The sequence below is a fragment of the Anaerocolumna chitinilytica genome (genome assembly GCF_014218355.1).
GTDB classification, from domain to species: Bacteria; Bacillota; Clostridia; order Lachnospirales; family Lachnospiraceae; genus Anaerocolumna; species Anaerocolumna chitinilytica.
In genome coordinates this window covers 4,138,186-4,368,871 of record NZ_AP023368.1, presented here as the reverse complement: position 1 = coordinate 4,368,871, position 230,686 = coordinate 4,138,186, and the positions used below count along the sequence as shown (strand labels likewise).

General features: G+C 36.8%; 209 protein-coding genes, 4 tRNA genes, 1 riboswitch and 1 other annotated feature (1 of these 215 cut by a window edge). Of the genes, 168 read left to right on the top strand and 45 right to left on the bottom strand.

The features are described 5' to 3' along the window. The first annotated feature begins 26 nt into the window (after positions 1-26). The 9 genes from bsdcttw_RS19055 (at position 27) to bsdcttw_RS19015 (ending at position 18,780) form a co-directional block, all read left to right on the top strand. Positions 27-554: a GNAT family N-acetyltransferase gene (locus bsdcttw_RS19055; protein ID WP_185256398.1), complete on the top strand. Its 528-nt coding sequence runs from the start codon at positions 27-29 to the stop codon at positions 552-554. Positions 555-599: 45 nt separating this feature from the next. Further along, positions 600-1,058, top strand: coding sequence for a GNAT family N-acetyltransferase (locus tag bsdcttw_RS19050; RefSeq protein WP_185256397.1), 459 nt, complete (start codon positions 600-602; stop codon positions 1,056-1,058). Positions 1,059-1,337: 279 nt separating this feature from the next. Then, positions 1,338-7,658 carry an RHS repeat-associated core domain-containing protein gene (locus tag bsdcttw_RS19045; protein ID WP_185256396.1) on the top strand — a complete coding sequence of 2,107 codons (6,321 nt, stop codon included), beginning with the start codon at positions 1,338-1,340 and terminating at the stop codon, positions 7,656-7,658. Positions 7,659-7,681: 23 nt separating this feature from the next. Then, positions 7,682-7,972 (top strand): hypothetical protein, encoded by a 291-nt coding sequence (locus bsdcttw_RS19040; protein WP_185256395.1) that lies wholly within the window; start codon positions 7,682-7,684, stop codon positions 7,970-7,972. 757 nt (positions 7,973-8,729) lie between these two features. Next, on the top strand, positions 8,730-9,560 hold the full coding sequence (locus tag bsdcttw_RS19035; protein WP_185256394.1) for a zinc dependent phospholipase C family protein: 831 nt from the start codon (positions 8,730-8,732) through the stop codon (positions 9,558-9,560). Beyond that, the gene (locus bsdcttw_RS19030; protein ID WP_185256393.1) at positions 9,557-10,858 is read left to right on the top strand and encodes an MFS transporter; all 1,302 of its coding nucleotides are present in this window, start codon (positions 9,557-9,559) and stop codon (positions 10,856-10,858) included. The genes bsdcttw_RS19035 and bsdcttw_RS19030 overlap by 4 nt, the downstream gene beginning before the upstream one ends. Positions 10,859-11,455: 597 nt before the next feature. Beyond that, positions 11,456-15,283 (top strand): phosphoribosylformylglycinamidine synthase, encoded by a 3,828-nt coding sequence (locus tag bsdcttw_RS19025; RefSeq protein WP_185256392.1) that lies wholly within the window; start codon positions 11,456-11,458, stop codon positions 15,281-15,283. Positions 15,284-15,467: 184 nt separating this feature from the next. After that, on the top strand, positions 15,468-17,849 hold the full coding sequence (locus bsdcttw_RS19020) for a diguanylate cyclase (RefSeq protein ID WP_185256391.1): 2,382 nt from the start codon (positions 15,468-15,470) through the stop codon (positions 17,847-17,849). Then, positions 17,836-18,780 (top strand): L-lactate dehydrogenase, encoded by a 945-nt coding sequence (locus bsdcttw_RS19015; RefSeq protein ID WP_185256390.1) that lies wholly within the window; start codon positions 17,836-17,838, stop codon positions 18,778-18,780. Before bsdcttw_RS19020 ends, bsdcttw_RS19015 begins: the two co-directional genes overlap by 14 nt. A 149-nt stretch (positions 18,781-18,929) precedes the next feature. Here the strand turns inward: bsdcttw_RS19015 and rsgA are convergent, their stop codons facing one another. After that, the gene (rsgA, locus tag bsdcttw_RS19010) at positions 18,930-19,982 is read right to left on the bottom strand and encodes a ribosome small subunit-dependent GTPase A (protein ID WP_185256389.1); all 1,053 of its coding nucleotides are present in this window, start codon (positions 19,980-19,982) and stop codon (positions 18,930-18,932) included. Positions 19,983-20,583: 601 nt separating this feature from the next. On the opposite strand from rsgA, the gene bsdcttw_RS19005 reads away from it, so the two are divergent. Together bsdcttw_RS19005 and bsdcttw_RS19000 are read left to right on the top strand one after the other, a co-directional pair. Continuing rightward, positions 20,584-20,886 carry a DUF2089 family protein gene (locus bsdcttw_RS19005; RefSeq protein ID WP_185256388.1) on the top strand — a complete coding sequence of 101 codons (303 nt, stop codon included), beginning with the start codon at positions 20,584-20,586 and terminating at the stop codon, positions 20,884-20,886. After that, positions 20,886-21,272 (top strand): hypothetical protein, encoded by a 387-nt coding sequence (locus tag bsdcttw_RS19000; protein WP_185256387.1) that lies wholly within the window; start codon positions 20,886-20,888, stop codon positions 21,270-21,272. The genes bsdcttw_RS19005 and bsdcttw_RS19000 overlap by 1 nt, the downstream gene beginning before the upstream one ends. A 97-nt stretch (positions 21,273-21,369) precedes the next feature. Here the strand turns inward: bsdcttw_RS19000 and bsdcttw_RS18995 are convergent, their stop codons facing one another. Then, positions 21,370-23,208: an ABC transporter ATP-binding protein gene (locus tag bsdcttw_RS18995; protein ID WP_185256386.1), complete on the bottom strand. Its 1,839-nt coding sequence runs from the start codon at positions 23,206-23,208 to the stop codon at positions 21,370-21,372. Continuing rightward, positions 23,208-24,965 (bottom strand): ABC transporter ATP-binding protein, encoded by a 1,758-nt coding sequence (locus bsdcttw_RS18990; protein ID WP_185256385.1) that lies wholly within the window; start codon positions 24,963-24,965, stop codon positions 23,208-23,210. The genes bsdcttw_RS18995 and bsdcttw_RS18990 overlap by 1 nt, the downstream gene beginning before the upstream one ends. 497 nt (positions 24,966-25,462) lie before the next feature. Between bsdcttw_RS18990 and bsdcttw_RS18985 the strand changes: the two genes are divergently transcribed. The 3 genes from bsdcttw_RS18985 (at position 25,463) to bsdcttw_RS18975 (ending at position 27,344) form a co-directional block, all read left to right on the top strand. Continuing rightward, on the top strand, positions 25,463-26,353 hold the full coding sequence (locus tag bsdcttw_RS18985; RefSeq protein ID WP_185256384.1) for an AraC family transcriptional regulator: 891 nt from the start codon (positions 25,463-25,465) through the stop codon (positions 26,351-26,353). Positions 26,354-26,373: 20 nt separating this feature from the next. Then, positions 26,374-27,141, top strand: coding sequence for a nitroreductase family protein (locus bsdcttw_RS18980; protein ID WP_185256383.1), 768 nt, complete (start codon positions 26,374-26,376; stop codon positions 27,139-27,141). A gap of 131 nt (positions 27,142-27,272) precedes the next feature. Further along, positions 27,273-27,344, top strand: a tRNA-Gly gene (locus tag bsdcttw_RS18975). Between the two features lie 107 nt (positions 27,345-27,451). On the opposite strand, the gene bsdcttw_RS18970 is transcribed toward bsdcttw_RS18975, so the two are convergent. Continuing rightward, positions 27,452-28,669 carry a tyrosine-type recombinase/integrase gene (locus tag bsdcttw_RS18970; protein ID WP_185256382.1) on the bottom strand — a complete coding sequence of 406 codons (1,218 nt, stop codon included), beginning with the start codon at positions 28,667-28,669 and terminating at the stop codon, positions 27,452-27,454. Between the two features lie 229 nt (positions 28,670-28,898). Here bsdcttw_RS18970 and bsdcttw_RS18965 point away from each other — a divergent pair, with 229 nt between their 5' ends. After that, positions 28,899-29,504, top strand: a complete 606-nt coding sequence (locus tag bsdcttw_RS18965) for a helix-turn-helix domain-containing protein (RefSeq protein ID WP_185256381.1) — start codon at positions 28,899-28,901, stop codon at positions 29,502-29,504. Between the two features lie 114 nt (positions 29,505-29,618). On the opposite strand, the gene bsdcttw_RS18960 is transcribed toward bsdcttw_RS18965, so the two are convergent. Together bsdcttw_RS18960 and bsdcttw_RS18955 are read right to left on the bottom strand one after the other, a co-directional pair. Next, on the bottom strand, positions 29,619-30,533 hold the full coding sequence (locus tag bsdcttw_RS18960) for a hypothetical protein (RefSeq protein ID WP_185256380.1): 915 nt from the start codon (positions 30,531-30,533) through the stop codon (positions 29,619-29,621). Between the two features lie 227 nt (positions 30,534-30,760). Then, on the bottom strand, positions 30,761-30,901 hold the full coding sequence (locus tag bsdcttw_RS18955; RefSeq protein WP_185256379.1) for a hypothetical protein: 141 nt from the start codon (positions 30,899-30,901) through the stop codon (positions 30,761-30,763). Between the two features lie 325 nt (positions 30,902-31,226). Between bsdcttw_RS18955 and bsdcttw_RS18950 the strand changes: the two genes are divergently transcribed. From bsdcttw_RS18950 to bsdcttw_RS18940, 3 genes are all read left to right on the top strand, one after another. Beyond that, entirely contained in the window at positions 31,227-31,565 is a 339-nt protein-coding gene (locus bsdcttw_RS18950; protein WP_185256378.1) for a hypothetical protein, read from the top strand. Positions 31,566-31,702: 137 nt separating this feature from the next. Beyond that, a complete protein-coding gene (locus tag bsdcttw_RS18945; RefSeq protein ID WP_185256377.1) occupies positions 31,703-32,866 on the top strand; it encodes a GmrSD restriction endonuclease domain-containing protein in 1,164 nt (387 codons plus the stop codon). A gap of 4 nt (positions 32,867-32,870) precedes the next feature. After that, on the top strand, positions 32,871-33,548 hold the full coding sequence (locus bsdcttw_RS18940) for an MAE_28990/MAE_18760 family HEPN-like nuclease (protein WP_185256376.1): 678 nt from the start codon (positions 32,871-32,873) through the stop codon (positions 33,546-33,548). Positions 33,549-33,769: 221 nt separating this feature from the next. On the opposite strand, the gene bsdcttw_RS24925 is transcribed toward bsdcttw_RS18940, so the two are convergent. After that, positions 33,770-33,919 (bottom strand): hypothetical protein, encoded by a 150-nt coding sequence (locus bsdcttw_RS24925; RefSeq protein ID WP_207726433.1) that lies wholly within the window; start codon positions 33,917-33,919, stop codon positions 33,770-33,772. A 146-nt stretch (positions 33,920-34,065) separates the two neighbouring features. Continuing rightward, a complete protein-coding gene (locus bsdcttw_RS18930; protein ID WP_185256374.1) occupies positions 34,066-34,317 on the bottom strand; it encodes a hypothetical protein in 252 nt (83 codons plus the stop codon). 148 nt (positions 34,318-34,465) lie between these two features. On the opposite strand from bsdcttw_RS18930, the gene bsdcttw_RS18925 reads away from it, so the two are divergent. From bsdcttw_RS18925 to bsdcttw_RS18890, 7 genes are all read left to right on the top strand, one after another. Next, positions 34,466-35,035, top strand: coding sequence for an HD domain-containing protein (locus tag bsdcttw_RS18925; protein WP_185256373.1), 570 nt, complete (start codon positions 34,466-34,468; stop codon positions 35,033-35,035). Positions 35,036-35,590: 555 nt separating this feature from the next. Then, complete coding sequence (locus bsdcttw_RS18915) at positions 35,591-36,505, top strand: helix-turn-helix domain-containing protein (RefSeq protein WP_185256371.1); 915 nt, start codon at positions 35,591-35,593, stop codon at positions 36,503-36,505. 319 nt (positions 36,506-36,824) lie between these two features. Then, positions 36,825-37,754, top strand: coding sequence for an amidohydrolase family protein (locus tag bsdcttw_RS18910; RefSeq protein WP_185256370.1), 930 nt, complete (start codon positions 36,825-36,827; stop codon positions 37,752-37,754). 96 nt (positions 37,755-37,850) lie between these two features. Then, positions 37,851-38,279 (top strand): DUF3788 domain-containing protein, encoded by a 429-nt coding sequence (locus tag bsdcttw_RS18905; protein ID WP_185256369.1) that lies wholly within the window; start codon positions 37,851-37,853, stop codon positions 38,277-38,279. Positions 38,280-39,209: 930 nt separating this feature from the next. Beyond that, a complete protein-coding gene (locus bsdcttw_RS18900; RefSeq protein ID WP_185256368.1) occupies positions 39,210-39,833 on the top strand; it encodes a hypothetical protein in 624 nt (207 codons plus the stop codon). Positions 39,834-40,195: 362 nt separating this feature from the next. Continuing rightward, a complete protein-coding gene (locus tag bsdcttw_RS18895) occupies positions 40,196-41,143 on the top strand; it encodes an adenosine deaminase (protein WP_185256367.1) in 948 nt (315 codons plus the stop codon). 217 nt (positions 41,144-41,360) lie between these two features. Continuing rightward, entirely contained in the window at positions 41,361-42,236 is an 876-nt protein-coding gene (locus bsdcttw_RS18890) for a GNAT family N-acetyltransferase (RefSeq protein WP_185256366.1), read from the top strand. A gap of 213 nt (positions 42,237-42,449) precedes the next feature. Here the strand turns inward: bsdcttw_RS18890 and bsdcttw_RS18885 are convergent, their stop codons facing one another. The 3 genes from bsdcttw_RS18885 to bsdcttw_RS18875 all read right to left on the bottom strand — a co-directional run bounded on the left by bsdcttw_RS18885 (position 42,450) and on the right by bsdcttw_RS18875 (position 45,147). Beyond that, a complete protein-coding gene (locus tag bsdcttw_RS18885; protein WP_230989144.1) occupies positions 42,450-43,322 on the bottom strand; it encodes an IS3 family transposase in 873 nt (290 codons plus the stop codon). Positions 43,323-43,354: 32 nt separating this feature from the next. Next, positions 43,355-44,041 (bottom strand): helix-turn-helix domain-containing protein, encoded by a 687-nt coding sequence (locus bsdcttw_RS18880; protein WP_185256365.1) that lies wholly within the window; start codon positions 44,039-44,041, stop codon positions 43,355-43,357. A 218-nt stretch (positions 44,042-44,259) separates the two neighbouring features. Continuing rightward, on the bottom strand, positions 44,260-45,147 hold the full coding sequence (locus tag bsdcttw_RS18875; protein ID WP_185256364.1) for a substrate-binding domain-containing protein: 888 nt from the start codon (positions 45,145-45,147) through the stop codon (positions 44,260-44,262). Positions 45,148-45,358: 211 nt separating this feature from the next. Between bsdcttw_RS18875 and bsdcttw_RS18870 the strand changes: the two genes are divergently transcribed. From bsdcttw_RS18870 to bsdcttw_RS18835, 7 genes are all read left to right on the top strand, one after another. Further along, positions 45,359-45,811 (top strand): GNAT family N-acetyltransferase, encoded by a 453-nt coding sequence (locus bsdcttw_RS18870; protein WP_185256363.1) that lies wholly within the window; start codon positions 45,359-45,361, stop codon positions 45,809-45,811. Positions 45,812-45,952: 141 nt separating this feature from the next. Continuing rightward, entirely contained in the window at positions 45,953-46,231 is a 279-nt protein-coding gene (locus bsdcttw_RS18865) for a hypothetical protein (protein WP_185256362.1), read from the top strand. A gap of 578 nt (positions 46,232-46,809) precedes the next feature. Then, entirely contained in the window at positions 46,810-47,832 is a 1,023-nt protein-coding gene (locus bsdcttw_RS18855) for an acyltransferase family protein (protein WP_185256360.1), read from the top strand. Positions 47,833-48,234: 402 nt separating this feature from the next. Continuing rightward, positions 48,235-49,200, top strand: a complete 966-nt coding sequence (locus bsdcttw_RS18850) for an alpha/beta fold hydrolase (protein WP_185256359.1) — start codon at positions 48,235-48,237, stop codon at positions 49,198-49,200. Positions 49,201-49,530: 330 nt separating this feature from the next. Beyond that, a complete protein-coding gene (locus bsdcttw_RS18845) occupies positions 49,531-50,511 on the top strand; it encodes a helix-turn-helix domain-containing protein (RefSeq protein ID WP_185256358.1) in 981 nt (326 codons plus the stop codon). Positions 50,512-50,690: 179 nt separating this feature from the next. Further along, positions 50,691-51,539, top strand: a complete 849-nt coding sequence (locus tag bsdcttw_RS18840; RefSeq protein ID WP_185256357.1) for an MBL fold metallo-hydrolase — start codon at positions 50,691-50,693, stop codon at positions 51,537-51,539. Positions 51,540-51,672: 133 nt separating this feature from the next. Next, the gene (locus tag bsdcttw_RS18835) at positions 51,673-52,584 is read left to right on the top strand and encodes a helix-turn-helix domain-containing protein (RefSeq protein WP_185256356.1); all 912 of its coding nucleotides are present in this window, start codon (positions 51,673-51,675) and stop codon (positions 52,582-52,584) included. Between the two features lie 79 nt (positions 52,585-52,663). On the opposite strand, the gene bsdcttw_RS18830 is transcribed toward bsdcttw_RS18835, so the two are convergent. Beyond that, complete coding sequence (locus bsdcttw_RS18830) at positions 52,664-53,125, bottom strand: ferritin-like domain-containing protein (RefSeq protein WP_330602254.1); 462 nt, start codon at positions 53,123-53,125, stop codon at positions 52,664-52,666. Between the two features lie 336 nt (positions 53,126-53,461). On the opposite strand from bsdcttw_RS18830, the gene bsdcttw_RS18825 reads away from it, so the two are divergent. Genes bsdcttw_RS18825 through bsdcttw_RS18810 form a run of 4 tightly spaced genes read left to right on the top strand, consistent with a single transcriptional unit; the run spans position 53,462 to position 59,290 of the window. Further along, complete coding sequence (locus bsdcttw_RS18825; protein ID WP_185256355.1) at positions 53,462-54,022, top strand: XRE family transcriptional regulator; 561 nt, start codon at positions 53,462-53,464, stop codon at positions 54,020-54,022. A gap of 41 nt (positions 54,023-54,063) precedes the next feature. Further along, a complete protein-coding gene (locus bsdcttw_RS18820; RefSeq protein WP_185256354.1) occupies positions 54,064-55,767 on the top strand; it encodes a TerB N-terminal domain-containing protein in 1,704 nt (567 codons plus the stop codon). Then, a complete protein-coding gene (locus bsdcttw_RS18815; RefSeq protein ID WP_197979805.1) occupies positions 55,764-57,086 on the top strand; it encodes an ATP-binding protein in 1,323 nt (440 codons plus the stop codon). Before bsdcttw_RS18820 ends, bsdcttw_RS18815 begins: the two co-directional genes overlap by 4 nt. 5 nt (positions 57,087-57,091) lie before the next feature. Beyond that, entirely contained in the window at positions 57,092-59,290 is a 2,199-nt protein-coding gene (locus bsdcttw_RS18810) for a DEAD/DEAH box helicase (RefSeq protein WP_185256352.1), read from the top strand. A gap of 157 nt (positions 59,291-59,447) precedes the next feature. Here bsdcttw_RS18810 and bsdcttw_RS18805 read toward each other — a convergent pair whose 3' ends face one another. Beyond that, positions 59,448-60,257 carry an aldo/keto reductase gene (locus tag bsdcttw_RS18805; protein ID WP_185256351.1) on the bottom strand — a complete coding sequence of 270 codons (810 nt, stop codon included), beginning with the start codon at positions 60,255-60,257 and terminating at the stop codon, positions 59,448-59,450. Positions 60,258-60,555: 298 nt separating this feature from the next. Between bsdcttw_RS18805 and bsdcttw_RS18800 the strand changes: the two genes are divergently transcribed. The 12 genes from bsdcttw_RS18800 to bsdcttw_RS18745 all read left to right on the top strand — a co-directional run bounded on the left by bsdcttw_RS18800 (position 60,556) and on the right by bsdcttw_RS18745 (position 71,158). After that, entirely contained in the window at positions 60,556-61,032 is a 477-nt protein-coding gene (locus tag bsdcttw_RS18800) for an SHOCT domain-containing protein (RefSeq protein ID WP_185256350.1), read from the top strand. Positions 61,033-61,185: 153 nt separating this feature from the next. After that, entirely contained in the window at positions 61,186-61,605 is a 420-nt protein-coding gene (locus tag bsdcttw_RS18795; protein WP_185256349.1) for a GNAT family N-acetyltransferase, read from the top strand. A 29-nt stretch (positions 61,606-61,634) separates the two neighbouring features. Further along, a complete protein-coding gene (locus tag bsdcttw_RS18790; RefSeq protein WP_185256348.1) occupies positions 61,635-62,096 on the top strand; it encodes a GNAT family N-acetyltransferase in 462 nt (153 codons plus the stop codon). Positions 62,097-62,284: 188 nt separating this feature from the next. Further along, positions 62,285-62,935 (top strand): hypothetical protein, encoded by a 651-nt coding sequence (locus bsdcttw_RS18785; RefSeq protein WP_185256347.1) that lies wholly within the window; start codon positions 62,285-62,287, stop codon positions 62,933-62,935. 161 nt (positions 62,936-63,096) lie between these two features. Further along, complete coding sequence (locus bsdcttw_RS18780; RefSeq protein WP_185256346.1) at positions 63,097-63,855, top strand: hypothetical protein; 759 nt, start codon at positions 63,097-63,099, stop codon at positions 63,853-63,855. A gap of 98 nt (positions 63,856-63,953) precedes the next feature. Beyond that, entirely contained in the window at positions 63,954-64,529 is a 576-nt protein-coding gene (locus bsdcttw_RS18775; RefSeq protein WP_185256345.1) for a histidine phosphatase family protein, read from the top strand. A gap of 122 nt (positions 64,530-64,651) precedes the next feature. Further along, a complete protein-coding gene (locus bsdcttw_RS18770; RefSeq protein WP_185256344.1) occupies positions 64,652-65,545 on the top strand; it encodes a helix-turn-helix transcriptional regulator in 894 nt (297 codons plus the stop codon). An 11-nt stretch (positions 65,546-65,556) separates the two neighbouring features. After that, entirely contained in the window at positions 65,557-66,381 is an 825-nt protein-coding gene (locus tag bsdcttw_RS18765; protein WP_185256343.1) for a DUF2268 domain-containing putative Zn-dependent protease, read from the top strand. Positions 66,382-66,546: 165 nt separating this feature from the next. Then, positions 66,547-67,353, top strand: coding sequence for a helix-turn-helix domain-containing protein (locus bsdcttw_RS18760; protein WP_185256342.1), 807 nt, complete (start codon positions 66,547-66,549; stop codon positions 67,351-67,353). A 479-nt stretch (positions 67,354-67,832) separates the two neighbouring features. After that, positions 67,833-68,042, top strand: a complete 210-nt coding sequence (locus tag bsdcttw_RS25095; RefSeq protein WP_225903705.1) for a P-loop NTPase family protein — start codon at positions 67,833-67,835, stop codon at positions 68,040-68,042. 19 nt (positions 68,043-68,061) lie between these two features. Continuing rightward, positions 68,062-69,540: a GNAT family N-acetyltransferase gene (locus bsdcttw_RS18750; protein WP_185256341.1), complete on the top strand. Its 1,479-nt coding sequence runs from the start codon at positions 68,062-68,064 to the stop codon at positions 69,538-69,540. A gap of 112 nt (positions 69,541-69,652) precedes the next feature. Beyond that, the gene (locus bsdcttw_RS18745) at positions 69,653-71,158 is read left to right on the top strand and encodes a methyl-accepting chemotaxis protein (RefSeq protein ID WP_185256340.1); all 1,506 of its coding nucleotides are present in this window, start codon (positions 69,653-69,655) and stop codon (positions 71,156-71,158) included. 123 nt (positions 71,159-71,281) lie between these two features. On the opposite strand, the gene bsdcttw_RS18740 is transcribed toward bsdcttw_RS18745, so the two are convergent. Beyond that, on the bottom strand, positions 71,282-73,408 hold the full coding sequence (locus bsdcttw_RS18740; protein ID WP_207726432.1) for a helix-turn-helix transcriptional regulator: 2,127 nt from the start codon (positions 73,406-73,408) through the stop codon (positions 71,282-71,284). Between the two features lie 210 nt (positions 73,409-73,618). On the opposite strand from bsdcttw_RS18740, the gene bsdcttw_RS18735 reads away from it, so the two are divergent. The 3 genes from bsdcttw_RS18735 (at position 73,619) to bsdcttw_RS18725 (ending at position 75,947) form a co-directional block, all read left to right on the top strand. Continuing rightward, positions 73,619-74,830, top strand: a complete 1,212-nt coding sequence (locus tag bsdcttw_RS18735; RefSeq protein ID WP_185256338.1) for an EAL and HDOD domain-containing protein — start codon at positions 73,619-73,621, stop codon at positions 74,828-74,830. Positions 74,831-75,367: 537 nt separating this feature from the next. Then, complete coding sequence (locus bsdcttw_RS18730; RefSeq protein WP_207726431.1) at positions 75,368-75,784, top strand: MerR family transcriptional regulator; 417 nt, start codon at positions 75,368-75,370, stop codon at positions 75,782-75,784. 91 nt (positions 75,785-75,875) lie between these two features. Beyond that, positions 75,876-75,947, top strand: a tRNA-Gly gene (locus tag bsdcttw_RS18725). 149 nt (positions 75,948-76,096) lie between these two features. On the opposite strand, the gene bsdcttw_RS18720 is transcribed toward bsdcttw_RS18725, so the two are convergent. Beyond that, positions 76,097-76,774 carry a tyrosine-type recombinase/integrase gene (locus bsdcttw_RS18720; protein WP_185256336.1) on the bottom strand — a complete coding sequence of 226 codons (678 nt, stop codon included), beginning with the start codon at positions 76,772-76,774 and terminating at the stop codon, positions 76,097-76,099. A 1,038-nt stretch (positions 76,775-77,812) separates the two neighbouring features. Between bsdcttw_RS18720 and bsdcttw_RS18710 the strand changes: the two genes are divergently transcribed. The 5 genes from bsdcttw_RS18710 to bsdcttw_RS18695 all read left to right on the top strand — a co-directional run bounded on the left by bsdcttw_RS18710 (position 77,813) and on the right by bsdcttw_RS18695 (position 80,455). Continuing rightward, positions 77,813-78,343: a phosphotransferase-like protein gene (locus tag bsdcttw_RS18710; protein ID WP_185256334.1), complete on the top strand. Its 531-nt coding sequence runs from the start codon at positions 77,813-77,815 to the stop codon at positions 78,341-78,343. Positions 78,344-79,058: 715 nt separating this feature from the next. Continuing rightward, positions 79,059-79,343: a transposase gene (locus bsdcttw_RS18705; protein ID WP_185256333.1), complete on the top strand. Its 285-nt coding sequence runs from the start codon at positions 79,059-79,061 to the stop codon at positions 79,341-79,343. After that, positions 79,340-79,801 (top strand): IS3 family transposase, encoded by a 462-nt coding sequence (locus tag bsdcttw_RS18700; protein WP_225903704.1) that lies wholly within the window; start codon positions 79,340-79,342, stop codon positions 79,799-79,801. Before bsdcttw_RS18705 ends, bsdcttw_RS18700 begins: the two co-directional genes overlap by 4 nt. Before the next feature lie 23 nt (positions 79,802-79,824). Then, positions 79,825-79,956 (top strand): hypothetical protein, encoded by a 132-nt coding sequence (locus tag bsdcttw_RS25415; protein WP_334297348.1) that lies wholly within the window; start codon positions 79,825-79,827, stop codon positions 79,954-79,956. Positions 79,957-79,966: 10 nt separating this feature from the next. Further along, positions 79,967-80,455: an AAA family ATPase gene (locus bsdcttw_RS18695; protein ID WP_185256332.1), complete on the top strand. Its 489-nt coding sequence runs from the start codon at positions 79,967-79,969 to the stop codon at positions 80,453-80,455. A 301-nt stretch (positions 80,456-80,756) separates the two neighbouring features. Here the strand turns inward: bsdcttw_RS18695 and bsdcttw_RS25555 are convergent, their stop codons facing one another. After that, positions 80,757-80,837, bottom strand: a complete 81-nt coding sequence (locus tag bsdcttw_RS25555; RefSeq protein ID WP_408626506.1) for a hypothetical protein — start codon at positions 80,835-80,837, stop codon at positions 80,757-80,759. 736 nt (positions 80,838-81,573) lie between these two features. Here bsdcttw_RS25555 and bsdcttw_RS18685 point away from each other — a divergent pair. From bsdcttw_RS18685 to bsdcttw_RS18570, 23 genes are all read left to right on the top strand, one after another. Next, positions 81,574-82,368: a M28 family peptidase gene (locus tag bsdcttw_RS18685; protein ID WP_185256330.1), complete on the top strand. Its 795-nt coding sequence runs from the start codon at positions 81,574-81,576 to the stop codon at positions 82,366-82,368. Between the two features lie 720 nt (positions 82,369-83,088). After that, complete coding sequence (locus bsdcttw_RS18675) at positions 83,089-83,547, top strand: hypothetical protein (protein ID WP_185256328.1); 459 nt, start codon at positions 83,089-83,091, stop codon at positions 83,545-83,547. A 191-nt stretch (positions 83,548-83,738) separates the two neighbouring features. Further along, the gene (locus bsdcttw_RS18670; RefSeq protein ID WP_185256327.1) at positions 83,739-85,169 is read left to right on the top strand and encodes a helix-turn-helix domain-containing protein; all 1,431 of its coding nucleotides are present in this window, start codon (positions 83,739-83,741) and stop codon (positions 85,167-85,169) included. A gap of 182 nt (positions 85,170-85,351) precedes the next feature. Then, the gene (locus tag bsdcttw_RS18665) at positions 85,352-86,212 is read left to right on the top strand and encodes a sugar phosphate isomerase/epimerase family protein (protein ID WP_185256326.1); all 861 of its coding nucleotides are present in this window, start codon (positions 85,352-85,354) and stop codon (positions 86,210-86,212) included. Between the two features lie 288 nt (positions 86,213-86,500). Further along, complete coding sequence (locus bsdcttw_RS18660) at positions 86,501-87,058, top strand: helix-turn-helix domain-containing protein (RefSeq protein WP_185256325.1); 558 nt, start codon at positions 86,501-86,503, stop codon at positions 87,056-87,058. Positions 87,059-87,096: 38 nt separating this feature from the next. Then, positions 87,097-87,594 carry a phosphotransferase-like protein gene (locus tag bsdcttw_RS18655; protein ID WP_207726430.1) on the top strand — a complete coding sequence of 166 codons (498 nt, stop codon included), beginning with the start codon at positions 87,097-87,099 and terminating at the stop codon, positions 87,592-87,594. 149 nt (positions 87,595-87,743) lie between these two features. Continuing rightward, positions 87,744-88,871 (top strand): hypothetical protein, encoded by a 1,128-nt coding sequence (locus bsdcttw_RS18650; RefSeq protein WP_185256323.1) that lies wholly within the window; start codon positions 87,744-87,746, stop codon positions 88,869-88,871. 246 nt (positions 88,872-89,117) lie between these two features. Further along, positions 89,118-89,441 carry a PadR family transcriptional regulator gene (locus bsdcttw_RS18645; protein ID WP_185256322.1) on the top strand — a complete coding sequence of 108 codons (324 nt, stop codon included), beginning with the start codon at positions 89,118-89,120 and terminating at the stop codon, positions 89,439-89,441. Further along, positions 89,441-90,049, top strand: a complete 609-nt coding sequence (locus bsdcttw_RS18640) for a DUF2812 domain-containing protein (RefSeq protein ID WP_330602253.1) — start codon at positions 89,441-89,443, stop codon at positions 90,047-90,049. The genes bsdcttw_RS18645 and bsdcttw_RS18640 overlap by 1 nt, the downstream gene beginning before the upstream one ends. Before the next feature lie 172 nt (positions 90,050-90,221). After that, positions 90,222-92,015, top strand: a complete 1,794-nt coding sequence (locus tag bsdcttw_RS18635) for a hypothetical protein (RefSeq protein WP_185256321.1) — start codon at positions 90,222-90,224, stop codon at positions 92,013-92,015. 123 nt (positions 92,016-92,138) lie between these two features. Further along, complete coding sequence (locus bsdcttw_RS18630; protein WP_185256320.1) at positions 92,139-92,903, top strand: HAD-IIB family hydrolase; 765 nt, start codon at positions 92,139-92,141, stop codon at positions 92,901-92,903. A gap of 389 nt (positions 92,904-93,292) precedes the next feature. Further along, positions 93,293-94,087, top strand: a complete 795-nt coding sequence (locus bsdcttw_RS18625) for a class I SAM-dependent methyltransferase (protein ID WP_185256319.1) — start codon at positions 93,293-93,295, stop codon at positions 94,085-94,087. Between the two features lie 83 nt (positions 94,088-94,170). Next, the gene (locus bsdcttw_RS18620; protein WP_185256318.1) at positions 94,171-95,193 is read left to right on the top strand and encodes a hypothetical protein; all 1,023 of its coding nucleotides are present in this window, start codon (positions 94,171-94,173) and stop codon (positions 95,191-95,193) included. A 145-nt stretch (positions 95,194-95,338) separates the two neighbouring features. Beyond that, positions 95,339-95,953, top strand: coding sequence for a hypothetical protein (locus bsdcttw_RS18615; protein ID WP_185256317.1), 615 nt, complete (start codon positions 95,339-95,341; stop codon positions 95,951-95,953). 80 nt (positions 95,954-96,033) lie between these two features. Continuing rightward, on the top strand, positions 96,034-96,555 hold the full coding sequence (locus bsdcttw_RS18610; protein ID WP_185256316.1) for an adenylate kinase: 522 nt from the start codon (positions 96,034-96,036) through the stop codon (positions 96,553-96,555). 297 nt (positions 96,556-96,852) lie between these two features. Further along, a complete protein-coding gene (locus bsdcttw_RS18605; RefSeq protein WP_185259874.1) occupies positions 96,853-97,389 on the top strand; it encodes a GNAT family N-acetyltransferase in 537 nt (178 codons plus the stop codon). 90 nt (positions 97,390-97,479) lie between these two features. Then, positions 97,480-98,376 (top strand): phosphotransferase enzyme family protein, encoded by an 897-nt coding sequence (locus tag bsdcttw_RS18600; RefSeq protein WP_185256315.1) that lies wholly within the window; start codon positions 97,480-97,482, stop codon positions 98,374-98,376. Between the two features lie 119 nt (positions 98,377-98,495). Beyond that, positions 98,496-99,845, top strand: coding sequence for a helix-turn-helix domain-containing protein (locus bsdcttw_RS18595; protein ID WP_185256314.1), 1,350 nt, complete (start codon positions 98,496-98,498; stop codon positions 99,843-99,845). Between the two features lie 399 nt (positions 99,846-100,244). Next, positions 100,245-101,042, top strand: a complete 798-nt coding sequence (locus bsdcttw_RS18590) for a helix-turn-helix domain-containing protein (protein WP_185256313.1) — start codon at positions 100,245-100,247, stop codon at positions 101,040-101,042. 26 nt (positions 101,043-101,068) lie between these two features. Continuing rightward, positions 101,069-101,773: a CPBP family intramembrane glutamic endopeptidase gene (locus tag bsdcttw_RS18585; protein ID WP_185256312.1), complete on the top strand. Its 705-nt coding sequence runs from the start codon at positions 101,069-101,071 to the stop codon at positions 101,771-101,773. Between the two features lie 331 nt (positions 101,774-102,104). After that, positions 102,105-103,208 carry an HD domain-containing protein gene (locus bsdcttw_RS18580; RefSeq protein WP_185256311.1) on the top strand — a complete coding sequence of 368 codons (1,104 nt, stop codon included), beginning with the start codon at positions 102,105-102,107 and terminating at the stop codon, positions 103,206-103,208. Positions 103,209-103,324: 116 nt separating this feature from the next. Beyond that, a complete protein-coding gene (locus tag bsdcttw_RS18575) occupies positions 103,325-103,897 on the top strand; it encodes a GNAT family N-acetyltransferase (RefSeq protein ID WP_185256310.1) in 573 nt (190 codons plus the stop codon). Positions 103,898-103,938: 41 nt separating this feature from the next. Next, positions 103,939-104,283, top strand: a complete 345-nt coding sequence (locus bsdcttw_RS18570) for a VOC family protein (protein ID WP_185256309.1) — start codon at positions 103,939-103,941, stop codon at positions 104,281-104,283. Positions 104,284-104,360: 77 nt separating this feature from the next. Here the strand turns inward: bsdcttw_RS18570 and bsdcttw_RS18565 are convergent, their stop codons facing one another. Next, positions 104,361-106,172 carry a tetratricopeptide repeat-containing glycosyltransferase family 2 protein gene (locus bsdcttw_RS18565; RefSeq protein ID WP_185256308.1) on the bottom strand — a complete coding sequence of 604 codons (1,812 nt, stop codon included), beginning with the start codon at positions 106,170-106,172 and terminating at the stop codon, positions 104,361-104,363. A 77-nt stretch (positions 106,173-106,249) separates the two neighbouring features. Beyond that, positions 106,250-107,095 (bottom strand): AraC family transcriptional regulator, encoded by an 846-nt coding sequence (locus bsdcttw_RS18560; protein WP_185256307.1) that lies wholly within the window; start codon positions 107,093-107,095, stop codon positions 106,250-106,252. A gap of 175 nt (positions 107,096-107,270) precedes the next feature. Here bsdcttw_RS18560 and bsdcttw_RS18555 point away from each other — a divergent pair, with 175 nt between their 5' ends. The 5 genes from bsdcttw_RS18555 to bsdcttw_RS18535 are packed head-to-tail and all read left to right on the top strand — an operon-like array spanning position 107,271 to position 111,918. After that, a complete protein-coding gene (locus bsdcttw_RS18555) occupies positions 107,271-108,029 on the top strand; it encodes a sugar phosphate isomerase/epimerase family protein (protein ID WP_185256306.1) in 759 nt (252 codons plus the stop codon). Between the two features lie 38 nt (positions 108,030-108,067). Then, positions 108,068-109,264: a Gfo/Idh/MocA family protein gene (locus bsdcttw_RS18550; RefSeq protein WP_330602251.1), complete on the top strand. Its 1,197-nt coding sequence runs from the start codon at positions 108,068-108,070 to the stop codon at positions 109,262-109,264. Continuing rightward, positions 109,224-110,288 (top strand): Gfo/Idh/MocA family protein, encoded by a 1,065-nt coding sequence (locus bsdcttw_RS18545; RefSeq protein WP_225903703.1) that lies wholly within the window; start codon positions 109,224-109,226, stop codon positions 110,286-110,288. Before bsdcttw_RS18550 ends, bsdcttw_RS18545 begins: the two co-directional genes overlap by 41 nt. A gap of 56 nt (positions 110,289-110,344) precedes the next feature. Further along, positions 110,345-111,190 (top strand): sugar phosphate isomerase/epimerase family protein, encoded by an 846-nt coding sequence (locus tag bsdcttw_RS18540; RefSeq protein ID WP_185256305.1) that lies wholly within the window; start codon positions 110,345-110,347, stop codon positions 111,188-111,190. A gap of 47 nt (positions 111,191-111,237) precedes the next feature. Next, positions 111,238-111,918, top strand: coding sequence for a DUF3298 and DUF4163 domain-containing protein (locus bsdcttw_RS18535; RefSeq protein ID WP_185256304.1), 681 nt, complete (start codon positions 111,238-111,240; stop codon positions 111,916-111,918). Positions 111,919-112,082: 164 nt separating this feature from the next. On the opposite strand, the gene bsdcttw_RS18530 is transcribed toward bsdcttw_RS18535, so the two are convergent. Continuing rightward, entirely contained in the window at positions 112,083-112,283 is a 201-nt protein-coding gene (locus bsdcttw_RS18530) for a hypothetical protein (RefSeq protein ID WP_185256303.1), read from the bottom strand. A 195-nt stretch (positions 112,284-112,478) separates the two neighbouring features. Between bsdcttw_RS18530 and bsdcttw_RS18525 the strand changes: the two genes are divergently transcribed. The 7 genes from bsdcttw_RS18525 to bsdcttw_RS18495 all read left to right on the top strand — a co-directional run bounded on the left by bsdcttw_RS18525 (position 112,479) and on the right by bsdcttw_RS18495 (position 120,428). Then, positions 112,479-112,874: an NUDIX domain-containing protein gene (locus tag bsdcttw_RS18525; RefSeq protein WP_185256302.1), complete on the top strand. Its 396-nt coding sequence runs from the start codon at positions 112,479-112,481 to the stop codon at positions 112,872-112,874. A 66-nt stretch (positions 112,875-112,940) separates the two neighbouring features. Next, on the top strand, positions 112,941-114,227 hold the full coding sequence (locus bsdcttw_RS18520) for a dihydroorotase (protein ID WP_185256301.1): 1,287 nt from the start codon (positions 112,941-112,943) through the stop codon (positions 114,225-114,227). Further along, a complete protein-coding gene (gene pyrF, locus bsdcttw_RS18515) occupies positions 114,224-115,162 on the top strand; it encodes an orotidine-5'-phosphate decarboxylase (protein ID WP_185256300.1) in 939 nt (312 codons plus the stop codon). Before bsdcttw_RS18520 ends, pyrF begins: the two co-directional genes overlap by 4 nt. Before the next feature lie 214 nt (positions 115,163-115,376). Then, the gene (locus bsdcttw_RS18510; protein ID WP_185256299.1) at positions 115,377-116,051 is read left to right on the top strand and encodes a response regulator transcription factor; all 675 of its coding nucleotides are present in this window, start codon (positions 115,377-115,379) and stop codon (positions 116,049-116,051) included. Next, positions 116,024-117,196, top strand: a complete 1,173-nt coding sequence (locus tag bsdcttw_RS18505) for a sensor histidine kinase (protein WP_185256298.1) — start codon at positions 116,024-116,026, stop codon at positions 117,194-117,196. The genes bsdcttw_RS18510 and bsdcttw_RS18505 overlap by 28 nt, the downstream gene beginning before the upstream one ends. A 92-nt stretch (positions 117,197-117,288) precedes the next feature. Beyond that, entirely contained in the window at positions 117,289-117,960 is a 672-nt protein-coding gene (locus bsdcttw_RS18500; protein ID WP_185256297.1) for an ABC transporter ATP-binding protein, read from the top strand. Further along, positions 117,960-120,428 (top strand): ABC transporter permease, encoded by a 2,469-nt coding sequence (locus tag bsdcttw_RS18495; RefSeq protein WP_185256296.1) that lies wholly within the window; start codon positions 117,960-117,962, stop codon positions 120,426-120,428. Before bsdcttw_RS18500 ends, bsdcttw_RS18495 begins: the two co-directional genes overlap by 1 nt. Before the next feature lie 96 nt (positions 120,429-120,524). Here the strand turns inward: bsdcttw_RS18495 and bsdcttw_RS18490 are convergent, their stop codons facing one another. After that, the gene (locus tag bsdcttw_RS18490) at positions 120,525-121,712 is read right to left on the bottom strand and encodes a MalY/PatB family protein (RefSeq protein ID WP_185256295.1); all 1,188 of its coding nucleotides are present in this window, start codon (positions 121,710-121,712) and stop codon (positions 120,525-120,527) included. Between the two features lie 190 nt (positions 121,713-121,902). Continuing rightward, positions 121,903-123,036 carry a trans-sulfuration enzyme family protein gene (locus tag bsdcttw_RS18485; protein WP_185256294.1) on the bottom strand — a complete coding sequence of 378 codons (1,134 nt, stop codon included), beginning with the start codon at positions 123,034-123,036 and terminating at the stop codon, positions 121,903-121,905. A 153-nt stretch (positions 123,037-123,189) separates the two neighbouring features. Then, positions 123,190-123,446 (bottom strand) — a binding site (T-box leader). Positions 123,447-123,648: 202 nt separating this feature from the next. On the opposite strand from bsdcttw_RS18485, the gene bsdcttw_RS18480 reads away from it, so the two are divergent. From bsdcttw_RS18480 to bsdcttw_RS18470, 3 genes are read left to right on the top strand one after another with little or no spacing between them, the layout of a single operon-like run. After that, a complete protein-coding gene (locus bsdcttw_RS18480) occupies positions 123,649-124,251 on the top strand; it encodes a hypothetical protein (protein ID WP_185256293.1) in 603 nt (200 codons plus the stop codon). A gap of 24 nt (positions 124,252-124,275) precedes the next feature. Further along, positions 124,276-125,112 (top strand): hypothetical protein, encoded by an 837-nt coding sequence (locus bsdcttw_RS18475; RefSeq protein ID WP_185256292.1) that lies wholly within the window; start codon positions 124,276-124,278, stop codon positions 125,110-125,112. 37 nt (positions 125,113-125,149) lie between these two features. Continuing rightward, on the top strand, positions 125,150-125,551 hold the full coding sequence (locus bsdcttw_RS18470) for an Imm7 family immunity protein (RefSeq protein WP_185256291.1): 402 nt from the start codon (positions 125,150-125,152) through the stop codon (positions 125,549-125,551). 108 nt (positions 125,552-125,659) lie between these two features. Here the strand turns inward: bsdcttw_RS18470 and bsdcttw_RS18465 are convergent, their stop codons facing one another. Beyond that, positions 125,660-127,450 carry an aminopeptidase P family protein gene (locus tag bsdcttw_RS18465; RefSeq protein WP_185256290.1) on the bottom strand — a complete coding sequence of 597 codons (1,791 nt, stop codon included), beginning with the start codon at positions 127,448-127,450 and terminating at the stop codon, positions 125,660-125,662. Positions 127,451-127,471: 21 nt separating this feature from the next. Then, a complete protein-coding gene (locus bsdcttw_RS18460) occupies positions 127,472-127,996 on the bottom strand; it encodes a peptidylprolyl isomerase (protein WP_185256289.1) in 525 nt (174 codons plus the stop codon). A 622-nt stretch (positions 127,997-128,618) separates the two neighbouring features. Between bsdcttw_RS18460 and bsdcttw_RS18455 the strand changes: the two genes are divergently transcribed. The 16 genes from bsdcttw_RS18455 (at position 128,619) to bsdcttw_RS18380 (ending at position 143,001) form a co-directional block, all read left to right on the top strand. Further along, entirely contained in the window at positions 128,619-129,368 is a 750-nt protein-coding gene (locus bsdcttw_RS18455; RefSeq protein ID WP_185256288.1) for a DUF2087 domain-containing protein, read from the top strand. Between the two features lie 93 nt (positions 129,369-129,461). Further along, positions 129,462-129,773 (top strand): DUF2087 domain-containing protein, encoded by a 312-nt coding sequence (locus bsdcttw_RS18450; protein WP_185256287.1) that lies wholly within the window; start codon positions 129,462-129,464, stop codon positions 129,771-129,773. A 122-nt stretch (positions 129,774-129,895) separates the two neighbouring features. Continuing rightward, positions 129,896-130,663: a dihydroorotate dehydrogenase electron transfer subunit gene (locus bsdcttw_RS18445; protein WP_185256286.1), complete on the top strand. Its 768-nt coding sequence runs from the start codon at positions 129,896-129,898 to the stop codon at positions 130,661-130,663. Positions 130,664-130,874: 211 nt separating this feature from the next. Beyond that, complete coding sequence (locus tag bsdcttw_RS18440) at positions 130,875-131,780, top strand: dihydroorotate dehydrogenase (protein ID WP_330602248.1); 906 nt, start codon at positions 130,875-130,877, stop codon at positions 131,778-131,780. 35 nt (positions 131,781-131,815) lie between these two features. Continuing rightward, entirely contained in the window at positions 131,816-132,490 is a 675-nt protein-coding gene (gene pyrE, locus bsdcttw_RS18435; RefSeq protein WP_185256285.1) for an orotate phosphoribosyltransferase, read from the top strand. A 98-nt stretch (positions 132,491-132,588) separates the two neighbouring features. Further along, positions 132,589-132,741 carry a hypothetical protein gene (locus bsdcttw_RS18430; RefSeq protein ID WP_207726429.1) on the top strand — a complete coding sequence of 51 codons (153 nt, stop codon included), beginning with the start codon at positions 132,589-132,591 and terminating at the stop codon, positions 132,739-132,741. A gap of 400 nt (positions 132,742-133,141) precedes the next feature. After that, positions 133,142-134,062: a hypothetical protein gene (locus bsdcttw_RS18425; RefSeq protein ID WP_185256284.1), complete on the top strand. Its 921-nt coding sequence runs from the start codon at positions 133,142-133,144 to the stop codon at positions 134,060-134,062. A gap of 40 nt (positions 134,063-134,102) precedes the next feature. Then, positions 134,103-135,206, top strand: coding sequence for a CpaB family protein (locus bsdcttw_RS18420; protein ID WP_185256283.1), 1,104 nt, complete (start codon positions 134,103-134,105; stop codon positions 135,204-135,206). After that, a complete protein-coding gene (locus bsdcttw_RS18415; protein ID WP_185256282.1) occupies positions 135,196-135,849 on the top strand; it encodes a hypothetical protein in 654 nt (217 codons plus the stop codon). The genes bsdcttw_RS18420 and bsdcttw_RS18415 overlap by 11 nt, the downstream gene beginning before the upstream one ends. Position 135,850: 1 nt before the next feature. Further along, positions 135,851-136,663: a hypothetical protein gene (locus bsdcttw_RS18410; RefSeq protein ID WP_185256281.1), complete on the top strand. Its 813-nt coding sequence runs from the start codon at positions 135,851-135,853 to the stop codon at positions 136,661-136,663. Then, a complete protein-coding gene (locus bsdcttw_RS18405) occupies positions 136,653-138,512 on the top strand; it encodes an ATPase, T2SS/T4P/T4SS family (RefSeq protein ID WP_185256280.1) in 1,860 nt (619 codons plus the stop codon). The genes bsdcttw_RS18410 and bsdcttw_RS18405 overlap by 11 nt, the downstream gene beginning before the upstream one ends. Next, positions 138,505-140,529 (top strand): hypothetical protein, encoded by a 2,025-nt coding sequence (locus bsdcttw_RS18400; RefSeq protein WP_185256279.1) that lies wholly within the window; start codon positions 138,505-138,507, stop codon positions 140,527-140,529. Before bsdcttw_RS18405 ends, bsdcttw_RS18400 begins: the two co-directional genes overlap by 8 nt. Before the next feature lie 109 nt (positions 140,530-140,638). Further along, positions 140,639-141,088, top strand: a complete 450-nt coding sequence (locus tag bsdcttw_RS18395; RefSeq protein ID WP_185256278.1) for a hypothetical protein — start codon at positions 140,639-140,641, stop codon at positions 141,086-141,088. A gap of 2 nt (positions 141,089-141,090) precedes the next feature. After that, on the top strand, positions 141,091-141,525 hold the full coding sequence (locus tag bsdcttw_RS18390; protein ID WP_185256277.1) for a hypothetical protein: 435 nt from the start codon (positions 141,091-141,093) through the stop codon (positions 141,523-141,525). Between the two features lie 17 nt (positions 141,526-141,542). Beyond that, complete coding sequence (locus bsdcttw_RS18385; protein WP_185256276.1) at positions 141,543-142,055, top strand: hypothetical protein; 513 nt, start codon at positions 141,543-141,545, stop codon at positions 142,053-142,055. After that, on the top strand, positions 142,042-143,001 hold the full coding sequence (locus bsdcttw_RS18380; protein WP_185256275.1) for a hypothetical protein: 960 nt from the start codon (positions 142,042-142,044) through the stop codon (positions 142,999-143,001). Before bsdcttw_RS18385 ends, bsdcttw_RS18380 begins: the two co-directional genes overlap by 14 nt. 6 nt (positions 143,002-143,007) lie before the next feature. Here bsdcttw_RS18380 and bsdcttw_RS18375 read toward each other — a convergent pair whose 3' ends face one another. Then, positions 143,008-144,333, bottom strand: a complete 1,326-nt coding sequence (locus tag bsdcttw_RS18375) for a hemolysin family protein (protein ID WP_225903702.1) — start codon at positions 144,331-144,333, stop codon at positions 143,008-143,010. A gap of 281 nt (positions 144,334-144,614) precedes the next feature. Between bsdcttw_RS18375 and bsdcttw_RS18370 the strand changes: the two genes are divergently transcribed. Next, positions 144,615-145,535: an aldo/keto reductase gene (locus bsdcttw_RS18370; RefSeq protein WP_185256273.1), complete on the top strand. Its 921-nt coding sequence runs from the start codon at positions 144,615-144,617 to the stop codon at positions 145,533-145,535. A gap of 232 nt (positions 145,536-145,767) precedes the next feature. After that, positions 145,768-146,364: a zinc dependent phospholipase C family protein gene (locus tag bsdcttw_RS18365; protein ID WP_185256272.1), complete on the top strand. Its 597-nt coding sequence runs from the start codon at positions 145,768-145,770 to the stop codon at positions 146,362-146,364. A gap of 294 nt (positions 146,365-146,658) precedes the next feature. Here bsdcttw_RS18365 and bsdcttw_RS18360 read toward each other — a convergent pair whose 3' ends face one another. Continuing rightward, positions 146,659-147,777, bottom strand: a complete 1,119-nt coding sequence (locus tag bsdcttw_RS18360) for a PucR family transcriptional regulator (RefSeq protein ID WP_185256271.1) — start codon at positions 147,775-147,777, stop codon at positions 146,659-146,661. A 159-nt stretch (positions 147,778-147,936) separates the two neighbouring features. Here bsdcttw_RS18360 and bsdcttw_RS18355 point away from each other — a divergent pair, with 159 nt between their 5' ends. The 15 genes from bsdcttw_RS18355 (at position 147,937) to bsdcttw_RS18285 (ending at position 163,571) form a co-directional block, all read left to right on the top strand. Continuing rightward, a complete protein-coding gene (locus bsdcttw_RS18355; RefSeq protein ID WP_185256270.1) occupies positions 147,937-148,551 on the top strand; it encodes a cytidylate kinase-like family protein in 615 nt (204 codons plus the stop codon). Between the two features lie 222 nt (positions 148,552-148,773). Then, positions 148,774-149,496 (top strand): amino acid ABC transporter ATP-binding protein, encoded by a 723-nt coding sequence (locus bsdcttw_RS18350; RefSeq protein WP_185259870.1) that lies wholly within the window; start codon positions 148,774-148,776, stop codon positions 149,494-149,496. Between the two features lie 16 nt (positions 149,497-149,512). Further along, positions 149,513-150,208, top strand: coding sequence for an amino acid ABC transporter permease (locus tag bsdcttw_RS18345; RefSeq protein ID WP_185256269.1), 696 nt, complete (start codon positions 149,513-149,515; stop codon positions 150,206-150,208). A gap of 124 nt (positions 150,209-150,332) precedes the next feature. Further along, on the top strand, positions 150,333-151,280 hold the full coding sequence (locus tag bsdcttw_RS18340) for a substrate-binding periplasmic protein (RefSeq protein WP_185256268.1): 948 nt from the start codon (positions 150,333-150,335) through the stop codon (positions 151,278-151,280). 194 nt (positions 151,281-151,474) lie between these two features. Continuing rightward, positions 151,475-152,605: an iron-containing alcohol dehydrogenase gene (locus bsdcttw_RS18335; RefSeq protein ID WP_185256267.1), complete on the top strand. Its 1,131-nt coding sequence runs from the start codon at positions 151,475-151,477 to the stop codon at positions 152,603-152,605. A gap of 57 nt (positions 152,606-152,662) precedes the next feature. Next, a complete protein-coding gene (locus tag bsdcttw_RS18330; protein WP_185256266.1) occupies positions 152,663-154,012 on the top strand; it encodes an aspartate aminotransferase family protein in 1,350 nt (449 codons plus the stop codon). A 271-nt stretch (positions 154,013-154,283) separates the two neighbouring features. Further along, positions 154,284-155,132, top strand: coding sequence for a pirin family protein (locus bsdcttw_RS18325; RefSeq protein ID WP_185256265.1), 849 nt, complete (start codon positions 154,284-154,286; stop codon positions 155,130-155,132). A 198-nt stretch (positions 155,133-155,330) separates the two neighbouring features. Then, the gene (locus bsdcttw_RS18320) at positions 155,331-155,885 is read left to right on the top strand and encodes a helix-turn-helix domain-containing protein (RefSeq protein WP_185256264.1); all 555 of its coding nucleotides are present in this window, start codon (positions 155,331-155,333) and stop codon (positions 155,883-155,885) included. A gap of 214 nt (positions 155,886-156,099) precedes the next feature. Then, positions 156,100-156,444 carry a P-II family nitrogen regulator gene (locus tag bsdcttw_RS18315; protein WP_185256263.1) on the top strand — a complete coding sequence of 115 codons (345 nt, stop codon included), beginning with the start codon at positions 156,100-156,102 and terminating at the stop codon, positions 156,442-156,444. A 207-nt stretch (positions 156,445-156,651) separates the two neighbouring features. Then, on the top strand, positions 156,652-157,791 hold the full coding sequence (locus tag bsdcttw_RS18310) for an ABC transporter ATP-binding protein (RefSeq protein WP_185256262.1): 1,140 nt from the start codon (positions 156,652-156,654) through the stop codon (positions 157,789-157,791). Then, entirely contained in the window at positions 157,792-158,658 is an 867-nt protein-coding gene (locus bsdcttw_RS18305; RefSeq protein WP_185256261.1) for an ABC transporter permease, read from the top strand. Next, positions 158,659-159,474, top strand: a complete 816-nt coding sequence (locus bsdcttw_RS18300) for an ABC transporter permease (protein WP_185256260.1) — start codon at positions 158,659-158,661, stop codon at positions 159,472-159,474. 13 nt (positions 159,475-159,487) lie between these two features. Then, positions 159,488-160,543 carry an ABC transporter substrate-binding protein gene (locus bsdcttw_RS18295; protein ID WP_185256259.1) on the top strand — a complete coding sequence of 352 codons (1,056 nt, stop codon included), beginning with the start codon at positions 159,488-159,490 and terminating at the stop codon, positions 160,541-160,543. 82 nt (positions 160,544-160,625) lie between these two features. Continuing rightward, positions 160,626-161,981, top strand: a complete 1,356-nt coding sequence (locus bsdcttw_RS18290) for a putrescine aminotransferase (RefSeq protein ID WP_185256258.1) — start codon at positions 160,626-160,628, stop codon at positions 161,979-161,981. Positions 161,982-162,086: 105 nt separating this feature from the next. After that, the gene (locus tag bsdcttw_RS18285; protein WP_185256257.1) at positions 162,087-163,571 is read left to right on the top strand and encodes an aldehyde dehydrogenase family protein; all 1,485 of its coding nucleotides are present in this window, start codon (positions 162,087-162,089) and stop codon (positions 163,569-163,571) included. Between the two features lie 187 nt (positions 163,572-163,758). On the opposite strand, the gene bsdcttw_RS18280 is transcribed toward bsdcttw_RS18285, so the two are convergent. The 3 genes from bsdcttw_RS18280 to bsdcttw_RS18270 all read right to left on the bottom strand — a co-directional run bounded on the left by bsdcttw_RS18280 (position 163,759) and on the right by bsdcttw_RS18270 (position 167,495). Continuing rightward, positions 163,759-165,393, bottom strand: a complete 1,635-nt coding sequence (locus tag bsdcttw_RS18280) for an ABC-F family ATP-binding cassette domain-containing protein (RefSeq protein ID WP_185256256.1) — start codon at positions 165,391-165,393, stop codon at positions 163,759-163,761. A 381-nt stretch (positions 165,394-165,774) separates the two neighbouring features. Continuing rightward, complete coding sequence (locus bsdcttw_RS18275) at positions 165,775-166,056, bottom strand: hypothetical protein (protein ID WP_185256255.1); 282 nt, start codon at positions 166,054-166,056, stop codon at positions 165,775-165,777. 26 nt (positions 166,057-166,082) lie between these two features. Then, positions 166,083-167,495 carry a hypothetical protein gene (locus bsdcttw_RS18270; RefSeq protein ID WP_185256254.1) on the bottom strand — a complete coding sequence of 471 codons (1,413 nt, stop codon included), beginning with the start codon at positions 167,493-167,495 and terminating at the stop codon, positions 166,083-166,085. Between the two features lie 593 nt (positions 167,496-168,088). Between bsdcttw_RS18270 and bsdcttw_RS18265 the strand changes: the two genes are divergently transcribed. The 6 genes from bsdcttw_RS18265 (at position 168,089) to bsdcttw_RS18240 (ending at position 177,656) form a co-directional block, all read left to right on the top strand. Then, positions 168,089-168,994: an ABC transporter ATP-binding protein gene (locus bsdcttw_RS18265; protein WP_225903701.1), complete on the top strand. Its 906-nt coding sequence runs from the start codon at positions 168,089-168,091 to the stop codon at positions 168,992-168,994. Further along, positions 168,994-170,208 carry an ABC transporter permease subunit gene (locus tag bsdcttw_RS18260; RefSeq protein WP_185256252.1) on the top strand — a complete coding sequence of 405 codons (1,215 nt, stop codon included), beginning with the start codon at positions 168,994-168,996 and terminating at the stop codon, positions 170,206-170,208. Before bsdcttw_RS18265 ends, bsdcttw_RS18260 begins: the two co-directional genes overlap by 1 nt. Before the next feature lie 312 nt (positions 170,209-170,520). Beyond that, on the top strand, positions 170,521-171,621 hold the full coding sequence (locus bsdcttw_RS18255; RefSeq protein ID WP_185256251.1) for an ArsR/SmtB family transcription factor: 1,101 nt from the start codon (positions 170,521-170,523) through the stop codon (positions 171,619-171,621). Positions 171,622-171,678: 57 nt separating this feature from the next. Continuing rightward, positions 171,679-173,532 (top strand): ABC transporter ATP-binding protein, encoded by a 1,854-nt coding sequence (locus bsdcttw_RS18250; RefSeq protein WP_207726428.1) that lies wholly within the window; start codon positions 171,679-171,681, stop codon positions 173,530-173,532. Further along, entirely contained in the window at positions 173,525-175,318 is a 1,794-nt protein-coding gene (locus bsdcttw_RS18245) for an ABC transporter ATP-binding protein (RefSeq protein WP_185256249.1), read from the top strand. Before bsdcttw_RS18250 ends, bsdcttw_RS18245 begins: the two co-directional genes overlap by 8 nt. A 334-nt stretch (positions 175,319-175,652) precedes the next feature. Continuing rightward, the gene (locus bsdcttw_RS18240) at positions 175,653-177,656 is read left to right on the top strand and encodes an alpha-amylase family glycosyl hydrolase (RefSeq protein WP_185256248.1); all 2,004 of its coding nucleotides are present in this window, start codon (positions 175,653-175,655) and stop codon (positions 177,654-177,656) included. A 64-nt stretch (positions 177,657-177,720) separates the two neighbouring features. Here the strand turns inward: bsdcttw_RS18240 and bsdcttw_RS18235 are convergent, their stop codons facing one another. Next, a complete protein-coding gene (locus bsdcttw_RS18235; protein WP_185256247.1) occupies positions 177,721-177,906 on the bottom strand; it encodes a hypothetical protein in 186 nt (61 codons plus the stop codon). A 98-nt stretch (positions 177,907-178,004) separates the two neighbouring features. On the opposite strand from bsdcttw_RS18235, the gene bsdcttw_RS18230 reads away from it, so the two are divergent. The 9 genes from bsdcttw_RS18230 (at position 178,005) to bsdcttw_RS18190 (ending at position 186,498) form a co-directional block, all read left to right on the top strand. Then, entirely contained in the window at positions 178,005-178,505 is a 501-nt protein-coding gene (locus bsdcttw_RS18230; RefSeq protein ID WP_185256246.1) for a DUF5721 family protein, read from the top strand. A 123-nt stretch (positions 178,506-178,628) separates the two neighbouring features. Continuing rightward, positions 178,629-180,701 (top strand): molecular chaperone HtpG, encoded by a 2,073-nt coding sequence (gene htpG / locus bsdcttw_RS18225; RefSeq protein ID WP_185256245.1) that lies wholly within the window; start codon positions 178,629-178,631, stop codon positions 180,699-180,701. A gap of 366 nt (positions 180,702-181,067) precedes the next feature. After that, the gene (locus bsdcttw_RS18220; protein WP_185256244.1) at positions 181,068-181,904 is read left to right on the top strand and encodes a DegV family protein; all 837 of its coding nucleotides are present in this window, start codon (positions 181,068-181,070) and stop codon (positions 181,902-181,904) included. A 269-nt stretch (positions 181,905-182,173) separates the two neighbouring features. Next, positions 182,174-183,259 carry a tetratricopeptide repeat protein gene (locus tag bsdcttw_RS18215; protein WP_185256243.1) on the top strand — a complete coding sequence of 362 codons (1,086 nt, stop codon included), beginning with the start codon at positions 182,174-182,176 and terminating at the stop codon, positions 183,257-183,259. A gap of 33 nt (positions 183,260-183,292) precedes the next feature. Next, a complete protein-coding gene (locus bsdcttw_RS18210; RefSeq protein ID WP_185256242.1) occupies positions 183,293-183,478 on the top strand; it encodes a hypothetical protein in 186 nt (61 codons plus the stop codon). A gap of 49 nt (positions 183,479-183,527) precedes the next feature. Further along, positions 183,528-183,959 carry a hypothetical protein gene (locus bsdcttw_RS18205; protein ID WP_185256241.1) on the top strand — a complete coding sequence of 144 codons (432 nt, stop codon included), beginning with the start codon at positions 183,528-183,530 and terminating at the stop codon, positions 183,957-183,959. 71 nt (positions 183,960-184,030) lie between these two features. Next, positions 184,031-184,543, top strand: coding sequence for a hypothetical protein (locus bsdcttw_RS18200; RefSeq protein WP_185256240.1), 513 nt, complete (start codon positions 184,031-184,033; stop codon positions 184,541-184,543). Positions 184,544-184,645: 102 nt separating this feature from the next. Beyond that, positions 184,646-185,155 carry a hypothetical protein gene (locus bsdcttw_RS18195; protein WP_207726427.1) on the top strand — a complete coding sequence of 170 codons (510 nt, stop codon included), beginning with the start codon at positions 184,646-184,648 and terminating at the stop codon, positions 185,153-185,155. A 113-nt stretch (positions 185,156-185,268) separates the two neighbouring features. Next, positions 185,269-186,498, top strand: coding sequence for a DUF5050 domain-containing protein (locus bsdcttw_RS18190; RefSeq protein WP_185256238.1), 1,230 nt, complete (start codon positions 185,269-185,271; stop codon positions 186,496-186,498). Positions 186,499-186,648: 150 nt separating this feature from the next. On the opposite strand, the gene ribH is transcribed toward bsdcttw_RS18190, so the two are convergent. The 7 genes from ribH to bsdcttw_RS18155 form a co-directional block, all read right to left on the bottom strand. After that, entirely contained in the window at positions 186,649-187,119 is a 471-nt protein-coding gene (gene ribH, locus bsdcttw_RS18185) for a 6,7-dimethyl-8-ribityllumazine synthase (protein ID WP_185256237.1), read from the bottom strand. Between the two features lie 206 nt (positions 187,120-187,325). Then, positions 187,326-188,528: a bifunctional 3,4-dihydroxy-2-butanone-4-phosphate synthase/GTP cyclohydrolase II gene (locus bsdcttw_RS18180; RefSeq protein ID WP_185256236.1), complete on the bottom strand. Its 1,203-nt coding sequence runs from the start codon at positions 188,526-188,528 to the stop codon at positions 187,326-187,328. Positions 188,529-188,575: 47 nt separating this feature from the next. Continuing rightward, complete coding sequence (locus bsdcttw_RS18175; RefSeq protein WP_185256235.1) at positions 188,576-189,205, bottom strand: riboflavin synthase; 630 nt, start codon at positions 189,203-189,205, stop codon at positions 188,576-188,578. Beyond that, on the bottom strand, positions 189,190-190,293 hold the full coding sequence (ribD, locus tag bsdcttw_RS18170) for a bifunctional diaminohydroxyphosphoribosylaminopyrimidine deaminase/5-amino-6-(5-phosphoribosylamino)uracil reductase RibD (RefSeq protein WP_185256234.1): 1,104 nt from the start codon (positions 190,291-190,293) through the stop codon (positions 189,190-189,192). Before ribD ends, bsdcttw_RS18175 begins: the two co-directional genes overlap by 16 nt. 145 nt (positions 190,294-190,438) lie before the next feature. After that, positions 190,439-190,553: riboswitch (FMN riboswitch) on the bottom strand. A gap of 64 nt (positions 190,554-190,617) precedes the next feature. Continuing rightward, the gene (locus bsdcttw_RS18165; RefSeq protein ID WP_185256233.1) at positions 190,618-191,424 is read right to left on the bottom strand and encodes an ABC transporter permease; all 807 of its coding nucleotides are present in this window, start codon (positions 191,422-191,424) and stop codon (positions 190,618-190,620) included. Continuing rightward, a complete protein-coding gene (locus tag bsdcttw_RS18160) occupies positions 191,405-191,578 on the bottom strand; it encodes a hypothetical protein (protein ID WP_185256232.1) in 174 nt (57 codons plus the stop codon). The genes bsdcttw_RS18165 and bsdcttw_RS18160 overlap by 20 nt, the downstream gene beginning before the upstream one ends. 23 nt (positions 191,579-191,601) lie before the next feature. Then, complete coding sequence (locus tag bsdcttw_RS18155; protein WP_185256231.1) at positions 191,602-193,245, bottom strand: recombinase family protein; 1,644 nt, start codon at positions 193,243-193,245, stop codon at positions 191,602-191,604. 113 nt (positions 193,246-193,358) lie between these two features. Between bsdcttw_RS18155 and bsdcttw_RS18150 the strand changes: the two genes are divergently transcribed. Continuing rightward, positions 193,359-193,523 carry a hypothetical protein gene (locus bsdcttw_RS18150; RefSeq protein ID WP_185256230.1) on the top strand — a complete coding sequence of 55 codons (165 nt, stop codon included), beginning with the start codon at positions 193,359-193,361 and terminating at the stop codon, positions 193,521-193,523. A 228-nt stretch (positions 193,524-193,751) separates the two neighbouring features. Here the strand turns inward: bsdcttw_RS18150 and bsdcttw_RS18145 are convergent, their stop codons facing one another. After that, positions 193,752-193,994 carry a hypothetical protein gene (locus tag bsdcttw_RS18145; RefSeq protein ID WP_185256229.1) on the bottom strand — a complete coding sequence of 81 codons (243 nt, stop codon included), beginning with the start codon at positions 193,992-193,994 and terminating at the stop codon, positions 193,752-193,754. 24 nt (positions 193,995-194,018) lie between these two features. Beyond that, entirely contained in the window at positions 194,019-194,681 is a 663-nt protein-coding gene (locus bsdcttw_RS18140; RefSeq protein WP_185256228.1) for an ABC transporter ATP-binding protein, read from the bottom strand. 305 nt (positions 194,682-194,986) lie between these two features. Here bsdcttw_RS18140 and bsdcttw_RS18135 point away from each other — a divergent pair, with 305 nt between their 5' ends. Next, the gene (locus bsdcttw_RS18135) at positions 194,987-195,865 is read left to right on the top strand and encodes a DegV family protein (RefSeq protein ID WP_185256227.1); all 879 of its coding nucleotides are present in this window, start codon (positions 194,987-194,989) and stop codon (positions 195,863-195,865) included. A gap of 157 nt (positions 195,866-196,022) precedes the next feature. Here the strand turns inward: bsdcttw_RS18135 and bsdcttw_RS18130 are convergent, their stop codons facing one another. Further along, the gene (locus bsdcttw_RS18130) at positions 196,023-197,321 is read right to left on the bottom strand and encodes a LysM peptidoglycan-binding domain-containing protein (protein ID WP_185256226.1); all 1,299 of its coding nucleotides are present in this window, start codon (positions 197,319-197,321) and stop codon (positions 196,023-196,025) included. A gap of 162 nt (positions 197,322-197,483) precedes the next feature. Between bsdcttw_RS18130 and bsdcttw_RS18125 the strand changes: the two genes are divergently transcribed. Together bsdcttw_RS18125 and bsdcttw_RS18120 are read left to right on the top strand one after the other, a co-directional pair. Continuing rightward, positions 197,484-197,557, top strand: a tRNA-Pro gene (locus tag bsdcttw_RS18125). Between the two features lie 10 nt (positions 197,558-197,567). Beyond that, positions 197,568-197,640, top strand: a tRNA-Thr gene (locus bsdcttw_RS18120). 209 nt (positions 197,641-197,849) lie between these two features. Here the strand turns inward: bsdcttw_RS18120 and bsdcttw_RS18115 are convergent. Continuing rightward, positions 197,850-199,451, bottom strand: coding sequence for an ABC transporter ATP-binding protein (locus bsdcttw_RS18115; protein WP_185256225.1), 1,602 nt, complete (start codon positions 199,449-199,451; stop codon positions 197,850-197,852). Between the two features lie 1,084 nt (positions 199,452-200,535). Here bsdcttw_RS18115 and bsdcttw_RS18110 point away from each other — a divergent pair. From bsdcttw_RS18110 to bsdcttw_RS18085, 6 genes are all read left to right on the top strand, one after another. Beyond that, the gene (locus tag bsdcttw_RS18110; RefSeq protein ID WP_185256224.1) at positions 200,536-202,461 is read left to right on the top strand and encodes an ABC transporter substrate-binding protein; all 1,926 of its coding nucleotides are present in this window, start codon (positions 200,536-200,538) and stop codon (positions 202,459-202,461) included. Positions 202,462-202,692: 231 nt separating this feature from the next. Next, positions 202,693-203,679, top strand: coding sequence for an ABC transporter permease (locus bsdcttw_RS18105; protein ID WP_185256223.1), 987 nt, complete (start codon positions 202,693-202,695; stop codon positions 203,677-203,679). Between the two features lie 14 nt (positions 203,680-203,693). Next, on the top strand, positions 203,694-205,520 hold the full coding sequence (locus bsdcttw_RS18100; RefSeq protein ID WP_185256222.1) for an ABC transporter permease subunit: 1,827 nt from the start codon (positions 203,694-203,696) through the stop codon (positions 205,518-205,520). An 11-nt stretch (positions 205,521-205,531) separates the two neighbouring features. Next, positions 205,532-206,527 (top strand): ABC transporter ATP-binding protein, encoded by a 996-nt coding sequence (locus tag bsdcttw_RS18095; protein WP_185256221.1) that lies wholly within the window; start codon positions 205,532-205,534, stop codon positions 206,525-206,527. Next, entirely contained in the window at positions 206,517-208,064 is a 1,548-nt protein-coding gene (locus bsdcttw_RS25340) for an oligopeptide/dipeptide ABC transporter ATP-binding protein (RefSeq protein ID WP_185256220.1), read from the top strand. The genes bsdcttw_RS18095 and bsdcttw_RS25340 overlap by 11 nt, the downstream gene beginning before the upstream one ends. Before the next feature lie 27 nt (positions 208,065-208,091). After that, on the top strand, positions 208,092-208,388 hold the full coding sequence (locus tag bsdcttw_RS18085; RefSeq protein WP_185256219.1) for a hypothetical protein: 297 nt from the start codon (positions 208,092-208,094) through the stop codon (positions 208,386-208,388). Positions 208,389-208,511: 123 nt separating this feature from the next. On the opposite strand, the gene bsdcttw_RS18080 is transcribed toward bsdcttw_RS18085, so the two are convergent. Then, a complete protein-coding gene (locus tag bsdcttw_RS18080; protein WP_185256218.1) occupies positions 208,512-209,135 on the bottom strand; it encodes a response regulator transcription factor in 624 nt (207 codons plus the stop codon). A gap of 160 nt (positions 209,136-209,295) precedes the next feature. After that, the gene (locus tag bsdcttw_RS18075; protein WP_185256217.1) at positions 209,296-210,390 is read right to left on the bottom strand and encodes a sensor histidine kinase; all 1,095 of its coding nucleotides are present in this window, start codon (positions 210,388-210,390) and stop codon (positions 209,296-209,298) included. 210 nt (positions 210,391-210,600) lie between these two features. Here bsdcttw_RS18075 and bsdcttw_RS18070 point away from each other — a divergent pair, with 210 nt between their 5' ends. The 6 genes from bsdcttw_RS18070 to bsdcttw_RS18045 all read left to right on the top strand — a co-directional run bounded on the left by bsdcttw_RS18070 (position 210,601) and on the right by bsdcttw_RS18045 (position 216,874). Beyond that, on the top strand, positions 210,601-211,533 hold the full coding sequence (locus bsdcttw_RS18070) for an ABC transporter ATP-binding protein (protein ID WP_185256216.1): 933 nt from the start codon (positions 210,601-210,603) through the stop codon (positions 211,531-211,533). A 92-nt stretch (positions 211,534-211,625) separates the two neighbouring features. Beyond that, on the top strand, positions 211,626-212,726 hold the full coding sequence (locus bsdcttw_RS18065; protein ID WP_185256215.1) for an ABC transporter permease: 1,101 nt from the start codon (positions 211,626-211,628) through the stop codon (positions 212,724-212,726). 38 nt (positions 212,727-212,764) lie between these two features. After that, positions 212,765-213,907 carry an ABC transporter permease gene (locus bsdcttw_RS18060; RefSeq protein WP_185256214.1) on the top strand — a complete coding sequence of 381 codons (1,143 nt, stop codon included), beginning with the start codon at positions 212,765-212,767 and terminating at the stop codon, positions 213,905-213,907. Positions 213,908-213,988: 81 nt separating this feature from the next. Continuing rightward, positions 213,989-215,476 carry a putative DNA modification/repair radical SAM protein gene (locus bsdcttw_RS18055; protein WP_225903700.1) on the top strand — a complete coding sequence of 496 codons (1,488 nt, stop codon included), beginning with the start codon at positions 213,989-213,991 and terminating at the stop codon, positions 215,474-215,476. Next, positions 215,473-216,246 (top strand): TIGR03915 family putative DNA repair protein, encoded by a 774-nt coding sequence (locus bsdcttw_RS18050; protein ID WP_185256213.1) that lies wholly within the window; start codon positions 215,473-215,475, stop codon positions 216,244-216,246. Before bsdcttw_RS18055 ends, bsdcttw_RS18050 begins: the two co-directional genes overlap by 4 nt. A 76-nt stretch (positions 216,247-216,322) precedes the next feature. After that, positions 216,323-216,874: a hypothetical protein gene (locus bsdcttw_RS18045; protein WP_185256212.1), complete on the top strand. Its 552-nt coding sequence runs from the start codon at positions 216,323-216,325 to the stop codon at positions 216,872-216,874. Between the two features lie 123 nt (positions 216,875-216,997). On the opposite strand, the gene bsdcttw_RS18040 is transcribed toward bsdcttw_RS18045, so the two are convergent. Then, the gene (locus bsdcttw_RS18040) at positions 216,998-218,185 is read right to left on the bottom strand and encodes a GNAT family N-acetyltransferase (protein ID WP_185256211.1); all 1,188 of its coding nucleotides are present in this window, start codon (positions 218,183-218,185) and stop codon (positions 216,998-217,000) included. A 253-nt stretch (positions 218,186-218,438) separates the two neighbouring features. Between bsdcttw_RS18040 and bsdcttw_RS18035 the strand changes: the two genes are divergently transcribed. From bsdcttw_RS18035 to mutY, 9 genes are all read left to right on the top strand, one after another. Then, positions 218,439-219,641 carry a class I SAM-dependent rRNA methyltransferase gene (locus bsdcttw_RS18035; RefSeq protein ID WP_185256210.1) on the top strand — a complete coding sequence of 401 codons (1,203 nt, stop codon included), beginning with the start codon at positions 218,439-218,441 and terminating at the stop codon, positions 219,639-219,641. 39 nt (positions 219,642-219,680) lie between these two features. Next, positions 219,681-221,045, top strand: coding sequence for a bifunctional folylpolyglutamate synthase/dihydrofolate synthase (locus bsdcttw_RS18030; protein WP_185256209.1), 1,365 nt, complete (start codon positions 219,681-219,683; stop codon positions 221,043-221,045). Further along, a complete protein-coding gene (gene pheA / locus bsdcttw_RS18025; RefSeq protein WP_185256208.1) occupies positions 221,042-222,169 on the top strand; it encodes a prephenate dehydratase in 1,128 nt (375 codons plus the stop codon). Before bsdcttw_RS18030 ends, pheA begins: the two co-directional genes overlap by 4 nt. Positions 222,170-222,293: 124 nt before the next feature. Next, positions 222,294-223,640, top strand: coding sequence for a S1C family serine protease (locus bsdcttw_RS18020; protein WP_185256207.1), 1,347 nt, complete (start codon positions 222,294-222,296; stop codon positions 223,638-223,640). A gap of 233 nt (positions 223,641-223,873) precedes the next feature. Then, positions 223,874-224,878: a glycosyltransferase gene (locus bsdcttw_RS18015; RefSeq protein WP_185259868.1), complete on the top strand. Its 1,005-nt coding sequence runs from the start codon at positions 223,874-223,876 to the stop codon at positions 224,876-224,878. Next, a complete protein-coding gene (locus bsdcttw_RS18010; RefSeq protein ID WP_207726426.1) occupies positions 224,878-225,834 on the top strand; it encodes a glycosyltransferase family 2 protein in 957 nt (318 codons plus the stop codon). The genes bsdcttw_RS18015 and bsdcttw_RS18010 overlap by 1 nt, the downstream gene beginning before the upstream one ends. 150 nt (positions 225,835-225,984) lie before the next feature. Beyond that, a complete protein-coding gene (ilvN, locus tag bsdcttw_RS18005) occupies positions 225,985-226,491 on the top strand; it encodes an acetolactate synthase small subunit (RefSeq protein ID WP_185256205.1) in 507 nt (168 codons plus the stop codon). An 82-nt stretch (positions 226,492-226,573) separates the two neighbouring features. Next, positions 226,574-227,584 (top strand): ketol-acid reductoisomerase, encoded by a 1,011-nt coding sequence (gene ilvC, locus bsdcttw_RS18000; RefSeq protein WP_185256204.1) that lies wholly within the window; start codon positions 226,574-226,576, stop codon positions 227,582-227,584. A 113-nt stretch (positions 227,585-227,697) separates the two neighbouring features. Continuing rightward, entirely contained in the window at positions 227,698-228,783 is a 1,086-nt protein-coding gene (gene mutY, locus bsdcttw_RS17995; protein ID WP_225903699.1) for an A/G-specific adenine glycosylase, read from the top strand. A 115-nt stretch (positions 228,784-228,898) separates the two neighbouring features. Here mutY and bsdcttw_RS17990 read toward each other — a convergent pair whose 3' ends face one another. Both bsdcttw_RS17990 and bsdcttw_RS17985 read right to left on the bottom strand, forming a co-directional pair. After that, entirely contained in the window at positions 228,899-229,408 is a 510-nt protein-coding gene (locus bsdcttw_RS17990; RefSeq protein WP_185256203.1) for a hypothetical protein, read from the bottom strand. 40 nt (positions 229,409-229,448) lie between these two features. Next, on the bottom strand, positions 229,449-230,384 hold the full coding sequence (locus tag bsdcttw_RS17985) for a LysR family transcriptional regulator (protein WP_185256202.1): 936 nt from the start codon (positions 230,382-230,384) through the stop codon (positions 229,449-229,451). 114 nt (positions 230,385-230,498) lie between these two features. On the opposite strand from bsdcttw_RS17985, the gene leuB reads away from it, so the two are divergent. Continuing rightward, positions 230,499-230,686: the beginning of a 3-isopropylmalate dehydrogenase gene (gene leuB, locus bsdcttw_RS17980; protein ID WP_185256201.1), read on the top strand. Its footprint extends 901 nt past the window's final position; 188 of the gene's 1,089 nt are visible here — the first part of the coding sequence; its start codon is at positions 230,499-230,501; its stop codon lies off the right edge, out of view.

Here is a 230,686-nt window from a genome sequence, read left to right as displayed (position 1 = left end):
TTTATCAATAAAGTCGGGAAAATAAAATGCGAATACATAACGACAACTTATTAATCAGAGACGCAAAGGTGGAGGATGCTTCCCTTCTCAGACAGTGGTGGAATGACGGCAGGGTTATGGCTCATGCTGGTTTTCCGAATGGCTTGGGAATTACCGGGGAGGAAGTATGCCAAGTAATAAGGAAAAGAAGCAGTGATGCAGACAGGCTTTTGATGATGGAAGCGGATGCCTTACCGATCGGTGAAATGAATTACCGGAGCCTGGGAAATGGTACTGCTGAAATAGGTATTAAGATCTGCGATATTTCAAGACAGGAAAAGGGATATGGAAAAAGGTTGCTATCCATGCTGATTCATACACTTTTTACGGAATATGGATATGACAAAATCGTACTGGATACGAATGCTGACAATAAACGGGCACAGCATGTTTATGAGAAACTGGGTTTTCAAAGAATAAGCACAAGAGAGAATGCCTGGAAGAACCAGCTAAATGAATGGCAGACAGCCATTGATTACGAATTGCAGAAAAAGAACTTTATCAGTCAGCTTTAAGAACCAGTTTCAGATGATAAATCATATATAGTAAGGAGAAAGTGGATGGTTCGTTTTATCGAAGAGAAAGAGCAAAAGGAATTTATCGCTGCTGCAATCTTATCAGATTTACCGGAATGGTTCGGATTACCGGATAGCACCGCGGAGTATATTAAACATAGTAAAGAATTGCCTTTTTGGGCGGTAATAGAAGAGGATTCAGCAAAAGGGTTCATTGTTTTAAAGGAAACCAGTAAGCATACGGCTGAAGTATATGTAATGGGTGTATTAAAAGCAGTACATCAAAACGGCTATGGCAGGAAGTTATTTGAGGCGTTCTATGCCTATGCAAAAGAACATGGATATTCCTTTATACAGGTGAAGACAGTGCAAGAAGGTCATTATGACGAGTACGACAGAACGATTCAATTCTATAAAGGATTAGGATTCAAAGAATTTGAATGTTTCCCGACCTTATGGGATGAATGGAATCCTTGTCAGATTTATGTAATGGGGATTGTGTAAAAAGAAAATATTAGAACAAAAATGGCTCTGTACCATCTGTACAGAGCCATTTTTATTACTCCTGGAAACTGGAAGGGATTTGTAAATATGTCAGGACCTATCTAGGTATCCATCAAACCTCTAATGTAAATATCTAATTTTTCCTATAAACTTGTCTTGCCCTTGTAGGGCTTGATATAGAGAAAAATAAATAAGACAGAAGAGGGAAAGAGTGAAATATAAATCTTTCACTCCCCCTGATTTTGTATGCGTGCTAAAGCACGCAGATGGGAGCCAAAGATGAAAAAAAGGGATTTGAGAAAGTTCTGTGCTTGGGTGCTAATAACAGCGCTACTTATAGGAGTACTGCCCATGGAGGCATATGCGAAAGAAAGCACAGGTACATCCGATAATGTGGATAATACTGCAGGTTTGGAAGAAATTACAGATGAAAATTCGAGTATAGGTGAGCAGAATGCAGCACCACCTGAAGTTCTTGGGGAAATAGAGAGTGAAAGATCAGAATATATAAAACAATTTCTTATGAGCGACCATACAATTCAGGCTGTAGTGTATTCAGAGCCGGTTCATTATTATGAGGACGGAGCCTGGAAGGATATTGATAACACCTTGACTTTGGAAAAGGCACAAAATGGTGACGATTTCACAGGCTATACCAATGGAGCAGGAGAATCTTCCGTAAAAATTGCCGCCAATACAGAAGAAGATAGTCTGGTTAGAATGGAAAAGGACAATCATGTATTAGAATTTAATCTGGATACAAAGGAAAAATCTTCTGAAAACCTGGAAGGGGTTGTAAAAGAGCAGAATAATGATTTATCAGTAAATAATACAGACAGTAAAATAGCAGATTACGAGGATATTCAGGTTCCGGAAGCAGTCAGTGATACTGTTTTGTATGACGGTATTACTGATAACACCGCAACGGATATTGAATATAAGGTAACAGGTTCCGGACTTAAGGAAAACATCATAGTCAACAAAGAGCAAAATACATATGAATATATTTTTCATATCGATGCAAAGAATCTGGAACTTAAGTTGAAAAACAATGAAATTACAGCTTACGATACGGCTACAGGCGAAGTAGTTTACGTGATACCGGCACCTTATATGTATGATGCTAATAACAGGATATCCAATGCTGTAACTTATACGTTGACCAATACAGCAGGCGAATATCAGCTTAAAATCACCGCTGACAGCAATTGGATAAATGGAAAAGAAACAAAGTATCCGGTAACAATTGATCCTATTATCAGTAATCAGAAAAATGGGGTTATAGATTCAACTTTTATTGCATCGAGAACACCGGCTTCAAATTACAGCACCTATGGAAGCACGCTGGTAGGAGTTGATACCTATGCCTATGATGCCTGCCGCACACTGATGAAGATTCAGTTACCGGAATTAAATGAAGGAGATATTGTTAATTCTGCTTATCTGGATCTGAAGCAATATAAGTTAAGTTCTTATACGACTACCATCCCGGATATGCCGGTAAATGCTTACCGGATTACGGAGAACTGGGATGTCAGTAAAGTGACCTGGAATACAAAGCCAAATACGGATTCCAATGAGGTAGATTATAACTATATCAGCACAAAGGATAAAGGGAAAACAGTAGAAAAATATTTTGATATTACAAAGGCTGCCAAGGCATGGTATGACAGTGACAGCAGTGACAGCACGAATTTTGGAATTATGATTCAGGCTGAAAAGGATTCCGGAAGTAATACAGAGGTTGGAATTAATGCCAGCTATTACATGGAAGACAATCAGAATACAAGCGCATACCCTATGCTGGTATTGACCTATCGAAATAGTAAAGGATTAGAAAATTATTACTCCTATACAAGCTTAAATGCAGGAGACACTGGAACTGCTTATGTGAATAATTACACGGGAAATATGGTGTTTGAACAGGAGGGTGTGCAAACAAGTGGGTTGAAGATGCCGATATCCGTATATCCGGTTTATAATATCAGTAATTCTGCAATTCCGAGATTTAATAATACAAAGCTGGTGAGCGGTTTTGGCTGGAAGTTGAATGTACAGCAATATGTGAAAGATTCCAGTGAATATGGACTGACTGACGATGCACATACGAATTATCCGTATGTATATACAGATGAAGATGGAACGGAACACTATTTTGCAAAAGTTACGCTGGATGGAAAAACTGTGCTGGTTGATGAAGACGGACTTGGACTTACCATGAAGAAATTAAGTTCGGGCTATGAAATAGCAGACAGTGCAGATGCAGTCATGTCCTTTGGCAGCGATGGTAACTTGATTTCTATTAAGGATGCAAATGGTAATACCATGACCGTTAATTATACAGATGGAGTTATTACCTCTGTTACAGACGGCGCAGGTAAAAGCGTTACAATAACATATAGCAGTGACTTTAAAATTACAGGTATGACTGACCCTTCCGGTCGTATGACAAAGTATAAAACAGAGCAGGGACGATTGACCCAGGTTACAAGACCGGATGAAAGTATCCAGACCTTTACTTATGACGACAAAATCCTAACAAAAATAACTGATTCCAGTGGATACGGATTGGAATACACCTATCTTCCCAAAGAAAAGGGAAGGCGTGTATCTTATATACAGGAATTTTCTGTAGCGAAGGATTCCGGAGCCAGAACAGACGGACAGAAATTGGGATTCACTTACAATGATTATAATACTACCAAGGTAAATTCCAGTGGAGTGAACAGCATCTATGGAGATGCAGACGATGTAATTACAACATATCAGTTTGATAATTTCGGACGGTTGACTTCTACTTATGCAAAAACCGGCTTCCAGCAGTTGGGGGCTTCTTTGGCAAATTATGAGACCGTTAACAGTGATAATTCCAATATCAGGAATGCAAACCGGGTTATAGATAATACCAGTATCGGAGCAAATGTAAGTAACCTGTTGTTAAATCATAACGGAGAAAGTCTTGCAAATTGGGAGACCATCAAAACCGGCGACAGTACGGAAACCATTGCAAACTCCACCTTTTATCATTATGCAGGAAGCAAATCCCTTAAAATAGGAGTAGCTTCTGCCACTACGGGCAGTAATGTCAGATTGCGCCAGATGTTAACGAACACTGCGGTAGTCCCCGGAAAGACTTACACCTTCTCCGGATATATCCGGACGGTAGGAGAAACAACTTTAATACCGGGGACATATGGTGCCGCACTTTTAGTTTACTGCTATTTTGCAGATGGTTCCAGCCAGTCCTTTTATTCGGACTATATCACATCCGATACGGATAAGGATATTAACAATGGCTGGCGCAGGGTAAATGTTACTTTTAAAGTACCGGATAATGCCGTCAAGACCTCTGTCAACCTGCTTCAAAAAGGAACCAACGGCAATGCATATTTTGATGCACTTCAGTTGGAAGAAGGAAACGTGGCAAACTCCTACAATTTTCTGGAGAATTCCAGTTTTGAAAATTCCAATCCTCTGTATGGGTATACTACAAGTAACCTGAGTGTGGATTTAGACAAGGCAATCATAGCAGATTCTGAAAGCAATAGAAAATATTGCACAGAGGGAATGGTAGGCTATAAGATTTCCGGTGAAAAGAATAAGAGCAAGTATCTTAGTCAGGAAGTAGCCGTATCCGGAACAGAAAAAGATGCTTATATTGTAAGCGGCTGGGCAAAAGCATATTCCATACCGGAGTTTATAAAGGGAGCAGAGTCCATCGTAGACAGAAGATTTAAAATCTCCATTAAAGTTACGTACAGTGATGGAACGTATATATGGAAGACTCCGGTTGAATTTACACCGGATATTACATTATGGCAGTATGGAGCTTCTTTTATTGATCTGAATGATGGTGATGTTAGTGTTACGAGGACCCCTGTTTCTATTAGCATATACCCCAGATATGACAATCAGGCAAATGCTGCGTACTTTGATAATTTTTCCATAACAAAGGATAATTCCGCTGAATACACCTGGGAGAATGGTAACCTGGCCCATGTAACAGACCATGCTTCTGAGACAACGGGCATGACCTATTCTAAGAATGATCTGAAGTCTGTAACCAGTGGCGAAAATCCAAATAACAGTAATACAACCAGCTATAATTATGATAATAGCCATAACGTAACAAGTTCCAATACCCAATCAGGAATTCAGTATAACTATTCCTATGCAGGAGGGAATCCAACTAAGTTTACAATTACGGATAAAGATAACACGATGCAGATTCAGTCGGATTATACTTATACTGCCAGTGGAAACTTTCAGGCTTCTGAGAGCGATCAGGACGGGTTTACGACTGCCTATACCTACAATGAAGATAAAGGGCTTTTACAAACAGTAACCGATGAAAATGGTAACACTACCAATTATACTTATGATCCAAACAATGATAATCTGTTAAGTGTTCAGGGAATGGCGGGAGATACACCGGTATCAAACACCTATACTTATTTAAATGGTATGTTGGATACCATAACACATAATAACTTTGCTTACCAATTTGTATATGATACCTTTGGGAATATGAAATCAGTTGATGCGGGAAGTCAGAATCTGGTACAATACAACTATCAGAATAATAACGGCAGCCTGACTGGGGTAAATTATAAGAATGGTGGTTCCAATACTTTTGAATATGATACGTATGGTAACATTGCAAATGAAAAAGTAAATGGAAATGACAGATATCATTGGTATTCTGATAATTCAGGTAGTATCATAAAGCAGGAGGATTTACAAAATCATCTGTTGTATAATTATGAATATGATTTTGGCGACCGGTTAATCCGCCAGGAAGTAACCGATACAAGCAAACCTTCCTCTTCCAATCGGAATGCCTACTTAACAGAGTATGGATATGATGACAATGGCAATGTAAGCAAATTTATTAATAAAGCAGGAAGTCAGACACTGGTAAGCTTATATGCTTATCTTACGGACAATCGGCTGTCTTCCTTCATAATGCCCTCCGGAAAAACGGTTTCCTATACTTATGATGGGTTGAACAGGCTGACAAAGTATGATATTAATACGGCCAAACCTTTAAGTGTGAATTATAAGTACTATACATCTTCACGTACCCCCGGGCAGATTAGCCTTCAAACAACAAAAATATACCAGGAAACAGTAGGTGATACCGGGTATCAGTATAACTATGATAAGCTCGGAAACATCCAGTCAATTTCTGAAGAGCTTGCAGACGGTACTTATGATGTTATTAATATCTATCATTATGATCAGTTGAGTCAATTAATACGGGAGGATGATAAGAAGCAGGATCTCACCAGGGTATATAATTATGACCAGGGAGGAAACATCAGCAATATCAAGGAATATGCCTATAATACCAGTGAGGACTTAAGCAGTGCCACAGTGGTTAACACCATTTCTTATGAGTATGGTGATAATAACTGGAAGGATAAGCTGACAGCCTATAACGGACAGCCTATCACATACGATGAGATTGGAAATCCTTTAACTTACAACGGGTATACCTTGACTTGGAGTAACGGAAGAGAACTTACCACTCTTAACGGAAATGGTGTGGAAGCTTCTTATACCTATGATGCGGATGGATTAAGAGCTGCAAAGACTGTGAATGGTGTCAAGACTACTTATCAATATTTAGACGGGCAGCTTCAATATGAGAAGAAAGGTGATACGGAGGTTCATTATCTTTATGATGCGAATGGAGTTTTAAAAGGTTTACGTACTGTAGAGGCAGGCAGAATAGTCAAGAACTATTATGTGGTGATGAATACTCGTGGAGATGTAACGCAGATTTATAATGAAGCCGGAGACTTACAGGCAGCATATACCTATGATTCCTGGGGAAAGATATTTTCTATTAAGGATGGTGCAGGAAATGAAGTAACCAGTGATAGTAATATTGGTAAGCTGAATTCGTTGAGGTATAGAGGGTATTATTATGATGATGAAACTGGGTTATATTATTTGCAGAGTAGGTATTATAATTCTGAATTGGGTAGGTTTATTAATGCGGATGGATTATTTGGTAATACAGGAAAATTGTTGCCACATAATATGTATGTTTATTGTGATAATAATCCTATAAATTTTTCGGATCCAGATGGACATTTAGCGATTCAAGCTATATGTGCTACAATTGGGGCTGTAGCAGGATGGTTTTTTGGTAGTTATGTAGCAAAAAAACTTGGATATTATTCAGGAGCGAAATATTGGGCAATTCGAGTTGGAGTAACAGCCGGTGGAGCAGTTATAGGATGGTTTGCTGGTCCAACAATTGCATCAATTGTAAATGACTTTCTTATTGCAAATTCTGCTGTGGCACTAAAATTACCTAAGTGGATATTATCCGCAGTGGGATATTATAATGCCCTTAATAAGGGAGTTAATTTTACAGCGACTACTGCTGCAAGAATGCAACAGACAGGGAGATATGTTCCAGTAAGTACACTAATAGAATGTATTAAAAACGGTATTGCAAAACCAGACCCTCAAGGAACAAGAGCGATAATGTATTATATGCAAATATGGAAAAATGGGAAAGCATATACTTTAGAAGTGTTATATGATAGAGTAACTAACACAATACTGCATTTCGTCTATAAATAATTTATAAGGTTAGGAGAAGTATTATGGATATAAGGGATCAACTGTACTATCTAATTAGAGAATATAAAAAGGGTAATTATATAACAAAAACTTTTTGTGAAGAATTTACTGTTATTTATTGTAATGAAAGATATCGTGCCGGGCTTAATGATATTGAAGAAATAGTATTTGATGGACTAAATGATGTCACAAGTAGATATAGCGAATTTGAAGAGGATTTAAACATGTATCCTAAGGTATATAAATCTGAATGTGATGTAAGGAATGCAGTAGAAAAAGTTTATAGTGAACTTAATATGGGCTCCAAGCATTAGTCACATTATTGTTATTTCCTTATTCCGGACTGCAGTAATAACTGTCCAAAATAATATCAGAGCTAGTTTACTATTAATCGAAAAGTTATCTAGATAAGTAAACTTTTAGACTGTGTCATTATAAAAATAGAATGACACAGTCTTTTTTATGCTTTATTCTCTGCAATGTAAGAAAATATGTTCATCGTATTTTTTATGAAATGTCAACTCTACCAGAATAAATTTAATATCCGATTTTTGTTAGAAAATGTATAGGAGACTGGAAATTTAATCTAATTATTTGATATAATCAAACTGGAGATAAGCATTTAATTCATAAATAAATATATAGATCAATTTTATAGATTGGTAATCGGAATGAATATCATATTTACGATTTCTTTAATAAGTGCAAGCTTGAAAGTCTTTATAAGTGTACAGAGTATTTTATCACTCATAATGCTAGACCCCAGTTTTGCTAAGAATATAGACTTTAGTTTTTTTATTATAAAAGTGTATACCAATAATGAAACATATAAGATTATGAATTTACCTCTTATGGTAGCAATAGCACAGCTTATTTATAATGCAATAGTAGTAATTACATATAAGTTAAAAAGAGCGAGTACAGAAGATAGCAATAAATCTGTGTAATAATTAATACAATTTTTACCTCTACTTTTCATAAGGCCGATGACAGATTTAACATCCCTCCTATAAAGTTTAACTTAACAGACAGAAACAGAGTTAAGTTTAACTGATAGGAGGTTATAAAGTTATGCCATCAACCTATGCACATTACAGATTAGGGCAGGAAGTAGCGAAAGAACTGCCCGCTTCGATAAAAGAAATAATAGAGAATAATAAAGAACTGTATAATATTGGCCTACATGGACCGGACATTTTGTTTTATTACAAACCTTTTTTTGCAAATTATGTGAACGGGACTGGATTTGGCATGCATGATGAACCGGCAAAGAAATTCTTTGAGCATGCCGGCAGATTAATTGTCAACAAATACGGAAGCGGAGCTTACTTAGCCTATGTATACGGCTTTATCTGCCACTTTGTTCTGGATAGTGAGTGCCATGGCTATATTGATGAAAAGATTGAAAAAAGCGGTGTAAGCCATACGGAGATTGAGGTGGAATGTGACAGGGATTTAATGGTAAGGGATGGGTTTGAGCCGATTCATAAATCCCTTACGGATCACATTATTCCATCTGAGAAAAACTCAGAAATTATTGCAGAGTTTTTCCCCGGAATTACCAAAGAAGAAGTAAGAGAAGCACTGGAATCCATGATCAAGTTCAATAAATTGCTGATAGCGCCTCATAAGGGGAAACGTCTGCTTATAAATGGGATTCTTGCGGTCACGGGAAATTACAAAGAGATGCATGGGCTAATGGTGAATTTTAAACCCAACCCCAATTGTGAAGACAGTACAGAAAAGCTTAGAAGGCTTTATGTTACTGCGGTGAGAGAGTCTATTCGGTTAATTAGTGTTTACGAAGAATCCATCTGGCAGGGAGTTATGCTGGATGCAAGATACCGCCTTACCTTTGGGTCAAAGGACACAGAGCTTGCAAAGGAGGAGGTCTTCGTATGAAATTTAAACTTACAAAATTAGAAAAGCACTGGGTATTATACGATGTTGGAAACTCTGCCTTTACTCTGCTGGTATCTACAATAATACCGATATATTTTGATTATCTGGCCGGTCAGCAGAAGCTTTCATCTGTAAGTTATCTGGCATACTGGGGATATGCGGTATCCATTGCCACCTTGCTGGTAGCATTAATGGGACCGGCCCTTGGAACCATTTCAGACGGAAAAGGAATGAAAAAGCCTATATTTTTGGCTTCCATTATCATAGGAGCGATATGCTGTATCAGCCTCGGGCTTGCCAGTGCCTGGCTTGTCTTTTTGATTGTTTTCGTACTTGGTAAGATTGCATATTCCGCCAGTCTTATATTCTATGATTCCATGCTCCCGGATGTAACGACAGAGGAGAGAATGGATATGGTATCAGCACAGGGGTTTGCCTGGGGGTATATCGGAAGCTGTATCCCTTTTATTGCCTGCCTTGGTCTGGTCATGGGCGGCAGTAAACTTGGCCTTTCTATGAAACAATCTATGATAATAGCCTTTCTAGTGGTAGCTTTATGGTGGGTTGGCTCATCCATTCCTTTTCTTAAGAATTACCGGCAGGTAAATTATGTGTCAAAGCGAAAGCACGCTGTAATTGACAGCTTTGCAAGTTTGTTTCAAACAGTTAAAAATATTCGGAAGGAAAAAAATATCTTCTGGTTTCTGCTTGCCTTTTTCTTTTATATTGACGGTGTATATACAATTATTGATATGGCAACTGCTTACGGAAAAGCCCTAGGACTTAACAGTACAGGATTGCTGCTGGCTTTGTTATTAACGCAGTTTGTAGCCTTTCCCTGTTGTATTATTTTTGGCAGACTTGCCGGAAGGATATCACCGGATAAGCTGATAACAGCATGTATTTTAGCTTATCTTGGGATAACGATATTTGCGGTATTTATGAACAGCCAGCTTCACTTTTGGATACTTGCCATACTTGTAGGTATGTTTCAGGGTGGAATTCAGTCTTTGTCCAGATCTTATTATGCGAAGATTATACCGGGAGAGAAATCCGGTGAATACTTTGGGATTATGGATATCTGCGGAAAAGGTGCTTCCTTTATGGGTACAGCGCTGGTAAGTATCATATCACAGTTGACCGGAAGCATTAATAAGGGTGTTGGGGCAATTGCAATCCTATTTGTAGTTGGCATACTCTTATTTTTAAAAGCAGTCTCTGCAAGAACACGAAGGAACCAGAAGAATAATGAAATGACAGAGGATAAAGGATACTTATCGGAAGTAAAGGTATATTGATACAAATCATCTGCCATAAATAATAATAAGGTTAAAAAAGCAGATAATAAAGATTTCAAACCTAGATGATATTAAAATGTAAACATATTAAAGAATAAATTTTGTTTCAACTAAATAACTCCTGCAATACAAACTAAATAAATGGTTAGGTTACTATACCTGCCTGAATTGGAGATTAATCCTGTGGGGATTAATCTCCAATTTTGTTATTGTTTTAAATTTTTAGAGTAGTCATTTACCGGAATATCCTTTATAATTACCATCTGGTGTCCCATATCCATCCCCCTTAAGATATCAATTTTGAAGTTACGTAACATGCATGTGTTAGCTTCTATAATATAAGACGCAGAAATCTGCGAAAAAGATTTAAGGAAATAAAAATATTTTGAATTTATACTAAAATATTATACAACAGGATTCCATATCGGATATAATAATCTAAACCGGTCAGGTAAATGAGCCAAAGAATTTTAATCATAGTGTTTACATTAGCTGAACTTATCAAAACTTTAACATATATTAATTTAATTTATAAAAGAAGCTGTGTTATAATGCTAACAGAAACTAACAGGATGCACTCGTAGGGAAAGGAAGAATATGAGCAGCGTAAGAAGAATTTATGTGGAGAAAAAACTGCCCTATGCCGTAAGAGCACAGGAATTAATGGAAGAAATAAAGAGTTATCTTGCAATAGATACACTGGAACAGGTTCGGGTTCTGATTCGCTATGATCTAGAAAACATCAGTGAGGAAACTGCTACAAAGGCAATGGGGACTGTATTTTCAGAGCCTCCCGTGGACTTTCTCTATCAGGAAGACTTTCCCCATGGAGAAAAGGATTATGTATTCTCCGTTGAATATCTTCCGGGGCAATTTGATCAAAGGGCGGATTCAGCCGTTCAATGTGTAAAGCTTCTCTCTTCCAAGGAAGAGCCTGTTATAGGCTGTGCCACAACTTATGTTCTTACCGGAGAGCTGACAGAGGAAGAATTCAAGAGAATTAAGACTTACTGTATCAATCCGGTGGATTCCAGGGAAGCAAAAGAGAATAAACCGCTTACACTGGAGACAAGCTATGCGGAGCCTGAGGATGTGCGAATACTTACAGGCTTTACTGTTATGCCGGAAGAAGAATTAAAAGCTTTATATGATTCCTTGAACCTGGCTATGACTTACAAGGATTTTCTTCATGTACAAAGATATTTCACAGAAGAAGGTCGCGAGCCTTCTCTGACGGAAATCCGGGTTCTGGACACCTATTGGTCAGATCATTGCCGTCATACCACCTTTCTTACAGAACTTACCGATGTCAGAATAGAAGACGGTTTCTTTAAAAAGCCTATCGAAGATTCTTTTAACCGATACATGGAAGATTATAAGGAATTATACAAGGACCGTAACGACAAATACATGTCCTTAATGGATGTTGCTCTTATGGCCATGAAAAAATTAAAGAGCCAGGGAAAACTGCAGGAGATGGAAGAGAGTGAAGAAATCAATGCCTGTTCCATTATCGTACCGGTAGAAATAGAAGGAAAGACAGAAGAATGGCTGGTATTCTTTAAAAATGAGACTCACAACCATCCTACAGAGATAGAGCCCTTCGGAGGTGCAGCTACCTGCCTTGGAGGAGCTATCAGAGACCCGTTATCAGGCAGAGGCTATGTGTACCAGGCAATGAGAGTAACCGGAGCGGCAGATCCAAGAGTTGCCATTGAAGATACCCTTAAGGGGAAGCTTTCCCAGAGAAAGATCGTAACCGGTGCTGCAAGCGGCTACAGCTCTTACGGTAATCAGATTGGCCTTTCAACAGGTTTGGTGGATGAGATCTATCATCCGGGTTACGTTGCCAAGAGAATGGAAATCGGAGCGGTTATGGGTGCAGCACCCAGAAAGAATGTTGTTCGTGAATCCTCAGAGCCCGGAGATAAGATTATCCTCCTTGGCGGCAAAACCGGAAGAGACGGCTGCGGCGGAGCTACGGGTTCCTCCAAGGCTCATACGGCTTCTTCTATTGAAACCTGCGGAGCAGAAGTGCAAAAGGGAAATGCCCCAACAGAGAGAAAGCTGCAGAGACTTTTCCGACGAGAAGAGGTCAGCAGGCTGATTAAGAAGTGCAATGATTTTGGTGCCGGCGGAGTCTCTGTTGCTATCGGCGAGCTAGCCGACGGGCTTTTTATTGATCTTGATAAGGTTCCTAAGAAATATGCGGGACTGGACGGAACAGAACTTGCTATCTCGGAATCTCAGGAGAGAATGGCAATTGTGGTGGATGCAAAAGATGTGGATGCCCTTTTAGCCTTTGCAAGGGAAGAGAATCTGGAAGCTACACTGGTTGCAGAAGTGACTAAGGAGCCAAGATTAGTTATGGTATGGAGAGGAAAAGAGATTGTGAATATCTCTAGAGCCTTTTTAAATACCAACGGTGCACATCAGGAAACTGCGGTAGTTGTAACACCCCCTGAAAAAGAAAATAATTATTTTAATTCTGGCATCAGCTTCTATACAGAGGAGGCTAAAAACAAGGAACAGGTGGCAAAGGAGCAGAGAGAAAGGGGACTAACAGTCAAGGATAAATGGCTTAAAGTCCTGGGCGACCTTAACAGTTGTTCTAAAAAGGGATTGGTAGAAATGTTTGACAGCTCTATCGGTGCCTCAACAGTTACCATGCCCTATGGCGGAAAATTCCAGATGACACCTGCCCAGACTATGGCAGCTAAGATTCCCTCCCTAAAGGGAGAATGTGACACAGTAACCCTTATGAGTTACGGGTTCGATCCATATCTCTCCAGCTGGAGCCCTTATCACGGGGCAGTTTATGCTATCATTTCCTCCGTTGCAAAAATAGTTGCTTCCGGAGGTGACTATAAATCAATTTATTTTACCTTCCAGGAATATTTTAAAAGGCTGGGGGAAGACTCCAAAAATTGGGGAGAACCTTTGGCAGCATTACTGGGAGCGTATGAAGCTCAGATTCAATTGGGGCTGGCTTCCATCGGCGGCAAGGACAGTATGTCCGGTACTTTCCAGGACATTCATGTGCCTCCTACGCTTGTGTCCTTTGCCGTAGCAATTTCGAAGATTTCACAGATTATAACAGGGGAATTAAAGGAAAGCGGAAGCCTCCTGGTAGAAGTTCAAGCAGAAAAAAATGAATATGACTTGCCGGATTACGATAAATTAAAAGCAAATTATGAGTCACTATATGAGGTTATGAAAGAGGGTATGGTGCTCTCAGCCTATGCCCCTGGTGGTTTTGGTATTGCAGAGGCAGTAAGTAAAATGGCTTTTGGCAATCGTTTTGGTGTTGCTTTTGAAGAGAACCTTACAGAAGATGATCTGTTTGCACCTGCTTATGGTGCGGTTATATTGGAAGTAAAGGCAGAACACTTCGAGAGCTTACTTAAGAAAGGCCTGCCATTACGCCTTGTCGGTGAAGTTACAGAAGAAAAGGTACTTATATACAAAGATATGGTTATCAATCTTGCAGAAGCACAGAAGAGCTGGGAAACTGCCCTGGAAAAAGTATATCCTACCTCCTCCGGTGTAAAGGAAGAGTCCATTAATACCGGTATTTATCACAGCTCTGAAGAGAAGAAGATATATATTAGTAAAGAAGAAAATAAAAAGCCTAAGGTGTTTATACCGGTATTTCCGGGAACCAATTGCGAGTATGATTCCGCTAGGGCATTCGAAGCTGCAGGAGCTATTGCTGAAACGGTTGTATTTAATAATCTCACTCCCGAGAATATCGACGAATCTGTCGAACGTTTTGTTAAGGGTATCAAAGAAGCACAGATTCTAATGTTTCCCGGCGGATTTTCCGCAGGGGATGAACCCGATGGGTCCGGCAAATTTATTGCGACTGCATTCCGCAATGATAGAATAAAAGAAGCTGTAAATAATCTCTTAAAACAGAGAGACGGTCTTGCACTTGGTATCTGCAACGGTTTCCAGGCCTTGATTAAGCTGGGATTGGTGCCATATGGAGAAATCACTCCTCAGAAAGCGGATTCACCGACCTTAACCACCAATCATATCGGACGTCATGTCTCCAAATATGTGTATACCAAAGTGGTTTCTAATCAGTCACCCTGGCTTCGGAAGGCAGAATTAGGCGGTATCTATGCTATTCCTACCTCTCACGGAGAGGGAAGATTCGTGGCGGGCAAAGAGTGGATTGAAAGACTCTTTGCAGCAGGGCAGGTAGCAACCCAATATGTGGATTTTGATGGAAATCCTACTATGAAGGAAGAATTCAATCCCAATGGTTCTTATTATGCAATCGAAGGAATTACGAGTCCTGACGGCAGAGTATTTGGAAAGATGACTCACTCCGAACGTAAAGGAAGAGGAGTTGCCATTAATATAACCGGCAATCGTGACCAGTATATTTTTGAATCCGGTGTAGAGTACTTCCGATAGAATTAAACTGTGATTATAACTGCTCCCTGGCAGCTTTGATGGATAAGCTGCAGAGGAGCAGTTCTGCTGTTGATATATTTTTTCTTATTAATTTGTATGTAAGATAATTGAATACTACATATATTTCTGCTATAGTTAAGGATGCGGAAAGTACGAATGAAAGTTAAGTTGAGGTCAGAAATATATGTTATATATACTGTCATTTCTATCATTAGCAGCAGGAATTATCTACCTTGTTGTAGGAGTAACAACTTATACACTGAATAAGAAATCGACAATCGGAAAGGCCTTTCTGGTGCTGACGGCATCAATGGCTTTATGGGCCTTTTGCTATTCCCAGGCTTATGTTGCTGCGAATATCTATGTATTTTCCTTTTGGAATAAGTTATCTGCTTTTGGTTGGTGCTTGTTTCCGGCACTTACTTTATACATGGTATTTGTAATTACAGAAGACTTGTTTTTAGAAAGTAATATAAAATGCGTACTATTATTTGTCCCGGCTGCAATATTTTGCTTCGTAGATTTGTTTGCATTTTGGCCGGGAAAACCATATCCAGGAGAGTTATATAAGCTTTTTAATATAGCAAATCCAATTTATAATTATACATATACATTTTATGCAATAATCAGGCTCTTAGTATGGAAACGCAATACGACTCATAAAGTTGTAAAGAAGCAAGTGTGGATTATATTAATTACTTCTGTCTGTACATATCTGCTAGCTGCGATAGGGGAGCTTGTGATGCCGCATTTCATTCCTTCTTTTATTAATTGCACTCAGATATATGGTGTTATTATGATACTTGGCATATATCGTGCTATTAGAAAATATAATTTTTTGCTTACCCCAAATGAGTTGATTGTGGAAGAACTTTTTGAAGAGACAATGGATTTTGAATTTCTGGTTGATTTAAACGGAATGATTACAAGAGTTAACAGGCAGGTATTAGAGACTCTTGGGTATGGCTTGGAAGATTTTTTAAGCATTACTTTTGCAGAATTATTAAATGAGGATAATAGTATAAGGTTTAATCAGTGGATTAGTGAAAAAAACATTGATTCCACTTACAGTAATAAAGTCAGTATACGAACCAAATCAGGAGAAAGTATACCTGTAAATATGGTTATTGTACCTATTCGTAATTCAAGGAATGATCTGATTCTGGGATTTCTCATAATTGCCCAGGATATCCGGGCCATGGAAGAACTAAAACGGGAGATAGAGAGTCATCAGGAAACTATGGTGAAATTAAGAGAAAGTGAAGAACTCTTCCGTACCCTGACAGAAACCATTCCCTATGGAATAATCTGTACCAAGAAGGCAGAAAAGACCATCTTTTATGCTAATAAAAATGCAGAAGCTCTGTTTCAATGCGAACCAAATAGCTGGAAAGATAGAAATGTAGAAAACTTTTATCAGGATATGAGCTTTCGGGAGAAAATTGTAAAGCTAATTCAAAGAGAAGGCAGAGCCATTAATCAGGTTGGTATGATGAAGAGCCTCAATGGGGAATTTCTTGCCATGATATCTATGGCGCCTGCAACTTATAAAGGAGAAGAGGTTATCTTTTCCTGTGTAACAGATATTACGGAACAGGAGCGTCTGAAAAAGGATGCGGTAAAATCCGAAGAAATGTTAAATAAACTGATGGATTCCATTCCCGATCCGGTAATGGTAACAGATATTGACGGGCGGATAACTTACTTTAGTAAAAGTGTAGAAAAATTCCTGGGATATAGTGCCGCAGGAGAATATTTCCCTAAAAATATACTGGACTTCTTAGAAGAAGGAAAAGGAAGGGATGATAAGAGCAAACTTACGAGGTTTCTGTATAATGACGTCAATACGATACAAACTACCTATCGTAAGAAGGGTGGAAAGATTAGGATAGCAGAAGTAAAAGCCTCGGCCTTAAGGGACGAGGTAAAGCAAGCTTTTGGATATGTTTTTGTAGCTAGAGATGTTACTGAGTATATGAAGAAGGAAGAAAAGCTCGCTAAAAGAAAGGCTGAGATGGAAAGAATGAACCAGCTGCTGTTAAAGAGCAACGAAGTGTTCAAGCAAAAAGCTGAAAAAGACAGTCTTACCAACCTGTATAATCATGAATATATTCTGGCATTATTAAGGAAAGAGGTACAGCAACAGCAGCATGAGCCAAAAGGATTATCGGTCATGATGCTGGATATTGACTATTTTAAACGAGTGAATGATACTTACGGACATCAGGCCGGGGATAGGGTGTTAATAAAGGTAACAGAGCTTATCCAAGGCTGTATAGGGGAAGAAAACTATGCGGGTCGTTACGGCGGTGAGGAATTCCTTGTTATTTTAAGGAGAGACCAAACGGAGGAATCAGCCTTTGCTGTTGCAGAAAGAATTAAGGATAGCATAAGTAACTGTGTATTTGAAAATAAGGAACTTCATGTTACAATTAGTATCGGTGTTACGCTCTTTCACGGAGAGAGCGTTCATGAACTTGTTAAAAGGGCTGATAAGCTACTGTATCAGGCAAAATGTAATGGCCGGAACAGAATCGAAAGGAGCATAAAAAATGACAATAAATAGAAGTAAAGTTGTAATCGTCGGGGCAGGTATGGTAGGTTCCTCCACAGCCTTTAGCCTTATTACTCAAGGTATTTGCGATGAAGTTATGATTATAGATATTAACAGAGACAAGGCCAGAGGTGAGGTTATGGATCTGTGCCATTGCGTGGAATACTTAAACCGCAATGTCAAAGTGACACAGGGTAGCTATGAGGACTGCGGGGATGCGGATATTGTAGTGATTACCGCCGGTGCTCCGCCAAAGACCGGTCAATCCAGACTTGATACCCTGGAATTATCCATTGGAATTGCAAAATCCATTGTAACTCCGATTATGGAAGCAGGATTCAGCGGACATTTTATCGTTGTCAGTAATCCGGTAGATATTGTTGCACATTATATTTATAAACTATCCGGACTGCCAAAGAATCAGGTTATCGGCACCGGTACGGCAATGGATTCTGCCAGATTGAAACATTTTATCGGAGATATCTTTAATGTGGATCCCAGAAGTGTTCAAGGGTATACCATGGGAGAGCATGGTGACAGCCAGATGTGCCCCTGGTCCCATGTAACGGTAGGCGGTAAGAGAATCACAGACATTCTGGAAGACAACAAGGAATATGCAAATGTTGACTTGGATGAAATTGTTCAAAGAGTAACCCGCGTAGGTTTTGATATTCTGAATATTAAGGGAACTACCTGCTATGGTATAGCGACAACTGCCGCAGGCCTGATTAAAGCTATTTTAAATGATGAAAATAAGATAATTCCGGTGTCCACTTTACTGGAAGGGGAATTCGGCGAATATGATGTGTTCTGCGGCGTTCCGGCTATCTTAAACAGGAGCGGCGTTAAGGATGTGGTAGAGGTTCACTTAACAGAAGAGGAACTTGCAAAGTTTAAGAATTCTGTCAGTGTAATCAGGGAATATACCAATAAGGTTTTATAATAAGAGTTAAATTAAAGTTAAATGAAAGAAGCAATCTATTTTTCTGTTTAAGTGCCGTCATGGCATATAAAAGTGGGTAGATTGCTTCTTTTTAAGTTTAAACTTTTGTTCTAAAAGTGCGGATTATATATTGGATCCAATTTAGTTCGTTATTTTTTACCGGTTTTCAATCCGTTTTGCAGACGCCTTTCATAAAGCGCAGCTTTTTTAGCGGAATATCTGGCTTCTTTTTCAAGCTTTTGATAAGACTGATAACGGGATAGGCTGAGAGTGCCATCAGCAAGTGCCATTTTCACAGCACAGCCGGGTTCTGTTTTGTGATGACAGTCATGAAAGCGGCAGGAAGAAATCAACACTTCAATATCTGAAAAGACTTCGCTGACGCCTTCGTCTGCGGACCACAAGCCAAGTTCTCTCATGCCGGGGGTATCTATAATCAGCGCACCGCTTTCCAAGGCGAATAATTGGCGATAGGTAGTGGTATGATGTCCTTTGCTGTCATCCTCTCTTATATCATTCACCTTCATTAGTTCTTTGCCTGCAAGTGCATTCACCAAAGAAGATTTCCCGATACCGGAGGAACCCATAAAGACCAGGGTCTTACCTGGAATCAGGTAACGGTTTAGTAGCTCCAAGCCAAAACCGGTATAACAGCTGATAGCATGAACAGCAACACCGGGAGCTATTTCTTCGACTTGTGCCAGTTTTTCTTCATAATCAGCACAAAGGTCAGCTTTTGTTAGAATGATAATTGGGGTGCCACCGCTTTGCCAAGCAGCAGTAAGATATCTTTCCAGACGCCTTAAATTAAAATCATGATTGAGGGAGGTCATGACAAAAACATAGTCGAAATTGGATGCTACCATCTGTGCACTGGCACCGGATATTTTAGTGGGGAGAGAGGGGTTGGCTCTTGAAAAGGCAGAGTACCGTTCAAGCACCCGGTAAATCGTATCTTCCCCTTGATTATTAGCCTTGATTAAAACAAAATCGCCTACGGCAGGATAAGTTTTAAGTTCGTTATCCTGATAAAATACAGACCCTTTTAATTTTCCGTTGTTTTCACCGTGGGTGGAGAGTAGTTTATAGGATTCTTTTTGAATGGAAATTATTCTTGCAGGGATTAATCCCAGTTCTTTTTCTTTTTCGGTTATCTGCCTTTCAAAAAAGTCAGTATATCCGTAATTTTTTAAATTGATCATTTGATCTCCTTTCGAACATATCAGATGAAAATGCTGATAGTACAATGAATGAGTGTAAGCTGCCGGAGTAAATTTCTTCTGCGGCTGGTCCCGATAGGGCAGGAAAAGGTATCAGATGAACTAGATGGTGAAAGGTTGGAATGGTTTATTTAACCGGGCTTGTGTAGAGTGGCAGTATAATTCGATTATGCCGGTAATGGCAGGGGGCTTACCTTACAGCACCCGGCCAAACAGAATAAAAGACATAAAAAAAACACGCCGTCTGCGTGCTGGTTTTAATCATCTCACAAAAGGTTAAAAGTACAGAGAAGTTCTCAGGTCATTTCTCTGCTCATATACAGTTTTCTCGTCAAACACCATAAAGTTCAGTTTCATGATAGAACGTCTCCTTTCTTTTAAATAGAATGTAATAGGTTAAGCTTATTTACGAAATCAGTATAACTTAAGAAATAACAGCTGTAAAGGGAGAGAATGATTTAACTGGATTTTGCCTGAAATTTATTTGATAAAAATAGGAAGAAAAATATTGTAAAATATAAAATAAATATTGATTTTAATAAAATTAAAGATTATACTTAACATTATTAAAGGAGGTAATAATGTGGCAATCGAAATTGTTCCGGAATGGATGGTCAATCTAGAGGAAGAGGATGTATCTTTTATAAAAAAGTTTATTCAGGCTTCCGGCTCTCTAAAAGAAGTCGCCCAGCTTTATGGTGTGACCTATCCGACGGTTCGCCTTCGCCTGGATAGATTAATTCAAAAAATTCAAATAAGCGAAGAGAGTGCAAAAGAACCGTATATCGGCTTAATTAAAAGACTTGTTATTAATGAGAAGCTTGATTATGAAACTGCGAAGATCTTAATTACCGAGTATAAGAAATCAAAAGGGGGAAGTCAGTAATGGCAATATATTCACTTATAATTGGAGTCATTGTTTTTGTTGCTTTTATTAGTGGAATTATAATATTACAAATTTATCTTTCAAAAGGGAATAATAAATGGCTGGGATTAATCCTACCGGCAATGTTCTTTCTTATTTCTATTGTTGGAATTGTTAGTATGATATCCTACCAATCGAATCAAGTGCAAGCTGTCACAGAAAATGGTAAAGTAATTGAAAAGGTGACATCTTCCGTTGATGTAGGTTCTATCATTGTTACTATAATGGTAGGTTATCCTTTGTTAAATATTCCTACCGGGGTTTTACTGCTTATCTATGCTGTGTGTAGAGATAAGAAGAAAAAATTAAGTAATCTGGATAAGATGAGGGTACAAGATTTGGAATAGTCCTAAATGTAAGATGGGACTGCCATAAAATAAATCTCTGCGGATATTACGAGAAGATTTATTTTATGACAGTCCCTTTTTATGTTAAAGTTTTTTATTAAGCTCCTTGTGTTTGAAACTTTTGTTGATAATCCTGAGCATCCTCTGTCTGTTTGTTCAAGAAATCATACTGGGATACAAAGAGTTTATGATAATAACCTTCCAGCTCCATCAGCATATCGTGATTACCCATTTCAAGAATCTTACCGCTATCTACATACAGGATGCAATCAGAATTCTTAATGGTAGATAAGCGGTGGGCGATGATAAAGGAAGTTCTTCCTTTTAAAAGCCTTTGGAGACCTTCCTGAAGAAGTATCTCAGTTTCTGTATCAATACTGGAAGTAGCTTCATCCAATATCAGTATCTTAGGATCGGCAAGGAGTGCTCTGGCAAAGGAGATAAGCTGACGCTGTCCGGCTGAGAGACGGCTGCCTCTTTCATTTACCTCTGTGTCATAACCTTTCTCAAGACTCATGATAAAATCGTGGGCACAAACGGTTTTAGCAGCTTCAATTACCTGCTCGTTTGTGGCTTCCATATTGCCGTAGCGGATATTATCCATGATGGTTCCGGAGAAGATGAAACTATCCTGGAGCATAACCCCCATTTGCTTACGCAAAGATTTTATGGTAACTTCGTTGATATCAATGCCATCAATTAAAATCTGTCCCGAATCCAGGTTATAGAAGCGGCTGATAAGATTAATTATAGTGGTTTTTCCGGCACCGGTAGGTCCTACAATTGCAAAGGATTCTCCTTGGTGTGCAGTAAAGTTGATACGATTTAGAATCGGAATACCTTCTTCATAACTAAACACTACATCTTTGAATTCTACCGTTCCCTTAATCGGAGGCATTTCTACAGCACCTTCTTTATCCTTTACCAGTACCGGTTCATCGATGGTTTCAAAGATTCTCTCCAGATAAGAGATAGCGGTCAGTAGGGAATTATAAAAGCTTGCCAGAGTATTAACGGGAGCCCAGAACCTTCCGATGTAGCCGGTAAAGGCTATTAATACACCGACGGTGATACCCTTAGCTCCCCCTGCAATCCAACTGACACCCAGAATATAGATCGATGCCGTGGTTACCATTGATATATTATCAATAGCCGGCCACAAAAGGAAGTTGTATTTTACTGCCTTCATCCAGGCATCGCTGTATTTGCCGCTCAAGCTGTTGAAAATCTTAATGTTTTCTTCTTCTCTGACGAAGCTCTGAGTTACACGGATGCCGTTAATACTTTCTGCGATATAGGCATTTAAGTTGGATGACTTATTACTGGATATCTGCCAGGCAACTCTTTGTTTGGTTTTAATAAAGAAGATAACTGCCATTAATATCGGAAGTCCGAGAAGGCACACAAATGTTAAACGAATATTTATGGAGAGCATAAATATTACAATAAATACTAAGCTGAATAAGTCAGTTATGGTATTGATAATACCGTTGGAGAGCAGGTCACTTAAACTGTTTACATAATTTACTACTCTTACCTGAATCTTACCGTGAGGGCGGTCATCATAGTAGGAAAAGGGCAGCTCCTGCAAATGATTAAAGATATCACTTCGTATCTGGTGGATGATACCTTGACCTAGCTTGGTGGTTATATGAATCTTCAGACGCAGGATAACTACAATAATTAAGTTCAGCAGCATCAGGATTAAACTGATCGTAACGACACCTCGGATATCTTTGTTCGGTATGTAAACATCCAAAATCTTCTTCAGAATTAAGGGAGTAAACATACTAAGTGCACTGGATACAATCATTAAAAATATGGTAAAATACATTTCCTTACGATGAGGTTTTATATAGGAGTACAAACGTTTTAGCTGGTCAAAACTAAATTCGCTTTGGAGGGTCTCATCAATATCATATTTATTACGTGCCATTAGCAAACCACCTCCTTTAAGTTTCCGTTAATATATTGGTCAAATTCGCCGTACTGATGGTTAAATACTGTGTAATAGTAGCCTTGCTTTTTCGTAAGGGATTCATGGTTACCGGATTCAATGATTCTGCCGTTGTCCAGTACCAGAATCAAATCTGCATCCTTAATAGATGAGATACGGTGAGCAATGATAAATACAGTCTTGTCGGAAAGAGAACCTAGCTGCTCTTGTATCTGGGTTTCGGTCTCCATATCCACTGCGGAGGTAGTATCATCAAGAATGACAATGGAAGGATTTTTAAGGAGTGCTCTGGCCAGGGAAATACGCTGCTTCTGTCCGCCGGAGAGGCCCATCCCGCGCTCACCGACAATGGTATCATAACCATCCGGCATGGCTGTAATGAAGTCATGGGCATTGGCTAACTTAGCGGCTTCGATTACTTCCTCCAAGCTGCAGTTTGGATTGCCATAGGCTATATTCCCTTCAATCGTGTCGGAGAAAAGAAATACATCCTGCATTGCCATACCGATATTACTTCTAAGCTGGTATAAGTCCATATCCTTTAGATTAATACCATCAATTTTAATTTCTCCGTCTGTTACGTCATAGAACCGGCAAAGCAGATTCATAAGAGTGGACTTTCCGGAACCGGTAGCACCGATTATACCGACTGTCTGGCCGGGATTAACCTTAAAATTAATATCCGTTAAGATGACATCATCATCTGCGCGGTAATTAACATGTTTGAATTCCAGGTCACCTTGGAAGCGCTTGGTTTTTACAGCTTTTTCAGGAGTCTTAATTCCCGGTTCTTCTTTTACGGTAGCATATATCTTTTCTGCGGAGGTTACAAAACGCTGATAATCATTTGCCAGCCATCCGGCCATTCTTAAGGGGTTATTAAGCATCCAGAGGTAACCGCTTACGGTAACCATCTTACCTATGGTTATGTAGCCCTTGATTACCATGATGCCGCCGGCCAGGTAAAGAATAACGGTAAGGAAATTGGCTAAGAACTCGAAGATGGGAACATACTTCTTCCAGATAGCAGCAGCAGCTAATTCCGAGTCTCGATAGCCATCATTTTCGCGGTTGAACTTTTCGATTTCATAATCCTCTTTTGCAAAAGCCTTTACTACACGATTGCCGCTGACATTCTCCTGTACGAAGGTATTTAAGCTGGAAAAGCGCTGACGGATATTGTGGAAGGCTGTTTTAACAGAGGTTAATTGTTTGCGGGTTAACAACGCGGTAATGGGTACAACCGCAATCATGCAAAGTGCAAGGCGGAAATCAACAGTAAAGATCATGACCAGTGCTATAATAAACAAAAGAGCATTTTCATAAACGGAGTAAATAACAAATGCTACGAAATGCCTTATGGCATCCATATCTCCGGTTTGCCTGGACATTAAATCACCGGTGCGGTTTTTGTTATAAAAGTTGAAATCTTCCTGTAAAAAACGACGGTATACATAATCCCGCATGCTATAGAGCATGTTCTGGGAGGTAGTTTCAAAGATTACCAGGAAGCGGTATTTTATCAGGGAACGAAAAACGGTAGTGCCGATTAGGAGAAGTACCAGGTTAGGTAGAATTCCCCGGTTGCCGCCTTTAATGACATCATCTACAATAATACCAGATATGTATGGATTAACGATGGTCAAAAGGCAGGAGATAGTTACCAGGAACAAAGCTGTTATTAGCCGAAAACGGTATTTTTTCAGGAATGAAAAAACCCATTGCAATGCTGTCATAATATTTGCCTCCACTCTTATGCTGTCTTATATCTGTTCTTAGATTTGTATGAAAGACAGCTTTTTGTTTTAAGATTCTGTTCCATTATAGTATTCACGTGTGAAATTGAAATGTCATTTGTTATGATAATAATGTCACATGTTATAATGGGAAGAGAATACGACAAATTATGCTTGATATGTTAATAAGTGGAGAAGCTGTTTGAAAACCATGGGAATATATTACATTTCAGCGGCGCCTATTCATTTCAGAAACAGAAAAAAACCAGAAAAAAGGTTTTTTAATTTTCGAAATGATGATATAATGAAAGAGATGCGATAGGAAAATTAAATTAAAAAATGAAAAATATTTTTACATAGAGGCTAGTTTTGGAAAATGCAACCTGTTTTTCAAATTTCTATATTAGCGACATCGTAAAGACTATAGATAGTCTGCTGCGGGCTTGCAAATGTACAGGAATTAGGGAAAGGAAATATGCAAAAAAAGGAGGGGTTCTATGTGCCAGCACCAATTTGATATAACCTATTGTGACCTAAATCCAGCAATCATGTTTGTCAGTAAGCAGAAGATGGTAAGAGAAGGTGTTTACCATGATCATGATTTTACTGAATTAACATATATATTATCCGGTAAGGGAAAGTATATGGTGGAAGGAATTGTATATGATGTAGAAGCCGGAGATGTTATAATGTGTAATCCCGGTGTAAAGCACCAGAATATCGTGGTGAATCCAAAAGAACCCACAGTAGAATTTTTTGCGGGATTTACCGGATTTCAGTTTAAGAACATGCCGCCTAACTCGGTAGTATTTAAGGATGGTGGGCATATTCTCCATACAAAATCAGAAACCAAACAGGATATCTCAAGGCACTGCTATGAGATGATTTCAGAGAATGAAAGCTGCAAGGCCGGAAAATACTTTATGTTAAAGGCACATATGATACAAATACTGCTCTTTATTATGCGGGATATTACAGATATGGAAATCAACCAGAAGGGCTGTAATTTCGAATCCTATAATAAGAGCTATGCAGTAAAGAAAATCATCAATTATCTGAATGAGAATTACGACAGTAAGATATCACTGGATCAGATAGCACATAATATGTACTTAAGCCCTGTTTATATATCCAAGATATTCAAGGAGGAGACAGGGGAGTCACCCATCAATTACCTGATAAAGATAAGGCTTGAAAAAGCAAGAGATATTCTGATATCCTCTGAAGGAGAGAGCATCAAGAGCATTGCCAACCGGGTAGGTTATGAGGATGTTTACCACTTCAGTAAACTGTTTAAGAAATATTACGGAATATCGCCTCTGTATTATAAGAGATATGCTTTACAAGAAGCGAAAGGTGAAACGGAAGAGATGAGTTACCCGAATTAGGGCATCAAAGGGAGTCTGCCATGAATCTATATGAAGCAATATTTGTTAGAAAGTCTGTAAGAAAATACAGCATGGATAAAATAGACCAGAATGTAATTGACCATATCATGAATTTTGCCGACAGCATACCAATGCTTTTTGACGATATCAAGATAAAACTTGAATTGGTACAGCTGGCAGACCTTAAGCATTTTCAGTCTGGAATTCTGACTGTCAAGGCACCGTATTATCTGGTCTTATATTCCACAAAAGAATCAGGTTATCTCATCAATGCAGGAAATATCATGGAACAGATCGTTCTGTATATTACGGCAAGAGGTCTTGGAACCTGTTATATTGCAAATCTGAATTTAAAAGATAAAGTTGTAGAAGAAAAAGAATATGAGCAAGTAATTGCCATTGCCTTCGGAGAAGGGGAGAATGAGGTATACAGGCAGAGTGATAAAGCAAAGAGACTGCCGGTAAAGAGTATTGCGGTATTCAAAGAAGAAGCAGATAAGAATATTCGCGCCATTGTATCAGCTGTCAGACTGGCACCCTCCGGTATGAACGGTCAGCCCTGGAGACTTGTAGTCTATAACAACCGCATCCATTTGTTCTCAAAGAAGAGTGGAATCATTAAAAGTATAGTAAAAGAAACACGATTGATTGACATGGGAATCTGCCTGGCGCATCTTTTAATCGCAGCAGAAGAGATGTGGCTGGAAGGCAAAGCTGTGACCTTAAGCAATATCAGCAGCCAGAACTTTAAAAAGAATGACTATGTCATAAGTGTTAAGCTGTCTTAATTTAATATAATAAATATATTAAATAAAAAATTTATTAAATTACTATTGACATGAAGTCCTTTCTATAGTATACTACTGTATGTGTTCAGGGCGATAAAGTAAAGCAAAGAACACATACAATAGTAACAAATGCGCGAGTGGCTCAGTGGTGGAGTATCGCCTTGCCAAGGCGAGGGTCGCGGGTTCGAATCCCGTCTCGCGCTCTTCTAAAAATGGTCTCAAATCCTTATAAATCAAGGATTTGAGATTTTTTATTGCACTGAAATCTTGTGTGCAGGATGTGTGCAAGGTTTTTTGACGCTATTTCTGGTTATAATGCCTTGTTCATGTAGGACCGGTTCTGCTCTACCTTATGGTAGTTGTAGATGTAACCTTTGGTAGTCTCGATGTCCTCATGCCCCATATACACACTGATTTCCGCTAAAGGCATGCCCGCTGCAAACAGCCTGCTTGCAAAGGTCCGGCGGATGCAGTGACTGCTTTTAAAAGAGATTCCTGCATCCCTGCAGTATTTCGCTAACCAATAATTAAAGCTTCTACTCGTCATTCTTTGTCCATTACTTTGCGTGAACAAATACTCATAGCCTTCAGAAAGCTTTTGAACCTCTTCTAAAATCTTTTGAGCCTTTACAGTCAGGGGAATCGTACGATAACCAGATAAGATATCATGTTTCACGTATTCCGCTATCTTATAGCCTTTACGGATATATTTACCGTCTACTCTCTCCTCATCCACAATCTCCATCTTATGAATATAAACTTCATTATCGAGCATATCATCCTTTGTCAGTACTACCAGTTCTCCAACTCGGGTACCTATTTGAAAGTCCATTAGGATGGCATAGGCTTCAATAGTTTCTTGCTGATAGAGAAAATCTTCGAGGCTTTCCATCTCATTTTCAAGATAAAGCTTGGAACCATCCTTTTTCTTCTGGATAGAGCGGAATTTCGCTTCTGTGCGTGCGTTCAGCAAAGGATTGATTGTTAATATGTCCATATCCATTGCAAGCTTGAATACAGCATTAAGAATGGTTTTCATATTGTTCATTTCTTTTCTTGAAAGCTTGAATGTGGTAATGGCATCATCCAGAAATTCGTTCAACATCTTGGTGGTTATCTTTTTTACGGGAATGGTGACAAGCTTGTTACCGGCGTAATACTTCAGCCAGTGCTCATCGTCTCTCTTTACTGTCTTAATGTCGATGTTTCCATCGGAAGCCTGCTTCCCTCTCTTTTCTATCCAGTCCTCATACAAATCACTGATAGTATACTCCCTCTTACGGTCAGCATAAAAATCATAAAGCTTACTAATCAGTTCTTCGTAGGTTGTCCCGGATATCTGCTGTCTTTCTTCTTCCTCTTTTCTTACAGTGGTTATGATGCGCCCGTCCTTCCTGGTGCTGATGGAATACGGATGGCGCTCTTTTACAAAGGTTTCTTTAGTCATATTTATTTTCATCGCGACTTCTGTTGCATCCAAGATACCACAATCATACGCTTCCTGCAAGATTGTTAATGCATCAAGCATAATTATGTGACCTCCTGATAATTACTTTTAACACTTTATTTTATATTTCATAGAACAATATGACAGGTAGATTTAAAAACAAGAACTTTTATCCAAGATTACTCGATTAAAAAGAATACCATTGGATATAACTCTCTATATAAACTTATGTAGACAATCATGTCTATCGAAAGTACATGAAAATTAAGTTATAATTCATTTATTAATAAAATTTGCAGGAGAATAAAGCATGAACAATTTAGGAGATATTTTAGTATATTTAAGAAAATTAAAACAAGTTACTCAATCCGAGGTAGCTGAAGCTTTAGGAATGACAGTGCGAAGTATATCTCGATATGAAACAAATAAATCAGGGCCTAATTTTGCCATTTTAAAATCTCTCATGGAATATTACGGTTTTGGCACATTAAGTTTATTTGAAAGCACTACTCAGGATATTTTAAGTCTGAAACATGGATTGTTAGGTACTTTTGAAGCTGAATTGTTAAATGATTACAATAGATGCCAAAACAATAAACCATTACCCGGATATGATTATTTCTGGATTAATAAATATGGAAATTTAATCGGTGGTCAAACAAGATTTGTTGATTTTTGTAGTGACGATAGAAATAAAGAAATAAGGACATTAAGATTAGTTCCTCCTATTGAATCTATCAAGAGGTGTGAAAGTATATATAAGAAGAAGCCTGTGGTTATAAATAAAAGAATGGATGTACTAATATTTGAATTGTTTGGAGGAGAGGCAATAGTTAGAACTGACATTTGTAATGAATATATGAGTGAATATATGGTTGATTTTATTAGTGAAAATAAAGATAATATTTTTCAATAACATGAAGTATACAAATAATCTTATAGAAAAAGCCCTTTATGTGGCTTTTTTGCTGTACAGTATTGTTAACTTCTAGGATTGGAAAATCGCCCGCAGGATCTGCGGGCGTACGATTCATCTTAAATAATGTTCTGCAATTATATTGATGCGGTTATGTCCAAGAAACTGACTTGCAATCAACATAGCACGCTTATCATAGCAAACACCTTTTAAGTCACACCGGCAATGGTAACGTTCACTCTTTTGTATCTTCTCAAGCGGTCTTGCAAACAAATTGTAGAGCTCCGTACAATAATCGCTACGAAAGGAATGAACATCCATATCAGGAACGTATGACCACACTTTGCTGGTTCCTGCTTCCATCATACGTTTTACCACTGCATCAACATTGGATACGATGAGAGCCTCACGGTATTTGCCGCCCTTTGCCCCTTTGGTGACGGCTATGTAATACAACCCATTCTTCATCATTAACTGCGTTCCCGTTAAGCATTTTAGCTCCCTCTTACGCAATCCAGTTGCTTTACAGAATTCTATAAACTCCTTGTTCTTTGTTGCAGAGAAATTCTTATCTCTTTTTGCCGTTTTTCTGCTTTTTGTTATACTCTCCCTATGACGCACACCGGTTTTAATAAAATCCTCTGTAGTACAGTCATAAACTTTAGCCAAAGCACACGCTTCTAGCTTCTGCGTATAGGGTGAAAGAGTAAGCCTTGTCGTCAGCCATTCGTCTACATATTGCATGCATTCACTCAGTGTCCTGCAGCCATAGTGTTCTTTGCACCATTTGGCAAAATAGCAGGCATGCTTCAGATAGTCTTTGAAGGTATTCCATGTATAGATTTTATGCATGGTTATACTCTCATCATAGGCTAGCTTTTCCTTGGAACCGGTTTTCTTTTTTTTCTTTCGTTTTAACTTGTCAGCCATCTTATCATCATTTCTTGACTGACCAATGGCCAACTTTGATTTCAGTTTCATCTCTACTTGATGAACCAGTGATTCATGTTTTTCTCTGTTTCGAGCCATACTTACCTCTTTCTATGCAGGCAACTGCACTTGATTGAATTTGTACTTTAGGCACAAATTTTCCAAACGAAAGGTATTAACCTTTCGCCTTAACCACCATTGTTTAAATTGTATTTGTTAAAGCTGAGCACGCGCCAATTTATTAAAATCACAGGCACCTAGTGATTATTACTCCTACAGATACAGTCAAAGGGTATCCAGCCTAACCATTATTAACGGAGTGGTTTTTAATGGTCTACAATCTTCAAATTAGTGGTTTGTCGGTAATATCTCGATACAGAATGTTTTGAGTCAAGGGAACCTCGTTCCTTCTTCTTTTCTTCGTACAGACAGCCGGTTACCGGCAATAAGGTTTTATCAGATAACAAGTATCACCTCATAAAAGCAAATGTTTTTTTCCTGTTTAGATTTTTGTTTATACTTAATTAAACGTTTAGTTTGTTATTTTCAACTCCTTTCATCATAAATGTAAACATAATATGCCATAATCGAAATTGCGATATCGAAAAAAATGACATGATTAACCGTTTACTCGAAGATAGCACGAGTAACCGTTATCATGGCAAATATAAAAGGTGTACGCTTTGGGTAATGTGTAGAAGATACACATTGATGCCGATTGACTTCCTATATTTAGAAATGTATAATTAGGTAAATTGCATTTCTATCTATAAATAATCGAGGGTTGGCAAAATGGAATCTGCATTTTATGGATACTACTTTATTTCAACAGACTGCTTATCAAATAAATGGAAAACATACGAAATTGAACGGTTTTTATTAGCTTATGGTGGCTTTGAACAGGAAGGTAATGGTAGCTTTAAACATAAATCAGTTTTTTGCACCATTCATCTTATGAATGTAAAGAGCTATACTTCTTGGAATAGTAATGATTATAATAACGTTGAGACGAACTATATAAATATATTGACTTCCAAAAAACCGCCAAAAGAAATAAAGAACTTTTTTGGAAAGCTCGAAATTTTTCTTGGTTGGCATATACGCGAAGAGATAGATGATATTATATATTAATTAATAGATGTTGAGCGGAGCTAACTCCTACTCCAACTTTATTAAACAATAATACATTTACAAAATATGTTGGTTTTTAAAAAATAATAGGATATAATATACAGTAATGAAAATAGATAAATTAAGGGGTGTTAAAGATGGATTTAAGTTTAGAAGATAAGATAAGTTTATTAGAACAAGAAATCACAGATGAACGTGCGAGACTTTCTTCAGATAGAATGGATATTTCATTTGGAGAAATCATTAATTTATATCGTTCGTCTGAGTTAATTATCAGACCAGAATACCAGAGATTATTTAGATGGTCCAATAGTCAAAAAACTGGCCTTATTGAATCAATACTGTTAGGTATACCGGTACCTCCCATTTTTGTTGCTGAAGATGAGAATGGAGTATGGGAATTAGTAGACGGTTTACAGAGAATATCTACGATTATTAGTTTTTTTGGAGAATTAAAAGCAGACATATCATCGATAGAAAGTGATAAGTGTGAAAGTAATACTGATTCGACTGAAATTGAGGAAGAAGATAGTGACAAAATAATAACAGCTAATTATTGGAAGTTAGAAAGTGGCTCTCTTATTCAAGAATTAGATGGATTTGATATTAATACTTTACCTAAAAAATATGTGATTAACTTAAAAAGAGCAGTATGTCGTGTTGAAATCTTAAGAGGTGAAAGCAACACTGCTATGAAGTATGAATTATTCAAAAGGCTTAATTCAGGAGGCTCTAAGTTAACGCCGCAAGAAATAAGAAATGCTATATATAGAGGAATAAATCCTACTATCAATGAACTTCTTGAAGAATTAATCAACAATCAGAATTTTAAATTATTGACTGGGTTAAGTAATCAAAAGAAACAGGAGTTGTACGACCAGGAACTTATTCTTAGATTTATTGCATTTTATGGTAATATAGAAGAAATCAATTTGAATACCGAATTATACTTAGATACCTTTATGGAAACATCTGTAAAAAACGCTGAATTTCCAGTAGAATTCTACAAAAATTTATTTAATAGAGTTATGGAGGTTTTAGGACGCTTAAAAGATGCTACTATTTTTAGAAGTAATAGAAATCTATTTGTACCCGCATTATTTGAAGGTATTACTTTGGGTATAGCACAAGAAATAGATTATTATAGTAGTAATTTAGAGAAGATATCAGAGAAGATTTCAATACTAAAAGAAAGTCCAGAGTTCCGAAGATTTTCTGGCTCATCATCAAATAGTAAGAATAGAATAAAAAACAGGCTATCAATTGCATGTAAAATCTTTGAAATAGCTAAAGAGGGATAGCATAATGATTGATTTTGAAAAAGAACATTTAGCAATGATAGAGCAGAAAGAAAATGTTATTTTTGAGATAGAGCGTGTACTATTTACACAAAGATATAAGATTTCAAAGAAGCATTTAGATATCTTTACTGTGCAATCTATTGCAATGCTATATGCTATTTGGGAAGGATATATTCAACAGTCATTCCAATTGTACATTAAATATATTAACTCTCTAAATCTGGATTTCAATGATTTTAATGATAATATTGTTGTATTTCATATGGATAATTGCTTTAAGCAATTTCATTCATATCCATCAAAGAATTTGGGTAAAATAAATTTTTACGCTAAGTTAGCTAATCACTATAGTGAAAAAAAACATAATATTTATTCTTCTGTAAATACAGAAAGTAATGTTAGTTATGATGTAATGAATAAATTACTTTCTCAGTTTGGATTAGAATTATTTCCAGAACGTTGGGAACGATATAATTATCCTGCCCCGTCTCTTAAAGAAAAGATGAATACTTTTTTACGATATAGAAATGGTGTTGCACATGGTGGAGATATTGAGTCAGAAGAAAAAGTAACTAATGAAATATTTAGTGAATACAAAAATTTAGTAAAAGATTTAATGTATGAAATACATAACAAATTCATGAGTGCAATAGATAATAAATCATATTTACATCCAAGTTGATTTTTGAACATTACTGAAATAATTACAATTATTTTGAGAAAGTTATAATATTTTTGTGTGCAAGAATGTGTGCAGATAAATAACAGAAGCCGCAAACCTCCTATTTATCAGTATTTTTGTGTGCGGGGATTTGTTCGAATCCCGTCTCGCGCTTCTTCTTTAAAAGTCTTGTAACCCTTATATTTGCTTGGGTTACGAGATTTTTTTTGTTCTAAATGGTATTACTTTATCTGTTGAATATTGTTGAACGTCTTATCATCCATTTTTAATCTGATATTATCTACTTCTTCTTCCATACGGATTTTTGTGTAATATGCTTGATTCGTTTCAACAGAATGCCCTAATAAAGAGGCTCGTTCTCTTACGTCCAAATTTAACACACCAATAAAATAGTTACTGTTTAATGTCATTCGAAATGCATGATTATTGGTAATATTAAATCCCAACGCACTATATGTTCTTCTTAAGTGGTCTGTAATAGCACGCAATGTAGAGTTAAGATATGGCGCGTCTAATTTTATACATCTTTCTCCTGTGCAGAATTAACTTCCTTCGAAACCTTGCTTTCTTCTTGTCTTTTGCATTTTTTACACAGATGTTCGTGGCGTTCCCAAAAAGTCTCTGTCTCTAAGAGTTTACAATTCTCTCGTGCAGCTTCCGACTCTGTAAGTTGCTGTTCTAAATAATCTTTTTGAAATAGCAAAATTCTGTTTGCTTCTTTTAATTTATAAATTTCATCCTGTAATTCGTCAATGTTGTTAAATCTCATAGTGGTTGCCCCCTTTAAATTTTATACTAATAATATGATACATTTCGGAACTCAATATCTAAACATTGATGAATAAATAACATAATGTTATAATAAGGTAATAAATGTATAATTAGGAAGACAAATCCAATATTGATGAAGGAGAAAAATGTTACCAGATAGAGAAAAAGCATTATTTTTATTAAATGAGGCATATGAAAGAAATCCTGGTCCTTGGAAGGACCATTCCATAGTTGTTGCAAAATGCGCATATGTAATTAGTAAGCAATGTGATGATATGGACGAAGAGAAAGCATATATAATTGGACTTTTACATGATATTGGTCGCAGGGAGGGTATAACAAACCTTTCTCATGTTATTGATGGATACCATTATTTAATGGCACTTGGATATGATGAAGCTGCCAGAATTTGTATTACACATTCTTTTGCTATAAAAGATATTAATACTTATATTGGTAATAAAGATGTTTCGGATGTAGATTTGAAGGAAATATGCGACTTGATAGATGGGTATGAGTATGATGATTATGATACTTTGATACAATTATGTGATAGTATAGCTCTTCCAGATAAACCGGTAAAAATAGAAATGCGAATGAACGATGTAAAGCAAAGATATGGATATTATCCGTCAAATAAATGGAATAAACACATTGAAATAAAACACTATTTTGAGAATAAGTCAGGGTTAGATATTGATTTCTTGGAAATCTAACATTAACGTAAACTGTTGAATTCTTGTTGAATACTATTAGGTGAGGTTGCGGAAGCCTCTCCTTTCCTAGCTTTCTTGGAAGCGGGGTTCCTTCGAATCCCGTCTCGCGCTTACGAAATTCCTTGATTTTCAAGGGGTTTTTTGTTGCACTGATATATGTGCACCGTATGAGCACTATTATTTCTTGTTCTTTCTATCACTCTTTTTCAGAGCCTTATTCATAACATCTAAGTTCTCTTGTTCCGTATTGGTATTGTAAATATAACCGAGGGTGGTATTTTTAAGCGCTACGCTTTCACCTATTCGAACACCAAACTGGAAATAAGTTGAATGCATAATGCTTCTATTGTACTTTCCTCTTCAAGATGGAGTTTATTAATTTTATTCAGTATGATATTATATTACTCGAATTTGACAAACAGGAATTATTTGCCGTTATTACAACTATAGGCTATTGCAAATTTATAATATATGAAGTCAAGAATACCGCTGGAATAATTGATATAATTATTATGTTGCCGGCAGCAACTTGATACTACTGGGAGGTGAATGCATATGAACAGTGATATGTTGGAAAATGTATTAGCTTATATAGATGAGCACATTTATGAAAAAATAAATTTATGTGTTTTAGCTAAATTGGCAGGTTATAGTCCGTTCTATTTCAGCAAACTATTTTCTGATGCAATGGGAATGCCAGTTACTGGTTATATTCGGATTCGCAAATTACAATACGCGATTGTTTCATTGCTGGAAGGGCGTAAGGTTCTCGACGTCGCAATATTATATGCATTTGACTCCCACGAAGGATTTACACGTGCCTTTACACAACTCTTTGGTTCAACGCCAAGTACTGTTAGGAAGTATCTCACTTCGTATGCGGTTCCTGTGTATGTTGTACCAAAAACCATTAACAGGAGGGTTAATATGGAAGCAATAAGCTCATTACAGCACAATATGCACCAACTTGTATTCGAATTTCTTGAACAATCAATTGAAGAAGCTAAGTCTGGATTCTGCACTAACATAGAAATTACACTTTTGCCTAATTGCAGAATAAGGATTAGTGATAATGGAAGAGGTTTACCATTGTCCAAAGATTTACATGCAAGTAAAGTTGTATTGGATAAAATATTGGCTGGTAACCCAATAACAAATGCAGAATATAGCCAAATGGGCGACCTTATACAATCAGGCTTACAGACTGTTAATTCATTATGTGAGACCTTGCAAATCATTGTAAAAAGGGATGGGAACACTTTTCAACAAGACTATGTTCGCGGTATTGCCCAGCACGAACTTTATATTAACAATTTGGAAGGTTCATCGGGTACAGAGATTATTTTGAAATCAGATACATCAATATTTGGGAATGAAGATTTTTCTTTAGAGATTCTGAACGATTGGGTAAAGCAGAAGATAAGAGACATTGACAGCATTAAAATTGATGTGAAAAGTGCTAATGGATGATAAGTGACATAAATAAAATATGATATACAAGGAAAAGCTGGTCACCTTCTAACGTTAGTGACCAGCTTTTCCTAATCAATCAAAAAATATGTGTAACTATTATGTGCACATAAATCAGAAGTGGATGGACCCCTTGAATGGTAGACCCCTCTTGACAAATTTATTGAAATCAATTAGATAGGTAATGTATAATATATCCATGTTATTAGATTCGCTGTTGTAAACAAATGTATACTATAAATCGGATTTGTCGGGCAATTGATAATTTGCAGTTATTAATAAAGTAAGGAAGAAAATTCATATTTAGAGGAGTATTAACATGGATGAATTATTTAAAACTCATTTGCAAAATCATTCTCTTAATGGACTCAGTTCAATTTGTAAAAGTGACTTACATAACCACTTTGGAAAAGGTGGAAACATTAAATATATTGCGTCGATAGCTGATATAAAAATTGATATGCCCCCTGAAAAATTTGAATCTTTATTTCATATGGATAAATGGTTTCAAAACAATATAAAAAATTACTGTCCCTATATAAAAAGGTTGCAAGCTGCTTTTGTTCAAGCAGCAAGTGATAATATCAGTATACTGGCAGCGAGCATTGGATTTAATGATGAAAACATGGAAAAATTTATCCAAACAATGAAAAGCTTTAATCAACAATTTGCACCTAATACAATTTTACTACCAGAATTAGACTTTGCAAGAGGTTGTGATACGGATTATGAACTATCGAGACTTGATGAAATATTGTCATACAATTGGTATAAGTCAATCGATATTAATGCAGGTGAAACGCAGCAACCAATAAAGAATTTTAAAAAAATATATAGAAAAGCGAAGGAATATGGTCTTAGATTAAAGGCACATATTGGAGAATTTGGTACAGCGGACGATGTAATAGAAGCTGTTGAAGAGTTGGAATTAGATGAAGTTCATCATGGAATTGCTGCTGCGAAGTCAGGCTTTGTAATGAAATGGTTAGCAAAGCATAAAATTCAATTAAATGTTTGTCCGACAAGTAATATTAAGTTACAAGTTGTAGAATCTTATGCTACCCACCCTATCAGAAAATTATATGATAACGAAATTCCCGTTACAATAAACACAGATGATATGTCGGTATTTAATCAAAGTGTTTCACAAGAATACCTTAATCTTTATAAATCAGGGTTGATGAATGTTGATGAGTTGGATATCATCCGTAAAACTGGTCTAAAAGAAATTGAGTATTACGAAAACTGAGCTGAGGTAAGGATGTAGACATGTTTGGTGCAAAGGTAATTGATGTCCCTAATCAAGAAAAAATAACTATTGATGGTTTTAGGAGGTGTAAACACTTTGTATGAAAGAATGTTAGACAAGCAGACGGTACCATCATTTGATGATATGATTTCTTATTGTGACGATGCCGGAGAGTTGTGGACAGATTTGGACAAATATCTAAAGGAAAAACTTAATATGAAAGGTTGTATTCGCTTTCCGTATGGGAATAAATATGGATGGAGTATGAAGTATAGCTATAAAAGCAAACATATATGCGATATATTTGCTGAAATAAGTGCTTTTATGGTACTTATCCGTATTTCAGACGATGCAATCAAACCAATTTACAATGAATTAAGTATTTATGCCAAAGCTGTATGGGATAACAAATATCCTTGTGGAAGCGGAGGCTGGCTTAATTACCGTATTACGAACAAAGAGCAATTACAGGACTTAATGAAGATAATAGGTATAAAAGTAAATAAGCAAAGTAAAATGAGCTAAATATATTTTCATTATAATTAGATATTAATTTAATAGTACGTATTAACTAGAAATGGATGGAACCCCTTCCCTTTTAGTATTTGTGGGATAGAATTATGGTTCAAATCCCGTCTCGCGTTTAACTATTTTCCTTAGGAATTTTGAGAAATCAAGGCTTCTAGGGATTTTTCAATTTATAGGATTTGAGTACACTGTTCTGCCTTCTTTATCGCAGAAGATTTGTTTCTCCTTTCGTCTTTGATGCTAAGAATATGATTGAATCACTTGTTCTATATATGAAAAAATTTCAATAACCGTTTATCCATATATAAATGCGATGTGTAACCGTTATTGGAATATGTTGGACTATACACAAAAGAATCGCGCTTATTGAAGAATGGTCGCTAATCCTTATAATTTAAGGGTTAGCGATTTTTTATTGTTGAAAAACATGTGTGCAGGATGTGTGCAATATCCATTTATGTATGCAATAGGTCTTAATTCGGATTATGACATATTAGGTTTGTACAATGAAATCGAGCAGAATCTTGCCTATAAGACCAAGACCTTATGAGATATTTGAAAAAAAGACAAGATAACCGTTTTACTCGTAGGTATAACGAGCAACCGTTTTCATGTTTAATATTGAATGCGTACACTTTGTGAAAGTGTAGAAAATACACTTATTTACAGTATTCATTGACTTCATATCATTATTAAAAGTATAATTATATTAATGGTAAATTTCAGTGAAGATAACTTCTATGCTATTTATGATACAAAAATCAGATAAATATTTTTATCAAAAAGGGAATTAACTATAAGTGTTGGTTTTGAACTTGTTGATATTGGTAGACGATATTTATTCGAAACTGAACCAGATGTTTTATAAGACATTTAAGGAACATTTGGTTTAATTAAATATCTTATGTTTTTTGAAAGAGGTTTTAAATGAAAAAGAAAAGTGTTTATATAGAAATTAGTCACCTTGATTATTGGTGGGGTATCTATAATTTTAAAAATTTAACAGATTGGGAAGATGTTATAATTTATGAAAAATGGGGGAAAGGTTTCAGGAAATTAGCGTGGACATGCATATGTACTAAAGCATACTTCCGTAATGGGTTAGAGGAATTAAAAGAAGATGATGAGGAACTTGAATTTGTTAATAAGATTGAAGGATTTTTAGCGGACAACGATACTATCTATCACTATTATTATGACAAACCTAATGATAAAGATTTCTTTGAAGTTCCATATGAAGCAGAGCGAAACGCATTAAAAATAAAACCACGTTCTATTGAAACATGGTATCCCTGTGAAGGCATTGATAAAAATGTAATAGATATCGTTGTAAGAGATTTCTGCAGAAAATTTTTAAATTTAGAAACTGATATGATTATTTATAAAGATGAAGAATCTTTTGAAAATGCGCAAGAATCATATGTAGAATCAGAGATACAATGGCATCAATGCAAAGGAATGGTGATTTCGGATAGCTTAATCGAGGAAATTGGAAGAGAGTTAAATATATCAAAAGAAAAAGTCGTGAAATTAATAGAACGTTCAGTTTAAGCACATCGCCCTCTTTCAGAGGTATATCCAGTACTGTACATAGATGCAATCCACAATTCTGTGCGTGATAATGGGATTATCCGTAAGCTTGCAGCAAAGAGGAAAGTTCTGCACATCTTAATCGACTTTTAAATATTCGCTCTTAATCTTTCATCTGTTCTTATAAATTTAGCGGTAGAACATCCAAAGATATTGGCGAGGGAACTAGCTACTAACTTCTGTGTACTTGCAGAGAGAGTTTTCCTGCTTTCCAACCCACTCATTAGCATAGACCATACATTTTTTAGCAAAATGTGATGTTTTACCTTTATTGGAATATGTTGGACAATACAAAAAAGAATCATATAACGCGAGGTGTGGAAATGATACATGAATTCAAAACATGTTTACAAAATCATAATCTTTTAGAGTTAAGTTCTATTCCCAAGAGTGATTTACATAATCATGCTGGGTGCGGAGGGAATGTTAACTATATCGCCTCCCAGACTAATATAAAAATCGACCAGCCTCCAGCTGTATTTGAATCTATGTTCCATATGTATTCTTGGTTTACTGATAACATAAAAGTTCATTGTTCTTATTTAAAGCGCCTTGAGGCAGCTTTCGTACAAGCTTATGATGATAATATACATGTATTGGCAATGAGTTTCGAGACGGATGAAGCTAATAAAATTGGTGGTATGGATTTAGGTTTATTCATACAGACGATGAACACTTTCAAGCAAAGGTTAGCTCCTTCAACGATATTTTTACCTGAATTAACCTTCAACCGAGCTTGTTGTGATGTTGATAGTGCCTATTCGCGACTTGATGAAATATTGTCATTTCAATGGTTTAAGTCCCTTGATATTTGTAATGATGAACTTGCTCAACCGATAAAGAATTTTAAAAAGATATACAGAAAAGCGAAAGATTCTGGACTTCGACTGAAAGCGCATGTAGGTGAGGTTGGCACTGCTAATGATGTGATGGAGGCTGTCGAAGAATTAGAGCTTGATGAAGTACATCATGGAGTTGCAGCGGTAACATCTCCTTTTATTATGAAATGGTTAGCTGATAACCGGGTTCAATTAAACATTTGCCCCTCAAGCAATGTAATGCTGGGGGTTGTAAAAGGATATGATGTTCACCCTATAAGAAAATTGTATGATTATGGAATACCGGTAACGATTAATACAGATGATTTATTAATTTTTAATCAAACCGTTTCACAGGAATATTTAAACCTTTATGAAGCTGGATTAATGACAGTTGAAGAATTAGATGATATACGTGAAATAGGACTGAAAGAAATAAATAACTATGTGTGATAAGAATTCTATATTGATTTGCAATATTTATCTATAGCTTCACAATTCTATTAGATTAATTGTTATTTGATTTTGAGTAGAATACGGGAAAGTCCCTTTCTATCAGTATTTTCTCGAGAGGGTAGAATTCGAATTCATAGAATAGTATAATTTTGTTAATTTTATTTTGCAGTAAATTAATTTGCTCTTTATCACGATTTAAAAGTGGGGGATAAGAATGAAGTTAGAATACTATACTGAAAATGTAAATTTACTTGAAAATTTTACACTTGTTAGAGAATTTCTGAAAGAACTAACAAGTGCTAAGGCATATGAAAATTGGCATTGGGCACGATGGGGATGGCTAATGGGACACCCAAATTTTCATGATGATATGCTAAAAATGATAGGTTTATGGAAAGAGGATAATAAGATTGTTGGAATTACAACTCATGATATGAGAGTGGGTGAAGCATATTTAATTTGTAAACCGGACAATTATGAATTATTAAAGGAGATGGTTGAATTTGCAGAACAAAATATTGCTTCCGAAGGTAAATTAAGTATTATAGTTTATTGCGAAGATAATATTCAAAAAGATTTATTAAAGTCTTTGGGGTATTGTAAGACTGACAATCAAGAAGTAATTCTTGAATATGACTTTATGGAAGAAGATTTTTCATATTCGTTACCCGATGGTTTTTCGCTTACGAGTTGTAAGGATGAGAAAGATATTAATAAATATGTTAGAGTTATCTGGAATGGTTTTGAGAACGAGGGAGAACCACCTATTTTTGATAATGATTATGATAAGCCATTGAGAGAAAATTGGAAGGAAGAACTATCCGTATTTATCAAAACCCCAGATGGTGATTATGTTGCACATTGTGGTATGTGGTATGAGGAAGGTGAAAAGACTGCGTATATTGAACCTGTGTGCGCAGTGCCGGAGTATCGAAATAAGGGTTTGGCAAAGGTAGCAGTATATGAATCGATGAAAAGATGCAGTAAATTGGGTGCAAAAAGAGCAATTGTTATTTCAAATCAGGAATTCTATTATAAAATTGGTTTTAAGGTTAGTTCAACCTATTTCTTCTGGGAAAAAAGACTCTGAACTTAAATTAATCAAATTTAGCATAATGAGAAAAGATGCCTTATGTGTGCAAACATACTTCTATATGTCAGTATTTGTGCTTGCGGGGATTTGTTCGAATCCTTAATAAAAAAGGGCAGGAAAGCTAGTAAAATGGTGTGCTTCCCGTCAAGTAGACAATTGAAAAAACAAAAAATTTTTTTGATATGCTGCCCAATGAAAGGGCAGCATTTTTCATGCAGCTAATAATAGTTTTTGGTGATATTCCATTGGCGTTAATACCCCTAACTTTCTTTGAGGTCGTTTATTTGTGTAATAATCCATATATTCAGTGATTGCATTAACAAGTGCTTCTCTGGTATGGAATTTCTTACCGTAATACATCTCTCGTTTGAGGATTCCCCAGAATCCTTCCATTGGACCATTATCTATACAGTGTGCGACACGGGACATACTTTGTGTCATGCCAGCATCGACCAGCTTTTGATGAAATACTTTAGAGGTATACTGATACCCACGATCGCTATGAAGCAGAGGATGTGCTCCGGGATTAGCAACGAGAGCATCGTCAAACGTGTCAAATACAAGTTTATTATCATTATGATCATTAATAATATAGGCAACAGGACGACGGTCGCAAAGATCAAGTATTACACTTAAATATAGTTTACGTATGTGATCAATGCTTGTCCCATACTTAAATTCAGTGACATCAGTTACCCATTTTTCATTGGAGCTGCCAGCGTTAAATTCACGGTTCAGGATATTTTCAGCCGTATAAGCAGGATCAGCCGCTGATTTTGTGCAACCATTGTTCCGATATTTTAAGTTTGATCGGATCTTTTTCTTCCTGCATATACGAAGTACTCTTTTATCATTGACATTGATATTATCATCATGCTCAAGTGAATCACGGATTCTGCGATAACCCATATCGGGATGTTTGTCATGAATTGCCTCAATGCGTTCTGCCAGCTCTTTGTTTAGCTTATCATTTGGGTTATCTTCGTGGTTCAACCATTTATAATAAGCAGAACGGCTTATTTTCCCTAACTGACATAGTGAAGAAAGAGAATATCCTTTTCCTTCTGCCAAGAGTTCTTGGATTGCATAATAAGTTGCTATGTGCTGTTTTTTTTCTAAAATCGCCTCCTCTCGACTTCTTCGAGTTTTTTTAAGAAATCTATCTCCATCTGCTGATTTATCGCTTGAGCCTTCAGCATTCGGTTCTCTAGTCGCAGTTTATCAAGTTCCGTCATTTCTTCTTCTGGCTTCTTTTTTCCTCGTCGGTCAGCTAAGCCACTTAATCCCTTTTCCTTATAGCGATGTACCCAGGAATAAACCTGTTGATAAGAAACATCATATTTCTTAGCAGTCTCTGCATAATTATATTGATTCTGAGTGCAATCCTCTACGATTTTAGTTTTTTCTTCCAGTGTTGTTTTGCGGCCATTGCCATTAACCATGTGAAACACTCCTTCTAATCGAGAATCGGTAAGTTCTACATGATTATTATACTGCTTAACCCATTTAAGTACAGTAGTTGGTGCATAAATTCCGTATTTCAATGCCACCTCTTTATAAGATGTGCCGCCTGCTAAATATTCATTAACCACCTGCTTCTTAAAGTCTGCAGAATAATTCGGACTGTGATGAGTTCCTTCAAAAGCTTCTTCTCCAAACTTCTGATAATTATCATACCATCTCTGAACAGTCTTAAAACCTGAACCATACTTTTGGGCAAGCTTATATAATGATATTCCTCCTGAAACATACTCCTTTATTGCTTCAAGTTTTAATTCTTTACTGAATTTTTCCCTAGACATGAAAATGCTCCTCCTATGATAACAGTTTTATTATTTTAACTGTCTACCATAAGGGGAGCATATCAAAATCAAGCTTTCCTGTTTTTTGGCTACTAATTTCTATCGACTTATAAAACAATATAGATATTTATAATCGGACTGTTTATTTCACTAGTTTGTTATATTTATAAGGTTTTTGTTAGTTTTCTCTTTTTGTCTTGAATTCTAGCATAAAAACATTAACTAGTATACCTTGTTCGGACGGATACCCCAGTATTAAGATAGGGCGGACCTGTTTCAAAACCCTTTAAAGCTGCTATGGTTTCTGCCATTCCTAGATATCCCATGGTGTATGGATTTTGTACCATAACCGCTTTTAAGCTTCCATTCTCAATCAATTTCTGAGTTTCAGGTGGAAAATCGAATCCTATTCCAACTATTGTGGTGCTACTTTTACTGATTGCATACCCAACACCGATAGTTGTATCCTCATTGGTACCAAATATTCCAACTAAATCCGGGTTATTAGCAATATAACTATCTGCTATTTTTAATGCACTTGCTGTGTCTGGACCAAATTGAGTATTAAGCAGTCTGTAATTTCTATTAGGAGCTAATACGCTACGAAAACCATTAACTCTTTCTCTAGTATTTGTACTCATTATGGAATCGCTAACAATTCCTATTGTGCCTTGTCTAAGTCCAGCTGCTGCTAATTCAATAATCATATTTTCACCAGCCGTAACACCAGCACTGTAATCATCAGTAGCAAGTGTTATAATGCCTTCTTCAGCTGCAGGAGTATCTAGATATATAATTTTAACACCTAAGGATTTTGCATATTGTATCGCACTGGATACTTTTACAGGATCGAGAGCAGCTATTAGCATAGCATTTGCACCGTTATTCGCGGCATTCGTAATTATTTCTATTTGTTTTTCTGCTGATCTTTCTTCAGGAGCATCCCAAATAAAATTAGCACCTACTAAACTAGCCATATCATTGATTCCTTGATTAATGATAAACCAGAATTGACTGATCTTGTCCTTGGAAATATAGTAAATTTTGTAATCCTCTAAGTTAAATGGTCTTATAAGCATATTTGTATATTTATCTCTTATATACATGATTTAACCTCTTTAATAGTAAGAATTATAGCGTGTTTATTTAATATATTCATTATCAGCTAATCTATTACCTATCTATAATTGTATTAAGCTAAAACGATAAGTTTCACTTTAGAAACGAAGTTAGATTGACATAATAAAACATGTAATATATAATTTATGGAATAAAATGGATAATTCAAAATTTTGCTGGATAAAATTGGGGAATGGGATGAAATATATAATAAAATTGATAAAAGAAGATGATTATGAAGAAGCATTAGAATTAATTTGGAAATCATTTCTACAATTTGATGCTCAATATTGTGATGATGAAGGAATAAAATCATTTGAAAGAGATGTAATTAAAAACCCAATGTTTATTAAAATGGTTCTAGAAGAAACAAATTATATATGGGGAGCGTATTATCAAAATCGGTTATGTGGAGTTATGGTTGTTAGAAGAACCAATCATATAATGCTCTTATATGTAAATAGTACAATGTTGAGGAATGGTATAGGAAGTGCACTTGTAGATGAATTAAAGTATAGTCAGCATATAATTACAGTAAATGCATCACCGTTCGCTGTTGAATTTTATAAAAAACTAGGGTTTGAGGTAATAGATACAAAAAAAAATCGACATGGAATTATTTCTATACCTATGATTTTAAAAACTCAATAAATGAAAATACATTAAAGAGGAAAATAACTGCGATACTGGATTGTTATCTTTTTTTACATCGATAAACAGTAATTTATATAAAATGAATTATCACTTTGGAGGAAAAGCATAGAATAACTCGGCTCAACCTTGGAGGTAAACATGTTGAATATTAAAATAAGGTTAGAAGAAGAAAAAGATTTTCGTAAAGTCGAAGAAATCACACGTTCCGCATTCTCATATCCAGGACGAGTAGAAAGAGGAGGCATAGGCTGTCCTTTTGAACATTGGATGGTTCATGTCTTACGTGAAGAAGATGGAATAACCGACCTTAGTTATTTTGCAGAAGGCGACAATATGATAGTTGGTCATATTATTTACAGTAATGCTCGTGTAGAAACTACTGATGGATATATTGTGCAAGTATTGTGGCGGTGGTAATTATTCTTCTTTTTTTGCAATGGAACTCAAAAAGGGCTATCTTGAAGGTGTTCATGGTAAGTTTTATGAATCCCAAATATATGATGATAGCCTCAATCGTAATAGTGTTCTTGAGTTTGATAAGACTTTTTCTAATAAATTTTCTAATAATTTATAAAAATATGTGCACTATTATGTGGACATTAAACTGTTTAATCGAAGAAAAAACAAGTCGTTAGGAGTAACTAAACCATCTACTCAGTATTGGCAGCCTGATTAGGAGCCTCAGTGGATTACTCTTCTTGAACCTGCAGGTCATCCGTTTTGCCTGTGCTCCCATGGATAATTATGTAAAATCAAAATAACAAAGAATCCTTTCGCCGCATGAAGCTTCATTGTTTTTATTCCACTTCATTATCGAGGAATTTACATCTAATGACTATTTCATTATTTTGTATGTTTAAGCAGGAATAGCATCATTACTATTTGATTTTTAATACATAATTTTCGTATAATCGATATGAAATGAATGTATTATGGAATTATTTAAGATAGTTGATAATAAGCTTAAACGAATGAAAGAATAAGAGGTAACTAGGATGCAAGCAAAAGATGTTAATAACACTTTTTATGTACTAAAATTCTTTGCTATCTTAGCTGTTGTAATGGCCCACTCTGTATACACTCTGATTCCGAACGATACGGTGGTAAAAGTATTTAATTCCTTTGGGAGATGTGGTGTCATAATTTTCTTTATTATATCCGGTTATTATTTTAGAAAAGAAAAATATGAAAATGTATGGCAACTGTTAAAAGCAAAACTTAAAACTATAGTAATACCGTGGATTATTTGGGGATTGGCAATTTATTGTACAAGATTTACGTCAACAGGGTTATATTTTAACTTGAAAGAAATAATTTTATGGCTCTTGGGATTTGGTACTTATCTATATTTCTTAACGATATATATTTTATTGCTATGTATATTTCAGTTATTACCTAATAAGAGTGTAATTCAGGTGATTTTAATCCTATGTACTTTAATCAATGTGTATTTAGTTGCTGGAAATGTTGGACCATATTCGATTTTAAAATCAACGAATGTTCAATCTGAATTAATATATCTTTCAACATATTTAAATATATTTAATTGGATCGGTTTCTTTGCGTTAGGTTTACTAATGAGGAAAAAGAATATATTTGAAAGTATAAATTCATGGGATTTTAAATATAAAAATATAACTAAGAAAATAATTACCATATTTATCATTTTGCTTTTAATAGTAATGATTTTGGTTGAAAAGGGTAATACCTATTGGACTAATTATAGTATTTGGATTGAAATGGGTTTCTTTGTAATACTATTTAAAGTTTCAAAATTACTTAAGAATGTAAAATATATACAGGAAATTGGAAAAATAACAATGCCAATTTATTTAATTCACTTTTTGATAGAAGGGTTTATTTTTAATAAAGTCTTACCGGAAAGTATTATAATGGGATTAATAAGACCTTTGATATCAGTATTAATTATATATTGGTTATTACAATTGGGATTATTTATAAGTAAAAAAATGCATCTTCAAAAATTATATACTACTGTTTTGGGATTAAAGTGGTAAAAATAAGATTTGTACATTATGCAGCAATGTGTATAGATAAATGACAAGAGTTTTAAACCTCTATCTAACAGTTTAGTATGCATGGTATAATTTTTATATATACCATAAGGCTTTAAATAAGGAACTGGAAAGTCTTGATTTTTCAAGGCTTCCCAGTTCTCTTGTTATATTTGTAGAAGCTCAAGGGCATACAGTATATCTGGAATTTATTGAAATATGTGGGCCATATGAGGAATATTTAGTAGAAAGAGTATTAGAAGATATTGGAGCGAATCGAATAATGGGAAGTAGAATTAATAAAGATAAAGTAGTATAATTATTTAGAAGCCAAATTCTGTAAACAAGAGAGAAATACAGATTGAAAATGGTAACGAAGATTATTTTTAATTCGCGAGGTAAAAAATGAATGAAAAGTTCTTTATAGAAATCAATGGGTCAAAACAAGGAATGTTTTTGCAGAGCGAAAATACTGAAAACCCTGTGTTGCTATATTTACATGGAGGAGCTGGCTCACCCGAAGCTGCATTTGCTGAAAAATACCCGACCGGTCTGGAAAAGCTATTTACTGTTTGCTGGTGGGAACAAAGAGGCAGCGGGATATCCTATAACCGTAAAATTACTCCGAAAGAAATGACACTTGAACAGTTAGTTTCGGATACCATTGAGGTGGCGCATTATTTACGCAATCGCTTTGGAAAAGAAAAGATATATATCATGGGACATTCATGGGGCTCTTTGTTGGGAGTGATTACAGTGAAACAACAGCCTGAGCTTTTTCATGCTTATATAGGCATTGGACAAGTAGCACAACAGGAGCGGTCAGAACGTTTGGCTTATACATATATGATGGAGGAATTTTGCAAGTCAAAGGACAAAAAAATGATACGGCAATTAAAAAAGTTTCCAATTGAAACTGGTGGCGACATCAGTTTAAAATATCTTGTTGGAGTGAGGAGTGAAGGCATGAATAAGCTTGGTATCGGTGTTATGCGGAGCATGCCATCAATGCTGGACTTTGTTGCAATTGTGCTTCGATATAAGGGGTATACTTTAGGTGAGAAGTTCAAATTCCAGCAGGGTAGCAGTTTTTCTCTGAAATGTTTGTGTGATCGTATGATTTATATGGATTTATTTGAGCTGGTACCCTGCTTGCAGGTACCTGTGTATATTTTTCAAGGTAGGTACGATTATCAAACATCTTATGTAGTTGCAAAGGAATTTGCAACAGCGCTAAAGGCTCCCATAAAAGGTTTCTACACCTTTGAAAATTCTGCACACAGTCCTTGTTTTGAAGAACCTGAAAAAATGTGCAATATTTTACGTGTTGATGTTTTGCAGCAACAAGTTAGTTTATCTGACAAGATATAATGGTTTCAATTTTATCGTGGAAACCATAAAAGAAGATTATAAACATAATCCGCAAAACTATAAAAACTAATATGTGAGCAATGAGATATCAATTTAAAATAAAAAATGCAGACTAGCTAATATAGTAGTCTGTTTTTCTGTTATAAAAGAGGTGACTCAATGGAAAATAGCAATGGTAAGAATCGAATTGAACTGTTGCAAACAAACATAAACATATCCAACCGTATGAAGTCTTTCGGATATAGAATGAATATTTGAATAACAAGATAGAATGAGCAAAGAAATTCTGATAATAAGTGCTATAATTAAGTTATAAAGGAGGAAAACAGCATGAAAGTCGATTATCTAAAAAAGATTGAACAATGTATTGCATATATTGAAAATAATTTGACCCATAAAGTTTATATTGATGATGTTCTTGAAAGCACATATTATTCTTATCCTCATTTCCATAGAATATTTATGGATTTTGTCGGTGAGCCTATCACTTCATATATTCGAAAACGTAAGTTGTCATGCGCAGCTGAAGAACTCATTAATACGAAAAAAACAATTATTGATATAGCCTTAGACTATAATTTCAGTTCCCAACAGACATTTAATCGGGCATTTACTGGATACTTTGGCATTTCGCCACTGAAATATCGGAATAACGGAATGCTGGATGATATCTACAAGCCTTTTAATTTTAAAGATTGTTTTTTTGAAGAATTGTTATCAATTCCTGTATCAATCGAGAGATTGCAACCAATGAAGGTAGCTTCTTACCATTCCTTTAATGGCAATATAAAATTAAAGAATAGCAGGCAAGAACAAGAAAAAGAGATTTCAAAAGCGTGGGGAAATCTTATCAGATGGCAAATGTCTTATGAATACCAAAAGCAATATGGTGCTACAAAAAAATTACCCGCCACAAGAGAACTCGGAAAATTCATGATTGATCAAAATCATCATTTACCGCCGTATACAAGGTATTTCGGGTTTATAAATCCTTTTCCGATGAATTGCAATGAATTTGGTTATGAAACATGGGCAATGCTTACTGACATATCTGAACATATAAAAACAGAAGTGCAATATAAGGATATTGTTATTAAAGATTATGATGGTGGTTTATATGCAACCTCAGAGGCTACGTACGGCCCGGATTCGAATCTTGATAAAGTATGGAAATCGTTACATTACTGGTTAATGCAAAATCAACAATATAATTATGGAGAACATCAATGGCTTGAAGAGCATATTACGAAATCTGGAGAAGGAGGATTTCATAGTTTTAAATTATATTTACCCATTCAACCGACCAGATAACACTCACGGACTGACTTGAATATAAAAGTCATAGTATAGAAGTATAGATAATAAATACCATGTGAAAATGAGAAAGTTATAAAAATGTACATGACATAGGGAATTCTTTCTTTTAATTATTAAATAGTATGCTATCATATATTTCATAACTAATTATAGGAAGTTAGTGAGGTTAACAAATGGAATTTCAATTTCTTGGGACTGCAGCTGCCACATCGGTACCGTTAGTATTTTGCAATTGCGGTATATGTCAACAAGCTCGAGTTAAAAAGGGTAAGGATATAAGAAAAAGGTCTTCTGCAATTATAAATAGAGAGCTGTTAATTGATTTTGGGCCAGATTTATGTAGCCAGGCAGAGATGTATGATATTGATTTGAGCAATGTGAAGTATTTACTTCAGACTCATTCACATTCAGACCATTTTGATGCAGGACATTTTATAACAAGATGGAGTGAATATGCAACTAAAAATCTAGCTCATCTTGATATTTTTTGCTCTTCTGGTACATGTAATGATATGAATCATTGGATCAAGGAAAATGAACCATCTTTTAATATTTATGATATCTATTGGAAAACGGATATGAATTATGATTTACATCTATTAAAAAGTGGGGATATAAAAGATATAAATGAATATGAAATAATAGCGATAGATTCCGAACATGATAAACGAATTGAAGCACTGGTCTATATTATCGGGCATAAAGGTAAATATATGTTTTATGGCACTGATTTACTTAATTTATCACGAGATGCATGGAACATTATCCAAGACTATAAGCTTGATTTGGTAGTTTTGGATCAAACCTATGGAAGCGGATATAATCAGGGAGGACATTTAGACAGCGGGCAAGTCATTGAAATTATTCATGAGATGAGAGAGAGAAAGATTATTCATGAAAAATCATATATCTATGCTACGCATATATCACATGAAGGAAATGATACACACGATAACATGGAGATGCTCTCTAATGTAAATAAATATCATATTGCATATGATGGTTTAAAATTAGAATTTTAATACCAGCCTCCATTTTTAGAGGTTTGGGGTAAGAAGGAAAGTAGTATTTTCCGTTTTTGATAAAATCACAACTTATATCAAGATTTTTTAGGCCTTTATCTAGTATCCTACATAAGAAAGGAGGAGAACTATCTTGCATGAATGGAATGAAGCAATACAAAAAATGATCTATTGGCTGGAAGATAATTTACCTGATAATCCATCACTTCTTGACATGTCGGAGCAGATTGGGTACTCACCATATTATTGTTCAACCAAGTTTCATGAAATAGTAGGTATGACGATTAAAAGCTATATTGCAGGACGCAGACTTACAAAAGCCACACTTGAAATACGCGATACCAACGAGCGTATTCTTGATATAGCTATTAAATACGGATATTCCTCTCAGGAAGCTCTGACGAGAGCTTTTGTTAATGCCTTTGGATGTACACCAGCGGCATATAGAAGGAAGCCTACACCTATTGTTCTTTCAAATATACAAGATGTTTTACTTCCCGAATTTTATAATAAAGGAGTAAGAACGATGAATAAAACATGTCTAAAAAATGCCGAAGTACGTATGGAGTATCTTCCAGCACATAAATATATTGGTATCTGGAGTGATGAGGCGAATGGCTATGGTGACTTCTGGATGAAGCATAATTGTGATGAGGTGTCCGGTATAATTGAGAGTATGAGACATTTATCAGACCCTGTTGTTGGGTGTCATATGGCTGGATGGCATTATGTAAATGGAGTTCGTAGATATTTTTATGGTTTTGGTGTATCCCCTGATTATAATGGTGAGATTCCTAAAGGGTTTGCCATGAAAGAATTTCCTGCAAGCTATTATCTTGTTTTTTTCCATCCTTCCTTCGATTATCTAAAAGATAACGGTGAGGTTATGAAACAGGTAGAGGACCTGGCCTGGAATTATGATATTGAGGCGGAAGGCTTTAATTGTCAGAAATATCAATGGAATGAAGAAATTTGCCAAGCCTACCAGCGTCATTATCCCGAAGTTCTCGGATATGAGGTATTACGTCCGGTTAAGAGAAAATAATCTATAGGCATAAGCCTATTTAAGTAAACTTAAAGTTCAAGGATTACAGCATAAAAACTGTAATCCTTGTTTCTCGTAATTATACCATTTGATTAACAGTTTTATATTTATATATTCTTTCAGCATGACCCTGTTCTTCTGTTTCTATGTTATTCAGAAGTTTTCTTACATCAGAATTTCCAAATTGAAAAAGATCAAAATTATAAGCAGAAGCAACATATTTCTCAGTCGTAATAGCATCCGTACATAAAAATTCATCATTGTCTTTATCTGCCTGATTAAAGCTTCCAACATAAGTTGCAGTTGGATTATACTCTTTACCGGCTTTGTTGCCAGAGTTTCCGCTTGGAACTGTTCCATTAAGGAGCTGCCCTAAGGAATCATAATGTTTTTGTTCTTCCTGCTTTATAGAGTTAAATAGATTTTTTAACTCGGTATCTTTTGCAGAATTCTCATTCTTTGTATACTTATCAATACACAATTTCTCTTGGTCTTGTAAATCTTGAATTAGAAAACGCTCTTTTTCTGAAATATTAATCATACCGATTTATATATGGATTCCTATTTGATTGAATCATATATATATATACCTCCTTTTATATTGTATAAATTCAGTACTATTATTGCTGGATTTGTTATTATTATTCTTAAATGCATATTCTTGGATAATTTATTATGCTATTGAAAATGAAATATTTCAGATAAAATATTTACATTGTACAGGCATCCCATATGAATAGTAATGGGTAGTATTGTAATACTACTAGACTACTAGCTATGCAAAATCTGCAATTAATTGATATAATTGTTGCAGATACTGCGATTTGGTGTTGCATATAATAGGAAATATTGTATACTGATATTGGAGGTGTTCAACATGAACTTAGGGAAAAAATTATTAGAAGTTCGAGAGAACGCAAAAATTTCACGTGCACAGATGGTTGAACTCCTAAAAGAAAGAGGGTTTGACGTAAAAACATATACCATTAGTAAGTGGGAAACCGGGGTGTCAAAACCTACCATTGAGGCATTTCTTGCTATTTGTGATATCTGCCGGGTGACAGACATACGACAGGCTTTTGTCGGTAAAAGACTTTTATGCTTATATGACATTCCCGTCTCTGCCGGCCGCGGTAATTATCTTGACAGCAGTTCTTATGAGATGATTGAGGTTGACAATACGGTTCCAAGTTTAGCTGATTATGCAGTAAGAGTGAGCGGAAATAGTATGATGCCCCGCTTTGTAGATCAGCAAATAATCTTTATCCATGAGCAGCCTTCGCTGGAGGAGGGAGAGATTGGAATCTTTTGCTTAAATAATAACACCTATTTAAAAAAGCTTGGGAAGGGGTACCTGATTTCATTAAATCCTGAATATGACCCAATTCCAATTTTAGAGCATGATGAATTTAAGGTATTTGGTAAAGTTGTTGGGTAATTTTTTTATAAAGATAGTAATCCGCTTTTTGGGGAGGAATCATGGACGAATATAATATAAATAAAAAATATGAATCAGTTAAAATCCCCGAGCGGCAGCAGGTTCAGGGAGAGGGGACTGCTAATGACTGGCCTCAAAGAAAAAATGCAGAACCTATTTCATTTGAAGGAGAGACTTATTACGAGATTGAATATGATTCCTGCCCGATGCCTGGAGTCGGTAAGTTTGTAATGAAGTCTCAGAAAATAGAAGCCCCTGAAAAGGACGAAAAGCGAGAGCTGTTCAGTCAAATGAGAGAGCTTGCCAGAACATCCGGCTCCACTTATGACTATACAAAATTTTATAATCGGCAGGTTCAGCAGGATAATGCCAGAATCTTTTATAAACAAGGTGTTTTTATGAAAGATGTTACAGATGATTATCCCGGAAATGCACAATTTTCACAGTACTTTCCATATTACCAGATGATGGGTTACGAGCAGCTGCGGACCTATTTTACCTGGCGTACAGAGGTTAGAAAAGGGAAGGTCACTGATATATCCTTATCTTATGCATTTCTTTATCTCTATGAGCTATTAGGTAACATTGGAGTGAGCGATCCACAGGATGGACTTAATCAACTGATGTCTTTCTGGAAAGCTTTCAGTGTTTATAATAAGTCTATTGATAAATATGTACTAAGATGGCTGAAGGATTACCATATCTACTACGATTTGACCCATTCTTTTAAAGAATTTATTCAGAAGAATAATCTAACCCGTCATTATCCCAAAATGGACGGCATGGATGACAGTTTCAGTCTGTTTTGTGCAGTATCAAAATACGATATTAGAAAATCCACCTTTTTTGCCGGTGACAATGTAAGTCTCGTTATGGATTGTTTTTGTTTTTTAATAAAGAAACTTCGGCAGACATTTGAAAATAACGGAATCCATTTTGAAGAAGCGATATTTCAGCCCACTAAGAAAATGACCGAATGGAAGCCCTTTAAGGATGCATTGTTTTATCCATGGAAGAAACAGCCAGACAGGCAGATTGTGCTTTCAGAAAGTGAAATCTATATTTGCAATAAAAATAAATGGTCTTTTAGTACTGTCATCACATCCGAAAACGGCCGGCAGCTGATTGGATACCTTATGAAGCAGATGGAAGCAGCTTTAAGAACGGTTACGAACTATAAGTATAAGCTCACTGCTAATATCGACACGGTTAACCATGAAGCCGTCACCAAATTAAAAAAAGCAGGCTTATCTCTTGAAAATATTATTAATAATGCCGTTGGTGAGTTCTACAAAGAAATGACGAAAACGGTTGTAATCGTGGACCAGACCGCACTGTCCCGTATCAGGCAGGAAGCTCTTGTCACACAGGAAAAACTAATAGTGCCGGAACCAGAAGCACAGCTTCTATCTGCTGTTCCTGTTCAAAACCCCTTGGATTTCGCTTTTACAGCGAAGGAGGACATGCTTTCTGAACTATTGACTGAAACAATTCAGACTTCCCAGCTGGGTCCTTGGGAAAGTTTGAAAAGTATGTTAACAGAGATTGAAATCGATGCGTTATCGGTGGTGTTACACAGTAACTCAGAATTAAAGAAATACGCTGATGAATGCGGTATTATGCTTGAGGTGTTGGTTGATGGAATTAACGAAAAGGCGATGGATTGCATGGGGGATAACCTTTTGGATGAGGAATTCGTTATTTATGATGATTATAAAGAACAAGTAAAGGAATTAATAGGATGAATATGGCAAGTCAAGTACCGAACAGAATAGCGAACATATTAATCAATGCTTTAAAAGGCGGAGTTGTACCAAGAGTTGGCCTTGAATATATCACGGTAGGCCGAACCCAGGAGATTGCTGCCATACTTCATGATATTCAGATGATTGAAGAGGGCAGTGCGTCTTTTCGTTTCATTGTCGGAAAGTACGGCAGCGGGAAGAGCTTTTTACTCCAAACAATTAGAAATTATGCAACAGCGAAAGGCTTTGTGGTTGTTGATGCCGATCTTTCACCTGAACGCCGGTTTGCCGGTACCAAAGGGCAGGGACTGGCAACTTATAAGGAATTGATTCAGAATCTTTCTACCAAATCAAAGCCTGATGGTGGTGCACTTCCGTTGATACTTGAAAAATGGATATCAGGTATCCAAGCAGCTGTCAAAGCACAGCCGGGGGTGAGTGATGTTGAATTTGATGAGCTGGTGGAAAGACAAATCTATGCCGTTGCAAGTTCCCTGGAAGGAATGGTCAATGGCTTTGAATTCGCCAAAGCAGTGGTCACTTACTGGAAGGCTTACAAGCAGGACGATGCAGCGCTGAAATCAAATGTGCTGAAATGGTTTAGGGGAGAATATCCATCCAGGAAAGAAGCAAAGGATGAGCTTGGAATCAATTTCATTGTCAATGATGAGACCTGGTATGATTTCTTAAAGATATTTGCCGCATTCTTAGTAGGAGCAGGGTATAAGGGAATGCTTGTCGTGATAGACGAATTGGTCAATATCTTTAAAATACCGAATTCCATCACCAGAGCTAATAATTATGAGAAAATCCTCACCATGTATAATGATGTATTACAAGGAAAAGCAAAGCATATTGGCTTTCTTATGGGGGGAACGCCTCAATGTATTGAGGACAAGTATAAAGGGGTATTCAGCTATGAAGCATTACGTTCGCGCTTGGCAGAGGGACACTTTGCCACTGCTGATATAAAGGACCTTTCAGCTCCTATTATCCGGCTGCAGATGCTGTCCCAGGAAGAGATGTATATTCTCGTTGAGAAACTCTTAAATATCCATGCACAGCTTTATAATTATTTAGCTGGTCTGTCCCACGATGACTTGGTTTATTTCTTAACGGTAGAATATAATCGTGTCGGTGCACAGACCCATATCACTCCCCGTGAGATTATCCGGGATTTTATTGAATTGATCAACATCCTGTACCAGAATCCCCAGAAGACAGTTTCAGAGATTTTAGGTGATAATAGCTTTGAAATGGCGAAAGGCGGAGTATCCGATGAGATTATACACAGTGAATTTCAGGAATTTGAGGTATAAAGATTATGGATGTTTTTAATAGGCTCGCACCTTTTATTCAGGATTTTATTTATGAAAATAAGTGGGAGGAATTGCGAGGTAATCAGGTTGCTGCCTGTGAGGTTATCTTTGACACAGAGGATAATTTACTCTTGTCTTCCGGAACTGCTTCAGGTAAGACAGAAGCGGCTTTTCTGCCGGTGCTTACTGAGATTTATAACAAACCGTCAAGCTCGGTGGGAATCCTTTATATATCACCGCTCAAGGCTTTGATCAATGATCAGTTTAAACGGCTGGAGCAGATGCTTCTGGATTCCAATCTTCCTGTCACTAAATGGCATGGGGATGCTTCTCAGACTCAAAAGAACAAGCTTATCAAAAATCCGGAAGGACTGCTGCAAATCACTCCGGAATCTTTAGAAAGCCTTATTACCAATAAACGCAGTGCCTGCCTGTCCTTGTTCTCTGATTTGCGGTTTGTTATTATTGATGAGGTCCACTACTTCATGCGGGATGTCAGAGGGCTGCAATTACTATGTGTTCTTGAGCGGCTTAAACAATTGACAGGTGTTAATCCCCGGAGGATTGGCTTATCTGCAACTTTAGGTGATATATCACTGGCGGTAAATTGGCTGAATACCGGAACCGGACGAAACTGCACCGCTCCCATTGTGGAAGAAGGGAAAAAGCGTGTAAGGCTTCACATTGAGCGCTTTGTTAATTACGCCGAAGAGCGGGATCTTATTACGAGAGACGGGAGTGGAAATGTAGTAGATGTCAACTCAGGAGATATAGGTGACCGGGAACATTACGAATACCTTTTCAGACAAACACTGGATAAAAAAACGATTATTTTCACTAATAGCAGGGAAGAGACAGAGTTTATCATTGCACATATACGGGAGATAGCATTACAGAATAAAGCACCGGATGTTTATCGGGTTCACCATGGTAATGTTTCGGCGTTGTTGCGGGAAAATACGGAAGATGAAATGAAATCTGCGGATGAGAAGATTGTCACGGGAGCTACTGTCACACTGGAGTTAGGTATCGACATTGGTTCTCTTGACCAGGCCGTTCAAGTCGGAGCACCTCTTAATGTTTCCAGCTTTGCTCAGCGTTTAGGCCGATGCGGCAGGCGCGGACAGGTCCCTCAGCTGTTATTTACCTTCGTCGAAAGCATAAGGATAAATTCCGCAGATATTCTAGGACCGATTAATTGGGAATTTATACGGACTATCAGCATTATACAGCTATATTTAAAGGATCATTGGATAGAACCCATTCCTCCCCAAAATCATGCTTATAATCTTTTGTATCACCAGACAATGAGCTGTCTAAAAAGCAACGGTGAGATGTCACCGGCAGGACTGGCTCAGTCCATTCTATCCTTAGGCTGTTTTAAGAACATTCCCCAAGAGGATTATAAATGGCTTCTTTCTCATATGATTAACATAGATCAGCTGCAGCGGACGGAGCATGGCGGATTGATTATCGGAAGAGAAGGAGAAAAAATCGTAAACAGTCATAAATTTCTGACAATATTTATGGCACCGGAGTATCTGCTGGTAAAAGATGAGAACCGAACTATCGGTACAGTTGATAAAGTCTATCCGGTTGGTACCCGTTTTGCATTGGCAGGTATAGCATGGGAGACAGTGGATGTAAATGAAAAATCGAAAGTTATCTTTGTAAAAAAGGTACCCGGGGTATCGGTTGTAGACTGGAATGTAGACTTTAATGCCGAGCTTCATACAGTTCTTGTCCGCAAGGTGCGCAGTGTTTTAAAAGAGAACGAACCCTATCCATATTTAAGCGACCGCTGCAGAGACAGATTAGCTGAAATTCAATATATTGCCCGCAACAGCGGAATACTGGATAATCTCGTGACCCCACTGTCAGATAGAAAATATGCTATCTTTCCCTGGGTGGGAACAAGACAATTAATGACCTTGAATTATGCTTTACGGTATCGAAAAATTAAGAGTAAGCTTCCTTGGATTACTTGTGTTTATCTAGAAGTGCTTTTTGAAGGATCGAAGGAGGAGCTGGAGAGCATCATCTATGATATTGTTCATAGTGATCTTAATCTATATGACTTACCATTACCTGACAAGGTCCAGATTGATGGAAAGTACAACGAGTTCATTCCCCTTGAACTGCTTCGAAAGCAATTCATAGAAGATTATCTTGACTTTGAAGGTCTTAAGGATGGATTATCATAATCAAAAAAGGTGCTGTTGCAAAATAGCTAATTTACTCTTTTGAAAGGATTGGGTGTATAATAATACATCCAGTCCTGTTTTAGAGTTCATTATGGCTATTTTGCAACAGCCCCTTTTTTATTAAAACTATAGGATGAGGTATGTGTAGAACCTAGGGTTAATTGTTAACTTGATCCAGAGTTTTCATATCTTCATCAAGGATAACAAAATCTACTTTTGCATTCGAAATAATTCGTTCTTCCTTTGTTGATTTGGGGATAACAACAGTATCTTTCTGCAAGCAATAACGGATACAAAGCTGTGCGGGAGTTACCTGATATTTCTCGGCCATTGCTACAATCGTTTTATTTCCAATTATTCTTCCGGTTGCCAATGGAGAGTAAGCGGTAATTTTAATATCAAGGGGTGCGCAAAAATTAACGATCTCTTCCTGTCTATGACCAATATGAAAGGAAATCTGATTCATCATTGGTACATATTTGCACATTGATAATATTGGTTGTATATGTTTGGGTTCAAAGTTTGAGATACCAATTGCCTTCACTGCGCCACTATCATAGATTTCTTCTAAAGCCTGCCAGCTGTCGATATTTCCTTGTGTACAATCCTGACCAATGCTGTGCCAAGGCCAGGGGGCATGGATTAAATAAAGGTCAATATAATCCAGTCCCAATAAATTTATAGATTTCTGAAAGCATTCATGGGCAATTTTATGCCCCTTATGTTCTGCAGGGAGCTTTGTAGTAACAAAAATCTCTTCTCTGGCTATCCCGGAATCTTTAATAGCTCTTCCAACACTTGCTTCATTTCCGTAAGCCATCGCTGTATCTATATGTCTGTATCCATTCTGTAATGCCCACAGGACTGCCTGATAGGTCTGTTCTCCATCCGGTATCTGCCAGGTTCCTAAACCAATTTTTGGTACTTTGACTCCATTCTTCAACGTATACGTTTCCTGTAAAATCATGTGTAACCCTCCTTTTATTATTGAACGGCAGTTATTAGTTTGGACATTCCTAGAAGGAATATCCGGTTGTTGTATTGACAAGATACATTATACATAATAAAGCTAACTCGAGGTCAAGGAAAATATTATTAATTATTGATTATAAAGAGTAAATTTGATTAATTCAAAACACTTCATACACTTGAACAATTTATTCGGAAATCTTGACAAAATAATACATAGGTATGGATTGATTTTGTTGTAACTTTACCATAAAATAGTATAATATGCAGATAAATGAAAAGGAGAGGTTACACTTATGATGATGGAACATGAAATTGAAGTAAAAGTAAATTTTACTGTTGAAGACTGTTATGATGCTATATTAGAAGCGGTATCAACCCTCAAAAATTATGAAATTACTGATGAAAATGAAATTATCGGTACAGTACAAATTAAGGTAAAGGGGTTAACAGCTTCTCCGGGTGATTATGTGACTGTCACTATTTCACATGAAACCTCTGATATTACAAAGGTTTTAATAAGAGGTGGGGTAAAAGTACCATATCTGCTTGCTAAAAAAAATTGTATTAAAAATGCTGAAGCTATCGCTGCGGCGTTTGCAAATGAAATCAAAAATTATGAAAAAGCAGGACAAAGTGCGAGTAAATCAAAGTCTGATGATTCAGTTGAAAATAAACTTGAGCGTTTGAAAAACATGTATCAAAAGGATTTATTAACACAAGAAGAGTACGAACAAAAGAAAAAAGAAATTATAAACAGTATGTTTAATTAATCTAAAAATCGCTGATTCCTTAAAATAGGAGTTAGCGATTTTAGATATTTCATATTGTTAAAAATAATTATAATAATTCTTAATCTGGCTTTTATGTTCTAATAGTATTAACATTACCATAAGGCAATTGAATCATTAATAGGGGGAACAGATATGTTTCAGATAAGGGGCATAAAAAAAGAAGATAAAGACTTTTGGTATACGCTTGACAGGCATTTGCCGGAAGCAGAATTTATAAAAAAAGTAGCAGATCAAAGAGGATATGTAATATTTGATGATGAGAAACCCATCGGGATATTACGTTTTAATATGTTTTGGGATAACATCCCTTTTTTAACTATGATTTATATTGACTTTTCTTATCACAAAAAAGGATATGGCAGAAAAGCCATGGAATTTTGGGAGGCTGAAATGGCTGGGTTGGGTTATAAGATGGTTATGACATCAACACAAGCCGATGAAGAAGCACAGCATTTTTATCGGAAGCTTGGTTATAAAGATAGTGGTTGCCTGGTACTTGATATACCGGGCTTTGAACAGCCACTTGAAATGTTTATGATAAAAGCAATTTGATAATCTAATAGATGAAGGGGAATTTACGAATGATAATAAGACCTGCAACAGAGAAAGATATAGAAGCTATAAGACAACTTTTCTGGGAATTGGATACGGATGCTATAAAGCATCAGCCGGAACATTTTCAGCGGGGAGATAGAAACGATGAATCTTTAATAGAAATGATTAATGGCCCTAAATCACAATTCCTTCTGGCAGAACTTCAGGATGAAGTAGTTGGATTTTCGTTATTATTTGAAAAAGAAACCAATGGTCCAAGTCTATTAATACCGTGCAGGTATGCTTATATGCAAGACTTTATTGTGAAAGAAATACATAGAAACTGCGGTATTGGCACAAGGTTATTTGAAGCTTCAAAGCAATGGGCGAAAGACCGCGGTTTAGATTATTTACGTTTGTCGGTATTTCCTTCTAATCACAGCGGAATACGTTTTTATAAACGCCATGGCTTACAGGAGCAAATGGTCAGCATGGAGTGTCATTTATAGAATTTAGTTCTTTAAAAGCCTCAGAACACTAAATTTCTGAGGCTTTATTAAGCCGTGGTAATGTCTGTTAGCCATATGAGATAATGAGGATAGGTGTTAGGAATTATGGTATTGCAGGGGATAGCGCGGTTTCGGAGTAAACTTAAGAGTTGCTGGTTTATTGAAGAACAATCAAGGGAGAAAATACGATGGCTTCAAGATTGATTCATTATTTGATTGCAGAAGAAATTGCGGTAATGAATACGGGAATAGATAGAGATCGATTTGTATATGGAGCATTATTACCGGATTTATCGAAGCATGAAGATGGCAGTTATGAGAAAGCTCATTTTGGAGAAGTATTGACAAAAGAGAATAAGAAAGGCATTAACTGGCTTAAATTTAAAGATAGATATAATTGGCAGATGAGTGATTCCCTTTATATGGGTTACTATTGTCATCTAATAATGGATGCTTTATGGTTTTCAAGTATTGCAGACAGATTTATCAGAATTCATCTCTACCCGGAACGAAAATTATATTATGAGATGAGCTATAAAGATTTTAGAGTACTTAATTATATTTTATCAAAAGATTATAATTTACATTATTACCTTCCATTAATGGATGGGATTGGTATAGAAGAGATTGATCAACTTTTGTGTCTTGAATTCTGCCAGGCATTAAGAAGTGAAATCAATGATTCAAAAGCAGCTTCCAGGGAGGACCTCGAACTATATCCATACAATGAAATCCTTACATATATAAATCAGGCGAAGGAACTGTGTATAAATGAATTAAGTGCCCTAGCTGAAGGGAAGGAATCTATGAATCCAGTAAACTTATATACTACAGTATAAGGAATGGAAATAGAAAGTGGTTAGTGTGAAAATGAAAGACAATTTTCACTTTTGATTTAAGTACTCGCTAAAGCACATCACATGGAGGGAAGAGTGAAAGATAAATCTTTCACTCCCCCTGATTTTGTACACGTGCTAAAGCACGCAGATGGGAGCCAAATATGAAATTACGATATAATAATCCGGGGATACAACATAGCATTGATAGTATCATGCTATTCCTTGAAGGAGATTACAGCGAATACTGGTTCGAGTCTTCCCTTTATTTTTATCCTCAGATTGATAAAGGAAAACTTTGTTCTTTCAATAGCCTTCAGAAGCGAGATTATTTGTTAGAGGTTCTTAATGGTGTTGTAGAATTCGAAGCAATTAAGCAAAAAGTAATAAGCTATCAGAAGTATTGGGATTCTAAATCATTCAGTATACAAAAGGCATTAGAGGATACATTTGATCTAAATTTATCGGACAAATTTAACGACCTGATTGGAAATATCACACTGAATCCAATATGTCCAAGATTTTTAGATGAAAGAAGATTTGATGTTTTTTATTTAAATAGTGAAAAAGGAGCTCTAGGAATGGCCATCCATGAAATTATCCATTTTGTTTGGTTTTATGTATGGAATTGTCACTTTAAGGATGATAAAAGGGAATATGAAAATCCTCATATAAAATGGATTTTCAGCGAAATGGTTGTCGATACCATTATGAGAAAGGATAAGAGGCTATATTCAATCAATCCCTATTTCGAAAGCGGCTGTGCGTATGATTATTTTTATACAATGAAAATAGATGGAACTCCTGTGCTGGATATACTGCAAAGGCTTTTTGAAGACAATAATATCCTCTTGTTTATGGAAAAAGGTTATGAATATTGCCTCGTGCATGAAAAGGAAATTAGGAATCAAATAAAAAAATAAAAAGCTAACGCATTAGAAATAAAGGATGCAAGTAAAACTAAAGATTTCACAAGTATGATATTATATAGCTGCAAAAAACACCTAGATAGGAGTAAATTATGACTCATGTTTATTTTATCAGACATGCTGAACCAAATTATAAGAATCATGATGATCAAACAAGGGAACTCACCGAGAAAGGAATGAAAGACAGAGTACTTGTTACTGACTACTTAAAAGATAAAATGATTGATGTGGTTTTATCAAGTCCTTATAAGCGTGCAGTAGATACAGTAAAAGACTTTGCTGACAAATATAATCTTCATATTAAGTCTGTTCATGATTTTCGTGAAAGGAAAATTGATAGTATATGGATTGAAGATTTTCAGACGTTTAGTAGGCGGCAATGGGCTGATTTTAATTATAAATATTCTGATGGGGAAGCATTAAATGAGGTTCAAAAACGAAATATTTCTGCACTAAATGCTGTATTAATAGAGTATCAGAATAAAAATATAGTTGTTGGGAGCCATGGAACTGCTCTTAGCACAATTATAAATTACTATGATAGCTCATTTGGATATGATGACTTTGAACGAATTAAATCACTCATGCCTTGGGTTGTAAAGTTTACTTTTAAGAATACTGATTGTATTGGAATTGATAAAATAAATTTATTTGATGATAAAAGCTAGAGTATACATTTGTAATTCATTGCATTAACGGTGTCTTTATAGTTCTGTTGATAAAATTTATAATATGTCCGAAAATATCAAAAATATACGTCCGTGTTACATTACAATGAAAGAAGGAAGAAATGTATAGCTATGAAAGCATAGTAAGTGAAGTAAAAGATAAAATCAGACGAGAACTGGATAGTATAAGCTGCAATAAAGCAGCACAGCAGTATGGATATTCCGAAAAGCAGCTGAGAAGAATTTTTTCATCTGCTACGGATATGAATTTAGGTAAGTATATTAAATACAGGAGAATGGCGCAGGCATTATGGGAGTTGCGTTATACCAATACAAGTATCATTCAGATTGCACAGAATAATGGCTTTGAGTCCCAGGAGAGCTTTACACGAGCTTTTAAGTCAGCATTTAAGACTACTCCCTCAAAATTTCGTGAGCTTGGGGAATTGGAAGGCAATCAGATTGAAAATATGTTAAAAGAAGTAACAGAAGAAGCCTCCCATGAAAATGCCAGGAGCAAGAAACAAGTCTTACCGGAACCAACTGTCCAGATAATTCATAAACCCAAAAGTCTATGGTATAGTTTGATGAGAAATACCGATGATTTATTCCCGCATGATTTTTATACCAGCTCCATGAAGAATGGGATTTTTGAAAAGATAAGGCAGATGAAAGATGTGGAGTATATGGAGGGGGTATATTTGACGCATATCTACAAGGGACAGAAATTTACCTCGTTAACTTTAGGTTTCGAACTTGAACCTACAGAAGCTATTCCAAGCTTTAAGGGGTTTGAAGTCAATATGTGTCCTTCTTCTGATTATCTGAAGGTAAATGTGCCGCCTTATAGGAGCTACGAGTTAGGTGGACATGTCTTAGCGGCATGGGATGTATTGTCTGATTTTAATTATGCTGATTATCAATTACGTAGAGATCTGGATAGTGCGCCAATTTTTGAGATGGACTCTCCAACAAGCGGCTATACATTATATTTTCCAGTAACCAGTTTATTTTAGGAGGATATACCGTGAAAATTGAATTAATACCGGCTTATTTGAAGCTTGAAGATTACATTCGGGCAGAACATCAGGATCAAGAGACCTGGAAAGTAATTATGGTGGAACCATATTGGAATACAATATCCCAATGGGCGCCTTTTCCGGAAGACTATAAAATGCCCATTTGTCAGTTGGACAAGGCGGAAGCAAAACAGCAGCTGGAGGCACTAAAGACGGTCAACTGGAATCAGGTTGAAGAAACTTTTAATGATATATGCAATCGATTACCAAAGGATGATGAAGATACTATGTATGTGGCTATCTATCCCTCAAATACAGGGATACCGGAAGGGATCTATGGTACGGGAGTTTGGGGAAATATTATCCTAAATATAAATGCTGCAAACAGCAATTTTGAGGAGTGGCTTCCCTTTGTCTTTGCTCATGAATATCATCATAATGTGTGGGGAAATTATTGGTATTGTCTTCATAATGGCGAAGGACTTCATGGATGGCTGATTGAAAGCATTATTATTGAAGGCGAAGCGGATGACTTTGCAGAAAGTATATTTGGAGATAAGAGTCCCTCGTGGCATCTTGGAGTAAATAGCAAGGAGGAAGAGGATATCTGGAAAAAAATAAAAACTGCAGCTAAATTATGTCTACCGCCGGAGGAAGCAGGTAAATACATATTTGGATGCGAAGAATTAGGAATACCTCAAAATGCAGGATATTATTTTGGTATAAAAATAATTAGAGAATATAAAAAGAGAAATCATATTAACGATGTAAATAGTTTAATGTCAACTCCATTAGAGGAAATCTACCGATTTTATGAAAGTTGTATGGTTTAGATAATACTTGATTGTGTACAATTAGAGCATTATGTAATTAGAAGCCAATAGAGTCAAACAGGACATACATGAAAAAATGAATTTAAAAATGACAGAATCAAGCAGTTCTTATCAAGAGAAGTACCCTAACCTCGGATAAAATATTTATGAACAGGAGGTAAGAAAATGTCTGAAATAAAACAGCTTCAGAAGGCAGTAGATTATATTGAAACCAATATTACGACAGAGTTGGACTATACAGAAATTGCAAAACAAGCCTGTATGTCAACCTTTCATTTCCAACGTTTATTCTCAATTTTGTGCGGACACACTATCGGAGAATATATAAGAAACAGACGTCTTTCACTTGCAGCAATGGAAATGATGTCAACAGAGAAAAATATTATTGAGATTGCGCTTCGATATGGCTATGATACACCGGAAGGTTTTACAAGGGCATTTCACAGATACTTTGGAATTACTCCTTCGGCAGCCCGGGACCGAAAAATTGTATTACCAAGCTTCGAAAAGCTCTCCGTTCAAAAAACACTATTTGGAGGTATGGTTGAGATGGATGATATGACAAGTTTTAGTAAGCGTGGGTATTATGTAAAAGAAAATGCACCGGTTTATTTCACAAATGATATGGATTTGACCTGTAAATGGTTTCGCGATGTCCTTGGATGGTATGGAGATATATGCGGGAGAGATGAAAAGGATAATCCGATATACGGATGTGTGTTTGATTATCCGGGAGAGTTAATCGTTGCTAATCTGACTCCCTTTCGAGGAATTCATCTATTCAACGGTGAGCCGGGAAAAGGGGTAGTAGCTTTTATTAATATTCAAGGAATTGATACCTTCCATAAGTTTGTCAGAGATAACGGATGGAATCAAATATCTGAGATATATGAGCAACCCTGGGGGGCGAAGGAATGCTGCGTAACTACAATCGATGGTTCCATCATTCGGTTTTTTGAAACCTCTGTTTGAGTCTAAGAAAAGATATAAAAAAAGATATAAAAAGATATAGAAAAAATATAGAAAGAAATATAGAAAAAAATACAGAGAAAATATAGAAAATATAAAGCTTATATAAGCTCGCGGGCTGTCCTATAAAGAGACCCTGCGAGCTTTTTGAATTCTGAAAGGTATGTAATAATTTATTATTAAAACCGGAAGTTTCCAGAGATACGTTCTATAATTTCCAATATTATGCTATAATACGAGTTAGACTGTTCCATATAGAACAAGAGAATAGAATTTTTATTAATATAAACGAAGAGAAAAGAAAAAAATAATCTCAGACAGATTATGAACGTATTTTGAAAGGATATGGTTTCTATAATGGAGGATACTGCACTTTTGATTATATTAAGAGGTAATTCCGGGAGTGGCAAGACTACAACAGGAAAAGCCTTGCAGAAAAAATTCGGGCACGGTACAATGTTGATTTCTCAGGCAACCGAATTTTGGCATATTACTTTGATATTCCTTTTGAAGAAACCTTAATTCGTCATCAGCAAAAGCCAAATGCCCATGAATTTGGTGAAGTTGACATGAGAAAATGGTGGCAGGAGAGGGACTTTTTAGGGATTATCCCTGAAGTGAAATTGTCTATGGATTTAAGCCTTAATGATATTGTGAACCAGATTAGCAATGACATCGCAGTGCAAATATAACCTAAGAGGAGGCAACAAATTGTTAGATAAAGCAGGACTGAGTGAAAAGATAAATCGATGCGTAATAGAATGGGATGTTTCCGGTGCTGTTGCTGTTGTAAAGGAACATGAGTGGTATCATGAGAATTACTACGGTTTTGCAGACAGAGAGAAATTAATACCGATCAAAGAAGACAGCACTTATCTTATCTCCTATAACAGCAGATTCTTAATGGGTCTTTGCATTGGAAAGTTGCTGGATGAAAAGAAAATAAGATTATCCGAAACAATAGACACCTATATTCCGGAATACAGCCATGCAACTGAAATAACACTGAAGCAGCTATGTCTTAAGCAGAGCGGTATTCCGGATTTTTTTAACAGTGGTATTATGAAAAATAAGCAGGAGGATATAGCGTATCAGAATCTTATTGATGAACAGCGTAATCTCAAGGATCGTAAGCTCCTTACACATCCCTGGGATTTTTACGATGCTTTTTCTTTTGTTAACAATAAGGCACTAACTTGTTTGCCCGGAACGGAACCAGCAGATGACTTGGATAATATGTCAGAAACGCTATTTATCAGGGAAGTAATAGAGAGATGTGCAGGAATGAAGCTGCCGGATTACCTTCGAGAGGTTATATTCGCTCCCATTGGTATAAAAGGAGATTATAAAAAACCTGATACAAAACCTTATGCCGTATACCATATGAACAGCTACATAAACAGTGAATACGAAGAGAATGTAAAATATGCCTTTGGGATAAATTACAGAGAGGCTAAGAAGCTGTTACAAGCCTTGGTAGAGAAAAGGCTTCTGTCGGAAAAGGCCTGGAAAGCAATTACCACACCTGCAACTTTTGAACAAAGTATAGCTTTTAATTCCGTTTCCGGCCTATTAAGTGCTCGCGGTCTGGAATACGGCAGTACAGGCTGGAGCTGTTATCTTTATCTGAACTGGAAGGAGAAATTAGGCCTTCTTCATCTTACAAACAGTGAACTGATAGAACGCAGTGTCGGCGGAGATTCTATCAGCCAATTCCGTAAGGAGTTTAGAAAATTGGTTACCTCAGCATTTGTGTTCCCCAAAGATACAAAATTGGTTCCTTTTAATAAAAGGAATCTCTGGGATGCCATGGAATTATCCATTGAAGAGGAGCAGTTGGAGTATATGAGTAATGCCAAGCGGGCTATCTGTATTGCATATGCATATAAACAGAAGCTATTTGTGCTAATGGAAGGAGAGTATTCCATTGGTTTGGTTGCTTTTAAGGTTGATCGGAAAAACGAGAATTACTATATTGAAAGTGTTTTGATTGATAAGAAATATCAAAACCGAGGCTTTGGTAAAATCATGATGATGCAGGGGCTTACCTACCTGAAATCTCAAGGATGTAAATACCTTACTATAGGAGTTCACCGACATAATATGGCTGCCCTAAAACTGTATAAATCGGTAGGATTCACTGAAAAAACCGTCTATGAAGACTTTGTTGAAATGGAGACGTATCTTTAAGAATGATTTTTTCTTTTCTTAAACTGTATAAGATTGACTTAATTCGACAATAGTGATATTCTTCTAAATAATACCATTTTACTGGGACGAAAAGGAGAAATAATCAATTGCTATGGATACTATTTATCAAGGACTGAAAATCAGAAGGTTTAACGAGAAATCAGAAAGAAACAAAGTTATTAACAGATTTATACTTTTAGGAACTACCATACTATATGCTTTGTATATAGCAGTCCTGGTTCGAAATTACATGACAAAGGATGTCTCCTTTATCATACCTGCCATTCTTATTCCATTATGCTGCCTTGCATTTACCATTAACATGGCGGTTTATATTAAGAAACCTATTAGTAATATACTAGGGTGGGGAAGCCTGATCAGTTACATGATTATATACTCTATTTTCCTTTTGAGTGATGAGAGCAGTTTTGTCAGGATAAGTGTAATCCCTGTATTATCAGCAGTAATTTTATTTTACAATACCAAATTAGTGAGGATTTTTTGTCTGTGGAGCAGTATTGTTAATATTATCTATTCCGTGCTTTTAATAATGTCCGGGACTACGGATATATTTCAAAATATTTTGGAACTAATTATTATTCTTTTAACTCTTAATACTATTTATAAATGCACAGATATAGGGCATCGTTTTTCCCATGATTCACTTTATACGGTAAAGGATCAGAAAGAAATTCAAGATATAATGGTAAATGATATTCTAGATATTGCAAAAATAGTAAAGAACGGAACATCAAAAAGCAATGAACTTGTACAAGTCCTCGGAGAGTCTACAAAAATAGTGAATTCATCAATTGGTGAAGTATCAGCCAGTACACAGGCTACGGCCGATAATATTCAGGAACAGACAATTATGACCCATAATATCCAGCAATCCATTAATCAAACCATAGAACATTCTGATAAGATGGTAGAGATTGCTGCCAATGCAGCGGAATCTGTTCGGAATGGCTTGGCCGTTATGGAGAACTTAAAGGGCCAGTCAAGTTATATTGCATCGACCAATGAGACAGTAGTTAGTTCTATGGATAAATTGCATAATAAAATGAGTGAAGTACAAGACATCGCAAAAATGATATTTATGATATCCAATAAAACAAATCTGTTAGCGTTGAATGCCTCGATAGAAAGTGCACGAGCCGGTGAAGCTGGTAAAGGTTTTGCGGTTGTTGCAGAAGAAATTAGACAGCTGGCAGAACAGACAAGAGTTTCTACGGAAAATATCTCAAAGATAATTGAGGAATTAAATCTGAATGCTTCAGATGCAATCCGCCATGTAAAAGAATCAATTTTGTCCACTGAAAATCAAGGAAACCTTATTACCACGGCTTCTCAAAGTTTTGAGAAAATAAATGAAGATGTAAATATACTCTCCGGGCACATCGAAGAAATAGATATTATGTTAGCAGAGTTAGCAGAAGCGAATAACCAGATAGTTGATAGTATTAGTCAATTATCCGCCGCAACACAGGAGATTACAGCAAGTTCTGAAGAAGTATCTGCCATCAGTGAAAAAAACCTCGAGAAATCAGAAACTGCAAAAGAATATTTAACAGAGGTTCTTGAGAGTACAAAGCGGTTTGATAAATATTTGAATTAGAAAAACCGATTAAATTAAAACACCACATAGAACGAGTACGTTAAAATGTCTTGTTCAAGTGGTGTTTTAATTTATTTGGGAAACACAACATTTATTGAAAGCAATCGATACTTGCGAGGGGTGTCATGTATCTGATTGAGCTTTCGCGTGTAATTTGGCAAACAACAGATAAAAAAGTTCGCCTGCTTCGAAGACTTCCTGGCTTAGATGCTGGTCTGCTGTCTGTACTCCAATATCTGAAAAGCCAATAGAATTTAATCTGCCTTTTAAGGTGGTTTGTATGAGATGGTTTATCTCTTGTATCTGTTCATCTGCTTTACCATGCAGAACATAGAGAAGTATATTGCCGGCATAATGCCCAATCCAGTCTTCCGGTCCTGGAAGGCAGGCATGGGCTGATTCTGAAAGAAGAGGCAGGAATTCATAAATGTCATTGGATAGCTCCGGTAGTGTGAATACAACTGTAATTAAAGTTAAAGGTTCCCGCTCTGCCTTTGATCTGCGTATATCTAAAGGTAAATGCTTATCAATGTAATACCTGGTATAAAATCCTGTCTGCTTATCTGTCGATTTATCAGCTGCCTCAAGAAGTGGATTAGTGATAGCAGCAGCTATGTTAATAATAGACTGGTTGGATATATCCTTTAAAAGCTCAGTTATATAAACGGATTTTCCTATATGTTCAGGAAAAGCAAGAACCAGGTAAGTTTGTTTTTCTTTTTGTTCCAGCTTAAAGAAGGTATCGTTTTGAACATATGCCCGAATAGAGATGCAATTTTGACAGGATTCGTTATTGTTCCAAAAGTAATAGCAAGCAGATTCATTCGGGATTTCTTCACCAGATATCACCCAGGTTGTATGTTCGATGGGATTCACAATCCGTGCCACATCATAATGACCGTCAAAGATTGTAAGTTTTGTTTTGATTTGAAAAACTATTTGCGATATTAGATTATAATATGCGTTTTCAGTCATTGAAGTCATTCCCACGAAGCTGATGCCATGAGCATTCCGATAGTCTGAAGGAGAGATTCCGCAGTATTTTTTAAATACTGCTGCAAAATGATTCTGATAATGAAAACCGACGCTTTGTGCAACCTCTAATATGCTTGAATTCTTTTCCAGTAAGAGTTTTTTGCTTTGTTCAATACGGATATTATTTATATTATCATTTAAGGATAAACCGGTTTCTGACTTTATTAAATTAGAAATATAATAGGTGCTTAAACGGGTGAGGTTGGATAAATCCTCTAGTGTTATTTTTTCGCTGTAATGGCTGTAGAGATAGTCTATGATTTTTCTTACAGGCTGGGAATAGATACTTTTTTTGCTCTTGGAGACCGCATTTGTAATCGTCGCCAGAACATTCTTCATCATTTCATAGATCTCAGTAATATTATTAGTAAGTTCCATCCGAAGAATCATTTCGTCTGTCATATCCAGTGTCTGCACATAAGGTGCGCCGGCATCGATGGCAGTATAACAGGCCATGGAACATAGTTTAATACAGCTGTTTTTAATGCTTCTTATATGATCTGTATTATAGAACTGATGCACTGGGGCGAAAGAAGCGCTTTGCTGATTAATAAGATCTAAAAGCCTTTGTGTATCACCTTCCTGTATTGCCTGCTTAAGGCTTAGATAGGTTGAGGATGGAATATGACGTTCAATTCCCTTGACATTCCACTTACGATTTTCTGAAATAGAGGATGGTTTAATAGACTTTTTTACCGTTTGTTGATTACTTTTTATTATTTGAATAGGAGCATTTTCTTTCATTAGGCTGGTACTGAGTGAATATAAAACAGTTCCGTATGATATTGCTTTTTCATAGACAATGGTTTTCTTTCTCATTAGAAGCTTGCGAATTTCTGATTTCTTATGTTCAGATAGATGGAGAGGTTCGGTAAATTCATCAAATTCTACATCAGAGAGTTCTCTTACTATAATAGGATCGGATACAATTGCTCCGATATAATTGTTATTTCTGACTATAAAAACAATATGGCAAATAATACTATCGTGAAGGAAAAAAGCAAAGTATCTTTTATCGCTTACAGTCTTGGAAAATTTTTCTGAAAGAAAAGACAATACATGATCGAAACCCAAGTCGCTTAATTCATTTACAGTAGTATAATCAGTGTTGGATAAAATCAGATTTAGTCGAATATCAAAGAAAAAGGAACCATTTTCTGTAGCCATTAAGTAGGTGTCCATAATTCTTTTCAAATTAATAGTGCAGTCTAGCAAGTTTATGCCCCCTTTAATTTAAAATATATAACAAATTATTACAATAAGCAACAATGATAAAAAATTTTCCCTATAATATTTCTAATTTCACAACTTTTTATCCACTTAGAATAAAAATTGGTATATAATGGTATATATCACAACGATATAAATTTAAAAAATTATCTTTTTTCATGAAAATTATGGCTTTTAAAATTGATAGGAGGATGTATGGACGTATATATTGCCAGGCAACCGATATTTAATCGTAAAATGAAAGTATATGGTTATGAACTCCTTTATAGAAAGAGCTTAAATAATTATTTTGAGGGAGGAGATGACGACCAGGCAACAACAGCTTTGATAAATAACTCTTTTTTAGTTTTTGGATTTCAGGAACTGACAGGACAAACGAAAGGATTTATTAATTTCTCTCAGAATCTAATTTTAAATGAATTAGCATATTTACTGCCCAAAGATCAGGTGGTTATTGAGATTTTGGAGAGAGTTGAACCCAATGAGAAGATCATTGAAGCCTGTAAGAAGTTAAAAGAGAAGGGATACATACTGGCTTTGGATGATTTTGTTCTGGAACAGTATACGAAAGAGTACCTGCCTTTAATTGAGATCGCTGATATCATAAAAGTTGAATTTCCTGCTATTAAGGGGGATGGTATACAGAAGATTATTGATAAGTTCGGACAGAAGATAACCTTTCTGGCAGAAAAAGTTGAAACCAGAGAAGAACACCAGCGTGCGATGAATATGGGATTTAAACTTTTCCAAGGGTATTATTTCAGCAAACCTCTCTTAGAGAACCTTAAAGAGATTGATGCATTGAATGTTAATCTTGTAAGAATTGTTAATGTTCTTAATATTGAACCGATTGACTATGATAAAATAGCTGAAATTATTCAGCAGGATGTAGGTTTGTCCTATAAATTCTTAAAAATGTCCAACTCTGTATATTATGGAACCAAGTACAGAATAAAGAACATTAAGCAGGGACTGATGTTTATGGGTACAGATGAAATTAGGCGCTGGGTATATCTGATGATGCTAAGAGGAGTACAAAGTCCTGAGAATGCGGAACTTGTAAAAACCTCTGTTATTCGCGGGAAGATGCTTTCACTTTTAGCAAAAGAATTACATACAGCAAAAGAATCGGATTATTTTATCGGTGGCATGTTTTCATCTGTAGATGTACTGATGAATACCAATATGGAAAAAGCGTTGGTTGGCCTTCCCTTATCACAGGAAGTGCAAGATGCACTATTGGGTAAACCGAATCAGCTTCGATGGTACATTGATACTGTAGTTGCTCTTGAACGTGCAGAATGGGAAAAGTTGTCTCAGGCAGGTGGTTATCCTCAGGTATCAGCAAATAGGTATATGACATTATATCTGGAAGCAATACGATGGCAAAGATCGTTAATGGATTAACATTAAAATGCAGAATTTAGTGAAATAATTTAAAACACCTCCTAAAAGTGAAACAGCAAAGCTGTTTACTGGTAGGAGGTGTTTTAAATAATTGAGGGGAAACAAAATGTTTTATAATGAAAGCAATCGATACTTGTGAGGGGTACAAGCATCAGATTGTGCTTTCCAAGTAATTATAGACAACATGAAAACTTTCGAATCTTGTTGTCTGTTACATAGAGAAAAAAATTGAGTTGCTGATATTAATTTATCTCTTGCTACTAATATAATACAAAATTCTACACGAAGCAACAGGGAAAGCATGAAAAGTAATAAATATTTTGCTATTTTTTATATAAATTTTTTGGATTTAAACATTATTTACCAAAATAGTTTAAATTACATCTTAAATTGCGATAATAATTTCACATTTTATCTTTGGCAGTTTACTTTATGCCTTGAATATGCTAATATATTACGGAAGATATGCAGAATATGTCAAAGGATTGTACATAGTTGTCCCGCCAAGGACGGATAAAAGGTTAGGGGGATTTGAGCATGGGAATGAATGGCGGATTACAGAGCTGCTTAAGATGCGGGAATATGTTTATATATTCCGGAATGGGTAAATGTATATGTGAGAATTGTAAAAAGGAAGATGAAGCAGAATTTCAATCAGTAAAGAATTATATATATGAACATCCTTCGGCTACCATTATGGAAGTATCCAAAGAGACAGATGTGAGAGTTGTTAGAATTAAGAGTTATCTAAAAGACGGGCGTTTGATTATATCAGATGATTCGCCTATTTTTATAAATTGTGAAGTATGCGGAGAAAGTATTAAATATGGCCGCCTATGCCGTAATTGCGCAGATACTATGAGCACTGAGATGAGAAATGCCTTGAAGGTTGAGGAATACCAGGTAGGCGAGAAGCCTAATATGAGTATAAGAACAAGATTTCTTGACCGATAGTAAAAAAGGTGTTGACATATAATAATGCTTGTACTATAATATTGTTTGTGTTCGCCAGGTAATTAATTACCAGATGAAATAATACAAACGTGCGCGAGTGGCTCAGTGGTGGAGTATCGCCTTGCCAAGGCGAGGGTCGCGGGTTCGAATCCCGTCTCGCGCTTAAATAATTTCCTCAGAAATCTTGAAATATCAAGGTCTCTGGGGATTTTTCATTTTATGAGTTTTGAGTACCCATGAGTACGTCATTTCCATTCATCTCTGAAAGCGCATTCACAATCTGTCTTGATGTCTTCTGCTTTCCTTGGTTATTCAGTATGTAGGTAAGAGTGGTAGCTTCATCATTGTGACCAAGATACCATTGAATGTCTTCAATTGCCACTTTTTTTCTTGCATTTCAGATGCTACCGTTCTGCGAATATCATGGGCAGATTTCACTTCAATTCCTGCTCGTGTGCATTGTGCACGGATACAGTTATCAACCTCACGAATCTTGGTTCTGCCTTCTTTATCGCAGAAGATAAAATCCCCATCTGAATATCCTGCTTCCTCATTGATGCTCTTAACCGTCTGAAACAGATTAATTTCATAGTCGCTTAAAGGAAGATATCTGTCACCAGCAGGGCTTTTCTTCTTCGTATACTCACAGATAGCTACTTTGAGTTTCCCGTTTTCATCTTCAACACGACTTTCCATCCGATGGATGTGTATTTCTCTGGCTTCCCAATCAATATCCGACCATTTCAGTGCCACAGCCTCACCTATCCTAAGACCAAGCTTGAACAGAAGAAATACCACATAGGTATCCGTCTCGTATGGCATCTGCATTAATCGCTTGTTCAGTTGTCGAAATAGTTTTTCCTTTTCTTCAGGGAGATAGACCCTACTTTCATCTTTAGGATTATTAGGTGGTTTACAGCCATTCACGTTGATTTCAATATCATCATATGGATTGGACAGAATTAAGCCTTTCTTCTTCGCGTACTTCATTAAGTCCTTGAAATCTGCTTCATATTGTCCAGTTCTTTCTTGGTTAAATCATATTCACTGATACAGCCATGAAAGAAACCCTCAATGTCATCAACTGTGATTCTGTCAATGGATCCTGATGTTTGGAACGATCAATCGCAAGCTTACTGTCCAAAGATTGCTTCACTTGGTCAACTAGAGATTTTTTATTCTTGTGTGACATAACGATTCCTTTCTCACTGATTTCGCGATAAAAACATAAACAATGGGTATCTGTTAAAGCTAAGCACAACCCACTCTTATTTATACAATCTATGGACGATTGTTTTTGCCACGAAACACTTTGTGCTTCAGAAAGAAATTTAATAAAGGGTTCCTTCATTACCTACCATGCTTCTTTGGCGGAGTAGCATAGTGAAATCTCCTTTTGAGATAATAATTAAATACAAGGATGTTTTTTTCATCCTTCAACTCATTTTGTTTTGCTAATTTAAATTAACAAAACTCAGTTTATTTTTTCTCCCTTCTTCTTTGATGCTAAGAATATGATTGAATCACTTGTTCGATATATGAAAAATGGTATAAAAAATCCCAATATCCGTTTACCCATAAATAAATGTGATGTGTAACCGTTATTGGAATTAGATTACAGTATAAGAATTATTGATATTATTAATAAATAATGGAATTTGTTGGTATTAATAAAAAAGAATGATATAATAAAAAAAGTTTATAGGTTAGCTACTTATTCAGACCTTGGACTTAATCTTATTGTTGACCATCTTGTTTTAAATCAAGTTGACGGTAAAGAACAAAAACTTTTTGATAGATTCATGAAACAACTAGATGATTAACCTGTACATTAGTAAAGGGAATATGCCCAATATAGGAATTAAGAAAACGTGAATTAAGCCGGGAAATAGAAAAATTGGTAATTCTGAATGGCAATTAAAACAAGGTTTATACCCGTTAGAGGGATATGCTATTATCGTTAATACCTATACTATGATGAATGTGCTAACGAGATTATTAAAATACTTTCATGAGGAGGATTGAAAAGTGAAAAGAGGGAAAGTTATTTTTCTAAATGGAGTATCGAGTTCTGGTAAAACAACATTGGCTTGGAAAATACAAGATTTAGCCAAGGAACCCTATTATCAAATTTCACAAGATATGTTTTGTGAAATTTGGCCAGGACAATTCTGGACTATTATGCCTGAAAAAATTTTTAATCATACAATGTCTTTAATGTATAGTACAGTTCGTATGTTTGTGGACAAGGGTGAGAACGTTGTCCTAGACCATGTATTGCTTTGCGACGAAAAATTAAAATCTGATAATGGTGAAGCTACTTTGCAAGAATTCAAGGAAATTATGAATGATGTAAAAGTATTATATGTTAAAGTAGAATGCCCTATTGAGGAATTACAAAGAAGAGAAAAACTACGTGGAAATCGTGAAGTTGGATTAGCGGAAAGCCAGATTGAATTATTAAATCCACAACATGATTATGATATTGTAATAAATACATATAACGATAATACAGAAGTCAGTGCAAAAAGAATTCTTGAGCTAATTGGACATGAATAACTATGAAGATTTATTTCATAAGATTATATAAGTAATCAATGGTAATCGAAATAATTCCATTGATGCTTTGAGTACCCAATTGAGTATGTAAAAAACGGATGTGCTGGAAAGTCCCTTTCTATCGATATTTTATTGAGGGGATAGAATTCGAATCCCGTCTCGCACTTAATTGAAAAGTATCGCTAATCCTTATAAATTAAGGGTTAGCGGATGCAATGACTACTCTTGAACAATATCCCTGTGTCTCTGCAATACTTCACTAGCCAGTAATTATAACTTCTGCTCGTCATTCTTTCAACGTTACTTTGCGTGAAAAGATACCCACAAACTTCAGAAAGCTTTTTAACCACTCCTAAAACATTCTGAGCCTTATCAGTCAGCGGAATGGTACGATAACCGGATGAGATATCATATTTCACATATACCACTATCTTATAGCAAAGACTTTGTTTCATGTTTCATAAAACAATATGACAGGCGAATTTAACGAGGATTTTTTTTGATTTCCATAAATTTGACCGTAGATCCTGCGGCAAAAAGAGTTATCTTAAATAATGTTCTGCTATTTTATTAATTCTATTATGTCCAAGGAACCGGCTAGCAATCAGCATGGCTCTTCTGGTGCTAGAATCTAAATAGTACAAGTCAAAATGAGAAAATCCTATATAGAAAAATATGATACAATAAGGGTATCGTACTTAAGGAGGATTTCATTATGCCGAAACATTTTGACAAACAGTTTAAGCTGGATGCAGTTCAGTATTACCATGATTACAAGGATTTAGGTATGGTTGGCTGTGCAACAAATCTTGGTATCAGTCAGCAGACTCTTTCCAGATGGCGGAAAGAACTACGTGAGACCGGTGACATTGAAAGCCGTGGATCCGGTAATTATACTTCTGATGAGGAGAAAGAAATCGCCCGTCTGAAGCGTGAACTACGTGATACTCAGGATGCTCTTGATGTACTAAAAAAAGCCATCAGCATTCTGGGAAAATGACAGAAGCCATTTACCTTGAGGTTTCTGAAAAGACAGACGCTGCCATGAAAGCTAATCGTCAGGTATCTGTCTCCGGAATGCTGAAAATTCTTGGCGTTTCACGATCTGGATATCGTGCATGGCAAAACCGTAAAACTTCTAGTACACAGCAACGTAGAGATGCTGTCAAAGCCAAAATCATGGTCATTTATGATGAGTCCAAACAAAACTATGGCGCTCCGAAAATTACAAAGAAGCTGCAACAGGAAGGCGAAATCATATCCGAACGTACAGTTGGCAAATACATGAGTCAGCTTGGAATCAAGGCTCAATGGGCAAAACCGTGGACAATTACTACCAAAGATTCCGATTTTAGCAATGAACTTCAAAATATACTAAATGAGCAATTCAACCCTGAACGCCCAAATGCTGTATGGTGCAGTGATATTACATATATCTGGACGACAGTAGAAAAATAATCGCATGGACTTTATCTGAATCCATGGGAGTAACATGTGTTATTGAAACAATTAACAAGGCTAAAGCCAGACGCAACACCGAACAACCGCTGATTCTGCATAGTGATCGCGGCAATCAGTATTATGATTTAATAATTTACATTTTTTCTTTGTAGGAGGATATATATGAGTAAGGTAATTCTTGTTTGTGGAAAAATATGTAGTGGGAAAACATATTATTGCAATAAATTAAAAGAAAAAAGTAACGCAGTATCATTATCCTGTGATGAAATTTTATCAGATTTATTTCATCACAATGAAGGTGACAAACATGATGAAATAGTAAAAGACATAAAAGAGTATCTTCATAAGAAATCAGTTGAAATCATTGAAACAGGTTGTGATGTGATTCTTGATTGGGGTTTCTGGAGTAATAGTGAAAGAAAAGCCGTTACAGAGTTCTACAAATCAAAAACTATCATTAGCGAATGGCATTATATAGATATAAATAGTGACGATTGGTTAAATAATATTAATGAGAGAAATCAAAAAGTTATATCTGGTATGTGTTCAGATTATTATGTAGATGAAGGGCTTATAGATAAACTAATGACACAATTTGATGAGCCAACTAAAGATGAGATTTTTTGTTGGTATCATTTTAAACGTGATTAAATGATAAATGCCAAATTGTTAGATAAATTTGGTTTAAAATAGAAATTCCAAAAAAATATGTGCACTATTATGTGCACATAAATCAGAAGCAGATGAACCCCCTTTCTTTTCAGTATTTGTGGGATGGGATTATGGTTCGAATCCCGTCTCGCGCTTAATTGAAAAGTATCGCTAATCCTTATAAATTAAGGGTTAGCGATATTTTGTTGCTTAAAAATCATGTGTGAAGGATGTGTGCAAGGTCATTTTATGTTGAATCTTATTATAATACCTTGTTCATGTAGGACCGGTTCTGCTCTACCTAGTGGTAATTGTAGATATAGCCTTTGGTTGTTTCAATGTCCTCATGCCCCATATACACTCTGATTTTAGCTAAAGGCATACCGGCTGCAAACAACCGGCTAGCAAATGTTCAGCGGATGTAATGACTACTCTTAGACAATATCCCTGTGTCTCTGCAATACTTCGCTAGCCAGTAATTATAACTTCTGCTCGTCATTCTTTCAACGTTACTTTGCGTGAAAAGATACCCACAAACTTCAGAAAGCTTTTTAACCACTCCTAAAATATTCTGAGCCTTATCAGTCAGCGGATTGGTACGATAACCGGATATCATATTTCACATATTCCACTATCTTATAGCAAGGACTTTGTTTCATGTTTCATAAAACAATATGACAGGCGAATTTAACGAGGAGTTTTTTTGATTTCCATAAATTTGACCGTAGATCCTGCAGCCAAAAGAGTTATCTTAAATAATGTTCTGCTATTTTATTAATTCTGTTATGTCCAAGGAACCGGCTAGCAATCAGCATGGCTCTTTTATCATAACAGATACCTTTCAAGTCACACCAGCAAAGATAGCGTTCATTCTTTTAATATGTGATATTAAAAAATGACATGAAAACCGTTTACTCGAAGGTATAATGAGTAACCGCTATCATGTCTTTCTATAGGTGTACACTTCTTTATTTGTGTAGATGTTACACATTACCATCTAAGATTGACTTCGTTTGCTATGAAAAGTATAATTAAGTAAATTATTCTTGTTGTAATAATAATTCTCAGTAGATGTCAAAAGAGGCTAAAATAATAAAAGGGAGATTCGATTTATAATTATGATGAATTATGTTGAAAGCATTGCAAAAAGTAATAAAGAAGAAAGATTTAAGAATATTCTAGAAATATTAGAAGAAAATCAACTGCCATATGAAATTTATCATAATAAGTATAAAAATCATTGGGTAAATAATATTATCATTCCAATAAATCGAAAAAATAGTGATAAAAGGTTTGTATTTTCGGCACATTATGATAATTTCGATGGAAGTACAGCTTCAAATGATAACGCTTCTGGCGTTGCTATATTAATAAAATTAGCTGAATTTATGCAGAGAATGGAGTTAAATAACTGTTATGATATAATATTTTTTGACAGGGAAGAATATGAAGATAGGGGAAGTGAACAGTATATTGAACACATAGGAAAAGATAATATCGTGGGTGTAATTAATATAGATACATGTGGATTCGGCGATACAATTATCCTAGGCCCAGAAAAGAACCTATCTAACAAAGCTTTTAATTTTATCACTAAGAAAACATTAGAACAACATCCTATTCAGTTAATCAAAAAAACACCAGGTTCTGATGATAGAAGTTTTGAAATTTTAAATATACCTAATTTATCAGTAGGAATTGTTCCAGCAGAAGATATCTCTTCAATATTAGCAATAATAAATTGTGAAATTGAAGGTAGTGACCCTTTATCTATAGTTGGATTGCAGCCACCAACATTTGTAGAAACCACTCATAATGGAATTAAAGATAACATAAAATATGTATCTGATTTTTCTATGCAAATAACATATAAATTCTTGAAGCATTTAATAGAATTACAAAATAAAAAATGATATCCTAACTAATCTCTTTCATTAATGCGTTTACTTCATAATGTAAATCAAAATTGACAAATAAAAAGCAGGCATCCCATGTGAGCAAGAATGTGTGCAGATAAATAACAGAAGCCGCAAACCTCCTATTTATCAGTGCTTTTGTGTGCGGGGATTTGTTCGAATCCCGTCTCGCGCTTAACTTAATTCGTCAGAAGTCTTTTATTTATCAGGCTTCTGGCGATTTTTCATTTCTAGAGTTTTGAGTACCCATGAGTACGTCGCTTCCATTCATCTCTAAAAGAGCGTTTACAATCTGTTTTGATGTCTTCTGTTTCCCTTCGTTATTCATTTTGTAGGTTCGAGTAGTAGCAGTATCATTATGTCCAAGATACCAGCGAATGTCTTCGATTGGGATTTTCATTCTGCCCATTTCAGATGATACCGTTCTATGAATATCATAGACGGATTTCAGTTCAATTCCTGCACGTATGCACTGAGCACGGATGCAGTTATCGACCTCACGAATCTTAGTTCTACTTTATATCCTAGAATATAAAATCCCCGTTCGAATAGCCTGCTTCCTCATTAATACGCCTAACAGATTGTGATGCATAGCTGTATTTGGAATATGTTGGCAGACGATGAAAAGAATGATATAATGGATAAAATTACATAGTTTATTGAGCATCAGACTATTGAACATAACTGAAAAAACATCACTTATGGAGATAAATTATAATGAAAGAGATATTAAAATACATAGGTATTATATTATTGTGTCTAATAATACCAGCAGCGTTGTCGTTTGTTCCAATTGGCAATAATGTTATTCTTAAAAAGCATACAAACGAACTGGAGAACTTCAAATTGAATGCCACATATGAAATATTAGCAAAAGATGATGAGTGTGGAAAATTGGTTGGTAACGGAAACGGTATGCAGTATTTCTCAGCATTGCTAATTCATTCAGAAAAGAATTTAAACTGGGAAAATAGTGATTGGGAAGGTGTATATCTAATTAAAGTAAATGATGCTTCCTTTGATGATTTTATTAACGGATATGATTTTGGTGATTATTGCAAAAATATAAAAAAGAAAATTAAGAAACTTGATAGTTCAGTGAATTGCTATGTACTATATTCGTTCTATAATGCCCCTTCAGATTCAATCTGGAATGATGATTTGAGGGCACATTAGATATAAATAAGGTGTGCATTAATAAGAATTTGTATGGAATCGAGAGATTTGTTTTTATTAATAGATGCGAACTGAATATTACTTATATTAGGTAATGCTGTTTATTTTAACTACCAGACAACATTAAGCATTTAAAGACATGACTATCTCTTCGTGATTATTGTAACATTGAAGTAAGGAGGTAGTTAACTGTGGACTGGATAACAAGCCTATCGAAAGCAATACATTATATTGAAAATAACCTAACCAATGAAATAAGTATAGATGATGTAGCAAAGAAAGCGTTTTCTTCAAATTCAAATTTTCAACGTATTTTTCATTTGGTGACGGGTTTGACGATTGGTGATTATATTCGCAACAGACGTTTAAGCTTGGCTGGGCAAGAATTACTGCATGGAAAAAGCAAAATTATTGATGTTGCTATGCGCTATCAATACGATACACAAGAGAGTTTTTCAAAGGCTTTCATAAGGTTTCACGGCATATCCCCTTCAAGTGTGCGAAAGCAAGGAGGTAGATTAAAACTCTTTCAACCACTGACTATCAATGTAACTATTCAAGGAGGATTTGACATGTCACGTAAACTGATTGACAACATACCTATTCATCAATTACAGTACCCTGATCAAGGGCAGAATTATGTTTTTAATGGCTGCATGAAATTTTTAATGGAGTGCTTGGGTGAGAACGAACAGTATGATTATTGGTTCTTCTCCGCTGTTTCGGGCGATTGCTACGTGCAGGTGTACGGCACAGATAAGAAAAAATGGCAAGTTTGTTTCTCACACGCAAAGTTTGATTACGAGTTAATAAAACGGGTCTTTGATGCAATCGGCTATAATTTTTCCTATATTGATGCCGAAGAGTGGAAAAAAGACAAGGAAAAATGCAAAACCAAAATTATTGAGTATATCGATAAAGGTATCCCTGTCCTCGGCAAAGGCTTCTACCATACACCGTCTTCAGGCGGCGAACCGTGGCCGACAGAAGAAGTATCTGTAATTATCGGTTACGAAAATGAGGGTGAGTGTTTTTATCGCTTGCCGGAAGAAGCCACAAACCTTATGTCCTTTACGTTGGACGACGGCTTGCCTTATGTATTTGTATTTATCGAGGGTAAGAAAGAAACGTTTCCGGCGATTGCGGAATCATATAAAAAAGCGTTGATGGACGCACCCCGATTGATAAGGACACTGCCTAACCAAAGCAACAATGTGTTTTTCGGCAATGACGCTTTTGAACAGTGGGCGAATATGCTGGAAAGTAATTTTTACCACATGTCAAAGAAAGACTATGAAGCTTTAAACAGTATTGCAAGTTGGCGGTATTATTGTGTCTACATCTGCATCATAGCCACAAACATTTTTTCCAAAGGACATACAACCGACCGCGCTATACAAATGAATCCGGAATTAGCTAGTATAGCACCGCTGCTTGATAAGGAATACCGGGCGTTGGACGATTTAGAAAACCAGTTAAAAGAAGTAGGTGGCGATTTTAACATAAGCTACGAAGTTTTACAGGATGCTGCGAAATGCAAAGAAATTGCTTGTATTATGAGGCAGTTTTCTAAAGTGTATTTAAGAATATGCGACATTATTGAGAATTATAAAGGTAAATAAACTGTTGATTGTATTTATGAATTGTCTCACACCGCAGTATAAGTATTAAGCGATGTAAATGTGTCAAACGTAATATTTCAAAACAATGAATTAATAACACCATTACTAATTCCAATTTGTCAATGTGGTTATTAATCTATAATTCATATATCTTAAAGTTAACTTACTGGGAAGGTATATTTATGGGAAATATCAAGATTGGAACATGTGTTAGAGGAAATGAGATTTTATCAGTATTACCTGAAGTGATTAATGCTGGTTTTGAAACAATTGAATTATACTTTAATGTATCTCTTGAGGGTACTGATTTTACCGAATTATCAAAGAGGACAAATGATATTATTGGAGATTCTAATTTAACAGTCTCTAGTATTGGTTTATATTGTAACCCATTACAATACGAGGTACAAAGAAAAGAACTTGAGTATTGTATTGAAAATGCACATTTATTTAAAACAAAGATTGTAGGTACCTTTGCAGGCGCACTTGAAGGCAAATCGGTAGATGAATCAATGCCAAGATTTAAAGAAGTATTTGGCGATTTGGCAAAAAGAGCAGAAGCAAGTGGCGTTAAAATTGGAATAGAGAATTGTCCAATGTACGGATTTTGGTATCAGAACACATGTAACATAGGTTTTTGTCCAAAAGCATGGGAAATGATGTTTGACGTAGTAGATAGTACTTACTTAGGTCTAGAATGGGAACCTTCTCATCAATTAGAACAGTTTATTGACCCTATTGAACAATTGAAAACATGGATTCCTAAAATAGTACATGTTCATGGTAAGGATGCAAATATCGACTGGCAGTATATAAAAAAATATGGTTCTTGGTTTGGCTCTGACTATAGTGTTCACCGGTTTCCAGGATTGGGGGATAGTAATTGGGAAGAAATCATATCAATATTAAATCAAGGTGGTTATTGTGATGATATAGCAATCGAGGGCTTTCATGACCCTATTTATTGTGGTGATAGAGAAATGGAAGGTCAGGTATTAGCATTAAACTATCTTAAAGATTGTCGTAGAAGAGCGAATAAATAAATGTGTAAATAGCAAATAGGTTACTGCTCCTGCAATTATTCGTTCACCATTTCTTTCAAAGATAAAATCACTTTCTGGATTAAGATCTCTAGCCTTTCTTATGAATTTTTTGTTATGTCAATTAGAGAGAAAAAGCGGTATTTCGAATATATCTTTTGTTTTGTTCCTAAAGATAGTTTTATTTTATAATAGCAAATGTAGGTTGCGGAACTGCAACTATAAATTGGTTGTAACAATTCTCATTTACATTATACTTTACATAAAATAACAAAGAAAAGAGGTTGAAATATGAGCTTTGCAGATAATCTACAATTAATAAGAAAAGAGAAACAACTTTCACAAGAGGAGCTAGCCGAAAAGATTGGAGTAAGTCGCCAAGCAATATCAAAATGGGAACAGGGTAGCGGTTATCCAGAAACAGAGAAATTACTTATCCTATCGAAAGAACTGAATATCTCACTGGACTATTTAATGTTGGGAGAAACGGGAAATGATATGAGTGATAAATTAATATCTCCAAATATAATTGTACCTACGGGAAAAATAACAATAAAGTCATTTGATGGGAAATCAGTTGTAAATTGTTATAAAGTTCTTGCATCAAAGGTAATGTTTAAGGCAAGAGCAGATGAACCAAAATATTGGCTAATTGGTGTAAATAATGGAGCGTTTTGGGGAGAAAGCTCAATAGCATTAGGATGGTATGCCAACGAAGAAAAAATAAAAAATGAAATGGATGATATTGCAGAGGCAATAAAAAAGGGAATACCCTCATATGAACTAAAATATGCATTAAAGGTAAAAAATAAGCTTTTAAGGGTCAAACTTGAGGAAGAGAGTGAGTAAGAATATGACAAATCAGTATAAGTATGGAGAATAAGGATATGAATAAAAGAATTATATTGCTTAATGGTCCCTCAAGCAGTGGAAAATCAACTTTGTCAAGTAACTTGCAAGCACTTATCAAAGATAAAAATAGCGAAGAATATGCTATAATTTCTATTGATGATTTTCTAAAAATGTCCACAAAAGAGGTAATATATGAGGAAGATGTATTTGATATATCTTCGAAGCTCTGCGATAAGTCAATAGAATTGCTGCGGTTAAATCAAGGCATTATTATTGATCATGTAATTACAAGTGAACGTATATATAAACATTTAATAGAGAGTCTAAAATTATACGATATTTATTTGGTACATGTAACGTGCCCATTGTTAGAATTAAAGAGAAGAGAAGAAGAACGAAGAAATAGATGTTTGGGTTCTGCCGAAGCATCTTATGAATATTTGTTTCCAAAAGAAGGTTATGATTTAACAGTCGATACTTTTGCATCATCAGCAAAAGAATGTTCATTACAGATTTTAGAGGATATGATGTAGACTAAAACTAATATGCAGAGATGAATTGATTCACATTTTTGGAAATTGAAATAAATATTTAAAATAAGCAGAACATAATTAACTCTGCTTCAAATGAATTAAAACTTTAACTTGTGACAGAGCCTAATTCTATGTTGGAGGATAAGTGAATGAGAAAACATAAGCAAAAATTATTTGTTTGTATTTTAATCATACTTCTGACCTTACAAAGTATAAATAGCCACCCAGCCATTGCCTTTAGCGCTGAGGAGAACACCTCAAGTTCCAATACACTTGTATCCCCAAATTATAAAGAAAAAGAAATACCATTTAAACATAAAGGGGACTTATGCGAAAATGGTCCTTGGGAGCTGAACAAAAATAGCAGTGGTATGATTTATGCCTATGAATGGGATACCTATTACAAAGTCTCTGCTTCTGACTCTTATTGGGTTGGTTTGTATAAAATGATGTGGTCGGATGATGGGAAATTATCTTATCAGGCAATTAGACTGAACAGTAAGTTTTCCAAACGTATTTCTAGTGGGGATAATATCTGGGCTACCAAGCAGGACAAAAACAGCAATCTATTTGTTGCTTATATGGGAACCTACGATGGAAAGTCTGATGTCCCTATGCTTACGGTACTTAATAAAAAGGGGACGGTTTTGAAGGATTTTGTTTTAGACGATGTGTTAAAATATTACATTTCAGATAGTAGTATTAGTATCCGAGATATTCATATAACCGGGTCTACTGTAGCTTTACTCGTGAGCGAAAATTACGGCTCACAAACTTCGGTTCAGTTATACAACTGGAAGACAAAAAAGAGGCTCAGTACACAGAAATTAAGTAAAATGAGTTATATATCATTTATTGGGAACTATTTATACAGTGTAAAATCTTCCGATTCTGCAAATACAAGTAGTAATACAACAGACTCAGATTCCAAGAAATATCAACTGATAAAATACTCCTTGGACGGTAAAAAGATACTTTGGAGTCAGAACTTGCCTAAAGGAGAGCTGAACATTGATTCTGCTTATAATAAATTCAGTTACGATACTGTTGGGGATACAATTTATGTTTGTAACAGAGAAGGCATATATAGTGTCGATACCTCAAAGGAGAACAGTACCTTTTCACTTTTGATGTCAGCTAATCAAAGTCAGTACCTTTCGAAATACTATACGATTGTTGATTTCCGGGTAATTAGTAAGGATTGTTTTTATTTACTTTCAATTGCAGGTGAAGATGAAGAATGGCCTACTAATTTGGCTGTATATACGCGGAACTAAATAAGAGTTATGACAAAAATAAAAATTTTCGCTAGTCCTTATAGATCATGGATTAGCGACTTTTTTTGCTTAAAATTGTGTGTGCAGGATATGTAATCCTTGAAAGGCATACTCCTGCATATAACTGGCTGATTAAGGCTCTTTGGATACAATGGCCTTTAAACGTAACTTTCAAATATAATTTTCTTGATTTTTATTACGGTTAGTGATATAAATATTACAGTAAACGTAATAAAGGAGAATTTTATGAAGGATAATGTAAAGGGAGGCGCTCTTACAGAAGTTACGTTTTTTATATTACTATCATTGTATGAGCCTAAACATGGTTATGGCATAATGCAATTTGTAGAAAACGAAACCCAAGGTCGCCTTATTTTAGGAGCCGGTTCACTATATGGCGCAATTAATAATTTGTATGAAAAGGGATGGATATACCCTGTCAATGAGGGAAGTGAGCGAAAGAAAGAATATATAATTTCAGAAACCGGAAAAGAAGTTGCTGAGGCTGAATTAAAAAGGCTAAATAAATTAATTGAAACAGCTTCAAGAATTATAGGAGGGTGCAAATAGTGAAAAAATGCTATCATTTATTTGGAGGAATGTTAGGTACACAAGTAAAATGGTTAAATAAGATGGCTCATAATGGATATCGCTTGAATAAAACAGGAAAATTATCCTATGAATTTATTGAATGTCAACCAGACCAATATCAGTACTGTATTGAATTTGTCGCTCATAAATCCTATAAAAATGAAAAAGAATACCGTTCTTTTCTTGAGGATATGGGTTATACCGTATTTTATAAAAATGTTAATCTAAACTATTCCATCGGTAAAGTACGTTGGAGACCTTATGGACATAGTACAGGACAAATTTCAACCAATCCGGGTAATTATAATAAAGAACTTTTCATTGTTGAAAAGAAAAATGATGGGCACCCCTTTCAACTGCATACTACGAATGCGGATATAGCTGTTTATTATAAGCAAATAAGAAATTCATGGTTAACACCTGTCATTTTATTCTTTGGATTATCTATTTGGCAGTATATAAATGGCAGAAATTTAACAAAAGAAGTGATTGTGTTCGGCGTAATTGGAATTTTGCTTCTAATACCAGTGTTTTGTTATCAAAAAGAAATTACTCACTATTCTATAACAGCGAAAATTGAAGAATAATTTAAGTATGTGTGCAGATAAGTACCCCTTTTCTTTCTTGGTGCAGTTGTTACACTTTTCCAGTTGTGATGGACTTTCTATATGCTATAATTAAGTTAATTATATGAGATTAGATTAATTCGCTATAAGAGGCAATTCAGATACATTTTTAGGATAAAAGAGGAGAAGGTACATGAAACGATTGGTGATATTTCTTTTTGTTTTTATAATTGCATCGATAATACCTGTTGATGCCCTGGGTGCGCTTAGTCCAAGCGTAAGTTACCAGACCTATGTAAAAGATAAGGGATGGCAAAGAATTGTTTCTAACGGTGCTTTTTCGGGAGTTAGCGGGAATAGTGTTGAAGCAGTCAAACTGAAGATTAACAACTTACCTAAGAATATGACCGGGTCAATTTTATATCAAGTCAACTTAGAATCAAGTTGGAGTACATATGTTAAGGATAATGCAGTTGCTGGGAGCACTGTCAAAAAGAAACAGGTGGAAGCAATTAGTATAATGGTGACTGGGGATTTGGCAGACAAGTTTGATGTATTTTATCATGTAAAATCAAGTGGTTTTGGATGGATGGCTTGGGCAAAGAATGGTCAAAAAGCCGGAACCTATGGATATGGTTACCCTGTTGAGGGAATCGAGGTTAAGATAGCACAAAAAGGTGGGATTATACCCTCCACGAAGAATCAGCCGAAGTCAGAATACACTTTTCATAATAAGAAGGATGTGCACGACTACGAAAAAGTAATCATGACTCCTACTCTTCCCTATGTGCAAGTAACATCTGTACCGAAGCAGGATACCACACTTACAAAGAAATTGACTGCTCGCAGTACCGAGAACTATCCATATGGTAATTTGTTTACGTTGAATAAGGGATTACCATCCAACATCGGTATCCCAAATACTTCTTATACTAAATTACCGGAACCCAAGTTATTGTCCAATAAAATTACTGCAAAGGGTCTAATCAACGGGAAATTAGAAGGCGGTAAGTTCGAATCATATATCGGTTCACCCTATGCTGAAGAGACATTGGAGTATAATGGAATACAATATAATTTCAAATCTCAGCAAGGTGTGCAAGTTGACGATGCTGGTAATATCTATATCATATATGACAATGATACAAATAATTATAATACGGGTTCCTTCGTTATTTGTTTCAAAGAGCAATATACTCGTACCCTGCAGGATTCAAAAACAAGGGTAAGTACTTCCGAATTGAAAAGAGCTCTCAAAGCGAAATTAGTAGCCATATCAGGGATTATTCCTACAATGCACGGTGCGACGCTTGCCACCATAGGAGATAAGGCTTATGTACTTTGTGCGGATATACCAACGGGATTGCAGACACTTCAAGAACTGTCAATATCAGGTGAAAAGCTTAAGCTTACAAAAGTGGCGGCAGGAACATATAAAGATAGCAGTGGAAAAAATATAGTTAAAGGTAACGAAATGATAGGTAAATTTTTTAAAAATTTTACCATGATAGATGCTGCCACTGGATATTCCATGATTCCTTACTCTAAAAACAGAGGTGCGGGTGGATGGTATGGATATGCATTCTATCAATTGAAAGTAGAAGGTGAAATTCTGGTAATTACACAAGTTCCGGTATTAATACAGGATCTGATAGGAGATGGTGACAACAAATATATTCCATCACAATCAATTACCTATAACCCTTGGGATCAAAGGATGTATATAACAGGAGACATGGCATGGATGAGCTTTGATCTTGGCAAGTATATTGAACTTGGCAATAGTATGTTGGGACAATATAATAAAATCGCCTTCAACGATGGCGGAGCCTCAAATGCCAATCCAGTCAAGAGCAACATAGATATTGATATGAAACAAGGTACATTGGATAAGCATATACCTTTTGAATGCGAACAGTTGATGTTTCATGGAAAATATACTTATTTACTAATCAATGGGATTAATCAGATACTCATAATGAAATAAATACGAAGCTATCTTTTTCAAAAAAGATATGATAGAATAACACCGAGGTGAAAGAGTGAAAGATAAATCTTTCACTCCCCCTGATTTTGTACGCGTGCTAAAGCACGCAGATGGGAGCCAAATATGTATATTTTATCAAGCGATTTTGACGGTACCTTAACACAGAATGGTACTGTATCGGACAAGGACAAGGCTGCTATTGCAGCATGGCGAAAGGCTGGTAATCTTTTTGGAGTCAACACGGGACGTGGCTACTGCGGTATTAAAACGGAACTAGAACGCTATCAGATAGATTATGATTATCTTCTATGCAATAATGGTGGTTTGATTTATGAAAATGAGGCTGCTCCCATTGAGCAGAAGACTGTAGATGGTAAGGTGCTTCCTTCATTAGTTTCACTCATTTTGGAGTCAGGAGGTTTTCATGCGGCAATCGGTCGAATAGAGGTTGATAGAGAAGCCGGCTATTGGATTAGTGAAAATATGAAATGTAAGCCAGGACCTGAATTCACTCGTATTTCAATGGAGGATTTATATAAGATTACATATTTTACGCAGCTTAGCACTCAGTATGAGAATGAAGAGCAGGCAAATAAATGTACGCAGCAAATCAACGAACTGTTTTCTGAGAATGTAACCGCCTTTCAAAACGGTGTTTGTATTGATATAGTTCCGGTAGGGGTTAATAAAGCTACTGGATTGCTTCGATACATGCATTTAAAGCAAGTACCGAAAGAGAAGGTGTTGGTTATTGGAGATAATTTCAATGATCTGGACATGATTCTGGAATTCAATGGATTCTGTGTTAATTCTGGAAAACCTGAAGTTATTTCAAAGGCAAGAAAATCCTTTGACAGCATCGCTGGACTTATCGGTGAATACATATAAAGGTGTTATATGAGCGCTTCTCCTGACTGGAAAAGCGCTTTTTTAAGATTTCTATATTTTATAAATTATTACTGAATGAATATGTGTACCATACAATATGGCTTAGTTTTTTTTTATAGTTTAATAACAATAAATATAATATTTAATTCTTGACAATAATTGGTATTAAGCTTATAATTCGAAAAAAAGTATAGGCTACGCTTGGCATGCCGTTTACAGCGTTAGAGTATTGATCTTATTACGTACTTGTTTAAGATCTGTTATGTAAATTACAGATAAACTAAGGCGGTAACTCGAAGCTTACGCTCTCGTCCTTGAAGTTTAAGTAAAGGAGGGAGCTTTTTTTAGTAATATAAATTAATTTTATTGTATTAAAGGAGGTTTTCGATTTGAGAAATTTTATTGTTGAAAGCTATGAAAGTTCCAGAGAAGAAGATAGACTAACTACCAATAATGCTAGAAAAATTGAGTTCATTACTACAATTAGGATATTTAATGAATTATTTGATGATAATATGAAAGTTTTAGATTGTGCTGCCGGAACAGGAGCATATGCATTTTATCTAGCTGATAAGGGGTATGATGTCACGGCTACAGATATTACACCTAGACATATTGAATTCATTAATGATAAATTAAAAGATAAAAAATACAACATGAATACTTCAGTTTTAGATGCAATAAATATGAATATTTTTGAAGATGAATCATTTGACATTGTTCTTAATATGGGACCATTTTATCACTTAATTACTGAAACTCAAAGGCATAAATGTTTTTCTGAGTCGCTAAGGGTTCTTAAAAAGGGTGGAATTTTAGTGACTTCATATATTCCTAAATATTACGTTTTTCAATATGTGGCCTTGAGTGATATACAATATTTGGACATAGAATTAGCAGATCAATTAATCAATACCGGGGTTCTGAAACATGATGACGAGAAATGTTTTTGGACTGATACTTATTATTCTAGCTTGGATGAAATGGAAGAGTTGTACAAAAGAAATGGGTTACAAGTAATTGAACATTTTGCACAGGATGGGATATCTCCGTTGCTACGAGAGAAAGTAGACTCCTTTAATACTGCTGAATTTGATATTTGGTGCAATTATCATTATAATATATGTCGCGAAAAATCAGTGTTAGGAGCAAGTAATCATGTTATTATAGCAGGAAGAAAATAAGTAATACTTTAATTAAGGCTATTTTAATTTAATTCACTATAATTTGTTTGATAAATTAGATTTATTTTTGGGAGGACCTAGTAATGGAGTTGAACCTACAAGATGTCTCATTAACTATTAATGGTTTAGTATCATATTGCAAATGTAAATGCAAGCATTGCCTATTATGTTCAGGAGACGATAGAATACAGCAAATTCCTTATGATAAACTTGAACAATTAGCTTTAAAATTTGAAGGAATTAGAGCTGCTACTGGCATTAATACTTCACTATGTGTATATAACTGCTCTGATTACCCTGAACTTCCTCACGCAATGGAAGTAGATAGAAAAATATCCGCTTACGCTGGATACCAAAATCTAAACGGAACTCCAATTCGCTCTGGTAGAAAGTTATCAGAATGGGTTTCATACTTGAAAAATGAGTGTAAAGTAACAAATGCAAATCTTTCATGGTTTGGGAATGAAGTGTTTCATGATTCATTTGTTCAATGCAAAGGTTATTACCAATATTTAATTGAATTAGCAACTGAGTTAAGTAAGCAAAAGGTTAATTACCATAACACAGTTTTCATTTTACATAGTAATTTAGAAATGTTAGAAGAGCTTTATTCTATATTAAATAATTTGGGTGGCACTATCTCCTTTACTCTCTTAGACTATCGCGGAAATGCTAAAAAAATAAAAAATGAATTTTTAACACAAGAGGATAGTGAGAAATTACCAGGATTTCTGTTGCAAAAAAATCTTTATAACGCGAAAAGAAATAAACTACAAGCAGAGTGGATTTCCTTAATTAAGAAGGGACAGTTGCCAAATCTTACATCAAGAATGATGCTCTTGGTAGCAACTCCGAGTAACATTGATAGTTACTTACGAATGACATGTGATGAAATAATTGAAATGTTTCATAAAATGGACAAAGAACTACAGCACTCATTACCAAGCATATCAGATTTGGCTTATAAATACGGAAGTAAAGATAATATATTAATTGATTTTAGAAGCTTGTTATGGATGTGGATAGATAGTTGGTTCGAAGATAATCCACAACTAAATAAATCTCTAGTATTTTCTGATTTACATACAAGTGTTATGTGGAGATAATGCTTGAATATTTTTGATTAACTGTTTGACTTCCTATATTTGGAACTATATAATTGAGATACATTATTTTTTATTTTAGACCTATTGTTACATATGCCTTAACAAATGGTCTTGTAAATAAGATTTAAATATGAGGGGTTAAAGGATGAAAAGGTATTATTTCGGTTTTTTATTAATTATTATGATATTATTATCTGCTTGTTCTAATAAAGCAGATTTACCCAAAATACTCAATAAGGAAGGTGTGGCTCCTTATGAGCTAAAAAAAAGTGATACATATCTTCTTCAGACCTTGGGAATTGAAAAAAGTACAGATTTAATCTCTTTTAAAGCACCAAAGAGTGCAAAAAGTCTTAAAATTATAGTTTATTTAAAGGATAAAGATAGTTGGAACGTTATCAGAGAAGGACAGGTGTCGATAGGGGAAGCTGATAAATCAACAGATAGATTGGAAGGCACATTTGCAATGATCTTGAAAGATAATTATGTGATTGATCTCAATGTTAATACAACAGGTGTAGCTTCTTATAAGACTGAGCCGTTGTATACCGATAATAATATTGCAGTATCTTCTCATGTTTTTCTTGTAGATTATAAAAAGATAGAAATAAACAAAGAGATACCGGTGGCTATTATGGCTTATGACAGTGGTAACACCATGAGAACCTATAGTACGGAAGATTTCTTTTCTCCTTCAAAGTTTGATGGAATGGACTTAGTTCAAGCAGTCACTATGACTTTTTTAGATGAAATTGAATAAATGTGTGGCAATATCATTGTATCCGGGTTATCCACGAGATATCAAGGATATATTAATTACGATTAATGGAGGAAATTAGTGTGATTATTTTAATCGCCGGAAGTTCACATACCGGGAAAACGGTACTTGCTCAAAAGCTATTAAATAAATATGGATTCACGTATCTATCACAAGACCATTTAAAAATGGGTTTAATCCGAAGTGGTTTCAGTACAATAACACCGGAAGACGATATAGAGGATATAATGAAAGCAGTTTGGCCAATAACCAGAGAAATCGTCAAAACCTGTATTGAAAATCATCAAAATTTAACGATAGAAGGATGCTATATTCCATTTGATTATTATAATGATTTTAGTGATGAATATTTAAAGCATATAAAATATACTTGTTTGATTTTCAGTGAGAAATATATTTATGAGCATTATGAGGATATTTTAAGTCATGCATGTGACATTGAAAGCAGAGATATTGATGATGCAAAATATTGTACAAGAGAAATGCTTCTTAGTGAGAATAAGTATAATTTGGAAAAGTGTAAAGAGGCAATGTGTGATTACATCTTGATTGAAGATAAATATGAAGTTGATATTACTTTGTAAATATATTTAATTATACAGAACATGGAGAGTCAGCCACTACCGTTCTACTTAAAAGAACTTAAAGTTATAAGCATCCATTATGAGAAGATGTTGTAATAATTTGAATAAAATGTTATTTTGTATGGAAGATAAATGGTACCTGATTTTTATTAAAGTGCCTGTTAGCTATCTAATTCTGGTTATAACGCAAATTGGCGTATAATAAATATTTTGAGGAAAGGAGGATATGGCAATGATAATAAACAACATTAGATGGAGGGTTTTATACCAGTAATCCTTCAAAAAGGAGAGTATATTATGTTTTTTCATGAGATTGAAACGGAGAGATTATTATTGAAAAATATCTCTTATGAAGATAGAAATTTCATTCTAGACCATTTTTCAAACGATACAGTAAATAGATACCTATTCGATGCAGAACCATTAAGCAGTATAGACGAAGCGGATGAAATAATTGATTTTTATATACAACCGGAACCTCGAATACAGCATCGTTGGATATTAACGCTAAAAGATAACAGCGAAAAGATTGGTACCTGCGGTTTTCATATTTGGGATAAAAATAAAAGTTGTGTTGATATTGGGTATGATCTTCAGGAAAAGTATTGGGGACAGGGACTTATGAGTGAAACACTAAAGCCAATTCTCGATTTTGCCAAGCATGACATGAAGGTAAGTCAAGTACGTGCACATATATATGTCGGTAACCCAAAATCAATCAGACTAGTCGAAAGGTTTGGGTTTACTTTTAACGGCGAAACAGAACTCTGCCAATTTAGAGGTCAGCAATATTTACATCATATTTATACGTTAGATTTTAGCCCTTCAAAATAAGTTAAATAGTCCCGCATAAAATACAGGAAAGCTTGTAAGAGATGACTTTCCTGTATTCTTTAAATAAATAAGAAAGAAGGCTGATAATAAGTGGACTTATTTGAACAGCTTAGATTACACTATGGAAATGGTTTTAATCAACTGAATATGATACGGGATTGGATCGGACAAGTTTATGAAGTGACAAATGGAAACAAACGATACATAGCTAAGATTTTTCGGGAAGAATATACCAGGCAGGCATTGCAGTCCATAAAAGTTATGACTTATCTGAAAGATAATAATTTTCCCGTTCCCTATATTGCATTGACATTAAGCGGAAACAGATATTTTGTGTATAATAGCCAGATTGTAGTACTGTATGAGTATATAGAAGGTGAATGTCCGGAGAAAGAGAGCAGTTTGATTCATATTGGCAAACAATGTGGGTGGATGAGAAAATCAATGGAACCCTATGCTGGTGAGATAGCTGTTCATGGTTATGATTTCTTTCTAAATCGATATCTGGATATTATGAAAAAGAAAGAATATCATGGTATCAATAAATTTTTGGAATTAGGTAATTACTTATGGGCACATATAAAGGATTTACCGCAGGGATTTATCCATGGAGATTTGCATACCGGAAATATGATTCAAAAAAGAAATGAAATTGTGTTTTTTGATTTTGATGCTTGTGCCATTGCCAGCCCAGTATATGATATTGCAACATTTTGTGATGCTACAGATTATTTCGACTTATCTGCTGATAATTTTAGAAATGGTTATATTCAAACACAAAAGAATCTAAGGGAGTTTTTGAAAGGGTATGAGGAATATTTTAAGTTATACAAGGAAGAAGAAAAGGCTGTTTTTGATTTTATAGCTCTTCGCCACTTCGACATTCAAGCTACCATTATTGAATGTCAGGGGTTAGCTTGTGTGGATGAGAACTTTCTTAATGAACAGTATTTATGGTTGGAAAAATGGATAGAAATTTCTAATTGATTTCATGGTCAGGGGTTAACTTATAGTTGTATACTCTTCCTGTTTTTTATATGGTTTCTCATAGGATAGTAAGTATAATGATATTATCAACGTTGAATATAGAAATCTAAGGAGAGTTTATGCTTGATACAAAGAAAGTAGGAATTAAAATTACTGCCCTGCGTAAAAGTATAGGGTTATCCCAGGAAAAGCTAGCAGAAATGCTTCATATTTCCTCACAAGCTATCAGTAAATGGGAAAACGGTCACACTTTACCGGAAACAACCTTATTACCCATATTAGCACAAATATTCCAATGCACCATTGACGAAATAATCATGCCGGCTTATTCATTCGATGAGAAAATAGAAGCGGAAAAGCCGAGGCTTTTGGAACAGCAGGCAGAATATATTGCAAAGTGCGTAATGCAAAAAATAGAGTTGAAATCAAATGATAAAAGCAACCTGGGTCTGGATGATAATATAATCCTGAATGCTGTATATAAGGCATATCCCAATATTGGGTATTGTACAATTACTAAAGGTAAGCCGGTGAAAAAAGAGGGTACTCTTATTTCCAGGGTACGGATATCTTCCTCACAAAAGGACTTGAACTTATTAGAAAAAATCTATGGAAGTAGTGATACTGAATTGTACAATATAAATTTCCTTAAAGAACATACCATGGCAATTCCACTTATTTATTATATTGATATGGAAAGGAAAATTGTCCTGTTGGAGGATTTAGCAGAAGATTATATACAAGGTTATGAGTTTGATGAAAGTAATGCTAATGGTGAGATAATCAGGCAGAATTATAAAGCCATATTATCGGCGTTAGCTGATTTTCATTCGGCTTTCTGGGAAAACTCAGAGACCTTTGATAAAATTGGCTGTGATTGGAGATTAGAATCCAAGGAGAATATTCTCGCCCATATAAGCTGTTTGGAAAAGGATTATAAAAAGTACAGAAAAAAAGCAGAAGAAGGCACCCTGCCTAAAGTTTGGATGGGTTTTGAAGATAAGCTAGATAGGAAGAAACAGGATTATTTTCAGGCTGCAATTCAACTTCTGAGGGAGGAATATCCGAAACTGATAGAGGAAAGAGTTAAGGCTGGTAAGAATATAACCATCATTCATGGTGACTTTCATCCGGGTCAAACCTTACTGTCAAAAACCCATGATAGGACAGTCAGATTTATCGGTCTTCAAGCGGTAAGAATGGGATTGTGCACTGAGGATTTGGCCATGCTGCTGGCCCTTCATATCGAACCTGATAAAGAGAAAGTAAAACCTCTTCTGGACTATTACTATCAATGTCTCTGTGAAACTATACGAGATTATTCTTACGAGTCATTTATGAGTGATTATAAGATTTCTGTTGCAGAGAATATGTTTTTTACAATTAGGCTGATAAACAATGGGATCTTTGATTATAAGATGAGAGACAATGCAATAAAGGCTTTTGAAACTCTTGTAATGGAAGAGTAATCTTACATGAGCTTAAAGCAGCAGGTATTCTTGCTGATATAAAGATTTAGGAAGGAGTAAATCAGTAGCATTTACAGATTAAGTATCTGTAAGTGCTATTTTTTTTGAAGCTCATGGTTGGCTGGCTATGTGGTATTTGAAGTTAAATGCACAATTGAATTATGCTTTCATCTTGATAAAAAAATGTTATAATGGATAAGATTTGTTAAAATAAATACTGAAGTAATAATGAACTTTGTTTCAGCAGATAATTTTGTGACCTAAAATATAGAAATATTATAATCGCTGAAACTATGATAAATACTGCAATGTTAAGTTTGGTTGACAGATTTCAAGCTGGGATTGGTAGACATTTTAGCTTACAGAATATACACTGGGGTGGAAAAAGGAGGAACAATTATGGAAGAGCAATTTGGAAACAGACTGATGTATTTACGAAAAGGGAAAGGTCTGTCACAGGAAGAATTAGGGAACCAAATCGGTGTTTCCAGACAGACAGTTTCGAAGTGGGAATTAAATCAAACAACTCCTGAAATGGATAAGTTAGTGCAATTAGGTGATTTATTCCATATCAGCCTGGATGAACTGGTGGGAAGAGAATATACTTCTTCCGAGAATACATTTTATGAGGAATTAAACGCTAAGATGGATACCATTATCAGCGCAAGAGACCCCCATCATTATGAATATAAGAGTAATAAAATGATAGGAAATTTGCCGCTTGTTCATATCAATGTTGGGCGTGGATGTTATAAGGCAAAAGGTGTTATTAGTATTGGGGTAATCTCTGTCGGAATTATCTCAATCGGCTGTTTATCTTTAGGAGTAGTCAGCATTGGGATTCTGGCTCTTGGAATTCTTTCCTTGGCGGTATTTGCGGCAGGGTTAGCTGCAGCGGGCAGCATATCCTTAGGATTGATAGCCCTAGGTGCAGTATCCATGGGGTATCTGTCAATTGGTGCTATGGCAAGGGGAGTTTATGCCATAGGTGCAAGTGCGACTGCTACACGAATTGCACTTGGTGATGTAGCAAATGGGAATATTGCCATAGGAAAAACAGCCGCCCATGGAGCAGTGGAGCTTTTATTAAGAAATCACGTAACGGGAGCAGACATAAAAACTGCTATTTTAAAAGAATATCCTGGAACCTGGGAGTGGTTGGTTAGGATATACTCAGATTTAGGGAAAGGTTTCTAATTATCTTTAGGAAAAGGAATTACAATATGAGAGAAAAAGTGAAAAATATATTTCGCACAGATATAGAATACAAAGAAAATACCGCAAGTTATACAAAGGCAGATGGTATTTTGGCATTGCTTTATTATTTGATTTTTTTAATTGTCTATTATTGTATGGGCAAAATATATTTAGCAAATCACCTTTATTTGGGCATTGCCTGTAATATTGGATTAGCGGTTTTATGTGTAATTTTTGTTTTATTAAGAAAGCAAAAAATAAATTCCTTGGCTATATCTTTACGTAAAGCAAAGCAAGCAGTGATTCTAGGAAGTATTTTAGGAATCTGTATGGTCCTTTTTAATAATGTTATACCTGCAGTAATGTCAGGATGTCACTTTAATCAGGTAAACAAAGTATTGTATGGCATCTTTTATTATTTTGTCATTATTGCCTTTGCTGAGGAAATTGCATTCAGAGGATATATCCAGACACGTATTTATGGATTGATTAAAAAGGACAGTGTTGCTGTTATTGTAGTTGGAATTATGTTTAGCTTTATGCATATTCCATTTCAAATGGCACTTGCAGGCAGCAATGCATTGGCATTTATAGGTGGTAACGTAGTTTGGTTAATTCTATTATTTTTCTGGCATATTCTGTTTAACTTTTTACATCGAAAATACAATAATATTCTTACTAATACAATCTTTCATGGGTTTATGGACCTGGGAAACAACCTGTTTGTTTAGATAGGAAGTATTTAGTCCGATACAACAATTTTGGGGCTGCCGACAAAGGTATCTCTGCGGATATGGAATTACCATATTCCGCAGGGCTTCATTTTGCGACAGCCCTTTTTGGGTAATACGGGAATAGATATTCTTTAAAACTTCCAAATTATGATAATACATTGGTTGACTTCCGATATTAGGAAACGTATAATTTTAGAAAAGATATGAGAATCAAAGTTTATAACAGGTACCACTGATGTACATATACTTATAAATTGCAGAAGCACACCAGCAGAAAAAACAGGAAGGATGTTTTATGGAATAAAATATATTACCAGGGGAGACAAGCATGACAAAAAAGGATGCAGTACAAGATTATTTGGAAGCTGTTTTATTACAGATTGATTCCAAGGAAGAACGGTTTTACTCTTTTCAACATGCCTATGGTGTGGCACAGTGTGCTTCATTACTTGCCGTTAAACGCGGAATAGATTCTGATACCGCTTATGTGTGCGGTTTGCTTCATGATATCTATTCCTTTAAGACGGGTTATACACCGTTTCATGCTATAAATGGAGCTGAAATGATACGGGTGGCTTTTAAGAATGAGCTAAGGGATATATTTACGGAAGAGGAGCAGAAGCTTATAAAATCTGCGGTATTTCACCATTCCGATAAAGAACATCTTCATGATGAATATGATGAAGTGCTAAAGGATTCCGACTTGTTGCAGCATTGGCTCTCAGATAAAGAAAAGGAAAACTGTATCTGTGAAAGACTCCTTAAAGTACAGGCAGAATTGGGATTACCCATAAGTGAGATTCCAGCTAATAAAATTACCGCGGAAGAAAGGATAGCTAAGAGTATCCGCTATAACCGTGCTCAAATGGCTGATATAGCAGAAGAACTGGCAGATAGGAAGATTGAGGGTATAAGAACAGATAGTGATTATAAGAAGATTATCAGATATTATCCGGAGCAGACAGCATTTGATGAACTAAAGAATGGCTGGTGTGCAGCATTTGTTTACCATTGTGCCATATTAGCCGGTCTTAAGCTGCCAATCAGACAGGAACCTCTTTATATAACACGGTTTGCCGGTGTTAGGGCGTGGTATGAATGGGGTGAGAAATGCGGTTTTTGTTTCAAAGAAGAGAATGGATTTAAACCTGAGAGAGGTGATATTGTAATATACGATAATATCATTCCTGAAGAGAATAAACCGCCGCTTACTCCCTGGCATGACCACATTGGTATTGTTCTCTCAGCAGAGGAAGACAGTCTGCTTGTTGCAGAAGGTAATGTCGATAACAAGAATGTGTCCGGCATAGTAAAACGCAGTAAGTACAAGAACATTGGATGTTATTTACGCATCCCTGAAGATTATCGTTATGATGGCTGGAAATATGATTACAAAACCGGAGAGCTAAGGCAATCTCCTTTTTCGATATAAGAGTACTACAGTATGATTTGGGTAACTACCAAGGTTAGTGTGAAAATTAAGAGATGATTTCCACTTCCTGTTTTGGGAAGTCTTCAATGCAAGCCTGCGATACACATGGAGGTTAAATGAAAGATATTATTTATAAGCAAGTAGGGCAGGAGGCACTGTCAATTTATGATTCTGTCTCAATGGCAGTCGATGTAGAAGAGATCTATGAGATACATAAGACAGGAAATGGGATGGAAGGAGTTTCTTATCATTTTTATAGAAAGAAAGTACCTCCTTATGTGATTGATTTTGCGGAAGATGATAGTGCTGTAGATTGGACAAAGAGGTTCGATGTCAGCAACTGGGCTTTTTTTATTGCTTTTGATGGTGAAAAAGCAATTGGAGGTGCGGCGGTTGCCTCCAAAACAGAAGGCGTTATGATGTTAGAAGGCAGAGATGATATTACTGTTTTGTGGGATTTAAGAGTTGAGCGTGGATATAAACAGCATGGCATCGGAAAGCGGCTATTTGACATGGCTTCTGCATGGTCTAAAAATAATGGATTTAAAAGGATGAAAATTGAATGCCAGAATACGAATCTGCCGGCATGTAATTTTTATCAAAAGCAGGGAGCGAAACTCTGTGTAATCAATGAGAATGGGTACAAGAATTCGGATGAGGCCATGCTTTTATGGTACTTGGACTTATAGAATAGTAATACTGCAGATGATGGAAAGGGAGAAGAAATACTATGCGTGTTGGTGAAGTTGGATTATTAACAAATGATGTTATTCGATTGGCGGACTTTTATAAAGCACTATTGGATATTGAAAATGGCAGTAACGATAAAGTTCATCAGACATTAATAGCAGAAGAAACAATGCTTACCATTTATAATGACGGAAGTGCTAAAAATAATAATAACCAGAATATATGCCTTGCATTTACTGTTGAGGATATGGAGAAAGAGTATCAAAAGTTATTGGAACTGGGAGCTGAAATTATTGAGAAGCCTCAGATGCGTCCATGGGGTGCTTGTAATATGAGCTTTTATGACCCGGATCGGAATATTATATATTTTCGCAGCTTTACTTAGATTGGATATTATAGAGAAGTAAGTTACAGTAGATTCAACTCACCAGACCAAAACTCGGTGTATAACTGCAGGAGCGCTCACAGGCAGGCTCCCAAGTACCAGGCACTCTCCTTATCGATATAACTATATTCTTTTATGGATTGCAGAATGGAAGCCGTGGCCTCCTCACAATAGCCGCATTTGGCATAAATTTCGCCAAGCTTTGTGTAAGCGTCCAGGATGAAGAGTTTTGGCACCACGGCTGTAAGTCTGCTGACAGCGGCCTTTCCTTCCGATTTTAGCAATATCTCAAATACTAAAAAGAAGAAGTTATAGTCAAGAACATCAGTATTTCCAATCTGGAATAGTTCCGGTGCTAATCTTCCTGCTATGAGTTTGCAGGTGTTTCGCTTATCCATGGACAAGCCCTCTAAATAATGATAGTAGCTATCGTAAGATTGGTTATTAGAGTATAAGCTGTTATATTGGATTAAGGTCAGAAAAAAGAAAGCAGAGATTTCCTCCTTATAGCAGGTTAAGGCCGATAAGGAGTTTTTTTCTGTCATCAGTTCCAGTAATGCATGATATGCCTTCTTATAATCGTGCTGATAAAAAGATAATTTTCCGCTTAAAAGCAGATAGTCTCCTTTCCAGTTCTCGGATAGGTTGGTCTTTTCTAAAATTACGTTGGCTCTTTTGTAATACCTTTCTTCTATCAGTATATGAATAGCATGAAGAAGCTTTTCTCCATAATCAGCATAGGGCAGGTAAGTAATTAATTGGTCAAAAAGGGTATAACTGTCTGAACAAAGTTTACATAGTGCTTTACCTAAAGAGATAGTACAACCCGGGCATTCCTTATAATGCAGTGAATTGACATAGGCTTCCACAGCTTCTTCATACATCTCTTCCAAAGTGTAAATATCCCCTAAGGTCTGATAAGCCTTATATGTTCCGCAGCCGCCGGTGAAGCGGAATCTGGTGGGGGCCTCCCCCATGGCCAGGCAGCGCTTAAAAGAAGCAATTGCTAACAAATGCTTGTGGTTATTCTGATAGATACTGCCTCTTAGATATTCAAAATCGGTGCATTCGGGGTAATAACTTAACCCTTCCAGGGCAAAGGCAAGGGCCTTTTTAGAATCTTTTAATGACATATAGCAAAGGATAATACGATAGAAGATATGAGGAAAATACGCCTGGGTAGTAACCTTTTTTTCATAAGATTTCAGGTAATAGTCCAACGCCTCTGTGATATCTCCTTCTGCCATATATTCATTCGCTATATTGAATAAGTAATAGGGGTCAGCAGGGTTATCTTCCAGCTGCTTTTTTAAAAGAGGCATGTTTCTTTTATGTTTTTGCTTATTTTCAATAGCTTTAACGGTATAGCCATAATGAAATAGCGTAACCTCAGCCAGTGTAAATCTTGAGGGGTCTAAGCTTCCTCCCTCTTTTTGAATTTGCTCATGGATTCTGCCCTCAAAATGATATTCTCCTGTATTTCGTAACAACCGGAAGGCATAATGTACGGAATATTCTTTTGTGTTTTCATCATCATAATAATTAAGCAGCGTAAAGTGATAGCCGTCATAATTTTCATTGGTAAGCAGGTGCAGGAAGGTATCCGTATCCTCTGAATTAAAGATTTCATCGGCATCAAGAAGCAAAATCCAGTCGCAGGAGGCTTTCTTTAGTATATGGTTTCTGGCTTTTGAGAAGTCCTCTTCCCAGGGAACATCAAATACGAAGGCTCCGAACTTAGCGGCAATCTCCTTAGAGTTGTCCGTAGAACCGGTATCTCCGACTAGAATTTCATCTACAATACCGGTAACACTGGCAAGGCATTTCTCCAAGATCCAGGCTTCGTCTTTCACAATCATACATAAACTTACCGTTTTTTTATTCTCCATGGCAAACCAATCCTTATAAACGGAGGTACTCACCATTATGGTATTCCGAATATATCTAAATGATACTTTTATTCTGTCTATTGAATTAAGGAGGGCAGGTTGCCACGGTCTTTGATGGGACTATTTCCGGTGATTTTACGGTATGCCCTGTAAAATGCCGTATAATCTAAAAATCCCGCTATTCTTGAGGCTTCTTCTGCACTGTGCCCTCCAATAAGCAGCTGCTTCGCGTAACTGATACGCTTATAGGTAAGATAATCCCAAAGAGTAGTTCCGGTGGCTTTCCGAAATACCTTGTTCAGGTGATGTTTGCTAAGGCAGAACTTCTCTGCAATGAAATCCAGTGAAAGCTGGGATGTAAAGTGTTCATTCAAAAAGGCGATTATCTGGTTAATTGTCTCAGAGCCTTCTTCTTTTCTGGCAGAGATTTCATTTCTGCTGTCATATGCCATGATGCGGGACAGGAGTGCCTCCAGGTTGATTGGTACCAGGGCATCTCGAAGGGAAACCGGAAGGTTTGAGCAGTCTAAGAGTGCTTCCAAATGAGGATAGAATTTCTCCTGTGCTATATCTTCGTAATAGATCTTCTTATCATCAGTTCTTGTAAGGGAAGGGAAAATAGATAATAGCATGGCTCTGCGCTCAACGGACAGCAGCTCGGGATAAAAATGGAGAGCAATCCGGCGATAGGTCTTATCACTGTTCACACGGACACCATGAAAGACATTAGGAGCCAGAAGCAGCATACTGTGGGGAACTGGTTTATAATGCTTACCTTCTACCAGATAATCGATGTCTCCTTCCAGAAAATAATAAATTTCATAAAAATTATGACAATGAAGCTGATAATCCTTATTGGCTTCATTAGAATAACTATAACCAAAAATAATATGTTCGGTTGTGATTTCTGCCAGGGCTGCCATAGAAACTCCTTTCCGGTATCGATAGGTTCTTTTATTTACTATAAAATAAAACCGCTATATTTGCAATATAATTGTCCTCATATGCAATGGTATCCATTTGAAAAATACAGTAGAATCAAAGTAGAATTATAATAGAAATATATTAGATTTTATAAGGGAAAGAGGCATAAATAGAATGGAATTGGGTGCACAGTTATATACGGTAAGGAATTTTATTCAGACAGAAGAGGATTTTGACAGGACAATAAAAAAGATTGCAGATATCGGGTATCGTTATGTGCAAATATCTGGAGTAGGAAAGGGAATCTCCCCAGAGAAACTCCGAGAAATCTGTGACCGGTATGACATTAAAACAGTACTTACTCACAGCGATGTTAATCGGATTCTTTACGATACGGAGAACCTGATAAAAGAGCATGATATCTTAGGCAGCCCTTATATCGGACTTGGTGCCATGCCGGAAAAGTACAGAGGTACTGATTGGCTTCCTTATTTTTATGAAGATTTTAAGGAACCAATTAAGAAAATTACTGCAAGCGGAAAACTCTTTATGTATCATAATCATAATTTTGAGTTTGAAAAAGAGAAGGGAGTAACTTTACTGGAGAGGCTTTTGGAGCTCTTTACTCCGCAAGAAATGGGAATTACTCTGGATACATACTGGGTTCAGGCAGCCGGAGGAGATGTCATCTGGTGGATTCAGAAGCTAAAAGACAGACTTCCCTGCGTACATTTAAAAGATATGGCTGTAGTTTCAGGAGGTGGTGTGATGGCTCCGGTTGGAGAAGGTAATCTGAATTTTCCTGGAATATTGGAGGCTCTTAAGGAAACGAATTGTGAGTATCTGCTGGTAGAACAGGATACCTGCTTAAGCAGTCCATTCAGCTGCCTGAAGCAAAGCTATGACTATCTGAAGAAATTAGGTTACAGGTAGATAAATATGATGGAACAAAAATATGATGGAACAAAAGTATGATGGTAGAAAGGGAAGTTATGAACGAGGTTAGAATCGGAATTATCGGAATCGGAAATATGGGAAGTGCTCATGCTGCAAATATAAGTAAGGGTGAGATCCCTGGACTTATACTGACAGCTGTGGCAGACAGAAAAGAAAGCAGAAGAGATTGGGCTAAAAAAGAGTTAGGCGAAAAGGTTGCGGTTTTTTTGGAGGGAAAAGAACTGATAGAATCCGGACTATGTGATGCGGTTTTGGTGGCTACCCCTCATTACCAGCATCCGGAACTTGTAATAAGTGCTTTTCATCATGGACTCCATGCTTTATGCGAGAAGCCGGCAGGAGTATACACCAAGCAGGTAAGAGAAATGAATGAAGAGGCAGACAAACAGGACAAAGTATTTGCCATGATGTTTAACCAGAGAACCAACCCTGTTTATAAAATGATGAAGGAGTTGGTGGAAGGTAAAACTCTTGGAGAAATTAAGCGGGTTAACTGGATTATTACGGACTGGTACCGTACTCAGGCCTACTATGATTCTGGAGACTGGAGGGCTACCTGGGACGGGGAAGGCGGAGGTGTCCTTCTTAACCAATGCCCCCATAATCTGGACCTGCTCCAGTGGATATGCGGTCTGCCAAAGGAAGTACAGGCATTCTGCCACAACGGTAAGTGGCACAATATAGAAGTAGAGGATGATGTGACCGCATATTTTACGTTAGAAAACGGTGCGACAGGTGTTTTTATTACCACTACAGGTGATGCACCGGGAACCAATCGTTTTGAGATTACGCTGGAAAAAGGAAAACTGGTATGTGAAGAAGATGAGCTTACACTTTTCGAGCTTGTGGAAAATGAAAGAGAATACTGCTTTACCGCTACGGAAGGTTTTAAAAAACCGGAAGGAGTTTATCGGGAAGTGGAGCTGATCGGAGAGAATAGTCAGCATATCGGAGTATTAAAGGCCTTTACAAACAGAATTCTTACAGGATCACCGTTAGTTGCTGACGGAAGAGAAGGAATCAGAGGGTTAATGCTCTCTAATGCCATGCATTTATCCTCCTGGTTGAATAGGCCTGTAACCCTTCCGATAGAAGAAGACTTATTTTTAACGGAACTGAACAAGAGAAGAAATGCTTCTGTTAAAAAGGATAATGTAAAGGAAGCAACCTTTGATACGAAAGGTAGTTATGGTAGCAAGGATGGAAAATAATATCAAAGCAGCCATCGTAGGCTGCGGCAGTATTGCTCAGGTCCACAGCGCCTGTATTAGCAAGCTTTCTGGAGTAAGCCTGGCCTGTGTCTGTGACATCATAAGGGATAGGGCAGAGGTACTGGCTGGAGAGTACCAGGCGAAGGCATATACCTCCTTTGAGGAAATGATAGAGAAGGAAGATATTCAGATCCTTCATATCTGTACACCTCATTATCTTCATGTACCTATGGCAGAAGCTGCCCTGGCTAAGGGTATCAATGTTTTTATGGAGAAGCCACCTGCTATGAACCGAGAGGAATATGACAGATTAAAGGAAGCAGCAGGTAAGAGCGGCAGCAGACTTGGGTTTTGCTTTCAAAACCGTTATAATCCGGGTACGCTAAAGGCATTAGAACTTATGAAGCATGGAATACCCGGTAAGGTTATTGGAGGTAGAGCAATTGTCAGCTGGAGCAGAGACAGCGGATATTATACAGAGAGCGGATGGAGAGGAAGCCTTTTAACAGAGGGCGGCGGAGCGTTAATTAACCAGGCGGTACACTCTTTGGATTTACTTACTCTTTTCCTTGGAAAGCCGTTAAAAGCAGATGCGGTAATGGCAAATCATCACCTGAAAGGCATAATTGAGGTAGAGGATATGATGGAAGCTTATATCCGGTACGAAAATGACGTTACTGGCTGCTTTTATGCCACAACTGCATATTGCACTAATATGCCTCCGATCATAGAGCTGCATTGCGAAAAAATGAATGTAAGAATCGAAGAGATGAGAACTATATGTTATGACTTTGATGGCCGTGAATTGGATAATGTATATATTCCTACTGAAGGATTGAAGAAGAAAGAAGCCATGGGCAAGGGTTACTGGGGAGCAGGGCATATGGACTGCATTACGGATTACTATGAGGCCTATAAGGAGAAAAGGAATACCCCCATAGGAATTACCCAGGTGAAAGATACAATTGACTTAATGATAGCTGTATATGAAGCTGCCAGATCAGGCAAAGAGATTATTATTTAAATATATACCTGCAGCCGGATGCCTGCAGGTATGGGAAAGGTAAGGTTAAGTTAAGTATGCTTCAATTTTCAAAGATAACCGGGTTTGCGGATGAAATCAGTGATGATCTTAAAATCCAGATAAGGCTTTTAAAAAAGCTTGGAATGAACTATCTGGAATTTCGCAGTGCAGGCGGAAAAAATGTAGCAGATTTTTCACAGACAGAAATAAAAGAGTTAAAGTCATATATGGATAGTGAAGGGATAGAAGTATCTGCTATCGGCTCACCCATTGGTAAGATATCAGTAACAGACGATTTTAAGGAACATGTTGAATGTTTTAAAAGAGTAACTGAAACAGCACATATCCTGCAAACTCCTAACATCAGGATATTTAGCTTTTATATTCCGGAAAACAGTATAGCGGCAAATTATAAGAACGAAGTAATCGAACGCCTTGGACAATTAAAGGAGGAAGGAAAGAGAAGTGAAGTTATCCTGCTTCATGAAAATGAAAAAGGTATCTATGGAGATACAGCTCTTCGCTGCAAGGATATTATGGAAAGCCTTTATGATAAGAACTTCAAAGCGGTATTTGATTTTGCCAACTTCGTTCAATGTAAGGAGGATACTCTTAAAGCCTTTGAATTATTAAAAGGTTATATTTCTTACATACATATCAAGGACGCAGTGAATGAAACCGGTGAAGTGAAAAAAGCCGGAGATGGTGATGGTAATATAAAGGCAATTCTAAAAGAACTTGATCTGGCAGGCTATCAGGGGTTCTTAAGTCTGGAGCCTCATCTCGCCGACTTTTCAGGTTTTAAGCAGCTTGAAAAAGATGATGGCAGATTTGCAATGTCTAATAATGAACTGGCATTTGCCACAGCTCATGAAGCTTTAATGAATATCCTGAACAATTAAGCTTTATAACGCATATATTAACACAAAGATTTGTATGGTGAGGCAGCTTGAACGTTAATAGTGTTTATGTAAGGGCATATGAGCTTAAAGGTGAGATGGAGTACAAGGGACAAATACTTTTAACTTATGACATTAAGTATCCGCAGTTTTCGTCAGAACGGTTTCGGGCATTTGCAAAAAAACTCAGTGTGTACTATAAGGCAGAAGCCACACTTTATAAAAAATATCATATAACAAAGTTATATCAGATGGCAATTGATGATTATGAGTATGCAACAGCGAATAACTTTCCGGTAAGAACTTATGATGTTGTTACGGTATATACCATAACCTTTAATGATAACTGTGTGCTGAGTCTGTATTTTGACAGGTATGAATATACGGGAGGGGCACATGGAATGACGGTTAGAAGTGCGGACACCTGGAACCTGAAAACCGGAAGAAGAATAGACTTATCGGACTATTTTCCCGGCAGGAAGGATTACACAGCCTATATTTTAGATGTCATTAACAGCCAGATTGCAAGCAATGAGAAGGATAACAGTAATTTATACTTTGAAGATGTTAACGAACTGGTAAAAGAAAATTTCAATGAAAAAAACTTTTATGTAGTCCCGGAAGGAATCGTTATCTTTTTTCAGCTCTATGAGATTGCTCCATATTCCAGTGGAATTCAGTCATTTTTAATACCTTTTAAAAAAGGAGGACCGGTTCCTATAAGCTGCTAAACAACCAATTGGTAACTAGCTGAGTGGGATGTTGAGGCAGCTATATATTCTAACATAGCAACAAATATGAACCATGTAATAAGCTCCCTTTGTGCCAGGCAGTTTCGATAATATAACTGTTTGTCATAAGGGGAGCTTATTACATGGCTTTTATTCGTTTTGTACTATTGAAAATCATCTTCATCGTGATGGTAAAGGAATCTCTCCAGTTCTTCTTTTGATTGAAATTCTCTGGAGTACTCCATAAGTTCGCTTCTGCGCATATCATCCAGATCATAAAAAGCATCTCTTGCTACCCTGTCATTTGCCAGATAAATTGCCAGAGCAGGAGGGAACATATTATTAAAGCTTCCGAAGTTGTCCATATAATCATCCTTCCATTTTGCATTATGATAAATGTTACAGGAATAGGTTTTACAGGAAAGTACGAATTATTCAATCCTTTTTTTGGATGAAAGGAATGGTTGTATTTGGCGAAAGCTTACGTTATAATTGAATTGATTGAATGGAAGAATATAACTTAAAAAAGGTTTTAATTGATATTCATGAAAGGAGTTATTATGGAAAAATACAGGATACTTGTAAAGGGTATTGTTCAATATGAAGATAAATATTTATTAGCTGAGAAATGGTATGATGACAGAATCATGGACCCTTACCAGTGGGAATTTGTTGATGGAAAACTTGAATTCGGCGAAAGCCCTGAAAAAGGAGTACTGCGTATTGTTTATGAAAATACCGGTCTGAATGCTCATATTAATCGTATATTATACACCTGGTCCTTTATGATTGGTGATGTCTGTACTATCGGAATCTGTTTTCATCTGCTGAGCTTGAGTGATGAGGTGGTGCTTTCGGAAGAATTAAATGATTACAAGTGGGTAAAGAAAGAAGAAATTGAGAAATATGTAAGTAATAAAGCTATGCTTGAAGATATTGCAAAAGCTGAATTGTAAGGTTTGATAAGGGTTGAAATCAATGGTACCAATTAATAATACAAGCGATAATGATAGGAGGAAGGCGTGACAGTATTAATAAAGAATGGGCATGTGCTTGACCCATCCACAGGAATAGATGGGATAAGGGAAATCTATATAAAGGACGGAATAATTATTACAGTGGGCAGTGAACTTAATGTTACTGCAGATAAAGTCATTGATGCAAGCGGACTTTATGTAATGCCTGGATTTATTGATTTACATGTACATTTAAGGGAACCAGGCTTTGAATATAAGGAAACCATTAAGAGTGGTTGCGCTGCTGCCGCCAGAGGTGGTTTTACTACCATATGCCCTATGCCTAATACCAAACCTGCAATAGACAGCAAAGAGATGATTGAATGGCTTAAGAAGAAGGAACGCGAAGAAGCTCTGGTGAATATTCTTCCAATTGGAGCAGTAACAAAAGGGCAGATGGGTGAGGAACTTTCTGAGATTGCCGAGATGGCTATGGCAGGAGCAGCAGCTATCAGTGAAGACGGTAAATCTGTTATGAGTACATCTCTTTACAGAGAAGGTATGATAAAGGCGAAGGAAGCAGGAATCCCGGTTTTTGCTCATTGTGAGGACAAGAATCTGGTAGGGAATGGGGTTATTAATGAGAGCAGCAAAGCCAGGGAACTTAATCTTCCGGGAATCTCCAATGCAGTAGAAGATATCATAGCCATCCGTGATATTCTATTGGCAAAGGAAACCGGGGTGAGACTCCATCTATGCCATTGTTCCACGAAGGACAGCGTAGCTTTTCTCAAATGGGCAAAAGAAGAGGGACTTCCCGTAACCGGAGAAGTATGCCCCCACCACTTTACCTTGACCGATGAAGATATACCCTGTGATGATAGTAATTATAAGATGAACCCGCCACTTCGAAGCAAGGCGGATGTGGAAGCTTTAAAGGAAGGTCTGAAAAATGGTATCCTGGATGTGATTGCAACCGACCATGCACCTCATAGCAAAGAAGAAAAGGATAAATCCTTTCTGCAGGCACCTTTTGGTATTGTAGGTTTGGAGACGGCATTTGCACTTTCCTATACGGAGCTTGTGGAAACCGGGGTTCTTTCCTTTTCAGAGCTTGTAGGTAAGCTAAGCACCAATCCGGCAGATGTACTTGGACTTAACCGAGGCAGCTTAAAGGAAGGTTGGACAGCGGATATCGTAATTGCAGATACCAGTGAGTGGTATAGGATAGATAAAGAAAAGTTCGTATCTTTCGGTAAGAACACTCCTTTTCATGATAGAAGAGTAAAGGGCAGAATAATGTATACACTAGTCGACGGACAGATCGTTTATAAAGCGGAGGAGCAGCAATGATTCAGCAATTAATTGGAAAGATTCAAAAAATGAATGCACCTATAGTAGTGGGCCTTGACCCTATGCTGGAGTATATTCCAGAATATATCAAGCAAGCAGCCTATGAAGAAAAGGGAGAGACTTTAGCTGGTGCGGCAGAAGCAATATGGCAGTTCAATAAAGGGATAGTGGATGCTACTTATGATCTCATTCCTGCCGTAAAACCTCAGATTGCCATGTATGAGCAATTTGGTATTGAAGGCCTGATTGCTTACAAGAGGACAGTTGATTACTGTAAGGAAAAGGGTTTGGTAGTAATCGGTGATATCAAAAGAGGAGATATTGGTTCTACTTCAGCTGCCTATGCTGTAGGGCATCTTGGAAAAGTTAAGATAGGGAATAATTCTTATTACGGATTTGATGAAGATTTTGCCACGGTCAATCCTTATCTGGGTTCTGATGGAATCAAACCTTTTATAGAGGTCTGTAAGGAAGAGAAGAAGGGACTTTTTATATTAGTTAAGACCTCCAACCCTTCCAGCGGTGAATTCCAGGACAAGCTTGTGGAAGGAAGACCACTATATGAGCTGGTAGGTGAGAAAGTGGCAGAGTGGGGCAGTGAACATATGTCTGAGGACTACAGCTATATCGGAGCAGTGGTTGGTGCTACTTATCCGGAGATGGGTAAAGTCTTAAGAAAGCTGATGCCAAAGAGCTATATTCTGGTTCCCGGCTATGGGGCTCAGGGTGGTAAGGCAGAGGATTTAATTCATTATTTTAATAAGGATGGATTAGGAGCAATCGTGAATTCTTCCAGAGGTATCATAGCTGCTTACAAAGCAAAGGGATACGAGAAATTTGGAGAAAGTGCCTATGCGGATGCATCCAGACAGGCAGTAATTGATATGAAGGAAGATATTCAGTCAGCACTTGTAAAAAGCGGCGTAGTAAGATAAGAGTTAGATAAAGAGACTAAAGAAGGAGGATTATCCTCCTTCTTTTTTTGCATATATCTGAAAACAGTGGATGATACACACTTATAATTTGATTGTATTTGAAACATAGTTAGATGTATAATATTACCAGGTATCTACAGCTTCATAATTATTCTTGATTATAAGAAGAGCATTTTTAATGAAACAAATGATTAAACTCCATAGAGGTGGTTCCATGAATACAATAATGCTTTTAGAAGATGATGAAAACTTAAATAAAGGAATTTCTTTGAAACTAAGAAGAGAAGGGTATCAAGTAATATCTGCATTTACACAGGCCGAAGCGGAGGAATTATGGGAAAAAAACGATATTAAGATGGTAATCTGCGATATTACTCTGCCGGATGGAAGCGGTCTTGCATTTGGTAAAGCAATTCGTGATAAAAGTGATGCTTATCTTCTTTATCTAACAGCTTTAAATCAAGAGATCGATATTGTGAATGGGTATGATTCCGGAGCCGATGATTATATAACAAAACCATTTTCAGTGAATGCCTTTGTATCGAAGGTAAATGCATTGATGCGCCGTTTAAATGAAAAAGAGCTTACAGTCTTAATATCAGGTGAGATTAAAGTTTATTTAAAAGAGATGCAGGTAAAGAAATCTGATAATCTTATTCTTTTAAGTAAGAAGGAGATACAGCTTTTAGTATATTTACTTGAAAATGCAAGACAGATAGTGACAAAAGAAAGTATTCTTGAAAAAATCTGGGGAATGGATGGATTATTTGTTGATGATAACACTGTTACAGTAAATATCAGCAGATTAAAAAGTAAATTGAATACGGATTCCATTTCAAATGTGAGAGGCTTAGGGTATATATGGACATGCGAAGTAATAAAAAGGTGATAATATACATTATAATGTGGTTTATCCTCTCTGTGGTGCTGACAGGTGGAATAAGTATTATTTCAAGAAATCTTAATCATATTTATCATAGACAGATGGTTGAATTATCCGTAATGCATCCGGATCAAGAAGATGAATTAAAGGAAAGCTATAATTTTTACTCAAAAGAATCAAATACATATTTCTTTAAGGTTTGGCTGCTCGTCTTAATAATATTGGTAATGTCTTTTAGTCTCACTTACTATTTGCAAAGGAAGAAAAACAAAATAGAGAAGCATGGGATTATAACTAACTTGATCCTTTTAAATGAACAATTAAAGCAGTTTATAAAAGGAAATTATCATAGGGTATTCTTTAAGGCTACTTCGGAAGGAGCCAGTGATAAAACGGAGGAGTGGCTGAATGTTGAAAATTCGTTAAAGGAATTAGGATACTATTTTGCATCATTAAAAGAGCAAATGAACAGGGAAGAGAATAATACAAAATCATTAATAACAGACATATCGCATCAACTGAAAACGCCGCTTTCCTCACTTAGAATGAGCCACGAACTTGCTCAGGAGACAGAACTAACATATGAGGAACGTCAGGATTTCTTAAATCAGGAAGAACAAGAAATTCGTAAATTGGAGATTTTATTAGAGGAATTGATAAATTTGTCAAGGCTGGAATATCACATGATTCAGATAACACCAGAGGTATTAGGTATAAGGAAGACATTAACAGAGGCAGTAAATCAGGTGATTATGAAAGCTTATAACAATAATATTAATATACAGCTTGATATGGAAAGAGATGTTAATGTTTTCCATGATCCTAAATGGACAGTAGAGGCGATATCAAACGTATTAGATAATGCTATTAAGTACTCAGAAGCAGGTTCCTGCGTATCAATCAGAGTGAACCAATTACCCAATATCCTATTAGTTGAGATTGAGGATGAAGGAATGGGGATACCTGCCGAAGAATTACATAAGATTTTTCAACGTTTTTACCGCGGTAAAAAAGCAAGAGGTCTGGTGAAAGAAGGAGCTGGTATTGGTCTTTACCTGGCAAGACGAATATTAGAAGAACAAGGCGGAACGATTGCGGCCAAAAGAAAACAGCAGAACGGTACTGTCTTTCGTATAACCTTGCCAATATAACCCTTACAAAACTGTAATAGTGTTTGTAAGGGTTTTGCAATTTTATCCTGTTAAAATATGTTGGAAGGATAGATAAGCGGGAGGATAATAAAATGAATAGTATTTTAAAAGTTGAGGATCTGGTGAAATATTATCAAACGGGAGAGGTCGTTGTAAAAGCAGTGGATCACACCAATTTAGAAATAGAACGAGGTAAATTTACTGCTATTGTTGGCCGCTCCGGTTCAGGTAAATCTACATTATTACATCTCATGGGTGGGTTGGATTATCCTGATTCAGGAAAGGTTATTTTAGAAGGACAGAATATCTTTGAATTGAAAGCCGATAATCTGGCTAAATTCCGCAGAAAAAAAGTTGGTTTTGTTTTTCAGGAATACAATCTGATTCCTTCGTTGACCGTGTGGGAAAATATAATATTGCCAATAGGCTTGGATGGTCAGAAGGTGAATGAAAAAGAGATCCTGGATATACTTGATAAAATAGGTTTATCAGATAAAAAAGATGCAAAACCAAACACGTTATCGGGTGGCCAAAAGCAAAGAACAGCTATAGCAAGAGCACTTGCTTCAACTCCTGCCATTATACTTGCTGACGAACCTACTGGGAACCTGGATTCACAGACGGAGCTAGAAGTCATGAGCTTACTAAAAAAATGTGTAAAAGATTATGGGCAAACTTTGGTTATGATTACTCATGATGAAACCATTGCACAAATGGCGGATATAGTTATTTTTGTTGAAGATGGCAAGGTGGTGAGTTATTGATGAATATTATTGTAAGGATAGTTAAAGAGAATCTCAGATATCATAAAAGTAAAAATATATTAATAGGAATTGCAGTATTTTTAACGACAATATTACTTTTTCTGGTGCCTTCTGTTGGGAAAAATATGATAGATGGGCAGCATGCGGCTATTAATGAAGTATATCCTAACTGGCATGCATTATTTCGGGATGTAGATGCTAAAACAATTGACCGGCTATCCTCATTCCATAATATTGCAAGTTCTGGTTTACGCAGTGACGCAGGTTACATAGTAAACAAAAATTCTCAGATAGCATTAATTTATATGGATAATAAAGGATTTTCACTGAGTCGCTTAAAGCTTCTAGAAGGTAAACTTCCAGAGAAGGAAAATGAAATTGTGATTTCTTCAGGTGTTTTAGAAGAATTAGAGCAAGCAGATAAAAAAGTAGGGGATAGGATAATTATACCTTATCAAATACTTCGAGATGGAAGTCTTGATTTCAGGGAAGAAAAGGAGTTTGTAATTACAGGAATTACCGAAAGTGATTCTAGTGCAAAAAAATATACTGCCTATGTGTCAAAAAAATTTTTGGAAAATGAAATACCTGAAAATCAAATTTTATATTATTTCCTATTTCAGGTAAACGGAACAAAAAAATCAATAACAGACGACCTGGAAAAGGATATTAATCGTATTGCAAAGATATTCTCTATTCCAGAAAAAAATATCCTGATTAATAAAGATTATCTGATGGCAAATTATATTGATCCGTCTATATTATCAGGGATACTTGGAATATTAGCCATTATCATTATTGCTGGAATTATTACAATATATAGTATCTATTACATAGGAATGACTGAAAGAATTCAGGAATTTGGTAAATTAAAGGCAATTGGAGCTACAAGGTTTCAAATGAAGCAAATTGTATTAGGTGAGGGATTAGGGATTGCATTGGTGGCAGTACCTATTGGACTTATCATGGGAACAATCATCTCAAAGAGGGCATTGCTGGCGTTTCTATCTCTCTATAAGAATGAAAATCTGATGGCTGCAACGATGAAAAAATTGTTCGACGAAAATCAAATAACGCTTTACCATTGGTGGATATATCTTCTTACAATAATTATAGCCGTGCTCACGGTTTGTATATCTCTTGCTAAACCGATGAAAATAGTATCAAAACTATCAGAAACAGATGCTATTCGTTATCAATCGGATGATTTAGAACGTCATAAAAAGAAAAAGCAAAGGAATAAAAAGAGCTTTTCAAATATTTCCGTATTAAAATTATCCTATATTTTTCTGATTGGAAGTAAAAAGAATAGTATGATAACAATATTATCGATGGGTATGACAGGTATCTTACTGATGGTGATAGCAACTGTTTTATCTTGTGCTAATCCGATAGAAAGTGCGAATAATTCCATACTGGGGCAGTATCAAATTCAGATTAATGCAGAAACAGGGAACAAAGAGCACCCAGAAAGAGAGTGGGATAATATTATTAAGAATAATCCCTTAAATGAAAGCTTGAGAAAGAAAATAGAAGCAATAGACGGAGTAACAGCGGTAGCAGGTTTTGGCTTTGTAAAAGTTTCTGCAGAAATATTTGAAGATAATACAGAAGGAATCTGTGGTATACCGGAAGAATACGCAAAAGAATTGGAGAAAGGAATAATTGAGGGAAATGTAACTTTTGAGGAATTAAAATCGGGGGATAAAGTAATCCTGGATAAAAATCTTCTGCATTGGTATCCGACTTTAAGTATCGGTGACATGATAGACCTAACAATGAATGATTCAGACGGAAGTCATAAAAAAGCAGTTAAAATAGTAGCAATTGGGGATTATCCGCTAGGATTTACAAATTACAATTATCTTTTAATGGCAGATGAGGGAGCAAAGAAGTTAAGCACTTATAATATTAATGAAGTGTACCATATTTTTGCTAAACAAAAGTACAATAGAGATACAGAACAAGCATTAAAGGAATTAATAGATGATAATTCAAATATTCTGGAACTGCAAACCTGGAAAGCAAGTTATGATGAATGGGCATCGGCAATTACTATGGTAAGTGGTGTATGTTATTTGTTTTTTTGCATTCTTGGAGCTATTTGTGTAATGAATATTATAAATACAATGATTCACAATGTTCATGTTAGAAAAAAAGAGATTGGTATGATGCAGGCACTTGGTATGACAGACCGACAATTGTTAATCATGTTACAGCAGGAAGGGTTATTTTATACAATCGGAACATTATTGCTTTCGATTGGATTAGGTAGTATATTAGGATATCCAATTTTTTTATGGAGTAAGTACAATGGAATATTTAGTATCAGTCGTTATCATTATCCAACTAGCGCTGCAATAATCATATCAGTTGTATTGATCTTAATTCAATTTGTGTTAGCTCTGATTTTGGGAAAATCAGTCAGGAAAGAATCATTAATTGATAGGATAAGGTTTAGTGAATAGTATTATTACTTTAAGAAAGGGACTGCTTTAAGACTTTACTTTAAGCGGTCCCTTTGAGTGATTTATTATAGTATGAAATGAGCTTTACAAATTAAGTTATACTGATTGATTTAAAGAATCAACCGCATCCTTTAACTGATTTAATGCTTTTAGTAAGGTGCTTTTTTGGCAGGCTACATTAAAACGCTGAAATCCCTTTCCTTCAGGGCCAAACATAGTACCACCGTCAAGCCATAAACCGGCTTTATCAGTAATAAACTGTTCAAGCTCCTCTGTGTCCAGCCCGAGACCATTAAAATCCACCCATAAAAGATAAGTTCCCTCTGTGTTTACAACCGTTAACACCGGAAGCTCTGTCTCAATGAATTCCCTGGCAGTCTTTAAATTCTCATATATATAAGCTTTTAGTTCTGTAAGCCATTCATCACCATATTCGTATGCTGCCTGGCAGGCAATGAGACCCATAGTATTTAGCTGGCTGTAACCGGATTTGGTTATTTCACCCTTAAACCGGTGTTTTAATGTTTGATTAGGAATCAGAACATTGGATACCTGTAAACCAGCCAGGTTAAAGGTCTTACTGGGGGCGGTGCAGGTTACGGATATTGATTTATAGTCCTCTTTCAGGGACGCCAATACCAAGTGTTCATGGCCAGGATGTATAAAATCTGCATGGATTTCATCCGATACTACCAGTACATTATGCTTTAAGCAAATATCACCAAGACGGATAAGTTCCTCCCTTGTATAGACTCTACCCACGGGATTGTGAGGGTTACAAAGGATAAAGAGTTTAACCTTATTCTCTATAATCTTTTGTTCAAAATCTTCAAAGTCTATGCTATACGTTCCATTGTCATAAATAAGAGGATTATTTATAAGCTTTCGGTTGTTATTCAATACAGCTTCTGAAAAAGGATAATAAACAGGTCGCTGTATCAGTATCGCATCCCCTTCATTTGTTAAAGCACGCACTGCCGTAGCAACAGCAAATACCACACCGGGTGTTTTTACAAGCCAGTTCGGCTCAATATCCCAGTGGTAATGGGAAGAAAACCATTTATGAAGTGTTCTGAAATAATCTTCTTTCACCTCTGTGTAACCAAAGATACCGTGTTCCGCAGATTTTATCAGAGCTTCTCTAACTTCGGGCAGGGTGGGAAAGTCCATGTCGGCAACCCACATGGAAATAAGATTCTCTTTCTTACCGCGCTCCAGGGCAAAGTCGTATTTTAATGAATTGGTATTAACTCTATCAGTCAATTTGTCAAAATCATAGGGCATGGAAGTATTCTCCTTTTCTTTTATCCTGAGTGAGGATGTACTTTTGAGATATTCTTAGAGTTGTATTTCCTTTAAATTGTAATCCCTCTAAATTGTAATTTCTGTCCAATTTCGCATATTATTATTACAGGTTTGTTTTCAGATATTCGAAGAGAAGATTGTCCTCTCCTTAATCATTATACTCCTATTTTTAAGAAAGTGCCTGCTTTAAATCCTCAATTAAATCCTCTGTATTTTCAAGGCCTACGGACATACGCAGGAGACGGTCATTGATTCCCCTGGCAAGACGGTCCTCTATGGGAACATCAGCATGGGTCTGAACCATGGGGTAAGTCATCAAGGTTTCAGTACCACCAAGACTTTCTGCAAAAAGTATAAGATTAACTCTTTCCAGAACCTGCTTGGCTGTCGCCTCAGTATCTACCTCAATAGATATCATAGAACCGAAGCCCGATGCCTGTTTTTTGGAAATCTCATAACCAGGATGAGTTTCTAGGCCTATAAAGTAAACCTTTTTCACTTTTTCATGGGAATTTAAAAAGGCTGCCACTTTCTTCGCATTTTCTTCCTGGCGTTCCATTCGGATGGCAAGGGTTTTAATCCCTCTGATTAACAGCCAGCTGTCAAAGGGAGAAAGACAAGCCCCTGTGGTTTTATATATATAGCGAAGCTTCTCAGATAAATCGGTTCTTCCGGTTACTAAAAAGCCTGCCAGGGTATCATTATGCCCGCTTAAATACTTGGTACCACTGTGGATTACAATGTCTGCTCCAAGAGTCAAGGGACGCTGGAAGTATGGGGTAAGAAAGGTGTTATCCACAATAACCAGCAGATTATATTCTTTTGCAAGGGCAGCCACTGCCTGGATATCGGTTACCTGCATCATGGGATTAGTAGGAGTTTCTATATAAATGGCCTTTGTTTCCTTGCGGATTAAGCCACGCAGCTTCGATAAATCAGAGGTATCAAGGTAATCAAAAAGAAGTCCATTCTTTTTATTAATATTATCAAAGAGGCGGACAGTACCGCCATAAAGGTCTTCGGATGCTATGATATGATCACCAATAGAAAAGAGCTCCATCAGGGCAGTTATGGCGGCCATACCGGTACTAAAAGCGATGGCATCCACACCCTCCTCCAGATTAGCAATTATTTTTTCCAGATGTTCCCTGGTGGGATTTTGGAGTCTTGAGTAATCGTAACCGGAACTTTGGCCGATCCCGGGATGTGCAAAAGTAGCAGACTGGTAGATGGGAACACTGACGGCACCGGTAGTGTGTGTGTTGTTGGCTGCACCGTGAATACATCGGGTAGTAAAATCCATAGAATAACCTCATTTCTGCACTGCTCTTGTGTTCGTTAAGGCTGTGTCCGCAGTGCCGGACTAAAATTATGTCTGTAAAGACAGTCTTCTTGTTGATTTGGTACAAATAGTAATCTTAATTAAAGGATAAAATAAAAAAACCCGCCTTCTTATTCAGAAGACGAGTATTACCCGCGTTACCACTTCAATTTATCTTTGCCTCACGGCGAAGACCTTAATAAGTACGTTATCCTGTCCGGATAATTATACTCCTTTGCTATAACAGGCAAACCTGTTGCGGCCTAAGCGTTATAAACGGTTTGGCGCACCGCTCCTGAGCCATCTTCTGTAAATGTTTCCTGCCTTTTTCCACCACCCAAAGGCTCTCTGTAAAGAAATTATCTACATACTCTCTCATTCCTAGCGTTTTACTATAAATTTATCTGAGTATAGCAGATAGAAAGTAGTTTGTCAATGTGAAATCTTTTCTCAACATTGATATTGTATAGACAATATGATAATATTGGAATAGAAAAATATGGGAATACAATTTAAGTTGAAGAATTATAAGTGAAAAATTTTACCTAACCCTTTAATTATATACACGCAAAAGTACGAAGATAGGAGTACAAAATGAAAAAATATGCATTCGTTATTCTGATTTTAATTGCCTTGCTACTTATATGTCCTGTCAAATATCAGAATACGAACAGTTATAACAACAAGGCATATTATCCTTTGGATCAGTTACAGAATGACTACAGTCTTGCAGATGCAAAAGTAGATAACTGTGTAGTATATGAAAATGGGGATATTACGTATGGACAGTCCGTATGGGATAGTTTTACAGCAAAAACCCAAAAAGGAAAGCCGGCTACTGTTCGCCTGGCCTTTTATTATACCTTGGATGCTCCTTCTCATTACGCTAAGGAATATTATGAGTCGATAAAGGCGGAATATCCGGTTCTCTACATAAAGGATTTAAGATTTGATGGAAATAAGTATGTGATAGCAGGGTTTGAAGAGGGTACTCTATACGAAAAAGAATATAAATATATGATGAAATACAAAGGGGAGCCAAGAAGCCCGTCGGCTTTGTTTCAAAAATATACCCGATATGTATTGGTCAATGATAATACAGCCACTTGGGAGGATATTGAAGACGGTGCTCTCAGTTCACGGTTTGGTGCTAGTATAGATAATTATCCTGTGTATACAGATTTGACCTGGAAATAATCAATCTTTGTGTGGAGGTTGTATATGAACTTGAATAGTCAATTACTTGATGAAAAGCTATTAAATAACCAAATGACAGAGCAGCAGATACCTGCTGTTCATATAAAAATTTCAGACCTTAAATTCAATGTTAATTATACTGCAAATCTGCTTTGTTCAAATTATCAAGAGAAGAATAAAAGCCTCCCCTTTAAAGAGCGGATATTTCGAGCTTTTCCGGAATTAGCTGACAGAATAGATAGTGGGATGAAAGATGAGGATATTCATTGTGTGGTGGAAGAAGTCTTTGAACAACGATACAAAAGCGAATATCTGCATATGTCTGAGAAGACTTGTGAAATCCAGGATAAATTGAATAGGGTAGTGGTACCGGCTTTACCGGTTTTATTCCAAGAATTTAATTTAATAAATAATAATTTTGGTGACATAACTTGTTATCTTGGTTTATATAGTTCCTTTCCCAGAAAAGTAATTACAAAAGAATTTTGGATTCATTATCTGACCAGAGAAGATATTATCTATAAAGCAACCATGCATGAAATTAATCACTTTGTATTGTTTGAAAAGTGGAAATCAATCCATAGGATTGAATCCGAGCAAGAGCCGGAGCACCCGGAGCCCTTATGGTTTTTAGAAGAAATGATAGTAGACCCTACGCTAAATACAAAGCGCCTTCAGGAATTAGTGCCATATCCTCAAAGAGCATATGAACAATTCTATACTTCACTTATACAAGATAGGCCTCCCCAGGAATTTATTCAGGATTGTTATAAGGATAGCAAGACAATTGAGGAGTTCCTGGAAAAGACCTATCGGTATATTGAAGATAATCTGAAAGAGCTGATTGAGAAATGCGGATAGGTAATGAGTCGAAGTAATTAAATGTTGGAGGTCTGCAATGTTAGAATATCATGGATGGATTAACATCAGAGGACAAGCATATTTTGTTGAAGATGATAACATAGATGAAATTGTTGAAAAAATTCAACATTATATTAATAACAATAATTGGAATAATGGATTGATGAGTCTATATCCGACAAACGGAGAGTATTTTTTGCATTTTTCGGGCTTTCACAACCACAATTATTCCGCACCACATGTTACTCTTTTTATGGAGTTCATTGCAGATGTGGCTCAAGGATCTTATGGAATTGTATATCTGTATGATGATGAAGCTCTAGATATCTTTGAAAACAAATTTAAAGTACTTGTACTTAAGCGTGGAGGAGTTACTGAGCAGGCAGATCCATTCCTGTCACCTTATTTCCCAGAGGTTGAGGATATACCAATGGAGTAATGCTCCAAAGACACCTTAATTTATAACCAAGCAGAAAAGAACAAGGAGCAACAGGTTTCCATAAACCACATTGCTCCTTGTTCTTTTATATAAAAACTATATAAAGGCTTAAATAGCTTTGGTTACTTCTTTTAACCAAACCTTTTCTTCTTCATTCAGATAAGGAGAAATCTTATCATATACCTCACTGTGATAGCGATTCAGACTGTCGATTTCTTTCTTTGTCATATAAGAAGTATCTACTGCTTCAAGGTCGATGGGAGCAAAGGTCAGGTGTTCAAAATACATGAACTGGCCATATTCGTTCTTGGCACCTTTGTGGCAGATTAATTCATTTTCCGTACGGATTCCATGGCTGCCTTCGATATATACACCTGGTTCGTCGGTCGTTACCATACCTTCTTCCAATACACAGCCGTCATCTCTTTCAGGAACCTTTTTCCAGCGAAAACCGTTAGGTGCTTCATGGACATTCAGAAGATAGCCAACTCCGTGGCCTGTACCGCATTTGTAATCCAAATCCATATCCCAGATAGGGCCTCTGGCCAGAATATCCAGGTTCTGTCCGATACAACCATAAAGGAATCTGGCATCGGCAAGATTTAACATACTTCTAAGTACAGCGGTGAAATGCTTCTTAATCTCATCACTGATTTCGCCAAGAATAATCGTTCTGGTAATATCCGTAGTTCCTTCAAAATACTGACCGCCGGAGTCTACCAGTAAAAGTCCTTCGGGCTTTAATACCGCATGGCTTTCTTCGCTGGCAGAGTAGTGCATCATAGCTGCATTGGCGTTGTAAGCACTGATAGTATTAAAACTAAGGTCTATAAAGCCTTCCTGGGCTTTTCTGCAATCTTCCAGATAGTCACTGGCACTGACTTCGGTTATCTCAGTCTTTCCAATGTTTTTCTTAAGCCAGTAGATGAATTTTGTAACTGCAACACCGTCTTTGATATGAGATTTACGGAGATTCTCAAGCTCGACGGAATTCTTAACAGCTTTAAGAAGAACCGTAGGATTTGGGGCATCAATAACAGAAGAACTGCTGCCAAGGTTTTTATAGATTGCGTAATTGACTTTGGCAGTATCCAATAATATTTTTTCATTTTCGGGAAGTGTTTTGACGAATTCATATATTTCAAAATAACCTCTGATTTCTACACTGAAATTCTTAAGTGTTGATTTGATTTCTTCTGAAAGCTTTGTTTCGTCCAGGAATAAGATAGCCTTATCCACGGTTATGACCGCATAGGAGAGAACAACCGGATTATAAGCGATATCTCCTCCGCGGATATTAAAGAGCCAGGCGATATCATCCAGTGAGGTTATGATATGGTAAGCGGCACCTTTTTTATTCATTTCACTTCGAACTGCTTCAAGTTTTAAAGCAGTGGATTTACCGGAGTATTTCTCCTCCAAAAGAAAAGCGGGAGCAGTAGGGAGTGCCGGGCGGTCTGTCCAGACTTCATCTACCAGGTCCTTATCATACTGAATGGTAATTTTCTTTTCAGAGAGTTTCTCACTTAAGCGAAGACCTAACTTTGCGTTAACAACTCTGCCGTCAAAGCCAAGAACTTCACCTTCCTTTAATTTATCAAAAAGGAATTCCTCTATGGTAGGAACACCTTCCTCACCCATTTTGTAAAGGGTAATTCCGGTACCGGCTAATTCTCTGGCAGCCTGAATAAAATATCTACCGTCCGTCCAAAGACCTGCTTCGTCCAGGGTAACAACCACACTACCTGCAGAACCGGTGAAACCGGATATATATTTTCTGGATTTAAAGTAATTTCCTACATATTCGGACTCATGAAAATCCGAAGTAGGCAGCAGAAAAGCCTGAATACCATTCTTCGCCATTAAGGCTCTTAAATGCTGTAATCTTTCTGTTATCATAGAATACCTCCTGTTATCATATTACATTTTTTCAGGTTCGCCGTATTCTTCTCCGAATAATTCAACGGTTACTTTTTTCATAACCTGAGGGGTAAGCGGTCTGTCGGAATAGTCTGTTCTTTCATCTGCAATTGCATTAACAACATCCATTCCTTCTGTTACTTTACCAAAAGCCGCATAGGAACCATCAAGATGAGGACTGTCCTTATGCATGATAAAGAACTGAGAACCTGCTGAATTAGGCATTTGGGATCTTGCCATAGAGATGACTCCGGCAGTATGCTTTAAGTTATTTTCAAAGTGGTTATATGAGAATTCTCCTTTGATGGAATAGCCTGGGCCTCCCATACCGGTACCTTCCGGATCTCCGCCCTGAATCATAAAACCACGGATAACTCTGTGGAAGATAATTCCGTCATAGAAGTTTTTCTGCACCAAAGAAATAAAATTCTTTACTGTATTAGGAGCTAGGTCAGGATAGAGTTCAAGTTTTATAAGACTGCCATTTTCCATTTCAATAGTTACAATAGGATTTTTTTCTGCCATTTTATATACCCTTTCTGTAATCTTATATTTACAAAAGATAATTATAGCATAGTTTAAATTGAGTGTCTAATGAAATTACATTGTATGCTATGGGAAATGTATAGAAATGCAATATGTAAAATAATAAAGGCGAACGATGACCAGAAGAGTTGTTTTGTGAGTTTGGCACCGGAAGTTCTTGCGCTCAAACAGTGGTACTGCTTTTCCTAGTAACGTTTTCTGACACTTAAGTGTCATTAAGGACCTCTCGAAACCAACTCACAAACCAACTCTTCTGGTCATCTGAAGTTCTCAATTATTATTTTGCGTATTTTGAAAGGAGGTAGTTTTATTTTTTTGATTATCTTAAAATAATTGAATGCTTTTTATAATAAAATTAAATAATGTTGTAAAATAATATAAACTAATATATAATAAAGTTTATTAAAATAATAAACTGATATACAATATGTAATGCATGAGCTACGTTGAAATAGACGATAAATCAATATCATGAAAAGGAACTTCCTCGAGATGAATGAAGAAAGATTATAGATACGTCTTACAAGATGAATATGGAAAAATCTAATAAAGGAATTTATAGCTAGTTAGCAATTTAAAGTGAGAAGGAGATTTTGGAAATATGAAAGCGGATGATTTTAGCGTGGAAGAGTTAAAGAATGGATATGAGTACTCTGATAAGGAGGGAGGAGAATGTATCTGCAGATATTGCGGAGAAAGGTTTATGCAAGGAGAGATTTATCCCATAAACGGACATTTTTATGAATATAGAAAGGCAGCGATGCAGCATGTCTACTTGGTTCACGGAGCACCTTTGGAAACGTTGTTGAAGTCAGAAAGCAAGTATATGACTTTAACGGATAATCAGAAACAGATTCTTTTGCTTATGGGCAAAGGGTTAAGTGATAATGAAATTGCAAAACAGCTTGAAGTTACTCCATCTACTATCAGGCATCAGAAGTTTATGTTCAGAGAGAAGGTAAAGCAGGCAAGGATGTTACTGGCAGCCTATGAATTGGCAGAGGAGAATACGATACTTGCGGATAATCTAATTCCCATTCATTCCGGTGCCACTATGGTGGATGACAGATATATCACTACAGAGGAGGAGAAGAAAAAGATACTGGATACAGCTTTTTACACTCTGGAACCGCTAAAGCTTAAGGGATTTCCGGCAAAAGAGAAGAAAAAAATTGTAGTTTTAAAGAAGATAGCAGAATCATTTGTAAAAGGCAGGCACTATGAGGAAAAGGAGCTTAACAGTATTCTTAAGTCAATCTATTCTGACTATCCTACGCTGCGAAGATACCTGATAGAATATGGCTTTATGGATAGAACCACGGATTGTAAGGAATATTGGCTGACAATGTAATGGAAAGAAGAGAAAGTGTAACAGTAATGGATTGAAGTTAAAGGAAATATACAATTTTCCTAATAAATGAACAAAGAAAAAGGAGAGCTTAAAATGGATAATATATTAATAGAAAGATTTAAGGATGAGAAAGAACTGTTTGAATCAATCGCTCAGTTTATCGATGAAAACCAGCGGATAAAGAGCTGGCCAGCCAAAAAAGAACGTAAAATGGCGGTACTTTATTACATTAGTACCAAATTTGAAAGCAGAACTGATTATTCCGAAAAAGAAGTGAATGAGATTATTAACAGATGGCATACCTTTGGTGACTTCTTCCTGTTAAGAAGAGGTCTGATAGATGAAAAGCTTTTATTAAGGGCAAAGGATGGAAGCAGGTATTGGAAAATGGAAATTAATTCTTGATTTCGTTTCATTCTAAGTTAACGGAAGCCTTAATAGAAAGAAAGTGAAAATGGTACTTGTACTGGATTTTGTTTTCGTTTATAATGTATGGGATTAAAAAATGGCACAGATGGGAGAAGACCATGGCAGTTTATGATAGAGCCCTTATAATATCCCAGGCAGAAGCAGCACCTGGAATTTTTAGTATGTGGCTGGAGACAGAAAAGATTGCGAAAGAGGCAAAGCCCGGGCAGTTTTTATCCTTGTATTGCGGCAGCGAAGACAAATTACTTCCAAGGCCTATTAGCATCTGCGAAATAAGTGAAGATAGAACCGCCCTGCGGCTTGTTTACCGTGTGGCAGGTAAGGGAACGAAGGAGTTCGCGGGGCTTAAAGCCGGGGATAGGATTGATGTAATGGGAGCTCTTGGAAATGGATTTCCCCTTAGCGGCAGTAAGGTCAAAGCTATCCTTATCGGAGGTGGTATCGGAATTCCTCCCATGCTGGAACTGGCGAAAGAACTGGACTGTGAAAAAAGTATTGTACTAGGTTACCGTGATCTCACATTTCTTGATAAAGAGTTTATTCCATACGGGCAGGTATACTTATCCACAGAGGACGGAAGCTGTGGAGTGAAAGGAAATGTTATTAATGCCATAGAGCAGAATGAACTGCAGGCAGATGTAATATATGCCTGTGGTCCGACACCTATGTTAAAAGGCGTGAAAGCATATGCCAAGGAACATAATATAACTGCTTGGCTGTCCTTGGAAGAACGTATGGCCTGCGGCATTGGTGCCTGTTTAGCCTGTGTCTGCAAGACGAAAGATACAGATCACCATACTCATGTAAATAATACAAGAATATGCAAAGAAGGTCCTGTGTTTCTGGCGGAAGAAATTGAATTATAATTATACTTATCTAAGGATTCAAAGCGGAGGTATTGCAGCGATATTTAGCCAATACCGTGATTAGGCAGCTCAAGGTGGAAATTCAAAAGCAATTTCCACCTTTGATTTAAGTATGTGCCAAAATGCATCACATGGAGGTAAGAGTGAAAGATAAATCTTTCACTCCCCCTGATTTCGTACGCGTGCTAAAGCACGCAGATGGGAGCTAAATATGATAAGTACAAAAGTTACCATAGCAGGTGTGGAATGGAATAACCCTGTTACAACAGCCTCCGGTACCTTCGGGTCGGGTATGGAATTTGCTGATTTTATGGACATAGGCAGGCTAGGAGCAGTGACCACCAAGGGAGTATCCTTTACCCCCTGGACCGGCAATCCGGTTCCGAGAATTGCAGAAACTGCAAGCGGCATGTTAAATGCCATAGGGCTTCAGAACCCCGGAGTAGAGGTTTTTGTAAACAGAGATCTTCCCTTTTTAAAGAAATATGATACCAAGGTTATTGTAAATGTCTGTGGAAAAACCACGGAGGACTATCTTAAGGTAGTGGAGCGCCTTGGTGAATGTGACGTAGATATGTTAGAAATCAATATCTCCTGTCCTAATGTAAAGGAAGGAGGAATTGCTTTCGGACAAAATGCTTGTTCGGTTGAAGAGATTACAAGACAGGTAAAAAAGTATGCCAAACAGCCTGTGATTATGAAGTTAAGCCCGAATGTAACGGATATCAGAGAGATGGCAAAAGCAGCTGAGGCAGGTGGTGCGGATGCATTGTCTTTAATTAACACCCTTACCGGAACTAAGATTGATATTCATAAAAGAAAATTTGTCTTAGCCAATGAAACAGGAGGTTTGTCAGGACCGGCTATCAAACCAGTTGCTTTACGTATGGTGAACCAGGCTGCTAGGTCTGTTAGAATTCCTATTATTGGAATGGGCGGAATTATGACCGGAGAGGATGCCATTGAATTTTTGATGGCAGGAGCAACAGCTGTTGCGGTTGGTACTGCGAATTTTAGAAATCCTATGGCAACTGCGGAAGTAATTGAAGGAATACAGACATTTCTTGTAAATGAAGGTATAAATGATATCAATGAAATCATTGGTTGTGTAAACTAGCGGAGCAATATTCTTATCAGGAAAGGGAGAAAAAGATGGAAAAGTACAAACAGGAATTTATCGAATTTATGGTGGATTGCGGAGTTTTAAAATTTGGAGATTTTACAACAAAGAGCGGACGTAAAACACCATTTTTTATCAATGCAGGTTATTATCGTACCGGTTCACAGCTTAGAAAGCTTGGGGAGTATTATGCGAAAGCGATTAAATCTGCCTTTGGGCTGGAGTTTGATGTACTCTTTGGGCCGGCTTATAAAGGGATTCCCTTAAGTGTTGCTACCTCCATGGCAATCAGTGAATTCTATGACACGGATATACGCTACTGTTCCAACCGAAAAGAAGTGAAGGACCATGGTGATAAGGGAATACTTCTTGGCGGCCCTATATATGATAAGGATAAAATCGTAATCATTGAAGATGTTACCACCGCAGGAACCTCTATCGGTGAAACAATGCCCATACTAAATGCCCAGGGAGAGGTGACTGTTTTAGGGCTTGTAGTATCGGTAGACCGTATGGAAAAAGGCCAGGGGGAAAAGAGTGCACTGGCGGAGATTGAAGAAGTTTATGGCATTCAAACAACTTCTATCGTAACGATGGAAGAAGTAGTTGAACATTTGTATAATAAGCCTTATAATGGAAATGTCATAATAGATGATGCTCTGAAAAGTGCAATAGAGAATTATTATAAGCAATACGGAGCGCACTGAATCTATTAGGTTTTTATAGCAGTCGGCTTGCAGGCTGTAAGGTATTGAATTTGGAAACTTACGAAAGTGCTGCAACAGGCAGCAGACAGGAGTTGGATATGAGTGAGAAAATCTATACTACCATGAAGTCTGTCGGGGTAGGCAATCTTATTATTGGAATTCTGCTTATTGTCACCGGTATAGCCAGCGGCGTTCTGGTGATTGTAAACGGAGCCAGATTACTAAGGAAAAAATCTGAAATATTATTCTAAACAAATTTAAAAAGACCTCTCATAAATGGTTAGCAGATGAGAGGTCTATTTAAGTTTGATTAAGTCTTACCTTTTTTAACTATCATAATTCCGGAGATTGTGGTGTTTTGCACCTTGAGGTGGAGTTATTTTAGTTTTGTTTTAAAGAAATTGAAAAAATCACTTTACATTTCCATTATTTTCATATAATATAATTACATCTTATATTCTTCTTTTATATCTTTTAATTCAATTTTAATTCCTTTTTTCCCGAAGTATTCTAAACAAGTGAGGTGTTATTATTATGCCGGTATAACGATTTTAATACTATAACAAGGAGATATTGACATATTTAGGAATATACTCCAAGAAAAAGTGGAGATTGTGTATGTGCACGGAAGCACACAGAGGGGAGCCAAATATGAAAATTGCATTTTGGAGCAGCGCCAGAGGCAGCATTGGCGTTACAAGTAACTTAGCCTGTGTCAGCATAGCTATGGCCTTTGAGAGCTCCTGTAAAACAATGCTATTAGAAAATCACTATCAGAAAAATCCGCTAGAAAATATGCTTATTCACAGGCAGGATCAAAAGTTGGTCAAGAATACCATAGGCACTAACCGATATAGAGGGCTCGAACACATAATTAATCAGATGTGGAAGGAGCAGGAAAAACGCAGATATTATTACAGCGAAGTACAGAATGGAAAAATGCAGGAAGAAATGTGGACACTGCATGATTTACATCCAAAAGAGAAAAAACTCTTCTACAAGAAGAATGAGAAACTTATGAAAGAAGCATCTGTTGAAATTCTAATAAATTCTTTATATTATCTTCCCACGGGAAATCATTTTAATCAATCCATATTTGACTATACCCTTAACGACAACATTATGAAAATCTTATGGGCAAGTGAGAACTTTGCTCCTTATACTTTTATTGATACCTCAAATGAAAATAATTTAAGTTCTAAAATCATACTGGAGGAAGTCGACATTGTAGTAGTTACCCTAATGCCGCAACAGGATGTGATAGAGCAGTTTTTTCGTAATTATTCTTCTCTTTTATCAAAATGCATTATTCTTCTGAACCTATCGAAAAATAACAATTCACAAATCAGTAATATTTCCAGTAAGTATTCCTTTCAGCTCTCAAGGATAATCCCAATTCCCTATAATATGGAGTATAGCCAGGCAATTTTGCAGGGAAGGGTCGTAGAGTTTATGATGCGTAATTACAGATGTAAGAGTGAACATCCAAACTATCCCTTTATAAACAGCATAAGGCATGTATCTGCTGTTTTGCAACGAATACAAGATAAGTCCCTTGGATGTAAAAACTGAAATCAGAGCTGTTTTCAATATGATAGAAAGGACAAATAAAATGAGTAAAAGGCTAAAAAGGCCGCTTCCAAAGAGGCAGATAGTAAAAAGGGTACTAGCCTTAAGTTTCTGCATTCTTTTACCAGTCAGTATTTTCCTGGGATATTCCGAAATCAAAGACTTCTATGAAGAAAAAATAAAAGTTATTTCACAGGAAATGGCCGGCTATACTGTCACAGTTTATGAAGCTTCTTCTGATATTAGGGCCGGTGAGATTATCACCAAGAAGATGGTAAAGCTTAAAACTACTTTATCCGGACAGAAACAGAGCAGTTTCATAAAGGCTGAAGATATCGGAGGACAGGCATTAGTGGATATACCGAAAGGAACCCAGGTCCTAAAAAACATGACCCAGAATACTACAATAGAGGATGGCCAGCGTGAACTGGAATTTTCATTAAATATTGCAGGTGAGAATATTAAGAAAGGAGATTATACGGATATCAGGCTGCGATACCCTGACGGTGAGGACTATATTGTACTAAGTAAGAGCTATATCAGTCGTATTGATTGGGAAAATGGTTATTTATATATGAATCTGTTACCGGAAGAAATCCACCTTATCTCTTCGGCTTTGGTTGATTGTTATTTAAACTCCGGGTCCTATCTATATACTACAAGATACATAGCAGCTTCTTATCAAACCCCTTCTTCAGTAACCTATTCTCCAAATGAAAATGTATTAAAACTGATAGAAAAAGATCCAAATGTTATAGTAAAAGCCAGAGAATATCTAAATGAATTGGATAGACGAAGTCTGGAAGAGAGATTGAGAAATTATTATAGTCAATATGGCAGCAGCCAATCAGATACTTATGCAGAAAGCGGTGGAATCATAGATAGTTCTAACAGTAGTCCTCTATATTATATTACCGGAAAAGTAGGAGCTTCTAAACAGAAGAGCACAGAAGTATCTGATAAGGTAACAGATACATCGGAGGAAACTAAGGGACAAGAGTCGTCAGAGGTATCAACACAATACACTATACCACTGGATGATGAAGCTTCAGCTGGAATTTCAAAGGATACAATAGAGGAAGGTTATAATTTTAATCAGGACAGAGCTTCCTATGAACAAGACCAGGAGGTTGAATATGCCGAGTAAAGCTAATTGTATAGGGTTTGCAGGGACGGACAGTTATGACTTAATTATATACCTTGCTGCGATGCTTACCGCTGCGAAGAGAAAAATATTACTTTCAGATAATTCCTGTCAGAAAGCCCTGACTTTTTGTGTTCCTTTGTCTGATGCGAAAGTAAGAAATAGGACCGAGATTTGTTATAAAGGAATAAATTTTTTACAAGATATCAATCTGGTACCGTCGGAGGAATATGACTTTGTTCTTGCAGATTATGGGAATAATGTTAATCATTTGGGCTTACAAGGCTGTAATACGCTGTTCTTAGTAACGGATACTGGTTTGCACAACATAGCTGTTATTGAGCCTCTTGGGATACAATTTAAGAATGTTTATCTTCTTTTGAGAGAGATTCCGGAGGGCATGAAAGAAGAATATATACATAAGCTTTTGCAGGTAAAGGGATTGGATGAGAAGAAAAGCTATTATTTCTATTTGGATGATTCTGATAGAGAAGCTATGGCTGCACTGCAATATAATAATAGCTTAAGTTATCGAGAACTCTCACCAAGTGTGAAATTTTTCATATGGGATATCTTACAGGAGGTTTTTAAATTGGGAAAGAATGAAATAAAGCTGGCAGAAAAAGAACTAAAAAGGAGGCATTAGGATGCATGCTGTTTTTTGGAGTCCGGTAGCAGGTAAGACAGGCACAACTGCATCCCTTATGGCAACTGCTCTTTTGGCAGCATATAAGTATGAGAAGAAAGTACTTTTGACACAGACCCATTATGGCAGCAGTGATTTGGAAGAACGTCTTCTTGGTAGAATGCCTAAGAAAGAGCTGCTGCAGGATATTGGTCTAGATGCAATTCTTAGATTGATAAGAACACGAAATATAAAGGAGGGCACTAACTCTCTGAAAGACTATACACTGGATTTAGGAAAGGGAGGACTTCACCTGCTTCCCGGTACTCTAAAGGTTTACAGTAAAACCCTTGAAGAGGAACTATTAACATATCTGCCGGCTTTATACCAGTATTTAAATAAAGATTATGACATGATCTTCACTGATGCTTCTCATAGATGTAATCCGGTTTCTACTATGCTCTGGGAAGAAGCTGATTTGTTGATAGTTACGCTTTCCCAGAATAAGGACATGATAGAGAATAGCCTTATACAGTATCAATTCCCATTAAAGAAGACAATTTTTTTAATTGGAAGTTATCATAGAGATTCTATCATATGTCCTAGGAACCTTGAAAAAACATACAAAGAGTTAAAAGGTAGGTTATATACAATACCTTATTATACGGCTTTTATGGATGCTATTTCAGAAGGAAAATGCCAGGAAATGTTTCTAAAAAATCTGACCATAAGAAATAAAACTGACAAAAGTGACTTTTTTGAAAGGATATCAAAAGTGACTGAACTGTTAATTACGAAGGCCGCGGATAAAGGAGGAACAGGGTTTGGTACTTAATTTACTGCTGATTATTTTGATATGCTCTCTTCTTATTATGTTGGCATATAGGAGATTTCTAAAAGCAGTGAAAGTGCTGCCACCTCATCATGAGCTTACGATAGAAGGGTTTATTAATGCTGTGGATTTCGTATTCGAAGATATACTTGGCAGAGATTTCAGAGAATTGAATTTAAATCAAACGGAAACAGAAAAAAGGGAAAATATCAGGAGACTTATAAGAAAGAACTTAAAAGAATGTGCTGCCGGGGACGAGAAAGCAAAGGAATATATCAAAGATTATATGGAAGAAATTATTCGATCATTGGAAGGAGTAAATGAGGAAACTATCGATAATATTATACCTTTTGAAAACTCAACCCGTTTAGATGCCCAAGACAAATTCGAAATACTTCTCTATATTTATAAGGTCAATTATGGGAAAGAGGGGCTTATTAAGCTTTTTGAAAGTCATAAGCTGGATAACTTGAAAAAAACTGACAGTGGCAGCTATTATTCTGTCACGGGAGAAGATATTAATAGAGTATATTTTGAGGAAGGAATCCGTCTAAAGTATGATGATAAGATTAAGATAATTACGCAAAGAGTGTATCAGCAGTATAGAGGCTTTGGAGTAATAGATGCAATCAGAGATATGAAGATTGACGGAGTTTCAGGCGGAATATCCTCATTTGAACTATCTGCAGAAAGCTCAGGGGGTAATTTAGAAGAAAGTTTTAGAGGATTCTATAAAAGTACGGACCAACGAAGGAGAAAGACATTGAATGCAGATACCAGCTTATTGGATGTCTGGATTTTTTATCAGGGTAAGACTATATGCCTTGCATTTTTATCATTTCCCAATGAAAAAGAATTGATACGGGTATGCAAGAACATATATCGCAACAATCACCCCGGTCTATTAAGTGAGACAAAAGGGTTTATGGTTAATGATATGAAGGATGGCTCCAGAGTAGTGGTATTCAGGCCTCCAGTGGCTTCCGGCTGGGCATTTTTTGTAAGAAAGCATGATGTAATTACCAATATGGATATTGGGCGAATCATAACAGAAGAAAATTGTGAGCTGGTCATCAAGCTGTTAAGCTGGATGGTAAAGGGGTGTTTATCTATGGTTATTACCGGAGAGATGGGAAGCGGAAAGACAACTCTATTAAAGCTCTTAGTTCAATTTATTGAAGAAATCTATCCTATCCGCGTATTTGAACAGGTCTATGAGTTGAATCTCAATAAAGCCTATCCTGGTAGAAACATTCTTTCTTTAAGAGAAAGTTCTGCTGTGAGTGGTCAGGAGATCTTAAATACCATGAAAAAAACAGATGGCACAGTATTGATCCTGGGAGAGGTGGCATCACATGAAACTGCCAATTACCTTGTTGAGATATCCGGAATCTCTAAAATGACACTTTGTTCTCATCATGCAGAAACAACAGAAGATTTCATTTCATATTTAAAAATAGCACAGCTTCGAGCCGGTGGTTTTCACAATGAAAGTCTGGCAGAATATCAGGCGGCAGGTTCTATCGGAATTGATATCCATATGGAGAATAAGAATGGACACCGCTATATCTCAAGAATTACCGAAATATTACCTTATGATAATAAAGAATTGCCTTCTGGACTAGTGGATGCTACCAGAGAATATTATCATAGAAGAACTAGCCCGCGAACCTTTGAAACCAAAGACATTCTCACCTTTCAAGAAGGAAAGTATGTATTCCCCGGGCATTTATCCGAAAGAAACAAGAAGCGTATCTGTGAGAATCTCCCGGACAGTGAAAAAGAAGAATTCTTAAAGTTCTCCGAAACTATGGTCTATTGTAACAGGGAGGATAGGAAGACTTATGGATAATAGGGCAATGATTCGTTTAATTATAGTACTTTTATTCTTTTTTTCAGTTGGAATTTCGGTGTTATACTTTTGTTTAAAGAAAAGAATTATTTTTCGGGAGAGCTTTAGCATTTATAGAACAGAAGGTATGAATCCGGGGATTAACTACATATTCCGTATTTATGATTTTTTCAGTTGGTTTCTATTAACCAGAAGATTTATAAAGAGTTTGGCTAAAAGATATGAAATCCTATATCCGGGAGGAGAAGCTGAGGCAGAAAAAAGAGTTGTATGGCTTGCTTTAAAGATATTGATAGCCGATGTAATAATCCTGTCAGTTTTATTTTCTTTTGACAGAAGCTGGTATTATGTACTTTTAGCAGTTTTTTATCTGTATACAGGCAGCAGCAGTTTAATACTTTTTGAGGAACAGCGAGAAAAAAGGAGGTTATTACTTCAATTTGATGTGTTCCTTTCAGAAATCAGACAGATATATCAAATGCATGGTATGATAGATGAAGCAATCTATGATGCTATGGAACTTAGTAAAAACCCAATAAAACTTCATGCTAAATGCTTTTATAACATATTGACCGATATGGAAGCAGTGAAGAAAAGGGAGGATTATAACCGGCATATACCGGATAGATTCTTAAAATCTTTTTTAAATCTTTCTATTATTATCCAGAACTTTGGTGACACAAAAGTAGATGGGCAATCACTCTTTCTTACGAATATCCGCTATTTAAGGCAGGAAATACATATAGAAATTATCAAAAGAGATAAAATACGGCATTTATTTTCCGGGTTAACACTTATTGCTGTCCTTCCAATAATTTTTCTGAAATTAATAGAGGCATGGGCCGTTAACAGTCTTCCTCAACTTGATAATTTCTATAATAGAACACCTGGAATTCTTATTATCTTCTTTCTGTTTCTTTTTACCTTCTTCTCCTATCAGCTTCTTGTGACCCTGCGTGAGGGGAGGAGTGTATATCCAGTAAATAATATCTTCCTTCAGGCACTATGCGGCAAAAGAGCAATAAATCATATTTTAGAAAATTTCTTAAGCAAGAATTACGGGAAAGCAAAGAAAAGAGAGGAGTTTCTTCGGCTTAATGGTGAATCCCTGACGATAAAGCAATTTACATTAAAAAGTCTCCTCTATGGTGCAGCAGGCTTTTTAAGCTGTGTTATGCTGATTCTTTTTATCCATATGGAAAATAGAGAGAGTGACCTGAAACCAAATGCTTTGCCCTATGGTACCAGTGCTTTATCCGATGAGGAAGCACTGGATTTATCGGAGGCAGTAGTCTTTTATACGAAAAAATATTTAAAAGTTAAGATGAGCTATCAGGAAATCAAAGGAATAGTGACAGATGAAGGAATTATAAAGAATAAGAATCTTCAGGATATTGCAGCAGAAGATATCTATCGTAAAATTAAAAGTATCAATGGAGAGTACTTTAAGTGGTATGAATTTCTGGCTACTATTCTGGCAGCTGTGGGATTTTATCATATACCCCATATAACTCTGCTTTTGCTTAAGAAAGTGCGTCAGAGGGAGATGGAAGATGAGGTATTTTCTTTTCAGTCAGTCATCTTGATTCTTATGCATATAAAGAGAGCTGACACGTCACTGATTCTTGAATGGATGGAAGAATTCTCTTATGTCTTTCGAGATTCCTTAAGAACCTGCAGCATTAACCTGCCTTTGGGTGAGTGGGAGGCTTTGGAAGCGCTAAAGAGCAAGGAACCTTTTAAGCCTTTTTACAAACTGATTGAAGAACTGCAAAACAGTGATAAGATTGGCTTGGAGCAGGCTTTTGATGATGTGGAGCAAGAGAGAACGAATTATCTGGAAAAAAGAGCACTGGACAATGAAATCAGTATTCAGGAAAAAGCAATATTAGGACAGATGATAGCTTTTGTGCCATTCGCTTTAACAGTAGGTCTCTATATTATAGTTCCCTTTGTTTTAGAAGGACTTAGTATGTTCAAGGTTTATATTGAGCAGATAAATATGAAAGGAGGGTAAGAAAGGCGCTGTAAAGGGAAACGTATATCAGTAAGGTTAGAATTTTGAGTAGTAGTTTTAAAAAATTTAAAATTCAACCACACATTAAACAATTAAGGGAGATAAAAGTATGGAAAATTCATTAAAAGGATTAATTCTGGCTGCCGGTGTCATAATTACTTGTCTTGTAATTGGTTTGGGATTTTATATCGGACGTGAAGCAAATGCCGCAGCAACCAATGGGACCGGTCAGATCAGCCGAATGAATAAGGAATTTGCAGAGTCGGATAAGGTTATGTACGATGGTTTGGATGTAACAGGCAGCGAAGTAATTAATGCTATCAATAAGTTTAAGAATGAGGACATTGCAGTAAAGGTAACTACGAAGAAGTCTGTTGTTTATTACAATAGAACCTTAACAGATACAGATACCAAAATCGGAGATGTGAGCCCTGCCTCAGTAAAGGATACACAGACGATAACCAGTAATTATTATATTAACCAGAAAGCGCAATTTACGGGAGCTATTTTAAGAGATACGAATTCAACCATTATAGGAATCTCTTTTACACAGAAGTAATTATGGAACAGGTTAATAAATTATTGGAATTGATGGCATACACTTTACTTTTTTGCCTGGCTGTCAGCTTTTTACTCCTTACGTTTAATAATATTGGGCAAAGTATATCCCTGCTGCAGATTTCAATGTATAGGCAGAACATTATTAAAGAGCAGGAATTCGATAATTATACGGATGATGAGCCTATACTGATTGCCACCAGAGGAGAAATTATTGGTTTACTTACCGGTTCAATGGAGGTAAATATTAATATTAACGGAATGCTTTATACACCGGATTCGTTTGAAAGAGACAGCTTTGATTACACTACTTTACCGGAAGGTATTTATCGTAAGGAATATGTACTGGAGGACTTTAATTCCGATGAAAAAACCTCCGAGACAAGGGAGCAAAATTCATCAATTAAAGAAATTATATTTACACTTATAGATAAATAATTAGCAGGAGGCTTAAAATGAATGCGTTTAGTAAATTGATAGCCATATTTGCCGGAGTCCTGTTATTATTTATTACTCCACTGCTGTATACTGCGCAGAAACAGGATTCCATATGTCAGTTGTATGTAACCGAGGAGACAATTAAGCTTGTTGATAGTATCAGGGCAGAGGGGGTGCTTAATCAGACTATGTATTATGATTATATCAATAGAATTGATAAAACCGGTAATCTTTATAGTATCAGGATTACTCATGCCCATAAAATGATAGCACCGGACTATGATGAAGCTACAGATAAGGTATCAGATACAATCAGCAGTTATTATTATAATACCTATGAAGAGGAGATACTACGAGCTTTTGATGAAGGGCGGGAGTATAGATTTTCACAAGGTGATTATATTTCAGTCAGAGTTATGAACCGCAATAGAACACTGGCGCAAAGGATGAGTCTCTTGCTTAAAAGAAAGAGTGAAGAGATATCAATTCTGGTTACTTATGGAGGATTAATTCGGGATGAAGCTGACTGATTTTGCTTTCATATTTGTAATATTTGAGATACTGCTTTTTTGTATACTTGATATCAGACTAAATGGGCTTGAGGCAGTCACTGAAAAGTCCAATGCCTACAATACGTCTATAGACAATGCTGTTGATGACGGCTGTTACTTCCTGGTGGAGGAGGATAGCAGCCGTGTTCTGCATACCAACAAGGAAAAAGCAGTCAATCAGTTCTTTACTTCACTTTATGCTAACTTTGGGGTAATCGGTGAATCGGCGCTGGAAGAACAATTAAGAAGATATGTCCCAATTGTCCTGATTACGGATAGAGACGGGTTTTATATCAACTATTCAGAAGTCATTGAGAAGAATGGAGAAAAGATTCTAAGAAGACGGTGGAGCGAAAAAATTCCCTATGTATATGAAGATGAAAAGGTAATCTGCTGTTTCACCCTTGATAACTATATCAGGATTATCGATAAGCAAAGCAATACAGTTATAGAAGGGGATTACAAAGATTTAAAAGATTCAATTGCCAGCCCTTTTCTTAAGGAGGATGACTTATTTGATGAAACACGTAGAAACACAGTGATTAATGAGATAATGAAGAACATGGCTATCTATATTAATTCTTATAATGATATTGCAGGACAATTCGGTATAACCTACAAGTTCTGGCTGCCAAGTATAGATAGGACTGACTGGGATAGAACCATTGACGATATAAGCCTATTTGTGATCTTTCAGGGATATCCTTACCAGACAGGTACTCTTGATACTTATAATCGTTATGCTTATGGGGGAGCCAGGATCAGCAAATCTAGAACCTACTTTATAACGGAAGATGACGGTAAAAAATATTACCATAAAAATAACTGTACGGTATTAACCAATGAAGTTTTAAGTGAACCCTATTATAGCAGAGAGGAATGCGCAAAAGATCACGCATTCCCCTGTTCTAAATGTATACAATAAATATTTTTAATCAATGGGATAACTTTCAGCAGTAATTTTTTCTCTAACGGGACCGGCATCTGCAGTGTTTAAGGATATATCCTCAGAGGTAATATCATTATCCTCCGGTAAAAGTACAATATGTACTTTATCAATACGATTTTTCATAACAGAATCCACAGTATAGACCACATTGCCGTCTGTTATACTCTCGCCTACCTCCGGCAGGTGGTCGAGAAGATATATCATATGGCCTGCAATGGAATCATAATCATCCGATTCCAAATCCAAACCTACGATTTCATTAACTTCATCCAGTTTGGTATTTCCGTCTGCAATGTATTCCGTATCGGATATCTTGCGGATGCTGTCTTCTTCGTCAGCATCGTATTCATCTCTGATTTCGCCGACGATTTCTTCCAGTAAATCTTCCAAGGTTATAAGACCTGTTGTTGTACCATATTCATCTATTACAATTGCAAGGGATACGTAATTCTTTCGCATTTCCTTTAATAGTTCGGTAGTCTTTTTATACTCATAAGTAAAATAAGGCTCCCTCATAACATCTTTTATATGAAAATCTTCTTCGCTGCCCTGATAGAAAAAGATATCTTTCAGATTGACAATACCAAGAACATAATCCCTGGAGTCGCTGTAAACAGGCATTCTTGAGTATTTATCCTTTGAGAATAACTCAACTATCTCATCATAGGAGAGAGAAATCTCTGCAAATACCATATCTATACGGGGAACCATAACATCCTTGGCCATGGAATCACCAAAATCCACGACATTGGTAATCATCTGTTTCTCATCCATTTCAATTACACCTTCTTCATGGCTGACCTCAACGATAGAGCGCAACTCATCCTCTGTAATGACTGAGGCTTTTTCATTTGTCTTTGCATGAAATAGTATAAGAAATAAGGAAGAAATCTTAGTTATAAGGAAGGTCAGGGGTGCCATGACTCTGATAATTAAAAGAAGAACACCTGCGTACTTTAGTGTGAACTTTTCAGAATCAATCTCTGCCAGAGTATTCGGAATCATCCTGGCAAATACCAGCATGAAGAAGATAAGTAAAACAATCGTAATTATAATCCCGAAAGGCTTAAAATGATCAATGGCAAGAGAAGTAGTTAGTGATGATATGGCTATATTCAGAATTAGATTGCCAATTAATAAGGTAGTCTGCATCCGTCCAGGGATTTCCATTAGATTATTCACCAGTTTGGCTCTTTTGTTTTCCTCTTCTGCCAGACTGCGTATCCGCAGCTTATTAACGGTTGTAAAAGCTGTTCTAGCTGATGAAAAAAAGATGGATAGCAGCATTAAAATACCTATTAATATCATACACGTGACTTCGCTCGAGTCCAAATAATCATCTCCTATTCTGTGGTGGGGCAATAAATTCTCCTTTACTTTTAAAACTGTATAGCTGCTAAAAGTATAGGCATAATAAATTCTACATGAAAATATAGGAAATGTCAATAATAACACATTTGTTATTGACCTCGATTTAACTCTAGGTATTATAATAAAAACATGTTTAACTTACTAGTGTTTGGAGTTAACTTACAAAAGAGTATAAGAAGATAAAATGTTCCCGATAAAATGTAAGGAGGAAGATTGAAATGAGAACGATTCAGTTAGGAAAGTCAGATTTACAGGTGCCGGTAATTGCTGTCGGTTGTATGCGTATTAATGGATTAGACCAGCATGAAGTGGAGAAATTTATTCATACAGCTATGGAAAATGGAGCAAATTTCTTCGACCATGCTGATATCTATGGTGGAGGGACCTGCGAAGAAATATTTTCAAATGCAATCCAAATGAATGCATCTGTCAGAGAAAAAATGATACTGCAGTCCAAATGCGGCATAGTTCCGGGCAGGATGTTTGATTTTTCAAAAGAGCATATATTAGAATCTGTGGATGCAATACTCAAGAGATTAAAAACCGAATATTTGGACGTATTGCTGCTGCACCGTCCGGATGCACTTATGGAGCCTGAGGAAATTGCAGAAGCTTTTGATCTGTTAGAGAAAGAAGGCAAGGTTCGTAATTTCGGCGTTTCCAACCAAAACCCTATGCAGATACAGCTTCTTCAAAAGACATTAAAACAACCAATAATAGCAAACCAGCTTCAGCTGAGTATTACCAATGCCAATATGATTTCTCAGGGCTTACATGTTAATATGCTGGATGATGCAGCTACGAACCGTGATGGCAGCGTTCTGGATTTCTGCAGATTGAATTCTATCACGATTCAACCCTGGTCACCTTTCCAGTATGGTTTCTTTGAGGGTGTATTCTTAGGAAATGAAAAATTCCCGGAATTAAATGCAAAGATTGACGAAATTGCTAATAAGTATGGTGTCAGCAATACAACCATAGCAATGGCTTGGATATTACGTCATCCGGCAAATATGCAGCCTGTAACAGGCACTATGAATACAGAAAGGCTGCTTGATTGTATAAAAGCAACGGAGATAAAACTTACCAGAGAAGAGTGGTATCAGATATATCTAAGTGCTGGTAACATATTACCGTAATATGGTATAAAATACAATTTATAAAAAAGCCAAAGCTATCAGATGTAAAATAATATGTATCAAATAGGACTATTTTTTAGGATTGCGTTAAGAATTTGTTAAAACGAAAGATAACTATTGTATTAAAGGGAATACGGGTGTACAATCACTAATGTCAGCAGAGGGAGGATGACAGGATAATGAATCCCTCATGTGTTACAGCTATTTGTCAATTACAAAACAGGAGACATAAATGAGAAAAAAATCGCATATTTCTTTAGCGGGTTATTTACTGGACAGTATGAAGAACGACGGGCTTATACAACACAAAAAAGCATTTTACATCGGTAGTATTCTGCCGGACTGTACCCCATCCTTTATTACAAAAAGACATACTATTGATGAGACCTTTCATATTCTAAAAAAAGAAATACTCAAAATAACGGATAACTATGATTCTGACAGGGGAATAGACAGATATTTCACTAGGCATCTTGGAGTGGTTACACATTATTTAGCTGATTATTTTACCTATCCTCACAACAATATTTTCGAAGGCAATATCAAAGAACATTGTGTTTATGAAAAGAAGCTGATAACTGCTTTAAGAAGTTACGTAAGAAGCGAAGAAGCAGTAAAAAACCGCGAAAAGAATTTTCTTTTTGATACAGTAGATGAGATACTGAGATTTATTAAAAGTATGCATGAGGAATATCTAAAAGTAGCGAAGAAGATAAAAGTTGACTGTGATTATATCGTCGAGCTCTGCCATAAGGTGGTAGATGGTATCTTACAGATTTTTGAAAGAAATTACCGCAACGCTATGATGCTGCAGGCAAATGCAGCATAGGATATAAAATAAGAGCATAAAATAAGAGTATAAAATAAGAGTATAAAATAAGAGTATAAAATAAGAACATTAAATAAAATCATTAAATAAAAACATTAAATATGAATATCAACTAAGAACATCAACTAAGAACATCAAGAAGCTCTGCACCAATAAGAGAGAATTACGCTTATTGGGACAGAGCTTCTTTTGTGGAGGGAATATGCAGGTGTTTTATGTATTGGCGTTTGTAAGAATTTCCAATAACAATTCGCCATATCAGTGAATAAGTTGTTCGAGATATTACAGCTTGTATTATATAGAAAAGTATTCTTTGATATAAAAAGCCATCAATAAATCAAATTTAATCTTTGAATTATCAAGTTCTGTATTTAAAATCTCTTTAATCTTTTTGATTCGGTAAATCACTGTATTTCTGTGGGTATGTGTTATCTCGGCAGTATTAATTAAATTACAGTCCGACAACAGAAAATATCGAAGCGTATTCATATAATCGGAATCGTGAAGGGTATCAAATTCTTCTAAGGCTCCAAGTTTTTTCTTATAAATATCTTGTAAAAGACCAAGGTCCGAGGTGCTAAACAGAACCTGAAAGAAACCTAAATCCTCAAAATTAGCAGAGGTAGTATTCCAAAATATCGCTGCCGCCAGACAGAAGCGGGCTCGCTTATAGCAAAGGGAAAGATCTGACAAGGAATGGGCTGTACTGCTGATACCTAGCTTTATACTGTCGCAAAATAAAAGAATATCCATAATGTCATCCAGCGTCGTTTGAAGATCGGATAACATATATACCAGTACCTGAAGATTTTCATGTTCAAAAAGGTGGTACTTTAGTTTCAAGTGGTTTAGAGAGAAAGTGATTCGGGTAGTGTTCTTGAGATTCTGAATGACAATAATCCTATAATCTGCTGTTGTAGAAAAACCATATTGATTAAGAGTTAAAAGAATATTTTCGTGTACCGGAGATTGATAGAGAGCTCCCTGGAAAGCAGCATTTAAATGGTCGGTACTCTGGGTATTATAGAGCAGGATACGGCAGTAATCCTGCATGATGTCAACCAAATGTATCTTCCAGGGCATAGTAAAGAGCGGAAACTTATTGATATTACAAAATTCAATAATATCTGAGGTGATATCCTGCAGGTCCAGGTATTTTCCGATGTTAAGCAGGATGCCGCTGCAATTATGTGTCATTAATGCGCAGATAAAATCGTAAAGTGATACGCCGCTTTGGGTAAAGAGTCCGGTTGTTATAATAAATTCCCCGCCCTTTAAAAAGGGCATATTTTGAAAGTCTTCCGCTAGATAGACCCAGGAAACAGAGTTGGTCAGCCCATTTTCACCTCCATGAAGTACCAGGCTGTATTTTCCTTTTGCACAGTCAAAGAGATCAGTAACTTGTGTACCCATAATCCTTCCCCCTTCTAATGATGGATTAGTATAGCATACTTTGTACCCAAAGTACAATAAATACGTAAAAAATTAGAATAAACGAATATTGTAGCTCGGGCTTAGCTGGAATATAATAAACCAAACAAAAGAGTACTTATTTGGAAAGAGGTGTTTGGTGTGAGTGAGAAATTTGTTGTAACAATCGCAAGGCAATTCGGAAGTCTTGGCAGGCCGATTGCAAGAATGGTAAGTGAAAAACTTGGAATTGAATACTATGACAGAGATATTGTAGAGATAGCAGCAAAAAATCTGAATCTTCCCGTTTCTACCATCAGTGATGTAGAAGAGAGTGCCAAGTCAGCTTTTTTTAATATGAACTATCCTCTGGGAATGGGAACGACTTCTATTCAGGATTCAATCTTTGCCGTGCAAAGGAAGATTATTGCAGATCTTGCAGAAAGGGAGTCCTGTATTATTGTAGGAAGGTGTGCTGACTTTATATTAAAAGATCACAAAAATATTATCAATATATTTATATATGCACCCTATGAAGCAAGGTTGGCCAATTGTGTTGAAAGACTAGATATGAAACCGGACGAAGCAAAGAAAATGATATCCTCCGTGGATAAGGCTAGGGAATCCTACCATAGACATTACTGCGGTTATTCGATGTCTGACAAGGATTATAAACATGTAATGCTAGATTCCAGTCTATTAGGCGTAGAAGGTACCTGTGAAGTATTAGCAGATATTATTGAAAAAAAATTCGGACTGATGCTAAATAATAAGTAAAAGGATTATCTTATTACATAAGAGCAATAGAGTTATAATCTATAGGTAAAATAATACAGAAACAACTGGGCAAGGGAGCTTAACTTTTAAGCACTCTTGCCTTTTTTGTTTAGGTTTATTGCTATGAATTTCAATAAATAGTTAACTGCATGGCACTTGATTTTGGGAGTGACAAGTGAAAGCTTAGCTTACAGTAATAGGAAAGAAGGTGAAAACATGGAAATGCTTGAAATAAAAAAACTTTCCAAATGTTTTGATGATTTGGAGGTCTTACGAGATGTAAACATCACGGTAAAGAAAGGTGAAGTGGTTGTAATAATAGGTCCTTCCGGCTCCGGGAAAAGTACACTGTTAAGATGTGTCAATCTGCTGGAACAGCCTACGGGAGGCGAAATTTTATACATGGGAGAGGATATTACCAAATTAGGTAAGAGAGTTACCGGATACCGTAAGCATGTGGGAATGGTATTTCAAAGATTTAACCTTTTTCCTTTGAAAACAGCCCTGGAAAATGTGATGTATGCACCAATTAAGTTAAACAAAATACCTTCAAAAGAGGCTAGAGAGAAAGCGGAGGAGCTTCTTCAAAAGGTTGGGCTGGAAAGTAAAGCAAATACTTATCCTTTAGCTCTCTCAGGAGGTCAGCAGCAAAGGGTAGCAATCGCCAGGGCTCTTGCTATGGACCCGGAGATGTTATTGTTTGATGAGCCTACTTCAGCACTGGATCCGGAGCTTGTAGGAGATGTCTTGGAGGTTATGAAGAAACTGGCAAAAGAAGGAATGACAATGATTGTGGTAACCCATGAAATGGGTTTTGCAAAAGATGTGGCGGATAGAGTTATCTTCATGGATGGAGGATATGTGATAGAAGAAGGGGCACCGGCAGATATCTTTTCACAGCCCAAAAACGAGAGAACCAAGTCATTTTTAGCAAGAGTGCTCTAATTGGAGGTGAAGCAAAGTGGAATTACATTTTAGAAAAGCATTTGATACTCTTGGACCTAATCTGCTGGGTGGTATCGGAATAGTAATATATATTACCATTGCCGGATTTGCTTGTGCCTTAATAGTGGCACTGTTGGTAGCAATCGGCAGACTATCAAAGAGCAAAATCCTCGGAAGACTTCTTGCTGTCATCATTGAGATTGTAAGAGGAACACCTTTATTAGTGCAGTTTTTCTATATCTATTATGTAGTACCGACATTATTAAACGGTTTTCTTGCCATATTTGGAATGGATACCAAGATACAGCTTGAAGCCACGACTTGCGGCATCATAGGGTTTGCCATAAATTATGGTTGTTATATGTCGGAAGTTATCCGATCAGCGATTCTGGCTATTGATTCCGGTCAGAGAGAGGCAGGTCTGGCATTGGGTTTCAGTGAAAATCAGGTATTATTTCACTTTATCATACCACCGGCACTAAGGAATTCCGTACCAGTCTTCGGTAATTATCTGGTTATGTTAATTAAGGATACCTCATTGCTTGCAATGATTACTGTTCAGGAATTGCTGCTTCGGACGAAAACCTATGCCTCCCAGACTTTCTTAACAGTGGAAGCGTACACGATACTTGCCCTTGTTTATCTGGCCTTAAGCTTACCACTTTCCCAATTAAGCAGAATTGTGGAGCAAAAGTTAAAACAGGTACGTTGATTGAAAGTACTATATATTACGAAAGAAGTTTTTCGTTTAACGGAAATACAGGTATTGCTTGAATAAGTTTAAGTTACATGATAACAAACTGGATGATGCTTAATAGCAGGAAGGAAGGAAATTTATGAAAAAGATGAATCTAAGGAAAAGCATTGCGGGAATTCTGATTCTTGTAATGGCACTGGCCTTAACCGGCTGCGGTTCAAAGTCGAATGATAACAGTAAAGAGACGGCAGCCACCGGAGAAGCTACACCCACTGCTAAAACAGAGGAGGGAGCAAAGGCTGCCGATACGGGTGGAGCTGCAGAATCCAAGCTTCTAAAAAAAATAAAGGAAACAGGATATATTACCATTGGTTCTTCCAATGATGCTCCCTTTTGCTATACGGATGTAAGTACCGGAGAACTAAAAGGAATTGACATTGAGATTCTGCGGGAAATATGTAAGAGACTTGGTATACCGGATATTAAAATGAAGGTAGTGGATTTTGCAAATCTTCTTGTAGAGCTAAATAATAATAATATTGATATGGTAGTGGATGCCATGTATGTAAAAGATGAGAGACTCCAGGTTGCGGCATTTACGGATAAATGGTATCAGGAAGGGGAGGCTGTGGTAATTCCCTCTGATTCTGCCATAGCCAGTAAAGAAGACCTGAAAGGCAAAGACATAGGTGCACAGCCGGGAACGACCTTCTATGAAACTGCCCAAAAATGGCTGGATGACGGTAAAATCGGTAAACTGGATGCTTTCGATAACCAGGCAACTCTCATGACAGCCGTTAATATGGGCAAGGTAGATGCGGTAGTAACAGATGGTATTGTAGCCGGTTACACCCTTTCATCGGATAGTTCACTTAAGCTTAAACTTCTGTCACCTTACGAAGCAGAGGCCAGCGGACAGATTGGAGCAGCCGTACGTTTTGAAGATGAAGACTTCTTAAAGGAAGTGAACACCGCCTTAAATGCTATGAAGGAAGATGGCTCCTTGCTTACTATTTTAAAGAATTATGGCCTAACGGAAGATTATTTTGTAAGTGTAGATGATGGCAAAACCACAAATGTAAAATAACAGAATTGCTGGCAAATCAGCCATGATATGAGGGGAGTGTGAGATGAGAGCTTAAAAATATAAAAGCTTCATCTTACAATACCCTTCATATATGTCCAACGCCTTCATTATTTCGTGAAAATTGCCCTTTTCGTTTTCACAACACCCTGTATAAATATATCTTTAAAAAGGATATATAGGAAAGGAGTTCATAAATGGAATTTCAATATTATCTGCCGGTGAATCTGGTATTTGGCCGGGGAAAATCTGAGATTATCGGAGAAAAAGCAAAAGAGCTTGGAAAGCACGCCTTAATAGTTACGGGTGGAAAGAGTACCAAAAGTTCCGGGCTCCTTGAAAAGACGGAGGAATTGCTGAAAAATAATGGCCTTTCTGTCACAATTTTTGACAAAGTTACCCCCAATCCATTAACAACAACAGTTTATGAAGGGGCAGAGCTGGCTGTAGCCAATGGCTGTGATATGGTAATAGCTCTTGGCGGAGGCAGCAGTATAGATGCAGGAAAAGGAATCGCTTTTCAGGCTGTAAACGGAGGCGATATCAACGAATACATTTACGGAAGAAAATCAAGCAATAAGGCTCTTCCAATACTCGCTATACCTACCACTTGCGGTACCGGAAGCGAGGGGAACGGATTCGCAGTTATGACGAATCCGGAAACATCGGATAAGAAATCTTTGCGCTGCAGTGCCATTGTGCCTGCCTGCTCTATTATAGATCCGCTGCTGATGATGACAATGCCAAAGGAAGTGCTTGCCAGTGTGGGCTTTGATGCTCTTTGTCATAACATGGATGCTTATATTTCTTCTATTGCCCAACCTCTAACAGATATGATGGCTCTTGAAGGAGTAAGACTTGCAGCCTCCAGTCTTCCGATACTTTATGAGGATTGTGAGAACTTTGACAGCTGGGACAGTTTATGCCTTGCCAGCACCTTGGGAGGCATGGTTATTAATACAGCAGGAGTTACCGCTCTGCATGGAATGGAACACCCTGTAAGCGGGCTAAAAGATGTTGTGCACGGCAAAGGACTTGCAGCTCTGGCACCTCACCTCTATGAAGCTTCCATAAGAGGAAGGACGGATAAATTTGCAAAATTATCAGTTCTTCTTGGCGGGCAAAATGAGAGGGATTTTACTGACCGTATCAGATTGCTATTAAAAAAACTTAACTTGGCGGTAACTTTAGGAGAAATGGGAGTGGAAGAAAAAGATGTGGATTGGCTTGCGGAAAACTGCCTGAAAGTTTCTGCTCCCAGTATGGCCAATCACCCGGTTGTATTTAGCCTGGAGGAGATAAAGAATATATATCGGAAATCAATATAATTCGTATAGAATAGCTTACGCTGGAATGAGCGCTAAAGCTTAGAATAGGAGGAATATATGTTAAAAGAAGCTTTACCTGAAATAAAGACAACGTTGCCGGGACCAAAGGCTGCAGCAATTTTAGAGAGAAGAAAAGAGGCTGTACCCGGTGCCATTAAGTCCGTGTACCCTTGTGTGATAAGCAGGGGAGAAGGTGCTATGATTGAAGATGTAGACGGGAATATTTTTATGGACTGGGTTGGAGGTGTCGGTGTTTTAAACATCGGCTACAGCCATCCGGAGCTTGTTGCAGCTGTTAAGAGTCAGTCGGAAAAATATTTCCATGCTATGATGAATGTTGTAACCCATGAGGGTTATATTGAACTGGCAGAAAAGATGAATCAGATAGTGCCGGTAAAAGAACATAAAAGAAAAACAATGTTTGCAAACTCGGGGGCAGAGGCCCTGGAGAATGCAGTTAAGATTGCTAAATCTTATACAGGCAGACCAAATATTATTGTATTTTCCGGTGCTTTTCATGGAAGAACTCTTCTTGCCTCCACTATGACAGCCAAAAAAGCATATTCAGTCGGCTTTGGTCCCTTTCCTGATGGTATATATCGTGCGGAGTTTCCTAATCTGTACAGAGGGCCGGAAGGGTACAGCGAAGAGGATTCTGTCAGGTATTATATCGAGAAGCTGGAGAAGGTATTCGAAGAAGGTGCTCCGGCTGAATTAGTGGCTGCCATTGTAGTGGAACCTGTTCAAGGAGAAGGCGGCTTTATACCGGCTCCCCTAGAGTGGGTAAAAGCTGTAAGAAAAATCTGTGATGAAAAGGGAATTCTTCTGGTTGCAGATGAAGTACAGACAGGTTTTGCACGATCAGGCAGAATGTTTGTGGCAAATTACTGGGAGGAGGCAGGCTGTTCACCGGATATTTTAGCAACTGCAAAATCCATAGCCGGTGGAGTCCCCTTAAGTGCGATTACAGCTGGGGTTACTATAATGGACGGAGTAAGAAACGGTATTATAGGCGGGACCTTTGGAGGGAATGCTCTGGCTTGTGCTTCCGCGTTAAAAGTAATTGAGATAATGGAAAGAGAGAATCTCTGCGGCAGGTCTCTGGAGATTGCAGCTAAATGCCGTGAAGAATTCGAATCCTGGAAAGAGGAGTTTGAGGAAGTCGGAGATGTAAGAGGTATTGGGTGTATGATGGGAATAGAGTTTGTTACTGATAAAAAGAGTAAGACTCCAAATGCCAGCTTGGTATCTGATATTGTGGGATACTGTGCTAACAATGGACTGATTATTGAAAATGCCGGAACTTATTCCAATGTGGTACGTTTTCTGTGCCCCCTTGTAGTTACGGATAATCAGCTTGACTGCGGTCTGCAAATACTCAAATCGGCAATCATAGCCTGCAGGTAATCACTAGACTTGAACATCGTGTTCAAATTAACCTGACCGACTGCTTATCTAAACGATTAACCGGATATATTTGGTTATCCTTCATGTGATTCGGGGAGAATGTGTAAATCTCTTTCGATAACAGAAAAATAGTGTTATACTAAGAAGCAGGATTTATTCAGAAATAAATTATAATGATTGTGCCAGGTCGAGTTTAGCTGCAAAGCGGAATGCCAAGAATAGCGTAAGCAGTTTAAAGCATACCCTGGACTGCGGAAAGGAAGCTTTAAGCATGAAGGATAAGTTACGAAAAATAAAAAAAATTACCACAGGCAAAGCCGGTGTAGACGGTGCTGGCGTGAAGCTGGTAAGAGTGTTCGGATATGAGGATACCTCGGATTATGATCCTTTTTTAATGCTGGATGCCTTTGACTCGGAAAATCCGGCAGACTATGTAAAGGGCTTTCCCTGGCATCCCCATAGAGGTATTGAGACTATTACCTATCTGATAGAAGGTGATATTGAGCATGGAGATTCTCTGGGGAATAAAGGAAGTATAAAAGATGGAGACTGTCAGTGGATGACTGCGGGTTCCGGAATCATTCATCAGGAAATGCCGCAAGCCTCAAAAAAAATGCTTGGAGCCCAACTTTGGCTGAACCTTCCGGCTAAGGATAAAATGACTGCACCAGCTTACGGAGATATTAAGAAAGAGAACGTTCCGGTCGTGCAGAAAAAGGGAGTTACTATACGTGTCATTGCCGGTAGTTATTGTGAAATAAAAGGAGCCTTTGAAGGGGCTTATGTAAAAGCGGATTATCTGGATGTAGAGCTGGCTCCCGGTACAGTCTGGGAGTATGAAACAGCTGAAAATAATACTCTGTTTATCTACATTTTTCAGGGAGAAGGGACTTTTGCACCGGAAAATAATGAGGCAGTGAAGGAAAAACATGCGATTCTCTTTGAGGAAGGGAATAAATTCTATGTAAAAGCAGGTAACACTGGACTCCGTTTTCTTCTGCTTTGTGCAAAACCATTGAAGGAACCCATAGCCTGGGGTGGACCAATAGTTATGAATACCAGAGAAGAGCTGGAAGAAGCTTTTCGGGAATTGGATAATGATACATTTATAAAGAGATAAATCGCGAGATAGACTAAAATATAGATAGCAACTGCATAACTTCCTATGCAGTTGCTTTTTATGCTTGCAATTATTTATAAAATTAGAATCACTGTAAATTAATTCAAAATTTAAGGAATAAAAAATTACCTTGACAAATATTTAATTACGGTTTAATATGCGTTAAAACGCACACGAAGGAAAGAGGGTGAACATCGGATGGAATTTATTACTCAAAATGTTGCCAGAAATCTTAAAAGAATTCGAAAAAATAAAGAGATGAGTCTTGATGATGTGGCAAAACAAACCGGTATCAGTAAAAGTATGCTTGGACAGATCGAGAGAGGAGTCTCAGTGCCTACGGTGGAAACTCTCGGAAAGATTGTAAGCGGCCTTAGAGTGTCTTTTAATTCCCTGATAAGCTCAGAAAAAAATGATATCATCAAGGTAAATAAAAAAGAACTTACCCCTTCATACATCAGTGAAGACGCCAGTTATAAAGCTTATGAGTACTTTCCTTATGAGGAAGACAGAACCTTTGAAGTATATATGATGGATCTGGAAGCTCATTCTGCCTATCAGTCGGAGGGACATGGGGACAATACCTATGAATTCTTAACGGTCTTTACAGGGGTGCTTACATTAAAAGTGGGAGAAGACACATATGAGATAGAAGCAGAGAATTCCATTCGTTTTCCGACTTATTGCAGCCATACCTATCAGAATGACGGGGATTCAATTGTTAAGTTCAGTGTAACATTTACCTGGGATTAAAAATATTTATAAAATGGATATTGACAATATAACGCACAAACGTTATAATTCATCTTAATTCAAAAAGAAATATCTAAAATATGGATACACCAAACAACGGCGTTTAAGAGACTCTTCTCTTAAGCGCTCTTTTTTATTTAAAACAGGCTTTGGCAAGAAGTAAAACGGAGTATTTATCAACATAAAAGGATAACCATGAAAGGAGAGGTTCAGTATGAAGGAAGTTACAATGTATATCAAACCGGAAAAGTTAGAGGTGGTAAAAGAAGTTCTGCTAAAGCATGGCTGCGGGGGGATGTCTGTTATGAGTATCATGGGCTGCGGAATTCAGATGGGAGACACCAAAACAGTAGATTTTAAAGGACTTCGCACCAATATCAATCTGATACCCAAGATTAAGGTAGAAGCCATTGTAAGGGATGAGATTGTAGAAGAACTGCTGTTGGATATCAGGGACAAAGTTGCTACCGGCCAGGTAGGTGATGGTAAGGTAATTATTAAGAGTGTGGAAGACGTTATGAGAATTCGTACCGGAGAGCGCGGAAACGACGCAATATAAAATAAAGCTCGGTCTAAGAATTATAGAAAGCTAATATAGAATGATGCGAGGATGCTGACAATGGTAAGTCGGCATTTTTTTGTTTGTAATAAGGCAGTCCGGAATTGCCGGAACAATCAATATATGAGGTGTTTTTGAATCACAGATGGGAGCGGGGAAAAATGGAATTGTGTTATATGAAATATCAGAAGGACAGGAGTGATTGGGATGACTGGGGATAGAAACAGAAAAGCAATTGTAGAAATAAGGAATGTAAATAAGATATATGCTGACAATCATGTAGTCCATGATTTGAAGCTGGAAATTTATGAAGGAGAGTTTCTCACGATGTTAGGTCCTTCCGGCTGCGGTAAGACAACGATACTTCGAATGATAGGCGGTTTTGAAGAAACAACCAGCGGGGAAATCCTGATTGAAGGAGAAAATGTAGAAGAAAAAGAGCCTTTTCAAAGAAATGTCAATACAGTATTCCAAAGTTATGCACTGTTTCCCCATCTTACTATTTTTAAAAACATTGCCTATGGTCTGAAAATGAAGAAAGTACCAAAGGAGGAGATTAAGAAAAGGGTACAGGAGATGTTGGAGCTGGTTCAGTTAAACGGTTATGACAAACGCTATCCGAGCCAACTCTCCGGCGGTCAGAAACAAAGAGTGGCAATTGCCAGAGCTCTCATTAACAATCCCAAGGTACTTTTGTTAGATGAACCTCTGGGAGCCCTTGATCTGAAGCTTCGAAAGGAAATGCAGCTGGAGCTGAAAAATCTGCAGAAAAAATTAGGTATTACCTTTGTATATGTAACTCATGATCAGGAGGAAGCCCTTACCATGAGCGACCGAATTGCTGTTATGAATCAGGGATATTTAGATCAGCTTGATACACCGGAAGGCATATACGAAAAGCCAAAAACAAAATTTGTGGCTGATTTTATCGGGGAGTCCAATATTTTTGAGGCAACGGTAAAAAAATCGGGAAGCACTCAAATCGTGCTAGGTCTGGAAGTAGGTGAGGTTCTTGCGCAGGCTGAAAAGGAGGTGTCCCTTTCAGAGATGGAGATGGTGCATATCTGTGTAAGACCGGAAAAGATGCTCTTTTCCAAGGAGGAAAAAGAAGGCTTTCATCTCTGCGGCAGGGTGAAGGAGCAAATATATGTTGGAAACATCATTAAGAGCAATGTGATACTTGCCAACGGGCAAGTGGTAAAGATAAGCCGTATGGATATCGATGACGTGCCAAGGATTGGGGAGGTTGTTAACCTGTACTGGAATCTGGATGATGTGGTGATTATGAAGTCCAGAGAATATCTTATCCATAATGTCATTGAGAATGTGAAACTGGGAGGGGATTAGATGAAGAAAAGTAATGAGCTGCATAAACGGATACCTCTTCTTGCCACAGTTTCTCCTGTTACTATTTGGTTGATATTATTGGTAGCAGCACCTCTTATCTATGTATTTTTCCTAAGTTTCTTAAGTACTGACGGTTATAACGTGGTGTACCGATTTACTTTATCGAATTATACGGAACTGTTAAACCCGACTTATCTTGAAATTTACTCCAATTCTTTTATCCTTGCTTTATTTACCACCCTTGCCTGTATTCTCTTTGGTTACCCTTTTGCTTATTCCATGGCACGGGCGGCAAAAAAGAAAAAGACCATTATGATGCTACTGTTAATGGTACCTTTCTGGACCAATTCCCTGATAAGACTAAATGGCTGGAAAACCCTTCTTGGAAAGACCGGAGCTTTGAATTCCTTGCTGCTTCATCTTGGGCTTATAGACCAGCCTCTTGAGATTCTCTATACCAGAGGAGCGGTTATCCTTGGTATGGTATATATCTTGTTTCCTTACATGGTACTTCCATTATTTGCCTCCATAGATAAATTGGATATGAGTTTATTAGAAGCATCGAATGATTTAGGGGCAAATAAAGTTAAAACATTTTTATATCTTACATTTCCTTTGACAGCTCCTGGGATTTTCTCAGGCACTATACTGGTATTTATTCCTTCTCTCGGATATTTCTTTGTATCGGATATTATGGGAGGAGCAAAAACACAGTTGATTGGAAACCTCATCGAAAATCAGTTTAAGGCAGCCAATAACTGGCCCTTGGGAGCCGCTTTTTCTATGCTGCTGATTGCAATTATTATCATCATGGTAACTGTTTATAAAAAGGCCGGCGGTGACATGAAGGATTTGGGGGTGCTTTAGATGAGTAGAAAAAAGAAGACCAATGGAAAGTTATTTACAAGTATTTACAATTTCCTGATATACATCTTTTTGTATCTGCCCATTGGAGTGGTAATTTTATTTTCCTTTAACACTTCTAAGAGAAATATCGTATTCGAAAACTTTACTCTACGCTGGTACCGGGAACTCTTTACCAACCAACCGTTGTTAGAGGCATATGGTAATACCCTGATAGTAGGACTTAGCAGTACGATAATTGCAACGGTTATCGGAACCCTGGCTTCCTATGGTATGTCAAAGTATAAATTCAAAGGAAAGAATATAATTGATATTCTGCTTTATATCCCTGTTGTTATCCCTGAAATAGTACTTGGTATATCCTTACTGGCTATTTTTAATTTATCCAGGATTCCCATGGGTTTAATCAGCCTTATCATAGCACATGGAACCTTTTGCATTCCTTTTGTAGTGTTTACAGTGAATGCCAGACTTGCAGGTTTTGACAGGTCGGTGGAAGAAGCAGCTATGGATTTGGGGGCAGGAAGAATAAAAACCTTCTTCACGGTTACCTTGCCAATAATCCTGCCAGGCGTTATATCCGGAGCCTTCCTTTCCTTTACCCTGTCTATTGATGATATTATTATCAGCTTTTTTACCACGGGTCCCGGAAGTAATACCTTCCCACTAAAGGTAATGGAGCTTACCAAAACGGGTATTACACCGGATGTATATGCACTTTCAACCATTGTACTGATAGTAACAATAACTTTAGTAATGGTTTCACAAAGAGATTCAAAAGATTCCAAATATAAGAAAATGAAGTCGGAAAATTTATAAGGAGGATGATTCTATGAAAAAATGGAATGTTGTAGTATTTACAGCACTGGCTCTTATGTTGATAGTTGCATTATCGGGCTGCAGCAGCGGAGGAGGAAAGAATGGTACACTGAATTTATTTATCTGGACAGAGTATATTCCGGATTCCGTAATACAGGGTTTTGAAAAGGAAACAGGTATAAAAGTACAGATGCAGACCTATTCCAACAATGAAGAGATGCTTGCCAAGGTAAAGGGAAGCAGCGCAGGCACCTACGATATCGTTTGCCCAAGTGATTATATGGTAGAAAACATGATTTCCCAAGGAATGCTCCTTACATTGGATAAATCGAAACTTACCAACTATGGGAATCTGGATACAGCCTACCTGAATAAAAGCTTTGACCCGGACAGTAAGTATTCAGTGCCTTACCTGGGAGGAGCAGGCGTTATAGTTTATAACAAGAAGCTGGTTGCTCCGGGAGCGGATTTTACAACCTATGGGGAGCTTTTTAAGCCCGATTATACCAATTCCCTGGTAGTTCTTGATGATTTCAGGGCAATTATCGGTATTACCTCCTTTAGTATGGGTTATGACATGAACGAAACCGATGCCGCTAAATTAGCAAAAGTAAAAGAAAAACTTCTGACACTAAAGCCCAATATCAAGAGCCTTGACAGCGATTCACCCAAGACCTTAATGATTACGGAGGAAACCAAGGCAGGACTTTTCTGGAGCGGTGAAGCAGCCATTGCAATCAATGAAAATAAGGACCTGGCAGTAGCATATCCGAAGGAAGGTATGTATTTATTCCTGGATAACCTGTGTATTACCAAGGATGCTAAGAATGCAGAAAATGCATACAAATTTATTGATTATGTTATAAAGGCTGAAACAAATAAAGAAATTGTAACGGAATTTCCTTATCTCAATCCAAACAAGGCAGGTGTTGCTCTGATGGGTGAGGATTATAAGAGTAACCCCGCAATCAGCATACCGGCAGAGGAAATTAATAAAGGAAAATATGTTCAGAATATCGGCAAGACGGTGGATACCTACAGTGAGATGTGGGCTGAATTTACAAAATAATATAAGTTACAGGAAACTTAAAAGCAATTAAATGAAAAATGGATATTCATAAAAGGGCAGATATTCAGGAAAGAGGTATAGTATGAAAAACAAAGAACAGGTAGTAACAGAATTAAACAAGGTAATCAGATTCATTCATAGCGATGAGCTGACAGAGGAAGAAAAGAAGGAAATCACCCAGGAGACGGTGGAATACTTTGATACCTATGTCAGTCCAGGCTGGTTAAAATACAGAAAATCGGTATCAACCAATGCTGCAGTAGTAGAATGGAAGGATTATGGTGCATACTGCTCCGGATTATATGGAGAAGAATTCATAGACTGTCTTGGAGGATTTGGTATCTATACTTGCGGCCACAGGAACCAGGAAATTATTGACACTATTAAAGCTCAGCTTAATCATCAAGCTCTTCACTCACAGGAACTTTTGGATCCCCTAAGGGGATATCTTGCCAAGGCTGTGGCTGATATAACACCAGGTGATCTGGAGAAATGCTTCTTTACTAATGGAGGAGCAGAAGCTGTGGAGATGGCTCTTAAGCTTGCCAGAATAGCAACCGGAGGAAGATGGTTTATCTCAACAGTGGGGGCTTTTCACGGAAAATCCATGGGAGCTGTTTCTATGGCCGGTAAGGGGACTTACCGAGTTCCCTATACACCTATGGTGCAGCAGGTGCAGCATGTGGAGTATGGTGTGGCAGAGGATATCAGAAAGGCAATCCGTAATTTAAAAGCAGTAGGGGAAAAAGTAGCAGGCGTTATTCTGGAGCCGATTCAGGGAGAAGCAGGAATTATAGTACCGCCGACGGGATATTTAAAAGAGGTAAGAGAAATCTGTGATGAGTACAGCGTTGCTCTTATCTTTGATGAAATTCAAACAGGTATGGGAAGAACAGGTACAATGTTTCGGTGTGGAGCTGAGGATGTGGTACCGGATATCATGACTTATGGAAAAGCCTTTGGAGGCGGCATAATGCCTATAACAGGAATTATCTGCAGGCCTAATCTTTGGACCCAGGAGTTAATCGATAATCCATGGCTGCTTGGTTCTCCTACCTTTGGCGGTAACCCTCTGGCTTGTTCAGCAGCTATCGCTACCATTAAATATATGCTGGAAAATGATATCCCCGGTCAGTGCAGAGATAAGGGTGAATATCTCATAGCAGGTATTCGGAAAATTCATGAGAAATATCCGACAGTAATTCAAGATGTCAGGGGTATCGGCCTTATGATAGGTCTTGAATTTGTTACCAGCGATGTTGGCTATAGCGTTGCGAAGGGGATGTTCGCAAGAAGAGTTTTGACAGCAGGTACCCTTGTAAATTCAAAGTGTGTCCGCTTTGAACCGGCAGCAGTAATTACTTATGAGGATATGGATAATATACTCATACGTTTGGAAGAGGCAGTAGCAGAGACCAAGGAGGAGCTTAGTCTTTGATGGTAAGCTTTTTACAATGGAGCGGCAATTGTCTATATACATGTTGAAGTAATTGATTTGTAAATGAAATTATGATTAAAATGTCTTAATAACAGGGAGGTATCTATGGAGTTAAGAAAGAATTACATTAACGGGGAATGGATTCCGGCTCTCTCCGGTAAAACCAGAAAAATTCTGAACCCTGCAAATGGTGAAGTAATTGCAGAGACAGCAGAAGGAAATGAAGAGGATGTTAAGCTTGCCGTTTCAGCGGCTAAAGAAGCCTTTTATGGGACCGGTGAGTGGAGAAGAATGGATTCTCAGAAAAGAGCGGATATTATATTAACAATAGCAGCCATAATGGAAGAGCGAAAAGAAGAGCTGGCAAGAACAGATACCTTAGATAATGGAAAACCCTTAAGAGAAGCGGAAGGTGACGTGGATGATGCTATTCATTGCTTTCGTTATTATGCGGGAATGATTAAAGCACCTTATGGCGGGGTATATGACGTAAATGATAACTTTGGTCAGATGCATTCTTATACCATACATGAACCGGTAGGAGTGTGCGGACAGATTACTCCCTGGAATTATCCGCTTCTAATGGCAGCCTGGAAGATAGCACCGGCCCTTAGTGCAGGTAACTGTATCGTCTTTAAGCCAAGTACCAACACTCCCTTGTCTTCCGTAATATTATTTGAAATTATGGAAAAGGCAGGAGTACCAAAGGGAACGGTGAATCTGGTAATGGGAGCCGGGGGAAGTGTTGGGCATGAGATTGCAGCAAGTTCAGACGTGGATATGGTTACCTTTACAGGGAGCACGGAGGTGGGGCAGGATATTGCTAGGTCTGCCATCGCCAATCTTAAGAAAGTGGGGTTGGAGCTCGGCGGAAAGTCACCGAATGTCATATTTGCCGATGCTGACTTTGAAGGCGCCGTTGAATGGGCGATGATTGGTATCTTCTTTAACCAGGGAGAGGTATGTTCTGCCGGGTCCAGAATTATTATCGAAGAGAGTATAAAAGATAAATTTGTAACAAGATTAGCAGAACGGGCCAATGCTATGACACTAGGCAATGGCCTTGATAACCCGGATATGGGCCCTTTGGTTTCGGAAAGTCATATGAATACGGTTCTTAAATATATTGAGACAGGGAAAGAGGAAGGAGCAACCTTGGTATGCGGAGGTTGCCGCTATACAGAGGGAGATTGTGTTAATGGTTATTTTGTGAGGCCGACTATTTTTGATAACTGTACCAGGGACATGACCATAGTAAGAGAAGAAATCTTCGGACCAGTGGTAACAATACAGACCTTTAAGACAGAAGCGGAAGCAATAAAACTTTCCAATGATACAATTTATGGCCTTGCTGGAGCTGTATTTACAAAAGACGGTTCCAGGGCCCTGCGAGTTGTAAAAGAAATCAGGGCAGGTATTACCTGGATAAATTGTTATAATCCTACTTATAATGAAGCACCCTGGGGTGGGTATAAGATGAGTGGCTATGGCAGAGAACTTGGCATACAAGGGCTGGAGGAATATCAGGAAGTAAAACAGATTAACATTAACCTGAATCCGGGTATCGCAGGCTGGTATGAAGAAAGGTAAAAGCAGGAGTAGTTGCTGCAGAATTGTGTTAACTCAAACTTAATACACTACATTGGCAGATGCTATCATTTGCGGAAGTAAAAATAAAATCCCCCCTGAGTTCTGATGTATCTCCTTTGCTGTTTTTGTTCAGTAAAGGGGTACATATCAGAACTCAGGGGGATTTTATTAAGTTAATTAAGTTATTTTAGTTATTGTCATCCTCACGATCAATCTGCATAATCTGTCTCTTTCTAGCAAATTCATCATTATCCAGATATTCGTCGTAAGTAGTAACCTTATCAATCAGTCCGTTGGGAGTAAGCTCCATAATACGGTTTGCAATGGTCTGAACAAACTGGTGGTCCTGTGAGGTAAAGAGAACCACACCGCTAAATTTCATAAGACCATTATTCAGTGCGGTAATGGACTCCATATCAAGATGGTTCGTAGGCTCATCCATAATCAATACATTGGAACCAAGTATCATCATCTTAGAGAGCATAACTCGAACCCTTTCACCACCGGAGAGTACATTTACTTTTTTTACGCCTTCTTCGCCGGCAAAGAGCATTCTGCCAAGGAATCCTCTGACATAAGTAGCTTCTTTTTCAGGAGAGTAGGGCATCAGCCAGTCAACAATAGTGTCCTCGGATGCAAAATAAGAAGTATTATCTTTCGGGAAATAGGATTGACTGGTGGTAATTCCCCATTTATAGCTGCCCTCATCCGGTTCTACTTCACCGGCCAGAATACGGAACAGTAAGGTGGTCGCAATCGTATTAGGTCCTACAAAAGCTACTTTATCATCATGGCTAATAGTAAAGGATATATTGTCCAGTATTTTAACACCGTCTACAGTCTTGGAAAGGTTGGTAACGGTTAATACTTCATTACCAATTTCGCGGAAAGGTCTAAAGTCAATATAAGGATACTTTCTGCTGGAGGGGCGGATATCATCCAGTTCAATTTTCTCCAGTGCTTTCTTACGAGAAGTAGCCTGCTTGGATTTGGAAGCATTTGCACTGAATCGCTGGATAAATTCCTGCAATTCCTTAATTTTTTCTTCCTTCTTCTTATTGGCTTCCTTCATCTGCTTAACCATTAACTGGCTGGATTCATACCAGAAATCATAGTTTCCGGCATAAAGCTGAATCTTTGCATAATCGATATCAGCAGTGTGGGTACATACTTTATTCAGGAAGTAACGGTCATGGGATACTACGATAACCGTATTATCAAAATTGATAAGGAATTCTTCCAGCCATCGAATCGCTTCCATGTCAAGGTGGTTTGTAGGCTCATCTAACAAAAGAATATCAGGATTTCCAAAGAGAGCCTGGGCAAGAAGTACCTTCACCTTTTGGTTACCGTTTAACTCGCTCATCATCTTATAGTGCAGGTCGGTCTCGATACCAAGGCCGTTAAGAAGAGTAGCAGCATCGGATTCTGCTTCCCAGCCGTTAAGAGTTGCAAATTCGCCCTCTAATTCACTGGCTTTAATGCCGTCTTCCTCTGTAAAATCTTCTTTGGCATAGATGGCATCCTTTTCCTTCATGATGTCATAAAGCCTTTGATTACCCATAATAACCGTATTCAATACATCATATTGATCATATTTGAAGTGGTCCTGCTGTAAGAAGGAAAGTCTCTGGCCGGGGGTTATTATTACATCACCTTTTGTAGGCTCCAACTGACCGGAGAGTATCTTTAGGAAAGTAGATTTACCGGCACCATTGGCACCAATTAATCCATAACAGTTTCCTTCTGTAAATTTAATATTTACATCTTCGAATAAGGCTCTTTTACCAAGTCTTAAGGTAATATTACTAGCTTGAATCATTTTAACTCCTTTTCTGATATCAGGTCTTTTATGTGGTCTTTCTTAAATAACAGTTTAACTGCTTTGGGGAAAATAAGAGCGATTCCTATCTGCTCGTTATTTCATTATATTACGGACACTGTGAAAACACATTCATATCTATTTTATCGTATATTCTCCAATTTGCAAGTGTTTTCTTGAAAGACCGCAGCAGTTCTATAAAGGAGATTATTCTAAGCACCGGTTAAGTCTGCTGTCCGTTAACCAGTTTAAAGAAGTTACAGGAAAAAGAACTACTGCATTAATGAGTATGTATTAGATACATTTTAATGCAGCAGTTCTTGATTTTAAAACTATTCTTGGTTGTTAACCTTCTGCAAATTCAAGAGGACAATTATCTTCCTATTTATCCAATTGAGCTTCCAACTTTCTTATGCGTTCACTTATATAATTATCTTTTATCCTCATCTCTCTTACAATCTTTTTGACTGTAACTGCAAGCGCTGCAAATATAACAGGTAAAGAAACGGACAAATAACCACATATGAAAAAGAAAGGTTTAAAGTCTGTCTGCAGCAAATGCCAGTAGTCATGAAGCAGAATAAAAGAGAATACAGAGCCTACTCCACTTATTACCGCTAGTACAATAAATAGGTTGGATAACTTTTCTAGTTCGGAAAACAAATAATCACCTCCTGAATAAGTTTATGTTATGGTTGAGAAGAATAATCCAATTGGAAGTTTACTGATATGGGAGTAGATGAATAATCACTCCAATAGAACTTGTCAAATGAAACAGCTAAAGCTCCCACAGTATTGGTATTGCCGGAAGCAGCTTCATATTGCAGAACACCTTGATAAGTAAAATAGTGTCCATTGTTAATGCTGCCATTATGGTCTGTACATTCTTCGAATGAAAAATTACTTAACTTTTCACCAACAGCGGTAGTTTTTCTATTAGTAAGTGTTACGCCGGTGCTACCTAGGGTAACATTACCGTTTGCTGAACTTATTGAATTAATATAGCCCAGAACTGTTTGGAAAGTTGAGCCATAGGGCAAGGCACTTACTGCTTTGTTCAATAAGCTTACAGCTATGCTGGAGCCTGCTGCTTTTGTGGCTGGTATAAAAGCTGTATAATCATATACCCTCCCTTCCTGGAATGTACGGACAAAAGTTGTTTTATCACCACATGCGAATGCCATTTTTAAATTTCTGTATTCAAATACATTGTTTCCATAATATGTATAACCAGCAACTGACATATGTTCAGCTACTTTAAAAGCTGCTGACCAAGTTGAATCCTGAGAACGGACATTTACATGTTTATATTCTACATAGGGGAGAGACCAGCATTGAGTATAATCAGAACCTACATAGAAAGCATCATAATATGTTGTGGGGTTTACCCAGGTAGTCCAGGTATTAAGCCCCATAGGTTTAATACCTAAACCAAGATTTTGCATAATAGAACTGTCAGTAGTCAGTTCTTGTGTTTCATGTGTCACTAAATTGCTGGCCCATAATGCATCATGTAGTTTGTTTGCCTTTTGATATTTACTGGCATCCAGACTAGAAAATACATCAGGCATTTTTGTTTCAAAAAGATAAAGGTTACGGTCTTTGTCCTGGATATAGATTTTCAGATGAGGACTGGTTGAAAGGGATTCCTTATCTTTCTGATTAGTAACAAGCAAGTTGTCTTGCTTAGAATCATTATAGATTTCAAAAAGTAAAAAATTATATCCATTAACAGAATCAGGGATATCTATAATAATACTATTAATACCTCTTTGAAATTTATAGCTTGAGGAAAGCCTACCTTTTACAGGAAGATTAGTGGTATTATTGTTAACGGTTAATGAAGCATTAAAGCTGATTTCATCATCATTAATTACGATGTCTGATAGTGATATGGAAGTATCAGTCACAGATTTTGCGGTGGATACAGCCATTCGGGATGAAGGAGCACCGGAATATGTGTCTCGAAAGTCAGCAGCTGACATTGAAACACCGTTGGTCAGGATTTCCGTTTTCTTTGTGTCATAATTTTCAGCAAAGACAGTACTGCTCATTGTAATAATAAGACTTAATGTGATTAAAAGACTAATTAAACGTTTCATATTTATCCTCCCTGTTTGGGCTTTTTATTCTTATGTAATAATAAATATGATATAAAAAGAATAAAGAGCCAGTGATTAGTTACTTTTAAACAACAGAGTTGCTTAAAAATACAGTAGTGTTGAGATGTTACAATAACCGTAAAAACTGGATATGGTTATTAAAATAAACTTGATTAACGATAACCAGCTTACGAAAATAACAAAATCATCAACTCCTTTCTAAATTAGACATATAACACCCTTAAAATTTTGAATAATACTGTTTTACTGCTTTTCTTTAGTGATTTAAAAGCATAACTATAGTTTTTATTTAATAACTATAGCTATAGTCATTTTAACATACTAATAATTTACATGCAACTAATTTTACAAAATAAACCATATATACATACGGGTATATCTTTTTAGATATTATCCGCTCTTGAGACTAAGTAAAATGTTATACTACGTGCAATATTAAAGAAATTGTAAGATTCTTTTCCTTGAATAAATTACCATTTATGGGTAGAATAAAAAGGTAAAATTTGTTATATATGTGTGTAGCTTAACTTTAAATTTGTCTTTGGCTTTATAAGTTCAGGAAAGAGGTAATGTTGGAAAACGTATTAAAAGTAGAAAATCTGTATAAGAGTATTGGAAAAAGGCCGATTATCAAAGGAATATCCTTTTCTGTAAAAGAAGGAGAAATCTTTGGCTTCTTAGGGCCGAACGGTTCCGGTAAAACCACCACTATTAAGATGATGGTGGATTTAATCAAGATGGATGCCGGAAGCATCAGTATTATGGGGTGCGATATTAAAGAACGGCGGGAAAAAGCACTGGAATATGTAGGCGCAGTGGTGGAATCACCGGAACTCTACAGCTATTTAACAGGCTATGAGAATCTTGCCCAGATTGCACGCATCAGAAGAATATCAACGAAGAAAATTGAAGAAGTAGTGGAACTAGTAGGTCTTACAGGGCGTATCCATGATAAAATGAAGAAATATTCCCTGGGTATGAAGCAAAGGCTGGGGCTTGCGGCAGCGCTCTTACCGGATCCGAAGCTTCTTATTCTGGACGAGCCTACCAATGGTCTTGATCCTAACGGAATGATTGAACTAAGAAATATACTAAAGAGACTTGCCAGGGAATATGGCATGGCGGTATTTGTATCCTCACATATCCTTGGTGAGATTCAACAGTTATGCGATACCGTAGCTTTTATTGAGAATGGTGTTATCACCACGGTTGAAAGTATGACAGCCGTACATGAAACCTATATTTACGTATTAGAAATAGAAAAGTCAGAAGAAACCCTTGTAAAGCTAAAAAAGATTGAAGGGATTGACAATATTCGTGAAGCGGATAACGGCTATACCTTGGAACTAAAGGACCGGAAATCCAGTGAAGTGCTGAGGGATATCGTAATGGCAGGTATAGAAGTACAGACTTTCTCAAGACATTTAAAGGAACTGGAAGAGCGCTATATGGAATTAATCAAAGGAGGTATCCGGTAATGTTTTTGGGATTAATAAAGAATGAATTTATCAAGCTTTTTGCCAAGAAGAAGACTTTTATAATCTGGGGCTTGTTCATTTTACTTTGCATTATACTTGTAATTGTAAGTGAATCCTCTGAAAAAACTTATTTAAAATATAACAGTCCGAAAGCACAGGTTCAAAATTTGGCCAATGAAATATCCAGCCAGGAGGAATACCTTAAGACTATTCAATCAGATGCAGCTCTTTCAGAAGACGAGAAAAAAGCAAATGAAGTACAAACCCAGAGCTATATCGCCAGCTTGAAAGTACAGCTTGAGTCAGCAAAAGCTGAACTTGAGAACAGCAGCAAGGAGAACTGGAAGGAAGCACTGGATAACAGGATAAAAGAACAGGAAAAGATTGTGAAAGAAGCAAGTGACGCCCAGTCTAAAAAAGTTCAGGGGCAGGAGCTTAAGAGACTTAAGATTTATCAAAAGCATAATGTTCCTTTGGATTCGGAGAATTATAACACAGGTATTAATTATTATATTCTAAATGTAACAATGATCGCAGCAAGCTTCTTGGCAATCGGTCTGTCATTATTTAACGGTGATAATGTATCAAATGAGTATAATCCCGGGACATTGAAATTTCTTCTGGTACAGCCGGTATCGAGAATTAAGGTGCTTCTTAGCAAATTCGTTGTAATGGTGTTAAGTTCTACTGCTTTGATTATGATAACTCAAGTGTTATTCTTCCTGGGAGTTGGGATTATTAAAGGTTTCGGAAGCTTTAACCGGCCTTATCTGGTTGGGGTAAAATTCGAATATACTTATCAGAATGGAAAGCGTTTTATTACGGAAGTAGCCGGCAGCGGGCATTTTATCTTGCTTTGGAAGTATTTAATAGCGGCTCTGGCTCTGCAATTATTATTCCTGATAGTTATGGTGACCTTTATTCTGTTGATTTCCACGATGTCTAAATCCAGTGTCGTTACCATGACAGTATTAATCTGTGCTATCCTTGGCAGTAATATCGTTTATAACTTGTCGACATCTTACCGTAAGATTTCACCATTTATCTTCCTTCATTACTCAGATATTGATAATATTATAACGGGAAGAATTGTTTCACGTACGGGATCCTTTTTGTTTACCTGGCAGATGGTGACTGGTATGTCGGCTTTCACAGCGGTTTTGTTTTTAGCAATTTCCCTTGTGGTATTTAAGAAAAGAGATATTCAGATTTAGTCAAACAGAAAATACAGTAAGTTTAAAGCGGGCCGCATATGGAAATTCCATATGCGGCTGTTTTTGTTTATGCACCTAATGTATTATAATAGATGAGTGTCAAATAATATATTCTTGAAAATGGAAATTATTTTTTGGAAATTAAGTTTTTATCTATGGATTAGAAGAATATTAGTATTTATTAATACTTAATCTGCTAATAAATGAATTATATTAGATGTTAATCAAATAAATTAAAAGATATTCATAAAATAATATTGACAATTATATTAGATGGATGTTATATTAAATCAAACGAAAGGGAGGTGGATTATGGAAATAGGTGAATATAGGATTTACAGCGAACCGAATTGGGAATATGAACTGATTGAAAGTATATTGGAGAAGGACGGAAAAAGAGAGGAAGATACATTAAAGACCAGAAAATTCGTAATGAGCGAAAAAGAAATAGAAGAATTTTTGTTTAATATTAAGGAGTTTAAACAAAAAGTGCTTGCCCAGGTACTGCCTCTACTTGATGAATATCAGGATATTAAGCCCTATTTTTCAAAAAGTCTAGCGGAGGAAGATAATAGAGCCAGACATATCCTATCAAGTCTTGCCAGCCGCAAAGTGCTTGCCATAGAGCATACCACAGAGGAAATCGACAAGATTGTATTGGATGTTTTGGAGAATTGGGCAAAGTCCATTAACGAATCAGAGCAAAATGACAAACATTTTGAAGGCCTGCAGGATATCATATCTTTTCTAAAGAATGTAGAGGAAGAAGATAGTGTTAAATTTCGATTAATTATGTTCTTTACAGAGCGTTATACCATTTTCCCGAGGCTTCAGGAATTCGTAATAAAAGGCATTCAGATATTACAAGAACACTTTCATATTATTCAGGAAGACTTTGAAAAGGCTGTTATAACTTTGCAGGATAAGAGAAATATGGAGGACTATTTTGACAGACTTGAGGTCATTAAGCTTGGGGCAGTAAACGGGATTGCCGTACAGCCTTGTATTATAGCTTATAATCAGCTTTCCATTGACTGGGTATTAGAGGAGAGCCGAGATATTATAGCTGATACCGGAATCTACATGCTTCTTCCGGATGCACTGGAAAGTGATTACTTCAGAAACGATGCAGAGCTGACAGGAGCATTAAAAGCACTGGGAGATGCAACCAGGATAAAGATTGTTCATATGCTTTCCGGCAAGAAGATGTATATTCAGGAAATGGCTGAAATATTGGAATTGACGCCGGCTACCGTATCCCATCACATGAATGTTCTTTTACAGGAAAGGTTAGTCAGTATCACAGTAGACAGCACCAATGCTAAAAAAGTGTTCTATGAAATCAATACCTCAAGAACCAAAGCTTTAGGTGATGCGGTTAAATTGCTTGGTGCAACTGATACTTTAGATTGACCGGAGGAAATAGGGTTCAGAAACATCAAAACAAGATTTAGTATGAAAGGAGTTAGCATGGAAGGAGTTAGCATGGAAGGAGTTAGCATGGAAGAAAATATAAAATATCCTGTTTGGCAGACTTTAAAAAAGATGTTGAAATATTGTTTTAAAGCAGATAAGAATATCTATCTATACTTTGTAATATTTACGATAACCGGAGGGCTTTATCCCTTTCTTGGGGTTCTGCTGCCAAAGTATCTCTTAAATGCAATTTCAAAGCCCGATGGGGAGATGAAAGATATTCTTACCATTGTATTGATCTTTCTGGCTCTCATGGCGTTCTTCGGATTTATAAGAACTTTTATCAGGGCCTTGGCTTACCCGAGAATAAGTTATGTAAGACTTCAGTATCTTGGAAAGACCTTTGATAAGATGGTGAGTATTGATTACAAATACATGGAAGACGCTAATTTTTTAGAAGATAACAGCAGGGCATTGGACTCTACTAATTCCAATGATAACGGCGTAGAAGGTGTGTATTCCAGACTATTTGATGCCGGTCCGGTAGCATTAACCGCATTAGGACTGATCCTATTTATCGGCAGGTTAAATATCTGGATTCTCCTTGGGCTTCTTCTTAATGTTACCGCAGGTATATGGGTGAAACGCAGCGCATCAAAATTCCTTTATAAAAGGAAGCAGGATGTAGCCCATGCGGAACGCAGAATGAGATATTACTACAATACCACCCATGATTTCGGATATGGAAAGGATATCAGGCTATACCGTTTTCAAGATAGAATTGATCAGAATTATAACGGTGAAATAAAGGGCTATGTAAAAGTTCAAAGAAGAATAAAGAACCAGGAATATTTCATTGGGCTTCTTGAAATTCTCTCCTTCTTTATCAGTAATGGTCTTACTTATGCTATCTTGGTGTATAAAACGGTAAACGGAATGTCAATTGCAGACTTCTCTATGTATATTACCGCAGTTACCACCTTGACTGTCATGCTGGCTACGTTAGCGGAGCAGTTCAGCTTTATCCTAAATGAAGGCCAGTATGTATATGATTATTTTCAATTTATTGATGCGGATATGGGAGATAAGGAACACCAAGATAAATCTGAGAAGGTCAAGAGTATAAAGGAACGGGAAACTCTTGAGATTGTATTTGATAATGTAAGCTTTTGCTATCCTGGCACAGATAAATATATCTTTAAGAACCTGAACTTCACCATACATAAAGGTGAAAAGCTGGCTATTGTCGGTATTAACGGCGCAGGAAAAAGTACACTTGTAAAGCTTATGATGGGCTTGTTCGATGTAACCGAGGGAGAAATACGGATTAATGGTATACCGATTGGCGAATTTAACAAAAAGGAACTCTATGCCATGTTCTCAGCGGTGTTCCAGGAAATCAATGTACTGGCATATACCGTCAAGGAGAACATTGCCTGTTCTTCTATTGATATTAATGAAGAAAAAGTTACAAATGCTCTGGAAAAGGTAGGACTTAAGAATAAAATAAATACGCTTCCGAAAGGTATCAACCAAACTATGCTGAAGGTAATAGAAGAGGATGGGGTGGAATTCTCCGGCGGTGAAAGTCAAAAGCTTGCTATTGCCAGAGCTTTGTATAAGGATGCCAGAATGGTGGTTATGGATGAACCGACTGCTGCGCTGGATGCTCTGGCAGAAGCGGAAATTTATGAAAGCTTCAGCGATCTGGTTGAGGGTAAAACAGCAGTTTATATCTCTCACAGGCTTGCCAGCACAAAATTCTGTGACCGAATAGCATTTTTTGACGGAGACGGGTTAAGAGAGTACGGCAGCCATGAGGAATTAATGGATGCAAAAGGTGCTTATTACAATATGTTTATGATTCAAGGCAAATATTACAATGAGGAGGTGGCTGTCAGTGAGTAACGGAAAGACCCTTAAGAAGTTTATCAGTATCAGCTTTCAGATATCACCATCTTACTTTTTTCTGTTGGTGTTTCAGTCTATCATGGAAACAGGACAGATATTAGTCAATGTCATACTTCCAAAATATCTGGTGGATGAGTTGGTAGGAGGAAGAGACAAAGCGAACCTGATTCGTTTTGGATTATATATTGTTCTTGCAAATGTAGCATTTCTATTCTTCAATAAAACAATGAAGAGGTTTATGGATGTACGTAATATTTATATGAAGGAAAAGTTGAATCAGGCCATGGCGGATAAGATTATGAAAGTTGAATTTGCCTGTCTGGAAGACCCTTATTATCTGGACCTTAAGGAAAGAGCAGTATTTGCATGCCGCACGATGAGTGCCTTGGAGAATCTGATTGGCAGTGTAGCAAGAGTATTAAAGAATGCTGTAACTATTATAAGTTTACTTGTGGTTATGTTCACCTTAAGTCCGGTATTCGTATTAATCTTAGTGTTAACCATATCAATCTCTATTATAGCCCAAAAATTATTTTCTAAGTATCAGCTTGAAATCTATCAGGAACTGATACCAATCAATAGAAGATATGGATATTATGTCGGGCTGGCTTTTGAAGGAAAATATCAAAAGGATATCCGGGTCTACAACATGAATCGGATGCTTACGGATAGAGTTCTGGATTACAGCCGTCAAATCTATGATTGGTTCAAAGGCTTTACAAAGAAACAGGGATTATTTCAGGGATTTGTAGGCGTTATCAACGACCTGCAGGCAGCCATTGCCTACGGATATGTGGGTATTCGTGTTATATCAGATAAATTCGGTGGAAAAATAGGAATCGGTTCCTTTACAATGTATGTATCAGCTGCTATTAGTTTTACCACATCTGCTACGGACTTAGGAAAAAACATCATGACAGTTATCCAGATGTTAGGTTATCTTCAGCCATTTATGGAGTTTATGTCCTTGCCGGATGAGGCTAAAAGAGAAGGTTCTGTACCCTTTGAAGGTGCAGTGGAAAGCCTGCGTTTTGAAAATGTATCCTTCCATTATCCAAAATCAGAGAATTACGTATTAAAAGGTATCTCCTTTGAGATTAAGAAGGGGGAGAAAATCTCAATCGTAGGTTTAAACGGCGCTGGAAAATCAACCATTGTAAAGCTCCTGTGCAGACTATATAAGCCTGCTTCCGGTACCATTTATATCAATGGAAGAGATATATATGAGTATGAATTCAGCAGTTACATGAAATGCCTGGCGGCAGTTTTTCAAGATTATAAGCTCTTTGCCTTTTCGATTTTAGAAAATATAAAAGGCGGGGAAGCCTCGGAAGAAGATTCGATACAAAGACAAAGAGTGGAAAATCTGTTAGAACAAGTTGGGTTGAAAGAAAAAATAGCTGAACTAAAAAAGGGAGTGGATACACTCTTTGGTAAGCAATATGATCCGGAAGGGATTGAGATGTCCGGCGGACAAAGTCAGAAGGTTGCAATAGCCAGGGCTCTTTATAAGGAAGCTTCACTTATTATCCTGGATGAACCCACCAGTGCCCTAGACCCCTTGGCTGAGGCAGAAATTTACGAACATTTTAATCAACTGGTAGGCGATAAAACAGCTATCTATATCTCCCACCGTATGTCCAGCAGTGTGTTCTGCGATAAGATTTTGGTTTTGGACGGCGGCATTATTGCTGATTTTGACAGCCATAAGAAATTAATGGAGAAGGAAGAGGGAATGTACTACAAACTCTTTAAGTCACAAGCGGCAAATTACCAGGTATAAATAAACAAAATCATACTAAAATAAAGCTGTTTTATAAAAGAACAAAAGCTGTATAAACATATAATTTCATGTTTTGTTTCAAGAAAAGAAGTTCTGTTCTCTGACTAATTGTGCTTCATATCATAAACAGGTTACTTGTTACCAATAAACTATCTGTTTGCTGAGCTGGCACAAGATATTCGGAGAACAGAACTTCTTTTTTGTTTATAACAGCTTTGATACTGGATAAACTTGATTCATATTTACTGAAATGATATAATTAATACTATAATTCAGGAATTTAATGGAAGCCATGAAAAGAAGGTGCAAACCTATTTCGAGAAGGAAGGTACGGATGAAGGTTAAAAGGCAAGAAAGGGTTACAGAAACAACTGGAGAGCTGGAAGAGGAAACTGCACAGAAGGAAGAGGAAACTACACAGAATGAAATGAAGGAATTAAGAAAAGCAGCTGGTTCGAAAAATACAGTTGCTTCGAAAGCAGCTTCAGTGATCAAAGCAACCGCAGCAGCAAAAGCTTCCCCAGATAAATTAGGTGTAACATTTTCAAAAGAAGGGCTTACATTTACTTATTTTTCGTCTACCGAGAAAGAATGCAGGCTGAATTTCTATGATAAGATTTCAGACAGGCTGCTTCTTTCTTACCGGCTGACAGAAGAAGTTAAGACTGGGAATAATTTTTCGGTATTCATAAAACATAAGAATTTAATGAAATATTTTGGTGACCGGGAAGACTACTTAAAAGAGCTGGGTTATCTTTATGAAACAAGAAGGGGAGAATTTCTGGATCCATGTGCTACTTTGATATATGGAAGAGAAGAATTCGGAAGGAAGAAAGAAAAGAAGCTTCTTAGCGGAATTGCAACAGATGTGTATAACTGGGAAGGTGACCTCCCCCTTGGCAGGGCATACAGTGAAACAGTTCTTTATAAACTGCATGTAAGAGGTTTTACCAGGGATACCACATCAGGAGTTAAAAATCCGGGAACTTTTAGAGGAATTACAGAAAAGATTTCCTACCTTAGAGAACTTGGTGTTAATTGTCTTCTATTAATGCCGGCTTATGATTTTGAAGAGTCCATGAAGGCAGAAGGGATAGAGGACAGAATTAATTATTGGGGCTATGGAGGGAGTAACGCTTATTTTGCACCCAAAGCTTCTTATGCAAGTCTGCCCGATGAGGCCGACAGAGAAATGAAGGATATGGTGAAGGCATTGCACTCAAATGGGTTGGAAGTTATTCTGGAGATGAATTTTACTCCCGGTACCAATACAGTCTATGCCCTGGAGTGCCTTCGATATTGGGTTAGAGCCTATCATATAGACGGCTTTAAATTATCCAATGAAGTACTTCCGGTATCTGTTTTAGCCACTGACCCGGTACTTGGCCGTTGCAAGATTATATCCGAAGGCTGGGATTATAAGACGGCCATAGAGAAGAATAAAATATTCTTAAACTATGCAGAATGTACCAACAGCTATAGTATAGCCAGTAAGCGTTTACTGCGAGGAGAGGAAGAGCAGGTCAGAGGATTTGCAGGAGAGTTTACAAAGCTCAGTGAAGACTGGGGCTGTATAAAGTATATTACCAACCATGACGGCTTTACATTAATTGATTTGTTTTCCTATGATAAGAAGCATAATGAGGCTAATGGAGAAAATAACAGAGACGGTCAAGATTACAATTATAGCTGGAACTGTGGAAAAGAAGGAAAAACAGGGAAGACTGCCATACTGGAATTAAGAAAAAGGCAGGTAAGAAACGCATTTACCATGCTGTTACTAAGCCAAGGCACCCCCCTGATACTTTCCGGAGATGAATTCTTAAACAGCCAGGAGGGAAATAATAATCCTTATTGTCAGGATAATGAGATCAGCTGGCTTAACTGGGAGAACCTTCAAAAGGAAAATGACACTTTTCAATGGGTGAAGGAACTGATTGCCCTTAGGAAGGAGCATCCAGTTTTTCGCAGAATGGAACCCTTTCGTCAGACGGACTATATTTTCTGTGGGATGCCGGATATCTCATTTCACGGAACCACTCCCTGGTATACCCAGTATGACCATTACAGCAGACTGCTAGGTATTATGCTCTGCGGAGCCTATGCAAGTACGGACCATAGAAATTTTGATGACAGTTTTTATATCGCTTTTAATTTTCATCAGGAAAAAAAGGAGTTTCATCTGCCGGATTTACCAGCCGGGCAGGTATGGAATCTGTTGCTCTCTACGTCAGAGGGCAATATAGCAGCAGAAGCTGGGGAAAAGGTTAAATCCTTTACGCTTCCTGGAAAAACAATCAATGTTTATAAAAGCCGTAAAAACCAAAGTGTGAATTAGCTGACAAGAGAAGGGGCTGTTGCAAAAGCCCCTGACAGTAAATAATTATACAAAATCAGAAAAGTCAGGAATACCTATCCTGTAGATCTTCTCTCTGGTAACCGTTGGAATCCAGATAAAGGTCAGAGTATTGATTATATAGTTCTGAATGTTTATCCGGGAAATACATTGGCTCTTGGGAGTCAAAATCAGTTACGCTGTTTTGATTTGGAAATCGGTAATAACTTCTTTTAGAATGGTCAAAATACATATAAAATCCCTCCTTACTGAAATAAAAAACTTCTGTATGGAAATGAAATAGGTTATTATATTTTGGCATTAGTATTTGTATGTTGGGAGGAAATATACTTGTTATCATTAAAAATTCTGGATGTTAAGAGCTTTATGGGAAGCCTTTTGATACAAAAGGTTTTTGACAGTTTTCTTCTCTCCGAGGCAGAGATTACAACCTATGCCCATTTTTCCATCGAGGGCAGAATGAATATGAAATTTTATACGGAAGAAGAAAAAGAAGAACTAAAACTTGAACAATATGCGAAATGGTCTGAAATAAAGCCCTATGTTTTCTCAATCATAAAAGGAAACAAGCTTCCGGCATTTATAAAAATCGTAATGTTGTTATCTTCGGAGAATACGGAAAGAGTACTGAAACAATCCGGTGCTTCTTTAACTCCAGGAGATATTAATGGCCTATATTTGAATATCCGGTATGAAAAGGATATCCTCTTAATTACTACAGGAACCTCTATCAGTACATTTACTTTGGATAAAACACTGGATAATTATTGGGATGAAAGCATTAGAAAATTCCTGAAAAAAGAAAATATTGCAGCGGAAGACTATAGTTAAATCAATAGGATAGAATTTGTTAGCACTCATTGTAGATGAGTGCTAATTTTGTCTTGACAAACTATTACAAGCGTATTAATATAATTTTTATGTGAAACAAATTAATAAAAGGAGTGATTTAATATGAAGAATGAACATGGTAGTCTGTCCATTAATTCCGAAAACATATTTCCCATTATAAAAAAATGGTTGTATTCCGACCATGATATTTTCTTTCGTGAATTAATATCCAATGGCAGCGATGCTATCACAAAATTGAAGAAATTGGAACTTATGGGAGAAGCTAACCTTCCGGAGGATAATAAATACAGAATTGATGTGATTGTAAACCCGGAAGAAAAAACCTTAAAGTTTATTGATAACGGAATCGGTATGACTGCTGATGAAGTAAAAGAGTATATTAACCAGATCGCCTTCTCCGGAGCAACAGATTTCTTAAATAAGTATAAGGATAAGACCAACGAAGAGCAAATTATCGGACACTTCGGTTTAGGTTTTTACAGTGCATTTATGGTAGCAGATAGGGTAACAATTGATACCTTGTCCTGGCAGGAAGGTGCTGAAAGTGTACACTGGGAATCTGAAGCCGGCACAGAGTTTACAATGGAACCTGGGGACAAAACAGTTAGAGGAACTGAAATCACCCTTTACCTCAACGAAGATAGCTATGAATTTTCAAATGAATACCGTGCAAAAGAAGTAATTGAAAAATACTGCTCCTTTATGCCTGTTGAGATTTACTTTAAGAATGCAAATGCGAAAGAAGAACCGGAAGCAGAGTTAGAGGAAGATGAGTTAGAAACCCAGGAAGCTGAGGATTCAAATGAGGATATCATAGATGCTTCCGTTGATGAAGACGGTAATGTTACGGAAGGAGCTGTTGAGGCTAAGACAGAAGAGAAGAAGCCTAAGGCGCCAAAGCCCATCAATAATACTACTCCTTTGTGGACAAAGCACCCTAATGATGTAACGGAAGAGGAATATAAAGAATTCTATCGTAATGTATTCCATGATTATAAAGAGCCCTTATTCTGGATTCATCTAAATATGGATTATCCTTTTAACCTTAAGGGTATTTTATATTTCCCTAAATTAAACACAGAATATGATACTTTAGAGGGAACCATTAAGCTTTACAGCAATCAAGTATTCATCGCTGATAATATCAAGGAAGTTATTCCTGAATTCCTCATGCTTTTAAAGGGTGCCATTGATTGTCCTGACCTGCCTCTTAACGTATCCAGAAGCGCACTTCAGAATGATGGCTTTGTAAAGAAGATCTCCGAATACATCTCCAAAAAGGTTGCCGATAAGTTATCCGGTATGTATAAGGTTGAAAGAGAAAACTATGAGAAATTCTGGGATGATATCAGCCCTTTCATCAAATTCGGCTGCTTAAAGGATGATAAATTCAGAGAGAAGATGAAGGATTTTATTATCTTTAAGAACCTGGATGGTAAATACCTAACATTACCGGAATATGTAAAAGCTGCGAAAGCAGATTCAGCAGATACTGCATCTGAAACAGCAGAAGAGCCTAAGAAGGAAGATAATACTGCTTCTGAGGATGCCTCCGATAAGAAGGAAGAACAGAAAGATGTCGTTTACTATGTAACGAATGAACAGCAGCAGAGCCAGTACATCAATATGTTCAAGCAGGAGGGAATTGACGCCCTTATCCTTACCCACAATATTGACCAGCCTTTTATCACCCAGCTGGAGCAAACGGAGCAAGGCTACAAATTCCAGCGTATTGATGCGGACATTACGGACAGCTTTAAAGAAGAAGGTCATAGCGAGGAGGCTCTAAAAGCAGAGAACGACAAGCTTACAGAACTCTTTAGAAAGACTCTTAATAAAGAAAAGCTGGAGGTAAAGGTTCTTAAACTTAAGAATGATAAAGTTTCTTCCATGATAACTTTATCGGAAGAAAGCCGCAGAATGCAGGATATGATGAAGATGTATAACATGTATGGTATGGATCCTAACATGTTTGGCAGCAGTGAGACTTTAGTACTCAATGCAAATAATAAGCTTGTTCAATATATCTTCGAACATGAGGACAGCCAGTATGTATCCTTATTCTGCTCACAGCTCTATGATCTTGCCTTATTAAGCCACAAGCCTCTGGAAGCAGAAGCTATGACAAACTTTATTGCAAGAAGCAATGAGATTATGGAGATATTAGCAAAATAGTTCCTTCCTTTATAAATCAAACCTATGTTGGAAACAAAACACTTAATAGGACAGTAAATATTGTCTGAATAAATTTCAGAGTAAAAAAGCAAATTATATAGAGAATTAGCAGAAGGGCAGCCTGATTTTTAATAAGAATCAGGCTGCCTTTTTGAAATAATTTTTAAAATTTTATAATTTAACCTCTTTAAAAGTATAATAATATATGTTACAATTGGTAGTAATCAAAACTACATAACCTAGTATTTGGAATAAAGAAATATGGTTGACATAACTAATATGTATTATGGTAACCAAATTGCAAATGATATTATTATTTATTAAGATACTGCCTATAAAAGTGAATCTTAAATTTGGAGGGAAACAATGTCATACAGGATAATTGTAGATAGCTGCACGGATTTGACACAGGAAATGAGAAAGGACGAACATTTCTGTGTTGTACCCCTAACTTTACAAGTGGGAGAGAAATCAATCGTTGATGATGAAACCTTTAATCAGAGAAGATTTCTTACGCTGGTGAGCGAGTCACCGATAGCACCGAAATCCTCATGCCCTTCGCCGGATGCCTATATGGAGCATTTTAAAGGAGAAGAAGATATTTATGTAGTCACTCTTTCCGGCAATTTAAGCGGTTCTTTTAACAGTGCAGAGGTTGCTAAAAAGCTGTACCTGGAAGAGAACCCTCATAAGAATATAGAAATCTTCAATTCCTGTTCCGCATCTGTGGGTCAGACTCTTATCGCATTAAAGATACAGGAATATGCTGAAAAAGGAATGGAATTTGCCAAGATTGTGGAACTGGTTCATAAATTCCGTGAAGGCATGAGTACAAAATTCGTACTTGAGAATCTGGACACACTTAGAAAGAGCGGGCGGTTAACTGGCCTTAAGGCTATTATAAGCAGCGTATTAAATATAAAACCGGTCATGTACGGAACACCGGAGGGAACGATCAATAAATTAGACCAGGCAAGAGGAATACAGAAAGCACTTGGAATAATGGTAGATTCCGTAGAAAAAGATGTGAAGAAACCGGAAGAGAGAATATTTGCAATCGCTCATTGCAATAATCTTGAAAGAGCCATGTATGTTAGGGATGAGGTATTAAAAAGAGTTCATTTCAAGGACTGTATCATTGTTTCGACTGCCGGAGTCAGTACGATGTATGCAGGAGATGGCGGAATAATTATTTGTTACTAATAAAGATTTTGTCGCTGAATAAACCTAGATCTCAAAAAGCAATCCTATTTATCTTGACAGTAGAAAATAAAAATAGAAAATTATGCGAGAGCATCTATAAATTCAGACCTAGATAGGGCATTGAACCGCCCTGTCTCAGGTCTGTTTTTTGTATTGTATATTATTGAGCACATGTAGCTTCTAATAACGAAAATTTACTGTAATTTACACTTATATAATGTTATAATACCTTCAGATAAAGCTATATTTTCAGACCGGGTGGTGAGCAAATGGATTTAAATGATATAATACTGAAATTGCAGAGCTCTATAGAATTGGATTTTGAAGAAAGAGCTGAAATATTTACAGTATACAAGGAACGTTTAGAACAAATAATCGTCTCAGATTCTAAAAATATTGAAGCATTTTGCTTACTGGCAATGATACTGTGTGAATTAAGAGAAGATACGAACCAATCCCTTAAAGTGTTAGAAGAATGCTATGATAAGAATAAAGATAATTTTTCAAATGATAGCTATGCTTTATGGGCTACTGATATAGCTTATTTTTATCTCGAGGAATGTGGGAAAGAAAAAGAACAGCAAGCAGTTGAGCTGCTACAAAACGCAGTTTTTCATAACTCAAAATTTCCTAATACATACTATGCATTGGGAAAATACTACTTCGAAAATAAGAGATTCGAAATGGCATCTGAATGGTTCCATAAAGCATTTATTAACTCGGAAAAAAGAATATATTCATACTGTGAAGCAGTAAGCTTATTGGCAGATTCAAGACTTGAAGAGGGAATTAAAATATTAGAATCTTTATACGTATATCCATTTGATAATGAAGAACAAGATGCCAAAATTGCACTTACCCTTGGCAGAGAATTAGCACTTAAAGGTGATATAAAACGAGCGAAAGAAATCGCCCGGTTGCTTATGAAAACGTCATACCAGGAATTTGATTTTGATATAGATGAAATGGCTGATTATTTGTATATTTTAAAAGATTATAAGGAATGTGTTGATTTATACGATAGATGTAATTATCTTGAGGACGCTAGTTGGCTTAATAAATATTTTTACTCACTGAAACAACTCGGTAAATTCGAAGAAGCATTAGAAAAATTACATGATATCACAGAAAAGATAAAACTTGATGTACTTGAAAAACAAAGTAATACATCAGACTTTGAAGAGGAAGAGGACTTAGAATATTATATATCATCAGAGAGAAAGAGACTAGATGATATATGGAAATGTTATAATGAGATTTTTAATGAGGATATAGTACCTAAAGCAGATACTTATTATGATATTTTATACGAATGTTACTATATTAAATGCCCGAGACATTATGTATGGAAATAAGATGTGTAATTGAGAAATATAGGAGGACAATTCATGATAAAGATATCAATCTGTGAAGATGTTATCAGTGGAAGGTTTATTGAACTGATAAACTTGGTAAGTAAGAGAAGCAATTCTATATCAGTGTCCAGATATTATACTGATTTCTTGAATGAATCAGAATTCATACAAATGCAAAAGGAATATAAAGAATATATACAAAGAGGATGCGGAACGTAGAGAAAAGTATAAAAATAATCGGAATAATTATCAATTCAGACTAAACGATATGTTACATTTTAATAACGAACATGATGCATTTTCATATTTTGATGAACTCTTTAATCAGGAATTAGCAATGTTTGAAGAACTGCAATATAGTAATTTTTCTGAAAAACCGGATAATAGATTTACATCTACATCTGATGAATTTATTAAAACAATGTATACCAGAGTTACTCCGGTAACGATGAACCCGGTTTTTGAAATGTGTTATTTTAAAATAGGTCAAGTTTATTCATCCATTGTAACTAATATGAAGGGATTATATGATTTTCCATATATAATTGATGGAATCGAATATGAGGACATTACTTTTTATGAGAATGATAATATCGTTCTCGCCGTATGTTCACATGAAAGAAACGCTTATCTAAATTTACACGAGAGAGATTTTGATGCCTTCAAGGATCTGGAAATAACTTATGAAATCATGTCGTAGGCAGGGTAGGGTTTTGGCATTTGCCTGAATAGAAAAAAATATAATTTTATGAAAAAACAGGAGAGTGTATGATGAAAAGATTTAAAATAATGATTACAGTTGTTGTAAGTATCCTTTTTATTTCCTTGCTTCTCTACAATTTCGGGATTATAGGAATCACTGCATCAAGATTAGAACAGGATGCCAGAAAAAATCAGCATATTGTGAAATCCTGGTCGGTCGAAAAAGCAGTCAGTGATAATATCGGTGCAATGATTTTTTATGGCGATCATTCGGATGAATCGGTATACTCTATCTATCTGAATAGGAAGGGATTTTCTTTGGGTTATTTCTTTTATACAGGTGGTTCAGAGGGTGCGATAGCAGATGGTGTGGCAGAATTCACCTTTTTAGATTATGGTTCTTTGCTTCTATCTATGAATCGTGACAAGGTAAAAACAATTGTTTTTGGAAACAAAGACATTTCTCCCATATTAGTTGATCCTACAAAACCCTTTACTGTCATTCTTCCGGATAATTGTGAAAGTTTTGAACTCTATGATGTTAATCGGAAAAGTATTCCCGTAACAGTTTATGCATATTAACATTTCTGATTTCAGAGAGGCAATTGTAACCTAGTTTTACAAATACAGAAAGAAAATTAAATACTATATAAAACAATATTATGAATGCAGAAAGCGCTGATTATGAATGATAGGAGAAAAAACATAGTTATTATTTTTTTAGTTGCATTGTTGCTTTGGTTAGTATATCTTAGTGATAATGAGATGTCGAGATATGGTATCTACACTATTTTCAGTTACAATGTACATGAGTTCCTAGGACTTATACCTTTTCTAAGCATCATTGCTACTATTATCTGGATGTTATTAACAATAAGCAAAAGTATGAAAGAAAAAGGGGAAAAATCTAACAGGTTTTTAAGTCTGATTCTTCTTGCATTATGTGTCATGCAAATAGTATTTGTTAAGGATCAGAATCAAATCTGGAATATAACATGTGTTACATCTGTAAAAAGCATCCAGGAAAATAAAATGGAGATTACAATAAATCAGAATGGAAGGGATATAGCATTAGAATGTCCAATGCTGGTTCTAAAGATGATAAAAGCCGATGGCACGGATTATCTTATTACATATGAATGGAAGAAGTCAGACCCGGAACACGGGAAACTATGTATGATTCAAAGTGACTAATTAGATTACAATACAAAAAGACATGATAATACCTTGAATGTATATCTGGAGTGTATCTATATTTAATACTGAATTTGCAAATAATATGAACTACTAGAGAAAAGAGGAATGCTATGAACACAATAACAAAACGAATACGAAACTTTATAATTATTTTACTTATAACGGTCTTTTTTCTGCCAAATAATGCTATGATTACCAGTGCAGCCACAAATAAGACAGTTTATGAATATTCACCCATGCTGGAAGACAAGGGAGATATCTATTATATCCAGAGAGTAGAAGGCGATGTGTATTCCTATGATATCTATCAATTGGAGGTAGCTACAGGTAATAAAACCAGATTATTAACGTCAAAGAATGATATACTGGGAATGATGATTCATAACAACTCTTTGTATTATACCTGTTATAATGGAGAAAAAGACACTTATCAGACTTCAACTGTTTCCATTGATACCAAAGAACAAAAAACTATTTGCGACGGCTACTTTCTTTATCTTGATGACAGCAGTATCTATTATACGGTAATGAATGGAGAAGAAAGCAAACTATATAAAAGGAATTATGAAAGCGCAGAGGCTACCTTGATTTTTACCGGAAATGAGAACTTTAATTTTGTGAAAGCCATAGACAATACTTTGTATTTTAGTCAGTTTAAGGAAGGTTCCTCACAACTAACATTATATACGCTGATGTCTGGTCAGACAAAGCTATCAGTTTTGACCACGGATAAAATTGCCTCAGATGAACCAGGAATACCCAAGGTCTCTGATGTTGTTAAATTAAACGGGGATATTTATTATCAATATGGAACGTATCAAGGTTCCGGCAACTATTGGTATGGAACTTTAAAAAAATTAGATTCCAATACTAATAAAAAATCCGTTATCGTGAAACAGTTATATGAAGATAGGATTTATTATAATGAAAAGGGCATTTTTAATAACGGAACCGAAAGCAGCGAAAAACGATATATATACAATGTAATGACCGGTAAAACCTCCACCTATAGTTATAAAACCACTGGAACAGAATCCTTCAATATTCTAGGAGATAAAACTTATTGTGCGAAAGCTGACGGTAAGGAATCGATTAGAGTATCCCGTTTTACATCCGGAACCAATAAGAAAGGTTTTATTAAATCTTTTATTACTATATCTTACAAGCAAAATAAAAAATATGATTATTATGCATCGGTTAAAAAACTTGGTGACTATCTGTTAATTCCAGTAACCTGTATGGACTACAATGATGCCAGCTATGGATGGAGAGGCAGATATGTTGGGATTACATGGTATGTTGCAGATTCTACTGGTAAGATACTTACACAGTTTAAATAAGAGGTTCGGGATTGGTTTAGAGTGGATAGCTTTTGATTTTTATGACGAAAAATATTTGTATGTTGAAGCAAACCTTGGCAGCGGGAATAACCCAGACAAGGTTTGCTTTTATTTTACATTAATAGAAACTTAATTCTATCAAAAGATAATTTATATTCGGTCAAATTCCCTTATCAGATTCACCATTTCAATAGCACCCACAGCGCAATCAAAACCTTTGTTTCCTGCTTTCGTACCGGCGCGCTCTATCGCTTGTTCAATATTTTCAGTTGTAAGCACTCCGAACATAACCGGTATATCATTGCTTAGGGAAACATTTGCAATTCCTTTGGAGACTTCACTGCAGACATAATCATAATGGGTAGTGCTGCCGCGGATTACTGCACCCAGGCATATAATTGCATCATACCGTCCGCTTTTAGCCATTTTTGCAGCCAGGAGAGGAATTTCAAAAGCACCGGGAACCCAGGCTAATTCAATGTCCTCCTCCTTTACTTCATGCCTTGTTAAAGCATCTATGGCACCGCTCAGTAATTTTGAGGTGATGAATTCATTAAATCTTGCTGCAACAATACCTATTCGAATGCTCTCTGATACTAGTTTTCCTTCAAATGTTTTCATAGTTAATCCTTGCCTCTCTTAAATTTATGTTTGTAAATTCTGTTTCTGTTTTACAGGGATATTCCATGCGGGAATATGTGCATTGTTTGTGCCTTTCAGCATTTCATGCCTTATGATACCTTCTTCAATAATTTCATATTTGAACGGAGGTTATCACAGGCAGAAGATTAAAGTAAATTATACTTTTATTTTCTTACAAGCCTTTTTTATCTTATATTTAAGAAATGTCCCATTTTAGTTTGCTTTGTTTGTAAATATTGCTTGTCATGTTCGTTTGCTTCGATTTCAATAGGAACCCGTTCTGTAATCTCAATGCCAAAATCAGATAATTGATATACTTTGTCCGGATTGTTGGTTATAAGCCGCATGGTTTTTACGCCGAGATCCCGGAGTATTTGAGCACCGATATAATATTCCCGCATATCCTCTGCAAAACCAAGGGCAAGATTTGCTTCAATGGTGTCCATGCCCTGACTTTGAAGCTCATAAGCCTTTAGCTTATTCAAGAGGCCGATACCTCTACCTTCCTGGCGCATATACAGAAGGATACCTCTGCCTTCCTTTTCAATCATTTTCATGGCTTGTGCCAACTGGTCCCCGCAGTCACAGCGGCTGGAGTGAAAAACATCACCGGTCAGACATTCGGAGTGAACACGGCATAGAACCTCCTGACCTTCACCAATATCACCTTTTACCATTGCCACATGATGTTCCCCATTTAATTTATTTCGGTAACCATAAGCACGAAAATCACCATAGGATGTTGGTAAAGCAGGACTTGCAACACACTCAACCAGCTTATCGAATTTTTTACGATAATCCTGTAACGCTTTGATGGTAATAAATTTCATATTCCACTTTAATGCAAGCTGAATAAGTTCGGAAGAACGCATCATTTGCCCGTCTGTTCCCATGACTTCGCAGCATATTCCACACTCTTTGAGGCCGGCAAGACGCATTAAATCCACGGTGGCCTCGGTGTGACCAGCTCGTTCCAGCACACCGTTGGCTTTTGAAAGGAGAGGAAACATGTGACCCGGGCGGCGAAAATCCTCGGGTTTAGCCTTTTCGTCAACTACCTTAAGCGCAGTCATACTTCTTTCTGCCGCGGATATACCTGTTGCTGTCTGTGCATAATCGATGGATACAGTAAAAGATGTGCCATGGTTGTCAGTGTTGTTGGATACCATCTGAGGAAATTGTAAACGGCTGATATATTTATTGCTCATAGGCATACAGATTAATCCTTTTCCGTTACTTGCCATGAAATTAATATTTTCAGTAGTGGCAAATTCTGCAGCGCAGATAAAATCTCCTTCATTTTCTCGGTCTTCGTCATCGGTTACAAGAATAATCTCCCCTTTTTTCAGAGCGTCCAATGCTTCTGGTATGGTACTGAATTTAAACATATAAAACCTAGCCTTTCCGTTACCTGGGGCCTTTAAGGCTCCGGTAACTAAAATCCATTTTCATACAGGAATGTTTCTGTAATACTGCTATTCTTTTGAGTAAATTTTTTGATATACTTACCTACAATATCGTTCTCTATATTTACGATACTTCCTATTTTTTTCTCAGAAAGTATGGTTTCTTTGGCTGTATGGGGAATAACTGATACAAGAAAGCCATCCTGCATAACCTCTGCAACCGTCAGGCTGATTCCGTCTATGGTAATAGAGCCTTTTTCAATGATATACGACATAATTCCAGGAGTGGTTTTCACTGTATACCAAACGGCAATATCGTCATTTTTAATGGAGGTAATCTTACCTGTTCCGTCAATATGTCCGGTAACGATGTGCCCGCCGAATCTTCCGTTTACCGCCAAGGCGCGTTCCAGGTTAACTCTGGTTCCAGCAGTCAGGCTTCCAAGAGAAGAGCGTAAAAGAGTCGCATTCATCACATCAGCGGTAAAAGAAAAGTTCTTGTTATCTGTAACGGTTAAACATACACCATTTGTTGCCACACTGTCACCGGGCTTTAAATCATCAAATATTTTTTTGCCTTCAATGGTTAATACGGCAGATTTGGCGCCTTTTCTTATATTTCTGACAATGCCGGTTTCTTCCACTATTCCTGTAAACATGTATAGTCCACCTCCCCTTCAACTAGAACATCTTCATCAAACCAAGTGAGAGTCCGGTTCTTTAGAGTAAAGCAATTAGTTACTTCCTGAATGCCGGTGCCGCCTATAGGTGATTTTGATTGTTCTCCTCCAAAAAGTTTCGGAGCAATATAACCTTGTACCTTATTTACAATCCTGCTTTTTAGTGCAGAAAAATTCAGAGCAGAACCTCCCTCCAGCAGAATGCTGTCAATACCTCTCTTAGCAAGCTCTGTCATCAAATGCTTTAGGTCGATATAATTTTCATAACGATTGACTAAAAGTATCTCACAGCCATATGTAAGGTAAGGCTTTTGCCTATTGCTGCAGGTACAGGCAGTGGCAATTATGGTTCTTACTTCTTTTGCTGTGGTGATAACGGTAGAATCCAGGGGAGTATTTAAATCCGTATCACAGATGATTCGAATTGGATTTCTTCCACCGGGAATGCGGCAGGTAAGGGAAGGATTGTCAGTAATTACAGTACCCACGCCAACCATAATCGAAGAGTATTTGTTCCGGCTTCTGTGAACATTTTCTCTTGCACTGGAACCTGTAATCCATTTGGAATCTCCGCTTGCTGTTGCTATTTTTCCATCCATTGTCATAGCATATTTCATCACAACATAAGGAGTATGTGTTTGGATATAGTGGAAAAATACCTCATTTAGTTTTTGACATTTATCCTCTGATACACCGGTAATTACTTCAAGACCAGCTTTACGCAAAAGAGCGGCACCTTTTCCGGCTATAAGGGGATTTGGGTCTAGGCAGCCAATGACAACCTTTTTTATTCCGCTTTGCAAAATGGCGTCAGTACATGGGGGTGTCTTTCCATGGTGACAGCAAGGCTCCAAGGTAACATACAAGGTTCCGCCTTCGGGACTCTTAAGACAATCGGCAAGTGCGTTTCTCTCGGCATGCCAGCTGCCGTATTTTTCGTGCCAGCCCTGACCGATAATTTTACCGTCTTTGACTATAACAGCGCCTACATAAGGATTGGGGTTCACATAACCAACGCCTTTTTCTGCCAGTAAAAGAGCGTAATTCATATATTCTTCATCAGACATAGGTACCTCCGATAATAAAAAATGCCTTGAACATATATATTCAAGGCAGGAGCTCCTGATTATTTTCTTTGTAGATAAAAAAACTCTGAAATGAAAAAAATCATTTCAGAGTAATTATACAAAAGAATGCTAATTGCAGCTTTTATAAAATCTTCTTCCATCCAGACTTTACTGTCGGCTTCGGAGTTTCACCGAATCGTACCTTACGGTTTGTGGGCTATACCACCGGTAGGGAATTGCACCCTGCCCTGAAGATGTATATTCAATTGCGTTCATTATAACAGCAGGAATAAAGAATGTCAAACAGTATAATTTGCTTCTTTGCTATTTGTACTTCTTTTCAAAATAAGTGAGCAGCTGATATAGAAAAGTAGCCAGAATACATAGAATAACGATTGACATAATGACATAATCAAGTTTAAACACCTGACTGCCATAGATAATCAGATAACCCAGTCCGGCTTTTGCCGCAAGGAATTCTCCGATAATAACTCCGACCAAGGATAAGCCGATATTAACCTTCATAATGCTGATGATTTGCGGAATATTCCCTGGAATTACGACTTTAAGAAGGATATCTTTTTTGCCGCCTCCCAGTGTTAGTATAAGCTTCTTTTTATCTTCCTCTGTATTGCTGAAATTGGTATGAAGGGTGATAACAGTACTAAATACTGCGACAGAAACGGCTGCAACGATGATAGTCTTGACATTATTTCCAAGCCATACAATAAAAACCGGAGCCAGAGCGGATTTTGGAAGACTGTTTAATACTACCAGATAAGGCTCCAGGACTTTGGCAAGTTTTTCATTCCACCAAAGCAGTACAGCCATAGCTATACCAAAAATATTTACAATGGCAAAGCTGACAAAAGTTTCAAGCAAAGTAATACCAGTATGATAAAAGATACTGCCATCAGCTGCCATATCAAGAAAAGTCCCTGCCACCCTGGAGGGACTGCTGAATATAAAGGAGTCTACCAAGCCAATGCGGGTAGAAACTTCCCATAAAGCCAGAAAGCTTATAATTATGACAAACTGCATGATTCGTATGAAGCATTTCTTTTTATAATAATTTTTTAAATAAACCTGGTGGGCAGGGGAGTAATTGGTGTTAGCTGTTGACTTTGCCATGGCTTAACTCCTTCCAGATTAGATTAAAATAATCTTTGAATTCCGGAGCACTTCTGGCTTTGAAAGGGGTACGTTCATCCAGGGATAGATTTACATCTATCTCGCATTTGATAGTGCCCGGCCGGCTGCTTAGAACGATAATACGGTCAGCCATAGAGACAGCTTCACCTATGAATACTAAAATGCTCCGTTTGATGTACGGAAGTTTAAATACGCTGCATTTCCATCCCATTCTATGGAGTCAATCAGTGCATTTACCAAGGTCTTCTTGGTTTGGATATCTGCGTTCTTAATGATGTATGCTAAATCATTTGGATTTTTTTGGTGAAGGTTAGGAACTGATGCAGGCCAAGTTAATCCTTCAGAAGACTTTGACAGCATAGTTAGCTGATTACTTACATCATTTATCTTTCGATCTAATTCCAACAGCTTAGGGAGCAGATACTTTTCTAATAGCGGGGAGGGATTTCTGGATAACTGGTTTATAAGTTGATCTATCTCGTTTTGATAAGAGGCCTTTTCCTTTTCCAAAGTTTTTTGTATTGAAATGTCTGGATCTGCTTTTAGTAGAGCTGTATTTTGTGCTTTTAAAAGACTTATTACCTGGTTGTAATCAAGGGAAGATTGCAGGTATTCCCACAGAGTCTCGATCAGAGCTTTGTCAAATTCAGCTCCATTTATATTAGGAGTGTTGCACTTCACCCCTTTTGTAAGTGTTTTTCTTTCACAGGCGTAACTAAAGCGGGTGATTTTATTCTCTTTTCGTATATTCTTGATACGCATTTTAGAACCGCATTTTAAACATAGTATTTTACCGGAAACAATAGAATAGGCGGAGGTATCCTTTCTGGGGGAGGCCTTTTCTTTGTTTTTCTTAAGCTTTGCCTGAGTTTCTGTAAACAACCTGCCGGATATAACACCCTGATGCTTGCCAAGAGCGATAATCCACTCGGTGGGAGGTCGTTTTTTTCGGTGGTTCTTGGTCTGCTGGTTTGTACGGTTATAGCACAGTATTCCTCTGTCTGAATTGAATTCCGAAACGGAGGATGTAATGCAGCAGCCAAGTGATGAGAAATACGCATAGGCATCCTGATCTCCAATGCAATAAGTAGGATTCTCAAGAATTTTTGCAATACTGCCTTTGCTAAAGAAACAATTCTTTTGGCTTTTTATTCCATGAATAAAGCAATAGTTCTCAACAGCTGAGAGACTGCCCAGTTCCTGATATTTATAAAAAAGCAGCGTTACGGTATGTAATTCCTCTTCTTTAGAGACCAGCTGATACAACTTTCGCTCCCGAAATTCAGAATCAAGATAAATAATTTCTTTTGAAACATAGCCCATGGGAGTAAGTCCTCCTAACCATCTGCCGGTCTTTGACAGGGCAAGCATATTGTCGCGAACGCGCTCTGCAATGGTTTCCCGCTCCAGCTGAGCAAATACAGAGGCTATATAAATCATAGCCTTTCCCATAGGAGTGGAAGTGTCAAAATTTTCGGTGGCAGAGATAAAGCCGACATTCATTTTTTCAAGAAGCTCTAAGGTTTCTGAGAAGTCGGATACTTTCCTGGTAATACGGTCGAGGCGATAACACATGAGAAGCTGTATCTTTCCATTCCGGATATCTGATAATAATTTCTGAAATTGAGGACGCATGGAAGTAGCCGCGGAAAAACCTTCATCCTCATAGATATAGAAGGTAATATCCTGTGCCGGACGCAGATGTACGGCGGCATAGGATTTGCAATACTGTATTTGATTTTCGACGGATTCTCCGGTTTCACTGAACTTGGATTTACGGCTGTATATGGCTATATTCATCGGATCACCTCCTAGCTTAATATACGGTAAAAAGCGGAAGAACATGACGATTCTTACATAAATCAGAAAGGCAAAGAATAGTTTGTGATATAGAAGCAGGCTGGATAAACGATATGAAGATTATTATTAAAAATCCGGAGGATGGCAGAGCGCTTGTAGAAAAAATAGGAAATCAGCTTATTGCTGAACTTCTAAAGCAGGTAATCCTGAGTAAAGCAGAAGAGGATAGAACGATGGAGTACGAGAGGATAATAAGTATATTGATAAATGAAGATTAAGCGAGAAAAGCTTGCAAGGAAAGTGTCAGTAAGCAAAGTGTCAGTAAGGAAAGTGTCAATAAGCAAAGTGTCAGTAAGCAAATCAAAGATAAAGTTTATTAAAAACTGCCTCATAGTTTTTTAAACCGATGAGGCAGGCAAAAATGAGTTATTGATAGTATGAATATTACATATTAAGGAAAACAGTTGCTGCCCTTAAAACAGCATATGAGTTTTCTTTACTTGAATTTACCACCGGCCAGGACCCCAAGGTCCGCGTCCGGGTCCAGGACCCCAAGGTCCGCGTCCAGGTCCGGGACCCCAAGGTCCGCGTCCGGGTCCGGGACCCCAAGGTCCGCGTCCAGGCCCTGGCCCCCAAGGCCCACGTCCAGGTCCGGGTCCCCAAGGTCCAGGTCCCCAGTAATTCGGCCAACCGCCGCAGTTGGAACAACCTGTCTGCTCAACATCTTTGTTATTCTTGTTATCGGGCATATAATTCACTCCTTTTCTTTTTTATTAGTATATGAAAAAATCAGAAAAAGGTGAAAAATGGCGAAAAAACTGTAGCATTTTCGTTGTCATAGCTTCTGATATGTCATGGGTAATTAATATAGCCGTCTTATGTTCATTACGTATTATTCCCCAAATATCATCAGAAACTTCAATACGTGTTTGGTAATCCAGAGCAGAAAAGGGTTCATCAAGGAGAAGAATATCAGGTTCTAACAGAAGAGTTCTAATAAGAGCCGCCCGCTGTCTCATACCTCCGGACAGGGAAGAGGGCTTTGAATCGCGAAAGGTAATAAGACCATAGGTAGAGAGCATTTCATTAATGCAGATATAGCTGTTATCTGTAAGCTTATTCTGAATTTCAAGTCCAAGAGTAAGATTTTTCTGTGTTGATCTCCATTCAAGCAGGTGATCTTTTTGAAGCATATACCCAATATTTTTACCAGATGATTTTAAATCTTTTCCATCTATTAAAATATCACCGGTATCAGGAGTTATCAGTCCTGCTATCAATGAAAGTAGCGTTGACTTACCACAGCCGCTAGGTCCGACAATTGCAAGAAACTCACCGTCGTTTACATGAAAAGAGATATCTTTTAACGCCAAAGTTTCTCCGTCTAAACTATGGTAGGTATAGCCTACATTGTTTATTTTAAGTAATTTTCCCATAGTTTCCTCCGATTTTGTTATATTGTATTATATGATAAATTGGCGAATGGTGTGAAAGATTTAAAATAATTTGTCAAAATGCAAGATTTTCAAATATTCTGTGTATAGATAAAGGAGATAAAGTCTGATTACGATAACAGGAATAAGATATAATAGTAATATATTAATAAAATGTCGGATGTAAAAGCTATACAAACCTATAACTCATCAGGTATAATAGAAGAACGAGTTTACATAAAGCATTAACAATAAAAGTTATTAGTGCTGACGCCTAAACTTCGGTAGTTGGCAGCATGGAGGTTAAGATGAGAGATTTTGTGATAACAACTGATTCGAACTGCGATTTACTGCCCGAGTACGTGGAGAAAAAAAAGGTGGGAATTATTCCTCATTACTATGAACTAAATAATGAAGTTTATGGGGATGAGCTTAATCTGACACCAAAAGAATTCTATGACAGCATGAGAGCTGGAAAATTACCGAGTACAATGGCTAGTAATCCGGCGGTAATTCATTCGACCTTTTTAGGATACATTCAAGAAGGCAAGGATGTATTACATATCAGCTTTTCATCTGCTTTAAGCGGAGGCTATAATAATGTAGCTGCCGGTGCAAGGGAGTTGTGTGAAGAATTCACGGATGCCAGGATTATAGTGTTCGACTCTTTAAATGCCTCTTTGGGCCAGGGTCTGATGGTTATGAAAGCTGTTGAGTTAAAAGAAGCGGGTAAAAGCTTAGATGAGATTGAAGAATGGCTTATAGAACATCTAAAGAATTTCTGTGTTCAGTTTACCGTTGACGATTTATTTCACTTGCAAAGAGGTGGAAGAGTCTCTAAAATGACAGCTATTGTTGGAAGTATGATTAATATTAAACCAATATTGATAATAAATGATGAAGGAAAGTTAATACCGGCAGGCACAGTCAGAGGACGTAAAAAATCCCTCTCTACCATTGTTGCTAATATGGTTAAACAAATGGGAGAATACCTAAATAATCCTGGTACTATCTGTGTAGTTCACGGAGACGCTGCAGAGGATGCAGAACGGGTGGTAAAGCTGATAAAGGAAGAAGTTGCCGGAGCGTCCGTTATTGTAAATGTTATTAGCCCGAGTATAGGAGCACATTCCGGACCCGGTGCTATCGGTATATGCTTTATGGGAGAAGGAAAAGCAAATGTATAAAAGATTATAAACAGATAATATATAATTCGAATTATATAGAAGGAGCGGTTTGTTTTCATACAGCATTAGTGTATTTAAAACATCTTGCTCCTTCTTGCTTTTACTTCGTAAGGATATATAAGTATAATCCTCATTTTAGAAACAAACAGTAATAAAATCAGATCGTATCAAATGGACCGATGATTTCATATTGTGTACTTACAATGAACCACATTTGTTTAAAGAAATGCATAATGTTCCAAACCGCAGCACCGGAAAGGTTGAACTCCTGCATTAAACCATAAAGCACACTGATACTTCTGGCATCCTTAAACCAGACAATGTGGTTCACATCAGTATTATTATCCCTGCTGGTGTAGGTAAAGAAAGGGGCCATAGCATTATAGTCAAACTGTATGACCGCACCTACATCTGAAGCCAATAAAACAGCAGCATCAGAAGTCAAGGCATTTGCAACATATTGGCCATTCTCACCAATTAGCCTCCAGTCATAACCGATAATAGGAACACCCAAAAATATTTTATGGGACGGAATCTGACTGATGGCATAAGTAAGATTCCTTCTGACGATATTCACCTGAGTGACAGCAGCAGGCGGTCCATAGGTATACCCCCAGTTGTAGGAGAGAAGCAAAATATAATCTACGGCTTCAGCAAGAGCGCTGTAGTTTATATTTAGATAAGTAACACCTTGGGGGAGGTCAAAGGTCTCAGGAGTAAGCGTAAGCATTATGGTAAATCCAATTTCTTTCAGTAACACAGAGAATGCCTTTAAATTATCTGTTAGAATCTCAAGAGTTTCCTCCGTAACTCTCTGAACGTAAATATTAACACCAAGATACCCCTTTTCAACTAATTTTTCTATTATTGTTATGAAGGTCCTTTGGTTGGTTTCTGCCGAGTTAACTTGAGTAAAATAGGAGTAAGAATTATCGGAAACGACGGTATTATAAGCACTTAATACCATAATCGGAGCGACACCGTATGACTTAGCCATATTGACGAGTTCGGAATCATTATTCTCTGTAATTGTACCATCTAGTGAGAGCCTGTATTCAAATATTGTGAGAAAACTCAAATAGGGTAAGGTCTTTTTTAGAATTTCAGGGTCAATGAAAGGGTATGCATAACCGTTGACCTTTAAGCGTCCTCCATTATTATCGTATTTTATGATAATTTGCTCACCGGGATAGAGATATTTTCTGTCTGATAGGTTTGGATTGTATCTTAACAGTGAAAGAGGAGTTACTCCATGTGATGATGCGATACTATACAAGGTGTCCCCCGGAGCAACTGTATAAACTTCCTGTGGATAGACAACGACAATAGTCTGTCCGATTACTAGATTATTATAATTAACAATTCCGTTGTCCCGGATGAGGGCTTCCGGAGATATTTTATAGGTTTCGGCAATGGAATAAATAGTATCGCCCGGTTCTACCACGTGAATTATCATAGGAGACCTCAAAAGTAAGTTCTAGTTAAATATATATTCCATTTTCACCAAGTAATACATATAATTATCATAATATATTGTAAATAAGTAATTTTTTTCTTGACTTTTAACAGTTAAAGTAGCATAATAGTTTGGCAAGATTAATTATTACTTCTTGTAAAACGAGGTGTGGCTCAGATTGGTAGAGCGCTGCGTTCGGGACGCAGAGGCCGTGGGTTCGAATCCCGTCACCTCGATTTTTTATGTGCTGGAATAACTCAGCCGGTAGAGTACCTCACTCGTAATGAGGAAGCCGTGGGTTCGAATCCCATTTCCAGCTTATAAGAAATGCAGTAAAATCAATGGTTATAGATTGAATAAAGAAGTTAAGGCATCCGTAAGGGTGCTTTTTTCTTGTATTGGGATTTAATTGGAGTTTGTTTCCATAAAAAAGAACGCATCATGACAATGCGTTCCAATAGTCTCAAGCCTATTTGAACAATAGATTATTTAATTTAAGAACCAAACAATCAGAATTTGCTGCCCATTTTAAGCATCCAGTTTAATTATTTTATCAAACTGATTCAATTTGGATTCACTGAACTGATGGGAAACTATAATTAGCGTTCTGTCATTAATATTCAGTAGAATATCTTCAATTGTTGAAACATTTTCATTATCAAGATTCGCTAAAGGCTCATCAAAAATTAATACGTTTGTATTTCTAAGTAGAGCCCGTGCAATACATAATCTCTTTTTCTCACCACCAGACAGGTTATTTCCGCCTTCTGCTATATCCATATTAAGACTGGATAGGTTAGCAAATTTATGTAAATTTACTTTTTCTAAAACATCTAGAATGACCTCATCACTGATATCCGAGTACATCGATAAATTATTCTTAAGAGTATCATTGAATAAAAACGCTTCCTGTCTCACAATGGTAATGATCCCAAATAAATTATCAATATCTTGAATAGGAATATTGTCTAAATAAATATTTCCCTTATCAGGAGTATAGTATTTTAAAAGTAGATTAATTAGAGTAGTTTTTCCAGTTCCGCTTCGACCTTGGATTAAGTTCTTTTGGTTTTTTTGGAGTAATAATGAAAAATCGCTTATTAACGGATTTTCTTCGTTATAACCATAAGTAATATTATCAAATAATATATTATTATTCACAGTTAATGTTGCTGGGTTAAGTCTTTTGCTTTCATCGTCTTCTTTCATTTCTGCAATATTCATAATTTCATCGCATATTGGTTTTATAGATATCAGGTCTTGAATAAAAACAGATAAGGCTATCAAGGGATATGAAAGTTGATCAATCATACCAATTGCAATAAAAAAATCACCAGCTGTAAATATCTGTCTATAAACAAATGTTGCGGATAAAGTTAAGATGATAAAATAAGATAAATAGGAAATTAAGGTTGTTATTAAGTTCGTGGTATAATTTATTCTTTTATTTTTTAAAGCTTTTTGCATTGTATATTTATTTGATGTTGTAAACTTATCTATTATTCTTGATTCTATAGAGTAATTTTTTATTATTTCAAACCCTGCTAACCAATCAGTAACTTTCGATAAATTATTTTCAAATGCTTCAGAATATTCTTTTTTTGCTTTTTGAAGTTTTTTATCAATGATTTTGGGAATGTACAAAGGGGTAGTCAATAGAACTAAAGTAACAATAGCAATACGCCAATCAAGAATAAATAATCCTATACTTACTAAAATAATCTTAATAATTATTTCTATCAACAAAGGTATCGTTGCAAAATAAGAATTTTGAATCATTTCAACATCATTCGTATATTTTGATAGGAATTCGCCTTTCGTGTTTTTATAAAAACTTACATAATTATTATTAATAGTATTTTTAAAAAGGCTTGTTCTTAATTGGCTAATGCAGTTAACTGTAAAAGCAGCCCTGTACTGATCATAAAAATAGTGAAAAATAATTTCTAAAAAAATAAAAATGATTAATGATATAATGCTGAACAAAGTAATGCTTTTATCACGCGCTAAGGCATTATCCAAAACATCGCCTTTATTAAATTGAACAATGGTGCTAAAAACAGAACTTATAAATACTAAGATTAAGGCTATGATTAAACTATATTTATTGCTTTTTACAAACTTTTTCATAATTGTCCTCCCATATGTATTAGACCTGATTTATTCAACTTGAACGGAATTGCATAAGTAACACCTCATTCAAGATGCTAAAGTCAGATTTCTAAAAAGATTCTTCCGAGCTTGTATGATGCAGATAGGGGGATAAATTGATCGTTACCAGTGCAATATCAGAAAATCCAAATTAGCTTTGCTAAAATTTTGTGCTTATAATGTACAAATATAACTCAATTTTACAAAAATGTAAATAATTACTTGTACTCTATTGGAAAGTATTATATATATAATGTGTAGCCTAAAAGGTGGAGATATCGATAGGAGACATGATTTTGACTTAAGATTGGTCTTAGAACAGATTTATGGTTTATTGCGTTTAGAATTAATTTTGTTCAAATCAAGACTAAAGTATTACTTGACAATATTTGGAATGTAATATAATGTAAAGGTAATGAGCGCTGATATATATATAAACTCCTACCACAGGCACGTCTGAAACACAGGACGTGCTTTTAAATATGTATATGCTAAAATTTAGAAGAATCTCCAGAAAGGCTGCTGGAAAATTATCTAAATAGTACAATATGAATACAATATGAAATAATGATTTCATAAATCTGTAAAAAAATTGGATTAAATTTTATTTAAATTTTATATTATTTTAACAATCTTTATACAAGGATAGTCTTTTATTGGCAGAAAATATCGAAATAGAAACATTTTTATCTCATAAATCGATAAGTAATCACTCTAATTGTATTTTTCTGCATTAAAAATGCCTGTAAAAGGGTAAAGTCCATTGTGATTTTTGTATAAATATAGATAAATACAGGGGTTGCAAAGATTCATTGACATTGATGAAATTGTATTATATAATACAACATGTGATGACGGCCTAAAGTCGTAGTGATATAGTCCTATTAAAAATGATTTGCGATGTTGCTTTTCTGAATGACTCTTTGTGGGTTAAGAAAGGCTTTTTTTGTATAATATTTTTTGAGTTTAACACTTTAAAATGATAAAGAGTTAAATACATATTAACATCGTAGAATCAAATAATAACAGGATAATATCAAGAAAATTTTAAGGAGGAAATTTTATGCAAAAAAGAGTGTTAGCATTATTGCTGACCGTAGTCATGGTATTCTCTCTTGCAGGATGCAAAGGAAAGAATGACACGGGAATATCAACAGAGCCTACTACAACGCCTGCTGATAGCACAAATGAAGCAACAGCAACCCCAACCCCCACAGAAACATCCACTGAGCCTACCGGTCAGATTATTATCGGAAGTTCAACAGATATCAGCGGTGAATTCATGCCTTATTTCCAGAACGGCGCTGCTGACAATGATATCTTCCGTTTAACAAACGGTTATGCAACAGTAGATATTACACCTGCTGGTGAATTTGTTGTTGATACTACAGTAGTTAAAGACATGAAAACAACAGATAATGATGACGGATCTAAGACTTATACATGGACTATTAACAATAATCTTGTTTGGAATGATGGCACTCCTATCACTGCAAAGGATTATGTTGCTACAGCTCTTTTCTGGTCCTCTAAAGTTATTACCGATATGGGCGCAGATAATACAATAGTAGCAAAATATTGGAAGGGATTCCAGGATTATTCAACTGGAAAGGCAAAAGAATTTACCGGTGTTAGATTACTCGGTGATGACAGCTTCTCAGTTACAATTGATAAAGCTAACCTTCCTTACTTCTATGAATTAAATATGGCAAGCCTTCAGCCTTTCAAATTATCATTCTTTACAGATGATACTGTAACTGTAAATGATGATGGAAAAGGTGCTTACCTTTCTGATAACTTTACAAAAGAGAATTATGAAGCTAAAATCAATGCTGCAAGAACAAAGGTTCCTGCAATTACATGCGGACCTTACAATGCAACAAAGTATGATTCTTCTACAAAAGAAGCTGTTCTTGAAGTTAACCCTAAATACTTAGGAGACTATCAGAAACAGACAGCTCATATCAAAACTATCGTTTACAAAAAAGTTACAACTGAAACATCTATGGATGAATTATCAACCGGTTCTGTAGACTTATTAACCGGTATGTCAAGTGGTGATGAAATCAATGCCGGTCTTGACTTAGTTGACAAAGGTGGCTTCAACTATACCGCTTATGACCGTAACGGATATGGTAAATTACAGTTCGTATGCGATTTCGGACCTACACAGTTTGTAGAGGTTCGTCAGGCTGTAGCTCACTTATTAGATCGTAACGATTTCGCAAAAGCTTTCACCGGCGGTTTCGGTTCTGTTGTAAACGGACCTTACGGACCTGCTATGTGGATGTATCAGGATGTTAAGGATGATCTTGAAAGCAAGTTAGATTCTTATGCTTACAGCCTTGATGATGCTATCAAGTTATTAGAAGATGGCGGCTGGGTATATGACAAAGACGGAAAGGCTTATTCTTCCGGTATCCGTTATAAGAAGTTAGATGACGGAACTTATATGCCTCTTGTACTTGAATGGGCATCTTCCGAACAGAATCCTGTTTCTGAATTACTTGTAACAAAATTACAGAACAATCCTGATGTTGCAGCTGCAGGTATGAAGATTAACCAGACAGTTATGACATTTACAGAATTATTAAATTACATTTATAGAGATGGTTCTACCGATAAGAAATATGCAGTACCTACCTACAATATGTTTAACTTAGGAACTGGTTTTACTCCTGTATATGATCAGGCTTCAGCTTATACAACAGATCCTGAACAGTTAAAGAATGGTGCTAACACCAACTTTATTAAGGATGATAAACTTGCAAAGACTGCACAGGATATGGTATTAGTAGATCCTGCTGACAAGACTACATTTGAAAGCAAGTTTGAAGACTTTATTATCAGATGGAATGAGTTACTTCCTGATCTACCTTTATATTCTAACCAGTATCATGATTTCTATAACGCTAAGTTACAGAACTATAACCCTAATGGTATTTGGGATATGAAATATGCTATTCTTTACGCAAACGTAACAGAATAAATCAGAAGTAAGAATCAAATATGATTGACGAAATAGGGTATGCTACATACCCTATTTCTCATGATTAAAACTTGTTTACTGATTTAAACAAGTAAAGTCTATAGATAAGAATAGGATTCTTCACTGTGCTTAGAGGAAGATGGAATAAGCTAAACTCAGTGAAGAAGCCTATTCATTCATTATAGGATGTTCGTAAAGGATAAGTTAGATAATTTTGCAGGAGGAATAAGGATGTTAAAGTATATTGGTAAGAGAGTGCTTTACATGGTATTTGTATTTTTAATCATGTCTCTCGTTATGTTCTTTTTATATAATCTGATACCCGGAGATCCGGCCAGAGCCCAATTGGAACCTGTTAAAACCACTTTGACAGCGGAACAGTACCAGATGAGGTACAAACAATTAAGACAGCAGATGGGCCTTGATGATCCGATCATAGTTAAATATAGTAAGTGGATTGGCGGTATTTTACATGGAGATTTCGGTATGTCCACAAGACATAAGAAGCCTGTTATTGATTTGATTAAGGCACCTATGGGTAATACCATCTTTATTAATATTTTCGCTACTGTTTTAGCCCTTGGTATATCGATACCACTTGGTATTATTTGCGCTGTCAAGCGGAATTCCATCATGGATAATGTGGTACAAGTCTTGACCATTGTCGGGTATAGCTTACCAATATTTATTATTACTCTTATTAGTATATTTTTCTTTGCAGTTAACTTGCGATGGTTCCCTGTCAGCGGTATGCATTCGCCTAATTTCCATGGGACAGGTCTAGTTGCCTTTGCTGATAAAATGCAGCACTTGGCATTGCCATTGATTGTTATGACCATTGGGTCTCTTGGCGGTATGACCAGATACGTTCGTGCGGCTATGATTGAAGCACTTCGAATGGATTATATCCGTACAGCCAGAGCAAAAGGTCTAAAGGAAAAGGTTGTTATTTACTCTCATGCCTGGAGAAATGCGCTTCTTCCGGTTATCACTTTAATTATTGGATGGTTTATCAGTATTTTCTCCGGCTCACTTGTTATTGAGCAGATGTTTAATCTAAATGGTATGGGTAAATTCTACATGGATGCCTTAATGAATCAGGATTATAATGTTGCGCTTGCGGTACAGATGTTTTATATGGTTGTCGCATTAATTGGTAATTTAATTATAGATTTAAGCTATGGTTTTGTTGATCCCCGTGTCAGGGTTAACCGTTAGAAGGAGGATAGAAAATGGACAATAATAATACTTCTAAAAAGAGAAGAAGCTTCTTCCGCCTTCTTTTAATAAAGGCCTTTGGCGCAGGAAAGAAGAAATTATCTGTTCTGGAAGAAGAACAGATGCAGGGTCCCGTTAAGACTATAATTAAGAATTTTTTGAGTAATCGACTTTCAATGATTGGACTGATAGTATTCTTTTTAATATTTGCAACCGTTATTATCGGACCTTTTTTTGTAAAATTAGATTTAGCATATACAGAAACCAGCCAGCAAAATGTGGCTCCGGGATTTGATTTTATGAGCGTTCCTTCTTCCTTGCAAGGTAAGGTAGGAGAGATTTCAGTTGGTCCGACTTTTACAGTCGCTGTGTCTGACAGCGGACAGCTGTATATGTGGGGAAAAACCAGAATTACAAGTGTTGTAAATGTAAAGTATGTACCCTCAGGTATGGGTAAAATAGTAAAAATTTCAGCTGGTTATGATCATGTACTGGCATTAAATGCCGATGGAAAAGTTTTCGCCTGGGGAAGTGACAGACAAAAGCAGTGTGATATTCCTGATAAAGTAAATCAGCTTACTGATATTGTGGATGTTATCGCAGGTTATCAATGTTCCATTATCCTTACTGCAGACGGACATACTTATTTCTTTGGTAATGAGGCAAACAACGATTATATGGGTGGTCACAAGTATCAAGGACAGATAGCAAAAGTAGTAACTACTTCTGATGCTGTTTTAGGCCTGACAAAAGATGGCACAGCCGTATATCTTGGCAAGCAGACCGGTATTTATTCCAAAATGCCTGAGAATATGGGAACGATTGTAGATATAGCAGCTACCGCTTCCACAATGGCAGCAGTTAATAGTGACGGAAAGGTATTCGTATGGGGAAATCTTTCTGAACGTGGTGAAGGAAAAGTTCCTGATTTTAAGGGTAAGGTTGTTGCAATCCAGGGAGGAAGATATCATTACACCGGGGTGATGGAAGACGGCAAAACAGTAGCCTGGGGATATAATAATTTTAAACAATCTACAATTCCTGCTTCTGTTAAGAATGCTAAAGTAACGAAGATTTATACTGGCTTCTACCAGAACTATGCAATTACAGATAGCGGAAAAGTGTTAACCTGGGGCTTAAAGGGCTATTTGATGGGAACCGATGATTTGGGAAGAGATATCTTCAATCGATTAATAAATGGTGGTAAGATGTCAATGACTATCGGCGCTATCGCTGTTATTATATCAACAATCATAGGAGTTATTATCGGTGGTGTTTCCGGTTTCTTTGGCGGCAAGATAGATATCATATTACAGCGTGTTGTTGAGATTATCTCAGGACTCCCGTTCCTGCCATTTGCTATGATTCTTTCCGCTTTATTAGGAAATACTCTGACCTCCAATCAGAGAATCTATTTAATGATGATAATCTTAGGCTTATTACAGTGGCCAAGTCTTTCTCGTCTGGTTCGTGCTCAGGTGCTCTCAGAAAGAGAGAAAGAATTCGTAACAGCAGCAAGAGCTGTTGGTGTAAAGCAGTTTTCAATTGTATTTAAGCACATATTGCCAAATGTTATTTCAGTTATTATCGTAACTGCTACCTTAGATTTTGCAACCTGTATGCTTACAGAAGCGACACTTTCCTATTTAGGCTTTGGTGTTCCGGCTCCCCAGCCTACATGGGGCAACATGCTTTATGGCAGCAATAACAGTATCGTTATACAGAACTACTGGTGGAGATGGGTATTTACATCGATCGTTCTTGGTATCTGTGTAATATGCATCAATCTGACCGGTGATGGACTGCGTGATGCAATCGATCCGAAATCTCAGGAACGTTAGGAGGAAATACAATGGCATTACTGGAATTAAGAGACCTACACACATTTTTTACTACGAAAAAGGGAATAATAAAGGCAGTTAATGGTGTTTCTTACAAAGTAGAAGCTGGTAAGACTCTCGGCGTTGTTGGCGAGAGTGGCAGTGGTAAGAGCGTATCTGCTATGAGTATTATAAAGCTGTTAGACGGTAACGGTTACATTGACAGCGGCGAAGTTATCTTTGACGGAAAAGACCTTGCAGATGTTTCCGTCAAGGACATGAGTAAGATAAGAGGAAATGATATCTCAGTTATCTTTCAGGAACCAATGACCTCCTTGAATCCGGTCTTTACTGTAGAGAAGCAGGTTTCTGAGCCTTTTATCGTACATCAGGGAATGAAAAAGGCAGAGGCAGCTAAGAAAGTTGTTGAGATGCTAAGACAAGTTAATATACCCAATCCGGAAGCGGTGGCGAAACAGTATCCCCATCAGTTATCCGGTGGTATGAGACAGCGTGTTATGATTGCTATGGCCCTTGCCTGCAAGCCCAAGCTTTTAATTGCCGATGAACCTACAACAGCCCTTGATGTTACTATACAGGCGCAGATTCTTAAGCTTATGAATGCTTTGAAGAAGGAAAACGGAACCTCTATCCTTTTCATTACACATGACCTTGGGGTTATTAATGAAATGGCAGATGATGTAGCGGTTATGTACTGCGGTCAGGTAGTTGAGATGGCTCCGGTGGGAGTTATTTTCGGAAAAGACAATAACTATTCCCATCCTTATACCGAAGGTTTAATGTACTCTATTCCAAGATTGGATACACCTACCGGTGTTCGCTTAGAGGCTATTCCGGGAGCTGTACCTCATCCTTTGGATCTTCCGAAGGGTTGTAAATTTGCCCCCAGATGTAAATATGCAACGGATAAATGCCGTAATGAAGAGCCTTCTTTGGTTGAGGTCGAAAAAGGTCATCCTATTCGTTGTTTTTATCCGGAGAAAGGAGTGAGGGCAAATGGAAAATAAGGACAAAAAAGTACTCATACGTGTTCAGAACTTAAAGCAATACTTCCCCATAAAGAAGGGTTTTATCCAGAAGGAGAAACTTTATGTAAGGGCAAACGATGATGTTACCCTGGATATTTATGAGGGAGAAACCCTTGGTTTGGTTGGGGAGAGCGGCTGCGGAAAGTCAACTCTTGGACGTACCCTGCTTCAGTTATACGCTCAAACAGACGGAAGAACCATGTATTATGGCAGGGATGTAGATGAAATTGCACCTGATTATGTTTTGGATATCTTAAAGTCTTTAGTTGATAGAAAGAAAGAATACTTTAACTTAAAAGAAAAAGAAGTAAATGTAAGAAAGCAATATGATGCATTACCGGATGGTGATGAGAAATATTCCATGCGTACACACTTATTAGAAGCTGAAAAGCATGCCAGAGACAGCTTTTTGGACATCGTACAGTTAATCGGCGGATTCTTTGTAGCTGAAGATTTAGCTCCTATCTCAGATATTCTTGTAAAAGAATATAAAGCAGGAGTTGAATATCGCAAATTAAAAGAAAAACTTAATGATGCCCGTGTTGCATATGAAGGAGCCCGTTCTTTCCAAAAAGAGAAAGGAAAGACGAAGGAACAGATTGATGCAGCAACAAGCAATGCATTGTCACAGATAGAAAAGCAGGAAGAAATTATCAAAATAAAAGAAAAAGAGCTGGAAGAAATCCGTATGGAAATCTACAAGCTTATGAAAAAGTATGAGAGTAATCCTGATTTCGCTAAATATGAGGTATATAGAGATAAAGGAATCAATCTTGCGAGATTAACAGAAGAAGAGAGCCGTAAACTTCGTAAGGATTTGCAATTAATCTTTCAGGATCCCTATTCTTCATTGAATCCAAGAATGACTGTAGGCCAGATTATCTCCGAAGGCCTTTTAGCTCATAAATATTTTGATAAGAACGACGAGAAGATGCAGAACTACGTAATGGAAGTAATGGAAAAGTGCGGTCTGGCACCTTACTTTATTCACCGTTACCCTCACCAGTTCTCAGGCGGTCAGCGTCAGCGTATCGGTATTGCCCGTTCCCTGGCTCTGAAACCGAAGTTTGTAGTTTGTGATGAGGCAGTTTCCGCTCTTGATGTATCTATCCAGTCTCAGATTATTAACCTGTTACTGGACTTAAAAGAGCAGGAGAATTTAACTTATCTCTTTATTTCTCATGATTTAAGCGTTATAAAATACATCAGTGATCGTGTAGGTGTTATGTACCTCGGAAATATCGTAGAATTAGCTACCACAGAAGAACTCTTCGCTCATCCGACACATCCTTATACGGAAGCACTGTTATCTGCAATTCCTACAACGGATGTGGATAATAAGAAAGAAGCAATTATTCTGGAAGGAGACATACCAAGTCCTATTAAACCTCCTACAGGATGTAAATTCCATACACGCTGCCGTTATGCAACAGATATCTGCAAAAAGGTGACTCCTGATTTTGAAGAAGTAAGACCTGGACATTTTGTAGCGTGCCATCATAAGATAAATCTGTAATAAGTATGCAAGCTGAAAGAAGGTGAAATGGTGCTCTTTGAAAAGAAAAATGAACGAGCCATGAATTGGCTGAAAGAAACAAATCAAAAAGAAGTTGAAGGCCTGGATGGTGAAGCGCCATTTACACCGGAATCAGCGGATGATATAGAGGATAAGTCTATAAATGCTAAACCTAAAAAATCATCAAGAACTCACAGGAAAAATGGCATGGAGATTGAAAAGCATGATATGTTAGCATTAACTTTGTCAGCGTTATTAATCTTTATGCCGATAGCTATCCTGATTCTTGGGTTATTTGCTTTAATAGCTTGGTTGTTTTTTTAGAGATTGTTTTCATCTGCTTCGATTATAATGACAGATAATTACGCATTACAGTACTGTAAATTAAATAAAAATAGATAAGTCCCTTATTTCGGTAGTTACTGAAATAAGGGACTTTTTGATAAATCAACAATTTTTATAATAGAAGATTGCTATCTGAGTACGATCTCGTAAGGAGAGTTTCTCAAGAATCAGACTGATATAATTTCTTACAGTACCTTCGCTTAGGAATAGAAGTTCTGCAATCTCCTTGTTGGATAGACCGTCGGCTATTTTACAGATGATCTCGTATTCTTTTTCTGTTATTCCATAATTTGCAGTGTTTATTTGGCTGCTGGACTGCTGCAACAGGCCGGGTAATTTCGTAATTATTTCATTTCCATACACATTCTGACCTTTATAAACAGCATTGAGGGCCGGGAGGATACTTTCGAAATCCTGTTTTAACATATAACCTTTTGCGCCGATATTCAATGCCTTAATTATATAATCATCATCTAGAAAGGTAGTAAGGTAGAGGATTTTTGCCTCTGGATACGCGGCAAGGATTTTTTCACCTGCAACAAGACCGGACATTGGTTCCATACGTATATCCATTAATAAAATATCCGGTAAATGCTCTGCGTATAGCCGGATAGCATCCTCCCCATTGTTGCCACTAGCGCAGACCGTGATTTCTTTGTCAGAAGAAAGTATAATTTTCAGGGAAGAGCAAACAAGTTTGTCATCATCCACTATAAGAACCTTCATGTTAAACCTCCATATTTTCAACACAGTTCATAATCCTGCGCTGATGCAAATTATTTTGAAACTGCTTTTATACGAAGCAAACCCTTATAGAATCCGGTCAGCGATGCATCTGATACCATCATAAAGACTTATTCATCGTTAATATCTTTTTATACTACGGTTACTTAGGGATGCTGATAAATATTTTAAAACCATTATCAGCAGTAATATTCATAATACCCTGAAAGCCTTTTACACGGTCCATCATATTCTGCAGTCCCATTCCGTCAAAATAGTTCTGGCTCTTATCCAATGCTTTTAATTTAATCAATTTTTCCTCACTGAGATGCCCATTATCGGAGATAATAAGCTGGTACATGGCCGGATGCTCCAGCAGGCTAATACGGACCTTAGTGGCATTTGAATGCTTCATAATATTGGAGAGAGCCTCTTTTGTGATGGCAATCAATGCGTACTTCAGCTTGATATCCGGTGTATTTCGGATATCATAATCGAAATTCACAGGACAAAAAGTAAAATCTTTCGTCAGAGTTTCAATAGAAGTGTATAAATCAATGGATTCGTCATACATATTGTGGATACTTGAACGGATACTATCCATTCCTTGAGAGAGTGATGACCTTAGATCTTGTAAGCCTTCCTTTTGAATTTCATCCGATGACACCATCAGCAAGGCACCGATTTGCAGCAAAGCTCTGGAGAGTATATGTCCGATGTTATCATGGATTTCTTTTGAGATACGATTTCGTTCATTTAAGGTGGCAACATTAATTTCATAGTCCTGATTTTCCAGCAGGCTTTGATTTCTTTCTTCCTGTAAAAGAGAAAGTTCCTTTGAAGTATCCCGCTGCTCATTATACTCCAATATCATTTTGGTGTACTGGAAGGATTTATGCTTTAAGAAAGTTGCCAGTGTAAATAACATTAATATCAGAATGTAAGTTATTGTATGGTATTCCGTAAAATTCATAAATAATGGTATCAGGATTAAAAATACAAAATTTCCATATATGCCATATAAGATATCATAGTAAACCAAGGGCATAAGCAGAAGACAGGGCGGAAAGTACTGGCAGACACCAAGAGCCAACAGAAACAAAGCAAGACGGATGCGCTGGTTTTCTGTATATGAACATAAACAGGTCAATATGATAAAGGCCAATATGTGAACGGGAGAAAAGGTATCTGGGTAGGAAAATAGGTATAATGCCAGACAAATACCGAAGAGAATCATTTTATCCGTAATAAATTGCATTTGATTTTCCTTCCTTTCCCCAATTTTATTATTGAAAGATATAACATAAGTACATGTTTTATAGCATTCTATATGGAATTTTATTTTTCCTATATCATAACAAAATCAGTAATAAAAAGCAATTCATATTGCGTAGGGGTAATACTTTCAGTATAATGAGAAAAAGGTGTTACTGATTGGTAAAAAATACTTTATAGGCAGGACTTTCTAATGGTGATAGAAGTAAAGAATCTGGTAAAGCGCTATGATAAGATTATTGCACTGGATTATCTTGAATTAAAAGTAAAAGAAGGGCAAATCCACGGTATATTAGGACCTGCAGGCTCCGGGAAGACAACCCTGCTAGAATGTATTTTAGGTCTGAAGAAATATGATAAAGGATCGATTCTTTTATGGGATAAGAAGTTGGAGAAAGATTCCTATGATATAAAAAGAAATATTGGAGTGGTTTTGGCGGAAGAAGCGGTTTTCGAGGAATTGACCTTATACGAAAACATTTCTTATTTTTGCAGTCTTTATGAAACAGATAAACAGAAAGTAAAAGAGCTTACAAGGGAAACAATTGAATTTTTAGGGCTGGAAGATTTTGTGAGACTATATCCCAAAAAGTTAAGCCAGGGGCTTTTGAAAAGACTGCAATTTGCCTGTGGTATCGTTCATAAGCCCACACTTTTAATTTTGGACGAACCAATTGACGGCACAGACCCACATAGTAGAAAGAAGCTGGCAGACTGCATCATAGAACTGAAGAACCGGGGGACTACCATTCTTTATTTCTCTCAGAACATTGATGAGATAGAGCAGCTCTGTACGGAAATTACAATGTTAGAAAAAGGTCGTGTAATTGCCCAAGGGACGAAGGAAGAGTTAAAGAATATGATTTCACTTGGCGAGAAGATAACACTTGAGGTCTATTCACTTTTAGAAAGCCAGCTCCAAATCATCAGAGAGCTTCCTAATGTTTCCGGAGCAGAATATGATAATCAAATGCTGGTTGTAAAAGCAAAAAAGGGCAGAAATAATCTGGTGATGCTGTTGGATTATCTGCAGGAACAAAAAATTCCTTTTGGCAGGATTATTACCGAGATGCCTACATTAGATGATGTATATCTGGAGATAACCGGTAAAGAACTGAAAGATTAAAGAGTAAAAGAACGTTAATTTTCATACACAAGACTGTGCCTGTGATATAGGAATATCCAAGGGAAGATTTGATATTCACGAAAGGGGTTAGAATGAATTACTGGGAGCTTATTATCGCCAGAACAAAGCTTTTATGCAGACGGAAGAAAATTATTATATTCACTTTGGTACTGCCTCTTTTTGTGATGGGAATTATTAATTTCATGTTTGATACATTGCCTGATAGACGAGACACACAGCGAATAGAGCTAGGAATAGTTGCAGGGGATGATATAAAACTGCCTTATTCTTTTCTGAAGGGGGAGGAATTTCACCTGGTTTACGGAACCAGGGAGAAGATGCAGACCTTGTTAAAAGAGGAAAAAATTGATGCTTATATTACAACCGGGAATGAAGTAAAACTTTATATTAACGATATGGGTTACAAGCAGTCAATTATTAAAGGTTATCTGGACAGTGAAGCGCAAAGAAATCTTAAACTGGATTCTTCTAAGCAGGATGAATCCTTTGACAAAACCAGCGAGTCGTCTCAAATAAATCAGAGTAACTTGATTGTTAGTATGACAGTACCGATGACGCTGCCGGATAAAAAAATCCTGGCATTTTTATATATTACAGCTTCGCTTTGTATTCTAGGAGCTAGATGGGGATTTGAAGAGATGAAGGAATTAGTTCCGGAGCATTCTGGTATTGGTAAAAAACTTCGCTTTAGTTCTGCTCCCAAATGGAAAGTTTTCTTGATTCACTTTTCCTGTGTATATATTCTGCAGACCGTGTGTATATTGATTTTTTCGTTTATTATCATAAGCACTATCGGAAATGGTTTGCAATTAAGGCGGGAATTGTATTTTTTAACAGCAGCACTTGGCTCCCTTGGAGGAATTCTGACAGGGCTGCTCATTGGTTCAATAAAAAAGCTGAATTTGAAAGTAAAGGATATAATGCTTAATATTATTATGGTGGTTATGATTTTGGCAGCCTTTTTTACACCGGCAGCCTCCAGATATTATATTACCAGCAATTTGCCATATATTAAGCTAATCAATCCACCTTCACTTATTACAGAAATGCTTTATTGTATCACCTTACAGGATGGCTTTTTTTTGCTTATAAAGGATGGACTGCTGTTGCTTCTTTATAATTTAATAATCATAGTATGGATTTATATAAAGTATAAAAGGCAGGAGGAATAAGGAAGTATTAGTTGGAAAAGTAGAAAGGAATAGAAAAGTTGGCAAAAATATATAGTAAACTTTTAAAAAACTCCATAATGATACCTGTACTTATGCTTGCATTACTTATGTTATCCGCTAAATATTCTCAGTATAAAGAATCTGAAAACAAGATTACAGCAGATATGAAATCAGAAGTTCTCATCATAAACAGGGATTCCGGCAGTGAACTTACAAATAGCCTTATAAAATATCTGAGCAGATATTGCAGGCTGGTAATTTCCGATTCCTCCGATGCTTATCTGGATTATTTGTCTAATGTACAATATGATTATATACTGGATATCCCACAGTATTATCAGAAAGACTTTATGCAGGGGAATAAACCTGTTATGGGACTGTCAGAAACCGGTAAAAAGGAAGTTTTACCGTTAAAATATATGCTGGAAGGATATCTTACAGCAGCACAGCAATGCCTTTCCGATAACAGTAGCATTTCGGCGAGAGATTTGACTAAGAAGCTTGATGCTACCATGGATAGAGGTGTGAGTTTATCCTTTGAGGAAAAGGACAGGGATTCCCAGAATAATGTGTATATTGAGAATTTTTTTAAAGCTGCTGCATATATCATGGTATTTCTTTATTTTTTTGCAATCGGCAGAATCAGCGGCTTTTTCGGATTAAGCGGAATTCGTAAGAAACATGAAATTGCTCCGATCTCAGCGGGAAAGAATAGCCTGCGTTTATTTTTATCAAATTTTATCTTTGTACTTTGTGGTGATGGTATTATCTTTTTGCTCTTTTTTTTATTGAACCCTGAAATAGTTCTAGGATGGAATATAATATTTTCTATGCTGAACTTTTTCGTTTATTCCATTTGTGTTTTAGGAATATGCTATATCTTATCCGCGCTGGCGTTAAAACCAGAAATCAATATAATTTTAATCCTGTTCTATACTTCCATCATGGCATTCTTTAATGGTGATTTATTCTACAGTAATAAGAGTGGGCTAATAAATGTGGCAGAGTTTACACCGGTTTACTGGCTGAAAAATATAAATAATGAAATCGTTAATCTTCCTCATTTTTCATGGTCAGCGATTTATAGAATTCTCTATATGCTGGGAGTAAATGCTTTAATTGCAGGTGCATATTTTAGTCTGTCACTGGTAATCAATAAAAATAGAGTACAAAGCAAATAAATGAACATTTGTTCGAAAATACTTGAATATTTAGGTACAGTATGTTAAACTAATACAAACAAATGTTTGCAGGAGGTTAGCATGAGTATAATAATTCAGGAAGATATGACAGTGCAAAAAAAGCTCGAGGTGCTTTCGGATGCTGCAAAATATGATGTAGCCTGTACCTCCAGCGGCGTTGATAGAAGCGGAGGCGGCAGCAGCGGAATCGGTAATTCCGTAGCCTGCGGTATTTGTCATACTTTCTCTGCAGACGGCAGATGTATTTCACTTCTTAAGATATTAATGACGAATGAATGTATTTTTGATTGCAAATACTGCTTTAACAGAGCGTCCAATGATGTGCTGCGAGCAACTTTTACACCGGAAGAGATTTGCAGCCTGACCATAGAGTTTTACCGCAGAAATTATATAGAAGGGCTTTTTTTGAGTTCCGGGGTACTAAAGACACCGGATCATACAATGGAATTAATGTGTAAAACACTGAGAATGCTTCGGGAAGTCTATCAATTTAACGGTTATATCCATTGCAAAGCTGTTCCGGGAGCGGACCCCGTGCTGGTGGAGATGACAGGTTGGTATGCAGACAGAATGAGTGTTAATTTAGAGTTACCCACAGCTGATAGCTTGAGGATGCTTGCTCCTAATAAAACCCGTAAGAATATATTAAGACCCATGAAGCAGATTCAAATTGGGAGAATTGAGAATAAAGGGAAAGCTGCTTTTAACAGACTGCCGTTTATAGAAGAAGAATCAGCTCTAGTATTACCGGATAATTACAAGAATAATATAGCAGCACCTGCTTCCGTCTTACAGGATGTACAGGATATAATAGCTGCAGATAGCATAAAGTCTTCCTTTGGTGTGATTAAGGCACCGAGCATCAACAGAGGGTTTGTACCTGCAGGGCAAAGCACTCAGATGATTATCGGAGCAACGCCGGAGAGTGATTATCAGATTATGTCTGTTGCGGAAGCACTGTATCAGAAGTTTGATTTAAAGCGAGTGTTTTATTCTGCTTATATCAGTATTAATGAAGACAATTCTCTTCCGGCAGTCAATCAAGGTCCTCCTTTACTGAGAGAGCATCGTTTGTATCAGGCTGACTGGCTGCTTCGTTTTTACGGATTTCAAGCGGCAGAGCTGTTGTCTGAGAGCAGACCTAACTTCAATGTTTTGATGGATCCCAAATGTAATTGGGCTATTGGACATCTGGAGCAATTTCCGGTTGAAGTTAATAAGGCAGATTACTACACCCTGCTTAGAGTGCCCGGAATTGGAGTAAAATCTGCCCAAAGAATTGTAAAAGCCAGAAAAACAGCTATACTGTCTTTTGAAGATTTAAAGAAGATGGGTGTTGTTCTAAAACGTGCAATTTATTTTATTACTTGCGCGGGCAGAATGATGTACCCTGTTAAGATAGAAGAGAATTATATTACAAGTATGCTGCTGAGGGTGAAAGAAAAGCTGCCTTTTGATATGGATGCCTCCACAGCCTATAAGCAATTATCTTTATTTGATGATATGAATTTTACAGCTGCCAATGCACAGATAGGAAGTTTTCTATGAATAGTAAGAAAGTTTATTATTGTGAAGATAGCCTGGAGGGTATATTCAGTGCGGTCTATGATGCGTGGAGCGATAGGAACGGACATGCGAATAATAAGATATGCATTATTTCAGGTGAAGATCTTGGGGATATGGAATTGTTCACAGAATATATCTATGTTAAAAATTCTGAAGAGAAAATCGGCAAGGTAATGAAAGCCATTTATAATAAAATTTCCGAAGAGGCGTATGAACTTGTCTGCGGAGCCTCTTGTTCCTGTGATATAACAAGAGGAGATGCGATTTATCGGTTTTTAATTATTGGTTTTTCTATGGGAAGCGGCGTGGTGGATTGTCTTTATGACAAGAATGTAATGAAAATTTTTGAATTGAATAGAAATGTCTCCAATGAGGCTCATCATTTTAAGGGGTTTTTACGCTTTCAGGAATTAAAAGAGGGAATACTATTTGCAAAGATAGCACCTAAAAATGATATAGTTAGGCTGCTGGCACCGCATTTTAGTGATAGATTGAGTCAGGAGAATTTTATTATATATGATGAGAGCAGGAATACAGCAATCATTCACAGAATGGCTGACCAATGGTTCTATACAAACGCTGATTTATTGGATTTAGAGAAAATTAAGGAAATGACTGAAAAAGAACAGAACATTGATAATTTATGGAAAGCTTTTTTTAATTCAGTTTCCATCAAAGAAAGAGAAAATAAAGGTCTTCAACGCAATAATCTTCCTCTTAGATTCCGGGGAAATATGCCAGAGTTTAGATAAGGGAAATTAAGAATAATATAAGTGCATAGAGAGATACTAAACAGGTAAAATTAAATCATTTTATAGGAGGAAGAACATGAAAAAAACAATAAGCCTGTTATGCTCAATATGCTGTCTGACAATATTAACATTTACCGGATGTGCTACAAAAGATGCAAATAATTCTGCGACAACGGACACGAATAGAACGGGAGCAGATTATAATGATACCGGTAAAAATGGTACGACCTATGATAATGGAACAGGTTATAACAGCGGAACCACAGATGGTACAACCAATGGTAAGACTTATAACAACGGAACTACAGGAACCACAAACGGAACAACAAATGGTACTACAAATGGAACCATGAACGGAACAACAAACGGAACCACAAACGGAACTACAAATGGAACAACCAATGGTACTACAGGAACCACAAATAGATCTTATAATAATGGAACAACTAACGGTACCACAAATGGTACTACAGGAACAACCAATGGTACTACAAATGGAACCACAAGCGGTTCAACCAATAGCAGAATGAATGGAACCACAAATAATACTATTGGTAATGATGTGAAAAATGCAGCAGATAATGTTAAAAATGGTGTGAAAAATGCAGTAGGTGGTAATAATAGATAACACCAATAAAACGAACGGATAACAGCAAAGAGAACTAATAAACGATTTAATTTTCGGATAAATAGGACTGTCAGGTGGCAGCCCTATTTATCTTTATAGGGAAAAGGAAATAGATATTTAAGTTTAGTTCTTGATACAATATTTATGATAAAGAATGCCATTGCGGGTGATTTCTCCACTATAAGAAAAACCTAAGGTTACCGCAAACTTAGAGGAGGCCGTATTTTCAGGTAATATCAGAGCCGTAAAACTGGAAAGGTTAAAAGAGCGAGCTGCGTAAGTAAGGATTGCATCAAGTGCTTCTTTCGCATAATGGTTCTTTTGATAAGGGACATCAATAAAGTAACCTATTTCCATCTCAACTTTATCTTCTACTTGAAGAGGTTCAATACCACATTGACCTATAAGTTCACCTGATTTTAAATATACACCCCATAAGCCCAAATTATAGAATTGATACATATTCTTGATATAAGCTTTATGTTTTTGAATAGCCGTTTCCGGGGAATCCAGAGAGGCATTGTAAAGCTCCGGAAGGAATTTATTTATTTCAGATTTTTGATAAATTGCCTTAAGAGCTGGAATATCCTCTACCGGAATTTCTTTGATTAGAAGTCTTTCTGTTTTTGCAATGATAACAGGCAGATTATGATAACGACAGTATGTCTTTTCAAAAAAAGCAGAGTCTATTTCATCAAAACCTTCCACTAAAATGGAGGCAAGACTTAAATCCTGGTTACCGGAATTGGGGTTGATATATCCGATAACAGGGATTCCGGCAGCACATGCTGCTTTAACACCATTACTGGAATCTTCTATTATTATGCACTCACTTGCTTCTAAGTTCAACTCTGACAGGGTTTTTAAAAATACATCCGGTGCAGGTTTTGGATGCTGTACGGTGGCACCGCTTACTAATTTTTCAAAACAGGAGGATATCTCCAGTGCATCTGTTACAGCAGCGATCTCTTCCGGTGTGGAAGAAGAGGCAATAGCTAAAGAGTATCCTTCACGGTGGAGATTTCTTATTAGGTCAATAACATATGGAACAGGGATGTAACCTTCTTCTTTAATAAGTGTAGCAAGAGCCTCATTGTAGAGTTCATTTAATGCTTTCACACTAACAGAAAGATTAAAATCAATTATTATCATCTTTAACATATATTCAGTAGTAGAGCCTATAAAACGATAAGGATATTCCTTTGGTAAAGAAATACCAAGGGAGCTTAATGCATTCTCAATAGCTTTTGCGTGACTTGGTTCACTGTCGATAATAACACCATCCATATCAAAAATAACACCTTTTAACATAACCGGACCTCTTTCTTTTTTAGTCTGACATAATTCTATTTCATTATAACTACAATCTCCCTATATTACAACGTTAAGAGAAAATCCAAAGTTATAAAGTAAAGAAGGAATTAATAGCTCCTGATGACCAAAAGGGTCAGTTTTGGACCTTTCTGTGAGTTTGTCATCTGCCATGAAAACCACAAGGGGTTCCGTTGACTTTCCAGGTCACTATGATATAATTGGTGATAAAAGCAAAAGACAGGAGAAATACATGGAAAAAGCAATTGTTACGTTAAAAAAAGGAGAAGGCAGAACCTTAAAAGCCGGCGGAATGTGGGTGTATGATAACGAAATAGCCACTATTACCGGAGAGTTTAATAATGGTGATATTATAAATGTTCATGATTTTGACGGATATTATATGGGTTGTGGATTTATAAATACAAAATCAAAGATTACTGTCAGGATACTATCCCGTATGAAAGGGGAAGAAATCAACAGAGACTTCATTAGAATGCGTGTGAAGGCAGCTTGGGATTACCGTAAAAAAGTTGTTAATACGGATAGCTGCCGAATTATATTCGGAGAAGCTGATTTTTTACCTGGGATTGTAATAGATAAATTCTCTGATGTGCTGGTAGTTCAATCTCTGGCATTGGGAATTGACCGTTTAAAGCAGGAGATTTTAAACGAACTGGTGGAAATCCTAAAAAAAGACGGAATAAATATACGCGGAGTATATGAGAGAAGTGATGCGAAGGTCAGAGAAAATGAAGGAATGGAAAGAACCAAAGGCTTTATAGGTGAACCTTTTGATACGAAGGTAGAAATACTTGAAAACGGTGTAAAATATATCGTCGATATTGCAGAAGGACAAAAGACAGGATTCTTTTTAGATCAGAAGTACAACAGGGAAGCCATTAAAAAACTCTGTAAGGATGCAAGAGTTCTTGACTGCTTTACCCACACGGGTTCTTTTGCTTTAAATGCAGGACTTGCAGGAGCCAGTGAAGTAACAGGTGTAGATGCTTCTGCCCTTGGTGTCAGCCAGGCAGAAGAAAATGCAGTACTTAACGGATTGCAAGACCGGGTTCATTTTATTTGTGAGGATGTTTTTGAACTGCTTCCTAAGCTGGAAGGAGAAGGTGAGTTATACGATGTGGTCATCTTAGATCCTCCGGCATTTACCAAATCCAGAAATTCAGTAAAGAATGCCATAAAGGGATATAGAGAAATTAATCTCAGAGCACTGAAATTAATAAAGGACGGAGGTTTTCTTGCCACTTGTTCCTGTTCTCATTTTATGACACCTGAACTTTTTACAGAAACCATAGGACAAGCAGCTAAAAGTGCCAGAAAGAGGCTGCGTCAGGTAGAATACCGTACACAGGCACCGGATCATCCAATACTTTGGGCAGCAGATGAATCCTACTATTTGAAGTTCTATATATTCCAGGTATGTGATGAGAAATAATTGAACTAAAAATGGCATACAGTGGGAGTGATTCATAAGATGAATATAACAGATGCTATGATTTTTTTAGAAGATGTTAAGCAGATTGGTAGCAGACCGGGTCTTGCCACTATCAGTCAGCTTCTGGAGGAACTTGGTTCACCTCAGAAAGAGGTTGCATTTGTACACGTAGCCGGAACCAATGGTAAGGGATCGGTAAGTGCTTATATTGCTACTATTTTGGCCAGTGCCGGTTATGTGACCGGTAGATTTTCTTCACCTGCAGTATTTGCTTATAGAGAAATGATACAGTTATTAAATAAGAATGTCCAGGAAAAAGAGTCAGGGGAAGTAATTCAGCTATTTTCTATAGAAGAGGAGGAGCTTGCCGATTGTATTAGCGAAATCAAAGCAGCTTGTTCAAGAATGATAGCAAATGGGAAGAACCATCCTACTATTTTTGAGATAGAAACTGCAACAGCATTCTTATATTTTCTAAAGAAAAAGTGTGATATTGCTGTTATTGAGGTGGGAATGGGCGGTAAACTGGATGCTACAAATGTGATAGATACCACCAAATGTGCTGTACTGACAGCAATCAGTATGGATCATATGGAGTACCTTGGCGATACGCTTCAGGAAATAGCAGAGCATAAGGCTGGGATTATTAAGAGAAACATACCGGTAGTCACCTATCAGCAACAGGAGGAAGTTCAGAAGGTAATAGAAAAGAGGGCAATTGAAAAAGGGTCGTCTTTGATTGAAGCGGATTTCTCAAAGATTGTTATAAAAGATATGGACATGGAAGGTACTCTCTTTGATTATAGCAATTATAAGAATCTAAAAATAAAACTGCTTGGGAAAAATCAGGTATATAATGCTGTTACGGCAATCCTTGCGGTTACAGCACTTCATGATAACGGCTTTCCCATTAAGACAGAGGAGATTTACACTGGACTTGAAAGTACAGTATGGGAAGGACGGTTTCAGCCCATCTGTAAAAAGCCTCTTGTTATAATTGACGGAGCCCATAACGAAGGCGCGGCAGAGGTATTAGCCGAGAACATCAGGAGTTATCTAAAGGACAAGAAATTATACTATATAATGGGCATGTTTAAGGATAAAGATTATAAAACTGTACTACAGCTTACCGGAAAGTATGCAAGAGAAATATATTGTATAACACCACCTACTAAGAGGGGACTTCACAGTAAGCTGTTGGCAGAAGAAGCAATTTCCCAAGGAATATCAGCAGTTGATGCAGGGAATGTTGAAACAGCCATTCATATGATAGCAGATAAAGTAAAAGAGGAAGAAAATTATGCAATTCTGGCCTTTGGCTCGCTTTCAATATTAAAACAAATAAAAGAGAGCTTTCCCTTACAATTTACAAAAAGCATTGGCAGAGATGAGGTGACAGTATGATTGATTTACAGGATAGCAGAAATGAGATTGATAAAGTAGATAAAGAAATTGTCAGGCTCTTTGAGTATCGCATGAAGCTTGCGCAGGATGTGGCAGAATTCAAGATTCAAACCGGTAAAAAGGTCTTTGACAAAGAACGTGAAGTAGAAAAACTCACCGCCCTAAAGGCATTGGCTGGGAATGAATTTAACCGTCACGGTATTAGTGAATTGTTTCAGCAGATTATGTCAATGAGCCGGAAGATGCAGTATAGTCTGATTAAGGAAAAAGATACGGGTATTCCCTTTGAGAAAGTAACAGCCTTACCGGTGGATACATCTACCAAGGTGGTGTGGTTTGGTGCGAAAGGGTCTTATACGGAACAAGCTTTTAAACAATATTTTGGTGAAGAGGTGAAGGCTTTCAATGTTTCCACCTTTAAAGAAGTCATGGAAAAAGTAAAGGATAAAAGTGCGGATTACGGAGTACTTCCAATAGAAAATACCTCTACAGGCGGAATTACAGATATTTATGATCTTTTAGTCGAGTATGAAAATTCTATCATGGGAGAACATATACTTAAAGTAAATCATGCATTATTGGGGCTTCCACAATCAGAACTTAAGGATATTAAAAAGGTATATTCTCATAACCAGGGAATCTTACAATGCCAGAAGTTCCTGGAAGCAAATCCTCAGATAGAAGCTATCGTTTGTGAAAGTACTGCGGACGGAGCAAAAAGAATTGTTTCAGAAGGGGATATTACACAGGCTGCTATCGCAGGAGTTCAAACAGCCAAGCTTTATGGACTAAAGATATTAAGGGAAAATGTCAATCATGAATGTAATAACTCTACACGTTTCATTATTATCGGCAGGAACAAGCAGTATAAACAGGATGCAAAAAAAATAAGTATCTGCTTTGAACTGCCCCATGAAAGCGGAAGTCTTTATAATATGTTATCACATTTTATATATAATAATCTTAACATGACCAAAATCGAATCCAGACCTTTAGAAGGGAAGACTTTCGAATACCGCTTTTTTGTGGATTTTGAGGGGAATTTAGAGGATGCAGGGGTAAGGAATGCTCTGTTTGGGATCAAAGAGGAAGCAATAACTTTAAAGATTTTGGGAAATTACTAGCCGAATTTCATATTTTTTTCAATTTCTCTACACAAAGAGGACATAATTTGATGTTAAACTTTAGTCATAAACAAGAAAGAAACAAATAATATAGATAGCTAAAGTTTGAAAGGAGAAATTAAGTATGAACGAATTCAATGGTTTTAATGAAAATAACGAAAGCATTATTGAAGGAGAGGGAGTCTTTAAAGAAGATATCCCAGCAGAAGAAGTACCTGCAGCAGAAAATATGCGTTCAGCAAAAGAAGGTCCCTACTTTGAAGAAAATCCTGTGAAGGATAATAAGAGAAAGAAGGGAAAAGGAAGAGCAAAATCTTTTGCGAAGCTAATAGCTTCCGCCCTTGTATTTGGACTTGTTGCCGGAGCAGCTTTCCAGGGGTATTACGCAGTGACAAACAATAATGCATCAAGTGTTAAAATCGGAAGTGTATCCACCAATACAAACGGTGATGTAACCGCAGTGGAAACAAGTACAAAAGACAATGCTTCCAGTGATGTCTCCACAGTAGTTTCCAATGTTATGCCTTCAATTGTAGCGATTAATTCAACAATTAATCAGCAAACAACAGATTTCTTTGGAAGACAGTACAATCAACAGGAAGAAGGAAGCGGCTCCGGTATTATTATCGGACAGAAAAAGGGTGAAATATTAATTGCTACCAATAACCATGTAGTTGAAAATGCCGGTTCAGTCCAGATTGTATTTAATGATAATACAAAAGCAGAAGCAACCATTGTCGGTACAGCTCCCGGCTCTGACCTTGCAGTAGTATCCGTAAAAGAAAGTGAACTTGACAGCAAGACAATAGATAACATCAAAGTAGCAACCTTAGGGGATTCCGGTTCTTTAAAACTTGGCGAAATGGCCATTGCTATCGGTAATGCTTTAGGATATGGGCAGTCTGTAACAGTGGGATATATCAGTGCTTTAAACCGAGAAGTAACAGTAAATAACGTCACATTAAAACTTATCCAGACCGACGCAGCAATTAACCCTGGTAACAGTGGTGGTGCATTACTTAATTCTAAAGGTGAGGTTATTGGTATAAACTCCGTTAAATATGTGGATGACAGTGTAGAAAGTATTGGTTATGCAATTCCTATCTCTGCCGCAATTCCGGTTATTAATGAACTAATGAATACATCCTCTACTAATAACAGCAAATCTGCCTATCTAGGAATTCAAGGTAAGGATGTAACAGAGGATTACGCAGCAAGTTTTAATATGCCCGTTGGTGTATATGTAGGAACAGTAGCTGAAGGTTCCGCAGCTGAAAAAGCAGGTATTAAAGCAGGCGATATCATCACAGGCCTTAATAATGTTACCGTCACTTCTATGACAGATTTACAGCAGGCTTTAAGTTATACCAAAGCTGGTTCCACAGGTACCATCAAAGTTCAGACGCTGCAAAACGGTAAGTATGAAGAAAAAACCTTGGATATTACTTTTGGTGAAAAACCCAGTAAATAAACAGTTAGCTAAGATAACGAATAATAGATAATAATAGAGAGTAAGTGAAATCTTTAAGAACCGTATGGGGTAGGCATCCTATCCTGTACGGTTTTTATTTTAACTTTTTATACAATTTATTATTTCATTGTTGATATTGAATTCCTTGACAAATAGAAGTACACACGGGTATGATATAGTTTAAACTAAGTTCTATAAGATTTAGATTAAGGAGAAAAGAGGTCATATCTGTGATGGAAGCGGCTGATATTAAGATAGACGTTATAATCCCGGTATACAAGCCGGATATTAAATTTAAGCATTTGGTTGAAAGGTTGAAAAAACAGAAGGACAAGCCTGACAGAGTCATACTTCTTCAAACAGTGGAGGAAGAAAGACAGGGGGAGAGTAAAAATCTGATAGGGGAAGAGTATATTGCTTATGCCATGGAGCTGGAAGATAGTGATTTTCGCATTGAATGTGTTGAGATAAATAAAAAAGATTTCGACCATGGCGGAACAAGGGCTTACGGGGCTTCTCTGTCAACGGCAGATCTTATCATGTTTATGACGCAGGATGCCGTACCTGCAGATACCTCATTATTATCAAAGCTCAAGGAAGCCTTTGCAGAGGATAGGGTAGGTGCGGCTTATGCCAGACAGCTTCCAAGGGAAGGAGCTGGCATCATTGAAAGCTATACCAGGAAATTCAACTATCCCGAGACAGATTGTGTTAAGACACTAGATGACTTGCCAAAGCTTGGTATAAAGACTTATTTTTGCTCCAATGTATGTGCCGTTTACAGAAAAGATGTTTATGAGGAAATGGGGGGGTTTGTTACCAGGACAATCTTTAATGAAGATATGATTATGGCAGCTGCTATTATAAAAGCAGGTTATTCTATCGCTTATGTTTCTGAAGCTAAGGTCTATCATTCCCATAATTACAGCTATAAGGAACAGTTCAAGAGAAACTTTGACCTGGCAGTTTCACATGCAGAATTCCCGGCGATATTTTCCGGTATCAAATCAGAGAATGAAGGAAAGAAGATGGTGCTTCAAACAACCTCCTATCTGCTGAAAAAGGGTAGAATATTGCTAATTCCGGACCTTATAATGGAAAGTGGTTTTAAATATCTGGGATTTTTGGCAGGCAAGAACTATAAAAAATTACCCCTTGCTCTTATCAGAAAATGGAGTTTGAATCCTTGGTATTTCAGAGAAGGAAAGGGAGCCTCAAGAGAGGCAGGGCAAAATTGATGGACAGGGTGCATATCATTATGGCTGCCTATAATGGAGCAGCATATCTGAAAGAGCAAATTGAGTCCATAAAAGATAATACCTTTTCTGACTGGGTACTGTGGATATTTGACGATGGTTCTGTTGATGACACGGAGAGCATCATAAGAGAGCAGAGCGTATGTGAGAAGGATAGAATTCACTATATTCGCAATGAAAAGAATAAAGGGGTTACCCGTAATTTTTTAGACGGGGTTAAATCTGTTTTTAAAGAGCAGGTTGAGGTCTTAAAAGATGATAGAGATAACTATTTCATGTTCTGTGACCAGGATGATTATTGGATGCCTGATAAAATCGAGAAAACACTGAAAGTAATGAAACGGTGTGAAAAAAAGTACTCAAAAAAACTTCCCTTGGTTGTATTTACAGATGCCGCGATAACCGATGAAAAGCTAACAGTAATAAACTCCTCTTTTCATAAAAGCAATCATTTAAATACCGGAAAACTTGACCTGCCTCATATGATGATGGAGAATAAGCTTATAGGGTGTACAGTAATGTTTAATACCGCTCTTGCAGGTAAGTTATCTATTATTCCTGAGAAGGCCAGATACCATGATTGGTGGATCGGTTTACTGGGAGCTGCCTTTGGTCATATGGTATATATTCCAACTCCAACACTTTATTACCGGCAGCATAGCGGTAATGTGGTGGGAAATCAAGACTACTATGGTTACGTTAAGAGAAGGATAGCAGCCTTAAGAGAGCAAAAAAAAGTTCTTTTCTCCAATGCAGAGCAAGCAAAAGAATTTTATGAAATCTTTAAGGATTGCCTCCCAAATGATAAAAAAATGCAAGTTTATGCAATGGCAAACATAATGAATCAGAGCTGGTTTTTCAGGAAATTTCAGTGTATACAATATGGTTTCCTGAAATCAGGCCTACTTAGGAACCTTGCTTTGCTTCTGATTATATAGAAAAATCAAATCTAGTTTTCTTTATTGACATTTTATATTCATATTGTTACAATGTAAACAATTTATATTCAGGAAGCCAATGTGGAAATGAAAAGACAATTTCCGCTCCACTTTTGATTGGAATGCACTAAGGTGCGAATGGAGGTTAGTATGAAGAAGATGGTTTTGTCAATATTGGTGGATAATACCGCCGGCGTATTAAGCCGGGTTTCAGGATTATTCAGCCGAAGAGGTTATAACATAGACAGTCTTACCGTTGGCGTTACGCAAGATCCTTTGTATTCCAGGATGACAGTTGTGGTAAATGGTGATGATCAGATACTGGAACAGATTGGAAAACAACTTTTAAAGCTAGAAGATGTAAGAGAGGTCAGAGAGCTATTACCGGAGGAATCTGTTTGCAGAGAATTGATATTAGTTAAGGTATTGGCCGCCATTGAAGAAAGACAGGCAGTTATTGCAGTGGCAGATATATTCCGGGCTAAGATTGTGGATGTGGCCAAAGAATCACTAATGATTGAACTTACAGGAAATCAGGCTAAGATAGATGCCTTTATTAAATTGCTGGAGGGATTCACAATAAAAGAACTGGTCAGAACGGGTATCACAGGACTTGCAAGAGGCTCAGGCGATATTGCGGATTATCTGGATGACTAACGATTATTCCGAAGTGTAACTTCACATATGTGCAGCCACACTTTTTCAATAATAATTTAATTTTATTAGGAGGATAAAAGATATGGCAAAGATTTTTTACCAGGAAGACTGCAACTTATCATTACTGGAAGGTAAAACCGTAGCAATTATCGGTTATGGCAGCCAGGGACATGCTCATGCATTGAATGCAAAGGAATCCGGTGTTCATGTCATTGTCGGACTTTATGAAGGCAGCAGATCCTGGAAGAAGGCAGAAGCAGCGGGCTTTGAAGTGTACACGGCGGCTGAGGCTGCAAAGAAAGCTGACATCATTATGATTCTTATAAACGATGAGAAACAAGCTAAGCTCTATAAGGAATCAATTGAACCAAACCTTGAGGCAGGTAATGTGCTTATGTTCGCACATGGTTTTTCCATACACTTTGGTCAGATATTACCTCCTTCTGATGTAGATGTTATTATGATCGCACCTAAGGGACCCGGACATACCGTTAGAAGCCAGTATCAGGAAGGCCAGGGAGTTCCCTGTCTGATAGCCGTTGCCCAGGATGCAACCGGCAAGGCTCATGATATCGGACTTGCTTATGCACTTGCTATCGGAGGCGCAAGAGCAGGTGTTCTTCAGACAACCTTCAGAGAAGAAACAGAGACAGACCTTTTTGGTGAGCAGGCAGTTCTGTGCGGTGGTGTTACACAGCTTATGAAGACTGGTTTTGAAGTGCTGGTAGAAGCCGGATATGAACCGGAAAGTGCTTATTTTGAATGTATCCATGAGATGAAGCTGATTGTTGACTTAATCAATGAAAGCGGATTTGCTGGTATGAGATATTCTATCTCAAATACAGCGGAATATGGTGACTATATAACCGGACCTAAGATTATTACAGAAGATACCAAGAATGCCATGAGAAAGGTATTAAAAGATATCCAGGAAGGTGTTTTTGCACGTAATTGGCTTTTAGAAAACCAGATTGGCTGTACGAACTTCCTTGCCATGAGAAGAAGAGAATCCGAACATCAGCTTGAAAAGGTAGGAGATGAACTTCGTAAGATGATGAGCTGGACCAATAAAAATAAATTAATCAACAACTAAACAGTATAAATTATTTTATATTAAAACGTACCGGAACTTGGAACAGGTTCCGGTGCGTTTTTTAAACGAAGGTAAGAGCTTTATGGTAAACAAATTAGAAAGGCAATTGTGATATGATGTATGACTATTCCTCAACAATAGAATTTTTGTTAGACTGGTATGATCAGAATGCCAGAATACTCCCCTGGCGTGAAAATCCGAAGCCTTATTATGTGTGGATATCTGAAATAATGCTCCAGCAGACAAGGGTAGAGGCAGTAAAGTCATACTTTGAAAGATTTATCCATGCACTTCCGGATATTCATTCTCTGGCAGTGGTAGATGAAGATAAGCTTTTAAAGCTGTGGGAAGGGCTGGGATATTATAACAGGGCAAGAAATCTTCAAAAAGCGGCTGTGATACTGGTGAGAGATTATGGTGGGGAACTTCCGAGCGATTATACGGAACTGCTGAAACTTCCGGGGATTGGAAGCTATACTGCCGGAGCAATTGCATCAATTGCCTTTCATATTGCTGAACCCGCTGTTGACGGTAATGTTTTAAGAGTAATGATGAGAGTTTCGGGATGTTTTGATGATATAACCGAAGCAAAAGTCAAGAAGCAGCTGGAAGAGGATATTAGGGCAGTAATGCCTAAGAGCAGACCGGGAGATTTTAATCAGGCAGTGATGGAATTAGGGGCAACCGTGTGTATACCCGTGGGCAGGCCTTTATGCGATAAGTGTCCTTTAGTACATTTATGCCAGGCATATAAGAACCGTACAGAGGATAAAATTCCTGTTAAAAAGGAAAAGAAACAGAGGCAGATAAAGGAGAGGACAATTTTTGTAATAGAAGCCGGAGGAGAATATGTGCTTTACAAAAGAGAGAAAAAAGGTCTTCTTGCCGGGTTGATGGAATTCCCTGGAATAGAGATGAAACTGTCTTCTTCTGCAGCAGAAGAATATCTTGATAAGATGGGATATTCTATGGAACAGATTATTCCCTTAGGAGATGCAAAACATATATTTTCCCATGTGGAGTGGCATATGACAGGATACCTTGTACGCTTACAGGAAAGGGTAGCCGAAGACACTAAGATATATGGGGCAGAGAAAGGGATGAACAAAAACCCGCCAGTTTGGGCATCCGCAAAAGAGATTGAAGAGATCTACTCACTGCCGTCAGCATTTGATTACTACAAGAAGTTTTTAATATAAAAGGTTGAAAATATACGGTTTTCGGTTGCAGGAAAGGCTGCAGGTGAGTAATTATAATAATTTAAGCAGTTTGGCTGATAACCCAATCATATCAGACAAACTGCTTTTATTTAAATTAATGTTTTTCTCTTTCTCTGCCGCATAGAACAATAATCTTATAAGGTGTTGTAATAGCAGGAATACTCCTAGTTGTTGGTCCATAGAGTACAATAAGATTACGGTTCGAGGGATTTTGGTAAAAGCTTTGCCCATTTTCTAGTGTGATTTGAGTATTTGGAGAAATATTCAAACGAAGCAATCCGTCACTGCTTACCAGATTACGATTGAAAAAATCAACTTTTACATTTACATCGTTCAACCCGACAGCCATTATCAGCGCACGAAATCTTGGAGGATATATGAGAGGAACGGGTGCATTATTGTCATAGAAACCGGTAACAAGATCTCCCTCTTTTGCTGTTATGTTATCTATAAAGTAGGTTGAAGGTGTTACATGAAAAGTGATTATGTTATTGTCGCTATCCTGTATGGTAAATAATTTATTACAGCCTAAAGTATCTCTTGAATCTATCAGGATATCTTCAATTGATAAAATTATCCCTGAATAGGAATTATATTGCGTCATAAGAGACTCTTTTCGTGGTTTTATTTTTTAATATATGCATCTAGCGAAGGCTGCGTTCCTTGTAAAAATCAATAAAGTGCTTGACTGCCTGTGACAGAAAAGCATCTTTGCAGTAAGAAAAACCGACTGCTCTTTTCTCAAGAGGAGGGTTTAGGGGAAGCTCGATAAGTTCCTTTGATGTTAGTTCATCTTGTACAAATTCTTTGATGACACAGGATATACCCAATCCGATCTTTGCAAATTCTATGAGTAAATCCATGCTGCTTACTTCTAATAACTGGTTTGTCTTAATATTATTTCTTGTAAAATAATCCTCTACGTATAATCGGGTAATGTTCTTCTCGTCCAATAAAAGGACATTGGAATTACTTATGATATCCAAGGTATCTTCAGGTGAGATAGCCGGCTTACGGCGGTGGCTTTTTGATAGCTGCTGATTGAGATTATCAAGATAAGCTTGGGTGCTGACAAAGATATCTTCAATTTTTTGAATCTCATAGAAATCCATACCCTTTAGATTAGCGGGTCTGCCAATAAGCCCAATATCTATCTTATTCTGGCCAAGAAGCTCCAAGGTCTTATAGGTGGATTGACATTCAATTGTAATCTTGATATGTGGATACTTTTTGATAAAATCCTTTAGATAAGGCAGCAGGATATATTTACATAAGGTATTACTGACACCAATACGCAGATGTCCGATTCCAAGCTCTTTCATACGAAGCAGGGTTGATTCACCTTCTGAGAGCGTATCAAAGGCGGATTTGGTGTATTCATAAAGGAGAGCACCTTCTTCTGTCAGGCGGACCCCTCTGGAGGAACGGATAAATAAGGTCATCTTAAGATTATCTTCCAAAGTTTGGACAGCTTTACTGACAGCAGGCTGGCTGATAAAAAGTTCCTTAGAGGAACGGGAAATATTCCCTGTGGCTGCGACGGAATTAAAAATACGGTATAAGGTCAGATTACTTTCCATGATTCTGCTCCTTGATATATTCTATAGTTATAATAATTATTCGTATTATGTATTTCAATTATATCAAAGCTTGTGATAAAATACCAGTAAAAGTAAGAAAGGCAGGAAAGTAAGTTGGCAGAATATAGTGTTGCAGTTATTCCAGGGGATGGAATCGGACCGGAAATTATCAAAGAAGCAAGGAAGGTACTGGATAAAGTGGGAAAGGTTTGCGGACATAACTTCCGCTACACAGAACTTCTGATGGGAGGTGCTTCTATCGATGTTCATGGAGTTCCTTTGACGGAAGAGACTCTGGAGAC

Bases quoted from the DNA above. Each gene is read 5' to 3' on its own strand.
- bsdcttw_RS18290 (WP_185256258.1), top strand. From the start codon at position 160,626: ATGAAAAACAAAGAACAGGTAGTAACAGAATTAAACAAGGTAATCAGA.
- bsdcttw_RS19030 (WP_185256393.1), top strand. From the start codon at position 9,557: ATGAAATTTAAACTTACAAAATTAGAAAAGCACTGGGTATTATACGAT.
- bsdcttw_RS18150 (WP_185256230.1), top strand. From the start codon at position 193,359: ATGAAGATTATTATTAAAAATCCGGAGGATGGCAGAGCGCTTGTAGAA.
- bsdcttw_RS18450 (WP_185256287.1), top strand. From the start codon at position 129,462: ATGGATAATATATTAATAGAAAGATTTAAGGATGAGAAAGAACTGTTT.
- bsdcttw_RS18320 (WP_185256264.1), top strand. From the start codon at position 155,331: ATGGAATTTATTACTCAAAATGTTGCCAGAAATCTTAAAAGAATTCGA.
- bsdcttw_RS18195 (WP_207726427.1), top strand. From the start codon at position 184,646: ATGAATGATAGGAGAAAAAACATAGTTATTATTTTTTTAGTTGCATTG.
- bsdcttw_RS18305 (WP_185256261.1), top strand. From the start codon at position 157,792: ATGAAGAAAAGTAATGAGCTGCATAAACGGATACCTCTTCTTGCCACA.
- bsdcttw_RS18695 (WP_185256332.1), top strand. From the start codon at position 79,967: ATGAGTAAGGTAATTCTTGTTTGTGGAAAAATATGTAGTGGGAAAACA.
- bsdcttw_RS18760 (WP_185256342.1), top strand. From the start codon at position 66,547: ATGTCTGAAATAAAACAGCTTCAGAAGGCAGTAGATTATATTGAAACC.
- bsdcttw_RS18960 (WP_185256380.1), bottom strand. From the start codon at position 30,533: ATGGCTCGAAACAGAGAAAAACATGAATCACTGGTTCATCAAGTAGAG.
- bsdcttw_RS18040 (WP_185256211.1), bottom strand. From the start codon at position 218,185: ATGTTAAAAGGTGTTATTTTTGATATGGATGGTGTTATTATCGACAGT.
- bsdcttw_RS25555 (WP_408626506.1), bottom strand. From the start codon at position 80,837: ATGCCTTTAGCTAAAATCAGAGTGTATATGGGGCATGAGGACATTGAA.
- bsdcttw_RS18655 (WP_207726430.1), top strand. From the start codon at position 87,097: ATGAATAAAAGAATTATATTGCTTAATGGTCCCTCAAGCAGTGGAAAA.
- bsdcttw_RS18650 (WP_185256323.1), top strand. From the start codon at position 87,744: ATGAGAAAACATAAGCAAAAATTATTTGTTTGTATTTTAATCATACTT.
- bsdcttw_RS18030 (WP_185256209.1), top strand. From the start codon at position 219,681: ATGAATATAACAGATGCTATGATTTTTTTAGAAGATGTTAAGCAGATT.
- bsdcttw_RS19020 (WP_185256391.1), top strand. From the start codon at position 15,468: ATGTTATATATACTGTCATTTCTATCATTAGCAGCAGGAATTATCTAC.
- bsdcttw_RS18820 (WP_185256354.1), top strand. From the start codon at position 54,064: ATGGACGAATATAATATAAATAAAAAATATGAATCAGTTAAAATCCCC.
- bsdcttw_RS18575 (WP_185256310.1), top strand. From the start codon at position 103,325: ATGAAAGATATTATTTATAAGCAAGTAGGGCAGGAGGCACTGTCAATT.
- bsdcttw_RS18540 (WP_185256305.1), top strand. From the start codon at position 110,345: ATGCTTCAATTTTCAAAGATAACCGGGTTTGCGGATGAAATCAGTGAT.
- bsdcttw_RS18915 (WP_185256371.1), top strand. From the start codon at position 35,591: ATGAACAGTGATATGTTGGAAAATGTATTAGCTTATATAGATGAGCAC.
- bsdcttw_RS18010 (WP_207726426.1), top strand. From the start codon at position 224,878: ATGGACAGGGTGCATATCATTATGGCTGCCTATAATGGAGCAGCATAT.
- bsdcttw_RS18500 (WP_185256297.1), top strand. From the start codon at position 117,289: ATGAATAGTATTTTAAAAGTTGAGGATCTGGTGAAATATTATCAAACG.
- bsdcttw_RS18205 (WP_185256241.1), top strand. From the start codon at position 183,528: ATGTTACATTTTAATAACGAACATGATGCATTTTCATATTTTGATGAA.
- bsdcttw_RS18375 (WP_225903702.1), bottom strand. From the start codon at position 144,333: ATGATATTAATAGGTATTTTAATGCTGCTATCCATCTTTTTTTCATCA.
- bsdcttw_RS18240 (WP_185256248.1), top strand. From the start codon at position 175,653: ATGAAGGTTAAAAGGCAAGAAAGGGTTACAGAAACAACTGGAGAGCTG.
- bsdcttw_RS18735 (WP_185256338.1), top strand. From the start codon at position 73,619: ATGGACGTATATATTGCCAGGCAACCGATATTTAATCGTAAAATGAAA.
- bsdcttw_RS18630 (WP_185256320.1), top strand. From the start codon at position 92,139: ATGTATATTTTATCAAGCGATTTTGACGGTACCTTAACACAGAATGGT.
- bsdcttw_RS18020 (WP_185256207.1), top strand. From the start codon at position 222,294: ATGAACGAATTCAATGGTTTTAATGAAAATAACGAAAGCATTATTGAA.
- mutY (WP_225903699.1), top strand. From the start codon at position 227,698: ATGATGTATGACTATTCCTCAACAATAGAATTTTTGTTAGACTGGTAT.
- bsdcttw_RS18700 (WP_225903704.1), top strand. From the start codon at position 79,340: ATGACAGAAGCCATTTACCTTGAGGTTTCTGAAAAGACAGACGCTGCC.
- bsdcttw_RS18130 (WP_185256226.1), bottom strand. From the start codon at position 197,321: ATGATAATTCACGTGGTAGAACCGGGCGATACTATTTATTCCATTGCC.
- bsdcttw_RS18260 (WP_185256252.1), top strand. From the start codon at position 168,994: ATGTTTTTGGGATTAATAAAGAATGAATTTATCAAGCTTTTTGCCAAG.
- bsdcttw_RS18455 (WP_185256288.1), top strand. From the start codon at position 128,619: ATGAAAGCGGATGATTTTAGCGTGGAAGAGTTAAAGAATGGATATGAG.
- bsdcttw_RS18270 (WP_185256254.1), bottom strand. From the start codon at position 167,495: ATGAAACGTTTAATTAGTCTTTTAATCACATTAAGTCTTATTATTACA.
- pheA (WP_185256208.1), top strand. From the start codon at position 221,042: ATGATTGATTTACAGGATAGCAGAAATGAGATTGATAAAGTAGATAAA.
- bsdcttw_RS18350 (WP_185259870.1), top strand. From the start codon at position 148,774: ATGCTTGAAATAAAAAAACTTTCCAAATGTTTTGATGATTTGGAGGTC.
- bsdcttw_RS18560 (WP_185256307.1), bottom strand. From the start codon at position 107,095: ATGGCAGCCCTGGCAGAAATCACAACCGAACATATTATTTTTGGTTAT.
- bsdcttw_RS18235 (WP_185256247.1), bottom strand. From the start codon at position 177,906: ATGTATTTTGACCATTCTAAAAGAAGTTATTACCGATTTCCAAATCAA.
- bsdcttw_RS19045 (WP_185256396.1), top strand. From the start codon at position 1,338: ATGAAAAAAAGGGATTTGAGAAAGTTCTGTGCTTGGGTGCTAATAACA.
- bsdcttw_RS18330 (WP_185256266.1), top strand. From the start codon at position 152,663: ATGTTAAAAGAAGCTTTACCTGAAATAAAGACAACGTTGCCGGGACCA.
- bsdcttw_RS17990 (WP_185256203.1), bottom strand. From the start codon at position 229,408: ATGACGCAATATAATTCCTATTCAGGGATAATTTTATCAATTGAAGAT.
- bsdcttw_RS25340 (WP_185256220.1), top strand. From the start codon at position 206,517: ATGGAAAATAAGGACAAAAAAGTACTCATACGTGTTCAGAACTTAAAG.
- bsdcttw_RS18425 (WP_185256284.1), top strand. From the start codon at position 133,142: ATGAAAATTGCATTTTGGAGCAGCGCCAGAGGCAGCATTGGCGTTACA.
- bsdcttw_RS18875 (WP_185256364.1), bottom strand. From the start codon at position 45,147: ATGTATATAAGAGATAAATATACAAATATGCTTATAAGACCATTTAAC.
- bsdcttw_RS18250 (WP_207726428.1), top strand. From the start codon at position 171,679: ATGGAAGGAGTTAGCATGGAAGGAGTTAGCATGGAAGAAAATATAAAA.
- bsdcttw_RS18095 (WP_185256221.1), top strand. From the start codon at position 205,532: ATGGCATTACTGGAATTAAGAGACCTACACACATTTTTTACTACGAAA.
- bsdcttw_RS18480 (WP_185256293.1), top strand. From the start codon at position 123,649: ATGAAAAAATATGCATTCGTTATTCTGATTTTAATTGCCTTGCTACTT.
- bsdcttw_RS18105 (WP_185256223.1), top strand. From the start codon at position 202,693: ATGTTAAAGTATATTGGTAAGAGAGTGCTTTACATGGTATTTGTATTT.
- bsdcttw_RS18335 (WP_185256267.1), top strand. From the start codon at position 151,475: ATGGAATTTCAATATTATCTGCCGGTGAATCTGGTATTTGGCCGGGGA.
- bsdcttw_RS18365 (WP_185256272.1), top strand. From the start codon at position 145,768: ATGAGAAAAAAATCGCATATTTCTTTAGCGGGTTATTTACTGGACAGT.
- ilvC (WP_185256204.1), top strand. From the start codon at position 226,574: ATGGCAAAGATTTTTTACCAGGAAGACTGCAACTTATCATTACTGGAA.
- bsdcttw_RS18890 (WP_185256366.1), top strand. From the start codon at position 41,361: ATGAAGTTAGAATACTATACTGAAAATGTAAATTTACTTGAAAATTTT.
- htpG (WP_185256245.1), top strand. From the start codon at position 178,629: ATGAAGAATGAACATGGTAGTCTGTCCATTAATTCCGAAAACATATTT.
- bsdcttw_RS18015 (WP_185259868.1), top strand. From the start codon at position 223,874: ATGGAAGCGGCTGATATTAAGATAGACGTTATAATCCCGGTATACAAG.
- bsdcttw_RS18870 (WP_185256363.1), top strand. From the start codon at position 45,359: ATGAAATATATAATAAAATTGATAAAAGAAGATGATTATGAAGAAGCA.
- bsdcttw_RS18565 (WP_185256308.1), bottom strand. From the start codon at position 106,172: ATGGAGAATAAAAAAACGGTAAGTTTATGTATGATTGTGAAAGACGAA.
- bsdcttw_RS18080 (WP_185256218.1), bottom strand. From the start codon at position 209,135: ATGAAGGTTCTTATAGTGGATGATGACAAACTTGTTTGCTCTTCCCTG.
- bsdcttw_RS18620 (WP_185256318.1), top strand. From the start codon at position 94,171: ATGGAGTTGAACCTACAAGATGTCTCATTAACTATTAATGGTTTAGTA.
- bsdcttw_RS18075 (WP_185256217.1), bottom strand. From the start codon at position 210,390: ATGCAATTTATTACGGATAAAATGATTCTCTTCGGTATTTGTCTGGCA.
- bsdcttw_RS18850 (WP_185256359.1), top strand. From the start codon at position 48,235: ATGAATGAAAAGTTCTTTATAGAAATCAATGGGTCAAAACAAGGAATG.
- bsdcttw_RS18055 (WP_225903700.1), top strand. From the start codon at position 213,989: ATGAGTATAATAATTCAGGAAGATATGACAGTGCAAAAAAAGCTCGAG.
- bsdcttw_RS18785 (WP_185256347.1), top strand. From the start codon at position 62,285: ATGGCTTCAAGATTGATTCATTATTTGATTGCAGAAGAAATTGCGGTA.
- bsdcttw_RS18395 (WP_185256278.1), top strand. From the start codon at position 140,639: ATGGAAAATTCATTAAAAGGATTAATTCTGGCTGCCGGTGTCATAATT.
- bsdcttw_RS18895 (WP_185256367.1), top strand. From the start codon at position 40,196: ATGATACATGAATTCAAAACATGTTTACAAAATCATAATCTTTTAGAG.
- bsdcttw_RS18595 (WP_185256314.1), top strand. From the start codon at position 98,496: ATGCTTGATACAAAGAAAGTAGGAATTAAAATTACTGCCCTGCGTAAA.
- bsdcttw_RS18775 (WP_185256345.1), top strand. From the start codon at position 63,954: ATGACTCATGTTTATTTTATCAGACATGCTGAACCAAATTATAAGAAT.
- bsdcttw_RS18550 (WP_330602251.1), top strand. From the start codon at position 108,068: ATGATGGTAGAAAGGGAAGTTATGAACGAGGTTAGAATCGGAATTATC.
- bsdcttw_RS18965 (WP_185256381.1), top strand. From the start codon at position 28,899: ATGAACAATTTAGGAGATATTTTAGTATATTTAAGAAAATTAAAACAA.
- bsdcttw_RS18980 (WP_185256383.1), top strand. From the start codon at position 26,374: ATGAATCTATATGAAGCAATATTTGTTAGAAAGTCTGTAAGAAAATAC.
- bsdcttw_RS18465 (WP_185256290.1), bottom strand. From the start codon at position 127,450: ATGATAACAGAAAGATTACAGCATTTAAGAGCCTTAATGGCGAAGAAT.
- bsdcttw_RS18530 (WP_185256303.1), bottom strand. From the start codon at position 112,283: ATGGACAACTTCGGAAGCTTTAATAATATGTTCCCTCCTGCTCTGGCA.
- bsdcttw_RS18430 (WP_207726429.1), top strand. From the start codon at position 132,589: ATGAGTGAGAAAATCTATACTACCATGAAGTCTGTCGGGGTAGGCAAT.
- bsdcttw_RS18155 (WP_185256231.1), bottom strand. From the start codon at position 193,245: ATGAATATAGCCATATACAGCCGTAAATCCAAGTTCAGTGAAACCGGA.
- bsdcttw_RS19035 (WP_185256394.1), top strand. From the start codon at position 8,730: ATGCCATCAACCTATGCACATTACAGATTAGGGCAGGAAGTAGCGAAA.
- bsdcttw_RS18460 (WP_185256289.1), bottom strand. From the start codon at position 127,996: ATGGCAGAAAAAAATCCTATTGTAACTATTGAAATGGAAAATGGCAGT.
- bsdcttw_RS18580 (WP_185256311.1), top strand. From the start codon at position 102,105: ATGACAAAAAAGGATGCAGTACAAGATTATTTGGAAGCTGTTTTATTA.
- bsdcttw_RS19025 (WP_185256392.1), top strand. From the start codon at position 11,456: ATGAGCAGCGTAAGAAGAATTTATGTGGAGAAAAAACTGCCCTATGCC.
- bsdcttw_RS18300 (WP_185256260.1), top strand. From the start codon at position 158,659: ATGAGTAGAAAAAAGAAGACCAATGGAAAGTTATTTACAAGTATTTAC.
- rsgA (WP_185256389.1), bottom strand. From the start codon at position 19,982: ATGATCAATTTAAAAAATTACGGATATACTGACTTTTTTGAAAGGCAG.
- bsdcttw_RS18420 (WP_185256283.1), top strand. From the start codon at position 134,103: ATGAGTAAAAGGCTAAAAAGGCCGCTTCCAAAGAGGCAGATAGTAAAA.
- bsdcttw_RS18950 (WP_185256378.1), top strand. From the start codon at position 31,227: ATGGAATCTGCATTTTATGGATACTACTTTATTTCAACAGACTGCTTA.
- bsdcttw_RS18720 (WP_185256336.1), bottom strand. From the start codon at position 76,774: ATGAAGTACGCGAAGAAGAAAGGCTTAATTCTGTCCAATCCATATGAT.
- bsdcttw_RS18570 (WP_185256309.1), top strand. From the start codon at position 103,939: ATGCGTGTTGGTGAAGTTGGATTATTAACAAATGATGTTATTCGATTG.
- bsdcttw_RS25415 (WP_334297348.1), top strand. From the start codon at position 79,825: ATGGGAGTAACATGTGTTATTGAAACAATTAACAAGGCTAAAGCCAGA.
- bsdcttw_RS18385 (WP_185256276.1), top strand. From the start codon at position 141,543: ATGAATGCGTTTAGTAAATTGATAGCCATATTTGCCGGAGTCCTGTTA.
- bsdcttw_RS18495 (WP_185256296.1), top strand. From the start codon at position 117,960: ATGAATATTATTGTAAGGATAGTTAAAGAGAATCTCAGATATCATAAA.
- bsdcttw_RS18990 (WP_185256385.1), bottom strand. From the start codon at position 24,965: ATGACAGCATTGCAATGGGTTTTTTCATTCCTGAAAAAATACCGTTTT.
- pyrE (WP_185256285.1), top strand. From the start codon at position 131,816: ATGGAAAAGTACAAACAGGAATTTATCGAATTTATGGTGGATTGCGGA.
- bsdcttw_RS18100 (WP_185256222.1), top strand. From the start codon at position 203,694: ATGGACAATAATAATACTTCTAAAAAGAGAAGAAGCTTCTTCCGCCTT.
- bsdcttw_RS18035 (WP_185256210.1), top strand. From the start codon at position 218,439: ATGGAAAAAGCAATTGTTACGTTAAAAAAAGGAGAAGGCAGAACCTTA.
- bsdcttw_RS18800 (WP_185256350.1), top strand. From the start codon at position 60,556: ATGATGATGGAACATGAAATTGAAGTAAAAGTAAATTTTACTGTTGAA.
- bsdcttw_RS18555 (WP_185256306.1), top strand. From the start codon at position 107,271: ATGGAATTGGGTGCACAGTTATATACGGTAAGGAATTTTATTCAGACA.
- bsdcttw_RS18970 (WP_185256382.1), bottom strand. From the start codon at position 28,669: ATGCTTGATGCATTAACAATCTTGCAGGAAGCGTATGATTGTGGTATC.
- bsdcttw_RS18815 (WP_197979805.1), top strand. From the start codon at position 55,764: ATGAATATGGCAAGTCAAGTACCGAACAGAATAGCGAACATATTAATC.
- bsdcttw_RS18415 (WP_185256282.1), top strand. From the start codon at position 135,196: ATGCCGAGTAAAGCTAATTGTATAGGGTTTGCAGGGACGGACAGTTAT.
- bsdcttw_RS18190 (WP_185256238.1), top strand. From the start codon at position 185,269: ATGAACACAATAACAAAACGAATACGAAACTTTATAATTATTTTACTT.
- bsdcttw_RS19055 (WP_185256398.1), top strand. From the start codon at position 27: ATGCGAATACATAACGACAACTTATTAATCAGAGACGCAAAGGTGGAG.
- bsdcttw_RS18665 (WP_185256326.1), top strand. From the start codon at position 85,352: ATGGGAAATATCAAGATTGGAACATGTGTTAGAGGAAATGAGATTTTA.
- bsdcttw_RS18485 (WP_185256294.1), bottom strand. From the start codon at position 123,036: ATGGATTTTACTACCCGATGTATTCACGGTGCAGCCAACAACACACAC.
- bsdcttw_RS18780 (WP_185256346.1), top strand. From the start codon at position 63,097: ATGAAATTACGATATAATAATCCGGGGATACAACATAGCATTGATAGT.
- bsdcttw_RS18635 (WP_185256321.1), top strand. From the start codon at position 90,222: ATGAAACGATTGGTGATATTTCTTTTTGTTTTTATAATTGCATCGATA.
- bsdcttw_RS18135 (WP_185256227.1), top strand. From the start codon at position 194,987: ATGAGAGATTTTGTGATAACAACTGATTCGAACTGCGATTTACTGCCC.
- bsdcttw_RS18325 (WP_185256265.1), top strand. From the start codon at position 154,284: ATGAAGGATAAGTTACGAAAAATAAAAAAAATTACCACAGGCAAAGCC.
- bsdcttw_RS18930 (WP_185256374.1), bottom strand. From the start codon at position 34,317: ATGAGATTTAACAACATTGACGAATTACAGGATGAAATTTATAAATTA.
- bsdcttw_RS18085 (WP_185256219.1), top strand. From the start codon at position 208,092: ATGGTGCTCTTTGAAAAGAAAAATGAACGAGCCATGAATTGGCTGAAA.
- bsdcttw_RS18810 (WP_185256352.1), top strand. From the start codon at position 57,092: ATGGATGTTTTTAATAGGCTCGCACCTTTTATTCAGGATTTTATTTAT.
- bsdcttw_RS18840 (WP_185256357.1), top strand. From the start codon at position 50,691: ATGGAATTTCAATTTCTTGGGACTGCAGCTGCCACATCGGTACCGTTA.
- bsdcttw_RS19040 (WP_185256395.1), top strand. From the start codon at position 7,682: ATGGATATAAGGGATCAACTGTACTATCTAATTAGAGAATATAAAAAG.
- bsdcttw_RS18845 (WP_185256358.1), top strand. From the start codon at position 49,531: ATGAAAGTCGATTATCTAAAAAAGATTGAACAATGTATTGCATATATT.
- bsdcttw_RS18685 (WP_185256330.1), top strand. From the start codon at position 81,574: ATGATGAATTATGTTGAAAGCATTGCAAAAAGTAATAAAGAAGAAAGA.
- bsdcttw_RS18940 (WP_185256376.1), top strand. From the start codon at position 32,871: ATGATTGATTTTGAAAAAGAACATTTAGCAATGATAGAGCAGAAAGAA.
- bsdcttw_RS18745 (WP_185256340.1), top strand. From the start codon at position 69,653: ATGGATACTATTTATCAAGGACTGAAAATCAGAAGGTTTAACGAGAAA.
- bsdcttw_RS18110 (WP_185256224.1), top strand. From the start codon at position 200,536: ATGCAAAAAAGAGTGTTAGCATTATTGCTGACCGTAGTCATGGTATTC.
- bsdcttw_RS18925 (WP_185256373.1), top strand. From the start codon at position 34,466: ATGTTACCAGATAGAGAAAAAGCATTATTTTTATTAAATGAGGCATAT.
- bsdcttw_RS18590 (WP_185256313.1), top strand. From the start codon at position 100,245: ATGGAAGAGCAATTTGGAAACAGACTGATGTATTTACGAAAAGGGAAA.
- bsdcttw_RS18400 (WP_185256279.1), top strand. From the start codon at position 138,505: ATGGATAATAGGGCAATGATTCGTTTAATTATAGTACTTTTATTCTTT.
- bsdcttw_RS18795 (WP_185256349.1), top strand. From the start codon at position 61,186: ATGTTTCAGATAAGGGGCATAAAAAAAGAAGATAAAGACTTTTGGTAT.
- bsdcttw_RS18605 (WP_185259874.1), top strand. From the start codon at position 96,853: ATGTTTTTTCATGAGATTGAAACGGAGAGATTATTATTGAAAAATATC.
- bsdcttw_RS18160 (WP_185256232.1), bottom strand. From the start codon at position 191,578: ATGGCTGACCGTATTATCGTTCTAAGCAGCCGGCCGGGCACTATCAAA.
- ilvN (WP_185256205.1), top strand. From the start codon at position 225,985: ATGAAGAAGATGGTTTTGTCAATATTGGTGGATAATACCGCCGGCGTA.
- bsdcttw_RS18440 (WP_330602248.1), top strand. From the start codon at position 130,875: ATGATAAGTACAAAAGTTACCATAGCAGGTGTGGAATGGAATAACCCT.
- bsdcttw_RS18910 (WP_185256370.1), top strand. From the start codon at position 36,825: ATGGATGAATTATTTAAAACTCATTTGCAAAATCATTCTCTTAATGGA.
- bsdcttw_RS18585 (WP_185256312.1), top strand. From the start codon at position 101,069: ATGAGAGAAAAAGTGAAAAATATATTTCGCACAGATATAGAATACAAA.
- bsdcttw_RS18855 (WP_185256360.1), top strand. From the start codon at position 46,810: ATGCAAGCAAAAGATGTTAATAACACTTTTTATGTACTAAAATTCTTT.
- bsdcttw_RS18880 (WP_185256365.1), bottom strand. From the start codon at position 44,041: ATGTCTAGGGAAAAATTCAGTAAAGAATTAAAACTTGAAGCAATAAAG.
- bsdcttw_RS18410 (WP_185256281.1), top strand. From the start codon at position 135,851: ATGCATGCTGTTTTTTGGAGTCCGGTAGCAGGTAAGACAGGCACAACT.
- bsdcttw_RS18675 (WP_185256328.1), top strand. From the start codon at position 83,089: ATGAAAGAGATATTAAAATACATAGGTATTATATTATTGTGTCTAATA.
- bsdcttw_RS18790 (WP_185256348.1), top strand. From the start codon at position 61,635: ATGATAATAAGACCTGCAACAGAGAAAGATATAGAAGCTATAAGACAA.
- bsdcttw_RS18445 (WP_185256286.1), top strand. From the start codon at position 129,896: ATGGCAGTTTATGATAGAGCCCTTATAATATCCCAGGCAGAAGCAGCA.
- bsdcttw_RS18475 (WP_185256292.1), top strand. From the start codon at position 124,276: ATGAACTTGAATAGTCAATTACTTGATGAAAAGCTATTAAATAACCAA.
- bsdcttw_RS18180 (WP_185256236.1), bottom strand. From the start codon at position 188,528: ATGTTTAAATTCAGTACCATACCAGAAGCATTGGACGCTCTGAAAAAA.
- bsdcttw_RS18770 (WP_185256344.1), top strand. From the start codon at position 64,652: ATGTATAGCTATGAAAGCATAGTAAGTGAAGTAAAAGATAAAATCAGA.
- bsdcttw_RS18865 (WP_185256362.1), top strand. From the start codon at position 45,953: ATGTTGAATATTAAAATAAGGTTAGAAGAAGAAAAAGATTTTCGTAAA.
- bsdcttw_RS18525 (WP_185256302.1), top strand. From the start codon at position 112,479: ATGGAAAAATACAGGATACTTGTAAAGGGTATTGTTCAATATGAAGAT.
- ribH (WP_185256237.1), bottom strand. From the start codon at position 187,119: ATGAAAACATTTGAAGGAAAACTAGTATCAGAGAGCATTCGAATAGGT.
- bsdcttw_RS18505 (WP_185256298.1), top strand. From the start codon at position 116,024: ATGGACATGCGAAGTAATAAAAAGGTGATAATATACATTATAATGTGG.
- bsdcttw_RS18390 (WP_185256277.1), top strand. From the start codon at position 141,091: ATGGAACAGGTTAATAAATTATTGGAATTGATGGCATACACTTTACTT.
- bsdcttw_RS18900 (WP_185256368.1), top strand. From the start codon at position 39,210: ATGAAAAAGAAAAGTGTTTATATAGAAATTAGTCACCTTGATTATTGG.
- bsdcttw_RS18200 (WP_185256240.1), top strand. From the start codon at position 184,031: ATGAAAAGATTTAAAATAATGATTACAGTTGTTGTAAGTATCCTTTTT.
- bsdcttw_RS18175 (WP_185256235.1), bottom strand. From the start codon at position 189,205: ATGTTTACAGGAATAGTGGAAGAAACCGGCATTGTCAGAAATATAAGA.
- bsdcttw_RS18045 (WP_185256212.1), top strand. From the start codon at position 216,323: ATGAAAAAAACAATAAGCCTGTTATGCTCAATATGCTGTCTGACAATA.
- bsdcttw_RS18210 (WP_185256242.1), top strand. From the start codon at position 183,293: ATGATAAAGATATCAATCTGTGAAGATGTTATCAGTGGAAGGTTTATT.
- bsdcttw_RS18945 (WP_185256377.1), top strand. From the start codon at position 31,703: ATGGATTTAAGTTTAGAAGATAAGATAAGTTTATTAGAACAAGAAATC.
- bsdcttw_RS18510 (WP_185256299.1), top strand. From the start codon at position 115,377: ATGAATACAATAATGCTTTTAGAAGATGATGAAAACTTAAATAAAGGA.
- bsdcttw_RS18255 (WP_185256251.1), top strand. From the start codon at position 170,521: ATGGAAATAGGTGAATATAGGATTTACAGCGAACCGAATTGGGAATAT.
- pyrF (WP_185256300.1), top strand. From the start codon at position 114,224: ATGATTCAGCAATTAATTGGAAAGATTCAAAAAATGAATGCACCTATA.
- bsdcttw_RS18315 (WP_185256263.1), top strand. From the start codon at position 156,100: ATGAAGGAAGTTACAATGTATATCAAACCGGAAAAGTTAGAGGTGGTA.
- bsdcttw_RS18490 (WP_185256295.1), bottom strand. From the start codon at position 121,712: ATGCCCTATGATTTTGACAAATTGACTGATAGAGTTAATACCAATTCA.
- bsdcttw_RS18145 (WP_185256229.1), bottom strand. From the start codon at position 193,994: ATGCCCGATAACAAGAATAACAAAGATGTTGAGCAGACAGGTTGTTCC.
- bsdcttw_RS19000 (WP_185256387.1), top strand. From the start codon at position 20,886: ATGGCAATATATTCACTTATAATTGGAGTCATTGTTTTTGTTGCTTTT.
- bsdcttw_RS18830 (WP_330602254.1), bottom strand. From the start codon at position 53,125: ATGATTAATATTTCAGAAAAAGAGCGTTTTCTAATTCAAGATTTACAA.
- bsdcttw_RS18070 (WP_185256216.1), top strand. From the start codon at position 210,601: ATGGTGATAGAAGTAAAGAATCTGGTAAAGCGCTATGATAAGATTATT.
- bsdcttw_RS18825 (WP_185256355.1), top strand. From the start codon at position 53,462: ATGAACTTAGGGAAAAAATTATTAGAAGTTCGAGAGAACGCAAAAATT.
- bsdcttw_RS18985 (WP_185256384.1), top strand. From the start codon at position 25,463: ATGTGCCAGCACCAATTTGATATAACCTATTGTGACCTAAATCCAGCA.
- bsdcttw_RS18115 (WP_185256225.1), bottom strand. From the start codon at position 199,451: ATGAAAAAGTTTGTAAAAAGCAATAAATATAGTTTAATCATAGCCTTA.
- bsdcttw_RS18730 (WP_207726431.1), top strand. From the start codon at position 75,368: ATGGGAATGAATGGCGGATTACAGAGCTGCTTAAGATGCGGGAATATG.
- bsdcttw_RS18165 (WP_185256233.1), bottom strand. From the start codon at position 191,424: ATGGCAAAGTCAACAGCTAACACCAATTACTCCCCTGCCCACCAGGTT.
- bsdcttw_RS18370 (WP_185256273.1), top strand. From the start codon at position 144,615: ATGAGAACGATTCAGTTAGGAAAGTCAGATTTACAGGTGCCGGTAATT.
- bsdcttw_RS18705 (WP_185256333.1), top strand. From the start codon at position 79,059: ATGCCGAAACATTTTGACAAACAGTTTAAGCTGGATGCAGTTCAGTAT.
- bsdcttw_RS18215 (WP_185256243.1), top strand. From the start codon at position 182,174: ATGGATTTAAATGATATAATACTGAAATTGCAGAGCTCTATAGAATTG.
- bsdcttw_RS18360 (WP_185256271.1), bottom strand. From the start codon at position 147,777: ATGGGTACACAAGTTACTGATCTCTTTGACTGTGCAAAAGGAAAATAC.
- bsdcttw_RS18050 (WP_185256213.1), top strand. From the start codon at position 215,473: ATGAATAGTAAGAAAGTTTATTATTGTGAAGATAGCCTGGAGGGTATA.
- bsdcttw_RS18615 (WP_185256317.1), top strand. From the start codon at position 95,339: ATGAAAAGGTATTATTTCGGTTTTTTATTAATTATTATGATATTATTA.
- bsdcttw_RS18280 (WP_185256256.1), bottom strand. From the start codon at position 165,393: ATGATTCAAGCTAGTAATATTACCTTAAGACTTGGTAAAAGAGCCTTA.
- bsdcttw_RS18340 (WP_185256268.1), top strand. From the start codon at position 150,333: ATGAAAAAGATGAATCTAAGGAAAAGCATTGCGGGAATTCTGATTCTT.
- bsdcttw_RS17985 (WP_185256202.1), bottom strand. From the start codon at position 230,384: ATGGAAAGTAATCTGACCTTATACCGTATTTTTAATTCCGTCGCAGCC.
- bsdcttw_RS18310 (WP_185256262.1), top strand. From the start codon at position 156,652: ATGACTGGGGATAGAAACAGAAAAGCAATTGTAGAAATAAGGAATGTA.
- bsdcttw_RS18285 (WP_185256257.1), top strand. From the start codon at position 162,087: ATGGAGTTAAGAAAGAATTACATTAACGGGGAATGGATTCCGGCTCTC.
- bsdcttw_RS18470 (WP_185256291.1), top strand. From the start codon at position 125,150: ATGTTAGAATATCATGGATGGATTAACATCAGAGGACAAGCATATTTT.
- bsdcttw_RS18645 (WP_185256322.1), top strand. From the start codon at position 89,118: ATGAAGGATAATGTAAAGGGAGGCGCTCTTACAGAAGTTACGTTTTTT.
- bsdcttw_RS18995 (WP_185256386.1), bottom strand. From the start codon at position 23,208: ATGGCACGTAATAAATATGATATTGATGAGACCCTCCAAAGCGAATTT.
- ribD (WP_185256234.1), bottom strand. From the start codon at position 190,293: ATGTCTGATGAAGAATATATGAATTACGCTCTTTTACTGGCAGAAAAA.
- bsdcttw_RS18140 (WP_185256228.1), bottom strand. From the start codon at position 194,681: ATGGGAAAATTACTTAAAATAAACAATGTAGGCTATACCTACCATAGT.
- bsdcttw_RS19015 (WP_185256390.1), top strand. From the start codon at position 17,836: ATGACAATAAATAGAAGTAAAGTTGTAATCGTCGGGGCAGGTATGGTA.
- bsdcttw_RS18295 (WP_185256259.1), top strand. From the start codon at position 159,488: ATGAAAAAATGGAATGTTGTAGTATTTACAGCACTGGCTCTTATGTTG.
- bsdcttw_RS18660 (WP_185256325.1), top strand. From the start codon at position 86,501: ATGAGCTTTGCAGATAATCTACAATTAATAAGAAAAGAGAAACAACTT.
- bsdcttw_RS19050 (WP_185256397.1), top strand. From the start codon at position 600: ATGGTTCGTTTTATCGAAGAGAAAGAGCAAAAGGAATTTATCGCTGCT.
- bsdcttw_RS18380 (WP_185256275.1), top strand. From the start codon at position 142,042: ATGAAGCTGACTGATTTTGCTTTCATATTTGTAATATTTGAGATACTG.
- bsdcttw_RS18805 (WP_185256351.1), bottom strand. From the start codon at position 60,257: ATGATTTTACAGGAAACGTATACGTTGAAGAATGGAGTCAAAGTACCA.
- bsdcttw_RS18065 (WP_185256215.1), top strand. From the start codon at position 211,626: ATGAATTACTGGGAGCTTATTATCGCCAGAACAAAGCTTTTATGCAGA.
- bsdcttw_RS18220 (WP_185256244.1), top strand. From the start codon at position 181,068: ATGTCATACAGGATAATTGTAGATAGCTGCACGGATTTGACACAGGAA.